A 168,012-nucleotide genomic window follows, 5' to 3' on the forward strand; every position below is an offset into this window, starting at 1 on the left:
CAAGCAATATTCTTAATTCACAGTATAAGAGAAATACTTATACTCTGTTTGGTTCCAACTTGAGTCATAAATTACCTCGTAGTAGTAATATGTGCCTGTTGTTGCACCATAAGGGACATATACATTTGAATTCATAGGAGAATACGTCTGTCCATTCAATATTGGGACACCGCTGTTTGTTTGTAGAATCCAGCTGCCGTCTGATGTATATATATATGCGTACATGTAATATGTAGATGAGGTTGTGCTATTAGTGATAGTTGAGGAAAATGGACCTAAATAACCACCACGATATACTGATGTTGTTGTCGGCGCTGTAAGTCTGTGTGTGAGTGATGAGGAGAATGATACACCGGTATAAATATACCCACCATAATATCCGTCACCATTATCTACAGCAGCTAGTTTTGAACCATCTGAAGAGGATGCTATTGATTTCCAAAATCTGCTGTCAGCACTTGTTTGTGCAGTCCATGTAGCTCCCGAATCTGTTGAAGTATATATATAACCACCAGAACTAAAACGGCCAATATAACCATCCACGGCAGCTAGTTTTGAACCATCTGAAGAGGACGCTATCGAATACCACCATCTGCTACCGGAGCCAGTTCGCTCAGTCCATGTGGACCCTGAATCCGTTGAGGTATAAATATAATCATTGTAAGCAACCGCCGCAAGTTTTGAACCATCCGATGAGGATGCTATCGAGTACCAATATCTGCTACCGGAGCCAGTTCGCTCAGTCCATGTGGACCCTGAATCCGTTGAGGTATAAATATAATCATTGTAAGCAACCGCCGCAAGTTTTGAACCATCCGATGAGGATGCTATCGAATACCAATATCTGCTACCGAAGCCAGTTCGCTCGAGCCATGTAGCACCGGAATCTGTTGAGGTATATATAAACCCACCATAAGTCCCGGAAATCCCTGCAGCTAGTTTTGAACCATCCGATGAGGATGCTATTGATTTCCAATACCCACTACCTGCACCGGTTCGCTCAATCCACGTAGCGCCTGAATCTGTTGAGGTATAAATATATCCACCTGAACCAGTACCAGTATAATCCACTGCAGCGAGTTTTGTACCATCTGACGAGGATGCTATTGCCCTCCAATACCTGCTGCCAGAACCCGTTTGCGCAGTCCACGTAACTCCTGAATCTGTTGAAGTATAAATATACCCACCATAATAATAACCAGAATCTCCGGCAGCGAGTTTTGAACCATCTGATGATGACGTTATTGAATACCACCATCTGCTGTCAGCACCCGTTTGAGCAGTCCACGTGTAATCACCTGCTAATGCAAAATCACTGGCATAACAAAATAATGCAAACGATACTAAGAAAATACCAATAGTACATAAGGGATTTCTTGTCACTCTGTAATTCAAAGAACTTTGGCTCATCTTCTACTCCTCCTTCATTATCCTGCTATATGCTGTTAAATAGCCTTTAAGTGCGTCACTTACACCACTTAAGCAACGCACTTAAACATTTCAGCAAGCAATATTCTTAATTCACAGTATAAGAGAAATACTTATACTCTGTTTGGTTCCAACTTGAGTCATAAATTACCTCGTAGTAGTAATATGTGCCTGTTGTTGCACCATAAGGGACATATACATTTAAATTCATAGGAGAATACGTCTGTCCATTCAATATTGGTACACCGCTGTTTGTTTGTACAATCCAGCTGCCGTCTGATGTATATACATATGCGTACATGTAATAGACAGAGGAACTTGTGTTATTAGTGATAGTTGAGGAAAATGGGCCTAAATAACCACCACGATATACTGATGTATTTGTCGGTGCTGTAAGCGTATGGGTTATTGAAAATGAAGCTGTGTAAATATAACCATTATTAGCTACAGCAGCTAGTTTGGTACCATCGGATGAGGATGCTATGCCAGTCCAATATCCGCTACCTGCACCTGTTTCTGCTGTCCATGTAGCGCCTGAATCTGTTGAGGTATAAATATATCCATTATGCGATGCAGCAGCAAGTTTTGACCCATCAGATGAGGACGCTATTCCATACCAATCTCTGCTACCAGATCCTGTTCGCTCTGTCCATGTAGCACCGGAATCTGTTGAAGTATATATATACCCACCAGAATATCCGACACCATTATTTACAGCAGCTAGTTTTGAACCATCTGAAGAGGACGCTATTCCATGCCAATATCTGCTGCCAGCACTTGTTTGCGCAGTCCATGTAGCGCCAGAATCTGTTGAGGTATATATATAGGTGTCATAACCCCCTGCAGCTAGTTTTGAACCATCCGATGAGGATGCTATTGATTTCCAATACCCACTACCGGCACCGGTTCGCTCAATCCACGTAGCGCCTGAATCTGTTGAGGTATAAATATACCCATCAGAATATCCGACACCAGTATTTCCGACAACTAGTTTTGAACCATCTGAAGATGACGCTATACAATTCCACGAACTCATACCAGAATTCGTTTGTTTTGTCCATGTAGATCCAGAATCTGTTGAGGTATAAATATAATCACCATAAGATATAAGGTAATAAGCACCAGAACTTACAGCAGCGAGTTTTGTTCCATCTGAGTTTGAGGTTATTCCATTCCACACACCAGAGACATCCGTTTCAGTAGTCCATGTAACACCTGAATCTGTTGAGGTATAAATATAATCATCATAAATACTACCGTGAGTAGAAGAACCACCATAAGTACCAGCAACAAGTTTTGACCCATCAGATGATGACGATATTGATAGCCAATATCTACTGCCTGCTCCTGTTTGCTCTGTCCATGTGTATTCAGCATGGGATAATGTTGGTACAAGCACTGTTATCATTATTACCAATACCAAAGAAAATTTAAAAAACCTGTCTGATTTAAAAACTATCGACATTTTTGTTCTACCTCCAAAAAATCATGACAGCAAAGTTGCCATTTAATTTCATTAAAAAAATCACATTAAAAACGTCAATTCGCCAAGCACATTCCTTCTTAAGTTCTGTTGCGATTAACAAAACAGCACCAATAACTCTTTCCTACGCGTGGGTTGTGCTCTAATTAAGGATAATGGGGTAAAAGTATTATGTACGGAGTTTGTGACGGTATTATGCTAGGCGTCACTTTTGATTTTTTGCGATAGATAGATAGATAGATAGATGCTTGCGCCAATCAATTGCAATATTACTTACTACACTACAAAACATAAGCGCTTAAGTATCTCCTCTTCCTGCATGTTGTTGAGGTGACTTTAGCACATGTTAACAACTTTGTCAAGCTCAAAAAAATTGTTGTGTTGCCTTTTACGAGTTTCATTGTAAAACTGTTTTAATATGTTATCAAACAGTTTATGTATGTTATCATAAGAAAATGAATAGAGAGATCTTATATGCCGCAATATTTTGATATTACGCTAAAAAGTATTTTGAAAGGATTGCCACGAAAATTTATGAAGATATTAACCGGATTTGAGACGGCAAAGTTTCTGGTAAAAAGGAGGTTAAGAAAATGCCGGTAACTATAGATATAACAAAAGATGAACTTTATTTGGATGGTAAGGAGGTTGGGTTACTTGAAGGTGAACGGAAAGGGCTGCTTGAAGGTAAACGCGAGGGGTTGTTTGAAGGTAAACGCGAAGGGTTACTCGAGGGTATTGATGGAATGCTTGAGCTCAAGTATGGTTTAAACGGACTTGAGTTAATGAATATGGTTAGAGCTATAAATACTATAGATAAGCTGGAGGAATTCAAAAATCTTATCAAGAACGCTGGTTCAGTGAGTGAACTAAAGGATTTTTTGGCAAAGAGTGTATAGATATAGCATGGCAATTGTTATCTGTAACATTTTTATTAATACGACACATTTAAAAGTGAGGTAATGGTTGAGGATAGTTTTGGTGGCAGGTGCAAGGCCAAATTTTATGAAAATAGCTCCCCTGATTCAGGAGCTGAATAAGCTTGATTTTTGCGACTATATTCTGGTACACACAGGGCAGCATTACGATTACCAAATGTCGAGGGTGTTTTTTGAGGAGTTTAAAATACCAGAGCCGGATTATTTCTTAAATGTGGGACCTGGGAGCCATTCGGTTCAGACGGCAAAAATTATGATTGAATTTGAACGTGTCTGTATTAGTGAGCTTCCTGAAATGGTAGTGGTCGTTGGAGATGTCAACTCCACTTTGGCCTGTGCACTGACCGCAAAGAAACTCAATCTAAAAGCCTCACACGTTGAGGCAGGGCTTAGAAGCGGCGATATGACTATGCCTGAGGAAATAAACAGGATTGTCACCGACTCTATTTCAGACTATCTGTTTGTATCTGAAAAAAGCGGCGTTACTAATCTTAAAAAAGAGGGAAAGTCTGACGACCAGATATTTTTTGTAGGGAATGTTATGATTGACACCCTGTATCTTCAGCTTGATGCCCTTAAAAACTTAGAAATAAATGATCCATGGCATTTTGAGAAAAAAACATATGGTGTAATAACCCTGCACCGCCCCTCCAATGTTGATACCAAAGAGGTTTGTAGTGACATAGTGGATTCTCTCATTGAAATCTCCGCTGATATGGAACTGGTCTTTCCTGTTCATCCGCGGACAAGAAAAAATTTTGAAGATTTCGGACTGATTGATAAAATAGAACGTTCACGGATACACTTAAAACCGCCTCTGTCATACAGTGAGTTTCTAAGATACTGGAAAGACGCTGCAATTGTGTTTACTGACAGTGGCGGCCTTCAGGAGGAGACCACGGTTTTGGGCATACCGTGTTTTACGCTAAGAGACAACACCGAACGCCCTATAACTGCAGAAATAGGCACAAACATAATAGTCGGCAATAAAAAGGATTCCATTATGCGAGCTTACGCTGATTTTAAAGCAGGTATTTTAAAAACCGGTACGGTACCAGAGTTATGGGACGGCAAAGCGGCACAGAGAATTGTAAATATATTAATAAAAAAGTTATAATATTATAAGTATTTGTTTAGTGGGTTGATGCGCTTATTAATCATGACCACCTGCTGTGGTTATTAAAAGTACTAACTACCGTAAGAGTGTTTTTAGCTCAGGGGGTATGTGTGTTTATAAATAATAGAAGGATCCCGATTGATTTTCCAGGTGTTTTAACTTTTGTTTTTACACTGCGCTATCTTAAACCCGTTCAGATTTACGGTCGTGCTTTATATGCCTTAAAACGTCAGTTCTATCGTGTCAACGGTCTTACAGCTTTGCGGAAAAAAGCTGCAGAACTTAAACCAACACTTCAGCAGCCACAGAAAATACAAATTACGTTTGACTTTTTAAACGTTAAAGAAACCTACCCTCTTGATTCCATAAAATGGGTGGACAACACCAAGGAAAAACTTTGGCGATATAACCAGCATTACTTTGACTTTCTCCTTAAAAATAACTACACAAAAGAAAAAGCGATTGAAAAACTGTACTTGGTTTTGGACTGGATAGAAAAGAATTCTTATGAAACCACTGAGGCCTGGGAGCCGTTTGTTATTTCAAAGAGGGTTGTAAATTGGACAAAGTGGCTTAAAGACTCAAAGTATCACTTTACTAATGATGATGAAATCAGGCTTGTTATATATGAATCCATCTGTATTCAGTGCAAACGCTTGTATCAAGACATAGAGTACCACGTTCAGGCAAACCATCTGTTTGAAAATCTAAAGGCTCTTTTTATAACGGCAGCGTTTTTAATTGAAAATGGCTACAAGGTAAACCATTTTATAAACCAGTTGATTTTTAGCGCTAAGGAACTGACAATTGAGATTAATGAGCAGATACTCGATGACGGCGGCCACTATGAGGTAACTCCCATGTACCACGAGCAGATCCTCTCCGGTATGGTTGAAATCAATCTTGCTGCTGGAGATGCTCTTGAAATTGAGAATTTAAGTGTCAACCAAGTAACTGCACTTGAAAAGCTGCATTGTCTATGCAGCGTAAAGATTAAAAAGATGAAGCACTGGCTTTCTTTTATGGTGCACCCAGACGGTAAATTTTCCCTGTTTAACGATACATCGCTTATAAAACCTAAAGAACTTGATGAAGAACATGAATTACTACAATATACGGACAGTTTCGAGTTTTTTGAAAATTCCGGTTATTTTATTAGACACTGGGGCGGCGGGTTTTATTTTATTATAGACTCCGGCAGTCCCTCTCCGGAGTATCAACCAGGGCATTCGCACTGTGACTCCATGTCGTATGAGTTGTCGCTTGCCGGTCAGCGGGTGATTGTGGACACTGGAGTCGGCTCGTATCAGGATCCGTCTGTCAGAAACTACTGCAGACGCACTGCTGCCCATAATTTACCAGTTATAGAGGGTGTAGAGCAGTCAGAGATATGGGCATTTTTCAGGATGGGGCGCCGCTCCTGTGTTTTGGAAAGGAACTACAATGTCAGCGCCGATACATTTTCTTGTTTGATAGCCGATTACAACGGAAACATTTTTGAAAGAAAGGTGGTCTTTGAAAAATACTCCTTAACGGTTACCGATGTACTAAGAAAACGCATATCTGCCGGCGCTTTTAAATCTCTTGTGCATATACATCCTGATGTGTTGGTTAAACCAGAAGGCAGCAATAAGATTTCTCTTTCAACTCCTAAAACCGTGTTTAATATTCTGTCAGAGAGCAACCTAAGCGTGCAGGAGTCAAAATATTATCCTGAGTTTGGAAAGGAAATGAGTAACAACGTTATTATCGCAGAGCAAACTAGCAGCAGCACGATAAGTTATCAGATTAATTTTTAGGCAATAGTCTTATCGTAAATACGCAATTTTACTAAGTTGTTAGGCATTATCCCAAGTTACGTTACCTTCTTCATCTTTTGGATAGTCTGAGGCAACTTCTTCATGAAGCACTCTCTTTTGTCTATCAAATACTTTGGTCGCTTGCTGCCATTTGCCATTTACCTTCTTTAGTCTAATTTTTTGACTGTAACTGCCGTTTCTTGCCGTAAAAGTAACATTGTATGACTGTTTGTTTTCGTGCTCCACATTCCATGGTTGTTCAAACATTTTTCCAAGTCCATGAGTCAAAATACCTAAATCTATATTTATACTACATTCTGCCAAATTTTCAAGAGTTGGATTACTTTTTATTTTTTCAAATTTCTGTAAATCTAATATACGAGCTGTTACATCATAGTGAGGATATTCCCCAACATGTATGGCCGTCAATATTCCAGTATTAGTATTAGAATTAAGCGAACCTATCGCAAAATAAGTGAAACTGTCTCCTCCTGTTAAGTTACAAATCATTTCATTGGTTTTTTTCTCAAATGTAAGTAACAACTTATTGAAGCGAGTATCCATTAAAGAAAAGTTTTCTTCTACCTTTGATTGCTTTATTACACGAAATATTTGGCCAGTAAGCCAACTAATGAAGAAAAAAGCGGGAGCAAATAAGGTTAATACATCTTTGACGCACAGATTTTTTTTGCTACTATTTCCGAATATATTAAACAAAAGCCAAACGGTAGAACCGAGTAAAGGTATCCAAAATTCTTTTAGTAATTGTTTGACAATTTTCAATCTGATATCCTCCTGTCATGTTTTTTCCATTGACACATAAGACAAACGTTAAAGTTCTTCAAAAAAAATCTCTTTCGCTGATTTCATGCCAGCGATCCATTTCAATGGGTATAGTATGGCTCATTTACACAAATAACATCAAGTATATGTAATAAAAAATGTAGGGTACTTTTTTTTTAAGGCGACGGCGGCATTTTTCTTTTTCACAGCGTCGTGGCAAAATTGTTCCAACACAAAGAAGGACTGCTCCTCAGAACTCTTTAAGTCATTTCTGCAACAACAGGTGAGCAGTTGTCAACACCTGACACATATGAACGCTATTTAACGATGCCTAAGATTTTGGAGATAAGGTCTATTGCCCGTGGATTTGCCAAAATTATGAGGAAAGCAAGAATTAGGAAATATAGCTTCATTTCAAGACGGACATTTTTAAATTCGCTTTTCATCCTTTCCTCAAGCAATAGCAAATCGGCTTTAGTAGCAAAATCTTTTAATAACTCTTCTTTGGCTTTACGAGGAGTTTCCTCAATAGCTTCCACCAAAGCCTTAGTTTCAGCGTCACCGATCTTATCTTTAAGCATCGTATATAATTCAATTGTCGTTGCCATGCCTTTAGAATATCATAAAAACAAACTAATTGCAATCCCCTTAACAACCCTAAATTTGCCGAGGGGTCTCCCCAGTGGGAGACAACCTTGACGCTCTTTATCGTCAATCTGTACAATGAATAAAATGAGAAAAATACTATTTTTTTCAGAGAATTTTCCACCTGAAGTAAATGCCGCCTCAACGCGGGTATATGAGCGTGCGTGTTATTGGGTTAAGTGGGGATATGACGTAACTGTGATAACCTGTGCTCCCAATTTTCCTCAGGGACGCCTTTATCCGGGGTATAAAAACAAATGGCATCAGGTTGAGTTCATGGACGGGATTCGCGTGGTAAGAGTCAAAACCTTCATCAGTAAAAACGAGGGTGTTGCTCTTAGAACTCTGGATTTCCTCTCCTATAACATAACAGCAGTGGCAGCCGCAATTTTTGAAAATAAACCGGATGTCGCAATTTCAACATCTCCGCAGTTTTTTGCAGCAGTGGCTGGATGGATGGTGTCAGAGGCACGCAGAATACCGTTTATATTTGAACTTGGAGATCTGTGGCCAGCATCAATTGCAGCCGTTGGGGTCATGAAGCGGGGAAATATCCTTCTAAAAATGGTTGAAAAACTAGAGCTTTACCTCTATGACAGGGCGGCTCATGTGGTCTCTCTTACAAACTCATTTAAAGAGGATTTAGTAAGGAGAGGTGTTCCGGAGGATAAAATAACTGTGGTGATTAACGGCGTGGATTTGCCCCGTTATGCTCCTATGCCAAAAGACCCAGAGCTTATGAGTACACTTCATCTTGACGAAAAATTTGTGGTTGGCTACATTGGCACACAGGGAGCTGCCCACGGTCTTGAAAATGTGATTGAGGCAGCTAAAATAATAAATGACCACAGTGATGACATCTGTTTTCTCTTTGTTGGAACAGGCTCAGAGCATGAAAAACTTAAAGCAAAAGTTGAACAATTTAATCTCTCATCACATGTGCTCTTTGTGCCGCCTAAACCCAAAGCTGAGATGCCCAAATACTGGAGTCTCTGTGATGTGGCGCTAATTCATCTAAAAAACTCACCGGTGTTTAAAACCGTGATACCCTCAAAAATGTTTGAAGCCATGGGAATGGGGCTGCCGCTTCTGGTAGTTTCCCCCGAAGGTGAGGCCAGTGCAATTGTACAAAGAGAAGGTTGCGGATTGTGGTGTCCTGCCGGAGAGCCACAACTATTTTCTAAAAATATCCTGTTTCTTAAAGAAAACCCTGCAAAACTCAAAGATTTCTCTGCTAAGAGCCTTGATGCTTCCCAGAGATATACTAGAGAAACGCAGGCTAAAAAAATGATAGATGTGGTAGAAAACGTTATAAACACTCCATTTATGACAGGAGATTAAACAAATGAGACTAAGCAGGGTTTTAGTGACAGGAGCAAACGGATTTATCGGCCGGGCAGTGTGTCAATATTTGGAAAATGCGGGGTTTAATGTAAGAGCTGCTGTAAGAAATCTTGATGACGGGGTCAGAGAGATTCTGCCTGATGTCAAAGACTTTTGCGAAATAAAGGACATTGGCCCGGATGCCGTATTTGGGAACGCCTTAAACGGAGTTGATGCAGTTGTACACCTTGCGGCAAGGGTTCATGTGATGAAAGAGTGGGCATCAGATCCTCTTGTTGAGTTTAGAAAAGTTAACACCATTGGCACAAAAAGGCTATATGAGGAGGCGATGGCTAATGGTGTAAAAAAGTTTATCTTCATAAGCACAGTTAAAGTTAATGGTGAAAAAACAACCAACAGACCCTTTACAGAACACGACACCCCTCGTCCTCAGGACTCCTATTCAACATCAAAACTTGAAGCCGAGGAAATCCTCACAGAACTGTGTGAATATGACTCGCCAACTGCTGTAACGATATTGCGCATTCCGCTTGTCTATGGGCCGTTTGTTAAAGGTAACTTTCTAAGGCTTCTTGAAATAACCTCTAAAAACATCCCACTTCCTCTTAAAAACGTCAATAACCGCCGCAGCATGTTGTACGTAGGTAATCTTGCCAGCGCCATAGAGACCACTTTACACGATTTAAGCAAGGGAGTTAAAACTTATATGGTTTCTGACACTGTGGATATCTCAACTCCAAAGCTTATTACGATGATTTCAAAGGAAATGGGCAAAGACCCAATACTATTACCCTTTCCTGTCCCGCTATTGCGGCTGGCCGGTGCATTAACCGGTTTTAGTGATGAGCTTGACAGGCTCCTGGGCTCTCTCACTGTTTCCACATACAGGATAAAGCTTGATCTTAACTGGAGCCCTCCTTATGATGTTTCTTACGGCATACGAGACATGGTTCAGTGGTTTACCAGCAAGACAATCAAGGATTAGGCAGAGGCTATGATATTTTACTTATCTGCGGCAATAGCCTTCATATTTGCATATCTGATATGGAAGCAAGGATTTAGGTTTTCACTTGTTGACATACCTAATGCCAGAAGTTCGCACGTACATCCTACGCCAAGAGGCGGCGGGCTTGGTATAGCCGTTGCAGTTTTAACCTGTGGGCTGCTTACAACCAATAACCATTGGTTGGTGCTCATAGTATTTGCAATGGGAATTCTTGGCTTTTTAGAGGATATATTTAGTTTATCCACAGTGTTGCGGTTAATAGTTCAACTAATACTTTCAGTATTGATGGTTTATTTCACCCTTAACATCCCTCACACACCTCTTGAAATCATGCTTTTTATTTTTTGGTGTATTTTTCTAACGGCTACAGCTAATTTCTATAATTTTATGGACGGGATAAACGGGATAGCCGGAGTTACCGGAGTAACAGGTTTTCTATTCATGGCTGTGTATGCGCTTTTAGGAGCAATGCAATATGATGCCGGTCTCTTTGCAGTGATACTGTGCGGAGCTTGTGCTGGATTCTTACCGCTTAATTTTCCTAAAGGGAGGGTTTTTATGGGAGATGTGGGAAGTCTCCTTCTTGGCTTTGCTTTTGCCTATATGGTCATGAAGATGTCAACATCTGTTGGCACATTTATATGTCTTACAATGTTTCTTTGCACTTTTTATGCTGACAGTATTGTGACGATTTATTATCGTTTAAGTTTAGGAGAGAATCTGACACAAGCTCACAGACGCCACCTGTACCAGTACATGAGTAATGAGCTTGCCATGCCACATTGGAAAGTGACACTCCTCTATGGGGTGATACAAGCCATTGTAAGCTTTGCCGCTCTGATTACGATAAGAAGTACGTTATTGTGGCAATTTAGCCTTTTTGGTGGATTTTCCATACTCTTTATTGCCTCATACTATCTGATAAAGAGAATCCCCTCCAAAACATAACTCTTTATAAAGGTTTCGCCAAAAACAACCGAAAAGTAATTAAAAGTTATACATTGTGCCAAGGAGGTGCTACAATGGAATACACAGTAGAATATGTACCAACAATGCCAGATTTGAGGGATGCAGTCTCCAATGAAAATAAAAACAGGTCATTCAGAAGGGCAAAGAAGCCGTTAAAGAAAATACGGGAAAAAGAAGAGCCTGTAGAGAGAAAATCTGATGGGCATAACATAGACATTCTTGTTTGATTTATGAAGTACAGATAGTGCGATACTAAACATTAATCAACAAGAAATCCAGGAGATTATCTTCAAGGACAAGACGGAAACCTATATGAAAGTCCTTGAAGTCCGGGGCGTTAAGACTTCTGTAAGAACTACGTGCAAATTTTGGGAAAGTACGCCAACTCCCTCCACGCATCACACGATTGCAACCACCTCTTATACAAACTGGACGATTAACAGAGTGTTTGCTGTAAGCATTTTCGTCATATACATCCTCCACCCACTCCCATACATTACCGCTCATATCGTATATCCCCAAACCGTTAGGCTTCTTCTGTCCTACCGGATGCGGCATCATTTCTGAGTTACCGTCATGCCAGGCATAATCCCCTACGCTATTTTCATCGTTAGTTCCTGCCCAATTCTCATCCTTTCCGCCACTCCGACAGGCATATTCCCACTCTGCCTCAGTTGGTAAACGATGTTTCTTTCGTGTTTGTGTATTTAACCTGTTTGCAAAATCCTGAACATCATACCAACTTACCTCTTCAACAGGATAATTCAAACCATATGTCAATGATGGATTATTCTCCATTACTTTTAGCCATTCCTTCTGAGTTACCGGATATTTACCAATATAGAAATCATCCAGGCAAACCTTATGAACTGGTCTTTCCTCAGCCTCTCCCTCACCAAACACATCTCCCATCTGATAGCATCCGCCCTTTACAAACACAAATTCCATACCGGTTACAGGGCATATAAAATCCTTCTCAGTGCTCATTACAGTGATTATACACTAAGATGAATAAATTTTTAAACTTACAGTAATTGCTCGTATTTTCATGGTTGACTCAACTGTCGGCAAAGCGTTAATTTAATGTATGGAGGGAGTGGAAATACTTGATGTTTCTGGTGACATCGGGTTAAGGGTGACTGCCACCACAAAGGAGGAGTTATTTGTGAAAGCAGCATGTGCTTTGTTTTCACTCATCACAGATTTTGAGACAATTGAGCCGCTTGAAAGCAGGGAGATTGCGCTTTCTGCCGATTCCTCAGAAGACCTCATGGTTGCATGGCTTAATGAGCTCATTTATAATTTTGATGTTTTCGGATTTCTCTGTAAAGATGTAACTATAAACAAGCTGTCACAAAGACATATCAAGGCTACCGTAAAAGGAGAGACTTTTGATGAGGAAAAACACAAAAGAGGATTTCTCATAAAAGCTGCCACTTATCATAATCTTAAACTTGTGTGTGAGCCGTCTTTTTCCTCTTTGGAGATAATTCTGGATATATAGCCACCGGAAAGTGAGGAGGGTAAAAAATTATGACAGAAAAACTGATAAGAAAAGATGAAAACACGATAGAGGTTCCGATAGGTTACAAGGCCGGAATGCGTGTGCCGGGGTTGATTTATCTAAATGCACAGCTTGAAAAATTCCTTGAGCCACAGGCTGTCGCTCAGGTAGCTAACGTATCCACACTGCCTGGCATTGTTGGATACTCTCTTGCCATGCCTGATATTCACACAGGTTACGGATTTCCGATTGGCGGTGTTGCTGCGTTTGATTTAAACGAGGGGATAATCTCACCCGGTGGAGTTGGTTATGACATAAACTGCGGAGTCAGGCTACTTAGAAGCAACCTCACTAAGCAGGAGGTGCTCCCGCACATAAAAGACCTTGTTGCCGCAATATACGCAAATGTGCCCTCAGGGGTTGGCTCAAAGGGTAAGATTAGGCTAACTCCGGACGAGCAGAAAAATGTTGTCTTAAAGGGAGCTCTATGGGCAGTGGAGCAGGGTATGGGCAGCGGTGCAGATTTGGAAAAAACCGAGTCAGAAGGTATGATGTCAGGCGTGGATGAGACCTCAATAAGTGAAAAAGCCTATGAACGAGGCAGAAATCAGATGGGAACTCTGGGCTCTGGGAATCACTTTATAGAAATTCAGTATGTCAGCGAAATATTTAACGAAAAAGCCGCTCAGGCATTTGGGCTTTTTGAGGGACAGGTCACAGTTATGATTCACACAGGCTCTCGGGGGCTGGGGCATCAGGTATGTACCGACTTTTTGCCAATTATGGAACGCGCCTCTAAAAAGTATGGAATTGAGCTTTACGACAGAGAATTAGCCTGTGCTCCATTTCATTCACAGGAGGCAGAGGAATATTTTTCAGCTATGAAAGGTGCTGCCAACTACGCATGGGCAAATCGACAGAGCATTATGCACCTTGTGTCGGAGTCTTTTATTGCAGCTCTGAGAGGCTCACCGTCAAGCATTGGGCTCTCTTTGGTCTATGACGTTGCACACAACATTGCAAAGGAGGAAACCCATCGGGTTGGAAAGCGTGATGTCAGATTGATAGTGCACAGAAAGGGGGCAACCAGGGCGTTTCCGAAAGATCACCCTGAGCTTCCAGATATTTATAGAGCCGTAGGACAGCCGGTGTTAATTCCAGGCGATATGGGGCGTGCCTCGTTTGTGCTTATTGGTACACAAGACGCTATGACCGAGACTTACGGTTCGACTTGTCATGGAGCGGGCAGACTGCTTTCCCGTCACGGCGCAATAAAGGCAGCCAAGGGGAGGCAAATCTGGAAAGAACTGCTTGATGCCGGCGTTACGGTTACAAGTGCAGGCAGGGGCACACTTGCCGAGGAAATGCCGGAGGCTTATAAGAATATTAATAATGTTATCAGCGTTGTTGACAATGCCCGTATTTCTCAAAAAGTAGCGATGCTTAAACCCATCGGTGTTGTAAAAGGATAATTCTCAATGCTAAAATCGCTGAAAATTGGAAAAATTAACTTTGCCAATCTGTTTCCGATTTTTCATTGTCTTGAAAATGACATAAACCTAAACAAAACCGAATCGTATGAGATAATCTCAGGCGTACCTTCATATCTTAACTCGCTAATCAGAGAGGGGAAAATTGATGTCAGCCCATCGTCTTCAATTGAGTACCTGCGTCACCCGGAGCTTTATGATCTCATTAAAGAGCACTCAGTAAGCTCCTTTGGCGCAATAGAGAGTATTTTACTTTTTAGTGCAGACGATATCTGTAACCTTGGCGGTAAAACGGTTTTGGTCTCTGTTCAATCGGAAACGTCAGTAGCGCTACTTAAAGTTATTCTTTCGGAATTTTACGGAATAACCGTCAGCATGGAACCCTCTGACGCTAAACTTGCCGAGGGACTCGGCACCCACCCTGCCTACTTGCTAATCGGTGATAACGCTCTCATTGAAAACCGCAGAAGTGTTAGAATTAATAAGAAAATTTATATTTATGATCTCGGTCAACTTTGGTATGAGCACACGGGATTACCCTTTGTATTTGCACTTTGGATAGCAAGAAAGGACTGCAACCGGAAATTACTTTCAGAGTTTGAATTTTCCCTTAAACGTGCAAAAAAACAAGCCCTGAGCACCCTCTCAGAAATAGCTTCAGTGTCCCCCTACCCTGCTGAAATGCTCTCCAAAGAAATGCTCGTATCATACTGGGAGAATATATCTTATGACCTCACTGAAAAACACATGCAAGGCCTACAACTATTTGAAAGCTATCTGTTTAAGGGAAGAGAGTAAGGAAGAAGGAGGGAGAGGGCTTTGCCTATTACGGCTGGGGTGCCTCACCCCTTCCCCGTGATCCCTCGGTTTGGAGTACAGTGTTTTTAATTTTGACATAGTTAATAACTTAGTTTATAATTTAAGTATGAAAGTGAATATTCATGAGGCGGCAGCTCATTTATCAAAGCTTATAAACAGGGTAAGCAGTGGTGAGGAAATAATAATAGCCAGAGCAGGTACACCTATTGCAAGGCTTGTACCGATTCCCAACCGGCGTACAAATAGAATTCCTGATACGGCTAAAGGTAAAATTACTGTTCATGAAGATTTCACCGCTCCATTACCAGACGAAATAATTGATTCCTTCTATAAATGAGAGCTTTACTGGATACACACACTTTTCTGTGGTGGATAACCGACAGTTCTTTGCTATCAGACATTGCTGTGCGAATTATTAGTGATGCAAAGACTGAGCTGTACCTTAGCTCTGTCAGCGTGTTGGAGATGGTAATAAAGGCTCAAATTGGAAAGTTGACTTTACCCGATACGCCAGAGATATTCATAACTAGTCAAATGGTTATAAATTCTATACAGTGCATGCCAATGAATATGAACCATGCCTTTGCTGTATATACCTTACCTATGCACCACAGGGACCCATTTGACAGGCTGCTTGTTGCTCAGGCACAATCTGAGGAATTACCTATTATTACGAATGACCAATTTATTAAGCAATATGGTGTTACTGTTATTTGGTAAATCATAAGTGACAGTCTCATACGATGGCTTTTTTCTTGACAATCTTTTTCATTCTATGTTTTACTTAGCCATCACAACAGTTATTTCTTAAGTGTAGAAATTGCTTAGGGCTTGTTTACCGGAGGGCTGTAATGGTTCAGTTTGGCAATAACAAAACATCACTACTTGCCAACTCCGCAAGCTTCATAGCAATCGTCTTTGTGTTTATAATAGCAGTCGGACTGAACACTCCAACCGTTACCTCTGCCGCTGAGCCGCCCTCTGAGCCAATTCTCCGTATTAATACCGAAATGCACACAGCAGGAATATTCGGAATCGGAGTTGATGCAGAAAACAAATATCTTGTAACCGGCTCAGGTGACAAAACGGTAAAAGTGTGGGACATTCGTGACTTTAGTTCAGTAAAACTTATACAAACCCTCAGAGTACCTATTGGTGAGGACAGAGAAGGGAAAATATTTGCGGTTGCAATATCTCCCGATGGTAAAACTATAGCTTGTGGCGGTTATACAGGATACGATTGGGATAAATCTCATTCTATTTATATATTTGACAGACAGACTGGAAAACTAAAACAACATATAACAGATCTGCCTGATATTATATATTATCTCGTATATTCTAAAGATGGCAGGTTTCTTGCTTCTACACTAAGACACAATGGCATACGGATATATAAAGCTAATGATTATTCACTGGCAGCCTCTGACAGTGATTATGGAGATAGAAGTCTATGCGCTGATTTTGACAAAAATGGCAGGCTCGTTACATCATCTTATGATGGTAATATACGGCTTTATGACAATACTTTCAAGCTCATATCAAAGGAAAAAACAAAAAGCGGTACGCAATCTCGTTCAGTTAGTTTCTCGCCTGATGGCTCTAAGATAGCAGTTGGATTTGACGAAACAGATAAGGTGGATATTCTTTCAGGCAGAGACCTTTCTTATAAATACTCTCCTGATACAACGGGTTTAGATGCCTTTTCTTATAATGTTTCCTTCTCCTGTGATGGTAAATACCTATATGCCGGTTATAGAAAGCCCGAAGGCAACCGGCAAATAAATATTAGAAAATGGCCAAATGAAGAGAAAGGTACATACAAAGACATAATAAATGTTGCAGGCAATACTATTAACCAAATTTTACCACTTAACAACGGCGGTATTGTTTTGTGCTCTCACGATCCTTCATTTGTCATACTTGATAAAAATGATGGAAAAGTTGTTTGTAAAACAGGTTATAATGCCGATTACAGAGGAAACAGAGAGGGGTTTCAAATTTCAAAAGATGCTAAAACCATCAGGTTCTGGTATGAAAATAAAGGTAAGTTTCCTAAATTGTTTTCGCTGACAGAAAGAGAATTGTCAGATGTTTCAAATTTAAAAGAAGGCCTCCTTAAACCGATTTTAAAATCTGAGAGATTAAATATTACAAACTGGCATAATAATATTGATCCAGAATTAAATGGTACAGCCTTGAAACTTGAGAAGTACGAAACATCAAGAAGCCTTGCGATATTTCCTGACAGCAGCAGTTTTTTGCTTGGTGCAGACAGGTATTTAAGGCTTTTTGACAGTTACGGCAGGGAAAACTGGAATATTGTTGCACCCGGTGCAGCTTGGGACGTAAACGTATCTCAAAATGGAAAAATAGCGGTAGCGGCTTATGCAGATGGGACTATTCGATGGTACAGGGTAAGTGACGGTAAGGAGCTTTTGGCGTTTTTCCCGCATAATGACAAAAAGAGATGGGTACTATGGACGCCAAAAGGATATTACGATGCCTCGGTAGGCGGTGATGATTTAGTTGGTTGGCATTTAAACAGAGGTAAAGACAAAGAGGCGGATTTCTTCCCCGCTTCAAAATTCCGCTCTACTTATTACAGACCCGATATTGTCTCAAAAGTACTCGATACTCTTGACGAAGATGAGGCAGTAAGACAAGCAAATGAACAAGCTAACAGAAAAACGCAAACCGTAACAATTACTGAAAAGCTGCCCCCTGTTGTTAGAATACTTTCACCATCATCAGGGGCTGAAGTAGCCAATACGTCGCTGACGGTAAGGTATGAACTCCGCACACAGGATGATGCTCCGGTTACATCTATAAAGGTTTTAGTAAACGGAGAAAGACAAGACTCTGAAAAAGGCATCACGGTAAAACCAAACGAAGGTACCTCTAACGAGGTAAAGGTAACAATCCCTGGCAAAGATAGTGAAATTGCAATAATAGCAGAAAACAGAAACTCAGCCAGCGAACCGGCAATCGTGTTTGTAAGATGGTGCGGGGCTGTTAAAAAAGACGATGAGTTTGTGATAAAGCCTAAACTTTACATCCTTGCCATCGGGGTGAACAGATACAAAGACAAGGAGTTGAGATTAGCATATTCGTCAAAGGATGCAACAGACTTTGCTGGGGTCATGAAAACACAAAAAGGCAAACTCTATCGTGATGTTGAGATAAAGGTTATAACTGATGAAAATGCTTCGAAGGTAAACGTATTGGATGGGCTGGATTGGATTCAAAAACAGGTGACAAGTAAAGACATAGCTATGGTACTGCTTTCCGGGCACGGTGTAAACGACTCAAACGGAGTATATTATTATCTGCCTGCCGATGTGGACACAGAGAGGTTAAAAAGTACAGCGGTGCCGTTTTCAGAAATAAAAAGCACAGTGAGCGCTCTTGCTGGTAAGACGCTATTTTTTATAGACACCTGCCACTCAGGAAATGTGATGGGGGGCCGCAAGGGGTTAGATGATATAAACGGAGTAATAAACGAATTAACGAGCGCTGAAAACGGCGCAATTGTCTTTGCAGCCTCAACAGGCAGGCAGTATTCATTGGAGGACCCATCATGGGGTAACGGAGCTTTCACTAAGGCGGTGGTTGAGGGCCTTTCGGGCAAAGCTGACATGAAAGGCAGCGGCAGGATAACCGTTAACATGCTTGATTTATATATATCCGAACGTGTTAAGGAACTAACAAAAGGTAAACAGACGCCAACAACGACTAAACCCGCTACCGTACCGGATTTCCCAATAGCGGTTGTGAAGTAGGCAATATGGCAGTTTAAGGAGGTCTAACAATGTTACGTAAGGAACACTGGGAAAACATTTACAAATGCAAGCAGCCAAATGAAGTAGGCTGGTACGAGGCGCACCCTGAGATGTCACTCCGATTGGTTAAATCAACTGGGGTCGGAATTGACGGCAGCATTATTGACGTAGGTGGCGGTGCATCAAGTCTCTCGGATGTGCTTATAAAAGATGGATACCAAAAAATCACTGTGCTGGACATTTCAGCCGCTGCACTACAAAGAGCAAAAGAACGGCTCGGAGAACTTAGCAATCGAGTTACGTGGCTTGAAGGAGATATCACTGAGGCCAAACTCCCTGACAATTACGACATATGGCACGATCGGGCAGTGTTTCACTTTCTTACCGATGCCGATGACCGTAAAAAATATGTGGATACTTTAAGAGAATCCCTTAACACGGGCGGATACGCCATCATTGCAACATTTTCCATAGAAGGGCCAATGAAGTGCAGCGGTCTGGATGTGGTAAGATACAGCCCTGAGACACTTCATAGTGAGCTGGGAGATGATTTTAAATTTCTGGAATCAATAAATGTTGAACATGTTACTCCGTCAAAATTTGTGCAAAAGTTTATATTCTGACTTTTTAAAAGGGTGTCGGGCACACCAACCTTAAACTAAGTCAACTAATCGTGGCAAACAAACTTGGGGTCAAGGGGGCTGGCCTCCTTGTGGGAGAGGGTCAAGGGAGAGGGCAACGCCCTCTCCCTTATACATCCTACTGTTTACTTGAAATCGTAACGTATATAAAGGAACCGCTGCGGTTAATCAAAAGAAGTAAATCGTCATCATTTTTTAGAGCGCTTAATACATGCTCGTAGTCCTTCATACTGTTGATGCGTTTTCTGTTTATCTCCTGAATGACATCCCCTTGTTTAAGAACAGAGGCTGCAGGGCTTTCATCAGTTACATTTGTAACAATAACACCGGTGACTTTTGCCGGTATATTGAATCTCTCCTTAATAGACTGGGTTAGCTCCTGAATGCTTACCCCTTTTAGTTTATTTAGCCGTGACTCCTCCTGAGACACAGTTTGTTCAGCCTGTTTTTCATCCGGCAACTCACCAATTGTCATTTTTACAGCCATTTCCTTACTGTCACGCACAACCACAAGGGAGACTGATGTGCCGGGTTTGGTGGCTGCTACCATATTTCTCAGTTCTCTTGTTGATTCAGCATTTTTACCCTCAAAGGAGATTATAACGTCTCCGCGCTTAAGGCCTGCCTTGTCAGCCGGACCGCCATCCATCACATCGGCTACCAGAACCCCCTTCTGAGCTTTCGTACCAAATGATTTGGCAAGCTCCGGAGTCAGTGGTTGTATGTTTACCCCTAACCAACCTCTGACCACTTTACCGCTTTTCATGAGGCTTTCCATAACTGATTTGACCATGTTTGACGGTATGGCAAAACCTATTCCCTGGTAACCACCGGTTGTTGAAAATATCGCCGTATTAACACCCACAAGCTCGGCATGGCTGTTAACCAAAGCTCCACCAGAGTTGCCGGGATTAATTGCCGCATCTATCTGGATAAAATCCTCGTAATCGGCTATTCCAACATCAGACCTGCCCACAGCACTTACTATCCCCATTGTAACAGTCTGGCTAAGGCCATAAGGATTACCTATAGCCAGCACTATATCGCCTACGCGTAGTTTTTCGGAGTCGGCCATTTTAAGTACCGGCAAATTTTTAGCCTCTATTTTAATAACGGCAAGATCGGTTTTAGGGTCTGCCCCTATCACCTTGCCCTTATATTCGGTTTTGTCTGAAAGCTTCACCATTATCTCATCAACATCTCTGACCACATGGCTATTGGTAAGAATGTAACCGTCCTCCCGCACTATCACCCCTGAGCCAAGCGCTTTGGATTCAAACTTTTTGTTAGGATGAGAATGAGGGGATTCGTCCCCAAAAAACCTCTTAAACATGGGATCATCAAAGAAGTTCCCAAAGGAGTTTTGTACGGAAACTTTCTTAGTGATAGAAATATTAACCACAGAGGGCTTTGCCGCATCCGATACCTCCGTAAGAGCTGTGCTGAACTGATCCAGTATAGACTTGCTTTGAAGTGATACTTCTTTATTCTGAGCAATTGACTGGTTATGGATGTTAAGGCTTGACGACAGCACTAACCCCGCAACAATTCCGCTTAGTAACAACAACACCCCTAAAAGAGTTTTCCTCTTTGCAGACGACATCGTTTTCCTCCGTTATTTTTTATATTTACACTTACAGCCTGCTCTTTCTGAAAACAGGTTTACTCCTTTCCACCAACTCTAATTATCCCAAAATAGCTCCCTGCGTGTCAACCACAAGTTAGTGCAGCTGCCAAGCGCTTGAAAAAAAGCCGTTAACTGGTATATTATACTGCTATGGAAATTCTGAATACTTTAGCGATAATTATAATCCTTGGCGGAATTCTGGCCATCGCATATCAGGTGTTTATATTTATGGAACATAAGTCAAACCTGACAATAACGTGTGACCATCTGGACTCTGAGGTCTATGTGGATGGACTGCTTGTGGGTGAGCCTCCGGTTGAGACCAGAGTATCTCCAGGCTCTCACAACATATTGATAAAGAAAATGCTTGACGACGGCAGCTATTTTATGTACGAGGGAGTTGTTAACCTGGGCAAAGGAGCAGTAAAGAATCTGGATTATATACTTCAGCAGAAATTCACAGAGAAATACTACTGGCAAAAGGCTACGATGTCTGATGAAATAGCTGATTACAAGGACTATATAGAACGCTACCCTGAGGGGGCATTTGTTGATGAGGCGACAGAAAGGACTGAGGATATTATATATGAAAAAGCAGAGGACTTAAAGTCCTGTGAAGAGTATCTAAAACTCTATCATTCCGGAAAACACTCAGTAGAGATAAGATCTAAAATGGAGGAGATGACTTACGCACTCTGTGACACAATCAGGGGATGCAAACTGTACATAGAAAAGTACCCTAAAGGAATATACATAAATGACCCACAGGTAAAGCGAGTTAAAAAACTCCTCGTAGCTGTGCACTATTTACCGGCAAAAACACTTGAAGGACATCACGGACCGATTAATTGTATAGGAGTTATGGAACAGAGAGCTTTCTCCGGTTCAGACGATAAGACCATAAAGATGTGGGATGTGCCTACCGGCACGCTGATATATAGTTACGAGGGGCACACTGACGGAGTGTCCTCTGTAGCAATATCTGGTAAAACAATGGCCTCAGCTTCAGAAGACAGAAGCATAATAATCTGGAATCTTGAAGAGAACAGCATCATGCGCAGAATCACAGGACATGAAGGGTGGATTACCACTGTGGCCATATCAGGTGGATTTGTGGTATCAGGGTCTGAGGATAAAACCATAAAGATATGGAATATTGAAAGTGGCGCTCTCATAAAAACCATCCCTGCACATACCGGCACTATATGGAAAGTGGCAGTATCCGGAGAGAAAATTATTTCCAGCTCAGAGGATAAAACCATAAGAGTCTGGAACATGAAAACCGGTGAGTTGATAAAGAAATTTGAGGGACATGCTGATAACGTATGGTCTTTTGATGTGGCTGGCGACAGGATTATCTCCGTGTCATGGGACGATACGATAAGAGCGTGGGACCTAAAAACAGGTACGGCATTATACACGGTAAAAGCAAACTCTGGCAGAATTTATGCTGTTTGCGTGCATAATAATAAGATATTTACCGGGTCATGGGACAGAAAGATTCGTGTTTGGGACCTTAACAGCGGTGACCATCTGACAACGATGGAGGGGCACCAGGAGAGTGTCTATGCTATAGTTGCCATGGGGGAGAAAATAATCTCAGCATCCTATGACAAATCTCTTATAGTTTGGGAGGTTGAATCCGAGGAAAAAGCAGATAGCTCCAGCGACAGCGCATTTGTGTAGTTCTATAACAAAATTATGACACCTATAGAGATTTACAAGGAACTGCCAAAGACCAATTGCGGCCAATGTGCAGAAAAGACCTGTATGGCACTTGCCATTGTGGTTTCAAAAGGCTCTAAAACTCTTGATGTTTGCCCATCTCTGCCGAAAGAGACCGTAGAGCGTCTATCCAACTCTATAAAAACCGTGGATGTAACCAAAACCATCCTTGAAAATCTCAGGGTGGAAACAGAAAAAATCAATCTTGAAGCTGCCGCAGCTGCTATCGGCGCTCAAATTGTAGATAATGGAATTAAAATACACTGCATGGGAGCAGACTACACTATCGAAAAAAACGGCACTATAGAAACCGATGGCCAGGTAAATGTCTGGATAAATATACTGCTTCTAATTTATATAAAAATGGGCAGTGCTATTAAAGATTCCTCCTCAGGTAATGTTCCAGTGCGATGGGTTTCTTTTGATGAGCTCAAATCCGGCAGCATGAAATCCAATTCGTATAGAAAAGAGTCTGAAATCCCACTGACAGCCATGTTTGAAAACGATTATACCCGCACGGTTAATGCGCTCACCCTCCTTGGAGCAAAACCCTATGCCGGCCAACCCTCAGACAACGCATGGATAGTATATCTTCTGCCCAAAATCCCCGTCTTAATCCTCTACTGGAGAGGCGATGGCGAATTCCCCACCGACGTTAAAATCCTGTTCCCCCATGATACAGATAGTTTCATGGACGTTGAGTCAGTTATCTTTTTGATGCGTGAAATGGTTATCGCTCTTAAAGAACTATGAAAATATTTTGACACGAACGCCTTTTTAAAAGTCCGCGGTTGAGTATCAGGTTTGCTACTCAACCACCTCAACACTATCCTCCCTGAGTAAATCAAAAACCCTGATTTTACCATCGTCTTGAATAAAATTAAATCGTGTTGCTGTGTTTTTGATTTGAGGTTGAACGTTAATCAGATCGATTCCGGTCACTATTTCCTGAGTTGAGGCTTTTCCTATTGTCCCCATCATTTTTGATACAGCTACCGTAACAGCCTTAAAGTCTATAATAAAATAAAACTCCTTTTTGAGCTTTTTGAATTCCTCAACAGTTTCATTTATGAGGTCAATCACCTCATCCTGTTCATTAATACTGCCGTTTTCAAAAACAATATTAAATGATAATTTCTTTTTCATCTCTTCTCCTCTCTATTTAAAAGATTTTTATTTATTCAATTGTTTCCATAGAAATTCAGGTTTTTCTTTTTGTCGTTGATATCGGAATTAATATGGTTTGCTCCCTTAGTTTTGACTACCATAGTTACCTTATTGCCCCGTTCGTTGAAAAACAGGGTAAATCCTGTTTCCACTATTAACCAAAGCCCCCTTCCACGCGCATTTGAAAGAGGAGGACATTGTGTCGGTATTGTATGCGGAGGACCGTTTCCTTCATCTTCAATGGAAAAAGTTAATAACTCTGAAGTCATCTCCCATTCAATGAAGATTTTACGGCCAGTCTCAAATTTATTGCCGTGTTCCTGAGCGTTTATAAGAAGTTCGATTAACGCTGATTTGATATTGAAAATTTCTTGTTTATTACCAAAAGCAAAATCCTCTAAAACAGGACTAATCTCGTTTGCAAACAGTTCAATCTGTTCGTCTGTACTAAAAATTGTGCGTTTATACGTAAACTACTCCTTTTCTATAATTATGATAGTTATGTCATCATCGAATTTGCTGGTGAAGTTTTGCATTTCACAAACAAGAGCGTCTTTCATATCCTCGGATGATAAAGAAGAATTTATTCTCATAAAATTTATAAGGTTGTCTGTTCCGAAGGGTTTGCCCTCAGGGTTGACTGCTTCAATCAGACCGTCCGTGTAAATAAGCAAGCGATCGCCCTGCTTAAACTCAAACGCCACTTCTTGTACATTCACCTCTGGAAACATACCAAGTGGGGAGCCAGAGGATGTTAACTCGATTACATCCTCACCGCTTAACAAAAGCGGAGCGGGTTGCCCTGCATTAGAGAATATAAAATTTTTCTGATTAAAAATCAAATACATACATGCCACGAAGCTATTTTCCTGAGACAACAAGTCATAAATATCGCTGTTTATGCCTGATAGGAATTCAGAGGGATGAAGGGATGGCGCCGGGTAATAGTCAATGGTGGATAAAATCCGCATTGACATAAGCGCTGCCGATACGCCGTGACCACAAGTGTCGGCAAAAAAAAGTCCGGCTTTACCTGTAACCATTGCTTTTGAGAAAAAGAAATCTCCCGAAATATCTGCTGCAGGACTATTAAACAATACTACTTTTAGTCCGGCATTTATAAGATTTTTCTTGGTTTCCTGCGTGTTTGTCAGGAATTTTTTTTGAACCCTTGCGGCGTAGTGAAGATCGGCTGTTCTTTCCTTTTCCAGAGCATTCTTTGCCTTCACAGCAATAGATTTGGAGGAATATGCTTTTACGCGAGCCTGTAGTTCTGCCGGTTTAAACGGTTTACTTATGAAATCATCGGCGCCAAACTCATGGGCCTTTTTAATCTCATTGGCTTCACAAGTAATTACGGATGTCAGTATAATCACAGGAATTTCTTTGGTGTCAACATCTTTTCTTAATTCTGCCAAAGCGGTGTAACCATCCATTACCGGCATCACAATATCCAGTATGATGAGATCAGGTTTATGTTCCCTCGCAAGCCTTAGCCCCTCCTGTCCGTTTTCGGCAAGAATAACTTCATTGCCATCCTTTTCAAGATAAGCTTTACAAAGGAGACGAATGCTTTTATCGTCATCTGCGATTAACACCTTAATATTAGCAGGTATTTTGCTCATTCCAGACCTGTATAAATTATTTCTATGTTTTGGAAAAACGCCAATCTATCTGTCTCTTAAATATCCTTGAAACAGATCTCTTAAAGAAACATCAACTCTAACTATTAATTTCGACACAGCCCAGCTACTTTGTCTCCTACCTCTTATCACCCACAGTTGTTATTATTAACGCCATTATGCTTCTTTAAATAGTAGCATACTAATGCAGCTATAGTCAACAAATTTGAAATACATATGGTCAAAGTGGCAGACACAGCGCTTTAAGCTGCAAAAAAAAACGGCGTCAGAAATAAATATAAAATTATGATATAATCACCGCGTAACAAATAACGAAAATAAGTAAAAGGAGATACGTATAATGAGGATTGCTCTGACGATTTGTTTCACTATGATAATCGCTACAACAGCCTATGCGGCAGAAGGAGTATCTCAGATTGACAAAGCTGACACTGCCTGGATACTGGTTTCTGCCGCTATGGTGCTTCTTATGACACATGGCCTGGCTCTGTTTTATGGTGGTATGGTTAGAAAGAAAAATGTTCTGGGAACAATTATGCACAGCTTTATAGCAATTGCTATTGTAAGTGTACAGTGGGTTGTAATAGGGTACAGTTTGGCTTTTGGGCCTGATATTAAAGGAATAATCGGAGGGCTTGATTGGGCATTCTTAAGGGGTGTTGGACTGCAACCTAATCCCGACTATGCAGGAACTGTCCCTCACCTTGCGTTTATGATTTATCAGGCGATGTTTGCCGTGATAACACCGGCTCTTATCAGCGGAGCACTGGCTGAGAGGATAAAATTTTCGTCCTTTATTTTATTTATTATTTTATGGTCAACGGTTATTTATGCTCCGGTTGCTCACTGGGTATGGGGCAAAGGAGGATGGCTTGGGAGTTTGGGAGTGCTTGATTTTGCAGGCGGAATAGTTGTGCACGTTACATCCGGCCTTTCTGCGCTTGCCGCCGCACTCTATATAGGTAAACGTAAAGGCTATCCACATGATATAACCCCTCCCCATAACCTTCCGCTGACTGTAATAGGGACAGGGATATTGTGGTTTGGGTGGTTTGGTTTTAACGCTGGCAGCGCACTAACCTCAGGCGCACTGAGCACAGTAGCCTTTGTAACATCCCATATATCCGCAGTGGCTGCAGTAGTTACCTGGGTAACCATAGAGTGGCTGCAACACGGTAAACCAACAGTTTTCGGCGCAGCAACGGCCTCAGTGGCAGGCCTTGCCACAATAACCCCTGCTGCCGGGTTTGTCTCTCCTATGTCTGCCATGATTATAGGCGTCCTTGCAGGCTCTATTTGCTACACGGCACTTAATTTAAAACCGCGGCTTGGATATGACGACTCTCTCGATGCCTTTGGAGTCCACGGAGTTGGCGGTTTTATCGGAACAGTGTGTGTTGGAATATTTGCCTCATTAGCATTTAATGAACATGGTGCTAATGGATTACTCCTTGGCAACACTAAACAGTTTATTGTACAAATTGCTGCTGCGGCAGGTGTCGGAATCTTTTCATTTGTCGTAACGTTAATACTTATAAAGATAGTGGATATTGTCACTGGAGGGATAAGAGTAAATCACGAAAACGAAACCGAAGGACTTGATGTCACACAACACGGTGAAAGCGGATATTACTTCTGATACAGTAATTTGCAATATTGTTTTACTTATTCACATAAATATGTTAAAATGTCAGCCGTGTTCAGAGACATCTCTAAATACGCTGGAGCGCCTGTAGCTCAGTAGGATAGAGCAATTGCCTTCTAAGCAATGGGCCAGGGGTTCGAATCCCTTCAGGCGCACCAAAAAAGAAAAGGGGTTTTTCTGCACAGCAAAAAACCCCTTAACATTACCCTAACTTTTTTATAGAGAGAGCCGGCTAATGCCCGCAACCGCAGCCGCAACCACCTCCGCCCATTCCCTCTTTTGTCTCACCAACTAACTTAATGTTTCCACTTTTGCAGCTTGGACATACTTTCGGCTTCTCCTCTATATATGTTGCTATAAAAGTCTCACCACACCCCATACAGTCAAATGTCCCTCTCGTTATCTGCATTGTACACCTCCATATTTTTAGTTAATTCTCCCTTTAATAGTTTATTATATAACAGATTGGTTCACTTCGTCAACAGGATGGTATGTACAGATTTTGTATATCAGACTTTTCTGTTTGAAGATTTATGCTGCTTAGACGGTTGTTTTGATGGCAATTTATCCTTAGCCGTATCATTTTTTACGACCTTTACGACATTACGGTGCTTAGCAGAGCCAGTTTTAACTTTATTTGACGCTCCTTTAGCCTTGTTATCGGATTTTTGGGTAACTTTGGCAGTTTCTCTGTGCTTACCTGCCGCCGACTTAGTCTTGCCCTTTCCAGCCATTGCCACTAATTGCACTGACCTTGATTTATTGCCGGAGCGTTTTGCAAATCTTATGGCTTTAGATCCTTTTCTGCCTTTACTGACGACAAACCTTGTTTTGCCCTTTACCGATACGGTTTCTCTTTCGGCGTATTTTTGTATATCTGTTGTAGGCGGAAGGTAAACGGTAGTGTTTTTAGCCAATCTTTCACTTATACCATAAGAGTTTATATCTGACAATACATCTGCAGGCACTCTAAAACGCTTTGCTATATGCTTAAGTGTATCTTGTTTCTTTGTTATATGATAGGGCTTAAGCATAGCCCTCTGCAACTCTGGTGTGCTGTCATATACTGATAAAAAAGCATCCTTTGTTCCATAAGGGATGCGCAGTTTATATTTAGACACTTTTGGTGGTATGCACCACTGTTTCAATTCAGGATTCAAAGATAAAATTTTATCAACTGTGGTACCAGCCGCTTCAGCTATAAAGCTTATTGCTGCAGGTGGATTTATATAAACCACATCATAATCAATCGGCGCTTCATTTTCAAACTCATCAAAACCATACTTTGCAGGCTCTGCTGCTATTTCTTTAGCGGCAAGGAACTTTGGTACATACTGTTTGGTTTCCTTAGCTATATGGTTTGTTTCGGCAAGTGACCAGAAACTGTCGGTATTGGCACGTTTCATCGCCTTGTCTATGCGTCCCTCACCGGCATTATAGGCAGCCAGCGCGAGGTTCCATGAGCCATACCTCTCATACAGGAATTTAAGATAATCCGAGGCAGCATGAGTTGATTTCACAGGGTCGCGCCTTTCATCAACCCAACGGTTTATTTTCAAATTATACTTTCTTGCCGTCTGTTCCATAAACTGCCACGGTCCTACAGCGTTAGCAGGTGACAATGCATACACATTGTAACCGCTTTCTATAAGAGGCACATAAACCAACTCTTCCGGCAGATTATTTTCTGCAAGTATCTTTTTCATCATTGGCAGATACTTTGAGCCGCGGTTAATCCACCGTGTGAAACTTGATTTCATTTTCTCAGAAAAAAACGATAAAAACATGGATACAGACTCGGTTTCCTTATCATTCCCACTGTTTAGGCCAAGGCTTGTTACAGTGTAGGGGATGGTGTCATCTTTTTCAAAAACAGAATTCTCCGGCATAATACGTACTGCATACTCACTCATCCCATTAGAGTTGAGGTTTAAGTTAGTCGTTTGATCGTCAACAACTTTATGGGGGATTCTGAAAGATATATTCTGCTCGTTAGTGGCAGGTGAACAGCTTTTTTCATTAGAATAAAACAGGGCTTCGGTCGAAACCGGATAAATAAAAAGCGTTAATAACAGCCCTATTTTTAGTATTTTTCCCACGGCTAAGTCATTATACAACTTTTATTTAAACTTGTCAAGATGTTTTTTTACATTTTTTTACTAATACCGAGTTGCTGCCAAAAAGTTAATATAATAATGGTGGAGAAAAAGGACTGGATCCCGCAACAAGTGCGGGATGACAAAGGAGGCTGGGGTTACTATCCTGTCATTCCTGCGAAAGCAGGAATCCAAGTCTTTTATTTATATCTTTGAACGTAACTTGAGACCGTTGCATAATTCGATATTTTGAATTTTCACAATAAAAAAACTCTTATAGCGATATGCATAATTACGTTAATTATTTTTAAAGGCTGAGATTGCCACGTCGCTATCGCTCCTCGCAATGACGAATAAAAAACACAGTAAAAACTATTATTTATCGTCATTGCGAGCCCCCGCAGGGGGCGTGGCAATCTCATCCTTTTAAATAATCAATATGAATATCTTTTTGAATTTTGGTATATTTACAATTGTGTTTTTTGTAAAGTTTTGGCTGAAAAATGATTTTTGCAACGGTCTCAACTTGGTATTACTCGTCTTTATCTTTTGGTCAACAGAAACTGATTTAAAATTATAAGGAAAATCCCAATAGTTAATGCCGAATCGGCAACGTTAAACGCGGGCCAGTGGTAGTTGCCAATGTGGCAGTCCAAAAAATCAACCACACTGCCTCTAACTATTCTGTCAAAAAGATTCCCTGCCGCTCCTCCTAAAATCAATGAATACGAAAGGGTTTCCTCTTTGTCTGATTTAAGCAGCAGCACAACAATCACCACAAGGGCTATCAGTGTTATGGTTATAAAGATAGGATTGCCTAGAGCCTGAAAAGTGCTGAAGGCTGAGCCCAGGTTTCTGGCACTGACAATATTAAAAAATGAAACTACAGGAACCACTTCATATAGAGTAAGTTTGACCGTTATCAGATATTTTGTTAACTGATCCAGCAGGAGGATTATAAGGGAAACTAATAAGTACGGCGACTTTTCTTTTAATAAGGACATTGGATATATTGGTTAGCTAAGCGCATCATGGCAGCGGGAACAAACCTCCGGTGTGTCGGTAAATGTCCCGACTGTTTCACTATAGTTCCAGCATCTTTGACATTTCTGTCCATCAGCTTTCTCGACTTTTACAGCAAGCCCCTTAATATCCTCACTGGTAAAGCAACTGTCATCAGTGTCATCATATTTGAACAGAAACGCCTGAGAGACAATAAAAAGAGTTGGCAGAAAATTTTCATAATCTTTAAGTAATGAATACAATGAGTTATCAGCATAGACTTGAAGCTTTGCTTCAAGAGCGTTGCCAATAAATTTCTCCTGTCGTTTGAGTTCAAGCGCCTTGTTGGCAGCATTCCTTACGTTAATTAATTGGGCCCAGCGTGCCTCAAGCTCTTCATCAAGAAATTCGCTGTTTACAACTGGAAATGACGTTAGAAACACGCTTTCCTCAAGATTCAGCGAGGCTGCAGCTTTCGATTTTCTGAGCGACTGCCAAACCTCCTCCGCTGTAAAAGAAAGAACAGGCGCCATGAGCCGTGCCATCGAAGACACTATCTGGAGCATGACCCACTGTGCCGAGCGTCTCTCTGATGAATCCTTTTTAAACGTATAAACACGGTCTTTTAATATATCAAGATAAAACGAACTCATATCAACAATGCAGAAGTTATGCAAAGTGTGGTAAACCTCGTGAAACTCAAAGCTTTGATATGAGGCAGTTACTGATTTTTTCAATTGCTGAAGCCGTGACATTGCCCATCGGTCAGCCTCCGGCAGATGGGCTGCCATATCTGTGCCGTCAAAGTCCGATATGTTACCTAACAAAAATCTTGCCGTGTTGCGGATTTTTCTGTATGCCTCAGTGAGCCGCGCCATTATCTCATTTGAAATCCGCACGTCATTTCTATAGTCCTCGGCAGAGGTCCAAAGCCTCAGGATTTCTGCTCCGCTTTTATTAATCACCTCGTCGGGGGATATAACGTTTCCTAGCGATTTGGACATTTTTTTGCCCTTACCGTCAACAACAAAACCGTGAGTCAGCACGGTGCGAAACGGCGCTTTGCCTCGTGTGGCGGTTGCAACTATTAGTGAGCTTTGAAACCACCCCCGGTGCTGGTCACTGCCCTCAAGGTACATATCGGCGGGCCACGAAAGTCCCTCTGTATTTTCCAACACCGCAGCATGGCTGACTCCTGAGTCAAACCACACATCAAGAATGTCGGTCTCCTTTTTAAATGAACCATGTCCGCACTTTTTGCAGACGTACCCGGCAGGCAGAAACTCCTCCGGATTTATATCAAACCAGATGTCGGAACTATGCTCTTTAAAAGCGTTGACTATGCGGTCGAGGATTTCCGTCTCTGTTACAGGCTCTTTACACTCCTTACATAAAAACACGGCTATCGGCACACCCCACGCCCGCTGCCTCGATATACACCAATCTGGGCGGTTTTTCATTGTGCCCACTATCCGGTCTTTCCCCCAGCCCGGTACCCAGGTAACATTATCTATCTCTTTAAGACATCTCTCTTTAAGATTTTCCGCATCCATGGAGATAAACCACTGCTCGGTAGCCCGGAATATGACTGGCTTTTTGCATCTCCAACAGTGGGGATATGAGTGGGTTAATGATGAGGCGTTAATTAAAGAGCCGTTTTGCCTGAGATGTTCAATTATTTCCTCATTAGCGGCAAACACGAATTTGCCCTGCAAAAACCCTGCGTCTTTTGTGAATTTACCGTTGTCATCAACCGGTACGTATATATCAAGGCCGTTCTTTAAACCAGCCCTGTAATCGTCCTCACCATGCCCGGGCGCTATGTGGACAATTCCAGTGCCGTCCGTAACCGTTACAAAATCACCTGTAATTACGGGTGAAAGTCTGTCTATAAATGGATGATGGGCACGGAGTCCCTCTAATTGAGCGCCTGGTATCGTCTTTTCTGTCACCCCTGTAAAACTGGTCTCAGCAGCAATCTTTTCAAGAAGTTCTGAAGCGGCAATAAAATATTGATTTTCGTTCTTAATGACGGCATATTGAACATCAGGATTTACGGCAAGGGCTAAATTAGCCGGCAGCGTCCACGGAGTGGTTGTCCAAATTACAATATATACATCCTTATTATCAAAACCGATCTTTTTGGCGTCTTCTGCCGTAAGTTTAAATTTGACGTATATTGAGGGCGAAAGTTTGTCGGCATACTCTACTTCAGCCTCGGCAAGCGCCGTTACACACGATGAGCACCAATGTACTGGTTTTCTCCCCCTATAGACATAGCCGTTTTTCAAAACCTTAAAAAACTCCCCGACTATTGCTGCCTCATAACCATAAGTCATGGTAATGTAGGGTTTAAACCAATCGCCAAATCCGCCGAGGCGCATAAACTCATCCCGTTGGATGTCAATGAATTTACCGGCATACTCACGGCAGAGTTTTCGCTTTTGCCCAATGGTAACTTCGTGTTTTTTGCTGCCAAGGTTTTTGTCAACCTGAAGCTCTATGGGAAGACCATGACAGTCCCATCCCGGTACATAAGGGCTGAAGCGTCCGCTAAGAGAATTAAATTTTACAATTATATCTTTAAGGATTTTATTTAAGGCGTGTCCAATATGGATGTGGCCATTAGCATAAGGAGGGCCGTCATGAAGAATATACGAGGAATTCCCTGAGTTTTTCTCAAGAATTTTTTTGTAAACATCAGTATCTTTCCAAAAAGCCAAAAACTCAAGCTCTCGCTTTGAAAGGTTGGCTTTCATCGGAAAGTCCGTCTCAGGCAGATTTAATGTGTCTTTAAAGTCCTTAGCCACAACTCAAAATTCTAACCCAAAGACTGATTTTATGTCAAGAAGTAAACAGATTTTAAGTAAATTCTTTTTTTTCCGGGGGTAATTGACAAAAGATACTTTTGTTCTATAATATAACTGATGATGCTCGATAAAGATGTGCTCAATAAAGAGTCAACAGGGGATGAAGGGTTAAAGTTATGATAAATCCGAAACAGAAGTTAGCCAGTGCGATAGTGTTTGCATCGGTTTTTTTAGGCAGTTTCATGGGAGCAGCAGTAACAGTAATAACAACACCCAAAGCAGCCGCAGAGGGATTGAGGGACAAACTAGGTGGTACTGCAGAAGCACTGAAGGAAAACATGACAGAACACCTTGACAGTGTTGCAATAAAACTAATAGAAAATAGCACACATTTACTGACAAAGGCAAAGATGACTATTGATAACTATGAACACATTATAGGCACAATAAAAGAATCTCTGCCAAGTATTCTAAAGAAGAGCTGACGCTCTATCCCGCTTTAGATTTTGTTAATAAACGTTACAGACTAAGATCAGCGAGATTAATTCGGCCGTTTTCCATTGAGGCGTACTCGACGTTTGTTTTTTCATCTTTTACCTTTATACTGAGAGTAAGCCCAAGAGATTCTCTTGCACCGGCTATGGTCTTAATAAAATTTTTTCTTTCGTTAACGCTGTTTTTTCTCCAAAGCGCACCATCAACGTTCACCAACAGCCCCCCGTCTTTCTCACTGTGGCCTTTAACAAAACCGTAGGTGTTCTTTACAAAAATTCCATCAAGTGCATTGTTAGCGGCTTCAATCATCTTTGGGTCAGTGCTTCTTTGAGGAGCCTTTGCCTGTACTCTGCCAAAACTCCCTGTAAACAGCATTATCGAATAAATGAAAATTACAGCCGCTAAGAGTATTATGCTTGCAAATTTTACTACATTTACTTTCTTAATCTTACACCCTACCGAACTCTCCATGTAGAAAGCCTCCCTGGTTTTTGGTCGTACATCAATAACGATAAAACCATTGTACACTAATGTCTGAAACTTTGTAAAGAGCAAAGGGGGTCCAAATCAAGGGGAATTTGTTCTTTTTTACCAAATAGGGAAAAAGTGTTGAATATATTTTCAGGATTGTTTTATCATAGCACTGAGGAGTTGTTACTTCAAAAAGAAAACACAGGGGATTATGATATGAAGATTAAGACGAAAATGAGAGGGACTGTGTTTGTGGTCTTTCTGCTTACTCTTGTCAGTGCTGTTTCGGTTTATGCTCTGCTTGATAAGTTAGCCTTTGACGGAAGGGTGGTTAATTATTCAGGCATAGTAAGAGGTGCAACCCAAAGACTTGTAAAGTTGGAGGTATCAGGTAAGCCAATGGACGACCTGATCCAGCAGTTAGATAAAATTATAGACGGTTTAATTAGTGGCAGCACTGAGTTACAACTGCCTGCGGTGTCCGACATCGGCTATATTGAGAACATGACCGAAGTGCGTAAGTCATGGGGTGAGCTGAAAAGTGCTATATTAAAAGGCAGGACAGATCCCGCATCGAGGGACGCCATTTTGAAGCAAAGCGAGGACTTCTTTGAATTGACCAATAAAGCAGTGTCCGCTGCTGAGAAATTCTCAAAGTATAAGATAGATACCCTTAAGCACATACAATTATTTATTTTAATTGTCAGTTTAATTATTGTAATTTTTATATGGGTATTTAGTGATAAGCATTTCTCCTCGCCCCTTACGATGCTCGCATCGAAAGTTGACACGCTGGTAAGAGGCGACCTGAGGCTCAGTATTGATTACAGGAGTGCAGATGAAATAGGAATCCTTTCTCAAGGCATGGATGAGATGGTACGATCCTTTAGCACAACAATAAATACAATACTAAGCATTGCGGACAGACTTTCGATAAACACCGAAAAAATCATGAAATCCAAAGCGGAAAAAACAAAAGCTGGATATGAAAACCTCGCTTCACACGCATCGCAATCTGCAGGGGCCGCCGAGGATTTGACTTTCACGATTACCGACATAGCAGCCAACACAACTTTGGTGGACGAGGCCTCTGCAGTGGCCATGGAAAGCGCAAATAAAGGTAAAAACATATCGGATGGAGCCATTGAAATTATCAATCAGGTACACGCCTCCACTTTAGAGCTTTCGTCAATGGTTAAAAACCTCAATGAAAGCGTAGCGGAAATCAGCAACGTTGTTACGGTAATCAACGACATAGCTGACCAGACCAATCTGCTGGCGCTTAACGCAGCCATAGAGGCAGCCCGTGCCGGAGAGCAGGGACGCGGCTTTGCAGTTGTAGCCGATGAGGTACGGAAACTTGCTGAAAAAACAATAAAACAGACAGCTGAGATTTATCAGAAAATTAAAGCCGTACAGGAGGACTCCGAGGGGACAGCTAAATCAATGGCTGATGCTTCTGTCGGTGTATCCAAAGCTACAGAGTACATAAACGAGGTCGGCAGTTCGCTGACAAACATTGTAGATAATGTTAAAAACACACGGGATAAGGTGCAACAGATACAGACATCGGTAAACAGACAAGTTGAGCTTTCCGACAAGGTGGCATCCAATATGGTAAAGACATCTGCCGTGGTCTCTGATATGGGTAGCATGGCTAACGAGGTCATTGATGATTTGACTCTTTTAACCGGCATCTCCAGTGAATTAAGAGCGGCCTCTGCAAAGTTTAAGACCAACGCTGAGAGCATGACAAAAGCTGATATGCACAACCAGCTTGAACGCTCAGCCCGTATCGGACATGAACCGCACCCCTCAGCGCTTGGTATGCAGTTTGACGATTCTTTTTTAGTTGGAAATCAAACAATAGACAGACAACATCAGGAATTGTTTAAGCTAAAAAATGATCTGCTTGCAGTTATGTCCGAGGGCAAGGGAAAAGAAGAAATAGCAAAAGTTCTACATTTTCTTGAGGATTACGTAGTTAATCATTTCGCAACTGAAGAGAATTTTATGAAAAAATATGACTACCCTGATATGCACTCACACATACCTCAACATAAGGCACTACTGGATGCGGTTGGGGGTTTTAAGGAAAGATTCATAAAAAATGGCCCGTCACGTGCCCTTCTGATGGATATTCAACAAGCGGTTGACAACTGGCTGAATGCTCATATAAAAAACGTTGACGTGTTATTGGGCAAGTTTCTTGCGTCAAAAGGAAATGCTTAAAAACAAAGTAACTGCCGATTAGCTACCGCTAAAGTACAGGTGTGGCGATTATGTTACAAAACCTGTTGATTTTCAGACTCTTTTTGATATTCTTGAAAAATACTGGTTTCATCAGCAATAGCAGTGATGGGTCTGATATATTCATATTCATTTACCTGATGGTTTTGAAAGCCAGGTTTCCATTTCTTTTAAAACATTCTCTGTCTCAAATTGTATATTTTCAATAAAAAGATGTATTTTTGCCTCATCTCTCTGAAAAAAGTTGTCCTTTAGATTGTTAACAGCCATTTCCATTCTAAAAGCTTCGTTACTAAGCGCTGTGGCGCCGGCATTTGCGGACATCCCTTTAATTAAATGGACTTGTTTCTTTAGCCCCTCTATATCCTTTGCTTCAAACAGCTCCTTAAGAAAGGCTGTCTGCTTTGGAGCATCATCCAGGAAAGCCTGCCACAAATCTCTGAGAATTCTCTCATCGTATTTAACTCTCTTTAAAGTCTTCTCAACATCTAATGACAACCCGGAGGTCATTTGGGCAGGATGCAGCAGCAGAGCTGGTTTATCAGCATTATGGGTATCAGTATCGGATTCAATCTTAGAAAAATTTGCCTTTGAGTTTCTGTGCCTTGGGATCGTGTATTTTTCAATAAGGCCATACAACTCATTGGCATCAACAGGTTTTGAGATATAATCAGATACACCTGCCTCAAGAAATTGTTCCTTATCTCCTTTTAGTGCACGGGCTGTCATGGCAATAATCGGTATATCTTTATTTAGTTCACAGCCTTTTTCACCTCGTATGTAGCGTGTAGCCTCTATACCACCCATCACAGGCATCTGTATGTCCATAAGGATAAGATCAAAGCGTGCCTTACTTAGTATATCGATTGCCTCAATTCCGTTTCCTGCCACAACTGGCATATACCCGCGTCTTTCCAGGAGTTTCACGGCAAGTGTCTGATTTACCAGATTATCATCGGCTACAAGGATATTAAGAGACCTTCTGGACTCAAGCAGAGTGTGGCGAGTCAGAAGAGGTGCCACAGGGTCATTCCAATTATTTATCAGAAGCGAAAGCACCTCCATTAAGTCAGATTTATAAATTGGTTTGACTATGTAGCCTGAGATGCCAAGAGTCCGGCACTGTGCGTCATCACCTCGTAAGCCAGCCCCAACCAGCATAATCACTTTAATTTGCGACAGCTTTGCTATGGATTTCATATTTCTTGCAAACTCAAATCCATCCATATCCGAAAGCTGGAAATCTAAAATAACTATATCATATTGAGCAGTTGAAAAGGTAAGTTTGCCGGATGCCTCATAACCGCTTGATGCCGTATCAACATGAAATCCCTCACTTCTTAGCATATCGGCTAATCGTCTGTTGGGTGAGACATTGCTGTCCACTATCAGTATGCGTTTGTTGGTCAGATCGTTGTTTTCAACACGCAGTGCAGAAGCAACTGGTTTTGATAATACTGAAAACTTAGCAGTGAAATGGAAAGTGCTACCCTGCCCTAACCTACTTTCTACCCAAATTTCACCACCAAGCAACTCTACAATTTTTTTCACTATTGCAAGCCCAAGCCCTGTACCTTCATACTTTTTTGCCACATGCTCTTCTACCATGCTAAAGCTGTCAAAAATCACACCGAGCTTTTCCTCTGGAATTCCTATTCCTGTATCGGAAACTGAAAAATATAACACCAATGGCTGCCCCTCAGTTGGCGGCGCTGTATTTAAGACAGTGTGTGCTGAATCCACTTTTAACTCAATTTTGCCATTTTCTGTAAATTTCAGTGAGTTTCCGGCAAGATTAACCAACACCTGTCTCAGCAAGCCTGCATCTCCACTTAGTGCTGAAGGTAAATTATTTGAAATTTTGATATTAAACGCCAGCCCCTTTTTCATAGCCGTAAAGGCTAATGGGTCAATAGCGTTTTTTATCGTTGTAATTAAATTAAAATCCACCTCTTTTATTTCTAGCTTACCCGATTCTATTTTAGACAGGTCCAGCACATCGTTTAACAGATCAAGCAGATGAGAGGCAGAGTTTTTAACTATTGTGAGATACTCTCTCTGCTCTGTATCAATAAGAGTGTCCAGTGCAAGGTTGGTCATTCCTATTATTCCGTTCATAGGGGTGCGGAACTCGTGGCTCATGTTTGCTAAGAATGTGCTTTTTGCTTTATTTGCCGTCTCAGCAGCCTCTTTTGCCTCAAGCAGCTCCTTTTCTGTTTGCTTGCGGTTGGTTATGTCTCTTACAATTGCCGTATAATAATTATCGTTTTTTACATTCCACATAGCAAGAGACAGTTCTACGGAAAACTCCTCCCCACTTTTCCTTAAACCCAATAACTCGAAAGTTTTCCCAATTAAATCCGACGTTCCTGTTTGAGTTACTCTCTTTAGTCCATCTCTGTGGCTTTGCCTCAATCTTTCAGGAATCACTATTGTAATATCACTGTTTAATGCCTCAGAGACAGAATAACCAAATATATTTTCTGCTGCTCTGTTCCAGTAGATTATATGGTGGTTACCGTCTATTGTTATAATTGCATCATTGGCGGTATCAACTACTGATTGCAGCTTTTTTTGATAGATTTCCAGTGATTTATCAACACGCCGGCGCAGAGCTTTTTCTTGTTTTAACTCATCATGAGCTTTACTTAGCCTCTTTATGAGTTCATTACTATTTTTATCTATTTGCCTTATCATTATATCCTGTGATATGCCGCCAGGTATTCTTTCATAACACAGTTATTCGTTTTCTATCGTTACACTTCAGCTTAGAAAGAATAATAGTTATTTTGTCATAAACTTGTAACAAAAGTAAACAAAAAAGGAATAGTCCGCAGATGACACAGATGTTCACAGATAAAAATCAGCTCTATCTGCGGATTAAATCCCTGTTCTATAAAATATTGTGTTTTTAATGGCTTTAATGGTTATTATTAAAGTAACTTCTTAATTAAAGTGACTTCTCTATTAATTAGCCCTATATTAGTCAAATCTGGTATAATTTCTTGATGACAACTACAAACTCCGAAAAGGAAAGAGTCTATCCCGTAAGGTTGCTTGTTGTAGTGTTACTTTCCACGCTGCTGTTTTTTGCTGTGGTAGTGTGGCAGAGTTTTACCTACATTAATGAAATCAACACCTTAAAGACAAAGCATTTTCGCCTTCAAGAGCTTATAGGTGTTATTTCAGAAAATGCCGTTGTCCTGACAATGTCTGCCCGTATGGCTGCCGAAACCAGTGATCTGACGTGGGAGAGGCGATATTCTGATGCTGACCAGTCGCTTGATGCGGCCATTGAGGAGGCGCTAAAACTTATGCCGGAAAAAACACTGGTTGAAAGCATTACCGCCACAGATAATGCTCACAATGAACTCGTTAAGATAGAAAAACAAGCATTTGAATTAGTTCACAGAGGGCAATTAAAAGATGCAAGAGGGATATTAATAAGCCGGAATTACTCCGAACTGGAGAGTTTAAATCGCAATGGAATTAATAAAACCCTGTCGCTTATGCAGGCAGCCATCAAAAATGAAATGCAACAGCAGCAAAAAAGGGTATATCTGACAATCCTGACTATGGCTCTTGTCATCACAATAATGCTTGCCTCATGGCTTTGGCTTCTAAAAACACTAAAAAAATACAATGACAAACGGCTGCTTGCTGAGACGGCTCTCCTGGACTCAGAAGAGAAGTCACGGCTAATCGAGGAGAACTCACGACAAACAGAAATCGGCAAACACCTTCAGACATGCAAAACCTTTACCGATTTTGGCAACACACTTACATCAAAACTTGCGCCTGTCCTGGGATTAGTTTATGGCGCTTTTTATGTAAGCAATGAAATGCACACAAGTCTCCGGAGGGTTGGAGGTTACGCCTGTGACGATATTAACCATAAATCTGTTTTTGCCTGGGGCCATGGACTTGTGGGGCAAGCGGCACTGGATAAGCGGGCAATTGCACTGCAACTTTCAACCGATGACAACATCAGCACAGCTATCGGGCTGGGTCAGCTTATCGTGAGAAACATATTGCTTGTGCCTGTCATACACATGGATGAGGTGCAGGCTGTGTTAGAGTTAGGTACTCTCGGCACTTTTAGTGACAAGCAGAGAGCTTTTATAGACAGCTTTCTGCCTGTTGTGGCAATGAACCTTGAGATTCTGTCCTCTAACATAGAAACCCGTGAGCTGCTTGAAAAAACTCAGGCACAAGCGTCAGAACTTGCCGCATCGGAGATGCAGCTAAAGGCGCGCAGGGATGAATTGGAGGAAAGCAGGAAGGTTTTAGCTCAAGCTGAAGAGCGCAGCCGTCTTATTCTGACTTCTGTCAGTGACTGCATTGTAGGCACTGATACAGAGGGCCTGATAACATTTGCTAATCCTGCTGTTACAGCGCTCTTAGGTTACCCCGAAGATGAAATTATTGGCAAGTCAATGCACGCAGTAATGCACTATGCGTACTCAGATGGCAGAGAGTTCCCTGTGTCAGAGTGCACGATGTTTTTGACATCTCAGGATGGCCAAAGGCGGGTGGCTGACAACGAGGTACTGTGGCATAAAAACGGCACACCACTGCCGGTAGAGTATTCAACCACAGCAGTCTATAAAGAAAACCAAATAGTTGGAACTGTTATCGTGTTCAGGGACATTACAACACGCAAGCAAACAGAGGAGGCGATGCGGCGGGCGCGTGAAATTGCCGAGGAGGCAACCAAAATGAAGTCCGACTTCCTTGCCAATATGAGCCACGAAATCCGCACCCCTATGAATGCCATAATCGGTATGTCACACCTTGCCCTTCAAACAAATCTGGATACAAAGCAGCGTAACTACATCAGCAAAGTGGATTCTGCAGCTAAGAATCTGCTTGGGATTATCAACGATATACTGGATTTTTCAAAGATAGAGGCCGGTAAGATGCAGTTTGAAAGCACAGATTTCTACCTTGAAGATGTAATGGAACACCTTGCAGACCTATCTGTTATAAAGGCACAGGACAAGGGACTGGAGCTGCTCTTTAATATAGGAACTGATGTACCTACGGCTCTTAAAGGCGATCCGCTAAGATTAGGGCAGGTGTTGATTAATCTTGTTAATAATGCCATTAAATTCACTGAAAAAGGTGAAATCACTGTGGGAGTCCACCGCATTGCACAAGACACAGACAGCGTGCGTTTGCGTTTTGATGTGACCGATACAGGTGTTGGTCTTACAGAGGAGCAGCGCAATAAACTGTTCACGGCCTTTACTCAGGCTGATAGTTCCACATCCCGCAAGTACGGAGGCACTGGGCTGGGACTGACCATAAGCAAGCGGCTGGTAGAGATGATGGAGGGAGAGATAGGGGTAGATAGTAGTCCCGGAGTTGGCAGCACATTTCACTTTACAGCTAAATTTGGTTTGCAAACTGAGCAGCGTAAGCTTACCACCTCCTCTCAGGACGTACAGAAACTGCGCATCATGGTAGTGGATGACAATAACAGCGCCAGGGAGATTCTGCTTTCTATGCTGTTATCACTTAAGTTTGACGCCACAGCCGTAAGCAGCGGCTCAGAGGCAATAGCGCAGCTTGAGCTAGCACAGATTCAACAAAATCCTTACGGATTGGTGCTAATGGACTGGATGATGCCCGGCATGGACGGTGTGGAGGCCATAAAACGAATACGCTCAAATACAAAACTCTCCCATACGCCGTCTTTTATAATGGTGACTGCCTACAGCCGCGACGAGTTGGTGCTTCGATTAGAAGATACAAAAATAGAGGGTCTTTTGGTCAAACCAGTTAGTCCCTCAACCCTTCTGGACAGCATTCTTAACGCATTTGGCAAAAGCGCAGTACATCGTCCGCGTAAACAGCAAAGGCAGGCCGATTACAAAGAGGCTGAGACACTTCTAAGGGGAGCTTATCTGCTTTTGGTTGAAGACAATGCCGTCAATCAGGAATTGGCACTGGAAATTTTGCAAACTGCTGGGATACGTGTTGATGTTGCAGAAAACGGATTTGAGGCGGTGAAAAAAGTTGGACAGGCAGACTATGACGGAGTGCTTATGGATTGTCAGATGCCTGTTATGGACGGCTTTGAGGCCACACGCAAAATCCGGCAGGACAAACGCTTTTCAGATATTCCTATTCTTGCTATGACCGCCAACGCTATGGAGGGGGATAAAGAAAAGTGCATTGAATGCGGTATGAATGACCATATCTCTAAGCCAATAGATATAGGACAGCTCTTTAAAACATTGGCTCGCTGGATTAAACCGAAAAAATCCACAGCTGGTGAAGCACCCGGTGTCACATCATCTCAGGAGGATACAGTGCCAGATATTGCCGGCCTTGAAACCAAGAAGGCTTTAAGCCGTGTTGGAGGTAATGTTAAGCTACTGCGGAAACTAATCAGCCGTTTTAGTGAAACACAAGCCGATGTAATAACAAGGATTAAATCCGCAATAGACAACAAAGACACTGAAACAGCAGTCCGTGAATCTCACACTCTTAAAGGGCTTGCCGGAAACATAGGTGCAGATGAGATATTTAATTTGGCGGCTAACTTAGAAGGAATTCTGAATAAGGGTGAGACTCAGCACCTGCCCCAGACGATTGATGAGACAGAGCGGGAACTCAATAACCTGCTAAAGAGTATTTACGAGGGGATGCCGCACACTGAAGCAATAACTGAAATGACTGATACACCGGTAGATATGGAACTTCTTGCCTCCGACCTGAGAAAACTACACGCTCTGCTCTCTGATGATGACTCAGAATCGGTTGATGCAATAAATAACGTAACAGACAGGCTAAAGACTGTGGGACATGGGAATGCGGCAAAAAGTGTGCAGACAAGTATCTCCACTTATGATTTTGAAGACGCTTTGGCTAAGCTCAACGAGATTTTTCAAGTCATGGGAATATCTGTGTGATGAGGTTTAACTCTTGCATTGCGATATGTCTGCTTCTTGGTAGTATCGCTTTTGTTCAAAACGTGTCATCGGAAATTCACTCTGATAACAGAACGATTGAGTTGACTTCTGAGGAAAGGGCGTTCCTTCAGACCATCAAACAGGTGCGTTTAGGGGTGGACTCGGCGCGTCAGCCGTTTGAGTTTATAACTGAAAAGGGTGTATACTCAGGCATCAGTGCTGGCTTTATAAAGTTCTGTGCAAGGCGGCTTGGTATCAGCATTGTTTTAGTGCCCGATCTTAACGTGGGAGCCGCCATGAAGAAATTGAATGACGGCGAAATAGATGTTATTCCAAAAATCTCACCTAATCCGCAACGGGCAAATACTATCCTCTTTACTAAGCCGTATGCCACCTTTGCCTCAGTCATTGTCACCCGCCAAAACGTCAGATACATAAGCGGGGTGGATAATCTTGAGGGACTGAGGGTTGGAGTGTTGAAAGGTTTAATTGTGGAGAGCAGCATGAAGCATGACTATCCGGCGTTGCCTCTCATATCGCTCCCTGATGTCCGCACAGCGCTTCTTGAGCTTTCCTCAGGCAATATTGATGTCTATATAGATAACATGGCAATGGTCTCCTATAACATAGACAGGCTTGGCCTGAATAACCTTAAAATTGCAGCCCAAACCCCCTACGTCTATGACATGGCCTTTGGAGTGAGAAAAGACTGGCCGCTTTTAGCATCTGCTCTTGATAAGACTTTAGCCGGCATGTCCAAACAGGAGCGGGCAGAGATAACAGGACGGTGGCTTACAGTGGAATACCGTTCCGGAGTTAACTGGAGGATTTTTGGCCCCATATTAGTGGCGTTGATTGTTATAATCGCTTTTGTGGCAGTCTGGAACCGGAGGTTAAGAGCAGCAGTATCAAAGCGGGAGGCTGTTCAACAACAGCTTAAGGAATATGCCCTCGAACTTGAGTCACGCTCTATGATTAAGTTTCAAGTCTCTCAAATCTCCTCAGCTCTTCAAAAAACTGTCACTTATGAAGAGCTGGCGCAACAGTTTCTTTCTAATGCAGCACCGCTAATTGGCGCAGCTTATGGAATCCTATATGTTTATGATAAAAATGATAAGAAACTGAGGGCGGCAGGCGGCTATGGCTGTGCCGCAAAAAACGAAAGTTTTGACATTGGACAGGGACTTGTTGGGCAGTGTGCTTTTGAAAAAGAACCTATTACCATAACCGCACCATCAGGGTCAGACATTGTCATAAACTGGGGAATTGGCAAAACCTCACCCGGTGAGATTATTCTTATGCCAGTCACACAAACCTCTGTTGTGCTTGGTGTTATGGAGTTAGCTACCATAACGGCTTTCAACGCTGACGCCACAGCGCTTATTGATGAACTTGTTCCCATAGTTGCCGTAAATATCGAAATCCTTAACCGTAACCTCAACACCGAACACCTTCTTGAGGAAACTCAGCAATTGGCCGACAAGCTGAATTCTCAGCAGAGAATGCTTCAGGAAACGGAAATCTGGTACCGCGGCATTATTGAATCTGCTCCTGATGGGATAATGGTTGTTAATCAATCAGGAGAGATCATTCTGACAAATTTTATGGCTGATAAAATCTTTGGCTATGAACATGGAGAGCTTATTGGTAAGACCGTGGAGGTTTTAGTACCTCGGGCTCTTGCACAATCACACCTCAGTAAACGGGATAGCTTCTTTAAGAACAAAGTGACACGCCAGATGGGAGAGGGAGTCCACATTACCGGAGTACGCAAGGATGGCACTGAGTTTCCTGTGGATTTAGGGCTTTCGCAATTGAGTGCAGACGGTATAAGGGATGTATGCGCTTGTGCTACAATTAGAGACATTACGGTGGCAAAGCGCGCTGAAGAGGAGTTACGGCAGCGCACGGATGATCTTGAGAGGTTCAGCCGTCTTACAATAGATCGTGAAGAGAGAATGATTGAACTTAAGGAGGAGGTTAATACACTGCTTGAGCAGATGAATAAGGGCAGTAAGTATAAGATAGTACCCTTAGAAACTATAACAATGTTATAAAATACAGAGGGGGTAACATAATATGTTTAAAGAAGAAAGAGAAGAATCATTGTTTGATTGGGCAATGTTAGGAGACATTAATGGGGGGCGGCCAAATCTCGGTGCAAGTATGGATGTGGCGGTTTACCGGCTGATGCAGTTTACACTGAGAGACGTTATAATTCAGGAGTTTGACGTTAAAACCGCTGACCAACTTTTTTATAAGGCAGGGGAACTGGCCGGACGGGAACTCTTTAAGGCTGTTATCAAACAAAAGACTGATTTTAACTCATTTGTTAAGAGCTACAGGAACTTCTCGTTAAACTTAAGATAGGCGTCTTAAGAATAGAAGAGGCTGATATGAACAAGATGGAGTTTACTCTAACAGTTGCTGAGGACCTTGACTGCTCAGGACTTCCCGTGTGTGAGGAGACTATTTGTACCTATGATGAGGGTTTCATCAGCGGCCTCCTTCTTGAGTTTTCAGGCAAGAAGTTTGACGTAAAAGAGATTGACTGCTGGTGTTCCGGTGACAGGGTGTGCCGTTTTAAGGTTAAACCTGCGGCATAAAAGTAAATGTTACAAGTTAATGAAGATGACATAGATACGGTAACCGCCGCTTTTGCTGCGATTCTTAAAGGCAAAAAGCCAGAGACAATTGTGCTGCCTGATAACTACCCTGACAATGAAATCAGGCAGATGGCCGATTACATTAACAGGTTTATTGATGAGTATAATGAAGCAACTAACATGGCATATCATCTTGCAAGTGGAGAGATTAATTTTGAACCGCATATGGGAAAAACTCTGATAGCCCAATCTCTCAAAGGGCTGCAGGCAAGCCTGAAGCATCTGACATGGACAACAAAGCAAATTGCCAATGGGGATTTCGATCATAAGGTTGATTTTATGGGTGAGTTTTCAGAGGCATTTAATAGTATGGCAGAGCAGTTGGACAGTGCTTTTAAAGAAAGAATGCACACTATGGAGAAACTGCAAAGCCAGGTTATCGAACTTGCCAGAGCACAAAGAGCAATGTTAAACATTATGGAGGATTTTAAAGAAGCCAAAAAGGAGGCTGATACCAAATTGAGACCGTTGCAAAATTCCCAAAATGGGGGAAAAGTATTTCCCAATTAATACCGAGTAGCAGCCTAAAATATAATAATGATGAGATTACCACGTCGCTATCGCTCCTCGTAATGACGGATAGGTACGCCCACGCACAGCCCACGCCGTCATTGCGAACCCCCGCAGGGGGTGTGGCAATCTCATCCTTTTTCTATAACATTTTGTTATATTTTTGAACTCAACTTTGGTGTTATAATATTTTTGCAACGGTCTCAAATTAGCTTTAAAAAAGGTAAAATAGTAAGGGAGGACCATACAGATGGATACACCGGAATTTTCCAAACACCCAGTAGTGCTTGTTGTGGATGACACACCTGATAATCTCTCGCTGATGAGTGAGATGTTAAAGGACAAATATAAAGTTAAACTTGCCAACAATGGCGAGAAAGCCCTTAAAATAGCAGCTTCACCTAATCCTCCCGATATAATTCTCCTGGACATCATGATGCCGGTGATGGATGGCTATGAGGTGATGAAACGGCTGCGCGCTGAGCCCTCAACAAATGACATACCGGTGATATTTCTGACTGCAAAGTCAGAAATTGATGATGAGCGCTACGGCCTTGAACTGGGAGCTGTGGACTATATTACAAAGCCTGTCAGTCCGCCCATAGTGCTGGCGCGTCTAAAGACACATCTAACGCTGAAACTGGCTCGTGATTTCCTGAAAGACAATAATGAATATCTGCAGGCAGAGGTTAAACGGCGCACAGAGGCTATAGCTGCCGTTCAGGATGTCACCATAATGTCTCTTAGTTCACTGGCCGAGACCAGAGACAATGATACGGGAAACCACATCAGCCGCACACAAATGTACGTTACCGCTTTAGCAAGGTACTTAAAGGACCATCCGCGCTTTAGCAGTTCTTTAACTGAGGAAAACATTCAATTTATCAATAAAAGCGCCCCACTTCATGACATAGGCAAAGTGGGCATTCCTGATTCAATTTTATTAAAACCCGGTAAGCTTACCGATGAAGAGTATGAAGTAATGAAAAAACATGCTTCTTTAGGTAGAGGAGCAATAGAGAGGGCGGAAGTAAAATTAGGGATAGAAGTGGATTTTTTGAAATTTGCCAAAGAGATAGCATATTACCATCATGAAAAATGGGATGGCACCGGTTATCCAGAGGGGGTCTCAGCCGACGATATACCTGTGTGTGCGCGTCTTATGGCAGTTGCCGATGTGTATGATGCGTTAATTTCAAAAAGAGTCTATAAAACCGGAATGTCTCACGAAAAAGCACGGGAAATTATAACAAATGGAAAGAACACTCAATTTGACCCGGATGTTGTAGAAGCGTTTTTGGCTATAGAGGAGGAGTTTAAGGCTATTGCAGATAAGTTTAATGATTCAGAAGAACACGGTCATTAACTTATACTTCTTAAAATCAAAAAACAGGAAAGGATGGTAAAAATGGACGACCTTGAGAAATTAAAATCACTAATTCATCACTGGCGGCACCATAACGATGACCATGCGCACTCGTATCTGGACTGGGCAGAGAAGATGGCTGCCGCTGGGCGCGATGATCTCTATCACGTGCTTGTCAGGATTTTCACAGATGCCCGGAAAATAAATGAACTCTTTGATGAGGCGGCAAAAATTTTAGAGGCCGATACCCATTCGCATTAAGAAATATAATCTTTATGTTGTATTTCGTATAATATCGGATGGACAAGAAAATCGAACTCTTATATAAAATAAAACAAGCGCTATATGGAAGAGTGCTTAAGCCGCTTAAAAGAAAGTTGTTTCAGAAAAGGTCGCACACTTTCATAAAACGAAAGGACTATGAAAAATGGATTTACCGTAATGAGCCTCCGGTTAATAACACCAAAACCCAAAAGCTGTCAGAGTTTAAATACAAACCATTACTTGCCGTTGTCATTGTCTCAGGTTCTGCAAATGACTCAATCCGTTCACAAATAATGGAGTCGTATTCCAACTGTAATTTCTACCTCGTTACTGAAACCTCCGTAACCGATACGATACGCAAACTATCCGATGAGGATTACATATTGCATATCGGAGGGCATTGCACGTTAGCCCCCTCAGCATTAAATGCCTACATAGCAGTAATTAATGACACCCCTGATGTTGACTTCATATTTTCCGGCCATGATTATATAAGCCGTGAGAAAAACAGACGGTTTTGTCCTGTCTTTAAACCATCCTCTATGGAGTTTGAAACACTGTGCAGCTTTAATTATGTGGGAGATGTGTGGGTCATTCGGAGAGAGTTTTTACGCAGTTTTACACTTTCAGATGCCGGATGTTTAACTTATGCTGTGTCTCTTTATGTGTGCGCAATGAAAGGGCTGACTCGCCATCTGCCAAAGGTGCTCTATCATGTAATGGTAGAAAAGGAGGATGAAAGCACAATCAAATTTTCACACAACTGCAAGGATATTTTATCGGCTTATATTAAAACCACTACTAATATGGACTTTACCATCTCTGAGATCAACACTTATGGAATGTACCGGATTAATTACGTTTTAAAATCAACTCCGATTGTTTCCATCATAATTCCAAATAAGGATAACAGCGCACTTTTAAAAAAATGTATTGACTCAATTTACACAAAGAGCACCTACGGTAACTATGAAATTCTGATAGCCGAAAACGGCAGTGTTAACAACGAAACATTTTCACTATATGAAGAGCTTAAACAAAAGACAAACAGGTTAAAAGTCATAACTATTCCTGGAGCGTTTAACTACTCTGCTGTAAACAACCGTGCCGTGTTGGAATCTTGTGGAGAGGTTTTGATTTTTCTCAATAATGACACTGAAGTGATAACGCCCGGGTGGATTGAAAAGCTCCTGAGTGTTGCACAAAAACCCGGCACAGGCGCTATCGGTGCAAAACTATATTACTCTGACGGCACAATTCAACATGCCGGTGTGGTGTTGGGGTTTGGAGGTGTTGCCGGAGACCCGTATCAGGGCACAGACGGTAAATCTGACGGATATATGTATGCCCTCAGAATTGTCAGAAATGTATCTGCCGTAACCGGAGCATGTCTTATGGTAAGAAGAGAGCTATTTAACCGCATTAACGGCTTTGATGAAAACCTTTCTATCGCCTATAATGACGTTGACCTGTGTTTGAGGTTAAATGCCCTTGGGTTTAAGACAGTATGGACGCCTGAGTGTGAGCTCTATCACTATGAGTCTAAGAGCAGAGGCTATGAAATTACCAACGAAAAGAAACTCAGGCTTAAAAAAGAATCGGATATTTTTAACAATAAATGGCCATCCCCGTATTAAATTACTTTTTTGAATCCGTGTTTTTAATAAGCTTTTTTTGTTATAATTATCATCCAATTTTAAGTTGATTTAGACATTCAGAGAGAGAGGGTGTGTGCATAATGGTAAAAACATTTAAAATAAATGACTCAGTGGCAAAGCTTGTAGATAAGACAACGTTTTTGAAAACTCTCAACTACATTGACTCAGGCCAACTGAAAACACCGTATCTGGTTATTGACGGTGATAAACTAGCCAGAAACGCCGCCACTATCGGCAAAGGAATACAAAATAGCAAGGTGTTCTACGCCGTTAAGGCTAATCCCGCCCAGAATGTTTTGGATTTTCTAAACCACCAGGGCACAGGGTTTGAAATATCATCAATGGGTGAATTAAACGTGTTAGCCGCTCTTAAAATTGCCCCGGAGAGGATAATATCAAGTAATCCGGTTAAAATTCCTGATTTTATAACAACCGCCTATAACTATGGCATACGGATGTTTTCGCTGGATTCAACTGTTGAGGTTAAAAAAATATCAGCCCTTGCTCCGGGAAGCAGTGTGTATGTGCGGCTTTCCGTACCAAATGAGGGCAGTGAGTGGCCGTTAAGTAAAAAGTTTGGGGTAGAAATTGACGATGCGGTATCACTAATCCTAATGTCTAAGGATTATGGTTTAAACCCTGTGGGGGTCACCTTTCATGTGGGCTCACAGTGTAACAACGTGTATAACTGGAACATTGCGGTGGATAAGGCGGGGCTTGTTTTTGACATGGCAGCCCGTGCCGGGGTAACTCTGAGTGTGCTTAACATTGGCGGAGGGTATCCGATAAAATATACAAGGGATGTACCTGGGGTTCAGGTAATTGAGCAAAACATTAATAAACTAATCGCACAAAGATTTGGCGAAACTATAGAGGTTCATCTTGAGCCAGGGCGCTCTATGGTTGGGGATGCAGGCATTATGGTGTCAAGGGTTACAGGTAAGGCAGACAGGCTTAATGAGAAATGGCTCTACATTGATGTCGGAGTGTTTAACGGGCTTATGGAGAGCATCGGTGGAATTAAGTACAGCTACATTGTTGAAACCACCACACACACAGCCGCTAAACAGAACTGGGTGCTTGCCGGGCCCAGTTGTGACAGCTTTGATGTCATAGATAAAAACGTGTATCTGAATGAGCCCGAACCCGGTGATATGGTTCTTATTCTTTCCGGTGGGGCCTATACAATTTCCTACGCATCGGAGTTTAACGGCTGTGCCATTCCTCACACTGTAATCGTATAAAACGTTTAAAAAGATAAAAGGAGGCAATATTAAAATGATAAAATTTATCGAACAAGAACCATACTCACCAATTGCACACACGTATGAGGTGGAGAAAATCCTGCACAAAGAAAAGAGTAAGTTTCAGGAATTAACGGTAATACAAAATCCATTTTTCGGGCGGATGCTTTTGTTGGACGGCATTGTGCAGATAACAGACAGGGACGAGTTATTTTATCATGAGATTCTTACCCAAATCGTTATGCACGCTCATCCGGAGCCAAAGCGGGTAGTTGTAATAGGGGGCGGAGATGGCGGTGTAGTAAAAGAGGTACTTAAACACAAGAGCGTGGAAAAAGTCTATTTTGTAGAGATAGATGAGGCAGTTATCAGAGTTTCACGGGAGTTTTTCCCGTCGGTTTCAGAAAAGGTGGATGATCCAAAGGTAGAGATAAAGGTCATGGATGGCGCCGAGTTTGTCAGAAGTGTTAAAAACATAGACATAACGATAGTTGACTCCACAGACGTCATTGGTTTTGCGCGAACACTGTTTACAAAAGAGTTTTTTGACAACGTGAAAAACTCAATGAATTCCAACGGGATGTTCGTAACGCACACGGAATCGCTTCACTTTCACAAAGACATTGTAATCGAGATGCAGGAAAATCTTAAAAGAGTTTTCCCAGTGGTAGATCTCTATACCCAGTGCATAGCAACGTATCCCGGCAACTGGTGGACTTTTGCGGTTGCTACAAACGGCCTTGATGCGCGTGTGATGAGACAGCCTTTTGAAATAGAAACTAAATACTATGACGATGAAATCCACGAGCGCCTGTTTGTGACAAAAAAGTTCTATAAAAAGTTAATCAACAGAGAACTTCAGTGGTAGGCTGTTTGTCGGGTGGCCGATTCTTTCCGTTATAGACAAAACCGCAAGTCTGTTGATATACTTTTATTATGGAGACCGCAAAGAGAGATTTAGACTTAACTACAATCATCAACATAGAAGGGCTTTAAACAGTGGCACGGCAACCTAAAACGCAAACGCAAGGAGAGGCTTTCAGGTATTTAGCCAATGCACGGGATATCTTAAAGCACTCAAAGATAGAAGATGATATTTATCTGGATAAAAAACCGGTGCGAGAGGCTTTTGGAACGGCTTATTTAGCAGTATTGGAGGCTATTAATGAGGCGTTAATTGAAAAAGGGCTCACTCAAAAAGAATTGCCAAAATCTGTGGACGGTTACAGGGCTGCCTTAAAGAAGTTTATATCCGTACATAACGGGAAACTTATCAGAGAGTTTGAGTTTCTATATGAAACATTACATATCGGCGGTTATTACAGAGGCCTTATTTACGGAGTGGATTTAGTAAAGGATTCTTTTAAACATACTGAGAGCTTTATAAACAAACTCGTTGTCCACTAAAACCGAAGCAATATATTAATTCTCTATTCCAAAGAAAAAGCCAAATGGCATCGCAATAGTTTGTTTGTCAATAGCGACAAGCTCTGTTCCAGGATATAACAAAACTGATATGACATGCCTTCCCTTAAGGTCTTTTGCACATTCCTTAAGGGCTGCCATGTCTGAGTTATCAAGCTTGTGGGACCATTTTACCTCTATGGCAACAATCCTCTGTCCGTGTTCAATAAGAAAGTCAACCTCGCCGCCGGTATAGGTACGCCAGTAATAAAGCTGATACCGCATATCTCCAAAAGTTATAAGCTTTCTCAACTCAGAGGCCGCCCATGTCTCAACCAATGCTCCTACCCTGCCCTGACGCTCAAGTGTCTCCCAGTCCTCCACTGCACAAAGATGACAGGCCATGCTGCTGTCGCTGAAATACATTTTTGGCATTTTTATAAGCCTTTTACCGATATTTACAAAATACGGCCGGATAAAATATATCTGGTAGGTGGTCTCAAGAAGGCCTAGATATCGTCTGAGTGTGCTTAACGATAATCCCATTTCCCTTGATATCTCAGAGAAATTGATAATTTGTCCTGTCCTAAATGAAAGGAGACTTAATAACCTGTTAAAGTCAGGCAGATGTTCGATGGCTGTTATATCCCTTATGTCTCGTTCAATATAGGTCTGTCTGTAAGAGTCAAACCACCGCCTGCGGGCTCTGGTTGAGGCCATTTGTGAAGGGGTTGGATAACCGCCTGCAAGTATTAGCTGTTCAATGTCTTTCCTTCTGTCTGGGAATGTGTACTGTTTCCATTGTTTTAACAGCGTAACTGCATCCTCCGCTGCAAAAAGCTCTCCAACGATTGTTGGAGGTTTCTTATTCGTTATCTCCGACCACATGAAAGGATGAAGCTCATGGAGCGCCACCCTGCCGGCAAGCGTCTCTGATACCTTTGCAAGAGTCATCAGGTTAGCAGAACCGGTTAGAAGGTATTGTCCTGGCTTTTGGTTTTTGTCAACAACGCTCTTTATTGCACGCATGAGGTCAGGCGCCCTTTGTACCTCATCAATTATTGTTGGCACAGGTGTTGCGTTTATAAATCCGTCAGGGTCATTAAGTGCAGCATCAAGGGTAACACGTGTATCAAGAGTAAGGTAGCGAGCATCCCAATCCTTGCCGGATAGTAACTGTGCAAGAGTGGATTTACCGACCTGTCTTGCCCCGGTAAGCAAAACGACAGGAAAATTCTGCAGTGAATCAATTATATCGGATGTTAGATGACGCTCTTTCATGCTTACAATTTAACCATTAGATGGTTAAATTGTCAAGATGGAAAAATAACCGCGACTCATACCACAGGAGCCTCTGCAATGTGCCGTTCTATATCTGGTTTTGGACAAAATATGATACAATAATACCGTGAAAAAACTTATTATTGCCTCCGTAGCTTTGGCATTGCTGACTGTTGTACTTTATTTTTTCTTTATTGCTAAAAAAAACGATAAGCCAAATTACCGCACCGAAAAGATTGAAATGGGCGAAATAGTGTCAGCAATTACGGCAACCGGCGTGGTTAATCCCGTGACCACAATTTCAGTAGGCACGCAGGTTTCAGGCACCATCAAAGAGATATTAGTTGATTATAACTCTCTTGTTAAGAAAGGACAGTTGATTGCACGTATTGATCCAGACACATTTCAGGCTCAGGTTAACCAGGCTCAGGCTAATTTAAAGCTTGCTCATGCGAATCTCAAAAAGTCAAAAGCCTCGTTAAACGATGCCCAAAAAGGTATGAAACGAAACAAAGAGCTTTTTGACAAAAAATTTATATCTCAAAGCGATATGGACACATCTGAGACAAATTATCTGACGGCCTCTGCCACTGTTGACGCCTCAGTTGCACAGGTAGAGCAGGCTCAGGCAGCCCTTGTACAGTCGGAAAGCAACCTAAAGTACACATACATTTACTCTCCGGTTGACGGTATTGTGATCTCAAAGTCAGTGGATGTAGGACAAACTGTAGCCGCAAGTTTTCAAACCCCTACCCTTTTTAGCATAGCCGGAGATTTAACTAAAATGCAGATTGATACAAATGTAGTTGAAGCCGACATTGGCAAAGCGGCTAAGGGCCAGCCGGTAGAATTTACCGTGGATGCCTACCCGGAAATTACCTTTAAGGGCGTTGTAACACAGGTTAGAAATGCTGCTGTTACGGTCTCTAATGTTGTTACTTACGACGTTGTGGTAAAGGTGGATAATTCGGAGCTTAAGCTAAAGCCCGGAATGACTGCAAACGCCACAATCATAGTCAGTAAAAAGTCTGACATACTGAAAGTTCCAAACAGTGCTCTCAGATTTCAGCCCTTATTGCTGTCCAAAAAAACTGACTCCAAAGGCGCCTCCGTTTGGATTTTAAAGGGAGAAACACCGCAACGTATAGCTGTTACAAAGGGAGAGAGCGATGGTAATTTCACAGAAGTAATCTCCTCTCAGATTACCCCCGGGATGCCGGTAATTGTTGAATCTAAAACCTCTTCAAACACTTTAAAACCACCAGCGGGCAGACCGCAACCCCACGGAGCCAAACTCTTTTAACTCATGATTGAAACCACAGATATTACAAAGGTTTACAGGATGGGGGATGTTGACGTTGCTGCTTTAAGCGGGATCTCGTTAACTATTAAAAGCGGGGAGTTTACATTCCTTATGGGACCCTCCGGTTCAGGTAAAACCACGGCCATGAATCTCCTTGGCTGTCTTGATAAACCCACCTCCGGCAAGTATTTTCTGGACGGAGTGGATGTTGGCACTCTCAACAGGGACAGACTTTCAAAGTTAAGAAATGAAAAAATAGGTTTTGTGTTTCAGGGGTTTAACTTATTGCCGCGCACCACAGCTGTTGAAAACGTTGAGCTACCCCTTCTTTACATGGGAATACATCAAAAGGAAAGACGGAACAGGGCAATGGCTGCCCTTGAACGCGTAGGGCTAAGTGACAGAGCGCACCATCAGCCAAATCAACTCTCCGGAGGACAACAACAGCGGGTAGCCATAGCAAGAGCACTGGTTAACAACGCCCGTCTAATCCTTGCCGATGAGCCAACCGGAAATCTTGACACTAAGACCAGCGCCGAGGTTCTGAAACTATTTACGTCACTCAATGAGGACTCAGGAATTACAATTGTCGTAGTCACACATGAGCCGGATATTGCCGCCTACGGGAAACGCATTATAAGATTTCTTGACGGCAGGATTTTAAGTGATGAGAGTAAAAACTAAGACATAATGATGAATTTATCTTCTACACTCACAACAGCACTGCGAGCGCTCAGAGTCAACAAAATGCGCTCTGTACTAACCATGCTTGGAATAGTAATCGGTGTGTGCGCAGTAATTGTTATGATAGCCGTAGGAACTGGCGCACGTATGCAGCTTGAGGAACAGAATCGCGCCATGGGGAGCAATCAACTATTGGTGCTGCCCGGCTCAAGCACATCTGGTGGTGTAAGAATGGGCGGCTCCTCCATGAACACCCTGACACTTAGCGATGCTGAGGCGATAAGAAAGGAATGCTCTGCAGTTGAACTTGTAGCGCCTGTGTATGGCGGCGTGGCTCAAGCCGTGTTTAATAACTACAACTGGGCAACTTCTATAACAGGCACAACGCCGGACATGTTTGAAATCAGAGAGTGGAACCTTTCCTCAGGAAAATATTTTACAGCACAGGATGTAAACGCTGCATCAAAAGTATGTATTGTGGGGCAGACTGTGGTAGAAAACCTCTTTGGCGGCTCAGACCCTGCTGGTCAGGCCATAAGAATAAAGAACCTTCCATTTAAAGTAACAGGGGTACTTAGCAGGAAAGGACCGTCTCCTATGGGTCAGGACCAGGACGACACAATATTTGTACCCATCACAACTGCTCAGAAAAAACTCTTTGGTACTCAACTGCCAGGGCTTGTTAAGGTGATTATCGTTAAAGCCAGAAGTCTTGAGGAAATGCAAACTGCCGAGGCACAAATCAGAGACCTTCTTAGACAAAGGCACCATTTAAGAGGGACTCAGGAGGACGATTTCTCGGTAAGAAATATCACTCAGATAATGCAGGCTGCCGAGGAATCCTCTAAGATGATGTCCGTCTTGCTTGGCTCTATAGCCTCAGTGTCCTTGATGGTTGGAGGCATTGGAATTATGAATATAATGCTTGTGTCAGTTACCGAACGAACCCGTGAAATTGGAATACGAATGGCCGTGGGGGCACAGGTGTGGGATATCCGGCTCCAGTTTATCACAGAGGCCATTGTGCTTTCGTTAGCTGGGGGAATTACCGGAATTGCCGCAGGAATTGCCGGAGCTCACATTCTTTCTGGTTTTGCAGGCTGGAAAACTATTATAACTCTGTACTCGCTGGCAATATCTCTGGGATTTTCCGGCCTTATCGGCGTGTTTTTCGGTTTCTATCCGGCATACAGAGCATCTGAGCTAAACCCCATAGATGCTTTAAGGTATGAGTGATACCAAGCTGAGACCGTTGCAAAAATATTATAACACCAAAGTTGAGTTCAAAAATATAACAAAATGTTATAGAAAAAGGATGAGATTGCCACACCCCCTGCGGGGGTTCGCAATGACGGCGTGGGCTGTGCGTGGGCGTACCTATCCGTCATTACGAGGAGCGATAGCGACGTGGTAATCTCATCATTATTATATTTTAGGCTGCTACTCGGTATTAATTGGGAAATACTTTTCCCACATTTTGGGAATTTTGCAACGGTCTCAAGCTGTATTCTATCGCCTAACGTACGTTAGCTTTAACATGGTTACTTATTTCTTTTAGTGACTTTGCATACTCAATAAAAGTTTCGCTGTCAGTAAACCCCGTGTCGGTGCTGTAGGAGGAGACATTTAGCAGGCTAACCATTTTACCGTCACGTTTAACCTTAAAGTTATCACCGCCTGTAGCAAGATAGTTGCTGGTTACTATGCGGTATGTTTTGTCCATTTCCATGACCTGCTTTTTAGAGCCATTTGACGGCAGAATTTCAATATCGGATATTCGCTGTCCCTCCGGTTTTTGTTCATTGATGTTAAAAGTAACACCTGAAACATACATAAAGGGCTGTGCCCTCGACTTATCAACGTTAAAGCTTGTCATAGACTCAAGAGCATCTTTTAAATCTCTCCCCAAAACGTTCATTACGTATAAGGTGTTATTAAAGGGCATGACAGTATAAACATCCCCGATTGTGATATTGCCTTTTATAAAACCAGCGCGCACGCCACCAGCGTTAACAATTGAAAGCTGTGTGTTCAGATTTTTAGTTGTGTACAAAAAACTATCAGCTATAATGACTCCAGGCCCCTTGTTGCGTCCCCGCGGCATATTTTCTAAAGCAACAGCTACAACTTCTTCGCTAAGTGACTCAAGCGGTTTTTTGTATGTATCAAGCAGCTTCTTTGCCGATTCATCCTCAGGAAACTCTGAAAACTTTGTCACTCTTAATTTATTATTAATCTCAGCCTTAAACTTATCAAAAGATTCCATATATGGTTTTTCATCATTAGCCGGACTTAGAAGCATCACAGGCTCTGGTTCGTAGCCAATGACCTCTCCGGTATTATTAAAAAACACCTTTATAAACCCAAGCTCCTTTGCATACTCCCAACTCTGAAGTACAAGCACCAGATTACCATCTTTGCCTCTGACCTCCTTAGGATAGCGATCATGCGGCCAAAAACCATAGCTCATAAGGTCATCATCGCCTAAGAGCGTGTGCGAGTGGCCACCAATTATCAGATCAACTCCGGAGATTTTTTTGGCAAGCTCTAAGTCCACATCATAACCCACGTGTGTAAGCAAAATTATTATATTTATCCCCTGAGCTTTTAACTCGGTAACGTAATGCTCAGCCACTTTGAATGGGTCACTGAAAGTAATCTTACCACCCGGGCTTGAAATGCGGGGTGTTTCCTGAGTAGTTAATCCAATTACTCCAACTTTACGTCCGCCAATTTCAAATATTTTGTATGGCTCAATAAGGCCTGCTAACGCATCTTCGCTGCCTGTATCCGTATTGGCTGACAGTACAGAAATGGAGGAACTGCCATCAGATTTTAATGATCTCAGAAAATCCGCTAGCACAGGCGGGCCTCTGTCAAACTCATGATTTCCCAGTGTGACAGCGTTTAGTCCCATTAAGTGAAAAAAGGCGCTGTCGGCAGCCCCCAGATATTTAGTAAAGTACAGGGTGCCGGTAAAGACGTCCCCAGCATGTAAAAAAAGAAAATTAGCATGTTTTTTTCTTAAATCCCCTATAGCGCTGGCAAGGCGGGTAAAACCGCCAAGAGCAGCCACAAGCTCTGACCTGTTATATTTAATCGTCACCTTTGTCTGTTCAAGGTGAGCATGGGTGTCGTTTATGTGGGCAATGGAAATACTGTAGGCCTCTATCGGAGAGACAACCGGTACTGCGCTTTGCTTTGTAACAGTGGCGCATGACAGGGTTATAATTAAAACGGAGAGTGATAGAGCCAAAAAACGTTTAACCGGAGATTTTTTCAAACCGGTTAAAAACTTCATTGTAAAATCAGTGATGCTTTAGCAAATTCAATGAATTTGCCGGGGAAAACTCCTATTACAATAACCATGACAACTGAAATAGCAAGCGCCACTTTCAGATACAGAGAATCAGAAACCGGAGTTTCAACCTCAGGGTCTTTCATGTACATATACATAACAACCCGCAGATAGAAAAACGCTGAGATTACACTTATTAACACACCGGCTACCGCAAGCGTTAACTGACCGCTATGAATTAGTGCGGTAAAGATATAGAATTTTCCAATAAATCCTGCAGTTGGGGGAATGCCAGTAAGTGAAAACATAAATATCATCATAAGAAATGCTGCCAATGGATGAGTTTTAGCAAGTCCCAGATAATCCTTTAACTCATCGCCTGCAAAGTCTTCTGTTCTTAACATGATAACAACGGCAAATGCCCCCACGTTCATAAACATATAAATGAGCATGTAGTTCATGGCAGCAGTGAGGCCGTCTCCATCAGCGCTCAGTATGCCCAACAGTGCGTACCCGGCATGGGCAATTGAGGAGTAAGCCAGCATTCGCTTAATGTTGGTTTGTGATATTGCCAGGACATTGCCTGTAATCATGGTGGCAACAGAAATCGGAATCAGAAGCTTTACCCATTCAACATGCAGACCGAATATGGCTACGAAAAATATCTTGCCGATAATTGCAAAGCCAGCCGCCTTTGGCCCAACCGACATAAAAGCGGTGACACTCGTTGGCGCCCCCTCATACACATCAGGGCTCCACATGTGAAACGGAACTGCCGCTATCTTAAATCCAACTGCAGTAACAAACAGTGCCACAGAAAACAAAAGAAGCGGTTTCAGAGCTGCATCAGCTCCCATTACAGCCACTGCGTTTGCGATCTTATTAAAATCCGTACTGCCTGTTGAGCCATAGAGGAGTGAAATTGCATAGAGCAGAATTGCAGTGGAAAATGCTCCCAGTAAGAAATACTTTATCGCAGACTCTGTGGACTTTATGTTGTTTCTTAAAAATCCGCATAAGACATATATACTTAGTGACATAAGCTCAAGCCCCAGATACAACACTATCAGGTTTCCGGCTGAGGCCATAGTCATCATCCCAACTGTGGCAAACACAAGCAGTGCATAGTACTCGCCATGGAGAGCTCTCTCAGTTTCAAGATACTTGACAGAAATCAAAGTCGAAAGAAGCAGATTAATTATAAAGACGGTTTTAAAAAAATTACTATAATGATCCGCTATAAACATGCCATCGAATAAAACCCCATGCGAGCCCTTAATAAAGTAGAAAGCTAAAATCGCACCAATTAGCGTTACAATCGCAAGCATCTCCTTCTTTTTGCTGATAACATCCAGCATAATCAGTATAAGACCAAGCGCTATTAAAATGAGCTCCGGAGCCATAGGCCGTAAATTAGCTAATGTCATCTTATCTCCACCCTCCCCTGCCCATCAATGAACCACCGCAACGTTCAGCACTGCCTTTAAACTGTCAGCACTGACACGAACTATCAATTTGCCTACACTTACATCCATAAAACTTAAAAATGCGTTTGGATAAAACCCTATCCAAAAAACTAGTACTATTAGCGGCAGCAGAGTGACTATCTCTCGCAGGCTTAAATCCTTTAGCCCCTTGATACCTTCATTAACACCAGTAAAAAATATCTTTTGATACAGGTTAAGCATATACACAGCCCCTATTATAATTCCTGTTGCTGCAAAAACGCCTGCCGTTTTATTAGCGGTAAATCCGCCCAAAATAATCAGAAACTCCCCGACAAAACCGTTAGTGCCCGGAAGCCCAATCGCTGCAAGTGTAAACAGCATGAAAAAAGCGGCAAATACGGGCATAACATCAGCTAAGCCCCCGTAATCGGAAATCTGCCGGGTGTGAGTTCTCTCATAGACCATGCCTACGGCAAGGAACATGGCGCCTGTCACGACACCGTGGTTAATCATCTGAAGTATCCCGCCCTGTATGCCCTGAGAGTTCAGCGCAAAAATACCAAGCGTTACAAATCCCATGTGGCTGACCGAACTATAGGCAATCAGGCGCTTTAGGTCGGTCTGGCTAAAGCAGATGATTCCTCCATAAATTATTGCTATAACAGAAAGGATTGTCATAAAAGGCGCAATAGCCCTTGAGGCATCAGGAAACAACGGCAGTGAAAACCGCAGGAATCCGTAAGCGCCCATTTTTATGAGTATCGCTGCAAGAAACACGCTTCCTGCCGCAGGGGCCTCCGTATGGGCATCAGGCAGCCACGTATGCACTGGAAACATCGGCACTTTTACGGCAAACGCTGCAAAGAATGCCCAAAACAGCACTATCTGCATCTTATATGGAAGGGCCATACCCATAAGTTTTACAATGTCAAAAGTCCCCGTATGCAGATACAGGGCAATGATAGCAACAAGCATAAGCACGCTGCCAATTAACGTATAAAGGAAAAACTTTATAGCCGCATAAATCCTCTTAGGCCCTCCCCACACCCCGATTATCAGATACATCGGTATCAGCATGGCCTCCCAGAAAATATAAAACAAAAACATATCCAGGGAGCAAAACACGCCTATCATAAACCCTTCTACCAAAAGCAGTGAAATATAAAACTCCTTGACCTTATCCTTTATCGCATTCCATGACACCAGAGTGCAAAGAATCGCCGTAAGAGTTGACAAGAGCACCATAAGAATACTTATGCCGTCTACCCCCACGTAGTAACTAATATCAAAGGTAGGTATCCACTTATAATGCTCAACAAACTGCATAGAGGAGGCGGCTTTGTCAAATTTTATAAACAGTGGTAAAGAAAGTAGAAAATCCAGCACGGTAACCAAAAGAGCAATGCCCTTTATCGCCGCCTTATTTTCTCGTCCTATGACAAACAGAAAAAGCCCGCCAAACACAGGTAAAAATATTATCGCACTTAACAGGGAGTGGCTATAGTCCATTTAGTGTTAAAACCTCCCTGTATATAGTTTTGACAGTATTAGAATCAGGAGTATAAACATTCCTGCAGCCATGAACATGCTATAGTGAAGGACAATACCAGTTTGGATTTTTCTGAGTCTTCTGCTAAACCATTCAACTATTGTGGGCAAACCGTTAACAACCCCTTCAATTACAATTGCGTCGGTTATTTTATTTATTACGGCACCTGAAAACCAGTAGGCAGGTTTAACAATCAGTACGTCGTATATCTCATCCACATAGTATTTGTTAAACAGTATTTTATATATGGGAGAGAACGTCTTGGCAATTCCCTCCGGTATTTTTGTGTTTTTGATGTAAAAATAATAAGCCGCTAAAATTCCTGTTATTGCTATTACTATTGATGAAATCATCACAAACCACTCCTGTGACAAGCTGCCATGCGCCTCCGCCTCTCCTACAACAGGGGCAAGAAAGTGTGCAAAGCTATCATGCCCGCCAAGAATATGAGGAATGCCAACATAGCCCGCTGCCACTGCTCCCAGAGCCAGTGCTATCAACGGCAGCGTCATACTTTGGGGAGATTCATGAAGGTGATGTTCCTTATCGTGTCCGCCTCTGAAGCTGCCGTGAAAGGTGACATAGATAAGCCTGAATGAATAAAATGCCGTAAGAAGCGCTGTTATCGCTCCAAGCAGATACACAAATTTACCAACGCCATCTCCGTGAGCATACGCCATCCACAAGATTTCATCTTTGCTAAAAAATCCGGAAAGCCCAGGAACTCCTGAAATACTCAGCGAGGCCAAAAGCATGGTCAGATATGTGACAGGCATATGTTTTTTAAGCCCTCCCATCATATTTATATCTTGCTCTCCCTCCATCGCATGAATGACAGAACCTGCGCCAAGAAACAAGAGCGCCTTAAAAAACGCATGCGTATATAGATGAAAGATACCGGCAGAAAAAGCCCCAACTCCGCACGCTACAAACATGTAACCCAACTGGCTTACCGTAGAGTAAGCGATTATGCGCTTAATGTCTTTTTGAACAAGCGCTATTGTGGCTGCAAAAATTGCTGTTACACCTCCGGTTACGGCAACAACTGCCATAGCAGTTGGTGAAAGAACAAATATAGAGTTGGTTCTTGCTACCATAAAGACCCCTGCCGTTACCATTGTTGCGGCATGAATGAGGGCGCTAACCGGTGTCGGACCCTCCATAGCATCAGGCAGCCACACATGGAGCGGAAGCTGTGCCGATTTGCCCACTGCTCCGCAAAAAAGCAATATCGCTATCACAGTTATCAAATTAAAACTATGTCCGCATATCATTATTGTTTGGCCTGCAAAAGCTGCCGGATTTTTAAACACGTCAGCGTAGTGAAGTGAGCCAAAAGTCAGAAATATTAAAATCACGCCAAGGCCAAATCCAAAATCACCAAACCTGTTGACAATAAAAGCTTTTTTAGCGGCATCGGCAGCTGATTTCTTATAATACCAAAACCCTATCAGAAAATAAGAACACAGTCCCACAGCCTCCCACCCAAAGTACATCTGTAGGAAATTGTTACCCATTACAAGCATCAACATGGAAAAAGTAAAGAGACTGAGAAATGCAAAAAACCGGTAGTAGCCCTTATCCCCGTGCATGTATCCAATCGAGTATATGTGCACAAGCAAGCTTACCGTATTTACCACTATCAGCATTACAGCCGTTAACGGATCAATAAGAAAACCCACCGAAACCTTAAAGCTGCCAGAGGTTATCCATGTAAACAGGTCTTCATTAACGATTTGGCCGCTTAACACACCCGAAAGAGCCGAAAGCGAACACAGAAACGACCCTGCAACCCCAATGAGCGCAATCCAATGAGCCTTCGTCCTCAGAATTGCTTTCCCAAAAAGTATATTGATTATAAAAGCCGCAAGGGGAAGAGCCGGTATCAACACATGCTTTAGTGTCATCCCTATCCTCTCATCTCATTAAATTCATCAACCGTTATGGTCTCTTTGTTTCTAAAGAGCGCAATTACCAGAGCAAGCCCTATTGCCGCCTCAGCCGCCGCTACGGCTATTATCATAAAGACAAGTATCTGACCGGTTAAGTCCTCCATGTAGTGGCTAAACGCTACAAGGCTTATGTTAACGGCATTAAACATTATCTCAACCGAAAGGAGCATTATTATCAGATTCCTCCTTGTGATAAACCCAAACATCCCCACACAAAAGAGCACTCCGCTTAGCCATATATACCAATTTAAAGGTACCATTTTGCTGTCTCTAAATTCCCCCTGCTTTCATTTTAACCTCTTTTTGGCAAGCACAATTGCCCCCACTATTGCAACAAGAAGTACCAGCGAGGCCAGCTCAAACGGGTACAGGTAATGAGTGTACAGTTCCTGCCCTATGGCCCCTATGTGAGTAGCGCTCTGTATCTCCATAATTGTCCACCGCCCTGTCCTTCCAACCTCTACCGATCTTGCCGCCTTAATCGCTATTACCATCACCCCTGAGGATATGATAAAGCCAATAATCCACGGCCTGATAAACCTGCTCTTTTGCACATCCTCCCGCAAATTAAGAAGCATAACGACAAAGAGAAATAATACCATAATAGCTCCGGCATAGATAATTATTTGTACTGCGGCTAAAAACTCCGCATTTAAAAACAAATACAGTCCGGCCAGATGAAAAAACATAAGAAGCATATAAAGCACACCGTGCATAGCGTTTCGCCGCGTTATAGCCAAAGAGGATGTTAGCACTATAACGGAGGCAAAGTATAAGAAAAAAACCTTATTCAGCATTATGTAAATCCACCTTACTCTGAGTCCGCCCTTTAAACACCGCCTGATTTTCAGGCGTTTTAAAGTCATCGGCACGCGGGCCCCAAAATCGCTTAAAATACTCGGTTCCTTTGTCACCTGTCATGTACTTGTCCCAATTTCCAAGGAGTTTGTCTTTGGTCATTTTAAAATCCGCCTTGTTGTATCCGGCATACTCGTAGTGCTCGGTAAGAACAACCGCCCCAAACGGACATGCCTCCACACAAAGTGCGCAATACATACATCTGAGGACTTCTATTTCATATCTGTCAACGACCTTTTCATGTTTTTCCCCCTCGGATGTGTATATGGTTATGCAGCGAGAGGGGCATACGGCGGCACATAGCCCACAGCCCACGCACTTAGCCTCTTTCGTTTCCGGATTGCGTACAAGCGCATGAAGCCCTCTAAAGCCGGGCATCACGGGTCTTTTCTCCTTTGGGTACTGCCTTGTGACAGGCTTTGTGAACAAGGTTTTAAGGGTAAGTTTCATCCCCTGAAGGATTTCCACAAAAAACACCGTCTTAAGAAACCGTGCTATTGCGGTATCTTTTTTTCGCTCCATCACCACAACGTCTTTTATCTTCATATCGTTCATTTGTGTAAAAATATTTTAATAATTCCTGTTATCATAACATTTAAAAGGGCAAGTGGTATCAGCACCTTCCAACCTAACGACATTAATTTATCATATCTATAGCGCGGCAGTGTTGCCCGTATCCAGTAGTAAAAGAATATACAGGCGTAAAGCTTAAGCATAAACCAAATGAGACCCGGCACATGGTTCAAAAAGGGAAACATGTTTAGTATAAACTGGGGCAGAGTCCATCCGCCTAAAAAGCACAGGACGGCTATCGAGGACATTATAATCATACCAATGTACTCGGCCATAAAAAACAGAGCAAAGCGCATACCGCTGTATTCGGAGAAAAATCCGGCTATAAGTTCAGTCTCAGCCTCTGGAAGATCAAACGGGGTGCGGTTGGTCTCGGCAATTGCAGAAATAACAAACACATAAAAACCCAGAAACTGCGGAATTATGTACATCCCGCCCGGATAATTGTGCTGAGCGTGTACGATGTCGGTAAGGTTAACTGAGCCTGCCATAAGCATCACACCAACAAGGGAGAGGCCAAGGGACACCTCATAACTAATCACCTGAGCCGAGGCACGCAGCGCCCCCAGAAACGAATACTTTGAATTAGACGACCAACCGGCAATTATTACGCCGTAGGCAGCCAATGAGGACATTGCAAAAAGAAACAACAGTCCAATGTTAGCGTTACTGATTACAAAACCATCAAAAAATGGTATCACCGCAAGGGCTGAAATTGCAGCCATAAGCCCGATTATTGGCGCCGAGAAAAACAGCGGTTTATCGGCATTTGTTGGAATTATATCCTCTTTGAAAAAGGATTTAATGCCGTCTGCTATCGGCTGAAATATGCCGTGAGGGCCTACCACCATAGGGCCCATTCTGACCTGCATATGGCCTATAACTTTCCGTTCAAAATACGTGGCATATGCTACATGCAACATCGTTGCCCCAAGTACAACAGCTATCTTTAAGAGTATCACTCCGAGGTTCCATATATACTCTGGTACCGCTGCATGAAGAGCGTCTAATGTCATAGTTCTTTAGCCCTCTCTATTGTTACAACTCTGTCTGTTATGTTAAGGCTTTTCAGAGTCGGGTCTATTGTGTATCCTACAATTGACCTAAATCCGTTGTCTTTAAATGTGTTTGAAAGCGCAGCCACTCCCTCCGGCATTCCTCTGTCGGCACGTAAAACAGCAACTGCCATCCCTTTGTCACTCGTTATAACCACCCGCTCATTATCGCTAAGTCCCAAAGACTCCGCTGTCACAGGGTTTATCATAAGAAGCGGCTCCGAGGCTACGCCCATAAGAGCAGCTGAATATCTGGAAAGGGAGGAGGAGTGGATAAGCGATTTATCCTCTTTTAAGATAACCCTGCCACTTTGCTCACTGCCAGGTAATTCCGGCATGTCCTCAAGCCCCTCTACTTCGAAATCCCCCTCTATTCCTCTTAAAGGTTCACCCCCATATGGCCATATACCGCCGCGTCCCGTAAGGGATTCATACCTGACGCCGGCATGGACTGAGGATATCCTGCTGATTTCCTCCCACACGCTCTTAACATCCGTGTATGATTCCTTCATTCCCAGCGCTTTACAGATATCGGCAAGGATTTTCCAGTCTGCCCGTCCACGGCTGCTTAAAGCTCCCTTTCTTAACCTCTGAAGCCTTCTTTCAAGATTTGTATAAGTGCCGTCTTTTTCACTCCATGCTGAGGCTGGAAACACAACATCAGCAAGGCTTGCCGTCTCTGTGAGAAATATATCCGACACTGCCAGAAATTCTAGTTTCTGAAGAGCAGACTCCACTTTCTTTTTATCCGGAATATTAAAGACAGGATTTTCTCCCATCACAAACATTGCTTTGATACTCCCACTGTTAGCGCCGTTAATCATCTCAAAAAGATTAAGTCCTGTTCCCTCTGGTGTTTTCATTCCTGCCGTGTTTTCCATCTTATGGCCAAACGTCTCAAGCTCTACCGGCCTGCCACCAACAAGCACACCAGGCGAACAACCCATATCAAGACATCCCTGCGTGTTTGGCTCATCCATAAGTACAAACAACCTGCCGTTTAACACATAGTTAAGCGCACCAAGTAAAAACAGATTCTTTGAACCATTACCATAAAGCACCATCTCAGGACCTATTATAACAACAGGATTTTTTAGCCTTACAAGCTCATCCGCAGTATATTGCAAAGCCTCAGGGCTGACTCCGGCTCTGACAAGCATGTCCATATCAGGAATTTTCAGAGCCGACAATTTCTTATCTATAATTGAGTTTTCAGAGATAAAATTCTTCTTTTCGTAGACCTTAGCTAATATCCACGTTAGAATAAGTGCTCCTGCGCCCTCTGTGTGATTTAGCTCATGTTTTACATTACTTCTTAGTCCGCCGGATTTGCCTAACACAAACACCTTTCCGCCTTTTTTCCACACCGAGCGAACTGCAATGCCAAGAACCGGATTTATTGTAGTTGGGTCGCCACCGGCAACAAACACTCCGTCTGAGTTAGCAATACCTGGAATAAGGTTTGCCGTTATCCCCTGCCCAAACATCCTCTCAAGATAACTGACAGCAGGACGATAAAAGAGTCTTGCCGCAGAGTCTATATTATTTGAACCCAGCACGTAGCGAATTAATTTCTGAAGCATGTAGTTGTCTTCATTAGTGCATCTGCCAGAGGCAATACCTGCCACAGAGCCACCGCCGTGTTTTTTAACAATCTCTTTAAGCCGCCACGCTGTAAACTCTACAGCCTCCTCCCACGATACCGGAACAAGCTCTCCGTCTTTTCGTATAAGCGGACTTCTCAGTCTTTCCTCATGTTCGGTGTAATCGTAACCGAACCGTCCCATAACGCACAACATGCCGGAATTCAGACCTTTTTCAAAATCCGGGATGACTCTGATAATTGTGTTTTCCCTCATTTGAAGGGTTAGAGTGCAGCCAACGCCGCAGTGCCCGCAAATGGTCTCCACCTGGCGCTCTATGTACCATGGCCTGTACGTGTGGCGATGAAGTTTTGACGTGATCGCTCCCACAGGACAGGCTGAGAGACAGTTACCGCAGTACTCACAGTCGAATCTGCCACCGGAAAATGGCTCTATAAGAGAGTGGCTACCCCTGTTAATTACACTGATGGCAAAAGCACCCTGCAAATCGTCACAAGTTCTTACACATCGGGTACAGAGGATACACCTTTGCATGTCTCTGACTATAACAGGATCTTCAAAACTTACCGGATTGGTGCGTTTACCCTCTTTAAACCGGCCTGCTGCAGCACCATACTTTGCAGATAAGTCCTGAAGAATACACTCGCCGGCTTTATCACAAACCGGACAGTCCAGCGGGTGATTTATAAGCAAAAACTCCAACACCGCTTTCCTTGCACGCATAATAGCCTCGGAGTTGGTTCTGACAACCATTCCGTCTGTGATTTTAACCGTACAGGCTGTCTGAGGCCTGGACAGACGCTCGATTTCCACAAGACACATACGACAACTACCAGAAGGGGACAGGTTTTTAAATGTGCAAAGTGTTGGAATCTCAATTCCAACCTGCTTTGCTGCTTCAAGAATAGTTATTTCCCGGTCCGTCTGAACCTCTATGCCGTCTATGGTTAACTTAATCATAAGTTTTCACGTTCTTTTGAAATCCTCTTTTAAAATCCTCTTTTGAAATCACCGTTACATTATACTTTATCATTGCACTTTACATCTCTTATTTTTTATATGGTACTCAAACTCTTCCCTGTATGTTTTCATAGCAGCCAGAAGCACTCCGGCTGCCCCGTCACCTAATGGGCAAAAAGTCTTTCCGGTCACGTTTTCAGCCACATCTTGAAGAGTTTCAAGATCACGCTCTGAGGCATCCCCCCGCTCGATACGCCCAAGGATTGCTCTCATCCACGCCGTACCCTCACGGCATGGCGTACACTTTCCGCAGGATTCGTGTTCAAAAAACTTCATAGCACGCTCATAGACCCTCACAATGCACACTGTATCGTCAAAGACCATAACAGCGCCTGAACCAAGCATAGAACCGTACTTAGGCAAGTGGACAAAATCCATGGGGCAGTCTATATTCTCAGGGGCAATTATCGGGGTTGAGATGCCGCCGGGAATTACTCCCTTAAGCGCACCGCCGCCTTTAATGCCGCCACAGTGGGTATAAATTATCTCTCTCAGGGATATTCCCATAGGAAGCTCATAGACACCGGGTTTATTGACTCTGCCGCTTACGGAAAAAAGTTTAGGTCCGGGACAGTCTTTAACCCCTATTGAGGCATACGCCTTTGCACCTTGTGAGACAATGTATGGAATATTGGCAAATGTTTCAACATTATTAACAATCGTAGGCTTTCCCCACAGTCCTGAATTTACAGGAAATGGTGGTTTTAGCCTTGGCAGCCCTCGCCTGCCCTCAAGGGAATCAAGAAGAGCCGTCTCCTCGCCACAGATATAAGCTCCGGCACCTGAGTGTACCGTAAGATTAAACCTAAAATGTTTTGACAGTATATCGTTACCGAGATAACCACTGGCCAAAGCCTCCTCGATGGCTCTTTCAAGTATTCTTTTTGCATGAGGGTATTCACCTCTGAGGTATATATAGCCTCTGGTAGATTGCAGTGCGTAAGCGGATATAATCATCCCTTCGATTAAAAGATGAGGGTTGTGTTCAAGAATTGGTCTGTCTTTAAATGTGCCAGGCTCTCCCTCATCTGCGTTACAAACCAGATATTTGGGGAATTTCGGATCAAGGGATGCAAATTGCCATTTCATACCGGTTGGAAATCCGGCTCCACCGCGTCCCCTCAGACCGGAGCTCTTTATCTCATCTATTATATCCCGCGGGGTCATCTCGCCCACAGCCTGCTCCAAAGCTTTGTAGCCGCCATAAGCCATATAGCCCGCAATTGAGGCGTTATGAGGATCTTCGGTGTTCCTTAATATTATCCTCTCATCCACGGTTGCCCCCAATGTTTCAGAAATTCATATGTCATCACTTATAACTCTCAAGCAAAGTGTCCAGCCTGTCCTTTGTCAGATTTTCATAAGAATCAGTATCCAATATCATCGCAGGGGCTGTGCCGCAGGCGCCAATACACTCCATTATAACCAGGGAAAATCTGCCATCAGGTGTTGTGCCACCAGGAGTCAACCCGTATTTCTCTTTTAAGTATTCAACCAGGCTATAGGCCCCTTCAATCATACAGGACACATTTGTACAGAGTTGAATAATGTGCCGCCCCATGGGTTTAGTTTTATACATGGCATAGAAGCTGGCAACTCCCCTGATTTCCGCAGCAGGCACACCGGTTACATTTGAAATCTCTCCGATTGCCTCAGGGCTGATAAATCCAAAAATTTCCTCTGCTGCAAAGAAAGACGGCAAAAGCGCTGCCTGATAGGAGGGATAGAGCTCCATCAGTTCGTAGATCTTCCCTCTTAATATCTTCAGCCGCTCTGCTGTTACCTGTGTCATCGCGTGCTCTTGCTATCCTTTCCTGAACATGTATGTAGTAAGGTCCATGTACTGGTTATTCATCGACCTGATTATCTCAGACAGATGTATGGCTATAACTTTATAGACCTTAGCAGCCATTTTGGGGTCATGCTCCATAAGCTCTTCAACATCACGCTTATCTACTTTTACAACTTCACAGTCCTTATCCGCCAGTGCAATAGCCGAGTGCTTAGAGCCGTCCACAAAAGACATAAGGCCAAATGTTTCACCGGCCTTCACCACAGCATACGGCAGAATATCTCCCTCTGTTGACATCTTACAAATTCTGACTTTACCGTTTGTAAGGAAATACAGAGTGCCGCCATCCTCACCCTCTTTGTATATCTCTTCATCCTGTTTAAAAGACGTTCTTTTAAACAGTCCGGTTATAAGCTTTTTCTCCGTCTCATCAAGACCATTAAAAATATCAAACTTTTCAAAAATATCTTTAAATTCCATACTCATCCTCCTTGACTTACCTGTCACACTCGCCAAGCACAACGTCAATCGAACCAATGTTAGCTATAGCATCCGCTATGAGGCCGCCCTCACAAAGAGCCGGCAACACAGAAACGTGTATAAAAGACGGTGAACGAACCCGCATCCTGTAGGGCCTGCCGGTGCCGTCACTTACTATAAAGAAGCCCAACTCACCTTTTGGCGCCTCCGTGGCAACATATATCTCGCCCTTGGGGGCTGTCATAGGGCCCTTTGTGATTAAAGTAAATTGATGAATGAGAGATTCCATCTCATTTAACACTCTGTCTTTCGGAGGCAGCGTAAACTTAGGCGCATCGGGAGCCAGTATCGGTCCTGTAGGGAGCTTTTCCACACACTGCTTAAGTATCAAAACTGATTGCCTCATCTCCTCAACCCGGCAGAGGTACCTGTCGTAAACATCGCCATTTTTACCTATCGGCACGGCAAACTCTACGAGATCATAAGCATCATAGGGGAAGTGTTTTCGAATGTCGTAATTAACCCCGGAGCCTCTGAGCGTGGCACCGGAAAGTCCCCAGTTTATGGCATCCGCCGCAGATATTACACCAATTCCTACAGTACGCTGAAGCCAAATCCTGTTAACATTTATGAGGGTTTCATATTGCTCAATTTTAGAGGGAAAATCCAGTAGAAAATCATACAGCTTATCTATAAACTCCTGTGTAAAGTCGTTTTTTACGCCACCAATTCTTGGGTAGGTGACCGTAAGGCGCGCCCCGCAGAGCATCTCAAACAAATCCATAATGACCTCTCTTTCTCTGAAAGCATAGAGAAAAACAGTCATAGCGCCAATATCAAGCGCGTGTGTGGCAAGCCAGAGCAGATGGCTTGAAAGCCTTGACATTTCAGAAACAATGGTGCGTATATATTTGGCCCTAAGAGGAGCCTCGATTCCGAAAAGCCGTTCCACAGCCAGGCAGTAGCCCACATTATTAGTCATAGAGGATATATAGTCAAGTCTGTCCGTAAGCGGCATACACTGTATATAGGTCATCCCTTCGGCCAGTTTCTCGGTTCCTCTGTGAAGATAACCAACATAGGGGGTGCACTTTCTTATGGTTTCACCGTCCAGCTCCAGCTTAAGCCTTAGCACTCCATGAGTTGAAGGATGCTGGGGGCCCATGTTCAGTACCAACTCTCTGGTCTTTAAATCTTTCAGCGGTTCCATTCGTACTTTTTATATTCCTCGTGTTTTTGCAAAACCTCTTTAAACCCGCGCCACTCCTCCTCAGGTCCCTCAACTGGGTAGTCCTTTCTGAGCGGGTAACCCTCCCAGTCCTCAGGCATAAGCACACGCCGGAGGTCCGGGTGGTTTTCAAAAACAATTCCGTACATGTCGTAACACTCACGTTCATGCCAATTGGCTGTGTTCCAGATACAGGCACAGCTTTCCAGTGACGGGGATTTCTCTGGCACCTGTACCGCAATGCGAATCATATGTTTGTGTTGTATTGAATAAAGCTGATAGATAACCTCAAAGCGGGGAGTTCTCTTGCTTAAGTAGTCAACTCCGCAGAGGTCTTTCAAGAAATCAAAATTAAACTCCGGATCGTCATGCAGCCGCATCAGGATTTCCAGGATATCGTCCTTTTTAACAACCAAAGCGCACTGTCCCCTGAAGTCCCTCACATCAACAACATCAGCTGGATAGAGTTCTTTAATTTTAGAGGCTATTTCAGCGGGCTCCATCTCATTCTCTCAGTTCTCATCTTATCCTGCAGCCTGATAATTCCGTCAATCAGAGCCTCCGGCCTGGGCGGACAGCCTGGTATATAGACATCAACCGGCAAAAACGTATCACAGCCCTGAACCACCGAGTATGACCTGTAAACATTCCCCGTACAGGCACAACTGCCCATGGCGATAACATATCTTGGTTCGGGAATCTGGTCATAGACTTTTCTGACAACCGGGGCCATTTTCTTTGTAACAGTGCCGGCTATTATTATGCAATCAGCTTGCCGCGGCGAGCCGCGGAATATAATTCCAAGCCTGTCCAGGTCGTAGTGGCTTGAGCCTGTGGTCATCATTTCAATGGCGCAACATGCCAGTCCGAAGGTCACTGGCCACAGGGAGGACAGCCTCCCCCAGTTTATCAACTTATCCAGTGAAGTAATTATTGTGTTAGCGCCGGGAATTATCCTGATTCCCTCCTCTACGTCAATTAAGCCAAGCGAGGTATCTATCATCTTCCTATTCCTTCTAAACTCCCTTTGTGCGTACTCTTTTTACTAAAGCCTTCTATCCGGAAGGCGTTGTATTATACACTAAATATTAAAATTAATAAACTAATCCCAGACAAAGGCATCCTTTCTCCATGCGTATATGTAACCTACGGCAAGAATCAGAATAAAGAGCATCATCTCAACAAATGCGTAAAGCCCTATTTTATTAAACGCTACAGCCCATGGGTACATAAAAACGGCCTCAACGTCAAACACAACAAACAGAATGGCTATGATGTAGTATCTGACAGTGAATTTCTGTCTGGGCTCACCCTCAGGCAGCATACCGGATTCGTAGGGGGAGAGTTTTTCAGCATATGGCCTCCTTGGACGCAACAAGAAGCCAAAAAGCAACGCTCCTAAACCAAACCCCAGCGCTATAATCAAAAAAACCAGCACTGGCAGGTAATCTGTTGGCACATAAGTACCTGGCATAGATATGTTTTACATTATCTGTGCGGTACTTGTCAATATGTTTTTTTCGGGAAATTCTACTTAATGATGTTTAATGTGTTATGATAGTCTTATAAATATCTAAATCTAAGACAAACACTGACAATCCGATGAAGCATCTCTATATAAAAGATATAATAAAATCCGTACAAAACGAAAAGATAAAAGATGCTGTTGTCAGACGGCAAAGAAAAAACCCTGACTATAAAGACTCTGTGTTTGTTGAAGGCAAACGGGTAATTGAGACGGCACTTATGTCAACTGCTATACCACAGAGAGTGTTTATCACGCCAGAGTTTCTAAATAACATGGCAAATCAATCCCTCATCGAAAAAATATCGCAAAAATGCGCAGATATTTATGAGGTATCTGAGCCCGTTATGAATAAACTTTCTGATACCGAATCACCACAGGGAATTGCCGCTTTGTTTAAAATAACGGAATGCAACCTCTTAAACCTTAATCCATGTTCTGAATCTGTGTATATCATCCTTGACGGAATAAGTGAGCCCGGTAACGTGGGGACAATTGTGAGAACCGCTGAGGCGTTTGGAATAAGCGGAGCCATTATGTTGCCCGGAACGGCTGATCCTTTCAGCACCAAGGGTGTCAGGGCATCGGCAGGATGCGTATTTAATATTAGCACTACAAAGACCACTGCGGATGAATTCCTAAAATGGATTAATCACACTAAACTAACACTAATTTCCACGGTGGTTAGCGGCGGAGTTCCCCTCTATGAAACACCACTAAAACCTCCCTTTGCACTTATCTTTGGACAGGAGTCAGAGGGGATCAGCAGAGTGTTAATAAACAATTCAACTGTTAAGGTGATGATTCCAATGCATGGTAAAGCCGAAAGCATTAACGTCTCCGTATCAGCGGCCATTTGCCTTTACGAGATGCTCAGACAAAGGCAGCTTAATGCCTCGTTAGACTGTCTCAATCCTGTGCCTTTAAAAAAGTCCTGATAAAAAACATCAGAACGAGGGAATATACTAAATTAATGGCGGTAAAAGTCACAACTGAGTTCATTCGTTTGACTCTGGTCTCAAACAGATGTTGAATGGAAAAGACAACCTCGTTAGCCACATTCCAGCAGTCTTCGCTTTTTTTAACGACATCTTGCTCTGTAGCGTTTGGCATATTGTTTTTGTGGTTAACAAGCAGGGTTTTAAGCTCATCCCATGATTTACTCATTCTTGAAATACTCCTGTCGTACTCAACTTTATTTTTATCGCTTAAGTGAATGCTGTCTTTGTCTGAAAGGGCAGTAATAATCCAATCAACGTCAGTAAGATGTTTTTGATAATCTTCACTATTCATCTCAAGTTTAATTATTCGCTGGATGGTTCCTCTTGCTATACCGGCGTAATTTATAATCCTGTTTTCGTTTTCAATTTCACCTGTTTTCATATATACAAACATAACATTAGAGATCAACATAAGAAATAAGATAACAGCAAAGAGCCCTGTTCTTTTAGATGTGTTAGTCATTCAGCCTCCAATTTTGGACAGAGTTGTGAGATTAAACTTAGTGTCATGCTTTTCCGGCTTCAACTGTGCAGCGTTAAGTAAAAGCAATTTTAGAGTCTCTTTTGAGGCGCCGTTTCTGATAAGAGTTTTAAAATCCACCTCTATATTGGAAAATAGACAGGGCCGGAGTTTGCCGTCTGAGGTAAACCGAAGCCTGTTGCACTCGCTGCAGAACTGGCAGGTAACGCCGCTTATTATGCCAATTACTCCAGGGGAGTTTTCAAACGTATAGTATCTTGCCGGGCCGTGTCTTCTTAACTTCAGGGCAACAAGTGTTCCCATGGCGTTAAGACGGTTCATTATTTCCTCCATTGGTACAAGCCGTCCTTTGCCATCCCCCTCTCCGGTTATGCAAACAGGCATAAGTTCTATGAACCTGACCTGATAATCGGTTGTCATGGCAATCCGTGCAAAATCCTCGATTTCATCATCATTTATTCCCCTAAGCGGCACCATGTTGAGTTTAATTGGTAAAAGGCCGGACTCCTCAGCTTTTTTAATCCCATTGAGCACGCTATCAAGAGAACCGCCGCGGGTAATGTCTGAGTATCGTTTAGCATTTAATGTATCAAGGCTCACGTTTACACGGTTTAGACCGCTTTCAGCGAGCTTTTGTGCATATTTTCCCAGCAACTGCCCGTTTGTGGTCAGACTGATATCGTTTATCGTGCCAAGGGCTTTTATTGATTTTATAAAATCTGGCAAATCACGTCTAAGCAAAGGCTCTCCGCCGGTTATTCGTATTTTTTTTATTCCAACCTCCGAGGCAGCTTCTATGAATTTGAGGATTTCCTCAAACGAGAGAATATCTGATTTTTGCAGCAATCCGGCACCACTATCCGGCATACAGTAGATACATCTCAGATTACATCTGTCTGTTATAGATATTCTTATGTAATCTATGACCCTGCCAAAGGTATCTCTAAGGAGCATACTGTTTTCCATCATTTTCCAAAAGGACACACAGGATATGTACACTGTGGGCAGGACAGGCAAAAGCCGCCGTGAGCCATCTCGGCAAGCTTACGTCTGTCTATCAACTCTCCTGCAAGCACACGGGGCAGCAGGAGATCGAAAACCGTTATCTTATTATACATTCCGCAGCCGGGCATACACATCACAGGAATGTCTTTACCACCCAACATCCGATATTTAGCGCCGTCAATGTATGCCACTAAAAACATGGCCCCGGGCAGCACCGATGTCCCGTAGTTATAGAGATTGACTGGTAGTTTTTTAACGGCAATAGGAGTGACGTCATCGGGATCAACCGACATTCCACCTGTTGTAATCAGGAGATCCGCCCCTCTGCCAAGCAGATACATAAGCTTTTCGTAAATATAGTCAACATCGTCAGGAGCATAAAAATGCTCAAATATTTTGCCCCCGAAAGCGGCAAGTTTACGCTCTACGACAGGCAGAAAGGCGTCTTTTATGCGGCCATAAAACACCTCGTTTCCGGTTATGACAACACCGGCACGCGGCCTTCTTATTTCTTTTACCCTAAGTACAGCGCCATTTTGAGCGGTTTTGGCTTCAGCAACTGCCCTCTCAACATTGGTTCGTTTTATGACAAGCGGGATAGCCCTGACTCCGCCCAGTTTCACACCCGTTTTGACCACAGTATTTGAATGAATTGTGGCACACATCACATCTTCTGTCATATTAAACCTTGTGAGGGCATCCTTATCAATGACAAGCAGGCCGTCTCTGTCGGCTATGAAATCAATTTTGCCCTCTTTTGGTTCACCTGAGGGGATGACTCCGGTTTCCGCTGGATTTCCCATTATGGCACTTGCCAGTGCGTGTGCAGCATCATCTTCGTGGAGTTCATCGTCTGCAATTTTAAGGAGATATATATTGTCTTTGCCAAGCCTCTGCAGATGCTCTATATCGGACTTTGTGATAACATGCCCCTTTTTAAACGCCCGACCTTTAAACTCTCCGGGCCTTATTTCAGTTATATCATGGGCTAATACGCAACCCTCAGACATCTGAACTGGCAGTATTGTAAAGCCTTTTCGGGCTACCGTTATGCAATCATTATCAACGCTCATATCATTAATTATATCATTTACTTATCGTAATATATTATTAAAATACTTTTGTCACATAAACCAAACAATTTTTTAAACTATTACTCGCTATAAGACTTTGATTCTTGTCTGTCCTAATACCCAAATATCACCTTTTAATCCCTTGACAGACTTGCAGATACACTTTGCACTGCTCTGAATGACATCTATCATGACACTGACAGGCTCACTTCTATGACCAATTTCCCTTATCTTAAATTACCTATAGGGTCCCTACCTGGTATAAACCAGCTTTCTTGATAAGATTTTTGAAATCTTATAATTTATCTAACGTATTTATAGCTCTAAGAATATTCCAATGAACTTAACGTTATACGAAGAATTATATCAAAAAGCGACAATTTTTAAAACATCTATTTTATACTCATGGACAACTCTCTAGGCTGGGCATTTGAGGACAGACAAATTGCCGCATTGTTAAAAAGCTTTCTTACAGACATTTGTCATGCGTAAGCCTGTAAGAGAACTTATCTTGCATGTTGACAAAAATTTAGATTTATGTTACGTTAGGAGTGTGGATAAGTTAACAGACGAAGCAAGAGACGCAATTTTAGTCTCAATGAATGAGGGTATTAAAGCACTCAACAAGAAAGTTGACGTGATTGAGACAAGACTTGACAAACTTGAAACAAGCTTTGACGGGCTTGAGACACGCTTTGACGGGCTGGAGACACGCTTTGACGGGCTTGACGTAGAAGTCAAAAGCATTAAAAAAGAACTTGCCAAAAAACCGGACGAGGATAAGGTTCGCCAGATAGTCAGGGAGGAGTTAGGTAACGCCTCTTTTTCAGTAGAACAGCCGATTAAGCTAAAAAGAATCTCTTAATCACCTCTGTTATAAGTTTGTTAAAAATGAGTAAAAACAAATCAGATTATTTCTATACCGTTATTTTGGGTTTCATTCTTTTTTAGTGTTATATGGTAAAGGCTGGTATCAGTTTTTTTAGGAAAATCCGATCTGAAATGTGCTCCGATACTGTTTTTTCTGCAAAGTGCTGCTGTCACTATCAGAAACGATGTCTGAAACATGTTCTTTATTTCGTTTTCATATCTTGTCATATAATTTGAATTTAAAATATGTCCCCATTTTTCTAAAACACCAAAAGCCTCAGTCAACGATATGTTACAGCGGATAATACCGGCCTTTTCCCACATTAGTTTCCTTAAAAGGCTTCTCAGCTCATCTGGTTCCTCGATAGTGTCGATTTTAGAGGATAACACAATATCTGAAGGCTTAAACAAGGAGTAGTCAACGTTTTCATTAAGGGCGCTCATCCCAGCCCTTTGGCCAAACACAAGCCCTTCAAGCAGACTGTTGCTGGCAAGCCTGTTAGCGCCATGAACTCCGGTATCGGCCACTTCTCCGGCAGCAAAAAGCCCCTTTATGTTTGTCCTGCCGTAATTGTCCGTTTTTACTCCCCCCATCATGTAGTGTGCGGCAGGGGAAATAGGTACAAGCTCCGATGTTATATCTATGTCGTATTTCAGGCAGGTTGTATATATCATGGGAAAACGCCTCTTTACGTAGTCCTTATCAAGATGTGTGGCGTCAAGGTATACAAATTGGCTGTTTGTTCGCACCAACTCAGACACTATAGCCCTGGAAACAACATCTCGTGGAGCGAGCTCAGCTGAGGGATGATAAAGCCTCAGAAATCGCTCTTTGTGTATGTTTTTTATGAATGCTCCTTCACCGCGCAAAGCCTCAGTTAACAGAAACTGAGGCGCTGAGGGCGCATACAGTGTCGTTGGATGAAATTGAACAAACTCTATATCCTCTATTGCTGCCCCTGCTCTGAAAGCAACGGCTACACCATCCCCTGTAGCTACAGCCGGGTTTGTTGTACGTGAAAATACCTGACCGGTTCCACCAGTTGATAAAATTGTGGCTTTCGCAAGGAGTGCTACCACATTGTTGTCTCTTATCACATAAGCGCCGTAACAGACCCCGTCTTTTACAATTAAATCAAGAACATATGAAAACGAATATTTCTTAACAGTGTCAAAACTACGCGCCTTACTTATTAAAACCCGCTCTATCTCCCTGCCGGTTGAATCCCCGTGAGCGTGCAAAACCCGGCGTCTTGAATGTGCTGCCTCAAGTGTAAATTCAAGCTTTGTGCCGCTTTTGTCAAACTCCATCCCCCACGACATAAGCTCTACAATTCTCTCCGGCCCCTCCTCTACTAATACCTTTACCGACTCCTCTCTGCAAAGCCCATCCCCAGCCTTTATCGTATCTTCAAAGTGAATCCCTATTGTGTCCTCATCACTTAAAGCCACTGCCACACCACCCTGAGCATACTCCGTGCACGATTCACTAACAACGTCCTTTGTTATAACGCAAACGCTGCCGTGAGGTGCTAACTCTATGGCAGCCCGCAGCCCTGCCACACCGCTGCCAATTATAAGGTAATCCACCCGCTCTTGTGCTATCATTTTGTGTTACCCCGGCAACAGTTCGTCAAAACTGTCAATGGAGCGTAGTTCGCTGTTGTTTGACGTTATCTCCCGTGAGCTTGCCATGTTTTTTATCAGCACATATTCAATGCCGTAGTGTGCCGCACTACGTGCTACCTCAAGTGTATCGTCAATAAAGAGGACGTCTTTTTTATTAAATCCAAGCGTTTGTTGAGCACTTATCCAAAATCCCTCATACTCCTTCGGCACACCCATATCTAGTGAGGTGATAACTTTATCAAAATACTTGCCCAAAGCAGTTTTTTTCATTTTAAACGCTATTGTCTTATAGTGCGCATTTGTTGTCAGCACCACATGTTTCTTATGTTTTCTGAGTTCTTTGAGGAAATCCTCAACGTGCGGGTGCACGTCAACAAGGTGATGAATCTGCTCCTTAAGCGCAGGAATGTCAATCCCCAACTGCTCAGTCCAGAAATCAATATCAGTCCAGTTGAGGGTTCCCTCGTGGTGTTTGTAAAGAGCTAAGATTTGCCCTGTGGCGCTGCCAAAACTAATATTATGCCTTTCGGCATATGTCTGAGGTACTAAATGTTTCCAAAAATAATCGTCAAAGTACTTATCTATAAGAGTGCCGTCCATATCAAGAAGCACATGAGTTATGTGCCCATGTGTGTGTTTATTGTCTCCCCACAGTGCTGCCCTTACATCTGAGATACTCATAAACTATTTTCTCCCTGTGCAGTCATAGTAGTTTTGGAACAGCCATAAGTGGAGATATCAACCATTTCCTCATTAAAGTAGTCAAGCACCATTTCGGCTACAGTTTTCTTTATCTTCTGAAAAAACGTAAACTCAATCCTGAGTTGTTTCTCAAGAGCGGCAAGCATCGAGTAGTGTGAGGTTCTGTCAAAGTAGAAGTCGGGCTCAAAATTGCCGTCTTTATTTTTGGCATAATTTTCCTTAAATCTGTTACAGCCAGGCCATTGTTGTTTTGGAGCTGTGTTTACTTTTAACACAGAGGGGACGCCGTGTGAGCGGCAGATAAGCGGCCTGTTTTCATACACAATGCACTTGTCGTTAAAGTTAAGAGGACACATTATTCTTAACGACTCCATGTTAAATGGGTTCTTTGCCACCTCTTTAAAGTACATCTCGGCTCGCATAAATATCACTTTTAAAAGCGTTTGATCGGTTATTTTTGATAGTCCCTCGCTGAGATAGAAATATTCAAGCAATGTGTAGTGGTTAAACACGGTGGTGCAGCAGTTATCGGTGCAGCCGCTACAGGTAAAGCCGCCGTAGTGCTCCTGCGCCGCTTTATAGTCGGCATCTATCGCTGAAAAAATTTCTGATAAACGTTGCATGTAGATTGAAATATCTGATTCCATAGTTTTAAGACCTCCGGATTTTTAAGGGGCCGACTCCAAAAACAATTCGATGGCTTCTTTAATATTTGTCAGAGCCTCCTCCTGCGTCTTGCCTTGTGACCAGCAACTTTTCAATGACGGGCAATGGGTTACAAAATATCCATCCTCACCCTTTTCTAATATTACTTTTACATTCACCTTTATGGCTCCCTGTGATTCAAAATTACTCTTTAAAAGATATTTTTACCATAAACTGTTCCCACAATCAATTCTATAACAATACAACACATTTGTAAAGGGTATAATGACCGGCAGAGCGGGGCAGTGTTAAAGCCTGCAATTTATTCTTTCATGGAAGTGTTAGCAGTTTGCGTCAACTTTCGCTTTGATATAGTTTATGAATGCTGAACAGACAACTAAAAAGAACTTGGCATCTTCAAAGCGTACGTTTGGTAATTCCATAAGGGCGTGTCTGATACCGCCTTCATCAGACGTATATCCATAAAGACTGCTAAATGCTGACTTGAGTGCTGGGTGCAACTCTATTTTGTCTTCAAGTTTTTTGATCAACTGACCAAGTGTTCCTTTCTCAACGCCAACGGTAATGGCGGCCAAACTCTCAACTGCAGATATCGCTTCCTTTATCGAATTGCGGTAGTCGGGATTTTCACGGTTAGATAACAATTCTAGTGATCTATGGAGATGTGTTTTAACTGAATCCTGAGTATTATTTAGTGCAAGTTCAATCGCCTCAATTTCTTGCGGTTCAGTGATCCGAGATATTATACCATCAATAAATCTATAGGCTGATACCTCCTCCTCTAATAGATGGTTGCAGAGTGCAATAAACGACTCTTTATTACCTTTATAGTTGCTTGCTACAAATTCAATAAAGTCATAAACCTCGAACCATTTACACTCAAAGAAATATTCCTTGATATAATTGCGAACTTTTTCCCAGTCGTCATCTAATTTATCAATGTCTTTCTTGAAGTAGTTAGACCATAGGGAAAAACACAAGTGATAGATTTTTTCATTCGAGGGATTTGAAAGGCTGTATTGATCACCGAAATAGGTGATGTATTGTCCTTTTACCTTACTCCAAAAACAGACATGCAACAAGTACCACAGCCCATTTCTTAATGGCTCATCCATCGACTCTATTTGAACTATGTCGCGAACTTTAGTATAATTATATCGTTCAGAAAATTTCATCTATTGCAAAATACGACGATTTGCCAACGCTCCTCGCACATTAATCGTTGTCTAATATCAATGTCATTTTTATCCATTTACAATTATACAATTTATCCTCCTTTTTGTTAAAGCAGGTTTCAGTTACGCATGTCAAACTATTCATGTGTAAAATAATTCTGAATGACTGTCATAGGAAGGAATAGGCGGTGGGAGTAATTAATTAATGGGATAAACTGGAAATGCTCATAAAACGATTTGGCCTTATCGTCTTTGGCATCAACAATAACTGCCACTGAGCCTATCTGCTCCGTCAATTTAAGAGAACGCCGGAGAGCATCCACAAGTAAGAGTTCGCCATAGCCTCTGCCCTGATAATGGTGGTCAACCGCAAGTCTGCCAATCAGTGTTGCTGGCATTATGGGATAGTGTGGCAGCTTTCTAACAACTGGTTCCGGCAACTCCACCACATCAACGTTGGTAGAGGAAAGCGTGTAGTATCCGGCAATTGTTGATGGCGTATCACCCAAAAGGACAAACGAGGCGGCAATCTTTTTTTTGACATCTTGTCCAGCCAGTTGACGGATATAGAGCGTAAGACCATCTACGCCGCAATCAAAAGCCGCACGGTTGTGATGTTTGCTTAGCAGCTCTATGACCGGATTAGAATTGGATGACACCGGCATGGTCAGTCCATAGTTTTTTTATAGCGTGTTACGGCTTTTTTTAACCGTCCTGTTGGAATTGAAGGGTTTAAGAGCGCGGAAACGAAGATTTCCCGGTCCTCTTTAGTAAGCTCCATTACCTCATGATTATGAATGACTTTTGTTGCCTCAGTTTGAAGCGTGGATACTACAAAATCGGTAAGTGTGATACCTTGTAGTTGTGCTGCCCGTTTGAACAAGCGTTTTTGCTCGCTGCTAATTCTGGCCTCTAAACGTCCGCCTTTTAAGCCGGTTTTGCACATTTCTTCTGTTGACGGCATAGTATCGACCTCCTACCGTTTATTGTACGACAAAGAGCCGTACAAGTCAAGCATAAGAATTACCTCATTTAAACCTTACAAACTCCCCTTAGTTGAAGGAACCCCTTTAACGCGTGGGTCTGTGCTTACGGCCTCACTGAGAGCCCTGCCAAAGGCTTTAAATATCGCTTCAATCATGTGGTGCGTATCCCTGCCGTAGTGAAGCCGCACATGGAGATTAAATAATCCATTATTACTTACTCCTCTGAAAAAGTCTTCAAATAGCGATACCTGTAAATCCCTGAGTGTGTAGTCCCCTCCGGGCACATTATAAACCATATACGGTCTGCCGCTTAAGTCAATAATAACCTCTGAGAGGCTTTCATCCATAGGGACTAAGGCACTGCCAAATCTGGTTATGCCCTCTTTGGTTCCCAGAGCCTTTGCGATGGCAGCTCCCAGAGTGAGCCCCACATCCTCCATCAGGTGGTGGTAGTCAACTTCAATATCACCGGTTGCCTCCACGGTTAAATCAAACAGCCCGTGCTTACCCATAAGGTCAAGCATGTGGTTTAAAAACGGTATCTGTGTGTTTATCTTCGTTACGCCGCTGCCGTTAAGGACGATTTCCACTGTTACGTCGGTCTCTTTTGTCTTTCTCGTTACTTTTCCTTTTCTCATGTTGTCCTTTCAGTGTTTAAAATATTTTCTATACAATTTAAAAAGAAGGTGTTTTCCTCCTGTGTTCCAACTGTCACCCTGAGGCAGTCATTAAGGGTTTGTACTACTGCTCCAAAACTCTTAACGGCAACACCCATTTCTAACAGTTTGCCATATAGATCAACACCCTTCATATGCAGAGGTTTTATTAAAAAGAAATTAGAGTCTGAGGGATAAACCCTGAATGCGTTAAATTCGTTAAGTCTTTCCATTAAGCGAATTCTTTCAGAAATGATTGTCTGTATGTTTTTAGATAGCTCGTTCTGTTTCTTAGTCAGCAGGTCAATTGCAATTGTCTGAGAAAGAGAGTTTACGTTGTAAGGTAGCCTGAGCTTATTGATTTCACTTATGATGTCCTCTCTGCCAATTACAAAGCCAAGCCTCAGAGCGGCAAATCCGATTTTACTCAGTGTCTTCATAACAACAAGATTGTCGTAATCACCGATAAATGGCACAAAAGACGGTTTTTCAGAAAACGGCTGATACGCCTCATCAACCACTACGAGCCCTTTGGACTCCTTTATAATCCGATGGATGTTTTCAACTGCAAACGCATTACCTGTCGGATTATTTGGAGAACTTATGAAAAGAATTCGAGGGTTTTTCTCATGTATAGCTCTAATAATTGCGTCTGTATCCAGCTCAAAATCCTCGTTAAGTGCAATGGGAAGTGTAGCTTCAGAGAGAGACTCTGCGATTATTCCATACATCACAAATGTTGGCGTTGGATAAAGTACCGGGCCACCCGTAGCCATGATACAATAGTATATGAGTTCATCGGAGCCATTACCGTGCAAAATATTTTCAGGCGAAACACACCACATTTTTGAAAGAATTGCTCTCAGCTCCCTTGCCTCAGGGTCTGGGTATTTATTGGTTTTAACTAAGTTAAGCGCTTCTGGGCTTATATCAAAGCCAAACGGGCTTTCATTGGCATCAAGTTTAGCTTTGCACTGAAAATCATTAACCTTGTATGCACTAAGGTTAAGAACGTTTTGTTTTATCAGGCTCTCCGGCATAACAGGTTTTAAAACTCCACACCCAGTTTAAGGAATCACCTTATTAAGCGGATATTCCACAATACCTGTGGCTCCGCAGTTTTTAAGCTTAGGGATTAACTCCCTGACTATGCTTTCCTCTACAATAACCTCAAGGGCAAGCCATCCAGGGTCGGTAAGCTGTGAAACCGTAGGAGAGTGCATTGCCAAAAGCAAACCCGTGATTTCCTTGAGACTTTGCTCCTGGATATTCATCTTAAGTCCAACCTTTTCTTCAGCGGCAAGAGCGCCCGTAAGGAGCAACACCATGTTTTCAATTTTTTGGCGTTTCCATGGATCTTGCCAGGCTTTTTTGTTAGCAATAAAGCGGGTGGTAGAGGTGAGCACTGTTTCAACGATTCTCAGATTATTTGCTCTTAAAGAGGAACCGGTCTCAGTCAGTTCCACAATGGCATCGGCCAGCTGTGGGGGTTTAACCTCTGTTGCTCCCCATGAAAAATCAACCTCAGCCTCAATTCCGTGTTCTTTAAGGTATCTTTTAGTAAATCCAACAAGCTCTGTAGCTATGCGTTTTCCGTTTAAATCTGATATTGAATGAATTGTTGAGTCATTAGGCACGGCAACAACCCAGCGAACCGGCCTTAAGCCCTCTTTGGCATAGTTTAATTCGGCTACTTCATAAATATCCGCCCCCTGCTCAAGTATCCAGTCATACCCAGTCAGTCCGCAATCCAGAATTCCCTTTTCCACATAACGTGCCATCTCCTGTGCTCTTATCAACATGGCCTCTATCCCTGGGTCGTTTATGGATGGATAGTATGACCGTGAAGAGACGTTAACATGATACCCTGCTTTTCTGAATAATTTAAAAGTTGACTCCTGCAGGCTGCCCTTAGGCATTCCCAGTTTTAACACACTTTTTTCTAATTCTGTCATAAATGATTTTCCCTTCTTAAAGATTAATTTGTGCTATTCAATTATACACCTGTGTGATAGGTTTTGTTAAATTCTTTTTTGTTGGAAAATGAATTTTATTAAACTTCACACCCTGCACAATTCTACTGAGGAGTCATTTTTTGTGCGTTGAAATAACACATGTCGCCATTGCGGCGATACCCTCACCTCTTCCGATAAAACCCATTTTCTCGTTGGTTTTTGCTTTTATATTAATACTCCTAGCAGGTATTCCGGATTTTGATATAGCAGCTTTCATGTTCTCTACATGAGGCGATATTTTGGGTATTTCAGTTATCACAACACTGTCTATCCACTCAACCACAAATCCAATGGTTGTAACCATATTTATGACTGTCTTTAGCATGGCAACACTGTCGGCATCTTTCCACTTTGGGTCAGTGTCGGGAAACAGCTTACCTATATCGCCAAGCCCTGCTGCACCAATTATGGCATCAGTTATGCTGTGGGTTAAGACATCTGCATCAGAGTGCCCCATTAGCCCGTATTCAAATGGGATTTCCACGCCACCTATTATTAGTTTCCTGCCCCTTTCAAATCTGTGGCTGTCATAACCAATGCCTACCCGAATCACCGTGTAAAACCACCCCTTGACACTACAAACTCCGCGTAGTCCATATCCTCCTTTGTGGTAATCTTTATGTTTCCATAGAAGGATGGCACAATTTTTATTTTGCCTCCGTAGTGTTCCACCGCCGATGTGTCATCGGTAAACTCAATGTTATCAGCAAGAGCCCTCTCATAGGCATTGTAGATTGTCTCATAACGAAATACCTGCGGCGTCTGAACTGCCATAAGCTCCTGACGTTTTAATGTTTTCTCTACAAATAGATTGTCTTTAACTTTCTTTACAGTATCTTTAATATTTACGGCTGCCACCGTTCCATCACACTCACTAAGGGAATCAATACATTCTAACACAAGCTTTGGGGTTATAAACGGTCTTGCCCCATCATGGATGGCTACAATTGCACTTTTGTCATCAATTAACTTAATCGCATTAAGCACCGACTGCTGGCGAATTTGCCCGCCCGGAGCTATCCTCTTAACTTTGTTTATACCATACGTCTTAATTATCAACTCCCCGTCTTTTAGATCACAGTCTCTAAGCACCGGAATGATTTCATCAATAACGTCAAGGTTTTGAAACACCTCAAACACATAGGCAACCACTGGCTTTCCACAAATAGTATGGAATATTTTGTTTTTTTCGGAGTTAAATCTGCTCCCCTGACCTGCTCCTGGAATCACTGCAACTGTTGACATAAAACCTGGGGTCAAGGGGACAAGTCCCCTTGCAGGAAAGGGTTTAAGGGGAAGGACAGCGTCCTTCCCCTTAAAATCACTTTAATATTCATTAGCCGGTTTAGAAAAGATCATCCTGCCTGCCGTTGTCTGAAGAACACTGGTTACGGCTACTTCTATGTTTTTACCTATCATCTTTCTTGCATTTTCAACCACAACCATTGTACCATCTTCTGTGTAAGCCACACCCTGGTTAGATTCCTTACCCTCTTTGATGATAAACACTTTCATCGTCTCACCGGGTAGCACAACAGGTTTAAGGGCATTTGCCAGCTCGTTGATGTTTAAAACCGCAACATCGTGTAACTGAGCTACCTTGTTTAAATTAAAATCTGTGGTAATAATCTTAGCATTCATCATCTTTGCCAGCGCAACAAGTTTAGAATCAACCTCTTTGATTTTAGGGAAATCCTCCTCGATGAGCCGCACGGTTATTGTAGAGAGTTTCTGTATCCTGTGAAGGACGTCAAGACCACGTCTACCGCGGCTTCTTTTCATTGAGTCTGAGGAATCTGCAATGTGCTGCAGCTCCTGAAGGATGAACTGGGGGACAATGAAAATCCCATCAAGAAACCCTGTGTCACAAACATCGGCAATACGTCCGTCAATAATCGAGCTGGTATCGAGAATTTTAAGATTTTCGTCCAACCCCTGCCCCCTGAAAAGTCTCATAATACTGGCCGCTGAAAGATTCTCACCACGCATAAGTCCGATTAACAGACCAGTATAACCCGTAAATGCTTCTATCATGTACGAGATTATAGGATAGACACCTACGAGATTTCTGATAGGAAAAATAATAAGTCTGCCAAGCGTTATTCCAAGAACAAGACCTGTTATCCCGCCTATAATTTTTCCAACCTTGAGCTTCTTCAGAAAATACTCGCTCCCCAGTACCATAATACCCAGTATCAGGCCAACAAACACACCCTCATAGGTAAACCCGTAGGGTTTCATAAGGTTGTAACCGCCAACTACAAAAATTACGAAAATAAAAAGCCTGAAAAAAACTGCCACTTCTTTATACCCCCTTAATTTAATTCCTCATTACACTTAGTGTAATAAGATAATAAGTATTTTTGTGAAAACCTATTTTTTTTTCACGCTTTTTATTATAATAGTCAGGTTGCCTTGTTGTAAATACGTATTGAAAATAAAATTTACACAATCAGGTTGTTTTTCCCTGATGAGCTGATACGTGGGATAATTTTTGAGTGTTTAAAAGTGAAAATAGAAAAATGTTTAGGAGGATAATTAAATGTTAAAAAGGTACTTGTTAGCACCTGGGCCCACACCTGTACCGCCGGAGGCGCTTCTTGCTATGGCTATGCCCATGATTCATCACAGAGCGCCAGATTTCATCCCCATCCTTGACTCAGCGCGCAAGGGTTTAAAGTGGCTATATCAGACTAACAATGATGTTTTAATCCTAAGCTGCAGCGGAACCGGAGGAATGGTTGCCTCAGTCACTAATTTCTTCAACAAAGATGACAAAGTGCTGGTAATAAACGGCGGAAAATTTGGTGAGAGATGGTTGAAAATCGCAAAGGCTTATGGACTTAACCCTGTAGAATTAAAAGTTAACTGGGGATACTCCGTTAAACCTGATGAAGTGGCTGAGATACTCAAAAAGGATGGCAGCATAAAGGGCGTTTTTGTGCAGGCAACCGAGACCTCAACCGCCGTTAACCACGATATTGAGGCAATTGGCAAAATAGTAAAAAACCATGACGCCATATTTATCGTTGATGCAATAAGTTCGCTGGTGGCACATGATTTAAAAACTGATGACTGGTCGGTAGATATAATGGTTGGAGGCTCTCAAAAGGGGCTTATGCTGCCCCCCGGGCTTGCCTTTGTAAGCGTGTCGGATAAGGCGTGGGCAATGGCTGAAACATCAAAGCTCCCCCACTACTACTTCAACCTGAAGGTGGAAAGACAAAAACAAAGCGAAAACCAGACCAATTTTACATCCCCGGTGACCCTGATCATTGGGCTAAACGAGTGTGTTAAAATTCTTGAAAAAGAGGGTCTTCAAAATGTCTTTGATCGCCACACCCGGCTTGCTAACGCAACACGAGCCGCAGCGCGCGCCTTAGGGCTAGGGCTCTATGCCAAAGAAAACCCCAGTAACTCGGTGACTGCCATAGAAGCTCCCGATGGAGTTGACGGGCAGAAAATATATAAGGTTCTCAGAGAAACCTACGGAGTTACTTGTGCCGGAGGACAGGATGCCGCTAAGGGGAAAATCTTCAGAATAGCCCACCTTGGGTATGCCGACAGGTTTGATATTATTACGGCTGTCTCTGCTATAGAGATGACTCTGAGGAAACTTGGCGCCCCAGTTGAACTTGGCAAAGGTGTGGCAGCTTGTGAGGAGCTTCTCTTTTAATTTTTTTTTTAATATTTAGTGAAATAGCGACAGGAGGATTTAACGGATGAGGGTTTTGGTAAGTGACAACATATCGGAAAGAGGCTTAGAGATACTAAAGAGCGCTGGACTTGATGTAGATGTAAAGCCCGGGATGAGCGCTGATGAACTAAAGGGCTGTATAGCCGATTACGACGGAATCGTGATAAGGAGTGCTACCAAACTGACTGCTGACGTTATAGGATTAGCAGAAAAACTCAAAGTAATCGGGCGTGCCGGCTCAGGGCTTGACAATGTGGATAAAGCCGCTGCCACTAAAAAGGGCATCGTTGTAATGAACACACCTGGAGGCAACACGATAACAACGGCTGAACACACTATAGCGCTGCTTTTTTCTATTGCCAGAAAAATCCCCCATGCCACAAAATCAATGAAAGACGGTAAGTGGGAAAAGAAAAAGTTCATGGGAGTTGAGCTCTTTAATAAAACCCTTGGGATACTTGGTATCGGCAACATTGGTGCTCAGGTAGCAAAAAGAGCGATTGGCCTTGAGATGAACGTGGTGGGCTATGATCCGTTCCTTAGTGAAGAGACGGCCATGAAGCTGGGCATTAAAAAGGTGTCTCTTGATGAGCTTTTTAAGGAATCCGATTTTATAACAGTGCACACCCCTATGACGCCGGAAACCAAGTACGTTATAAATGCGCAGAGTATAGCAAAGATGAAGACTGGAGTAAGGCTGATAAACTGTGCCCGAGGCGGCATAGTAGATGAAAAAGCCCTCTATGACGCCATAAAGAACGGCAAGGTGGCTGCCGCTGCTCTTGATGTGTTTGAAAAAGAACCGCCCACTGATCTTTCCCTTATAGCGCTTGATGAGGTAGTGTGCACGCCGCACCTTGGTGCATCCACTATGGAGGCTCAGGAAAACGTTGCTTTAGCTGTAGCGGAACAGGTGGCTGATTATCTTGTAAATGGCACAATTAGAAATGCCGTGAATTTTCCGTCAATTCCTCAGGACAAGGTGGGCATTCTAACACCATACATAGACCTTGCCGGCAGGATGGGTGCTTTTGCCTCTCAGTTTATAGAGCATGATGTGAAAGAGATAAACATCGAGTTTGCCGGCGAGGCATCTGAGATACCGGAGGCTCCGGTTGTAATATCAGCACTTAAGGGTTATCTTAGCCCTATACTTGAGGAAACGGTAAACTTTGTAAATGCTCCGCTGATAGCCAAGGAGCGCGGAATAGAAGTAAAGGTGACAAAGAGCGCCGATGCAGGAGCCTATAACACCATGCTGACATTGAAAATAAAATGTGACGTTACAGACCATGTGTTTTCTGGAACTTTGTTCAGCAAGATGGATCCCCGGATAATAAGAATCAACAAATACTCTCTTGAGTTAATCCCCGAAGGGTATATGTTGTTTATAAATAACGTGGATAAACCCGGTGTGATAGGTAGCATTGGGACGCTGCTTGGCGAAAGCGGGATAAACATAGCCCGCATGTCCTTTGGCAGAGAGTCAAAAGGCGGTAAGGCAGTGTCTGTGGTAAGTGTGGACGAGGACATAAGCAGCACAATTATGGGCAAGATACGAAATCTTGTCAACATACTAAGTGTTAAAAAAATAACTATAGATATGTAACTTATAGCATGATGGAGGCACAATGGCAAATATAATAGTGGTGGGGGCACAGTGGGGCGACGAGGGTAAGGGTAAGGTGGTTGACTGCCTTACGGAAAAAGCCAATGTAGTTGCCCGTTATCAGGGGGGACACAATGCAGGGCATACTGTTGTAATTGGCAATGAGCAGTTTATACTTCACCTAATACCCTCAGGAATTCTTCACAAGGAAAAGCTCTGCATTATGGGAAACGGACTTGTCATCTTTCCTGAAGCGTTAATTGAGGAGATAGAGGAGCTCAAAAAGCGAAAGGTACTGGTGGGTGACAATCTGAAAGTAAGCAAAAGCGCACACATGATAATGCCCTACCACGCCATAATGGATGGGATAAAGGAGTCCAAAAAGGGCGACAAAAAAATAGGCACTACAGGGCGCGGCATAGGGCCTGCCTATGCTGATAAGATTGCCCGCTCCGGCATCCGGATTTCAGACATGTACTGGCCGGAGCTGTTTAAGGAGAAAATTACTAACAATCTTGTTGAAATAAATTTTTTATTGAAAAACCTCTATAATGAAGAGCCTTTGGATGCCGTGGCAATTTACGATAAGTACATGAACTACGCTCAGGCGCTTGCTCCACACGTGGATGATACCGACATAATAATTGAAAACGCTATTAAAGCAGGCAAACAAATACTGTTTGAAGGCGCTCAGGGCACTATGCTTGACATTGATCACGGAACCTACCCTTTTGTAACATCATCCAGCGCCTGTGCCGGAGGGGCAATGACAGGAATTGGGGTTGGGCCAAAGAGCATTGATGAGGTGCTTGGCGTTGTTAAAGCTTATACTACCCGTGTAGGAGGCGGCCCGTTTCCAACCGAATTGGAAAATAACGTGGGAGAGCTGTTAAGGGAAAAAGGCTGCGAATACGGAGCAACAACCGGGCGGCCACGCCGTTGCGGCTGGCTTGATTTGGTTGTTCTCAGACACGCTGTAAGGGTAAATGGCCTGAGCGGTCTTATCATCACAAAACTTGACATCCTGGACGGTTTTGACAAGATAGAAGTCTGTGACAGCTACAAATATAACGGAAAGGTATTACACGATTTTCCTAAAGAGCTGCCGGTACTGGAGGCATGTGAGCCTGTGTATGAGCAGTTTGACGGTTGGACAGAAAGTTCAAGCGGGGTAAGGTCTTTCGATAAGCTTCCGAAAAACGCAAGAGCCTATCTAAAAATGATCGAGGAAAGACTTGGTGTACCTATAGTTATCGTCTCAACAGGAAAAACGAGAGACAATATTATTTATCTGAAGGAATTTTAGACTACAAGATAGTCTCATGGGGCTGGGTTTAAAAATAGCTAATGCTGCAGCGAGGCTTTTTTATCCCAGTCGGTGTCCTGTATGTTCTGAAACGGGTAAGGACGACATATCCGTTACTCCTATTTGCAGAGATTGCTGGAGCGCAATAGAGAGGCTTAAAGGGGGCGTATGCCGGGTCTGTTCAAAGCCGGGTCTTCACCCGGACGTTACAATATGTGGCGATTGTTACGCTGACAGACCGCGAGTATCGTCTCTTTTGGCATACAGTGTTTATGACGGGGCACTGAAAGAGGCAATACATCTTTTTAAGTTTTCTAAAATTTTCAGGTTCTCCACACCTCTTGGCAAACTGCTATGTGAGTTGCCAATTCCAGAGGCCGATGTCATAGTGCCTGTTCCTTTAACAAGAAAGAGACTTAATCACAGGGGATTTAATCAAAGTCTCCTGCTTGCCGATAAAATCTCTAAACACAGCGGAATTAAACTATCAATTGACTTATTGCTAAAAAATAGAGAGACAGAAAGCCAAACGCTCCTTAACAGAGACAATCGTAAAAAGGCCTTAAGAGGCGTATTCCATATAAACGGAAACGTAAAAAACAAACGCATTATCCTTGTTGACGATGTCGTAACCACAGGCACAACCATCAACGAATGCGCAAAAACTCTGCTTAAAGCCGGAGCCTCCGATGTCAATGCAGTGGTGCTGGCAAGAACTGTTGACAAGTCATACAATTCCAATTCGCATTCAATCGTGTAACATTGAAGGATTATTTCTTATTTCGTAAAGATGTGACCCTCTCAAGAATTTTAGAGGCAATTCTATCCGGATCAAACTTTCCAAGAAAATCATTAGCTCCGGCCTGCATGGCTTTTGATATGTTTGACTCTCCTGTCATTGAGCTATGCAAAAACACAAACAGGTCGGATAGTTTTGGATTTGCCCGTATCTTCCTGACAAATGTAAAACCATCCATGCCAGGCATTTCAATGTCGGATATTACCAGATTGAATCTGTCGGTTATAGGAGTCTTTTCTTTAGAAAAGTCCTCCAACATCTGATAAGCTGTCACTGCGTTATCTAAAAGAGTATAGGTCAGGCCAAACTGCTCTAACACAGACTGAATCTGAACCCTTGCTGATTTTGAGTCGTCAACAACAAGCACATGGTAATCCTTAAATTCTATCTTGCCCTCTTTGAGTTCCGTTTGAAGGTTAGTTGAAATAATATCATCAATTCCTATTATCTCTGATAGGATTTTCTCGATGTCAAGAATCTGAACCGCCTTTTCATCCTCTAAATAAGTAAGTGCTGTCAGGTATGCTGACTTGCTTACAACCGAGGATGGACTCTTAATATCTGTCCAACTTTTATTAATAAGGGCGTTAGGCTCTTTAATCAAAAAACCGTGTATGCTTTGATTGTACTCACATATAATTATGTAACTTATAGTGTTTTTATAGTCCACGGCATCTAACCCAAGAACGTCCGAGAGTTCTATAATAGTTATAGCTTTCCCCCTGAAATTAATTGTTCCACACACAGAGGGGTGAGAATTAGGCATCTTTATGATTTTTGCCGGGCACTCAATCACTTCTATTATTTTAAATACATTTATTCCGTAGAGCTGGTTATCAGTTAAAAAAAACGTGAGCATCTCCATTTGGTTTGAAGAAGCAAGGTTTGCTCGTTGATATACCTCTTCCATTAACTCAGCCATGCTAAATCTCCTTTTTTGTTTTTAACAGCCTCAAACGCATTTTTATATACTTTTTCCCAAAAAATCCTTCAATTCATCCACTGAACCGGCTTTTTTAATAATATTTTTAAACTCCTCAAGTTTCTCTATAGTATTCAAAACTCTAACAATATTCATCAGCTCAAGTCCTGTTAAACCAAAGTTAAGTTCAAGTCCTAACTCTATGCCCTCAAGCAAGCCCTTTCTCTCACCCTCAAGCAAACCCTTTCTCTCACCCTCCTCCACTCCTTCCAAATAAAGTTCATCTTTAGTGATATCAATTGTTACTGGCATTTTCTTTACCTCTCTTTTTACGGATGTTGTCTGACGCCTAAGTCTTGACAATGTTAGCAGTTTTAAAATATAGCTCTCTCTGCTGTCGGTTGGTAATTCGTATAATTTTTCAAATATTCTCTTTATTGTTCTATCGGCGTCTTCTGTTTTGCATAGTATTGATAAAATATTATCGGCAGGGTCGTCACTTTCAAGTAATTCTTTGCAGTCAATATCTCTGATGTCTATGATATGATACTTGAAATGCAAACCCTCCATTTTAATTTCGCTTTTCATGTTTAGTTTTCCATCACCTACGTATAAAACCACTTGATGAACAGGTTTTCTAAGTTTACAGTATATCACACATAAATAATCCAGCTCCCTGCAATCCATATCACTATCATTTTGGGCTTGCATTTCCATATGAAACAGTGATTCGTTGGGAAGTTCCACAAGCAAATCGGGCTGTCTGTATTTAATTTCCGGAAATTGAACGTCCAGAAACTTTGCCGTCTCATATCCAGTCAACATCTTCATAAACCTTCGAGGCCCTTCTTCCATAATACTCTTTAGAGTAATGTCATAATACTGCGGCATCTACAATCCATCTCCTTAGCTTCCTTATAATAACATAACGTGAATGTTTTATCTGTCAGCGTCCTATTTGTCTTTGGTTGTCCTCCGAAAAACCGATACCTGCAGTTTTAGTTTTAAATCCGGCTGTTGAGGTTTTTAGCTCAGTGGCTATATTTGAAAGGTTGTTTACTTCTTTTTTAACCTCATCCGACATATGCTCTATATCCCTTGCAATTGTCAAAGTCTTTTCGATATTTCCCGTTACCTCTTCAGACACTGCCGATTGTTCATCAACTGCCGTGGCTATCTGTGTTATCTGATCTCTGACAAGCACAACTGAATCTACAATGGACGTTAAGGATTCACCTACATTTTTTATAAACTCTGTGGCTTTAGATACCTCTGTGCTGGCCTCCTCCATTGATCTGGCCGTGTGACCTGACTCAGTCTGAACGGCATTTATTTTACTTGAAATCTCTGTGGTCGCTTTTATTGTTCTTTCGGCAAGCTTTCTGACCTCATCGGCAACAACAGCAAATCCCCTCCCATGCTCCCCGGCACGTGCGGCCTCAATTGCTGCATTAAGCGCCAGAAGATTCGTTTGATCAGCTATCTCATAAATCACAGTAACTATCTCGCCTATTTCCGATACTCTGTTATTAAGGCGTTCTACCATAGTTGCCAATTCTGTTGTAGATAAATAAACCTGATTAACTGTTTCTACGGCGCCATCAGCCACCTGCTTTCCTGTGTGTGCCGTCTGCATTGCCTGAGCAGAGGTCTCTGAGGCAACCGCAGCATTTCTGGCAATATCGGTAATAGTTTGGCTCATCTCCTCGGCCGCTGTGGCTATTTGTGCTGCCTGATCGGACTGATTTTGAGCTCCATGCGATGTCTTTTCAGCGCTTGTTCTTAGTATTTCCACAGAGGCCACAACATTTCCTGATGAGGATAGTATTTTCCCTATCATAGCGTTAAAGGCACTGACCATTTTATTTAAACTCACCGCTAATATTCCAATATCATCCTGCCCATGGGGTTTTGCAGATACGGTCAAATCCCCCTCCGCCACCAACGCCAAAAGCCTGCTTATGTCCCTTACCGGTGTTATTGCAAGTTTTTTAATCAAAATAAAAATTAGAAATATTACGATTGTAGTTAACACCGTACCTATAACAAGTGTACGTACTATGGCATTTGATACTTCTTGCTGTATAGGCTTTAAATCGGCGATAATTTCAAATGCGCCTCTTTGATCGCCAACTTTCCAACCCTCCATCTTAATTCCTAAAGGGTCATTGCCACCCCCTGCAGGGTAATCACTTATTGTTCCATGGCAAAGCATACAGTCTTGCTTCATCACAATTGCCCTTATGTATCTGAGCGCATTTGAATCCTTATCAATTATCCAATAGTCATCTGCTTTAGCGCTTTCCATCTTCTGAAGCATATCCCGTTCTAGGGGTGTTGCCTCGTTTTTCTTATTTCTTGCCTGAATTCTTATCACTCTGACCGTGTAGTTTGCATCGGCCGCTTTTGCCTCAGCAACAGTCCAGGCAGCCACAACAGGGATTGTATAGTAATATGCCGTAGTTCTGGCCTTCTCAAGTATTTCATCCTGAGACTTGGCTCCTCCCATTTTTTCTTTCAAATCTGCAAGCATTTTAGTGTCGTCAAAAGCCCCTTTTGCACGCAACTCTGCTACAAAATTTCTGGCACTTTCCGCCTCGACCGTGATTGCCTTTGCTTTGGAAATCAAAGCCTCCATAGCATTCTTCTCTATAATATTCTTTGTAAATAGAAAGTTAACGGTGTAACTTATTATGAAACTCAATACAACCACTATGATTATCTTTGTGCCAAAATTCATTCTGTCAAACATGCACCCTCCACGTATTTTTTATATCAGTCCGGAACTATCTCTTAAGTATAACCATCCAGCCTTTATCATAATTTAAAACTATATCTCTGTCCATAATACTATTCTCTATATCGGTTTATTTATAAATTTCTTATGTTTGCAGTATGGAATTGCCATAAATCATTTCCACCACGCTAACAAGTTTGGGAATATCCAGTATTAATGCAACTGTGCCACACATCGTTCAGAAAGTCCTGGCCTCACTGATTACGAGTGTGGTTTACTAAATACTCCCATTTCTATGTCCATCTGTTACTTCATAATACTTGATAACCGAATCATAACCTAAAATCTACTTATTATACAAGCTTGAAAAAAGGACACCTTATTTCAAAAAGTCCCAATAAAAGAAAATGTTCCCCAAATTGATATTTTCTCATAATGCTGATTTTTAAGTGTTCTTATTGATTCAGTAAAAACTTCAATCATGGGAGATTTTTTCTCTGTAAAAAGATTTTTGTAAAATACTTCTGAAAACCTGATGCAAGCTTCATTGTGTGCAAGCCAAAGCGTTGAAATCACGTTATTTGCACCGGATTGGACAAAGGCTGCTGTGAGGTTTATGTTTTCATCGGCAATTGAGGTATGTAGCATTCCGGATTCGCAGGCAGATAAGAAAACCAGTTTGCATGCCGGAAGGGAAAACCTGGTAAACACCTCTCCGGCATAAAGCTTACCCTTGAAGGTATATCTGTCTAATTCATGTTTAATATCTTCTGATACACGCAATTTCTTTGCTAAATTGCACTCTATGTCAATGTAAATGTTTGAGTTTTCATTGTTTGACAAGGCGCGTAAATCCTCGGCTATGTCAGGATTAAGCGTAAGAATTTCATTAAACTTAGTTTCAGGCATTATGGTTTCTTTACTTAAAACCAAATAAGATGCCACTGGTGTTTCAACATCAAATAAGCCGTGGCATGTGAAATGTAAGTACGTTGAATTGGAAACATGGGCTACGATATTTTCTACTATCCTTTCATCTTTCTTAAGTAAAGCAATTTTGTGCACATTATCCGGAATAACTTGAAGTATCGATTCAACCTCTTGATTTTTTTCGTCCATCAAAGAATCAATGCCAACAAAGGTTTCATGTTCTGCATAATCTCGTTGCTTTTCTCTAATGGCTGTTGAAACATAAAGGGAAAGGCTCGGGAAATAGGCTATGTTATATTTGTCTATAAGATATTCACTCTTTTCAACATCGTTAGTCCTCAAGCAGTGAAGAGGGAAAATATTTAGTAAGTTATGCGGTATAAATACTATGTTTTCAATATTTTCGACAAGAGCATCCAAAACGGTATTGAATTCAAGCTCTTCCTTGAGCATGGCCAGCAATTCTTCTATGTGTTTGTTAAGATTATTGTCTAATTCTTCTATGTCCTTCTCACGGTTAGGCTGAGATCCCAATTTCTCTTGTTCCTCTTTAAATTCTTTGAAGTTTTCATTCCAACTGTCAAATATTTTCTTTATTCTTAAATAAGAATATTTGGGGTCATTTTCTATATTTGTGACGCCCTTAAGCCTTTTGGTATATAGGTTTAGATTGCCCATTTTTACCTCTTCAGCTTCAAGGTTCAGTCTTGCTTTGCTGATTATAAAAATATAGCAATGTGCAAATTCTGTAATCATAAACTCTATTATCACTGTGTTTTCATCGAATGTATAATGTAATTTGTCCAGTAAATTTTTTACATAATCTTTTGGTTCTGCAATTTCAATGTTTTTATTGTACTTCTCGCTCAAATTTATAAACCTCTGGTAGAGCTTTATAAACTCAATGTCTTCATACTCTTCTGTGTTGTCAAGATTTCTATAATCACCACTTAATTTAATTAATTCGTTATTAGCATAAAAATCCTCTGAGAGTCCGTCTAATTTTAAAAGGGTTCTTGTTTTTGCTTGCTCCAGGCAATTTAAAGCACTCCAGAGCTGTCCCTGCTCAACCAATATTTCAATGTATAAATGAAACACATAAGCATAACCCTCAAACAGAGTGGAACTGTCCAAACACCAGTCAAAAACCTCTGTGGCCTCTCTCATGCTTTTAAAAATAGTCTCAATTGCTTCTGAAACGTTTTCTCCGGCTTTTTCAAGATAGTTTCTTTTTTTAATAGAGTCAATTCCTTCAGACATGTATATTAGATACAGATAATAATTGGCAATATCACTATAATTCCTAATCAATCTGGATTTAACATTCCCCTCTTTGGCGACCTTTATTGATTCCATATAATATTTTAGGGATAAACTGTAATTTCTAAGCCCTGGTGCTGCAGCCAGATATATTGCTCCTAACTTGTTAAGGTAATATGCCTCACCATAATAACTTTTATTCTTTTTATGTATTTCCTTCTGATATTCTAAATTATTAACAACTTCATTGAAGATTTCAACTTTAGAAATTTTTTTGTCTTGCATGAAATTTTTTCCACTAATTTTTTCTAGTTTTTTGCCTAAAAGCAGGTTATCGTTTTCGTCAAGTTTTTCGCCCAATAATGAGCAATAAGATCCAATTTTGGAAAATGTAACTTGCATGTTACGCCCCTTTTTCTTTAAATACTTTCTAATTTTAGATAATTTTAGCAACATAGCTATTTCATCGAAGCATTTAAAAGCCTCTTCTTTATTTCCAAAATGACAATAAACTGTAAATAGATCCACAAGAATCTCGAAATAGATGCCATTTCCCAAATTTTTGTTGCTTTTTTGGATTGTGATCATTTTTTCGCAATAATACTTATAAATTCTATGCTGCCCAAGATTGGTTAATAAAACTCCGTAGTTTATAAAAACATAGACCAACAATGGATTCATATTTTTAAACATATAATTTTCGTCTTCAAATTTAAGGAGTTTATCGTAAAAAACCATTGCCAAACCATATCTTTCAATGTCGGTAAACCCCTTTGAAAGAATAAAAAATAAATTATTTAACTCGCTTTCATCTAAAAAATTTTCAATAAGCAACAGCTGCTGTATATCTTTTATTACAGGTATTACCGATTTAACAGGCTTGTTAAAAATCAAAGAATCAACCACAACTATGTAACATAGAGCAGCAACTCTGACAAGTTGTTTTTCAGAATGAGTTAATTCGTTTTTTTCAATTACTCTGATGGTATTGTTTACTTCATAGTCAATATTCATTAAGGGTTTCTGAAAATATAGTCTCGCCAATTGCGAAAGACCGCTTATAATAATTCTCAATTTGGTTTTGTTAAAAGTGTCTGTCCTGATTTTTGCGTATTCGTTATAAATTATATTTGCCATACTTTTTATGTCTTCTATATGGCTATAATCTGTAATAGCAGATCTGTTTATCCTGTCCTTAATAAAAGATTTCAGCACAAAACTGATAATAAACAAAAGGCCAATAAAAATGAACAAGATATTTTCCCTGAATATTTCAGGTACATAGAAACTATAGCTGTTTTTAGAATAATTATAAATTAACAGGATATAATACTTAACAGGATATTTATAATAATCATAAAATCCCACAAATATAATAAGATTTATAACAATACCAGGAAATAACATATCATAAATCTTATATTTTATCACCTTATAAGATGTTCTGATAAAAGTAATAACATTAATTAAAAAAATTAAAAAAATTATAAGATCCATTTTCAACTTTGTTTCACCCCATTATGTGTAGTAACAGTAATTAATGCTTTAGAATGGTTCTGATAACAGAATTAAGTATTAATTCCCCAAAGACACCATATTGTACAAATAAACCAAACCTGACAATGAAGGGGGTATTGGCCTTGATACTCAATTTCTCATAAATAATGGGAATAGTTACTAAAGCTATTACCGAATACACCAAAAAAGCTTGAATTCCAATGTCTAAACTCAAAATACCGCTGTTAGAATATACATTTAGTGATTTGCTGAAAATTATGCCTATGACAACTCCCACATACATAAAAACCTGTTCCCACCATGTTAAGTCTGTTTTTACATTCTTCTTTGATTTTTTTACATCATCCGGACCGAAACCACGATGCTTAACATCCTCGCTTAAACGAACATACGCCTTTGTAGTTCTAACATTTAAATCAAAATATTTTAATAAACTCATATATTTCCTCCTCCGTAATGATTATTTAAAAACTATATTTTCACCAGTCTTTCTTAAACGCCGTTTGTCCTTTTAAGTTTGTTTTATGAGGGTCAGAGCCTGCTTTAATTAAAAAATCAACCATATCGTCATCTCTTGTTGCCACAGCATAGTGCAAAGCGGTATTACCATCTTTGTCTGCCAGGTCCGGAATAGCCCCTGAGGCGACAAGCCTCTGCATTATTGGGAAACGTCTGTAAATGGCAGAAAACATCAGGGCGCTTTGTCCGTATTTATTGCAAATATCAATGGAGGCGCCATTATTTATCAACATCTCTACAATTGCTGTGTAGCCGTATGATACAGCAATCATCAGGCAAGTGTTGTCGTCTTTGTCATGACCATAATCTACTTCATAGCCATTACTTATTAAATACCTGACAATTTCGACTTTATTTCCGACAATAGCAAAAACCATTGGTGTTTGCCCCGCAATAGTGGCAGCATGTAATTCAGCATGTGCTTCTGCAAGTTCACGTAGTATTTCTAAATTGCCATTTTTAGCTGCATAGTGCAAAGCACTCATTCCTACAAAATTTGTCTTGTTTACATCATTTCCGTTTTGTATGAGCCTTTTTATTTTGGCCAAATTATTCTTTCTGGCATAATAAATGATTTTGGGGTCCCTGCTCCTTATAGTGCTTAAATATCCAAGAATATTTAAAGTTAGCAAAATAATGCCAAATTTTGTATTCCCTGTATAGATTAGGACAATACAGATGCCGGAAAAGAGAATAATTGCGATTTCTTCAGAGCGCATTTTGTTTTTTAAGCTCCTTAAATTTTTTGTCTAATACAAACCAAACTAAATCAGTGTCCACGTGATACTTAAAAGCTGTTTTTATCTTAAGTTCTGCATCTTGTAGTTTTTTGTAAACAAAAAAGTTGACCACACCATCCAGACACATAGCAGTTCCCTTTAATTTTAGATTCATGGAATTGTTAAAATCATTGGAATTTATTATTTCCAACAGAGGCAATAAATTTATTAGAGCATCGTCACTTTCATTTAAGGATAGTTCAGAAAGCCTTGCTGTGAGGGTCATGATATATTCTGAGTCTTCTTCAGTAAATGTATTTTCTTCTATTCTTTGAAATCTTCCCCTCAGTACGGTTATAACCTCATCGAAAGTGTATTTGTCAGCTTCAGCCTTGAAATTTTTCATGCGTGTGTCTTTATTATAAAAGTTCGTGCCGATAGCTATATTTATTTTAAAAAAGACAAAAAGCAGTGTGATAATTAAGATAATGTGCAGATTATTGTTAAAATTTATTAATGGGTATGTTTTAATTGTATAATATGCAGTTGTAACAATTAGAGATGCAGAAAGGGAGTCCAGAACAAGGTTGCTCATAAAAACATTACTAGTTCTTGTTAACACACCAGCAAACTCGTAATAAACGGCGCATACCAGTATAAGTTGTAAAATAGGCATCCAGTATAATTCCTTTGGAAATAAGGAGGCAACTATATAAATTAAACCTATGAATGTAAAGATTCTACTTGCCATAGATTACCATCAATTGAAAAAGCTACTAATTGCAACACCAATAATCCACGTATATGCGCAACATGTTATAACCTTTTTCCTCACTGCATCAGCCTCGGCAGTTAATCCTTTCGGATCATACCAATCTCCTTGTACTCGCCTTATTGTTAGATTCTCCCAAACCGAACCGATACAACCGACAACCGAAACGCTTAAATAAATGTACATCCAGTTTATAGGTGCAGGAAACTTAAGAAAAACTAACAACACAATCAACACAATCAGCTTAATAGGGTCTAATAGCCCCGTAAGGCCGATTAGTGGTAGAAAAAGGGCGCCAAAAACCGCTCCGCCAAGAACACTCTCTTTGTAACCTATCTGCGCATATTTACCCATAGATTTTCTCCCAAGTATGGTTTAATAAAAACAGCTTTATAGCCTTAAATATGCAAACTAACCCTCTATATTAGTATACATATACGCAATAATAGTGTCAAGTAAATTAATTGCATGGGGTACTTTGTAAGGGCGAATAATTATTCGCCCTTACTTTCGACAATACCAACGTGCGTTAGGCGATTGAATGCACCTTGTTAATATTAAGAGTTCACTACCTCAAGTTCAGCCTCTGATGGCATTTGTCCTTGCTTTTCAGTAACCATTGACAGATCCATTGTGGAAAACACTTTGTCAATATCTAAAATTATAATGAATTCCTCATCCTGTTTACCCATTCCCTCGATGTACTCGTTGCTAAGCTGCGTGCCTATTTTAGGAGGCGGCTCTATTGCCGAGTTTTCCAGTTCCATGACCTCCTTAACGCTGTCAACCATAGCGCCCAGAACTATTTTCTCTCCCTCCATCTCAACCTCTGTTATTACAACACAAGTGTCCACCGCTTTTTTAGTATATGACATCCCAAATTTCTGTTTTAAATCTATAACTGGGACAACGCTGCCACGCAAGTTAATCACTCCGCGCATAAACTCCGGCGTTCTGGGCATCTTAGTAACAGTGGTAAATTCCAGCACTTCACGTATTTTCTCAATGTGAAGGGCAAAAACCTCATCATCCAGTTTAAATGTAAGAAATTGCATAATTGAATTATCTTCTGCCATTTAACACCTCCGCGCTTAATATGACTCAAATTCGCTGTCAGCTTTGTTGTCAGCAGTTAAATCAACCTTTTTTGTTTTTGCAGCCAAAGGTTTTGCCTTCTCGTGTGTTATATGAGCTATCTTAGGCGGCTGTTTTTTGGGTGCTGCTGAAGAAACCCTTCTTTGTTCACCGGTTCTAAAAAACGAAATTGCAGCCGAAAGCTGCTCTGCCTGTGATGTCAACTCCTCAGAAGTTGATGCCATCTCCTCAGAGGCTGAGGCATTTTGTTGAATCACCTGGTCAAGTTGTGTTATAGCTTTGTTTATCTGATCGGCTCCGACATTTTGCTCATTACTTGCCGCACTGATTTCCTGAACCAGCTCTGCCGTTCTTTGAATATCCGGTACTAACTGTTTAAGCATAACTCCTGCTTTTTCCGAAACAGTTACTGTTGTAGATGACAGGGTGCTGATTTCACCGGCTGCTTTTTGACTGCGTTCAGCAAGTTTTCTTACCTCTGAGGCCACAACCGCAAAACCCTTACCGTGCTCTCCGGCACGGGCTGCCTCAATGGCCGCATTAAGTGCGAGAAGGTTAGTCTGTCTTGCAATTTCCTCGATAATGGAGATCTTGCTTGCAATTTCTTTCATAGCAGTTACCGCTTCATCAACTGCCCTGCCGCTCTCCTGGGCATCCTTGGATGCCTTTGCTGCCATATGCTCCGTCTGCTGGGAATTATCGGCATTCTGTTTGATATTGGACGCCATCTCCTCCATTGACGAGGATACCTCCTCAACCGAGGCCGCCTGCTCTGTGGCTCCCTGCGAAATCACCTGAGCCGTGCCACTAAGCTCCATACTGCCGGTTGACACATTATCGGCGGATACATTTACCTCAGCAATGACACTTTTAAGTTTCTCCACCATATCATTTAACGCATTAGCCAGTTGCCCAACCTCATCCTTTCTGTCCATGTGTATCTGTTGGGTCAAATCTCCGCCTGCTATGCCCTCTGCAAATACCACCCCATGTGTAAGCGGTTTGCTTATCGAGCTGGAAATAATCAGTCCTAATCCTAAGGCCAGAATCGCACCGATTATCGTTATAGCGATTATTAGAGTTGTCGCCTTATTGGCAAGCGCTGTGTTTGAGTCAGCTGTTTCTTTGGCTCTCTTTATCTTATTATCCATAAGAGCCTTAATTGCTTCCCCCTCCGTCTGAGCCGCCTTTAGTCCCTCACCTGTGAAATGTGCAACTGCTTCATCATGTTTCCCTGCCAAGCTTAGCTCTACAACCTTGTCTATTATCGCACCATAACCCTTCCTTGTCTCAATGAAATGTTTGAAAGCCTCCCTTGCCTTTTCCGTAAGTATTGTTTTTTCATATTCTGATGATATCTTTTCTATTTCCGCCCTTAACTGTTTAATTACGTCCATTGGCTTCTGCATTTCCTCTTTTGTCCTGGCAGAGGCCACCTCTCTTAAATTTATCCTGACCCTCTGAAATAGTGTTGAAATTTCAGCCAACTGGCCTGTGGGAACCGTCATCCTTTCATACATAAGTGTATCGGCACGCTCTATCTCTCTTAGGTTGATTATCCCAAAAATCCCTATAATTGCCGCTATTACGGCAACTATCAAAAAGCTACCGATTAACTTGGTACCGATTTTCATGTTGTCCAGAAATGTCATTTATACCCTCCCTTTATTTTATTTAGAGCTGCATAAGCAATTTAGTTGTAAACTCCCATTTGGACAGCGTTTTATTAATTATACGCTTTTACCTTAAGAACTCCTTCAATTCATCCACTGAAGAAGCTTTTTTGATAAGATTTTTGAACTCCTCCAATTTATCAACGGTATTTACAGCTTTTACCATATTCATTAACTCAAGTCCCGCGATACCAAATTTAAGCTCAAGACCTAACTCAATACCCTCAAATAAGCCCTCTCGCTTACCCTCAAACAAGCCCTCTCGCTTACCCTCAAACAAGCCCTCTCGCTTACCCTCAAACAAGCCCTCTCGCTTACCTTTAAGTAACCCCTCCTCCAATCCATCCAAATAAAGTACATCTTTTGTTATGTCTATAGTTACCGGCATTTTCTTAACCTCCCTTTTTACAGCTTCTGTCAAACTTCTAAGCCTTGACAGGGTTAGTAATTTTAAAACATAGTCTATCCTGTCCTTAAGTGGTAATTCGTATAATTTTGCGAGGATTCCCCTTATTGTTCCATCGGCATCTTTTGTCTTACACAGTATTGCCAAAATATTATCACCAGGGTCATCACTTTCAAGTAACTCCTTGCAGTCAATATCTCTGATATCTATTATCTGATACTTGAAATGTAAACCTGACACTTTAATTTCGTTACACATATTTAATTTCCCGTCACCTACGTATAAAACCAATTGGTGAATAGGTTTTCTAAGCTTGCAGTATATTACACAAAAATAATCCAGCTCCCTGCAATCCATATCATTATCATTTTGGGCCTGCATTTCCATGTGAAATAATGAGTCGTCAGGAAGTTCTATCAGCAAATCTGGCTGCCTGTATTTAATTTCAGGGAATTGAACGTCCAGAAACTTTGCTGTCTCAAACCCCGTCAAAATCTTCATGAATCTTCGAGGTCCCTCTTTCAAAATACTCTTTAAAGTGATGTCATAATATTGCGGCATACAAAACCCCTTTATTCAGTTTATCTATAATAACATATAATGAATAGTATCGGGATATGCCTAATTCAGCACTAATGCCATCAATGCTTCTATGAATGCTTTACCATCATTTAACGCCTTAGGTCTCAGCATCGTTATACCATGTTTTTCGGCTAAATCTTTATACAGTATGTCTATCTCATATAGTGTCTCTATATGATCTGAGACAAAACTTATAGGCACAATTAGCAGGTTTTTAACTCCATCTTCGGCTAACTGACGGATTTTATCCTCTGTAGCCGGCTCTATCCATTTTACCGGGCCGCTTCTGCTTTGATACGAAATGTGACAGCGATATCCGGTTATCTGCTCTTTTATTTTCCCAATGGTTTTTGTAAGTTCACTGACATAAGGATCGCCATTATCTATAAAATATTGTGGAAGTCCGTGTGCGCTAAATAAAATATCGCGGCAGCCGCCCTGAAATTCTGATAGTTTTTCTTTCATGCTGTCAGCCAGCGCTTTAACATAGAGCTCGTTATCTGCATAGGAGTTGATATATCTGCAACTAACGCCTGAGCGCTCAACCTCCGCCCTTAGGACCGCATACGCAGAGCCTGTTGTGGCAAGGCTGTTGTGCGGATAAAGAGTTAACGCTATAAAACGTTTGATGCCTGAGCTAACAGCCCTTTGCAGGGTATCTTCTATAAAGGGCGCAGTGTAACGCATAGCAACAAAGACTTTGTAAGAGTACTGGCCATCACCTGATGTGGCAAGTGCCGCTTCAAGTTTTTCCGCCTGCAGGGTTGTGATTTTACTAATTGGGGAGCCACCACCGATTTTAGCATACATCGCTTTTGCCTTGCCATTTCTTAAGGTTGCTATCAGTGCCGCTATCGGTTTTTGTAAAAATTGTGGCCCAAGCTTAATTATCAACCTGTCAGAAAACAGGTTATACAAAAAAGGTCTCACAGCCCCTAAATTTTCAGGGCCTCCCATATTAATAAGAATTACGCCTGTTGTTTCCATGTACTTTTTTGATGTACTGTATCAACCAGAAATTTAACGTTATCTACAGGAGTGTCCGGCAAAATCCCATGTCCCAGATTAAAAATATGTCCTCTTGCAGCGGCTCCTTTTTTAAGAATTTTTGCCGCCTCTTTCTCTATTGTACTCTTTGGGGAATACAGCAGGCATGGGTCCATGTTTCCCTGCACTGATGCCCTACCCTTTAGTGTACTTACCGCTTTTTTCAGGTCAATTCGCCAGCATATCCCTAAAACATCAGAGTCGGCAGCACTTGCTAAATCTACAATTCCGGCACAGTCGTTCACAAAATAAATCACCGGCACGCCAGTTTGTTTTAATGCCTTAACTACACGTGCTGCATATGGGAAAGCGTAGGTTTTATAATCAGATGGAGAAAGTGATCCTGCCCATGAGTCAAACAGTTGAACAGCCTGAGCTCCAGCAATTACCTGTGCCGACAAGTAGGCTATCGTTGTCTCAGTGACTTTTTCCATAAGAGACGTATATATTTCAGGCTCAGCATACATTAATTTTTTTGTGGTAAGAAAGTTTTTAGAGCTCCCGCCTTCTATCATATATGTGGCAAGTGTGTATGGGGCTCCGGCAAAACCTATAAGCGGCACTTTTAATTCTTTGCGCAAGATTTTTATTGTTTCCAGCACATATGGAACATCCTCATCCGGTGTGATAACCCGCAGCTTTTTTACGTCATTAAGGGTTCTTACCGGGTTGCCAAACTTAGGCCCCTTGTTTTCAAGAAATCTGAGTTTAAGTCCCATCTTTTCTGCAGGAATCAAAATATCGGAAAACAGTATGGCTGCATCTACGCCAAGTATGTCCACTGGCTGGATGCTAACCTCTGCAGCTTTCTCAGGAGTCTTGCAAAGAGTCAGAAAGTCCATATCAGCACGTATCTTCCTGTACTGTGGCAGATACCGCCCGGCCTGTCTCATAATCCATACCGGTGTGTAATCGGTTTTTTCCCCTTTGCAAGCACGTAAAAATGTATCATTCATTTCATATTTCCTCCATCAGTTTTAACCGGTTTAACCGGTGCATGGCTACAAAACGGCTCCTCCTCCATATAATTGCCGCACATTGAGTATGCCCTTGCGCGGCAGCCGCCGCATACGTTCAGATATTCACAGTTGCCGCACCTTCCCTTATAACTTTTAAAATCCCTCATATCTTTAAATAGTGCGGAGTTCTCCCATATATCTTTAAACGACTGCTGCCGAATGTTTCCTGCCGGCAGGTGGAAATAACTGCACGGAAGGACGTTTCCATCCACATCAATCAGACAAATCAACTGCCCTGCGATACAGCCCTTAGAGCCTCCGGTAGAAAACTTTAATGAGCGCCGTTTCATCTTTTCACCGTCTTGTTTAGCCCTCTGAAGCACAATTCTATAGTAGTGAGGAGCGCATGTTGGGCGGACAAGGAACGTATCCTCGGTTTTTTCCATATCATAGTGCCAATTGAGGATTTTTTCGTAGTCCTCTTTTGTGATTAGCTCATCCATTATATCCTGCCCACGGCCTGTCGGCACAATCATAAACATATACCAGGCTGTGGCGCCCAGAGATTTTGCAAGCTCATAGACGCGCGGGATTTCCTCCTGATTACGCCGCGTAAAAGATGAGTTTATGATAAACTCAATGCCGTTATCTCTAAAATATGCGGCAGCCCGCATGACTCCCTCAAATGCTCCGCTTTGATGACGGAAATTATCATGTACCTCGGCAGTTGAACCATCCAGACTGAGTGACACTATCTTAATCCCGGAGTCTTTCATTTGCTTACATATTTTTTCATTAACCAGCATTCCATTAGTAGCCATGCACATTCTAAGGCCAACCTCAGTGCCGTATGAAGCCAGTTGAAAAACGTCCTTTCTTAAGAGCGGTTCTCCGCCAGAAAGCACAACAACCGGCGTTGCATAACTTCTAATATCATCAATTATACGCTTACCCTCTTCAAAGGAAAAATCCGGGTGTCCCTTTGAGGTTGCCTCAGAGGACGACCTGCAGTGGACACATCTTAGGTTACATCGCCGTGTTACCTCCCACGCTATCCATTTAGGTTGAAAATCCATGTATCAAACCTCACAGTACATATGTTTTGTCTAAGTCCCGATTCCCATATATCACGACTATTTTAAATCAAGAAACTCTTTCAAAGAGTTTTCCATTGATATAATATCATTTTTAGAGAGTTTTCCTAATCTCATTAGTATAAGTGAACTATTAATAGTTGAGATGGTTATCATAAACAGCATCCTCATCGTTATTCCAAATCGTTGCAAATACAGGAGCAGATAACTCTTGATAAGTCTCAGCAAGAAGAGTTTTTTCCTTTTTCATCTCTATGATTTTGATATAGTCTAAAACCTCTGCAAGAAGATCTTCAGGCAATTTATCTATTTCATTTTTAATCATATCTTTAACAGACATAGTTTACTCCCACGCTATCCATTTAGGTTGAAAAACCATGTATCAAACCTCACAGTACATATGTTTTTTAGCAGTTTTTAAAAAAACCATTTCCTCTATGGCTGTCAAAAGAGGCCCAAATGTGGTGTTATCAATGGCAGAGACTGCAACGGCCTCGTATCTGCGTACAAGATTTTCAACCTCCACCTCCGGCACTCTGTCTGATTTATTAAAGACAAGTAGCGTCTCCTTCCCTGATAAATTAAGCTCATGGAGGGTGTTTTCAACTGAGGCCATTTGTTTTTCAAATCTCGGATTGGAAATATCCACTAGGTGAAGCAGGAGGTCGGCATCCTCAAGCTCTTCAAGAGTGGATTTAAAGGCTGCGACAAGGTCTTGCGGCAGGTCTCTGATAAACCCCACGGTGTCTGTCATAATCACATCCCGCTCATGGGGAAAGCGCAGCCGTCTGCTTGCAGTGTCAAGGGTCGCAAACATTTTCTCTTCAGTAAACGTGCTGCTTTCGGTAAGGTTATTAAGCAGTGTGGATTTACCTGCGTTAGTGTAGCCTACGATTGAAATTATAGGTAACTTGCTTTGAGCTCTGCGGTGTTTTCTCTGAGTGCGGGCAAGTGAGAGCTTTTCAAGCTCTTTAGTGAGAAGCGTAATCCGGTCACGGACACGCCGCCTGTCTATTTCAAGTTTCATTTCACCTGGTCCACGCCCTCCAATTCCTCCGGTAAGACGCGACATTGCTGTCCCCTTACCGATAAGCCGCGGTAGCCGGTACTTTAATTGTGCCAGCTCCACCTGCACCTTACCGTCTCTGCTATGCGCCCTGCGGGCAAATATATCCAAGATAAGCTGACTGCGGTCTATTACCTTCAATTCAGTTAAATCCGCTATGGCCTTACCCTGTGACGGACTTAAATCCTGATCAAAAACCAACATTGTGGCGCCCTTATTAAGTGCCTCTATGATTAAATCCTTAAGTTTACCCATTCCAAGCAGATACCGCGAGTTTATGTCTTTTGCTCTTTGAATAACAGTCTCTACAACCTCTATATTGCAGCTGTGGCAAAGCTCACAGAGCTCATCCATAGAGTCCTCAAGCTCGTGCCGGAGCTGAGGGGATACGCTTACCAGTATTGCGCGCTCGGTAAGTTTGGTGTCAGTCCACGAGCGCCCCTTTTGCATCTCCTCTTCAAGTGAATCTATGAAGGCAGCAAAATCCCTGTCAACATTGTAAAAGCTAACAGGCTCTTCAACTTCATATAATACGCCGACATTAGGAGGCATAAGGTGCGCCCCAAAGAGCTTATCCGGAAGACCATCCTTAATGCCAAGTGCTGCCATATAATCAAAGCGCAAAAGGGCAAGATCGGTAAGGTCGTCTTTGGTAAGGGGTTCGTTTTTAAGATGAGTATGAATAAATCTGAGCCCTCTGAGCACTTTCTTACCAAGCGGATAATCCGTCATCTCAGGTATAAACACCGATGAGGCATCGCCAACGATAACATGGCTGATTTTACCGCCCCGCTCTATTGTAATCCCAATTTGTCTGTTTAACTCAGAGGAAATCTCAGCCAGAAAACGTGCAAGATCAGCCGTCAAGAGCTCATTTTGGGGCGTTTTCCTTCTATAAATCCTCTCCAGATCATATAATGCCTTTTTCCTTAGTCCTGAAACATTTCCATAAACTGTCGCTATCTCTATTCCTCCTGACGGCTAAGCATTCTTAACTGTGCAGACTTATACTGTTAAATGAGCTTTTTACTTGTTAACTCACTTTTTAAATAGGCATAGTATATCGGAGCCGCAATCAGGCCGGCCATCCCGAAAGCCGCCTCCATAACAAGAATCGCAAGCAGGATTTCCCATGATTTGGAGTGTATCTTTGAGCCAACAAGCTTAGCGTTTAAAAAATACTCAAGTTTATGTATTAATATCAGGAAAACCAGCGACGCTATAGCTGCATTGAACGACTGGCTCAAACTTACAACAATTATAGCACTATTGGAAAACAGATTACCAATAACCGGTAACATTCCGGTTATAAATGTGACCGCAATCAGTGTCTTAGCAAGATGCAGATGAATACCAAAAAATGGCAAAATAACGACAAGGTAAAGCGCAGAAAAGACTGTATTTATGGCTGAAATACTCACCTGTGCAAACACAACGCCCCGAAATGATGAAACCAGCCTTGAAACACTGTCTGTCAATGCTCTTGCTAAAGGGCCACAGCTGTCCTCATCATGGTGTGCTTCATTAAGAGCTACAAGAACTCCTATCACCATACCTATTAGAATATGTGCAGCAGCCATAGCAGCCTCACGGCCAGCCGTTTGCAGTTGGCTTGCATGTTGGCGCAGCCATTCAGCCGCAGCAGTCTTTAACCCTTCAGCATCTGAGGGCAAATACTCGGTAATCCAGTGAGGAAGCGAATTCAGGGAGTTATCCACGATGTCTGCCATTTTTTTAAGTAAAACAGGCAAACTATCTGCGCTGTTACGAAAAAAATATACTATTGCAATAACCAATAACGAAAGTGACACAAGCAATAAAAACACAAGCAGAGAAACCGTTATCAGCTTTGAACCATGTCCACTCATGCCTTTAAACCTGATATGATGGGAAAGTATAGAGATAAACTCATACACAACCAGACCGGCTAATAGTGCCGGAAGCAGATGCATCTTAAGTACTAAAATCAGTGCCGTTGTTACGATAAACCATGAAATATAGTCATAAACCGGCACTGAGGTTTCATTTGAACCATTAATATTCATAGATTGCAGGCATCCGTTCAGATAAAAGTGTCATAATGTCATGATACTCTATAAATGCCGTTAAAGTCAAAAATTTATTTAAAGTCCAATGTATAAACTTAGGTTTCATCAGCTCTTCATAAAAGCTATACTGACAGGAAATTTGTTTGTGATGCTCTAAAACAATTTATCAATTTCCATTTCTTTCATTCGGTAATGTCATTTTACACTACCGCATAGATATATATAACCTGTTGTGAATTTGTGTTCAAGGACACGTATGTTATGGCAGTTGTCGCTCTCAATCATATTATCTCCCTGACATAAAAGCAAATTATATTGCACTGAGATAGCAGCTTATTTTAGCTTTGTTAACAACAATATTATTAGAATCATTTCCACTTATTAACTCTTTATCTCTGAATTTTGCGAGGATTCTTGTAGCAACCACTCTAACCGTACCAACAAATGCTGCGATGTCGCTGTGAGTTAGTTTTACTAAAAATTTGCCGTCCACATCCTCTGAATAATCGTGTAAAAGTCTGAGAATCCGTGTGTCCAGGGTTTCATAGACAATTTCTTCTGTTTTCAAGTATAAATTTTGCATTTTATTTCCCAACTCTTCTAAAAACATTGGACCGTATTTATCAAATTTTGACATCAGCACCCTTTTATAAACACTTACTGGCAGGATAAAAACCTCAGAGGCTTCACTTGCTACAGCGTTTAATTGAAGTTTGAGGTCGTTCAGCAAAAAGAAATTCATTCCTTTGCTGATATATTCAAAAACAAAAATCCTTTTGCTTTTTTTAATCTCCATTTTAACAGAGCCTGATTTTACAAAAAACATGAATTTCTGTATGTCCATACTGTTTAATAATAACTTGTGTTTATTTGTTTTTTTTGTCGTTATAGATTTCTTTAAAAACAGAATATCCTCATCGTCCATAAAAGAAAGCATCGGAAATACTCTTAAATCATTGATAATCTTTTCGTCATAGTGGGATTTTGACAACATCTGGCCGTAAATTGCCGTTATCGCCTCACTGTACAACGATAACTTACTTCTTTGCAGCGTTGGCGTGTATGACACGTTAGTCTCCATTTATTACTACCCTCCATTTGTTGAAATGCTAAAAAGCGTAGTATCAGAGTAACATGGCAACACTTACAGATGACTTACAGATTTGGAATTTTTTTGGGGGACCGTTATTATGTTATACCGAGTTGCTGCCAAAAAGGTAATATAATGTAATGGTGGAGAAAAAGGACTGGATCCCGCAACAAGTGCGGGATGACAAAGGGTGGTGCGGGATGACAAAGGGTGGTGCGGGATGACAAAGGATGGTGCGGGATGACAAAGGATGGTGGGGTTACTCTCCTATCATTCTGTCCCTTTCCTGTCATTCCTGCGAAGGCAGGAATCCATGTCTTTTATTTATATCTTTGAGCGTAACTTGGTATTAACTATTGGTAGATGGTTTTCTGAGAAATAAAAACTTATGGGAAAAAACATTAACTGCAAAGGTAATCTCCATAATATATTTCGTCATCTTCAACTACAGATTTAACAAATTCCTCATCATCCATTCTGAATACACCAAAGTAGTTGTCGGTTTCATCAAGAAAATAAATCTTAAAATCCATCACTTTTTTCCTCCAAAAACGCAATTTTAACCTTATACGTTTCCCCGTTATCAGTATCAGTTTCAATTAACTTGCGGTAGCACATGAGAGCAGCCTCCCATTTTTTATGTTTTATAAAGAACTGCCCTGAGGTTTTACAATAATTAATGAATTTTTGTTTTATCTTTTCTCTGTTAGCTAAAGCCCAGGGTTTATCCTCATCAGCCGGCAGAAAATCTCCCCTATAGAGGTCTAAAGCCTGTTCAAACAAAGCGAAAACAGTATCACAATTGTTTTCTTTTGTATCGTTTTTCAAAAGCTGTTCCGATTTCTTTAACAAATGCTCAAGTGCAAACACATCACTCCATACGACTTTACGATTAAGCTTAATATAACCGTTTGAGTAATTGATGACATCCTTATTTTGAAAAAAGCTGCGCAGACGGTGAAGTGTTGTGTTAAATGATATTTGAGCAAGGTCTCCGTCAGAATCCGGCCACAGAGTGTCTGCAATGCACTGTCCGGGCTGCTCCATGCTGCCAAAAGAAGTCAAAGCCTTTAACAATGAAAACGGCATCTTTTGAACTTTGCCTGACAAAGACACCGGCCTGCCGTCAACTTGTATCTGAAATCGTCCTAAGGCATATATTTTAACCTGCCACGGCCAGTCCTTTATTTCCATACACGAGTCATCGGCAGTCATGCCAATGCTTTTTATGACAGACTTTACATAGTCAACTTCAATGCCAAGAGCCAGTGCCTTTTTATATATTAGAAAGTTTGCCGGATAAAAATAACTGAAGATGAAAGCTCCATTTTGTTTTGAAAACTCAATAGCTTCCTTAAAATAATCGCTAAACGATGTGTCATCTCCGGTATGTGCACTTATCAGAGATTTCATTATAAGACATAGATATTCTGCAAACGGGCTTTTTGTGCGCTTTCCAATTTCCATAATTTTAAGAAAATACCTATCGGTTTTCTCATATTGGCCTGCTTCAATCAAGACATTAACCAACGCATAGGTATGAATCATTGCAAGAAATGGGGAGCCGGATTCCACTGCCGCTTTTAGCGAGTTCTCGGCATAGTATATAGCCTCAGAGAATTTACCACAGCGTGCGGCTATCAGTGATGATTGATGGTTGTAGTATATAAGTTCAAAACTTTGGAAGGTCTTTCTTGACTCCAACATTCTATTTAGGTATTCCTGAGCTTTATTAACATCGTCTTTTTGCAGTAGTGCATGGATCATCTGTCCGTACAACGCAAGCTCAAGAAATTCTATTCCGGTATCACTGGAAATAGTTAATCCCTCTTCTACAGCCTTAATCATCTCATCGGGCTGGCATGCAATTAGATAATACAAGGCCTTTGTTCTTAAATACATTAATTTTTGCAAATCCGAATATTTCTTATACTCTGGATACAGGGTATCCAAAACTCCTTTGGCAGCATTAGCTCTGCCATTCCATATATAGTAAAAAATTAAATTGGAGCCTAAAAATAGTTTATTGGTGCTGCTACTGTCATTATTTATTATCTTAAGTGCATGTGACTCAAACCTGGTCATCATATAGTGGCCTGGATCTCTAAAAAGCAGTGCAGAAAAAACGCTTGCAATAACACGCTCCTCTACATCTTTTGAGGGAAATTGCGCCTCCATGTCATAAATGTTTTCAAATTCCTCTATCCAGTAATCCAGTGGAGCAAAATTTCTTAATTCATAAGTGTATGTGTTTACGATATTGGACCAACTTAAAAAAATGCCGCAATAATAATTTAATTCTTTGAATTTCTTATATGATGTTTCAAAGTAAAGCCTTGCTTCAAGCGGATTTTCCGAAAGCAGACACGTCCCTTTCCAATAGATAACCCACGGGTTTGCGTTTATAACAGACTCCGGCACACCCTCGATACATTCAATAACGAGTTTTGTGCGTCCCTGATCTAACAGCGTCTTAACATTGAGGTAAATAATATTTATAAGCCTGTCCCATGCTTTTACAGCACTGTATAGTTTGGCGGCCTCATAAAAAAAGCCGTGTTTTTCAAGAGCCTGAGCCGTCTTAAATTGCAACTCAGCGTATTTTTCACCCAGTGTTTCCCTCGCATGGACTTTGAGAAACTCGCTGAACAGATCGTGATATTTATACGACCTGCCGCCGACTTTGCGAACCTCCGTAAAAAAAGGATGATTTGTAAGATACTGCAGGATTCGTTTAGCTGATGTGCCGCCAGTTAGCTCATTGGCCAATTCCACAGTAATTTCAGGACACAGGCTGGTCTTTATGAGAAAATCCTTTATAAGGGGATCTTTTTGCTCAAAAATCTCTTCTGATAAATAACTGAAAATCTCCTCATTTGACATATCCCGGCTCAAAGGCTCAATGTCATCAGCTTCAGTTAACCTCTTAGATAATAAGACTATCCCAGATGCCCATCCTCTGGTAACATTGTGTAACACTCTAAAATTATCTTCCGTTACGACACCCCTAACACCAAGATTTACAAGCTCCTTTGTCTCCTCAAGCGTAAAAAATACGTTTTCCCAATAAAGACTGTTAAGCATACCGGAGACTTTTAGTGATGAGTACGCAGAGGGAGCATGCGTTCTGCTTATTACTATTATTTTAAGCCATTGTGGGATAACCGAAAAGGATCGCAGCAGACTGTCATGAAACAAATCATCAGTAACGGTATGAAAATCGTCAAAGACAATTATAGTTGTTTTTTTTAATAAACTGTAAAGCTCCTCGAAATAATTTAATACAAATGTGTGCAGCCCATATTCATTTGTAAGCGTAGGAAGCTCTGTTTTAAGTCGAAAATTGGTTTTTACCGCTAATCCAATGTGATAAAAAAATGACGACAGCTCATTGTCCCTTTCATCAATCCTGTACCACAGACAGGGGGATTTCTTATGCTCGATATAAGAGGAGACGAGAGTAGTTTTACCGGAACCGGCAGGGGCCGAAATCCACAGTATAGGCGCAGAGGAAAACAACGATTCTACCTCATTAAAAAGTCTTTTCCTTTTTAATATCTTTTTGTAAACAGGCCTCGTCAGCTTTGACGAGTATTTTTGTAACATGACGCTGCCGTCTTGCGCTAAGGCGCCCTTTGCTAAATTGTGCAAACCTGCTGCCCTCCCCTATTTGGTACAAGTTTCCGTATTTTAGTGTGTATTTAAAAAGTCATTGAGTATCCTGAAAAATTCCTCCTTTTGTTCGATGTGATAACAGTGTGATGCACCCTCAATTACGTAAAACTGTGAATCTCTTGTGTTTCTGTGATAATTCTTAACCGTATCAGGGTGAATCTCGTCGTGTTGGCCACAGATATAAATCACAGGCAGGATTATATCTTTTAGTCTGTCTGTTAAATCAAAATCAGCGATTACACCATCCTGATGAAACGCACTTTGACCTACAAAGCGGCTGAATATCAGGTGATTTATACAGGCTGCACTTCTAAGTAAGCAGTCTGGCCAGGGCTGAGTCACACAGAAATGATGGCTATAGAAAACCATCATAGCCTCGTTATATTTATCTGATGTGAAATCCACCTGAGTGCGGCAATTATTAAGAGTGTCCCGCACATCTTTAGGCAGCGACTCCACCCGCCGTAACATATCCGATGTGAGAGTTTTAGCATTTAACACAGGGCTTGCCATAATCAGACTTGCTATATAGCCAGGGGTTCTGTCTAATACAAAAGAAAGGGAAATCATAGCGGAAACACAATGAGCTAATATGTGGTATTTGGGATAATTCAACTCTTTACAGAGCGCATCTATCTCATCAAAAAAAACGTCAAATGTCCACTCTGAGATATTTACATTTCCACCAGAGTTTCCGCACCCTCTTTGATCGTAAAAAATCACCGGTCTGTCTGAGGAAAGCTCAGAAATTGGCTCCATGTAGTCATGCGAAAGAGCAATTCCATTTACTACCAGCAGCGGCACACCCGGTTTATCGGCCCCATAGACCGAGTACCAGAGGTTATAGTCCGGCATATTTACATACCCAGTTTTTAAATCAACCACGCTCCTACCCTCAAGCTTTACAACATAAACACACAAAAATCACCAAAATGTTTAGTTGCAATAACAGCTATGCAAATAAAGCGCCAGAACCACCCTTCAGAAATAGTACACAAAAGTCACCAAAATGTCAAGATAAAATTTAAAATCTTTGTCTTTTACATTTTTAAATAGCATTTGGTATAATACTCATATGGCAACTAAGATTGATATGCTGGAGGTGTTTGAAAGGCTTAAAGCAGCAGAACTAAGCAAGAAAGCGGCTAACGAGATTGTTGAAAAACCCGCCACAAGATCAGATGTTGATGAAATCTTAATCGAGTTAAAGAAAGTTCTTGCGACAAAAGCAGATTTAAAAGCTGAGGTTGACAGATTGATTGCTCAGCTTAAAAAGACCAGGCTTGTTATAATGATAAATTTTATACTCATTGCTTTGCTCATTATTGCAAATAACAGTGGGGTTTTAAACCATATAACCAGTCTGTTGGGTATTGATAAATAACTCTGGGATGTCAACTTTCTTCAATGCAGTCGGGCAATGGCCCTGTGCAACGGCGCGGTGTGAACCCCGTCAGGCCCGGAAGGGAGCAGCGGTAAGCGCTTGCTACGTGTGCCACAGTAAGTCTTTGCCCGGTTGCATTGAGGAAAGATTCTTTGCCTTATAACCTGAGTTAACGGAGCGTGTTTTTTGGCTTATCTGGTTTTAGCAAGAAAATGGAGACCACAAACCTTTGAGGATTTAACAGGACAGGAGACTGTCACTAAGATTCTGAAAAATGCACTTGCCGAAAAAAGGGTTGCCCATGCGTATCTGTTTTCAGGCCCTCGGGGGGTAGGGAAAACCACAGCCGCTCGGATTTTTGCTAAAGCGCTGAATTGCGCGCAAGGCCCAACTTCAACCCCATGCCTCACCTGCCCACAGTGCAAATCCATTGTGGAGGGCTCTTGTCTTGACGTTATCGAAATAGACGGAGCATCCAACAACGGCGTTGATGAGGCAAGGGAAATCAGAGAAAAAGTAAAGTACTCTCCCTCATCCGGCAGATACAAGGTGTATATCATTGATGAGGTGCATATGCTCTCTGTGGCAGCTTTTAATGCGCTTCTTAAAACCCTTGAAGAGCCTCCTCCGCATGCTGTTTTTATCATGGCTACAACATCTCCCCTTAAGGTTATACCGACTGTCCTGTCCCGCTGCCAACACTTACAGTTTAAACGAATTCCGGCTGAGAAAATCATAGGGAGAATCACTCATATAACCAACTCCGAGGGTTTCAGCATAACCTCTGAGGCAGCGGCAACATTAGCAAAGGCTGCTGACGGCAGCATGAGAGACGCTCTGACTCTCCTTGACCAAATCGTGTCCATATCTCCTGAAATCACCGCATCCAGCGTTAACACTCTCCTTGGACTTGTTGACCAAAAAGTCGTAAAAGACATGTTTCAGTGTATATTTACTGGTAACAGAAAGACAATTCTTCAATCCATAGACTACCTTTACGAAAACGGCTACGACTTGAAGACGTTTCTCAAAGATCTGATTGATTACACCAGAGATGTGCTGGTTTCGCTTTACACAAAACCGGAGGATAACCCTCACCGCAAACTTTGTTCGGAGGAATCGGCAGTGGTGCTTCTCAGTGAACTCGTTAAAGCCGATGGTTTATTAAAGACTGCCTTTTCCACGCGCATTGTGCTTGAGATGGTTTTAATAAAGGTTAGTTTTCTTTCCAGCCTCAGACCAATTGCAGGGTTGATAGAAGAGTTTAAATCTATAAGCGGTAAAACTACAGTTGCGCCATCTGCCATATCTCCTCAAAGAGAAATGCCCGACAGTGTCCCTGTTGAAATCGCAAAACCTGAAACCAAAGTTGAAAAGATGCTTGATAGCAGCGTTCAACCCAAAGCTGAAAACGCTAAGACGGCTCCAGAGGCCGATGAACCACCTATAGAAATTTTTAAAAGTCCTCCCCAGACATCATTAAGCCCGTGGGAAAAACTGCTTGATATTATAAGTGATGAAAACCCTCCGCTGTGGTCAAAGCTGAAAGAGGCAAAAGTGGAGGTGTCTGAGGGCACTGTGACGCTCACCTACAGTACCACCGGTTGGAGGCTGTATAAGGAGTCGCTTTTAGAACAGGCCGGATATGTGGAGGGGATCTTAGAGAAATTAACCGGCGCTAAACACAAATTGATATTTAAGGAAAACACAAAAGCAGTTAAACCCAAGGCTGACTTAAAGAAGGTTGCGCTCTCAGACCCTAAAGTGAAAGAGGCAATGGATCTCTTTGATGCAGCCTTTGTAAATGTAGAACCATTAAATAAAGATAAGTAAAATAAAAAAAACGTATGGAGGAAATAATGTCCAAAAAAATGCTTGGCAATATAATGAGAGAGGCGCAGAAGCTACAGGAAAAGATGGTGAAAATGCAGGAGGAGGCCAGCCAAAAAACTGCAGAGGCCAGTGCCGGAGGCGGCATGGTCACTGCTGTTGCAAGCGGAGCAGGCGCCATAGTGTCAGTCACAATTGACAAAGAGGTGGTTAACCCTGATGATCTTGAGATGCTTCAGGACTTAGTCGTAGCAGCATGTAATGAGGCGTTAAAGAGAGCGCACGAACTGGTTCAGGATGATCTGTCAAAGGTAACGGGAGGACTTCAACTGCCCGGAATGGGGGATATTGCCGGTTTGTTTGGCAAGTAGCATATCAAGCATGTCACACGGAATAATTGAAACGCTGGTTAGCGAGCTTATGCGGCTGCCGACAATAGGCAGAAAAACGGCACAGCGCCTTGCCTTCTACATACTGTCAATGCCGGAGGATGAGGCAAAATCCATCGCGAGGGCAATTTTGGATGTTAAGGAAAAGGCGCGTCTTTGCAATGTTTGTTTTAATATCTCAGAGGAGGAGACCTGTCAGCTTTGTAAAGACAACTCACGTGACAGCGGTAAAATATGTGTGGTAGAAGAGCCCGGTAACGTCTCGGTTATAGAGAAAACCGGCCTTTTTAACGGCCGTTACCACGTGCTCCACGGCAGCCTGTCGCCAATAGACGGCATAACTCCCGAAAAACTTAAACTTGAGGCTCTCTCAGACAGAGTGAAAACGGGCACAGTGTCAGAGGTCATCCTTGCCACAAACCCTAACACCAAAGGGGAAATGACTGCCCAGTACATCGCCAACCTCCTAAGACCATATAAAATAGTAGTAACAAGAATTGCCTACGGCCTTCCCATGGGTGGAGACATAGAGTTTGCTGATGAGGTAACTATGGGAAAATCCTTTCAAGGCCGCAATGTGATTTAAACAATGTCTTTTCCTCAAATCCCTGTGTTATCATAATGTAATGGTCGCCGTGAAGGAGAGACAAAGTGCATCAAAAGTATGACTTAACTCTCAAGAAATTACTAAAAGATATACCGGCTAAGTTTCTTAAAATTCTAACCGGATATGAGACCGGGAAGTTTCTTGACATTCAATTGCCAAACATTCAGTATTGGCTACCGGATTTAATTATTGAGCTGCCTGACTGCAGCATTTTGCATATAGAGATTCAAAGCGCCTCAGATGGCACGATGTTAATGCGGATGTATCTGTATTCGGCTCTTATTTTTAGCCAGTATGGGAGAATGCCGAGACAAATTGTTTTGTACGTAGGTAATAAACCCCACAAAATGAAAAATGAGATAGGTACATATTCATACGAGATAAAGGATATCCGTGACATAAACTGTTCTGAACTGCTACAGAGTGATAAACCTGAGGATACGGTGTTAGCGCTTCTGTGTAACTCAGACAATATGGATGTTACTATAACCAAAATTTTAGAAAAGTTATCCACATTACCGATAAAAACAATGAATGATTACATAGTAAAATTGTTGAACATTGCAGATTTACGGAAATTGGCTGACAAAGTAAAAAAGGAGGTAAAAAATATGCCTATAACTATTGATGTAAGAGAGAGCACGCTTTTTCAGGAAGGGTTGATTGCGGGAAAACAAGAAGGGCTGATTACTGGAAAACAAGAAGGGCTGATTGCAGGAAAGCAGGAAGGGTTATTTGAGGGCAAGCGGCAAGGGTTACTTGAGGGAATTGAGTTAGGACTTGAACTCAAATTTGGCTTGGCCGGACTGGATTTAATGAACATAGTCAGAGCAGTAAATACTCTGGATAAATTAGAGGAATTCAAAAATCTTATTAAAACAGCCAGCTCCGTTGAGGCATTGAAGGAGTTTTTGTCTAAAAGTGTATGAGAAATCTAATAAACATCCGTACAACACCATACGCAAAGGAGGGTATTATGCGAATACTAATAGCAGAAGACGACTTTGCAAGCCGTACAATGTTACAGCGATTTTTGGAGGACTATGGTGATGTGGACGTTACTGTAAATGGTGAAGAGGCTGTGGATGTTTTTAATCTTGCCATAGATGATAACGAACCTTATGAGCTTATATGCCTTGATATTGTAATGCCGGAGATGGATGGGTTAAAAGCATTAAAGGCTATTCGTGATAAGGAAAAGAGCATGGGAATTACATCTGATACAGAGGTTAAAATTGTCATGACCACATCTAAGGATTCTACTAAAGAAGTGATGGATGCATACTACTGGAGCGGCTGCAACGATTATCTCGTAAAACCAATTGATCTGCAAAAACTGGCCGCATTGCTTGAAAAGTACGGCTTTTCTAAAGAGTGAGGAAATATTAATGAATTAATTTTTTTCAATCCTTACGAGTTTCTTAAAAAATAATTAATTGCAAACTTGCCTGATGCTTTGGTAGTAATGGCATCGACAATACCTCCGATAATACCGCCAACTAAAGGGGCTGCTTTAGCGATATTCACAAGACCGCCCCGTCCAAATCTGGTTAGCAAACGAAAGCCCACAGCCTGATTAATTTTTGTGATTGTCACTCTGGATATTCCCCTTACAGCGCTCGCCATTTGTGTATTAGTTATAAGTAAGCCTAAATCTTTCATAATGTTAGCTGAGGCGCTGCCGCACAAACAAAGATATACCAGTGATTTAATTTCATCTGTCCTTATGTCATGGCCCCCCATAGCTGCAACTGCCGCAATCATACGGATTTGCAAGTATAAAATAGAAGCCAAATTTGCCGGTATTGCAACAGGCAGCGTTATGATGCCCCCAATGCCTGTAACAAAACCTGAAACTCCCGCCTTGGCTACTTGTATATTTACAAGCCGCTTTGCTTTTACCTCTGTTGAGCCGCAGCCACTTAAATAATTCCGAGCAAGTTCTTCAGCAGTTTCAAGCCCAGGCAGCCCATTAACAGAGCGCTCATAGCAATAATCCAGAGTTTTCATTAATATTCCTTCATTTAGTTCAGTCATGCCTCGTTTCTCCTTAGCAAAGACGACCGGCTGGCCACCTCTACTGAATTGCACCCATGGGTTTTGCAAGATACTTTTCCATATCCACTAAAACCTTCTTCGATTCAAACTGTATATTTTCTATAAAAGTATGAATTTTTGCCTCATCTTCAAATTTGCCATTCATTTTTATGAGAGCCGCCTCCATCCTAAATGCTTCACTTTTAAGAGCTGTAGCGCCAACATTGGCAGACATTCCCTTAATCAAATGAATCTGCTTTTTTAACCCCTCTAAATTTCTCGCTTCAAACTGAGTTTTAAGAAACTCTATCTGTTGCGGCGCATCCTCAACGAAAGCCTCCCACATATCTCTGAGAATAACCTCATCATTATTAACTCTTTTTAGCGTTTTCTTTATGTTTAAAGACATGGCAGAGGTCCTTTGAGCCGGTAATGTATGTTGTGCCGGAGGAAAATCATCAGGGATGATTTCCGGAATTTCAATGCCTGTCTGCACACCTGCTGTGTATTTGTTAATTAATGCGTATAAATCATTAGCCTCCATTGGTTTTGAAATATAATCAGTCATGCCGGATTCCAAACATCGCTCACGGTCTCCTCTTAACGCATTGGCTGTCATTGCAATGATTGGCACATCTCTGTTTATCTCACACTCTTTTGAGCTTCTTATAAGCCTTGTCGCCTCTAAACCATCCATCTCCGGCATCTGAACATCCATGAGAATTAAATCAAACCGGATTTTAGCTGTTACATCTGCCACCTCACGTCCATTTCCAACAACTACCGGCATAATCCCGTGCTTTTGCAAAAGTTTGACGGCAAGTGTTTGGTTTACTATGTTATCCTCAGCTACCAAAATATTAAGAGACCTTCTTGAACTTTGCACCATATGGCGAGTCAGAAGCGGCGCCAGAGGGTTATCCCAATTCTCGGTTAGCAAAGAGAGTATTTCCATTAAGTCAGATTTATAAATTGGTTTAACCATAAACCCAGAAATGCCAAGAGCCCGACACTGTGCATCATCTCCTTTTAACCCGGCAGATACAAGCAAAATTATTTTAACCTGCGATATTTTTTTCAAAGCTCTCACAGTTTTAGAAAATGTAAAGCCGTCCATGTCTGCCAGTTCGAAATCTAACACTACGATGTCATACTCCACAGGTGAAAAGTTAAGCTTACCAATTGCCTCATAACCGTTTGAAGCAGTGTCAACATAAAGACCCTCGCTGCGTATCATTTCGGCTGTCTTTTTGCTTAAAGCAGTATTGCTGTCAACTACAAGTATGCGCTTTGTGTTGAATTCGATCTTTTCCACTTTTGGGGTGTCTGACTCAGATTTTGATAACACCGTAAATTTGGAAGTGAAACAGAAAGTACTGCCCTTGCCAGGTTCGCTTTCCACCCATATATCGCCGCCAAGCATTGCCACCACTTTTTTCACTATCGCAAGCCCCAGCCCTGTACCTTCATATTTTTTAGTTGAGAAACTCTCCACCCGGGTAAAACTGTCAAAAATTCCGTCTAAGTTTCCTGCCGGAATTCCTATTCCGGTATCAGATATTGAAAAAAATACCATCTGAGTTTCTTCGTTAGAAGGCATGTCTGTATTTAAGACTTTATGAGCTAAATTCACTTTCAACTCTATTTCACCTTGCTCTGTAAACTTCACTGAGTTGCCAATCAGATTAACCAGCACCTGCCGCAACCTTCCGGCATCTCCTTTTAGTGCAGTTTGCACATCTGGTGAGATTTCAACACTAAGACTTACCCCTTTGTTTCTTGCAGTAATTGCAAGGGGTTCAACTGCGGTTTTTATAGTGTTAAGCAAATCAAAATCTGTTTCCTGTTTTTCCATTTTACCGGCTTCTATCTTGGAGAAATCCAGTACGTCGTTTATAAGATTAAGCAGGTGGTTTGACGAGTCCTTAACTATGTTGAGATACTCTCTTTGCTCGCTGTCAAGGAGAGTATCCAGTGCAAGGTTAGTCATTCCGATTATGCCGTTCATAGGAGTGCGAAACTCATGGCTCATGCTGGCTAAAAATGTGCTTTTTGCCCGATTTGCCGCCTCTGCCGCCTCTTTCGCTTTGAGTAACTCCACCTCGGTGTCCACATGTTCTGATATCTCATTTAGCAAAAGTGCGGTATATTCGCTAAGTTTGTGAGTTCTTTTCTCCACCTCTCGTTCTAACTCTTCAGTTTTACTCTTAATTCCTTTTTCACACTGCTTGCGTCTTTTTATATCTGTCAACATCATCGCATTGAATACACCCAAAAAAGATAAAACAATTATTATCAGAAATACATATAAAATATCTTTGAAAACATCTTTGTTAACCGATGAAAGATCCACAAGTAAATGTATATGCCAATTACTCTCCTTACTTTTTGATTCCTCCATAATATATTCAACATCGGAATATTTATCATTTGTGGAACTCTTTTGGCGGAGTGTCACTATATGTAAATCATTTTTCTCGATTGATTTCACTATTGGAAGCGGCGGTAATGGATTTGCACCGTATTGCTTGCTGTCTTTAATTTTTTGTAAAATCTGGTCTGACAATTTATAAATACTGTGGAACAGGTATTCTTTTTCATTTGAGGTAAAAACAACATCATTATTATCCACAAGCAGCAATATTCCTTTGACTTCATGCGTTTGCGGCTCAAAAAATTTCAAATCAAATTTGATCACAGCCACTCCAACTATATCTTTACCATCAGTGACAGGATATGCAGAAAAATACCCAAGTTTATTTGTAACAACGCCAAGGGCAATAAATGCGTTTGCTTTCCCTTTAATTGCACTCTGAAAATATTCCCTGAAAATATAATTTTTACCAATAAAACTTTCAGCAGATTTGAAGTTGCTTGATGACAGCGTAAGTCCGTCTTTGTTGATTATATAGGTTACAGCACCGTTAACAGAGGAATTAAACACCGACAGGTATTCATTCAGTTTATTGATTTCAGTTGGATGCTTACAAAACTCTATGACTGAAGGATTTTCAGACAGGATTCGCGTTTGTGTAGAGTAGTTATTTATTTTGTCTGACAAGTAGAATTCGTATATGTGTAATTGTTCCAACGCTCCTTCGTGAAGCTCTTGCATTGTAACGTTTTTTGCCAAAACGGCAGTGATTACCAGCGCAATCAGGCTAATTATTATATAAAAGATTAGAATAAGAGGGTGTTTTTTAAACATTTCATCTTTTACATTTTTTATATATGCCTTCATCTTCTAAAATATCCTAAAACGGCAAAAGTTCTCAAACTGTGAAGTGCAACCTGCAGGATTGCTCAAACGGAGGGGTATTATTTTCGGCCCGCGATAGATAGATAGATAGATAGATAGATAGATAAAGTGCCGATTAATCAGGCTCTTCTTGTTAGAACAACAAAACACTATTTGCAAATCCCCCCATATTTCCTATTAATTTATTACAAAAGCAGAGCATAAGTCAAGGAGAATGTTAACCCCAAAACCTTGACGTAATTGTAAAGCAAAATGTTACAATTTAAGGGTGAGACAAATTGCATACAGCGGGTTGTTAATTTAAGGGGAAAAATGGCAAACATCTTACTGATACAACCTCCACTTTACAAGAATGAATACTGCAGCAGAGGCTCCGAACACACATTGAGCCTTTTACCACCGTTAGGACTTGCTTATATTGCAGCTGTTTTATTAAAAAATGGACATAAGTGCGAAATCGTTGATGGAATTGCCACGCAGATTTCTTTAGACGATCTGTGTAAAAAAGCCCTCTCTTATGACATAGTGGGGATAACATCAGTGAGTACTTATGCTTTGCGCGTTAAGCAGATTATACAAATGCTCAAAAATAAGTCAGAGTCCATTCCAATTATTGTCGGAGGGCCGCACGCAAATGTACTCCCTGAGTCAGTATTAAATCATGGTGCAGACTATGTCGTACTTGGTGAAGGTGAATTCACTATGCTTGAGTTGGTTTCTGCTCTGGAAAATAACAAAGATGTCGAACAGGTAAACAATATAGCATTTTTAAAGGATGGCAAAATCTTTAAGACACAAAGACAGTCTGCAATCATAGATATGGATAGTATTCCCCTGCCAGCAAGAGACCTCTTACCAATGCACCTATATAAATGCAGTGGTGCAAGATCTAAAAAGCAGCCATCTCATTCAGTTTTTACCTCCAGGGGCTGTCCCGGCACCTGTACTTTTTGTAACAAAAAGTTATTCGGTACTAATATCCGGTATTTTAGTGTAGAAAGGATAGTTGAGGAGTTTTTCCTTCTTAGGGACAAGTATAAAGCAAAGGACATTGCTATCTGGGATGATAATTTTCTAAGTAACCATAGCACCGTTCACGCAGTATGTGATGAGCTAACCAGAAGGAATTTTAATACAACATGGTCTGCTGAGGCCAGGATTGATACGGTCAATAAAGAGCTTCTTACACATATGAAAGCAGCCGGTTGTGACTTTATAGCTTACGGCATTGAATCGGGCAGCCAAAAAGTTCTTGACAATATGAATAAAAAAATAACCTTGGATCTGGTGAGAAACGTAATCAGGGACACTCAGAAGGTCGGGATTCCAATTCGCGGCTATCTTATGATGGGGTTACCCAATGAAACGGTTGAGGATATAGAGGCAACAATAAGATTTGCGATAGAGTTAAATATAGATGTGGCGTCATTTACATTATTTGTACCGCTACCTGGCACAGTGGAGTATATAAGGGCTCAGAAATCAGGGCAATTTGACCCTGATTATTATCTGAAAAAGGTTTACCCGGAGTTTAACTTTCCTGATGAGGCTATTTATATCCCTGAGGGAATGACGTCGGAGCAGCTTTTGAAATTACATCGCAACGCTTATAACCGTTACTACCTTCGCCCCAGAATCGTTTTAAAAAACCTGTTGTCCATAAGAAGCGCTTCTGATGTTACAAGATACGTTGAAGGCGGTTTAAATATCATCAAAAATACCTTAAGCAAGTTCTAAATGAGTATTGGCAATAAAATGGTTATAGTGATTCCTGTATTTAATGATTGGGATAATGTAAGCTTGTTACTGCCTCTTATCAGTTCAGCTCTTAAAGAAGCCAATGACGCCGAAAATTGCGAGATTTTGCTGGTCGATGACGCCTCCACTATCTCTTTTAAGAGTGGCTTTTCTGTTAATGAATTCGCACACATAAAGAGTATAAAAATACTAAGATTAAAAAGAAATATAGGCCACCAAAAGGCCATTGCAATGGGTCTTTTTTATATACATCGTAATTTAGCTCCCAAAGCTGTATTGATAATGGATGGTGACGGCGAGGATAATCCTTCTGATCTACATAAATTAATAAACACTTGTGTTGAGAACAATTATGAAAAGATAGTCTTTGCTTTTAGGAATAAGAGATCAGAGGGGTATCTTTTTAGGATTTTTTATTTGTTTTATAAAATGATTTTCAGGCTCCTGACTGGTGTTAGTATTCGGATTGGTAATTTTAGCATTATTCCGGGCCAATTATTAGGACAGGTTATTACCCTTTCGGATATATGGCGGCATTACGCATCGGGAATTATGAAATCAAAGATAAACCGCATAGAAATTGCTGTTGACAGAGCAAAAAGGTTATGCGGTGAATCAAAGATGAATTTTACTGCTCTTATAATGCATGGTATAAGTGCTATTTCCGTTTATGGAGGTGTAGTGGGAATAAGGTTGTTGTTATTTTCTTTATTGGTAGCAATGACTTGTTCTGTTTTAATTTTTGTTACTGTTTTTATTCGGTTCTTTACAACATTAGCTATTCCAGGCTGGGCAACAAACGTGGTAATGACATTATTTGTCATCATTTTACAAACTATGCTCTTTATCTTATTTTTTATCTTTGTAATCTTCCAAAACATAGACTATAACCTCTCCTTTACGATTGAGAAAGAGTATGACTATCTTGTCGATAAAGTGACTGATGTGACATGAGTGCAGATTATTCATATGTTGGCACAGAGTTGGAAATTTTTAATGAAGCTGTAAACTGGAAGAGATATTTTACAGAGAAAATTGAACCATTCCTTGGCAATAATGTTTTAGAGGCAGGCGCAGGAATAGGCGGAACAACTAAGGCTCTGTGCCGGAAACACCATCATAATTGGGTTTGTATTGAACCGGATGCAGTGCTTGCTGACCAAATTAAGCAAAAAATAAGCAATGGCATATTGCCCTCTAATTGTAGTGTAAGAAATATGTTTGTATCCGATCTGCCTGAAACTGAGACGTATGATACTATAATATATATTGATGTAATTGAGCATATAAAAGACGATTTTAAAGAAATAGAAATGGTTGAGAGATTATTGAAAAAGAACGGTTTTTTAATTATACTTGTTCCTGCATACATGATTTTATATTCTGAATTTGATAGTAACGTTGGGCATTATAGAAGATATAACAAAAAAACCCTTCAGCGGATTATACCGGAAACCTTTAAAACTGTGCAGTTATTGTATCTTGATTCAGTTGGATTACTTGCATCTTTGGCTAATCGCTTATTTTTCAGGCAAGAGATGCCGTCAATGCAACAGATAAATAAGTGGGATAAGTATATTATTCCTATATCTAAAATAACTGACCCTCTGGTTAAATATAAAGCCGGACGCTCACTTGTTGGGGTATGGCAACATATTTGAGTATAGGTGTTGATGCAATTTGGCTTACGTATGTATGTGCAAAAAAGTTGACAAAAAACCTTCTGGAAATGATATAACGAGGTTGTATGAAAATGCCAGCGCGTATTAATCACAGGCAGCTTTTATTTTCTACTATCGCTTATCTGATTCCATTTTTTCTTGTAATAGCATACGACAAGATAATTCTGTCACGTCTATGGTACGTATCACCAGGTGATTGTGTTACAGGTAATTATGGTTTAGGTTTAAATTGGCTTACTTTGGATCCGTTAACTATTTTTCATTTGCCAATGTATTCGTTTCAGGAATTATTTGCAATTATAATTAAGTTCATGGGATTTCCCGATGATTTTGTAGTCACAGGGTATCTGCAGAAATTCAACAACATCGGGATAATTATCAATATCCTGATTTTAATAGCAACAGCCGTTTGGTTTGCTTATTTTGCGAACCTCTTGAAATTAAACATTATTGCCGTTTTCTTGTGTGGGCTGTTGGTTGCCTCAATGCCTGCTATCACTCTTATAATCACCTCGTGGTATGCACCTAATTTTACAATCGGTATCTTGTTAATACCCACTGCACTACCAATATTACATGCAATCTATACCGGCAAATTCCACTTAAGAAGTTTTTTTGCTGCTCTTGTCGTTATCGGTTTCTGTTTTTCTAACCATTTTTCCACAATGATTGTTCCTGTTGCCCTGATTATCAGCATATCTATTAGTTCATACGATAAACTTAATATTGTAATAAGCACTAACAAGGAAAATTTCGGAGCCAAAACATTTCTCGTATATTTGTTACACTTTGTGTTTATTGTAGATATATTTGTTGCCATTTTGTATTATCCTACGTTTTTTTCAATTTCTAAAAATTATTTCATTATTGTTTCGTTAGTAACGATATCATTATCTCTTACTATTTTATTATCATTGTATTACCTTAAAAGAAGAAAGCCGTTTGTTGCAAATTTAATTAAATATGTAAGCACACCTTTACTGGCAGGTTGGGCATTAGGCGCTAATTTTTTTATTCCTTATTGGGGAATAAGTGCCTCAAAAGCTTTTCTGTATAAGGGTATGGCTGACCCCCGGCTTCCTTTTACTGAGGTTTTAAGGAGATTGGATATATTTTATTTCGCTAAACAATTGTGGTGGAACTGGATAATTCTTTTGCTACTATCTTACGGAATATTTTTTGGCATTAAATTGTTATTAAAAAAAAACAGAACACATAGAATTGCTGTTTTTGTTCAATTTGTAGTTACTTTAACTATACTGCTCAATATTCTTATTGCTATGAACGTCACCATGGTAGGAGATAAATTAATAACCGGTAATGAGGTCAGGTATTTTGTACCGATGCTTTTTATTATCCCGATTTTTGTATATTATTTATTTAAAATTAAGCCAATCGGATATAAATTCATAGTTTGTCTGCTTTTTGTCCTTTCGTCGTTGTCCTTTTATGAATACATAAAGTATATAAATGCTGATAATGCAGAAGCTAATGCTCAGTTTATTCAAGCTGATAAGATTATAGATCAACATTTAGATAAGTATCCAAATGCAAGTATTATTTGTAAAAACACTTCTGTACCTGAAAGATGCGCCATACTTTCAGCCTTTCACAACTATCGCACACCTAAGAGCTTTGATAAGTTGAAGTTGACTGACTTGAGTAAACATAGAATAGTCTATTTCCATTGTACAGACGAAAATTCAAAAAAAGCTGAGTTTGCTAAGTTTATAAGAACTAATAATTTTACTAAACCCATACTCGTTTTACCTGAATCTTATGTTATTGAGTAAACCTCCGCATCTTATTTTAAGTGCTATAGCTTCATACAATCCATATTAGCGCAGCCACTTAAACACGGTGAGCAGTCTATGGTTTTTCTAACAATTTCCACATTATGGCCCAGTGGCCGCCACTGGGAGATGTCGTTAATGCCTCCACAAAACACTACTGTTTTCACACCCGCGCATCCGGCAATATGGGCACTCAGTGATTCCACCGTAAATATACATTCAGCTTTTTTGTAAAGGAGATATAATTCCCTTATACTTAACTTTCCCATCAGGTTAACAGCGTCTCTTTGCATGTGCTGTATTATATCCGAAAAGTACGGCAATTCGGAATTTGTGCCTGTAAACACTATTTTGTATGCCAACTCTATTTTCTCAATTATACGTGCCCATGACTCCGGTGACAGCATCTTTCTTGTATCCCCCGCACCGGGATGGATAACCACAAAGGGGCCGCCGATTGTGTTATTAATTATGTTGGTAACTTTTTTTTCATCAGTAGATTCCGTGTAGAGTTCATACTGGAGTTCGCTCAGTTTGGAGGTAATAGCTGCAGCATTCAGTACCTCAAGGTAGTGTTCCACCTCATGGTGACCCAGTGTCCATTTGGCTTTGTAGTCTAAAAGCTCACCAAAACCTCCTGTTGAATGCCCTGCTATGTATTTGACACCTCCCAGACGAAGGAGAGTGAGCAAATTACCGCCATAAGCTCTCAGCACAAAAGCTACGTCGTATTTTTTTACACGTAATATCATAAGCGCCTTTAAATAATCAAACACATGTTTTATAATTTTTGCCGGAAAATTTTTGCTTTTTCTGTTTAACATAAAATGATCGAGCTTTATGATTTTTCTGATAAAGGGATTGCCCTTTAGTATCTCAACCGCCCAACTGCCGCAGAGGACGTCAATTTGGCAGGACGGATAAGTGTGTTTGATAAGCTGCAGAACTGATGTCATCATTAGGACATCACCGGCATGGTCGGGTTTGACAATGAGGATTTTATTGATGTGTTCCGGTATATTTCTTTTTTTGAAAAGAGGGGTGGTTAGTAAATCAATTAATTTTAATAATATGATAACCTTTTTGTTTAGGTAGAGGTAACCGTAGTTTAGCGGATTTTTTTTGGTTTTAGTCATAGGGTTGTAGAGTAAAGGGCGAATAATTATTCGCCCCTACCTGTGCGGGTGGATTAATCTTGCATAATGGGTTATTCCTGTCAGAATCCCAATTTAATGGATTGCCCTGAATGTATTCCCTGATTTTGTTTAATTCATCCTCATTACGGATGATGTGTTCGTAATAATTGCGTTGCCATAATTTACTGGAATATGGCATCCATCCACTTTGTTTTACACCGTCGGAGTATTTTTTTGTCGTCATCGTTTTGAATCGATTCATAATATCCGATAACGTAGGGGCAACCCCCTGTGGTTGCCCATTCTTTAATTTTTGTCCGTTGATATTATCAGGGCAGGCACAGGGGCCTGCCCCTACAATTTCTATTATTCCATGGAAATGGTTCGGCATAACGATATTTTCATGAACACAAAATCCACAATAATGTTGTGGAATACCATTCCATACCATTTGAATCATCTTTCCCGCATCGGTTAAAACAATGTTCCCGTTATTAATTTCACCAAACAAACACTCACGGTTTTGTGTGCATAATGTTATAAAATATGCACCTGCCTGAGAATAATCATATCCCTTCAGACGCATTGATTGACGATGCTGGATTTCATGGGTGTTTATCATATATTTTTTAGCCGCTACTTGTCCCCGCTGCTTGTTGATTTCTCTTTTTGCCTGTTTCTGTTACCATTTCTACCTGGGGACAATTTGTCCCCAGATAGGCGCCTAATTCTATATCCCTTTTTCTGAGTTTTTTCAGGTAATCGGTTGGATTTATTGAACCAGAAAGCGCTTCTACAACATCAATTACCGAGAAATACCATGTCTCTGTCTTTTCATCGTAATAACGCCTAATTTTTTTACTTTCAAAAACGGCTAATGTCTTGTCAGTCATTGCTTTCCCTCCCCTGTGCTCTTTTTATTCCTTCTCCATGCGGTATTTTATATCGTAATTAATTATGAAATCCAGTTCTTCGTGGATGTCGTTAACATTACAGCGTGGATTATCTCTGTCAGAATCCCAATTTAATGGATTGCTTTGAATATATTCCCTGATTATGTTTAATTCATTCTCATTACGGATGATGTGTTCATAATAGTTACGTTGCCATACAGGAGTTGTCGATGTTTGGCGCAATTTATTTATGTTTTTGGTTGTGACGGACTTAAAACCTGAAATCAAAGAACCGATTGATTTTTGTTTTGGACCACTGTGTTTTCTCGTAGGGGCGACCGGCGGGTCGCCCATTGCATTAATAACCACAATACAATGAAAATGGTTTTGCATTATTACAAATTCGTCTAATACTATTTCAGAGCGGAGTTCGGTGGATTTAACCCATTCATCCCGTACTATTATTCCGTATTCGTTCAATATTATTTCTGGGCGAACGCCGTTCGCCCCTACATGATTTCCGTTCACACTTGCCATTCCACCAAACAAACACTCGCGGTTTTGTGTGCATATTGTTATGAAAAATGCCACCGACTGAGAATAATCATATCCCTTCAAACGCATTGATTTACGACTCTGCCCCTCCTTGCTGTATTTCATATGTTTTATTAATCTCCGTTTGTAGGGGCGACCGGCTGGTCGCCCTTTTTTGTCATATCATGGGCGAATGCCATCCGCCCCTACGTTCTAATATCCTTAAGAAATCTTATATCCTCTTTAGTAACGCATCCAGTAAGGTATATAAGTGAAAAAAACGCTCCAACACCAACCGCAGCCTCCGCTATCCACGGTAAAAATCCCTTTATAATATAACACAGCAAGCCGCAAACCAGAGTTATAAGTATCAGTTTTAAGTAGAGCAGCAGGTTGAAAGCACCTTTTGTATTTTTATTAATTACATACATCCGGACAATAAAAACACTGTAGATCGTAATGAGTGCGGCATAGGCGCTCCCAAAGCCATGCAATATAGGTATCAGAAAAAAATTTAATATTATATTAATTGAAACTGCAATAGTCATGGAAACACACGCAAACCACTGTCTCTCCGTTGCCTGAAGCGTTATGTCCGTTAGATGGTTAAGAAAAACAGCCGGCACAATCCATATCAAATACATAAGCATACCGGCACTGTCTGAAAACTTAGCACCAAATAACAAGGCAATCACCTCGGCTGAGTTAACCGTAGCGATAAATGATATACATAAGCCCAGAGTCAGAAGCGGTTTAGTCAGCTGGTTAATGAAATCTCCGACAGAGCCACGTTTTGCTGCCCATAGGTTTGCCATCTTTGGAAAAGCCGCCATTGTTAAACCGCTTGGGATAAACATGCCGACAAGGACTATTTTGTAGGCTCCGTTATATAATCCAACGGTGGCAAGAGTTTCATACTTTGAAAGTATAACCTTGTCAATATTAAAAATCACCTCACCCATAAAGGCAGCTAAGGCAAACGGTATGGATTTTCTTAAAATTGCCAACATTTTAATACTGCTGCTGTCGCCATCTGTCGTATAATTATGAAAATACCGTTTAAAAATAAACACAGACATAAGCACTACTAAGGCGCCCGAAAACAGATAGGGAAGCATCAGATGAGGCATTTTTACGCCAAACACCAGGAGCAGCAAAATGCCTGCCGCACTTAGGAATCTAAATGTAATTGTTATACCACTTTCGACCTCCATTCTTTCAATGCCCATAAACGGAGCTCTCAGAATTGATGATGTATAGACAAACGCCGTAGAAAGTGAAAAAATCAGTATCCCGTAAAACTCCTGTACGCCATATCCACTTGCATATGCCGTAGTGAGAGAAACGATTACCGCAAACACACACAGAACTATACGCAACGTAATGATTTTATTTAAATATCTCCTGTCAATTGCTCTGGTCTTTCCAATCTCTTTAATTAAAAATGTCTGAAGCCCGCCGTCATAAAAATAGTAAAAGAGAGCGACAAAGGACATTGTAAGCGAGTACAAGCCAAACTCAGCAGCGCCGAGTTTTCTTGTAATAAACACAATAATAAGCAGACTTAAAATTTTCTCTGTTATTTGTGAGGCCGTTAGAAATGATATGTTTCTAAGTAGTGCCATTATTTGTAAAAAGCCACTTCTATCATCTGCCGACCCTCTCAGCCTTTTTCTTTGCAATTGCAAGATTAGTGAGAGCCTCTTTAAAATCCGGCCGTATTGAAATGGCTTTTTCAAAGGATTTTATAGCACCCTGTATATCTCCTTTTAGCATAAGAGCGCTCCCCAACCCGTTAAAGGCTTCAGCAGACACGGGGGATATATTTAAAGCCGCTGTGAAAACATTAACCGCCTCATCAAATCGCTTTTCATAAATAAGCACATTGCCAAGGTTAACCATTGCCTCAGGATAGCCGGGCTGTATCCGGAGAGCTTTTCGATAAGCACTCTCTGCCTCTGTTAATTTACCGGTTGAAGCATAAACATTTCCAAGATAAAAATGTGCTTTTGCATCGTAGGGATTTAGATTTACTGATATTTGCAGGTTTTCTAAAGCCTCTGCCGGTTTGCCGGTATATAAATACGTTATACCAAGGTTGTAACGTAGCAGGGCAGAGTTTGGCGATATCGCCAAGGCTTTATTTAAATACTGAAGCGCTGTATCAAGTTGCCCTCTTGATGACATTATTGTGCCAAGTCCAATGTATGCTTCAATGCAGCGAGGGTTTAACTGTAAAGCAAGATTTAAGTTTTCAAGAGCTTTATCAATTTTCCCCTCATACATGTACGCAATCCCTATGCCGGCTCTGGAATCAGCAAAGTCAGGTTTAATAGAAATCGCCGATAAATAATTGCTCACAGCCTCAGAGATTTTCCACTGTCTTAGCAGGGTATCGGCTAAATTGTTGTATAACACATAGTTGTTTTTCGTTACCGAAATGCCATGCCTTAAAATTGTCTCAGAATTTCTCCAGTAAGAAACCTGCCTGAATGAAATTGACATAAAAAATAGGATTGCGATGACAGCAAATATGGCAGCGACATGGTACTTTGCAAATCTCTCCGTCAACTCTGACACAAGAAAGGCAATTATTATAAACAGTCCGACATAGGATACATACGTGTATCTGTCTGCCATAGACTGAGCACCCGACTGAACTATACCAATAACCGGAGACACTGTAACTAAATAAAAAAACCAGCCGGTAAAAATGTAAGGCTGTTTCCGCTTTTTGAAGCCATACAGAGCAGTAAATGTTATTCCAGTTGCAAGAATCAAGCAAACCACTACTTTCCAAAATGCAATGTTAAGATCGTATGGATACAAGATAGACATGTTTACCGGAATGAATAGTTTTGATATGTATTTTATCAGTGAAGTCATGGCATTACCAAGCCGTGTGAACAAACTAATCGGTATAGCCGTTTCAATCGCTCCTGAGCTTTTCTGCGCTAGGTATGTTACAACAGAAATTGCTGTTGAAAAAAAGAAAAAAGGGATTTTTTCGTAAATTACAGAGAGTTTGCTATCTCTGTCCTTAAACCTTTCTAACGGGTATATATCAATAATTAGCAGTATTAATGGCAAAGATACTGCCATAGGTTTAGACATTAAGGAGAAAATAAAAGCAATTAATGTAAAACTGTATTTTGTGACAGACGGTTTTTTTACGTAAGAAAGATACAGGAGTATGGAAAGGAAAAAGAAAAGTGCATATAGCACGTCTTTTCTTTCTGAAATCCATACAACCGACTCAACGTGCATCGGGTGTGTTGCAAAAGCAAGAGCTGTACATAAACTGATGCCGGTAGTCCTAAATAATCCCTGCATGACATAAAACAGCACTATAGATGATGCCGCATGGAACACAACATTAATAAGATGGTGGCCATAGGCACTTAAACCAAACAGAGAGACTGCCAACATATTTGAAACATCAACCAAAGGAGACCAATATCCATTGGTCATTGTTTTAAATGCCTGTATAAAACCCCCCGTAGTTAATCCATTTAGTACAAGAGGATTGTTGGTTACATAAACAGGGTCATCGTAGTTGATGAAATCAAAATGTACAACCTGAAAATATATTCCCGCTATGGAAAGTAGTATCGCTATAGGTGGCATCAACTTTAAAAGGCAGTTCCTTTTGGAAGTTAACATTATATCAACCTCTCATTGCCGACACCTTTGAGTACAGATGCTCCAGTTGACTATCCTCCAGATCGGTTATTGAGTTGACTCCATAAATTTCGTATATGTAATTGTCGAGCCCCTTCTTAGTCCAGCCCAGCTCTTTTTTAGTTATAGCCAAAATGTCCGAACATCGTTTTTTTCTGCGCAATAGAATGTCCTTATCAGGTGCAGCTTTTGCCTTTTTTAACTTGCCCTTCCATCTAATCAGGTACGACTCAGCCTTTTGAAATTCTGTCTCCATTATTTGCCTGTAGTAATGAACTTTAAAGTGCTTACTGATGGCATTATACACAGCTGCAAGGCTTTTTGGCTTTCCACTGGTTTCTCTTTCAAGCTCCACTATCTCCTCTGCCAAATCATGAACCTTAGCCGCTTGTGCATCCGTCATATCACCGCTTTTGTATATGTAGCTGTTAGCAGGTATCACGCTGGACATGCCGGTTGCAGCTATCATAAATTCCTTATGCTCAGGCGGTTTGTCAGTCCTAAGAAGGTCGTCAACCGTAATTCCTCCAATATCGGCAAGTTTTATTAAAATATCGGCACGAGGCAGTTCTTTTGCCTTACAATATCCCGATAACCTGCCAGGACTTATTCCCAACACGGTTGAAAGCATCCTGTACGTCAGCTGATATTGAGCCATCAGCTGGGCTATGTAATCACCTATTCTTTTTTTTAAATCCATAAAAAATCAATCCAAAACATAAAAATTATATTGACACTTTGTTCCTAATACAGTACAATATGCCTATGAATGCAAATATTGACACTTTGTTCCTAATACGAAACATGTATTATATTTTTAAGTTAATATTTGCAGTTGCCTTAACAACTCCTTACGACACGGATAGAGCATTCAATGTCGTATCTGTTCCGATTTCAATAAACGTCAGAACCCTGACTGTTATGTATTTTATACAATTCAAAGGTATTAATCAACGCTTGGGGGCGTTGCAACGGTTTGACAGTTAAAAATGATAAAGGAGGCTAAGAGGTAATGAGTACTTCAGGGGAAATTGAATCATTTTTTGAGATTGACGAAATAAGGACTGAGTTAACTAAGGGGCCGGAGTTTTACACTCTTGATGAGATAGCAAAGATGCTGAGGTTGAGTTATATAACCATGTACCGGCTTGTTGAGATAGGCGATATAGCGGCCTCAAAGGTAGCTGGCAGATGGAGAATAACAAAAAGCGCTTTACAGCATTATCTTGAAAGCCGTCATCCGTTCAATATGGAGGATTAACATAAAATTTTATTTTTACTTGACATTTGCGTATCTTTCTCTGTTTATGTTACCATTGATTATGGCTGATGGCAATAATTATAAGCGTTCACCGTTAATAGCGAACTTTGGCACTGTGGTTGCTCTGCTTATCGGAGGAGCTGTGTTTTTATTGGTCATTACATCCATCATTGTGGCTAAATACACCGGTGTGCATGGCGGCGCTGAGGTTACTTTCAGTAACAAGAGCGTTATAGCGTTTTTTGTCGTTTTTCTGAGTTACGGCTTTGTCGCCATTTTTCTTGTGATGCTTTTTACATACAGGATTTTAAGCCCGTTTAGCAGGCTTATAAACGAAATCCAGGCAATCCTTGCCGGCGACCTGTCAAAGCGGCTCTGCTTACGGGACAGGGATGTGTACCTCATAAGGAATTTTGTGTCAGATGTAAATAAGGTGGTTGACAACCTGCAAACTATGCACATTCTTAAGGATGACCTGACAAAACAGATTGACTCTGAAGGGCAGCAAATAATTTCCATGTTAAATAATCATCCCGCACTTGATGAGGAAACAAAAAACGCTGTGTTTTTATATCATGAAAAGGTAATTTCTATCGTCAAAGGCACGGAGGAATCTGCTGTAGCTCCCCCAGACTTAAGCACTAAGTCTGATACTTAGAAAATAGAATTTCGTTTAATGGAGGCTGATGGGGATTACCTACGAGTTCAGAACTGATAAGGGTGTTTTATTAACCGCAGGGCCGCCTGATGAACAAGGCACCGGAGACGATTCGTTTATATATATAAAACTGCAGGTTTCATCTCAAAGCAAAAAATCGCCTGTTATTTTACCTGATGTTTTACACTGGGGCTTGACAAGGGATGAAAAGGGGAAATGGAATATCCCTGAGGTAGGTTTGTGGCCTGAGGGTTCTCTGAATGTAACAGGTTCAGCACTTCAATCCCCTTTTAAAACTCGCCATGATGATGACTGTAGAGTTAATGAACTTCTGTTAAAAGTTAAAAAAGATACTCCCTATAAGATAATTGAGTTTGTGCTGTATTTTTCCCAAAATAACTTGTGGGATAATAATGGCGGAAAAAACTTCAAAATCAAAATCAGGGATTTTATTGTAAATAAATCTAAAGAAAAAGACTCATCATCAGAAGTTCTGCGCCAATATCCAGCATTTCCCACGGAAACCGACGGTTTTACTTTTAATTTGCCGCCCTACGGTACTCTGTACGCATCCTTAGATAAGTCGTCATCCCAAACCGTGCTCAGCCTCAGCTCTGACATCCCGCCACCGTTAATCCTTCACTGGGGAGTTTCAGAAAGAGGAGGCGGCAAATGGCAAATCCCCGCAGAGTATGAAGTCACAGAGGGAAATACTTTCATTAAAAACGGTTCTCTCGAAAATGAATTTATTGAAAGAAACGGACGTTTTTCTTTAACTATAAAATTTTCCGCCGATACCGCTCCGGTCTGCATTCTGTTTGTTCTTTTCAAACCCGACAAGGGTGTATGGATAAAAAATGGCCGTGAAGATTTTAAAATACAACTTAAAGAGGTTCAGCCACTCGGTGACACTGACCACACTGAGGTTATAGATGAAATTGTATCTAAAGAAACCGGCCCTCAGTCGTGGACCCTGATGCACAGATTTAACTTGTGCCATAATTTCAGCGAGAGAATGTCTAACGACAGAAACGGTTTGTACCTTATGTATATATGGCTCAGGTACTCAGCTCTCAGGCAGCTTGACTGGCAGAGAAACTATAACACGCAGCCGCGGGAGCTTAGCCACGCTCTTGACAGACTATGTCTTAAGCTTGCCTCAATATACGCAGACAGTCCGTCAGTCAGACACATAATACCCATGATACTGTCAAACATTGGCCCGGGCGGCGATGGTCAGCGAATACGTGACGAAATTCTCAACATCATGCACAGAAACAAATTAAAAGAAGTTAACCACACCTTCATAGAACAATGGCATCAGAAGCTTCACAATAACGCAACAGCCGATGATATTGTCATCTGTAAGGCTTACATAGAATTTCAGCGGTCAAACGGCAGCCTTGATGTGTTTTACTCTGTGTTAAACTCCATGGGGGTAACCAGAGAGCGCCTCATGGGTTTTGAACGTCCCATAAAAAGTGACCCTGAGTTTATACCCCATCTTCGGGATGTCCTGGTAAGGGATTTTGAACACTACCTTAAGATACTTAACTCCGTGCATAAGGGGGTAGATCTCGAAAGATGCCGTGATTCAGTCTCATACATATTTGGAGACGATGTCATGGGAGCCCTGAGATTTATTGTTGAAAATAAAGACAGCATGGATATCACTGTGGTTACAAGACTTTTTACCACAATAAAGTGGATACGTCAGCGTATCAGAGGCATTATCGTTTCAGAACGTGACCTTGGGCGTCTTAAGGATTTATTATTCCTGGACCTATCCCTGATGGAGTACCTGCGGGTGTTGACAGAGAGAAACCTTCACGCCAATCTGGGCGGACACACGCTGCTTGAGCTTGTGGATTTGTCTTTAGAAAACTTACTGCTAACTGATTTGCCTCCCGTTGAAAAGGCAAATTCATCCTATGATATCAGGGCTGAAATACAGAGTTGTATTAATCATATAAGAAAAATTAACTCTGTGGAGGGCACCGAATGGGTGCTGAGCTCACTGTCTGTGGTGGAAAGAATAGAGAGATTTGTAGGCTTGTTTGTTGATTTTTATTATAGTGCATTCCAGGCACGGGCTGAGCATTTAGGTAACAGGTTTAATGCAGCGCCCTGGAGTGTCACCATGTTTACAGAGGAGGTGCTGAGGGGGCAGTTTCACTTTGTTGTCTCTCTTTTACTAAGATACCTGAACCGGCTGCTAAGGACTGAAGCGGGGCTCAGGAAGTGGCAGGTACTTAGCCCGTTTGAAGCCTCAGGCATAGTTGAGCTGTACCATACCCTCAAGGAAACAGAAGGTTTTGAGTTTAAGCAGCAAACCGTGATAATAACCGAGAAAGTCTCAGGGGATGAGGATATTCCAGCCGGAGTGACCGCTGTAATATCAGAGGAGATGGCTGACATAGTTTCTCACGTGTCAGTCAGGGCAAGGAACGAACGAATTCTCTTTGCCACCTGTTTTAGCGATGAAATCGTATCCCATTTAAAATCTTTAAAGGGCAAGTACATTTCCCTGTTTATTAATTCTCAGGGAGAAGTCGTTGTAAACGAACTGGAAAAACCTACAGATACGGTTGAAACTAAAAAGCAAACTTCAGTTACACCGTTAAAGAGCAAGAAAAGAGCGGCTAAACCATGTGATACTGCCGATGTAATCAGTGCAGGTGAGTTTACTAAATCGTGTGTCGGCGGAAAGTCTCTAAACCTGATAAAGCTAAAGAGTAAGCTTCCTGGCTGGATAAATCTGCCTGAGTCGGCTGCTGTCCCGTTTGGTGTTTTTGACAAGGTACTTGTCCATCCTTCAAATGAAAAGGTACATGAAAAGTATAAGCTATTAATAGATGATCTAAATAACACCGTAAGTGAAATGCACGCTGAAAAGGTGTCTGCAATCTTATCAAGTCTCCAGTTAACTGTGATGTCTTTAACGCTTCCTGATGATTTTCTGTCATTACTGGCAACAGTGCTTCAGTCATCGGGGCTTCTTGCAGTGAAAAACGGCTCAGATACAGAAACGTTTGCCATCTGCATAAAGCAGGTATGGGCCTCGGTGTGGAATACCCGTGCGTATTATAACAGAAAGAAAATGCAGCTTGACGGACACATAGACATGGCCGTGCTGATACAGAGAGTTATAGAGGCAGATTATGCTTTTGTAATCCACACGGTAAACCCGGTGACGAGAGATTCTGAGGAGATGTTTGCCGAGGTAGTTCTCGGCCTTGGGGAGACTATAGTGGGTAACTATCCTGGCAGGGCATTGAGCTTTACCTGTAAAAAATCCATAGGAGTGCCGGTGGTGTTATCATATCCGGGTAAAAGTGTTGGGCTTTACGGGGGTGGATTAATTTTCCGGTCTGACTCTAATGCAGAGGATTTGGAAAACTACGCCGGAGCCGGACTCTATGACAGCATCATAACGCCGCAACCCAGATGTGTCCCTCTTGACTATTCAACAGAGCCGCTTTTTTGGGATGAAAACCTCAGAAACGACACACTTCTTTCCATAGCCGATATAGGAAAAGCTGTTGAAGAGGCCCTTGGCGCCCCACAGGACATTGAGGGGGTTTACTCAAAGGGCAGATTCTACGTGGTGCAAAGTCGCCCTCAGGTGGGAATTTAGACATTATAATTAACCATATCTCTAAAACAACTACCACAAGATAAAAAATGTCTTAAAGTGAAGTTCTTTACCATATGAGTTTTACTTAGTTCTGAACATTCATATTTCAAGCATAAGATCATTTTAGTCAGTTTTCTTAAACATCCCGTCTGTGGTAGCATAATAGAAGGGAAAATATGGCAACAAGTGTTGAGAGCAAATGGAAAAAAGGCGACGAAATTATAAGGCGTTATGAGGTCATTGACATTAAAGCCGGCGGCATGGGGATTGTCTATATTTGCTATGACCGCAGATTTAAGAAAAAGGTTGCCCTAAAAACCCTTCAACAACAGTATCTAAACAGCAAAACTCTCAGTGCCCGGTTTATGTGGGAGGCTGAGACGTGGGTGCGGCTTGAAAAGCATCAAAATATAGTACAGGCAGAGTATGTTACTAAAATAGAGGATTTGCCGTTTATCTGCCTTGAGTACATAGAGGGGAGCGAAAAGTACGGGGCTGAACTAAAGGGCTGGATAAGAAAAGGCGGTATAGATTTGCCCGGCAGCATCAACTTTGCCCTGCAGTTTTGTAACGGCATGGTGCATGCCTCCGTTAAGTTTAAAGAGATGAGGCGACCGTTTATTTACAGGGATGTAAAACCCGCCAACATTATGGTTACAGCAGATAAAACGGTAAAGATAACAGATTTCGGCCTTGTAAAGCTTGCATTGGAGCCTGAGGCTAAAGCAGACAAAAAACGCACAAATAATGACGAGCCGGAGGATTTTGCTATGACTCAAACCGGTACAATTGTTGGCACTCCTTACTACATGTCACCAGAGCAGTGGCTAAATAAGGAGTTGGATGAAAGAGCTGACATTTATGCGTTTGGCTGCGTTTTTTATGAAATGATTACAGGCGCCCCCCCATTTTCAGCAAAAAACCTGGATGACATAAAAGAACTCCACCTAAGAGCAACCCCAAAGCCTATCCCTGATTTACCAGGCAAACTTACAGCTCTGATAGGCACCTGTCTTAAGAAAGACAGAGAAAAAAGATATAGCAGTTTCAACGTTATACGGGACGAACTCAACGACATGTATCATTCCTTTACCGGTTCAAGGGTGTATCAGGATGACAACTCAGACACCATGAAATCATGGGAGCTTATTAATAAAGGCATATCGCTGTTTAATCTTAAATACTATAATGAAGCTCTTGAGTGTTTTAATGCGGCGTTGAGACTTAAAGCCTCAAATCCGGATGCTTACAGAAGCCGCGGTAGCACATTCCACGCACTAGGGCGGTATGATGAGGCGATAAGCGATTTTAAGGATTCAATACGATTAAACCCAAAATCTGCCGAGACGTATTACAATCGTGGTGTTACCTTTTTTGCCGCAGGCCGAAGCGAAAAAGCTGTGGATGACTACACAAAAGCAATAGAGCTTGATGAAAACTATGCTGAGGCTTACTTTAACCGTGGTGTTGTTTTAAGAAAACTTGGCAAGTTAGACGAGGCCATAGAGGACTACGGACAGGCCATACGTGTAAAACCAGACTATGTTAAGGCCTACCAAAGCCGTGGAAATGCGCACTTTGCCACGGGTAACTACGAGGCGGCTGCGGCAGATTATAAAAAAGCTTATAAATTAAACAGAACTTCACTGGATGCCCTCTTCAATCTTGCCCTTACCTGTGAGTATCTTGAGAAAACTGAGAATGCTTTGCTGTATTGGAAACTTTTTCTGTCTGAGACAAAAAACTCCCCACAGCATAGTGCTAAGGCAGACACTGCCAGGGCTCACATCAAATCTCTCTCATGAGAAACCACTTATCAGGCATTTTGTGTTATAATATGTATTGTGAGTGAAAAAATGTGCCTTTTCAGGAGGTTGTTTAAATGCCGATGTACGAGTATGAATGTTTACAGTGTAAGGATATTTTTGAGATAATACAGAAATTCAGCGATTCACCCATGACAACCTGTAATAAATGTGGCGGAGAGCTTAGGAAACTAATATCTAACACTGCTTTTGTGTTAAAGGGAGAGGGCTGGTATGTGACAGATTATCCCTCTAAGGACAGAAAAGCTGCACTAAGGAAAGAAAAACCTGGCCTCTCATCTAAAGATACCTCAGGCTCCGGAGATAGTTCAAAGTCAGAGGCTTCAACTAAAACAGATACAGCAACTAAGACAGAAACTAAGGACAGCTCAGGTTCTGCTGAATCTGCAAAGACAGTAACTAAATAAACAAATAGCTGTATCACAACATATCGTGAAGTTCTTGTAATGAGGAAATCTTTTTGATATTTGGGACTGTTAGTGGATATTTTTTAGATTCCATATATATTGAGGTTGCACCCACGGTAAGACCGGCATTAATATCAGCGTCTTTATCGCCAACCATAAAAGAGTTTTTCAAGTCAATCTTGAAATCAGTGCGTGCCTTATAAAGCATTCCTGGTGAGGGTTTTCTGCAAGCGCACTTGTCAGCGCTGCCGTGTTTGCAGTAATAGAAACCGTCAAAACCGTATTTTTCTATGAATAAGTTATTTACCTCCCGCACAAACCCTTCATCCACAATACCGCGCGCAATCCCGGATTGGTTTGTGATACCTATCAGCAGATAGCCGTTTTCCTTAAGTTTAACCAGGTCTTCACAGCCTTTAAACGGTTTAAAATCCTTAAAGTCATTCAAATAGTGGGCATCTTCGCAGATTGTTCCGTCACGGTCAAAAAACACAGCCTTTTTCGTACAGAGAATATTTTTTAATGCTTCACTTACCTGTTCAGGCGTTATGGAGGTCATGCACTTAAGGTGGCCATGTGGGCAGGTGCGTTTAAAACACGGTGAACAGTCAAGTGAGTTATGCAGGATTTTAGACGGAAAGCTGAATTGGCAGTCTTTGGGTATCTGTGGCGGCCCGGTAAGCTCAAAAGAGGTTGAGCCAAATATTGCAACCAACGGTGTTGCCGTAGCGTAGGCAATGTGCATGGGGCCTGAGTCATTGGTTATAACGGCGTCACACTCTGAGATAAGAGCGCATAACTGCCTAAGAGTGGTTTTTCCGGTTAAGTCCATACACGTATTTTCTGTGACAATGTCTTTCAATGAATCAACAGGGAGTTTGTTTGCAGTGTCGGTTCCAAAGATAACCACAGAACCGTTAAGCTCAGCCACTATGTGTTTAATCACTGAGAGGTAATTGTTGGCAGGCCAGCACTTTGCTGAGCCGTAAGCAGCCTGAGGATTAATACCAATAACCGGATGCTTAAGCGGTTGAAGGGTTTCTCTTGCCGATAGTCTTTCAGCCAGTGTCAGATATATCCACGGCAGCATGTACGGAGCAACAATACCGGCCTCTATGAGCAGATTTAAATAGTACGACACGTGATGAAGTTTTAGTGTCCGCTCATTTACCGGAATTCTCTGTGTAAGAAGCAAACCTCTTGCGTCTCTGTTATAACCAATTCTTTTTTTTATTCCGGCTAAAAACGTGATAAGCGCTGCATCGAAAGCGTTTTGAAACAGGATTGCCTCATCGAATTTCTCAGCTCGTAACATGGATGAAAGACTAAGCTTACCGAGTAGTTTTTCATGAGCTTTACTGTAACTAATCAGTGCGTCAACATTTGGATCATTTTCAAAAAGAGGCAGTACAGTTTCCTTTGCAAGTACGCTTATACGGTCGTCTTTATGGGCATTTCGTAAAGCCCTTAGTGCAGGAAGCGTCATCACGGCATCCCCAACCCAATTAACCTCTCTTACGAGAATATTTGAAGCCACAGACAATTCAAACAATGGAGGATGGGGTATCTCTGCGTAACCATGACTGATGATTTGGTAAAACCATGCATAACAGGCCCAGAAACATGTAACTTAGCATTTCGGTCACGGACGACCATTCCTGCAATATGTAGTGGCCGACTATAAGGCTCAGGAACAAAGCGAACCACCCATAGACGGTAAATTGTTTATGTTTATTGCTGAGTAAAGCCAAACCAAGGGAAATCTCGATATAGGGTATTAATGACAGATACGTGTTGACTATAAATGGCGGCAGTTTGATCCTCAAATTACCTTGAAATAGTTTGGAGTAATATTCCAGAAATCCGCCATGACTGAAAAATTTACTTGCAGCTGCCGTAAGCAATATTACTATCATTGTCAGCCGAACAATGCGCTCAGCATCTTTAAATACTATTTTATTCATCACTTTTTCAGCATTTAAAGCAATGTCTTGCATTCTTTAACGGTTACAACCAGTACTCCTCGTGCCCACGGGAAATTCTCTTTAACCTGCCGTGCGAACTCTCCTTCTATTTGTACCTCACCTGTGCCTTCTATACAGCAACCCTGCCCAGGGCCATAGGGACCCTGTATTTTTCTTGTAGCAATCAGTATCTTTATTCCATTGTTCGTCTTAAGGTTGGATTCGGTTGTTTTATAGAAGCCTGCCGGAATCAAAAGCAATTGAACATCATTTATATTTACTTCTTTAATATACTCACCCCAGGTGCCTACTACGTGAGGCTCACCATTGTTCCAAGTTATAATGGCAGCGAATTCCGTGTTTTCCAGTACCGTCTTACACGTTTCATTTAATTTATCCATTCTGAGTGCTCCTTAAATGTCTGTTAACTATTTAGAGGTCTGTTATAATATCACACAACTAAAAATAAATCAAATAATTCTAATGTTTAAGAGCGGCTGACTCTTTTGAAGTCTGATAAAATGTAGGGTGAGAGCTTTTATACCGAGTAGCAGTCAATCGTCTAACTTTGTTGGCATTGTCAACTGCGTTTACTTTTGAATGCTACCCGGTATCACTTTCTTAAGTATCAGGCTGCGGTTTTGATCTCTATTTTCCTTGTCTTTACTTCATCCACCTTTGGAAGCACGAGGTTTAGCACTCCGTTTTGAAGCTTTGCCTCTATCTTGTCTTTCTGTATCTGGTCAGATAGAGTGAAGCTCCTTTCATAGTCGCCCACTTTATACTCGGCGTATGAGAGTTTATAGCCCTCTGGTGCCATTTCCCCAACTGTCCCGTATATGGTCAGCACATTGTCAAGAAGTGTTACCTCAACCGTGCTCTCATCCACTCCAGGCATATCCGCTGTAAGCACTATATCCCCATCCTTTTCCACAATATCCACAGCCGGTGTATAAACTTTAGCTGCCCTTGTCCTTTCAGGTTTCTCTGTTGCTTCTGATTCTTTCATTACTTGTGTTATATCTGACATAGTTGTAAACCTCCTTTCCTTATAAAATTATTGGCTTTTGATTTCGATTTTTCTTGGTTTTTCAGCCTCTGCCATAGGTAGTGTCACACTAAGAGTGCCCTTTGAAAAATTGGCATCAACCTTATTAGCATCAATGTCAAAAGGCAGCGACAGAGTTCTTACAAAATTACCCGTCCAGCGTTCGGCTCTGTGATACGACTGTTGTTCCTCAAGTGTCTCAGCTTTGCGTGAGCCTTTTAGCGTCAAAGTCTTGCCTGTCACAGATATTTCCATGTCCTCAGGTGTGACGCCTGGTATTTGGCATGTCAGATATGCCCCATCCTCTTTTGTCCACACGTTTACTGCCGGAATTTGCCCAGAATACGGCTTGTCAACGTTTGTAAAAGCCTTGTTAATTTCCTTTTGTGCCTCACTCATCCTCTCTGCTATCTGATTTTGTATTTTACTCATACTGTCCTCTAAGTTGCCAAAGCCTCCCCATGGATCTAACCCAAATCCAAATAAATCTCTTCCTGTTAAACGTCGTCCAAACATCATTTTCTACCTCCTTGTCAGTTTTCAGGCTGTTAGTAAAAACAGCAATCTTACTTATGTAATATCAATTTTCATGCCAATTATTTAACCGATTGATAAATAAGGATATTTTCTTGCAGGGTTCTCGTTTACAAAGAATAAAAACCTAAAGAATAGGCCAAAATGGCCTGATTAGAAAGTCGCACTCTTGATAAGTGTATGAAATTAAATGATTTTTAGATAAATTTTAGTAATGGGTCAATATGGCCTATAGGCCGTTATGGCCTCCTGATATAGCTGACAAAAACCCGTGGTTAGAGAGGCTGTTAACTTGAAAATTCTGCCTCACCCCTCTATCCCAAAGTTCCTCTTTAATTTCTGTGAGATATCATAACTTTTTAACGTTTTATTGATTTCTGTCACCTCGTTCAGGCACTTTGCTGACTCCCTCGTTTTGCCTGTTGCCTTGTATAACATCGCAAGGTTAAAAAGAGAACGTGCATAACCCAAAATATCCTTAATCTCCTTCTTGATTTTTAAACTCTCAAGCAGATATTCAAGCGTGGAATTATGATCGCCTTTGACATTATGTATCTGGCTGATGTTATTTAAAGTAATCCCCTCCTGTTTTTTATCGCCAATTTCTCTCGTTATCTTTAAACTCTCAAGCAGATACTTAAGGGCTGACTCATAATCGCTTTTTACTCTATAAATTTCACCAATATTACTTAAAGTAATCCCTTCCCCCTTTTTATCGCCAATCTCTCTCCTGACTTTTAAACTCTCAAACAGATACTTAAGGGCGGTGTCATAATCGCCTTTGGCATAATATATAAGACCGTTACTATTTAAAGCAGTCCCCTCCCCCTTTTTATCAACATTTTTCAGGATTTCTAAACCATACTTATAATATGTAAGAGCGGAGTCATAATCGCCTCTAATATGATATATCTGACCGATATTATCTAAAGCAACCCCTATTCCCTGTTCATTGCCAATCTCCTTGCTGATTTCTAAACTCTCACGCAGATACTTATAGGCGGTTTCATAATCACCTATTGCATGATATATCTGTCCAATGTTATTTAAAGCAGCCCCTTCTCCCTGTTTATCGCCAATCTCCTGAACTATTTTTAAACTTTTACTATAATTCTTAAGAGCCGTGTCGTATTTATATACTTTTCTATAATTTTCACCAAGGTCATAAAAAACTTTACCACGTTCTCTTTCGGTAAGTTTATAAGTGTTTAGCGTATTTTCTAAAAACAATATTCTGTTATTAACTTCCTGCTCGTTAAAATATTCTTCCGGAGACGATAGTTCCATAAAGGGTTGTTTATCAACATCAAGGAATTTAAAAGTTATGGATACATAAGAAAAAAAGTCTTTGGCAGTTTTTATCACAAGATCAACAAAATAGGTGGGAAGGAAAAAAACCAACACTTTATTTAATTTTAAATAAAGCTCTCTGCTTAAGTTCATGTTGGTAAGTAAAGCGGTAGCATCGTCAGCGCTTTCCATTTTCACTTTGTGAATATTCAGAATCAACAAGATTTCCACAGAAGGGTTGATGTCAATATGCTTTCTTATTTCAGTTAAATATCCGGTACTGACATCAGTATCTTGCAAATTAACTGTCGTAATTTTTCTACCTGAGAGAGCGGCTGTAAGCTCTGCGACTATAGCTTCTTGTCTGGCGGGTTCGTTAACTTCAACAATTACAAAAGATACATCAATGTTTTGAAGATATATAAGAAGTTCTTTGTATGTATTTTCGTGGTTATCCGGCACAAACTATGCGATAAGCCTCTTGTCACGCAGCATATCAACAATGGCTGGGTGCAGATCACACCACCTTTCACCATTATATTCAATAACTGCAGCTGCATTAAGTAGTTCCAGCAAGAACCTGTTTCTAAGAGGTTTTTTATCTGAGCTTTTATTGATTTCAATTAAGGAGGGGATGTGCTCCTCAGCGATGCTCCTTTCCAAAGTGCTCTTTAGCTCATTGTATGCCGATTTTGCTGAAGCCATATCTATTGCCTTTAGGTTTTTACCCATTGCAGCGAGTGCTGCTCTGATTATCATCTCAAATAAGTGTCGTAAAGACCCGCCGGATTTTTCTATAAGAAACTCCATGACATTAGTGTTAAAAAGGAAGGAATCTACTCGTCTTTCAATCAGTTGTTTGAAAACTATTACGCCGGTCTCATTTGGTTTACCGTTTTTATTTTTTACCTTTATCATGCTTAATATCTCTGAATAACTGAAGGCGTCTCTGATTGCGTCAATTTTTTCGGAGTAATACAAAAATATGGGGAAAGTGTAAATAATATGTATGTCCAAAGCTGTAAGTATCTCCTTGTGATTTAAAAAAAGATCTTCAGCAATGCCAATACTGAGTTTATCGAGGTCTTCAATTATTATAAGCGGTTCCTTGTTATCTTTTCTAAGTTTCTGTTTTAATATTCTTATGAGATCGTTGGCGCTGTTAATCATTTCACTAAGACGGGGCTCAATGTGTTTTCTCACGGTTTCTTTGGATTCTTTACCGGTTTTTAAAATGCCGCCAACACTTAACTTTATGTATTTAAGGAAACCAATATTAGCTTGACCTCCGGCTTGTGCTTCAGCTTTTTCAAAGTCTATAATTTCCTTAATTTTTGTGTCTTTCCAGTATGAAATAAGATTGTCAAGAATGGGCTGGTTGTCTTTTAACTCTTCAGGCACTGTATCCACAAGTTTAGAAAGGATAATAAAAAGCACATTCATGTGATTAAGGTCATTTATGTCTGTTTCATCTTTTATGGAAAAACGGATTATCTCAAACTGCCCCTCCAATTCCTTTGACACCCGCCAAAGCTCTGTGGATTTGCCGCAACCGCGATGCCCCATAAATAAAATCTTCTGTGGGTCGTCATAATTTGCACGAAGGTAATTACTCAGTTTTTGGGCTGAATTCTGCCCGCGTGCTTCGTCTGTATCAGTATAAAAGAGTTTGAAGGTTTCACCCTCAAGAGGATATGGTTTTGCTACTCTTAATAATGCACTCAGATTATCCGCTTTTTCCATGTTCTTCTCCTACATCCTCATGTGTAACGCTTAAATATAACACGTAATCTCTCTTTTTTTCAAACAGTCCGGCATTTGATGATATAACTCAATGGCTTGGAATTAGAAATTAAAAGCGAGGCAGTAAAATCTATTGAGGCATTAGGTAACCGCCTTTTTGTGCAACTCCTGCCACAGGATTTCAAATTCACTCCGGTGATTTAGTAATACGGATACTACGGATGGATCGAAATGAGTGTTCTGATCTTTCGCAAGGACTAACAATGCCATCTCTATGGACATGGGCTCAACACTTAGAACTTTTTCACCTACGTATTTTGGATAATCACGGCGTGAGGTCAGTGCATCGAACACATCGCCTACGGCGAGGATCCTGGAAAAAAACGGAATTTCATCTCCTTTCAGGCCATAAGGGTAACCGGTCCCATCCATCTTCTCGTGGTGACATGCAGCCATTCTAGGTATCTCGCACAAATTACGAGGCAGATGGATGCCGGATAATATCCGCCATGTCCAGACAGAGTGCTCCTTCATTATCTGGCGTTCATCAGGTGAAAAATGCCCATTTTTAGTCAGCACTGAGTCAGGAATACCGATTTTCCCTATATCGTGGAGTAATCCTGCATATTTGAGCACTTCCATATCCTCGGCGCTTATGCCAATTTTGTCGCCGATAAACAGAACATATTCTGTGACACGCGCAGAGTGGCCGGCCGTGAATTGGTGCTTCGCCTCAATGGTGGTGACCAGGGTGCGGATAAAGCTTTCGAAAGCTTGCTCCAGTTCAAATATCAGGCCGCTTTGCTGCTTGTCGCTTAAGCGAATCACCCGCATGGACTGTTTGAGCAATCTCTGATACTGGTTAGCCAGGTACATGAACTCGGCATACAATGGCGAGTCTTTACAACGCTCATCACTGGCTATTTTCTCTGCCCGAATGAGCGTCTGCTCCTCTCTGCTGAACATCAAGTTTTTATTCATTTTTATAGTCCTTAAAAATCACTGTGTATCAAACTAAAGGTTTAGTCTTTCTCCACGAGATTGAATTTTAGCGTTGTCAGGTCCTCCTTAAACTCCTCTCCATATTCAAGGGAACTTTCATTCTTTTTATCATAAATCCAGTTGACGGCGATATTTTTGCCTCCTTCGGCATTCTCTTCAAGCCTGTCAAACAGGTTCATAAGTATCTTTGAAGAACTGCTGTTGAAGTATATAAGCTCGATATTTACGGTAAAGCTTTCCTCATTTAGCCCTTCGAGATGTTTGTAGAGCCACTTAAAGAAAGGATCGTAAAATTCTGATGTGTTTTCAGGATATGATTCGCCTTTGATCTCAAGAATTTTTTTATCTTTATCGAAAAAAATCCTCGGAGTACTCTTTGTAGCATCTATTGCAAGTTCTTGCATATTTACCCCCTGTTTATCAGAGTTATTAATGAGAAGAAAGATTCCCTGTCATTTAATTCGGAAAACTCGAACTCCAGCGGTTTGTCGGCTTTTCTGGCCATTTCTATAAACCCTAGTCCGGCGCCCTTAGCGTCAAGAGGGCTATCTTTTTTTCTCATTTCCTTATAATAGGCCTTAAGCTCTTCTTTATCCATTGAGCTGATTTTTTCAAGTTTTTCCCTTATCCTGCTGACTTCGGCCGTGGCTACCGTGTTGCCGCTGGCCACGAAATAATAATTTCCGTCATAACCTACTGCCAATACGCCCACATGCAAACCTGCCGGATCATGGGTAACAATCGTTTTGTCTGAAGTGGAATAATGTATAACATTTTGCATCTGTTCGATAAACATGGAAAAGACCTTTAGAATCGTTTGCGATTCCACATCTTCCGTTTTTAATTCTTGTTTCAGGGTGTCACCGAGTTGAACCAGCAAATCGTGTGATATTCGCCCGTTGAAATACAAAAAAACACCCTTCCCATCAAGGTACTTTTTCAAAGGTAGTAGTTTAATCATGTTTCACTCTCCCATTATCGCCGTATCTATTATATACTAAACCCTATGACAGTTACGTCATCCAGTCGTTCGTTGTTTCCGATATGTTCGTTAAAGGTACTAATAAGCATTTCCCGTTGGCGGTGGAAGGGGTTTTTGCATATTTCACGCAATAGCGCTCTGAAGCGCCTGTTGCCAAAGGAGAAGCCATAATTGCCTCCTGTCTGATCGACATAACCGTCGGTCGCAAGGTAAAATGACATGCCGTCGGACATCTTAACCTTTTCGGTCTTGAAATTGAGATCCAAAGGCGAGTCTTTGTATCCTATGCTTTGCCTGTCGCCTTTTAAAACCTCGACCTTACCGTCACTGATGCAATAAAGCGGCAACCTGGCCCCGGAGAATTCCAACACTCTCTCACGTGGTTTTAGTACACACACGGCGGCATCCATCCCAACGTCGAAGAGATCGTGTTCGGAGTTGGTGAGCAAAAGCGATTTTACTGCATGATTTAGCCTCTTCAGTATCTCTGCCGGGTTATGGCAGAGGTCTTCGTTGATTATCTTCTTCAAACTTGACGACGCAATCATAGTCATAAAAGCTCCTGGCACCCCGTGGCCTGTGCAGTCCACTATGGCGATGAGATAACTGTGTTCAAGAATCTCGGTAAAGTATATGTCTCCGCTGACGATATCCTTTGGCATCCATATAAACAGACTATTCGGCAAATGCGCCAAAACCGTATCGCGGTCAGGCAAAAGCGAACCCTGGATTATCTTTGCATAACGAATGCCGTTGAGTATCTTATTGTTGGCCTCTCTGACCTTTGTCAGAGTGTTCTGAAGCTCAGACGTTCTTTCGGCCACTTTCTGTTCCAGTGTCCTGTTGTGGTCCGAGAGCTTGTTCATAAGCGCTTTGTTTGTTGCGTCGCTGTTTTTAAGATCTGAGAGCATGCTGTTGAATATCTCTCCAAGTTCTTTGGTTTCCACAGTGCCTGCCACTGGAGATTCCCCTGAGTATATGCCTTCCTTTTTTATCTTTCTGATTGAGTTGGCAAGTCTGCTGATCGGTACGGTAAGAGTTTTTGAAATAATGATGACAGCTGTTATCCCTGCGATAAGCACAACTAACGAGATCAAAAGGAACTTTCTTATTACTTTACTTATCTGTTCATTAATTGCCAATGTCTTTCGGGCAGTTTCTTTCTCTATGTTGTCTATATAAACCCCGGTCCCTATAATCCATCCCCATGGCTTATAAACCTTTACAAAGGACAATTTCGGAACGGGCTTGTTTAGTCCGTCTTTCGAAGGTTTTGGCCATCTATAATCTACAAAACCTTCTCCTTCCTTATTGTTACACGCTTCTGCTATCGCCTGAAAAAGGTTTTGCTTTTTGTTCATGGCGTTTTCAAACATAGGATCATTAAGAACCTTGCCGTCAAGTTCAGGCAAAATCGGGTGCATAATCATGCGTGGGTAGGGTAGTGTCGTGTCGTTTATCCAGAAATATCCGGTACCTTCATCATACCTTATGTTGCTTAGGTCAACCTTGCTTTTTTCCATAGCCTCCTTTAGAGCATCATCAATATAAATACCGGTTCCGATAATAATGTCCCATTCTTTGAACAATTTAACGTATGAAAGTTTGGGTACAAGGGTTTTGAAATCACCTTTTGGTTTTGGCCACAAGTAGTCAACGAAACCTTCTCCTTTTGCCTGCGTGACCTCTGCAAAGGCCTGAAAAAGGTTCTCATTTTTGCCCAAAGCGCAATTGAATTTCGGATCAGTTAGGACTTTGCCGTCAAGCTCAGGCAAAATCGGGTGCATAATCATGCGTGGGTAGGGCAATGTTGTGTCGTTTATCCAAAAATATCCGGTACCGTTATCATACCTCATGCTTTTGATTACATCAAAAGCCTCCTTTTTTGCCTGAGGGAGAGTCATTTTATTTTCTTTTGCCATGTTAGCATATGCTACGAGAATTGGCTCAACTATGCTTATAGCGTCTTTCAGCCGTACACCGTAGTATTTTTCTATAAAATTCTTGTCATGCGCTGTCTTATCGTTCTTTTCCACGAAACCATAGGCCATATAAACCAGATCTTTGAGATTATGCCTGACTTTCGCCAACTCCTCCGCCTTGTACTTCTCTACATCATCCTGCCCTTGCTTCTTAATTGTAAATACTGCTACAGATGTGACAGAGGCCATTGATATTATGATGATTGCAGCTGTTATAAGTATGAGTAAATTCCTAATCTTCATAATGAGTAACCACTTCCGTGACGCGCCTCCTAAATAACAATAAAACTAATAAGACGTTTTTATATAAGCAAAAACTTATACGGGAAGTATTTGAAGCAAAAGAGCCTCCTATATCTATGCTTACGCAAAAAACAACTCCATCTGGGCATAGTCAACATCAGCCATCTCTTGCAGCGCAATCGGGTATTGATTATTAAAACATGCGTAGCAATAGTCTTCAGGATTTGGGATAGCCAATTTAAGGCCTTCAAGTGAAAGGTAGGAAAGGGAATCGGCAGTGATGTATTTTCTGATTTCCTCCACTATATGTGTTGAGGCAATCAGCTCAGTTCTGGTTGGAGTATCTATGCCATAAAAGCACGGGCTTATCGTACACGGGGCACTTATTTTCATGTGGACTTCTTTTGCCATAGCGGTTTCTCTCAGCATTTTTACGATTTTTTTACTGGTAGTACCCCTTACTATGGAATCATCCATAACCACCACCCGTTTTCCGGCTATCAGAGACTTTATGGGATTAAGTTTTATTTTAACTCCGAAATGCCGTATGTTTTGCTTAGGTTCAAGAAAGGTGCGTCCCACGTAGTGGTTTCTTACAAGACCAAAGTCAAACGGGATGCCGCTTTCGTTAGCATACCCAATTGTAGCCATAACGCCGGAGTCCGGCACCGGTATTACAACATCCGCCTCCGTGTTGGATTCCCTTGCAAGCTGCTTACCAAGTTCCTTTCTTATATCGTGCACGTTTATGCCGTCAAAGATATTGCTGTCGGGTCTGGCAAAATAAATAAACTCAAACACGCAGTGAGCGCGTCTGGTGCTTTTTATGGCTTTAAACGAATGCAAACCGTTGCGGTCTATTGTTAGCATCTCACCGGGCTCGATGTCTCTTATGTAAGTTGCCCCAATGAGGTCAAATGCACAGGTCTCTGAGGCCACCACGTATGCGTCGTTGTAGCTCCCTAAGCACATGGGGCGTACGCCGTAAGAGTCCCGTATGGCTATCAGCTCGTTTTCTCTCATTATCAATAAACTGAAAGCGCCTCGTATTTCATTAACTGCGCGGATAATTTTCTCCTCAGCCGAGGACGCTCTGAGACGCGCTATCAGATGTATTATAACCTCGCTGTCAGAGCTTGACTGAAATATTGCGCCGTCACTTTCAAGCCTCTGTTTGAGCGCAGTGGCATTGGTCAGATTTCCGTTATGAGCTATGGCAAGCGCACCAAGCGCAAAGTTTACCATGATGGGTTGGACGTTTTTAAGAGCACTGCCTCCAGCGGTTGAATACCTGTTGTGCCCTATGGCTATATCCCCGGGCAGCCTTTTTATCCGCTTTTCATAAAACACTTCCGACACATGCCCTATGCCCTTTTCCACATATAGTGTCTTACCGTCAGATGAACAAATCCCTGCCCCCTCCTGTCCCCTGTGTTGAAGGGCATAAAGCCCAAGATACGTCAGATTGGATGCCTCCGGGTGGCCAAATACGCCAAATATCCCGCACTCCTCGTGTATATCATTAAACATGTGCATTGGTTAATCCTCTTTGAAGAGACTCTTTATAGGCTGACGAAATATCTGTTAGTGGTAGCTCTGTTAAGGTGTTACCGTTAAGAGTTATTTTAAAAACTGCGTCTTGCACTGTTTTCCCTATTACGTTAAATGGCACAGATGCCTCCTTTGCCATAGACTCAATATTGGCTACTGCTTCAGGTTTTGCGCTTACCACTATGCGGCTTGCCGACTCCCCGTAAAGCAGAGTATCTGTGCGCACTCCTTTTGCTATTGCGTTTAGTTCTGCCTCAACTCCGATGTTACCGACTATTGAGGATTCGGCAAGAGCGACGGCAAGCCCTCCCTCCGATAAGTCATGTGAGCTAACGACAAGCCCATCTTTGCATAATTTTACTATAAGTTCAATCAGATGCTTTTCCATAATTAAATCAACCGGATGCGGCAATCCCTTTTCAATTCCATGCAGAAGGCTCAGGTATTCGCTGCCGCCTAAGGAGCCGGTTGGAGGTCCAAGCAGTATTACTACATCGCCTATGTTTTTAAATCCCATAGTAAGCGCCTGTGATACATCATCTATTATTCCCACAACGCCCACAGTTGGTGTGGGGTATATAGCAGTGCCTTTTGTCTCGTTATAGAAACTAACGTTACCGCTTATTACAGGTATTTGAAGGGCGCGGCAGGCATCGCTTATCCCTCGGAGTGCCTCGGCAAATTGCCACATAACCTCTGGTTTTTCCGGGTTTCCAAAGTTAAGGCAGTCGGTCACGGCAAGCGGTTTAGCGCCGGTTGCTGCGACGTTTCGTGCCGACTCTGTAAGCGTATGAATGCCTCCCATGTATGGGTCAAGGTAGCAATACCTGCTGTTACAATCAACCGACATGGCAATTCCCTTTTTGCTGCCGTGCACCCGTATCACCGCTGCATCGCCCTTGCCTGGAAGCACTACGGTTGAAGTTCGTACCATATGGTCATACTCTTGCCACACCAGTTCTTTTGACGCAATGTTAGGACTTGACAGCAGTTTTAGTAAAACATCATTATTGTCGGCAATTGCCTCGATTTCAGACTCATCGAGAGTGTTTAGTTCGTCCTGGTAGTCGGGGCGTGCTTGTGGTCTGTCATACATGGGAGCTTCGGTTGAAATTCGTGAGGCCGGAATTTCTGCTACAGTTTCACCAAACCATTTTATCCTGAGATATCCGTCTCCGCTGACGTGCCCAATGGCAGCAGCTTCAAGATCCCACTTTTTAAATATAGAAAGAAGCGGTTTAAGGTTTTTCTCTTCAGCTACGATAAGCATCCGCTCCTGACTTTCCGATAGCATAATCTCATAGGGAATCATGTTGGCTTCTCTTAACGGAACTTGGCTAAGCTCAAGCTCTATACCCATGTTTGCCCGTGCCGCCATCTCTGAAGACGATGAGGTAAGCCCGGCTCCTCCCATATCCTGTATGCCCACAATGAGGTTTTCTCTCATAGCCTCAAGACACGCCTCAAGAAGCAGCTTTTCCGTAAACGGATCTCCAACCTGTACATTGGGTTTTTTCTGTTGAGCATCGTCAGTGAACTCCTCAGAGGCCATAGTGACGCCGTGGATGCCGTCTTTACCGGTTTTTGAGCCGACATACACTATAAGATTGCCAATGCCGGTAGCCTTGCCATAAAATATGCGGTCAATGTCGGCAATTCCTAAATTAAACGCATTAACAAGGATATTTCCGGCATAACACGGGTGAACATAGATTTCACCGCCTACAGTGGGCACCCCTATGCAGTTACCATATCCGGCAATGCCAGATACTACGCCACTAAACAGGTGCTTTTGGTATGGGTCAGAAAGGGGGCCAAATCGTAGGGAGTTGAGACTTGCTATGGGTCTTGCGCCCATCGTAAAAATATCCCTTAGAATGCCTCCTACACCTGTTGCCGCCCCCTGATATGGCTCTATAAAGGACGGATGGTTATGGGATTCCATTTTAAATACGGCAGCCTGATTGTCGCCTATATCTATGACTCCGGCGTTTTCCCCCGGCCCCTGAATTACCCAAGGTGCCTCAGTCGGAAAGTTTTTAAGGTGTATCCTTGAGCTTTTGTATGAGCAGTGTTCAGACCACATTACTGAGAAAACGCCAAGTTCAGTAAAAGTCGGTGTGCGCCCAAGTATTTTTAAGATTGTTTCGTATTCATCAGGTTTAAGACCGTGTTCCTTAATCAACCTGTCAGTTATCTGAGGTTCCGTCATTTGAGGTCGTTTCACGAAAGTTGCCCCTTTATTGTCGAATTATATTTATTACGGTGTCTATTCCGGTTTTCTCGGTATAGGAGTCTCTTAACATAATTGAAATATTCTAACATAAAAGGATAAGCAATTTCTTGAGCTGGAGATAATCTGATTTTATAAGGAACAAGAAAGTTCTATCTCTTCATATATTTTGTCAATTTTATGTTGCAGCTTAATAGTCATTTTAACAGCAGTGGCAATTTTACAATACATTTGAATTTCGTCAAGTAACAAAACCCTCTTTGTTCTGTCTTTAAGCCACTTACAGCAAACCCTGTAACTCCCGATTTGATAATTCCACAGTTGGGCATCCATTCCTTCAAAGTACTGAGTCTTATTTATATAAACATGGCTGGTTTCATCATCATAAGTAATCTTTTCAATCAGGCTGTCTCCTTTTCCCTGAAATCGTACAGAGGGTGTGTTAAGCTCAGGTGAGTTAAGCAAATGTAAATCAGCAAGCTCTCTGCCATACTCTGACATCCTCTTAAATATTTCACGGTCATTAGTAAAAGGAATTTTTGGGAAATCGGTTTTCAAAAAGCCGGCATACTTAACCCTGTAAGTTTCAGAATATAAAATCGCATAAATGTAGTTGAATATCTCTTCAGGTGTAACATCGTTGCCGTAGAGTTCATAACATTTTTCATGGAAAATCTTATCAATATTGGGTTGTTTTTCAACGCCTTCAGCCGTAACTTCAAATAACATACCCTTACCCCTGTCAGGATAAATATACAGAGGGAACAGATAATTAATCTCTCTTGTTGCGTTTGAAACCACGCAGGATTCGGTTATTTCGTTAGAAATAAAGGCGTGGTGAAAGCCAGCCTTGTTTTGTTGTCTGCACGTTAATAGTCCGATATTAGTGTAAACCATATGCTGCATTACTTCTACACGAGGCATACAATGAAAGCCACGGCTATTACCTGTATAATAAGTGTATCTCACATCAAATGGCCTGTACAGAATAGGTACTATTTTATTCTTATCCAATCCACCTTCCATTAGGTCATTTTGTGCAAGTCCCACCTTCCAGTCTCTTGTGTCATTTCCCAAGTCATACGCCTGTCTCGCCAGCTCCGGCTCAAGCTTTACAAAATTTAAAACAGTCTTCAATAGTTCTTCTTTAGTCCACTTAATGGTAAGGTCATCCCTCGCAGTTACGACACCCACACTATTTACCGGAAAGATATCGGTCACTTTTATAAATTTATCAAAAATACCCCATAGGCTTTCATTGCGTGGCATAAACAGGTAAAAATCACGTGCCGGGTCTAATTTCTCCCACTTAGTCGTTTTAATGTCATTATTCATAAGCACGGATGATTTATGTTCTCTGTTGCCCCATAATTCAGAGTGGTAAATGCTTTTTTCTGTTTTCTTGCCTGTTTTAATAAAAATAGCAATCGCAACACCCTGCTTAATATCAAATACGTTTTCATCTTTGGAGCCGTCAGGACATTTTTCCTTTTTCTGACTGCTGCCGTGAAGGTCAAGTATGTATATTTCATCAAAACTGTTCATTAGAGATTGTCTCATTCCTCTGAACGTTGGGGTATCCAGGTAGCTGTGATTTGTGATAAAACCCAAAACACCCTCTCCGGCCTTGTCTATTTTCCACTGTGCAAATCGTATGAATTTCACATAATCATCCTGCAGCCATTTGGGATTTCTTTCGTTAAGCGGTTTTCCATCCACCGTAAAGTATGCCTTAATCTCTTGTTTTATCCATTTGCCAACATTTGATGAATGCCCGGAATATGGTGGATTTCCCAATATTATTAGTATAGGCTGCTTGTCTTTAATTTCCCCGGCAAGGTGTGATTCCTCTGAAAGTGAGGACATCAGGGGAAGTTCCGTCTCCTTAAGAGCCTCCATTTCAAGTGTATTGGTGAGATAGAGTTTTACCCTGTCACCATCTTTTAAGACATAGCCTAATTCCTCAAGCATAAAAGACATCTTAATGTGTCCCACAGCATATGGGGCCATCATGAGTTCAAAGGCAAAGAAATTCTTAAGAATATGCTCCTTTATGAAATTTTCTTTGCCGCCGTCACCATACCTGGAAGCAAACTCATTAACGGCAAGTTTGGCTGCCTCAGCTAAAAACGTCAACGTCCCTGCAGCCGGATCCAGTACCGTAACGCTCCTGTCAGCCATTGCATCGGGTTTATTGAATTTTTCCTTCAATACCGTGTTTATTGAGCGTACTATGTAGGAAACCACAGGCTCAGGCGTGTAATATACTCCTCTCATCTCACGCGTTTTGGGGTCATATGCAGTTAGGAAGGTTTCGTAAAAGTGCACGATTGGATCATGGCCTTTACCCTCGTGATAATACTGATGAAAGATCATATTTATATCGGTTACGGCTAAAACCTCAGAGATGTCGTCTATGGTCCACTGCATATCAGGCGGCAGATCAAGGGATGAAACGAATCTAAAAATATCCCTTAAAATCCCAATCGTTTTAGGAATGTTATCATAAGCCAGTTTTCTGTTAAATCCGTTTTTTGAGCGTGTTTTAGCCACAAACAACCCGTAAGTTACGGTTTGGGCGTACAGGTCTGAAAACTCACTCTCAGAGAGAGCGCCAATTAGATAATCTTTAAAGGCTTTATAAAATCCACTTATAAATTTTCCCTCTTTCTTAAGTTCATGCTCTATGACCTCATCTCGTAAAAAACGTGTCCGTTTGGCCAGCTCCACGGCAAGAGTTTTAGGGCTGTAAATTTTAGGTATCGAAAAGGAAAAGAATTTCTCAAGCAGTGCAAGAAATTCCGACTCCATTTCAAGCGGTGGATTTTTTCTTATTGTTTGCATAATTACAGGGCGTCCAATCGTTACCTTATCTGTCTGCAATCCGTTTCTATAGAGTCTGAACTCAAGGAAATTTGTAAGTATCATATTGGGAAATGTGCTTAAGTATCTTTTAAGCTGAGGGGTTTGCTCTATTCGGTCAAGATTAACAACTGTGGGTTCCTTAGCCTCTATGTATCCTGTGATGCTTTGTAATCCATCCCAGACTCTGAAATCCGGATTTCCAGCCTCTGTTTGTTTAGGTTGAGATGTGATCTCAACGTTGGTTTTGTTAAAGGCGTCGCAGTATGTTCTAAGTAAGTTTTCAAGCACAGAATAGTAGCTTTCCTCACGGGCATCGCCACGGGTATAAATCTCTGATATCTCTGTCAAATATTTTTCAAGCATTTTTGCACACGTTAACCGGATTTTTTGGTTTCGGGAGTATTGTAACATATAAGGGTGAGCAATTCCTTTAGTTAAAAGAAAATTGAGAGGAATTCTTGGTTTAATATCACATACAAAACTGCATTTATTCTTATACTGTCTGAGCGATCACATATTATTCCATTTGCGAATTTGTGAACATACCTCAGTCATTTTTTCATCTAAATCTATGATGGATTTGGTATTTTCTTTTGTTAAATGTTCGCAAACCTTCTCTGCCAAAACAGGCTTTTTCTTGCGATAAGATGATTTTTCCCCCACGTCAATCGCATCCAAATATTTAAAAAAATCCTCGAATTGTTCTACTTGTTCAATTCCTGTTTTATTTAATAATTTTCCTACTGCTTCTGCGGGGATATAATTCTCTATCTCATTTCCCTTAGTGACCCATGCAATGCCTTCATTTTCTTCTACTTCTTTGATAATTCGCCGTTTAGTTTCGTTAAGGCTTGCTTGGTCATCTTTTTTATCACTATCAATAAGAACTACAGCGTTTCTGTTTACCCTGAAAATACTCACAAGATCACTCACCTGATCAGGTTCCTCTGCGCTTAAATGAGCCAATAGCCTGCCTCCATAAAACACGCATTGATAGTGAGTTCCCTCCTGAAGTGTACCCTCAGACCAAATTGAAATCCACTTATTAATGTACACCCTGTCAGAGGGCCCCTCCACCCATATAATCCCGTTTGACTGAAGCAGGTCGCTTGCTCTTATGTCGAGGTCATCAAGAATTCCTTTATTTTCGATATACGTTTCAACAGTTTTACACAACGTTTTCTGACCATCATGAGTTACATGTATAATTTGCGCATTTGGATTTTTACTAAAATAATCTATGGCAACATTTGAGTGGGTTGTTAAAAACAATATAAATTTCTCTGAATCAACTTTCATAGTCAAATATGTTAAAAGTTTTCTGAGTAAAGCAGGATGAAGATTATTCTCCAACTCCTCAAAGGCAAAGATACAGTCTTTTAATTTAAAATCTTTTGTCTTTACTTTCCTTTTCAACACAGCAGGAATTAAATGAATATATACAAGAACTAAAATAATAGTTTTAAAGCCGCTTCCGGTATGAGACAACGGCACAAGTCCTTTTTTATCTTCCTTCAGGTATATTTCCCATTTATCATTTTCAAGTTGTTGACACACTATATCTGTAAATTGAGCATCTGGTGTAACAATTGCATTTAAATCAGTAAGCAAATTTTTTTCTACAAGTTCTCTTAGCAAATTAGCCTTATTGATAAAATTTTGAATAATGTTAGTAACTCCTACACCATCACTATGTACAGATAAATCGTCTTTTTTAGCTTCTTCAGGCAGAATATTACGTTCAGCAAAGATACGTTGAAATATTTTGCCTTCAAGCGGATTTCCCATAGAGTTAGCAAGGTTATTAGCAACTGTAAGTGAATTAGCCAATGGTATCCCAGCTCCCGGGCTGTTCTCAATAGCAATAAACTTATCTGTACCTCCCTTATTAAATAAATACCACTTAATTATTTTCCCGATAAAAACTGTCCCGTTATGCCAATGTTGAACTGGAGCTCCAGCCCTCACCCGTCCAAAACAACTCTCTACTATCCCTTTTGTAACCGGAGCCTCAAGAATAACTTGCGGACGTTGCCTGCCGTGCCATTGTTCTTCAGGAAAATTTGCCTCTTCCATAGTTAAACGTTCTATGAGTTCAAGCAGAGTACTTTTGCCTGTATTATTTCGGCCAATTATGATATTAATTGGAAAGATTTTATCGAAACCCTGTTCATCTTCACCAAAACACTTATAGTTTTTGATTTTTGCTGACAGATCAAATAATATACCCAAGTTTCAATGCCTCGTTTTCAGTAGATTATCTATTAAATTGATTTAGTAGTTAAATCTGGCCTCTGCTATAAAGTCTTTTGTAAAAAACCACCTGAAACGCCACATCCCCGAGAAACAACAGGTCACCGTTTTTAAGTAGAGTAGAGTCGTTTACTCTTTTATTGTTTACAATCACCCCGTTTGTTGAATTATTATCTTTTATGAGCATTTCCCCTTTCTGGCACATTATTGTGCAATGCTCCTTTGATACGGTTGAATCATTGATTACAATTGAATTTCCATGGGTTCTGCCTATTGTATTTTTGCCTTCAAACAGCCGGTAATCACGGTCAATATTTGTACTTATCAGTCCTACAATCCAACCATACAGAGGACGTGGAGTACCTTCTGTATGTGAAGCCTTAGATGTGGCACTCTCTTCTAAGTAGCGTCTGGCATCCGTCGTTTTGGTTGTCAGGAAAGGGTTGTCGCTGCTTTTTTTATTTGCGCTGTCCTCACCTTTTTGACTGTAGTTGTCATGAGTTTGAGAAGCGTCATCTGATGATGGATTATCTTTTTTTTCCAAAGCACTTTATCTTACATATATTGAGAATATTTTAGCAATTTTACCTAAGTACCACTAAGGTAGTCATCAGAAAAGTATGACAGTTGAACTTTGCCTAAAAACAATATTTTTTCAGAGCGATAAAAAAGTGCTTGACTTTCTTACTGATACGAAGTATAATCCACCTAATTTTTAAATATGTATGGTTGTTTATGATGTTGGAATAACAATGAGGAATGGAGAAAGAAAATGGATAGTTTTAATGAAAGAAGTGATGTCCCTATAATTGCTTTTTTTGGTACAAAAGGCGGTGTTGGTAAAACAACTATTACTTCACGTTTTGCAGAATTTGTCTCATATAGTGTTAATAGTCCAAATATTTTAATGATTGACTTTGATGTTGATCATCGTGGATTGACAGTTTTATTGAGTCGTGGGCGTGGTTTCTCTTGTAAGACCATTCATGAATATGTGAAGGATAATATATCCTCCTTAGATAGTGCAATAGATGTAACAGAAGAAAAAAAGCTTAATACCGGAGGTAAATTATATCTTATCCCTTCTGCACACGCTGATTCTAAATTAACTTTCAGAGTAACAGCAGATTTAGATTATAATGTTTTGGTCAATACCATAATAGAACTTATCAAAGAAGCAGTAAGCAGATATAATATTGGTTGTGTTGTCATCGATTGTGGTCCTGTAATAAATCCTTACACCGCAGCGGCTGCACATATTGCTGATCATGCCTTCATAATGGATATATTCAATAAACTGTGTCAAGTGTGAAATCACCTTAAACGGTAATATCCAATTTTAGCCTACCCTCAAAAAATAAAGCAAGTTGAGAGACAGTCTGGCTCCAGTTTCTCAATGGCTGTCTC

At 41.4% G+C, this 168,012-nt stretch carries 143 protein-coding genes, 1 tRNA gene, 1 other RNA gene and 4 pseudogenes; 56 read left to right on the forward strand and 93 right to left on the reverse strand.

Annotated features, from left to right (window positions below; translation table 11 throughout):
* Positions 1–12 precede the first annotated feature (12 nt).
* Together HQK88_04715 and HQK88_04720 are read right to left on the reverse strand one after the other, a co-directional pair.
* Positions 13–1,410 (reverse strand): hypothetical protein, encoded by a 1,398-nt coding sequence (locus HQK88_04715; GenBank protein ID MBF0616106.1) that lies wholly within the window; start codon positions 1,408–1,410, stop codon positions 13–15.
* Between the two features lie 106 nt (positions 1,411–1,516).
* Positions 1,517–2,893, reverse strand: coding sequence for a hypothetical protein (locus tag HQK88_04720; protein ID MBF0616107.1), 1,377 nt, complete (start codon positions 2,891–2,893; stop codon positions 1,517–1,519).
* Between the two features lie 611 nt (positions 2,894–3,504).
* Between HQK88_04720 and HQK88_04725 the strand changes: the two genes are divergently transcribed.
* The 3 genes from HQK88_04725 to HQK88_04735 all read left to right on the forward strand — a co-directional run bounded on the left by HQK88_04725 (position 3,505) and on the right by HQK88_04735 (position 6,765).
* Positions 3,505–3,810, forward strand: coding sequence for a hypothetical protein (locus HQK88_04725; protein ID MBF0616108.1), 306 nt, complete (start codon positions 3,505–3,507; stop codon positions 3,808–3,810).
* A gap of 67 nt (positions 3,811–3,877) precedes the next feature.
* Positions 3,878–4,966, forward strand: coding sequence for a UDP-N-acetylglucosamine 2-epimerase (non-hydrolyzing) (wecB, locus tag HQK88_04730; protein MBF0616109.1), 1,089 nt, complete (start codon positions 3,878–3,880; stop codon positions 4,964–4,966).
* 110 nt (positions 4,967–5,076) lie between these two features.
* Positions 5,077–6,765, forward strand: coding sequence for a heparinase II/III family protein (locus HQK88_04735; protein MBF0616110.1), 1,689 nt, complete (start codon positions 5,077–5,079; stop codon positions 6,763–6,765).
* 39 nt (positions 6,766–6,804) lie between these two features.
* On the opposite strand, the gene HQK88_04740 is transcribed toward HQK88_04735, so the two are convergent.
* Positions 6,805–7,548 (reverse strand): hypothetical protein, encoded by a 744-nt coding sequence (locus tag HQK88_04740; GenBank protein ID MBF0616111.1) that lies wholly within the window; start codon positions 7,546–7,548, stop codon positions 6,805–6,807.
* A 317-nt stretch (positions 7,549–7,865) separates the two neighbouring features.
* Entirely contained in the window at positions 7,866–8,156 is a 291-nt protein-coding gene (locus HQK88_04745) for a hypothetical protein (protein ID MBF0616112.1), read from the reverse strand.
* Between the two features lie 124 nt (positions 8,157–8,280).
* Here HQK88_04745 and HQK88_04750 point away from each other — a divergent pair, with 124 nt between their 5' ends.
* The 4 genes from HQK88_04750 to HQK88_04765 all read left to right on the forward strand — a co-directional run bounded on the left by HQK88_04750 (position 8,281) and on the right by HQK88_04765 (position 11,739).
* On the forward strand, positions 8,281–9,534 hold the full coding sequence (locus tag HQK88_04750; protein ID MBF0616113.1) for a glycosyltransferase family 4 protein: 1,254 nt from the start codon (positions 8,281–8,283) through the stop codon (positions 9,532–9,534).
* 4 nt (positions 9,535–9,538) lie between these two features.
* Positions 9,539–10,522, forward strand: a complete 984-nt coding sequence (locus tag HQK88_04755; protein MBF0616114.1) for an NAD-dependent epimerase/dehydratase family protein — start codon at positions 9,539–9,541, stop codon at positions 10,520–10,522.
* 9 nt (positions 10,523–10,531) lie between these two features.
* Positions 10,532–11,491, forward strand: coding sequence for a hypothetical protein (locus tag HQK88_04760; protein MBF0616115.1), 960 nt, complete (start codon positions 10,532–10,534; stop codon positions 11,489–11,491).
* Positions 11,492–11,565: 74 nt separating this feature from the next.
* Positions 11,566–11,739, forward strand: coding sequence for a hypothetical protein (locus tag HQK88_04765; protein MBF0616116.1), 174 nt, complete (start codon positions 11,566–11,568; stop codon positions 11,737–11,739).
* Between the two features lie 25 nt (positions 11,740–11,764).
* Here HQK88_04765 and HQK88_04770 read toward each other — a convergent pair whose 3' ends face one another.
* The gene (locus HQK88_04770) at positions 11,765–12,499 is read right to left on the reverse strand and encodes a formylglycine-generating enzyme family protein (GenBank protein MBF0616117.1); all 735 of its coding nucleotides are present in this window, start codon (positions 12,497–12,499) and stop codon (positions 11,765–11,767) included.
* A gap of 109 nt (positions 12,500–12,608) precedes the next feature.
* Between HQK88_04770 and HQK88_04775 the strand changes: the two genes are divergently transcribed.
* From HQK88_04775 to HQK88_04805, 7 genes are all read left to right on the forward strand, one after another.
* On the forward strand, positions 12,609–13,016 hold the full coding sequence (locus tag HQK88_04775) for an archease (GenBank protein MBF0616118.1): 408 nt from the start codon (positions 12,609–12,611) through the stop codon (positions 13,014–13,016).
* A 29-nt stretch (positions 13,017–13,045) separates the two neighbouring features.
* The gene (locus HQK88_04780) at positions 13,046–14,488 is read left to right on the forward strand and encodes an RtcB family protein (protein ID MBF0616119.1); all 1,443 of its coding nucleotides are present in this window, start codon (positions 13,046–13,048) and stop codon (positions 14,486–14,488) included.
* 6 nt (positions 14,489–14,494) lie between these two features.
* Positions 14,495–15,304 (forward strand): menaquinone biosynthesis protein, encoded by an 810-nt coding sequence (locus HQK88_04785; protein ID MBF0616120.1) that lies wholly within the window; start codon positions 14,495–14,497, stop codon positions 15,302–15,304.
* Between the two features lie 127 nt (positions 15,305–15,431).
* Complete coding sequence (locus tag HQK88_04790) at positions 15,432–15,662, forward strand: type II toxin-antitoxin system Phd/YefM family antitoxin (GenBank protein MBF0616121.1); 231 nt, start codon at positions 15,432–15,434, stop codon at positions 15,660–15,662.
* Positions 15,659–16,045, forward strand: coding sequence for a type II toxin-antitoxin system VapC family toxin (locus tag HQK88_04795; GenBank protein MBF0616122.1), 387 nt, complete (start codon positions 15,659–15,661; stop codon positions 16,043–16,045). Before HQK88_04790 ends, HQK88_04795 begins: the two co-directional genes overlap by 4 nt.
* Before the next feature lie 131 nt (positions 16,046–16,176).
* Positions 16,177–19,107, forward strand: a complete 2,931-nt coding sequence (locus HQK88_04800; protein ID MBF0616123.1) for a caspase family protein — start codon at positions 16,177–16,179, stop codon at positions 19,105–19,107.
* Between the two features lie 29 nt (positions 19,108–19,136).
* Positions 19,137–19,730 (forward strand): class I SAM-dependent methyltransferase, encoded by a 594-nt coding sequence (locus HQK88_04805; GenBank protein ID MBF0616124.1) that lies wholly within the window; start codon positions 19,137–19,139, stop codon positions 19,728–19,730.
* Between the two features lie 136 nt (positions 19,731–19,866).
* On the opposite strand, the gene HQK88_04810 is transcribed toward HQK88_04805, so the two are convergent.
* Complete coding sequence (locus HQK88_04810; GenBank protein MBF0616125.1) at positions 19,867–21,351, reverse strand: DegQ family serine endoprotease; 1,485 nt, start codon at positions 21,349–21,351, stop codon at positions 19,867–19,869.
* 174 nt (positions 21,352–21,525) lie between these two features.
* Here HQK88_04810 and HQK88_04815 point away from each other — a divergent pair, with 174 nt between their 5' ends.
* Together HQK88_04815 and HQK88_04820 are read left to right on the forward strand one after the other, a co-directional pair.
* Complete coding sequence (locus HQK88_04815; GenBank protein MBF0616126.1) at positions 21,526–23,061, forward strand: PEGA domain-containing protein; 1,536 nt, start codon at positions 21,526–21,528, stop codon at positions 23,059–23,061.
* A gap of 15 nt (positions 23,062–23,076) precedes the next feature.
* Positions 23,077–23,853, forward strand: coding sequence for a DUF3786 domain-containing protein (locus tag HQK88_04820; protein MBF0616127.1), 777 nt, complete (start codon positions 23,077–23,079; stop codon positions 23,851–23,853).
* 54 nt (positions 23,854–23,907) lie between these two features.
* Here the strand turns inward: HQK88_04820 and HQK88_04825 are convergent, their stop codons facing one another.
* From HQK88_04825 to HQK88_04835, 3 genes are read right to left on the reverse strand one after another with little or no spacing between them, the layout of a single operon-like run.
* The gene (locus HQK88_04825; GenBank protein MBF0616128.1) at positions 23,908–24,246 is read right to left on the reverse strand and encodes a hypothetical protein; all 339 of its coding nucleotides are present in this window, start codon (positions 24,244–24,246) and stop codon (positions 23,908–23,910) included.
* Positions 24,247–24,281: 35 nt separating this feature from the next.
* Entirely contained in the window at positions 24,282–24,722 is a 441-nt protein-coding gene (locus HQK88_04830; protein MBF0616129.1) for an ATP-binding protein, read from the reverse strand.
* An 18-nt stretch (positions 24,723–24,740) separates the two neighbouring features.
* Positions 24,741–25,892 carry a fused response regulator/phosphatase gene (locus tag HQK88_04835; GenBank protein MBF0616130.1) on the reverse strand — a complete coding sequence of 384 codons (1,152 nt, stop codon included), beginning with the start codon at positions 25,890–25,892 and terminating at the stop codon, positions 24,741–24,743.
* A 388-nt stretch (positions 25,893–26,280) separates the two neighbouring features.
* Here HQK88_04835 and HQK88_04840 point away from each other — a divergent pair, with 388 nt between their 5' ends.
* Entirely contained in the window at positions 26,281–27,549 is a 1,269-nt protein-coding gene (locus tag HQK88_04840) for an ammonium transporter (protein ID MBF0616131.1), read from the forward strand.
* An 87-nt stretch (positions 27,550–27,636) separates the two neighbouring features.
* Positions 27,637–27,713, forward strand: a tRNA-Arg gene (locus HQK88_04845).
* A 74-nt stretch (positions 27,714–27,787) separates the two neighbouring features.
* On the opposite strand, the gene HQK88_04850 is transcribed toward HQK88_04845, so the two are convergent.
* The 4 genes from HQK88_04850 to ileS form a co-directional block, all read right to left on the reverse strand.
* Positions 27,788–27,964: a hypothetical protein gene (locus HQK88_04850; GenBank protein MBF0616132.1), complete on the reverse strand. Its 177-nt coding sequence runs from the start codon at positions 27,962–27,964 to the stop codon at positions 27,788–27,790.
* A 100-nt stretch (positions 27,965–28,064) separates the two neighbouring features.
* Complete coding sequence (locus HQK88_04855; protein MBF0616133.1) at positions 28,065–29,654, reverse strand: transglycosylase SLT domain-containing protein; 1,590 nt, start codon at positions 29,652–29,654, stop codon at positions 28,065–28,067.
* A gap of 539 nt (positions 29,655–30,193) precedes the next feature.
* A complete protein-coding gene (gene lspA, locus HQK88_04860) occupies positions 30,194–30,655 on the reverse strand; it encodes a signal peptidase II (GenBank protein MBF0616134.1) in 462 nt (153 codons plus the stop codon).
* A 12-nt stretch (positions 30,656–30,667) separates the two neighbouring features.
* On the reverse strand, positions 30,668–33,463 hold the full coding sequence (ileS, locus tag HQK88_04865) for an isoleucine--tRNA ligase (protein MBF0616135.1): 2,796 nt from the start codon (positions 33,461–33,463) through the stop codon (positions 30,668–30,670).
* A 176-nt stretch (positions 33,464–33,639) separates the two neighbouring features.
* On the opposite strand from ileS, the gene HQK88_04870 reads away from it, so the two are divergent.
* Positions 33,640–33,948, forward strand: a complete 309-nt coding sequence (locus HQK88_04870; GenBank protein MBF0616136.1) for a hypothetical protein — start codon at positions 33,640–33,642, stop codon at positions 33,946–33,948.
* A gap of 34 nt (positions 33,949–33,982) precedes the next feature.
* Here HQK88_04870 and HQK88_04875 read toward each other — a convergent pair whose 3' ends face one another.
* Positions 33,983–34,429: a hypothetical protein gene (locus tag HQK88_04875; protein ID MBF0616137.1), complete on the reverse strand. Its 447-nt coding sequence runs from the start codon at positions 34,427–34,429 to the stop codon at positions 33,983–33,985.
* Between the two features lie 216 nt (positions 34,430–34,645).
* Between HQK88_04875 and HQK88_04880 the strand changes: the two genes are divergently transcribed.
* On the forward strand, positions 34,646–36,661 hold the full coding sequence (locus tag HQK88_04880) for a bacteriohemerythrin (protein ID MBF0616138.1): 2,016 nt from the start codon (positions 34,646–34,648) through the stop codon (positions 36,659–36,661).
* Between the two features lie 147 nt (positions 36,662–36,808).
* On the opposite strand, the gene HQK88_04885 is transcribed toward HQK88_04880, so the two are convergent.
* A complete protein-coding gene (locus tag HQK88_04885; GenBank protein ID MBF0616139.1) occupies positions 36,809–39,376 on the reverse strand; it encodes a response regulator in 2,568 nt (855 codons plus the stop codon).
* Positions 39,377–39,687: 311 nt separating this feature from the next.
* Between HQK88_04885 and HQK88_04890 the strand changes: the two genes are divergently transcribed.
* The 10 genes and pseudogenes from HQK88_04890 (at position 39,688) to HQK88_04935 (ending at position 52,714) form a co-directional block, all read left to right on the forward strand.
* Positions 39,688–43,599, forward strand: a complete 3,912-nt coding sequence (locus HQK88_04890; protein ID MBF0616140.1) for a response regulator — start codon at positions 39,688–39,690, stop codon at positions 43,597–43,599.
* Positions 43,596–45,656, forward strand: coding sequence for a transporter substrate-binding domain-containing protein (locus tag HQK88_04895; GenBank protein MBF0616141.1), 2,061 nt, complete (start codon positions 43,596–43,598; stop codon positions 45,654–45,656). The genes HQK88_04890 and HQK88_04895 overlap by 4 nt, the downstream gene beginning before the upstream one ends.
* A gap of 22 nt (positions 45,657–45,678) precedes the next feature.
* Positions 45,679–46,205 (forward strand): annotated as a pseudogene (locus tag HQK88_04900) (4-vinyl reductase).
* A 6-nt stretch (positions 46,206–46,211) separates the two neighbouring features.
* Entirely contained in the window at positions 46,212–46,775 is a 564-nt protein-coding gene (locus HQK88_04905) for a HAMP domain-containing protein (GenBank protein ID MBF0616142.1), read from the forward strand.
* 250 nt (positions 46,776–47,025) lie between these two features.
* The gene (locus HQK88_04910; protein ID MBF0616143.1) at positions 47,026–48,141 is read left to right on the forward strand and encodes a two-component system response regulator; all 1,116 of its coding nucleotides are present in this window, start codon (positions 47,026–47,028) and stop codon (positions 48,139–48,141) included.
* 42 nt (positions 48,142–48,183) lie between these two features.
* Positions 48,184–48,402: a hypothetical protein gene (locus HQK88_04915; GenBank protein ID MBF0616144.1), complete on the forward strand. Its 219-nt coding sequence runs from the start codon at positions 48,184–48,186 to the stop codon at positions 48,400–48,402.
* Between the two features lie 38 nt (positions 48,403–48,440).
* Positions 48,441–50,042, forward strand: a complete 1,602-nt coding sequence (locus tag HQK88_04920) for a glycosyltransferase family 2 protein (protein MBF0616145.1) — start codon at positions 48,441–48,443, stop codon at positions 50,040–50,042.
* Between the two features lie 101 nt (positions 50,043–50,143).
* Positions 50,144–51,307, forward strand: a complete 1,164-nt coding sequence (locus HQK88_04925; GenBank protein ID MBF0616146.1) for a type III PLP-dependent enzyme — start codon at positions 50,144–50,146, stop codon at positions 51,305–51,307.
* A 34-nt stretch (positions 51,308–51,341) separates the two neighbouring features.
* Complete coding sequence (gene speE / locus HQK88_04930) at positions 51,342–52,175, forward strand: polyamine aminopropyltransferase (GenBank protein ID MBF0616147.1); 834 nt, start codon at positions 51,342–51,344, stop codon at positions 52,173–52,175.
* Positions 52,176–52,306: 131 nt separating this feature from the next.
* Positions 52,307–52,714, forward strand: a complete 408-nt coding sequence (locus HQK88_04935; protein ID MBF0616148.1) for a DUF5618 family protein — start codon at positions 52,307–52,309, stop codon at positions 52,712–52,714.
* Between the two features lie 15 nt (positions 52,715–52,729).
* Here the strand turns inward: HQK88_04935 and HQK88_04940 are convergent, their stop codons facing one another.
* Positions 52,730–53,992, reverse strand: a complete 1,263-nt coding sequence (locus tag HQK88_04940) for an ATP-binding protein (protein ID MBF0616149.1) — start codon at positions 53,990–53,992, stop codon at positions 52,730–52,732.
* Between the two features lie 127 nt (positions 53,993–54,119).
* Here HQK88_04940 and HQK88_04945 point away from each other — a divergent pair, with 127 nt between their 5' ends.
* From HQK88_04945 to HQK88_04955, 3 genes are read left to right on the forward strand one after another with little or no spacing between them, the layout of a single operon-like run.
* On the forward strand, positions 54,120–55,295 hold the full coding sequence (locus tag HQK88_04945; GenBank protein ID MBF0616150.1) for an efflux RND transporter periplasmic adaptor subunit: 1,176 nt from the start codon (positions 54,120–54,122) through the stop codon (positions 55,293–55,295).
* Between the two features lie 3 nt (positions 55,296–55,298).
* On the forward strand, positions 55,299–55,979 hold the full coding sequence (locus HQK88_04950) for an ABC transporter ATP-binding protein (GenBank protein ID MBF0616151.1): 681 nt from the start codon (positions 55,299–55,301) through the stop codon (positions 55,977–55,979).
* Between the two features lie 6 nt (positions 55,980–55,985).
* On the forward strand, positions 55,986–57,215 hold the full coding sequence (locus HQK88_04955) for an ABC transporter permease (GenBank protein ID MBF0616152.1): 1,230 nt from the start codon (positions 55,986–55,988) through the stop codon (positions 57,213–57,215).
* Between the two features lie 280 nt (positions 57,216–57,495).
* Here the strand turns inward: HQK88_04955 and HQK88_04960 are convergent, their stop codons facing one another.
* From HQK88_04960 to HQK88_05035, 16 genes are all read right to left on the reverse strand, one after another.
* Positions 57,496–59,280 (reverse strand): 5'-nucleotidase C-terminal domain-containing protein, encoded by a 1,785-nt coding sequence (locus HQK88_04960; GenBank protein ID MBF0616153.1) that lies wholly within the window; start codon positions 59,278–59,280, stop codon positions 57,496–57,498.
* On the reverse strand, positions 59,277–60,704 hold the full coding sequence (locus tag HQK88_04965; GenBank protein MBF0616154.1) for an NADH-quinone oxidoreductase subunit N: 1,428 nt from the start codon (positions 60,702–60,704) through the stop codon (positions 59,277–59,279). Before HQK88_04965 ends, HQK88_04960 begins: the two co-directional genes overlap by 4 nt.
* Positions 60,705–60,728: 24 nt before the next feature.
* Positions 60,729–62,234 carry an NADH-quinone oxidoreductase subunit M gene (locus tag HQK88_04970; GenBank protein MBF0616155.1) on the reverse strand — a complete coding sequence of 502 codons (1,506 nt, stop codon included), beginning with the start codon at positions 62,232–62,234 and terminating at the stop codon, positions 60,729–60,731.
* A 6-nt stretch (positions 62,235–62,240) separates the two neighbouring features.
* On the reverse strand, positions 62,241–64,181 hold the full coding sequence (gene nuoL / locus HQK88_04975) for an NADH-quinone oxidoreductase subunit L (protein MBF0616156.1): 1,941 nt from the start codon (positions 64,179–64,181) through the stop codon (positions 62,241–62,243).
* A 2-nt stretch (positions 64,182–64,183) separates the two neighbouring features.
* Positions 64,184–64,486, reverse strand: coding sequence for an NADH-quinone oxidoreductase subunit NuoK (gene nuoK / locus HQK88_04980; GenBank protein ID MBF0616157.1), 303 nt, complete (start codon positions 64,484–64,486; stop codon positions 64,184–64,186).
* Positions 64,487–64,513: 27 nt separating this feature from the next.
* Complete coding sequence (locus HQK88_04985; GenBank protein ID MBF0616158.1) at positions 64,514–65,023, reverse strand: NADH-quinone oxidoreductase subunit J; 510 nt, start codon at positions 65,021–65,023, stop codon at positions 64,514–64,516.
* Complete coding sequence (gene nuoI / locus HQK88_04990; protein MBF0616159.1) at positions 65,013–65,606, reverse strand: NADH-quinone oxidoreductase subunit NuoI; 594 nt, start codon at positions 65,604–65,606, stop codon at positions 65,013–65,015. The genes HQK88_04985 and nuoI overlap by 11 nt, the downstream gene beginning before the upstream one ends.
* Positions 65,607–65,635: 29 nt before the next feature.
* A complete protein-coding gene (gene nuoH / locus HQK88_04995) occupies positions 65,636–66,673 on the reverse strand; it encodes an NADH-quinone oxidoreductase subunit NuoH (GenBank protein ID MBF0616160.1) in 1,038 nt (345 codons plus the stop codon).
* Positions 66,670–69,276 (reverse strand): molybdopterin-dependent oxidoreductase, encoded by a 2,607-nt coding sequence (locus HQK88_05000; protein MBF0616161.1) that lies wholly within the window; start codon positions 69,274–69,276, stop codon positions 66,670–66,672. Before HQK88_05000 ends, nuoH begins: the two co-directional genes overlap by 4 nt.
* A gap of 69 nt (positions 69,277–69,345) precedes the next feature.
* Positions 69,346–70,611: an NADH-quinone oxidoreductase subunit NuoF gene (gene nuoF, locus HQK88_05005; GenBank protein MBF0616162.1), complete on the reverse strand. Its 1,266-nt coding sequence runs from the start codon at positions 70,609–70,611 to the stop codon at positions 69,346–69,348.
* 34 nt (positions 70,612–70,645) lie between these two features.
* The gene (locus tag HQK88_05010) at positions 70,646–71,128 is read right to left on the reverse strand and encodes an NAD(P)H-dependent oxidoreductase subunit E (GenBank protein ID MBF0616163.1); all 483 of its coding nucleotides are present in this window, start codon (positions 71,126–71,128) and stop codon (positions 70,646–70,648) included.
* 12 nt (positions 71,129–71,140) lie between these two features.
* Positions 71,141–71,608, reverse strand: coding sequence for a Crp/Fnr family transcriptional regulator (locus HQK88_05015; protein MBF0616164.1), 468 nt, complete (start codon positions 71,606–71,608; stop codon positions 71,141–71,143).
* A gap of 16 nt (positions 71,609–71,624) precedes the next feature.
* Complete coding sequence (gene nuoD / locus HQK88_05020; protein ID MBF0616165.1) at positions 71,625–72,818, reverse strand: NADH dehydrogenase (quinone) subunit D; 1,194 nt, start codon at positions 72,816–72,818, stop codon at positions 71,625–71,627.
* Complete coding sequence (locus HQK88_05025) at positions 72,806–73,339, reverse strand: NADH-quinone oxidoreductase subunit C (GenBank protein MBF0616166.1); 534 nt, start codon at positions 73,337–73,339, stop codon at positions 72,806–72,808. The genes nuoD and HQK88_05025 overlap by 13 nt, the downstream gene beginning before the upstream one ends.
* Positions 73,321–73,839 carry an NADH-quinone oxidoreductase subunit B gene (locus HQK88_05030; GenBank protein MBF0616167.1) on the reverse strand — a complete coding sequence of 173 codons (519 nt, stop codon included), beginning with the start codon at positions 73,837–73,839 and terminating at the stop codon, positions 73,321–73,323. Before HQK88_05030 ends, HQK88_05025 begins: the two co-directional genes overlap by 19 nt.
* Before the next feature lie 99 nt (positions 73,840–73,938).
* A complete protein-coding gene (locus HQK88_05035) occupies positions 73,939–74,310 on the reverse strand; it encodes an NADH-quinone oxidoreductase subunit A (GenBank protein MBF0616168.1) in 372 nt (123 codons plus the stop codon).
* Positions 74,311–74,438: 128 nt separating this feature from the next.
* Between HQK88_05035 and HQK88_05040 the strand changes: the two genes are divergently transcribed.
* Positions 74,439–75,299 carry an RNA methyltransferase gene (locus HQK88_05040; GenBank protein MBF0616169.1) on the forward strand — a complete coding sequence of 287 codons (861 nt, stop codon included), beginning with the start codon at positions 74,439–74,441 and terminating at the stop codon, positions 75,297–75,299.
* On the opposite strand, the gene HQK88_05045 is transcribed toward HQK88_05040, so the two are convergent.
* From HQK88_05045 to HQK88_05055, 3 genes are read right to left on the reverse strand one after another with little or no spacing between them, the layout of a single operon-like run.
* A complete protein-coding gene (locus HQK88_05045; protein ID MBF0616170.1) occupies positions 75,271–75,825 on the reverse strand; it encodes a hypothetical protein in 555 nt (184 codons plus the stop codon). The genes HQK88_05040 and HQK88_05045 overlap by 29 nt on opposite strands.
* Positions 75,826–76,812 carry a GTP 3',8-cyclase MoaA gene (gene moaA, locus HQK88_05050; protein ID MBF0616171.1) on the reverse strand — a complete coding sequence of 329 codons (987 nt, stop codon included), beginning with the start codon at positions 76,810–76,812 and terminating at the stop codon, positions 75,826–75,828.
* Entirely contained in the window at positions 76,809–77,921 is a 1,113-nt protein-coding gene (locus tag HQK88_05055) for a molybdopterin-binding protein (GenBank protein ID MBF0616172.1), read from the reverse strand. The genes moaA and HQK88_05055 overlap by 4 nt, the downstream gene beginning before the upstream one ends.
* Positions 77,922–78,474: 553 nt before the next feature.
* Between HQK88_05055 and HQK88_05060 the strand changes: the two genes are divergently transcribed.
* Entirely contained in the window at positions 78,475–78,786 is a 312-nt protein-coding gene (locus HQK88_05060) for a hypothetical protein (GenBank protein ID MBF0616173.1), read from the forward strand.
* Between the two features lie 41 nt (positions 78,787–78,827).
* Here the strand turns inward: HQK88_05060 and nadB are convergent, their stop codons facing one another.
* The 13 genes from nadB to HQK88_05125 all read right to left on the reverse strand — a co-directional run bounded on the left by nadB (position 78,828) and on the right by HQK88_05125 (position 88,861).
* On the reverse strand, positions 78,828–80,399 hold the full coding sequence (gene nadB, locus HQK88_05065; GenBank protein MBF0616174.1) for an L-aspartate oxidase: 1,572 nt from the start codon (positions 80,397–80,399) through the stop codon (positions 78,828–78,830).
* A 6-nt stretch (positions 80,400–80,405) separates the two neighbouring features.
* Entirely contained in the window at positions 80,406–81,101 is a 696-nt protein-coding gene (locus tag HQK88_05070) for an HAD-IA family hydrolase (GenBank protein ID MBF0616175.1), read from the reverse strand.
* Positions 81,098–81,769, reverse strand: coding sequence for a hypothetical protein (locus HQK88_05075; protein ID MBF0616176.1), 672 nt, complete (start codon positions 81,767–81,769; stop codon positions 81,098–81,100). Before HQK88_05075 ends, HQK88_05070 begins: the two co-directional genes overlap by 4 nt.
* A gap of 21 nt (positions 81,770–81,790) precedes the next feature.
* A complete protein-coding gene (locus HQK88_05080; GenBank protein ID MBF0616177.1) occupies positions 81,791–81,946 on the reverse strand; it encodes a type II toxin-antitoxin system HicB family antitoxin in 156 nt (51 codons plus the stop codon).
* Between the two features lie 162 nt (positions 81,947–82,108).
* Entirely contained in the window at positions 82,109–82,963 is an 855-nt protein-coding gene (locus HQK88_05085) for a hypothetical protein (GenBank protein ID MBF0616178.1), read from the reverse strand.
* Between the two features lie 137 nt (positions 82,964–83,100).
* Positions 83,101–83,628 carry a GNAT family N-acetyltransferase gene (locus HQK88_05090; protein MBF0616179.1) on the reverse strand — a complete coding sequence of 176 codons (528 nt, stop codon included), beginning with the start codon at positions 83,626–83,628 and terminating at the stop codon, positions 83,101–83,103.
* A gap of 2 nt (positions 83,629–83,630) precedes the next feature.
* Positions 83,631–83,909, reverse strand: a complete 279-nt coding sequence (locus tag HQK88_05095) for a DUF1778 domain-containing protein (protein MBF0616180.1) — start codon at positions 83,907–83,909, stop codon at positions 83,631–83,633.
* Positions 83,910–84,002: 93 nt separating this feature from the next.
* Positions 84,003–84,587, reverse strand: coding sequence for an imidazoleglycerol-phosphate dehydratase HisB (gene hisB / locus HQK88_05100; GenBank protein MBF0616181.1), 585 nt, complete (start codon positions 84,585–84,587; stop codon positions 84,003–84,005).
* A complete protein-coding gene (gene hisC, locus HQK88_05105; protein ID MBF0616182.1) occupies positions 84,584–85,645 on the reverse strand; it encodes a histidinol-phosphate transaminase in 1,062 nt (353 codons plus the stop codon). Before hisC ends, hisB begins: the two co-directional genes overlap by 4 nt.
* Before the next feature lie 27 nt (positions 85,646–85,672).
* Positions 85,673–86,560 carry an ATP phosphoribosyltransferase gene (locus HQK88_05110; GenBank protein MBF0616183.1) on the reverse strand — a complete coding sequence of 296 codons (888 nt, stop codon included), beginning with the start codon at positions 86,558–86,560 and terminating at the stop codon, positions 85,673–85,675.
* A 133-nt stretch (positions 86,561–86,693) separates the two neighbouring features.
* The gene (locus HQK88_05115; GenBank protein ID MBF0616184.1) at positions 86,694–87,173 is read right to left on the reverse strand and encodes a 2-C-methyl-D-erythritol 2,4-cyclodiphosphate synthase; all 480 of its coding nucleotides are present in this window, start codon (positions 87,171–87,173) and stop codon (positions 86,694–86,696) included.
* Positions 87,170–87,880 carry a 2-C-methyl-D-erythritol 4-phosphate cytidylyltransferase gene (gene ispD / locus HQK88_05120; GenBank protein ID MBF0616185.1) on the reverse strand — a complete coding sequence of 237 codons (711 nt, stop codon included), beginning with the start codon at positions 87,878–87,880 and terminating at the stop codon, positions 87,170–87,172. The genes HQK88_05115 and ispD overlap by 4 nt, the downstream gene beginning before the upstream one ends.
* A 66-nt stretch (positions 87,881–87,946) precedes the next feature.
* Complete coding sequence (locus HQK88_05125; GenBank protein ID MBF0616186.1) at positions 87,947–88,861, reverse strand: TRAM domain-containing protein; 915 nt, start codon at positions 88,859–88,861, stop codon at positions 87,947–87,949.
* Between the two features lie 301 nt (positions 88,862–89,162).
* Here HQK88_05125 and HQK88_05130 point away from each other — a divergent pair, with 301 nt between their 5' ends.
* From HQK88_05130 to HQK88_05145, 4 genes are read left to right on the forward strand one after another with little or no spacing between them, the layout of a single operon-like run.
* The gene (locus tag HQK88_05130; GenBank protein MBF0616187.1) at positions 89,163–90,296 is read left to right on the forward strand and encodes an alanine--glyoxylate aminotransferase family protein; all 1,134 of its coding nucleotides are present in this window, start codon (positions 89,163–89,165) and stop codon (positions 90,294–90,296) included.
* A gap of 46 nt (positions 90,297–90,342) precedes the next feature.
* Positions 90,343–91,926, forward strand: coding sequence for a phosphoglycerate dehydrogenase (locus tag HQK88_05135; GenBank protein MBF0616188.1), 1,584 nt, complete (start codon positions 90,343–90,345; stop codon positions 91,924–91,926).
* A gap of 22 nt (positions 91,927–91,948) precedes the next feature.
* Positions 91,949–93,232: an adenylosuccinate synthase gene (locus tag HQK88_05140; protein ID MBF0616189.1), complete on the forward strand. Its 1,284-nt coding sequence runs from the start codon at positions 91,949–91,951 to the stop codon at positions 93,230–93,232.
* Between the two features lie 16 nt (positions 93,233–93,248).
* Entirely contained in the window at positions 93,249–93,992 is a 744-nt protein-coding gene (locus tag HQK88_05145) for a ComF family protein (protein ID MBF0616190.1), read from the forward strand.
* A gap of 10 nt (positions 93,993–94,002) precedes the next feature.
* Here HQK88_05145 and HQK88_05150 read toward each other — a convergent pair whose 3' ends face one another.
* From HQK88_05150 to HQK88_05245, 20 genes are all read right to left on the reverse strand, one after another.
* Positions 94,003–94,953: a chemotaxis protein CheV gene (locus tag HQK88_05150; protein MBF0616191.1), complete on the reverse strand. Its 951-nt coding sequence runs from the start codon at positions 94,951–94,953 to the stop codon at positions 94,003–94,005.
* A gap of 42 nt (positions 94,954–94,995) precedes the next feature.
* Positions 94,996–95,784, reverse strand: a complete 789-nt coding sequence (locus tag HQK88_05155) for a hypothetical protein (protein ID MBF0616192.1) — start codon at positions 95,782–95,784, stop codon at positions 94,996–94,998.
* Between the two features lie 115 nt (positions 95,785–95,899).
* Complete coding sequence (locus HQK88_05160; protein ID MBF0616193.1) at positions 95,900–97,705, reverse strand: DUF3365 domain-containing protein; 1,806 nt, start codon at positions 97,703–97,705, stop codon at positions 95,900–95,902.
* A gap of 369 nt (positions 97,706–98,074) precedes the next feature.
* Positions 98,075–101,311, reverse strand: coding sequence for a CHAT domain-containing protein (locus HQK88_05165; protein MBF0616194.1), 3,237 nt, complete (start codon positions 101,309–101,311; stop codon positions 98,075–98,077).
* 106 nt (positions 101,312–101,417) lie between these two features.
* Positions 101,418–101,837, reverse strand: coding sequence for a hypothetical protein (locus HQK88_05170; GenBank protein MBF0616195.1), 420 nt, complete (start codon positions 101,835–101,837; stop codon positions 101,418–101,420).
* Positions 101,838–101,877: 40 nt separating this feature from the next.
* Positions 101,878–102,465, reverse strand: a complete 588-nt coding sequence (locus tag HQK88_05175) for an ankyrin repeat domain-containing protein (protein MBF0616196.1) — start codon at positions 102,463–102,465, stop codon at positions 101,878–101,880.
* A 160-nt stretch (positions 102,466–102,625) separates the two neighbouring features.
* Positions 102,626–103,042: a hypothetical protein gene (locus HQK88_05180; GenBank protein MBF0616197.1), complete on the reverse strand. Its 417-nt coding sequence runs from the start codon at positions 103,040–103,042 to the stop codon at positions 102,626–102,628.
* Between the two features lie 354 nt (positions 103,043–103,396).
* A complete protein-coding gene (locus HQK88_05185) occupies positions 103,397–103,762 on the reverse strand; it encodes a hypothetical protein (GenBank protein MBF0616198.1) in 366 nt (121 codons plus the stop codon).
* Between the two features lie 203 nt (positions 103,763–103,965).
* Positions 103,966–104,484, reverse strand: a complete 519-nt coding sequence (locus tag HQK88_05190; GenBank protein MBF0616199.1) for a chemotaxis protein CheW — start codon at positions 104,482–104,484, stop codon at positions 103,966–103,968.
* A gap of 15 nt (positions 104,485–104,499) precedes the next feature.
* Positions 104,500–106,155, reverse strand: a complete 1,656-nt coding sequence (locus HQK88_05195) for an MCP four helix bundle domain-containing protein (protein ID MBF0616200.1) — start codon at positions 106,153–106,155, stop codon at positions 104,500–104,502.
* Positions 106,156–106,243: 88 nt separating this feature from the next.
* The gene (locus tag HQK88_05200; GenBank protein ID MBF0616201.1) at positions 106,244–107,083 is read right to left on the reverse strand and encodes a hypothetical protein; all 840 of its coding nucleotides are present in this window, start codon (positions 107,081–107,083) and stop codon (positions 106,244–106,246) included.
* Positions 107,084–107,203: 120 nt separating this feature from the next.
* Entirely contained in the window at positions 107,204–108,151 is a 948-nt protein-coding gene (gene hemH, locus HQK88_05205) for a ferrochelatase (GenBank protein ID MBF0616202.1), read from the reverse strand.
* Complete coding sequence (gene hemE, locus HQK88_05210) at positions 108,133–109,167, reverse strand: uroporphyrinogen decarboxylase (protein MBF0616203.1); 1,035 nt, start codon at positions 109,165–109,167, stop codon at positions 108,133–108,135. Before hemE ends, hemH begins: the two co-directional genes overlap by 19 nt.
* Positions 109,164–110,246: a radical SAM protein gene (locus tag HQK88_05215; GenBank protein MBF0616204.1), complete on the reverse strand. Its 1,083-nt coding sequence runs from the start codon at positions 110,244–110,246 to the stop codon at positions 109,164–109,166. Before HQK88_05215 ends, hemE begins: the two co-directional genes overlap by 4 nt.
* Before the next feature lie 151 nt (positions 110,247–110,397).
* Entirely contained in the window at positions 110,398–110,604 is a 207-nt protein-coding gene (locus tag HQK88_05220; GenBank protein ID MBF0616205.1) for a toxin-antitoxin system, antitoxin component, Xre family protein, read from the reverse strand.
* 42 nt (positions 110,605–110,646) lie between these two features.
* Positions 110,647–112,293, reverse strand: coding sequence for a GTPase HflX (hflX, locus tag HQK88_05225; protein ID MBF0616206.1), 1,647 nt, complete (start codon positions 112,291–112,293; stop codon positions 110,647–110,649).
* Between the two features lie 50 nt (positions 112,294–112,343).
* A complete protein-coding gene (locus tag HQK88_05230) occupies positions 112,344–113,375 on the reverse strand; it encodes an AI-2E family transporter (GenBank protein MBF0616207.1) in 1,032 nt (343 codons plus the stop codon).
* Between the two features lie 313 nt (positions 113,376–113,688).
* The gene (locus tag HQK88_05235) at positions 113,689–114,459 is read right to left on the reverse strand and encodes a Crp/Fnr family transcriptional regulator (GenBank protein MBF0616208.1); all 771 of its coding nucleotides are present in this window, start codon (positions 114,457–114,459) and stop codon (positions 113,689–113,691) included.
* 531 nt (positions 114,460–114,990) lie between these two features.
* Positions 114,991–118,119, reverse strand: coding sequence for a hypothetical protein (locus tag HQK88_05240; protein ID MBF0616209.1), 3,129 nt, complete (start codon positions 118,117–118,119; stop codon positions 114,991–114,993).
* Positions 118,120–118,158: 39 nt separating this feature from the next.
* Complete coding sequence (locus tag HQK88_05245; GenBank protein ID MBF0616210.1) at positions 118,159–119,028, reverse strand: proline iminopeptidase-family hydrolase; 870 nt, start codon at positions 119,026–119,028, stop codon at positions 118,159–118,161.
* A gap of 190 nt (positions 119,029–119,218) precedes the next feature.
* Here HQK88_05245 and HQK88_05250 point away from each other — a divergent pair, with 190 nt between their 5' ends.
* From HQK88_05250 to HQK88_05280, 7 genes are all read left to right on the forward strand, one after another.
* Positions 119,219–119,527, forward strand: a complete 309-nt coding sequence (locus HQK88_05250; GenBank protein ID MBF0616211.1) for a hypothetical protein — start codon at positions 119,219–119,221, stop codon at positions 119,525–119,527.
* Positions 119,528–119,560: 33 nt separating this feature from the next.
* An RNA gene (gene ffs / locus HQK88_05255) (signal recognition particle sRNA small type) lies at positions 119,561–119,658 on the forward strand.
* A gap of 55 nt (positions 119,659–119,713) precedes the next feature.
* Complete coding sequence (gene dnaX / locus HQK88_05260; GenBank protein MBF0616212.1) at positions 119,714–121,360, forward strand: DNA polymerase III subunit gamma/tau; 1,647 nt, start codon at positions 119,714–119,716, stop codon at positions 121,358–121,360.
* Positions 121,361–121,386: 26 nt separating this feature from the next.
* A complete protein-coding gene (locus tag HQK88_05265; protein ID MBF0616213.1) occupies positions 121,387–121,728 on the forward strand; it encodes a YbaB/EbfC family nucleoid-associated protein in 342 nt (113 codons plus the stop codon).
* Between the two features lie 10 nt (positions 121,729–121,738).
* Complete coding sequence (gene recR, locus HQK88_05270; protein MBF0616214.1) at positions 121,739–122,332, forward strand: recombination protein RecR; 594 nt, start codon at positions 121,739–121,741, stop codon at positions 122,330–122,332.
* 65 nt (positions 122,333–122,397) lie between these two features.
* Positions 122,398–123,282, forward strand: a complete 885-nt coding sequence (locus tag HQK88_05275; GenBank protein ID MBF0616215.1) for a hypothetical protein — start codon at positions 122,398–122,400, stop codon at positions 123,280–123,282.
* 47 nt (positions 123,283–123,329) lie between these two features.
* The gene (locus HQK88_05280) at positions 123,330–123,731 is read left to right on the forward strand and encodes a response regulator (GenBank protein MBF0616216.1); all 402 of its coding nucleotides are present in this window, start codon (positions 123,330–123,332) and stop codon (positions 123,729–123,731) included.
* Positions 123,732–123,763: 32 nt separating this feature from the next.
* Here HQK88_05280 and HQK88_05285 read toward each other — a convergent pair whose 3' ends face one another.
* Together HQK88_05285 and HQK88_05290 are read right to left on the reverse strand one after the other, a co-directional pair.
* Positions 123,764–124,390: an EcsC family protein gene (locus tag HQK88_05285; GenBank protein ID MBF0616217.1), complete on the reverse strand. Its 627-nt coding sequence runs from the start codon at positions 124,388–124,390 to the stop codon at positions 123,764–123,766.
* Positions 124,391–124,430: 40 nt separating this feature from the next.
* Positions 124,431–127,631 (reverse strand): response regulator, encoded by a 3,201-nt coding sequence (locus tag HQK88_05290; GenBank protein MBF0616218.1) that lies wholly within the window; start codon positions 127,629–127,631, stop codon positions 124,431–124,433.
* 330 nt (positions 127,632–127,961) lie between these two features.
* Between HQK88_05290 and HQK88_05295 the strand changes: the two genes are divergently transcribed.
* The 4 genes from HQK88_05295 (at position 127,962) to HQK88_05310 (ending at position 132,882) form a co-directional block, all read left to right on the forward strand.
* Positions 127,962–129,386, forward strand: a complete 1,425-nt coding sequence (locus HQK88_05295; GenBank protein MBF0616219.1) for a B12-binding domain-containing radical SAM protein — start codon at positions 127,962–127,964, stop codon at positions 129,384–129,386.
* Positions 129,387–129,404: 18 nt separating this feature from the next.
* Complete coding sequence (locus HQK88_05300) at positions 129,405–130,361, forward strand: glycosyltransferase family 2 protein (GenBank protein ID MBF0616220.1); 957 nt, start codon at positions 129,405–129,407, stop codon at positions 130,359–130,361.
* A complete protein-coding gene (locus HQK88_05305) occupies positions 130,358–131,068 on the forward strand; it encodes a class I SAM-dependent methyltransferase (GenBank protein ID MBF0616221.1) in 711 nt (236 codons plus the stop codon). The genes HQK88_05300 and HQK88_05305 overlap by 4 nt, the downstream gene beginning before the upstream one ends.
* 86 nt (positions 131,069–131,154) lie before the next feature.
* Positions 131,155–132,882, forward strand: coding sequence for a hypothetical protein (locus HQK88_05310; protein MBF0616222.1), 1,728 nt, complete (start codon positions 131,155–131,157; stop codon positions 132,880–132,882).
* A gap of 23 nt (positions 132,883–132,905) precedes the next feature.
* Here HQK88_05310 and HQK88_05315 read toward each other — a convergent pair whose 3' ends face one another.
* From HQK88_05315 to HQK88_05345, 7 genes and pseudogenes are all read right to left on the reverse strand, one after another.
* Positions 132,906–134,018 (reverse strand): glycosyltransferase family 9 protein, encoded by a 1,113-nt coding sequence (locus HQK88_05315; GenBank protein MBF0616223.1) that lies wholly within the window; start codon positions 134,016–134,018, stop codon positions 132,906–132,908.
* A gap of 79 nt (positions 134,019–134,097) precedes the next feature.
* A pseudogene (locus tag HQK88_05320) lies at positions 134,098–134,640 on the reverse strand (transposase).
* Between the two features lie 40 nt (positions 134,641–134,680).
* Positions 134,681–134,911: pseudogene (locus HQK88_05325) on the reverse strand (hypothetical protein).
* Positions 134,912–135,016: 105 nt separating this feature from the next.
* Positions 135,017–135,571, reverse strand: a pseudogene (locus tag HQK88_05330) (transposase).
* Between the two features lie 80 nt (positions 135,572–135,651).
* Positions 135,652–137,070 carry a flippase gene (locus HQK88_05335; protein MBF0616224.1) on the reverse strand — a complete coding sequence of 473 codons (1,419 nt, stop codon included), beginning with the start codon at positions 137,068–137,070 and terminating at the stop codon, positions 135,652–135,654.
* A 22-nt stretch (positions 137,071–137,092) separates the two neighbouring features.
* Positions 137,093–139,108, reverse strand: a complete 2,016-nt coding sequence (locus tag HQK88_05340; GenBank protein MBF0616225.1) for a tetratricopeptide repeat protein — start codon at positions 139,106–139,108, stop codon at positions 137,093–137,095.
* Between the two features lie 4 nt (positions 139,109–139,112).
* Positions 139,113–139,826 carry a helix-turn-helix transcriptional regulator gene (locus HQK88_05345; protein MBF0616226.1) on the reverse strand — a complete coding sequence of 238 codons (714 nt, stop codon included), beginning with the start codon at positions 139,824–139,826 and terminating at the stop codon, positions 139,113–139,115.
* A 312-nt stretch (positions 139,827–140,138) separates the two neighbouring features.
* Here HQK88_05345 and HQK88_05350 point away from each other — a divergent pair, with 312 nt between their 5' ends.
* The 5 genes from HQK88_05350 to HQK88_05370 all read left to right on the forward strand — a co-directional run bounded on the left by HQK88_05350 (position 140,139) and on the right by HQK88_05370 (position 146,915).
* Positions 140,139–140,387: a helix-turn-helix domain-containing protein gene (locus tag HQK88_05350; protein MBF0616227.1), complete on the forward strand. Its 249-nt coding sequence runs from the start codon at positions 140,139–140,141 to the stop codon at positions 140,385–140,387.
* A 46-nt stretch (positions 140,388–140,433) separates the two neighbouring features.
* Positions 140,434–141,045, forward strand: a complete 612-nt coding sequence (locus HQK88_05355; protein ID MBF0616228.1) for a hypothetical protein — start codon at positions 140,434–140,436, stop codon at positions 141,043–141,045.
* Between the two features lie 28 nt (positions 141,046–141,073).
* The gene (locus HQK88_05360; protein ID MBF0616229.1) at positions 141,074–144,682 is read left to right on the forward strand and encodes a hypothetical protein; all 3,609 of its coding nucleotides are present in this window, start codon (positions 141,074–141,076) and stop codon (positions 144,680–144,682) included.
* Between the two features lie 176 nt (positions 144,683–144,858).
* Positions 144,859–146,487, forward strand: a complete 1,629-nt coding sequence (locus tag HQK88_05365; protein ID MBF0616230.1) for a tetratricopeptide repeat protein — start codon at positions 144,859–144,861, stop codon at positions 146,485–146,487.
* Between the two features lie 77 nt (positions 146,488–146,564).
* A complete protein-coding gene (locus tag HQK88_05370) occupies positions 146,565–146,915 on the forward strand; it encodes a zinc ribbon domain-containing protein (GenBank protein ID MBF0616231.1) in 351 nt (116 codons plus the stop codon).
* Between the two features lie 13 nt (positions 146,916–146,928).
* On the opposite strand, the gene waaF is transcribed toward HQK88_05370, so the two are convergent.
* The 16 genes from waaF to HQK88_05450 form a co-directional block, all read right to left on the reverse strand.
* Positions 146,929–148,467 carry a lipopolysaccharide heptosyltransferase II gene (gene waaF / locus HQK88_05375; GenBank protein MBF0616232.1) on the reverse strand — a complete coding sequence of 513 codons (1,539 nt, stop codon included), beginning with the start codon at positions 148,465–148,467 and terminating at the stop codon, positions 146,929–146,931.
* The gene (locus HQK88_05380) at positions 148,460–148,879 is read right to left on the reverse strand and encodes a hypothetical protein (GenBank protein MBF0616233.1); all 420 of its coding nucleotides are present in this window, start codon (positions 148,877–148,879) and stop codon (positions 148,460–148,462) included. The genes waaF and HQK88_05380 overlap by 8 nt, the downstream gene beginning before the upstream one ends.
* Before the next feature lie 14 nt (positions 148,880–148,893).
* Complete coding sequence (locus HQK88_05385; protein MBF0616234.1) at positions 148,894–149,280, reverse strand: hypothetical protein; 387 nt, start codon at positions 149,278–149,280, stop codon at positions 148,894–148,896.
* A 227-nt stretch (positions 149,281–149,507) separates the two neighbouring features.
* Entirely contained in the window at positions 149,508–149,909 is a 402-nt protein-coding gene (locus tag HQK88_05390; protein ID MBF0616235.1) for an Hsp20/alpha crystallin family protein, read from the reverse strand.
* A 27-nt stretch (positions 149,910–149,936) separates the two neighbouring features.
* Positions 149,937–150,446: an Hsp20/alpha crystallin family protein gene (locus tag HQK88_05395; protein MBF0616236.1), complete on the reverse strand. Its 510-nt coding sequence runs from the start codon at positions 150,444–150,446 to the stop codon at positions 149,937–149,939.
* A 321-nt stretch (positions 150,447–150,767) separates the two neighbouring features.
* The gene (locus HQK88_05400; protein ID MBF0616237.1) at positions 150,768–152,213 is read right to left on the reverse strand and encodes a tetratricopeptide repeat protein; all 1,446 of its coding nucleotides are present in this window, start codon (positions 152,211–152,213) and stop codon (positions 150,768–150,770) included.
* A 3-nt stretch (positions 152,214–152,216) separates the two neighbouring features.
* Entirely contained in the window at positions 152,217–153,494 is a 1,278-nt protein-coding gene (locus HQK88_05405; protein ID MBF0616238.1) for a hypothetical protein, read from the reverse strand.
* 141 nt (positions 153,495–153,635) lie between these two features.
* The gene (locus HQK88_05410; protein MBF0616239.1) at positions 153,636–154,475 is read right to left on the reverse strand and encodes an HD-GYP domain-containing protein; all 840 of its coding nucleotides are present in this window, start codon (positions 154,473–154,475) and stop codon (positions 153,636–153,638) included.
* A 41-nt stretch (positions 154,476–154,516) separates the two neighbouring features.
* The gene (locus HQK88_05415) at positions 154,517–154,900 is read right to left on the reverse strand and encodes a DUF1987 domain-containing protein (GenBank protein MBF0616240.1); all 384 of its coding nucleotides are present in this window, start codon (positions 154,898–154,900) and stop codon (positions 154,517–154,519) included.
* A 2-nt stretch (positions 154,901–154,902) separates the two neighbouring features.
* Positions 154,903–155,457: a hypothetical protein gene (locus tag HQK88_05420; protein MBF0616241.1), complete on the reverse strand. Its 555-nt coding sequence runs from the start codon at positions 155,455–155,457 to the stop codon at positions 154,903–154,905.
* Between the two features lie 29 nt (positions 155,458–155,486).
* Positions 155,487–157,703 carry a cache domain-containing protein gene (locus tag HQK88_05425; protein ID MBF0616242.1) on the reverse strand — a complete coding sequence of 739 codons (2,217 nt, stop codon included), beginning with the start codon at positions 157,701–157,703 and terminating at the stop codon, positions 155,487–155,489.
* Positions 157,704–157,823: 120 nt separating this feature from the next.
* Positions 157,824–159,233, reverse strand: coding sequence for an amidophosphoribosyltransferase (locus HQK88_05430; GenBank protein MBF0616243.1), 1,410 nt, complete (start codon positions 159,231–159,233; stop codon positions 157,824–157,826).
* Entirely contained in the window at positions 159,226–161,466 is a 2,241-nt protein-coding gene (gene purL, locus HQK88_05435) for a phosphoribosylformylglycinamidine synthase subunit PurL (protein ID MBF0616244.1), read from the reverse strand. Before purL ends, HQK88_05430 begins: the two co-directional genes overlap by 8 nt.
* Positions 161,467–161,619: 153 nt before the next feature.
* Complete coding sequence (locus HQK88_05440; protein ID MBF0616245.1) at positions 161,620–164,715, reverse strand: N-6 DNA methylase; 3,096 nt, start codon at positions 164,713–164,715, stop codon at positions 161,620–161,622.
* Positions 164,716–164,862: 147 nt separating this feature from the next.
* Positions 164,863–166,584 (reverse strand): AAA family ATPase, encoded by a 1,722-nt coding sequence (locus HQK88_05445; GenBank protein ID MBF0616246.1) that lies wholly within the window; start codon positions 166,582–166,584, stop codon positions 164,863–164,865.
* Positions 166,585–166,633: 49 nt separating this feature from the next.
* On the reverse strand, positions 166,634–167,149 hold the full coding sequence (locus HQK88_05450; GenBank protein MBF0616247.1) for an FHA domain-containing protein: 516 nt from the start codon (positions 167,147–167,149) through the stop codon (positions 166,634–166,636).
* Positions 167,150–167,377: 228 nt separating this feature from the next.
* Here HQK88_05450 and HQK88_05455 point away from each other — a divergent pair, with 228 nt between their 5' ends.
* Positions 167,378–167,917 carry a ParA family protein gene (locus HQK88_05455; GenBank protein MBF0616248.1) on the forward strand — a complete coding sequence of 180 codons (540 nt, stop codon included), beginning with the start codon at positions 167,378–167,380 and terminating at the stop codon, positions 167,915–167,917.
* Positions 167,918–168,012 lie beyond the last annotated feature (95 nt).

This window comes from Nitrospirota bacterium (assembly GCA_015233895.1).
In the GTDB taxonomy this organism is placed as follows: Bacteria; Nitrospirota; Thermodesulfovibrionia; order Thermodesulfovibrionales; family Magnetobacteriaceae; genus Magnetomonas.

Excerpts from the sequence above, each read along its gene's own strand:
- HQK88_04955 (MBF0616152.1), top strand. The coding sequence starts at position 55,986 with ATGATGAATTTATCTTCTACACTCACAACAGCACTGCGAGCGCTCAGA.
- HQK88_05135 (MBF0616188.1), top strand. The coding sequence starts at position 90,343 with ATGAGGGTTTTGGTAAGTGACAACATATCGGAAAGAGGCTTAGAGATA.
- HQK88_04780 (MBF0616119.1), top strand. The coding sequence starts at position 13,046 with ATGACAGAAAAACTGATAAGAAAAGATGAAAACACGATAGAGGTTCCG.
- HQK88_05155 (MBF0616192.1), bottom strand. The coding sequence starts at position 95,784 with ATGAAGATGTTGACTGGATATGAGACGGCAAAGTTTCTGGACGTTCAA.
- HQK88_05220 (MBF0616205.1), bottom strand. The coding sequence starts at position 110,604 with ATGTCTGTTAAAGATATGATTAAAAATGAAATAGATAAATTGCCTGAA.
- HQK88_04960 (MBF0616153.1), bottom strand. The coding sequence starts at position 59,280 with ATGAAGTTTTTAACCGGTTTGAAAAAATCTCCGGTTAAACGTTTTTTG.
- HQK88_04875 (MBF0616137.1), bottom strand. The coding sequence starts at position 34,429 with ATGGAGAGTTCGGTAGGGTGTAAGATTAAGAAAGTAAATGTAGTAAAA.
- HQK88_05425 (MBF0616242.1), bottom strand. The coding sequence starts at position 157,703 with ATGAAGATTAGGAATTTACTCATACTTATAACAGCTGCAATCATCATA.
- hemH (MBF0616202.1), bottom strand. The coding sequence starts at position 108,151 with ATGGAAACAACAGGCGTAATTCTTATTAATATGGGAGGCCCTGAAAAT.
- HQK88_05305 (MBF0616221.1), top strand. The coding sequence starts at position 130,358 with ATGAGTGCAGATTATTCATATGTTGGCACAGAGTTGGAAATTTTTAAT.
- HQK88_05215 (MBF0616204.1), bottom strand. The coding sequence starts at position 110,246 with ATGGATTTTCAACCTAAATGGATAGCGTGGGAGGTAACACGGCGATGT.
- HQK88_05315 (MBF0616223.1), bottom strand. The coding sequence starts at position 134,018 with ATGACTAAAACCAAAAAAAATCCGCTAAACTACGGTTACCTCTACCTA.
- HQK88_05295 (MBF0616219.1), top strand. The coding sequence starts at position 127,962 with ATGGCAAACATCTTACTGATACAACCTCCACTTTACAAGAATGAATAC.
- HQK88_04825 (MBF0616128.1), bottom strand. The coding sequence starts at position 24,246 with ATGAAAAAGAAATTATCATTTAATATTGTTTTTGAAAACGGCAGTATT.
- HQK88_05290 (MBF0616218.1), bottom strand. The coding sequence starts at position 127,631 with ATGAAGGCATATATAAAAAATGTAAAAGATGAAATGTTTAAAAAACAC.
- HQK88_05030 (MBF0616167.1), bottom strand. The coding sequence starts at position 73,839 with ATGATAGATACCTCGCTTGGCTTAATTGACGTAGAGGAGGGAATCAGG.
- HQK88_05125 (MBF0616186.1), bottom strand. The coding sequence starts at position 88,861 with ATGAAACCCTACGGGTTTACCTATGAGGGTGTGTTTGTTGGCCTGATA.
- HQK88_04770 (MBF0616117.1), bottom strand. The coding sequence starts at position 12,499 with ATGAGCACTGAGAAGGATTTTATATGCCCTGTAACCGGTATGGAATTT.
- HQK88_04750 (MBF0616113.1), top strand. The coding sequence starts at position 8,281 with ATGAGAAAAATACTATTTTTTTCAGAGAATTTTCCACCTGAAGTAAAT.
- HQK88_04720 (MBF0616107.1), bottom strand. The coding sequence starts at position 2,893 with ATGTCGATAGTTTTTAAATCAGACAGGTTTTTTAAATTTTCTTTGGTA.
- HQK88_05195 (MBF0616200.1), bottom strand. The coding sequence starts at position 106,155 with ATGACATTTCTGGACAACATGAAAATCGGTACCAAGTTAATCGGTAGC.
- HQK88_05345 (MBF0616226.1), bottom strand. The coding sequence starts at position 139,826 with ATGGATTTAAAAAAAAGAATAGGTGATTACATAGCCCAGCTGATGGCT.
- HQK88_04890 (MBF0616140.1), top strand. The coding sequence starts at position 39,688 with ATGACAACTACAAACTCCGAAAAGGAAAGAGTCTATCCCGTAAGGTTG.
- nuoL (MBF0616156.1), bottom strand. The coding sequence starts at position 64,181 with ATGACACTAAAGCATGTGTTGATACCGGCTCTTCCCCTTGCGGCTTTT.
- HQK88_05185 (MBF0616198.1), bottom strand. The coding sequence starts at position 103,762 with ATGGGTAAATATGCGCAGATAGGTTACAAAGAGAGTGTTCTTGGCGGA.
- speE (MBF0616147.1), top strand. The coding sequence starts at position 51,342 with ATGATAAAATTTATCGAACAAGAACCATACTCACCAATTGCACACACG.
- HQK88_04765 (MBF0616116.1), top strand. The coding sequence starts at position 11,566 with ATGGAATACACAGTAGAATATGTACCAACAATGCCAGATTTGAGGGAT.
- HQK88_05190 (MBF0616199.1), bottom strand. The coding sequence starts at position 104,484 with ATGGCAGAAGATAATTCAATTATGCAATTTCTTACATTTAAACTGGAT.
- HQK88_05350 (MBF0616227.1), top strand. The coding sequence starts at position 140,139 with ATGAGTACTTCAGGGGAAATTGAATCATTTTTTGAGATTGACGAAATA.
- HQK88_05040 (MBF0616169.1), top strand. The coding sequence starts at position 74,439 with ATGAAGCATCTCTATATAAAAGATATAATAAAATCCGTACAAAACGAA.
- HQK88_04805 (MBF0616124.1), top strand. The coding sequence starts at position 19,137 with ATGTTACGTAAGGAACACTGGGAAAACATTTACAAATGCAAGCAGCCA.
- HQK88_05180 (MBF0616197.1), bottom strand. The coding sequence starts at position 103,042 with ATGAAAAATTTCAAGGCTGAAGCTGACAAATACACTTTCGATGAGGTT.
- HQK88_04790 (MBF0616121.1), top strand. The coding sequence starts at position 15,432 with ATGAAAGTGAATATTCATGAGGCGGCAGCTCATTTATCAAAGCTTATA.
- HQK88_05150 (MBF0616191.1), bottom strand. The coding sequence starts at position 94,953 with ATGGCTGAGTTAATGGAAGAGGTATATCAACGAGCAAACCTTGCTTCT.
- HQK88_05160 (MBF0616193.1), bottom strand. The coding sequence starts at position 97,705 with ATGTTTGACAGAATGAATTTTGGCACAAAGATAATCATAGTGGTTGTA.
- HQK88_04755 (MBF0616114.1), top strand. The coding sequence starts at position 9,539 with ATGAGACTAAGCAGGGTTTTAGTGACAGGAGCAAACGGATTTATCGGC.
- HQK88_05395 (MBF0616236.1), bottom strand. The coding sequence starts at position 150,446 with ATGATGTTTGGACGACGTTTAACAGGAAGAGATTTATTTGGATTTGGG.
- HQK88_04760 (MBF0616115.1), top strand. The coding sequence starts at position 10,532 with ATGATATTTTACTTATCTGCGGCAATAGCCTTCATATTTGCATATCTG.
- HQK88_05420 (MBF0616241.1), bottom strand. The coding sequence starts at position 155,457 with ATGATTAAACTACTACCTTTGAAAAAGTACCTTGATGGGAAGGGTGTT.
- lspA (MBF0616134.1), bottom strand. The coding sequence starts at position 30,655 with ATGTCCTTATTAAAAGAAAAGTCGCCGTACTTATTAGTTTCCCTTATA.
- HQK88_05410 (MBF0616239.1), bottom strand. The coding sequence starts at position 154,475 with ATGAATAAAAACTTGATGTTCAGCAGAGAGGAGCAGACGCTCATTCGG.
- HQK88_05335 (MBF0616224.1), bottom strand. The coding sequence starts at position 137,070 with ATGGCACTACTTAGAAACATATCATTTCTAACGGCCTCACAAATAACA.
- HQK88_04800 (MBF0616123.1), top strand. The coding sequence starts at position 16,177 with ATGGTTCAGTTTGGCAATAACAAAACATCACTACTTGCCAACTCCGCA.
- HQK88_05390 (MBF0616235.1), bottom strand. The coding sequence starts at position 149,909 with ATGTCAGATATAACACAAGTAATGAAAGAATCAGAAGCAACAGAGAAA.
- HQK88_05380 (MBF0616233.1), bottom strand. The coding sequence starts at position 148,879 with ATGAATAAAATAGTATTTAAAGATGCTGAGCGCATTGTTCGGCTGACA.
- HQK88_05340 (MBF0616225.1), bottom strand. The coding sequence starts at position 139,108 with ATGTTAACTTCCAAAAGGAACTGCCTTTTAAAGTTGATGCCACCTATA.
- HQK88_05070 (MBF0616175.1), bottom strand. The coding sequence starts at position 81,101 with ATGAGTATCTCAGATGTAAGGGCAGCACTGTGGGGAGACAATAAACAC.
- HQK88_04940 (MBF0616149.1), bottom strand. The coding sequence starts at position 53,992 with ATGAAAGAGCGTCATCTAACATCCGATATAATTGATTCACTGCAGAAT.
- HQK88_04970 (MBF0616155.1), bottom strand. The coding sequence starts at position 62,234 with ATGGACTATAGCCACTCCCTGTTAAGTGCGATAATATTTTTACCTGTG.
- HQK88_05280 (MBF0616216.1), top strand. The coding sequence starts at position 123,330 with ATGCGAATACTAATAGCAGAAGACGACTTTGCAAGCCGTACAATGTTA.
- HQK88_04905 (MBF0616142.1), top strand. The coding sequence starts at position 46,212 with ATGTTACAAGTTAATGAAGATGACATAGATACGGTAACCGCCGCTTTT.
- HQK88_05045 (MBF0616170.1), bottom strand. The coding sequence starts at position 75,825 with ATGACTAACACATCTAAAAGAACAGGGCTCTTTGCTGTTATCTTATTT.
- HQK88_05285 (MBF0616217.1), bottom strand. The coding sequence starts at position 124,390 with ATGACTGAACTAAATGAAGGAATATTAATGAAAACTCTGGATTATTGC.
- HQK88_05090 (MBF0616179.1), bottom strand. The coding sequence starts at position 83,628 with ATGCCGGTGTCATCCAATTCTAATCCGGTCATAGAGCTGCTAAGCAAA.
- recR (MBF0616214.1), top strand. The coding sequence starts at position 121,739 with ATGTCACACGGAATAATTGAAACGCTGGTTAGCGAGCTTATGCGGCTG.
- HQK88_05085 (MBF0616178.1), bottom strand. The coding sequence starts at position 82,963 with ATGAAATTTTCTGAACGATATAATTATACTAAAGTTCGCGACATAGTT.
- nuoD (MBF0616165.1), bottom strand. The coding sequence starts at position 72,818 with ATGGAACCGCTGAAAGATTTAAAGACCAGAGAGTTGGTACTGAACATG.
- HQK88_04850 (MBF0616132.1), bottom strand. The coding sequence starts at position 27,964 with ATGCAGATAACGAGAGGGACATTTGACTGTATGGGGTGTGGTGAGACT.
- HQK88_04815 (MBF0616126.1), top strand. The coding sequence starts at position 21,526 with ATGGAAATTCTGAATACTTTAGCGATAATTATAATCCTTGGCGGAATT.
- HQK88_05140 (MBF0616189.1), top strand. The coding sequence starts at position 91,949 with ATGGCAAATATAATAGTGGTGGGGGCACAGTGGGGCGACGAGGGTAAG.
- HQK88_05200 (MBF0616201.1), bottom strand. The coding sequence starts at position 107,083 with ATGAAGATTTTGACGGGGTTTGAGACAGCAAAGTTTCTGGACGTTCAA.
- HQK88_04795 (MBF0616122.1), top strand. The coding sequence starts at position 15,659 with ATGAGAGCTTTACTGGATACACACACTTTTCTGTGGTGGATAACCGAC.
- HQK88_05130 (MBF0616187.1), top strand. The coding sequence starts at position 89,163 with ATGTTAAAAAGGTACTTGTTAGCACCTGGGCCCACACCTGTACCGCCG.
- HQK88_04915 (MBF0616144.1), top strand. The coding sequence starts at position 48,184 with ATGGACGACCTTGAGAAATTAAAATCACTAATTCATCACTGGCGGCAC.
- HQK88_05235 (MBF0616208.1), bottom strand. The coding sequence starts at position 114,459 with ATGGAGACTAACGTGTCATACACGCCAACGCTGCAAAGAAGTAAGTTA.
- HQK88_04885 (MBF0616139.1), bottom strand. The coding sequence starts at position 39,376 with ATGATAAGGCAAATAGATAAAAATAGTAATGAACTCATAAAGAGGCTA.
- HQK88_05055 (MBF0616172.1), bottom strand. The coding sequence starts at position 77,921 with ATGAGCGTTGATAATGATTGCATAACGGTAGCCCGAAAAGGCTTTACA.
- HQK88_04745 (MBF0616112.1), bottom strand. The coding sequence starts at position 8,156 with ATGGCAACGACAATTGAATTATATACGATGCTTAAAGATAAGATCGGT.
- HQK88_05300 (MBF0616220.1), top strand. The coding sequence starts at position 129,405 with ATGGTTATAGTGATTCCTGTATTTAATGATTGGGATAATGTAAGCTTG.
- HQK88_05110 (MBF0616183.1), bottom strand. The coding sequence starts at position 86,560 with ATGACAGAATTAGAAAAAAGTGTGTTAAAACTGGGAATGCCTAAGGGC.
- HQK88_05360 (MBF0616229.1), top strand. The coding sequence starts at position 141,074 with ATGGGGATTACCTACGAGTTCAGAACTGATAAGGGTGTTTTATTAACC.
- HQK88_04715 (MBF0616106.1), bottom strand. The coding sequence starts at position 1,410 with ATGAGCCAAAGTTCTTTGAATTACAGAGTGACAAGAAATCCCTTATGT.
- HQK88_04725 (MBF0616108.1), top strand. The coding sequence starts at position 3,505 with ATGCCGGTAACTATAGATATAACAAAAGATGAACTTTATTTGGATGGT.
- HQK88_05430 (MBF0616243.1), bottom strand. The coding sequence starts at position 159,233 with ATGTTTAATGATATACACGAGGAGTGCGGGATATTTGGCGTATTTGGC.
- nuoI (MBF0616159.1), bottom strand. The coding sequence starts at position 65,606 with ATGGAGCGAAAAAAAGATACCGCAATAGCACGGTTTCTTAAGACGGTG.
- HQK88_05015 (MBF0616164.1), bottom strand. The coding sequence starts at position 71,608 with ATGGAATTTAAAGATATTTTTGAAAAGTTTGATATTTTTAATGGTCTT.
- HQK88_05355 (MBF0616228.1), top strand. The coding sequence starts at position 140,434 with ATGTTACCATTGATTATGGCTGATGGCAATAATTATAAGCGTTCACCG.
- nadB (MBF0616174.1), bottom strand. The coding sequence starts at position 80,399 with ATGATAGCACAAGAGCGGGTGGATTACCTTATAATTGGCAGCGGTGTG.
- HQK88_04820 (MBF0616127.1), top strand. The coding sequence starts at position 23,077 with ATGACACCTATAGAGATTTACAAGGAACTGCCAAAGACCAATTGCGGC.
- HQK88_05370 (MBF0616231.1), top strand. The coding sequence starts at position 146,565 with ATGCCGATGTACGAGTATGAATGTTTACAGTGTAAGGATATTTTTGAG.
- HQK88_05455 (MBF0616248.1), top strand. The coding sequence starts at position 167,378 with ATGGATAGTTTTAATGAAAGAAGTGATGTCCCTATAATTGCTTTTTTT.
- HQK88_04965 (MBF0616154.1), bottom strand. The coding sequence starts at position 60,704 with ATGACATTAGCTAATTTACGGCCTATGGCTCCGGAGCTCATTTTAATA.
- nuoH (MBF0616160.1), bottom strand. The coding sequence starts at position 66,673 with ATGACATTAGACGCTCTTCATGCAGCGGTACCAGAGTATATATGGAAC.
- HQK88_05265 (MBF0616213.1), top strand. The coding sequence starts at position 121,387 with ATGTCCAAAAAAATGCTTGGCAATATAATGAGAGAGGCGCAGAAGCTA.
- HQK88_04840 (MBF0616131.1), top strand. The coding sequence starts at position 26,281 with ATGATAATCGCTACAACAGCCTATGCGGCAGAAGGAGTATCTCAGATT.
- hisB (MBF0616181.1), bottom strand. The coding sequence starts at position 84,587 with ATGAGAAAAGGAAAAGTAACGAGAAAGACAAAAGAGACCGACGTAACA.
- HQK88_05230 (MBF0616207.1), bottom strand. The coding sequence starts at position 113,375 with ATGAATATTAATGGTTCAAATGAAACCTCAGTGCCGGTTTATGACTAT.
- purL (MBF0616244.1), bottom strand. The coding sequence starts at position 161,466 with ATGACGGAACCTCAGATAACTGACAGGTTGATTAAGGAACACGGTCTT.
- HQK88_05365 (MBF0616230.1), top strand. The coding sequence starts at position 144,859 with ATGGCAACAAGTGTTGAGAGCAAATGGAAAAAAGGCGACGAAATTATA.
- HQK88_04910 (MBF0616143.1), top strand. The coding sequence starts at position 47,026 with ATGGATACACCGGAATTTTCCAAACACCCAGTAGTGCTTGTTGTGGAT.
- HQK88_04880 (MBF0616138.1), top strand. The coding sequence starts at position 34,646 with ATGAAGATTAAGACGAAAATGAGAGGGACTGTGTTTGTGGTCTTTCTG.
- HQK88_05170 (MBF0616195.1), bottom strand. The coding sequence starts at position 101,837 with ATGAGTTTATTAAAATATTTTGATTTAAATGTTAGAACTACAAAGGCG.
- HQK88_05000 (MBF0616161.1), bottom strand. The coding sequence starts at position 69,276 with ATGATTAAGTTAACCATAGACGGCATAGAGGTTCAGACGGACCGGGAA.
- HQK88_04985 (MBF0616158.1), bottom strand. The coding sequence starts at position 65,023 with ATGCTGAATAAGGTTTTTTTCTTATACTTTGCCTCCGTTATAGTGCTA.
- HQK88_04835 (MBF0616130.1), bottom strand. The coding sequence starts at position 25,892 with ATGAGCAAAATACCTGCTAATATTAAGGTGTTAATCGCAGATGACGAT.
- HQK88_05075 (MBF0616176.1), bottom strand. The coding sequence starts at position 81,769 with ATGGAATCAGATATTTCAATCTACATGCAACGTTTATCAGAAATTTTT.
- HQK88_05250 (MBF0616211.1), top strand. The coding sequence starts at position 119,219 with ATGGCAACTAAGATTGATATGCTGGAGGTGTTTGAAAGGCTTAAAGCA.
- HQK88_05310 (MBF0616222.1), top strand. The coding sequence starts at position 131,155 with ATGAAAATGCCAGCGCGTATTAATCACAGGCAGCTTTTATTTTCTACT.
- HQK88_05405 (MBF0616238.1), bottom strand. The coding sequence starts at position 153,494 with ATGGAAAAAGCGGATAATCTGAGTGCATTATTAAGAGTAGCAAAACCA.
- HQK88_05095 (MBF0616180.1), bottom strand. The coding sequence starts at position 83,909 with ATGTGCAAAACCGGCTTAAAAGGCGGACGTTTAGAGGCCAGAATTAGC.
- HQK88_05385 (MBF0616234.1), bottom strand. The coding sequence starts at position 149,280 with ATGGATAAATTAAATGAAACGTGTAAGACGGTACTGGAAAACACGGAA.
- HQK88_04920 (MBF0616145.1), top strand. The coding sequence starts at position 48,441 with ATGGACAAGAAAATCGAACTCTTATATAAAATAAAACAAGCGCTATAT.
- HQK88_05025 (MBF0616166.1), bottom strand. The coding sequence starts at position 73,339 with ATGGAGCCCGCTGAAATAGCCTCTAAAATTAAAGAACTCTATCCAGCT.
- HQK88_05415 (MBF0616240.1), bottom strand. The coding sequence starts at position 154,900 with ATGCAAGAACTTGCAATAGATGCTACAAAGAGTACTCCGAGGATTTTT.
- moaA (MBF0616171.1), bottom strand. The coding sequence starts at position 76,812 with ATGATGGAAAACAGTATGCTCCTTAGAGATACCTTTGGCAGGGTCATA.
- HQK88_04925 (MBF0616146.1), top strand. The coding sequence starts at position 50,144 with ATGGTAAAAACATTTAAAATAAATGACTCAGTGGCAAAGCTTGTAGAT.
- HQK88_04950 (MBF0616151.1), top strand. The coding sequence starts at position 55,299 with ATGATTGAAACCACAGATATTACAAAGGTTTACAGGATGGGGGATGTT.
- hemE (MBF0616203.1), bottom strand. The coding sequence starts at position 109,167 with ATGAATGATACATTTTTACGTGCTTGCAAAGGGGAAAAAACCGATTAC.
- HQK88_05440 (MBF0616245.1), bottom strand. The coding sequence starts at position 164,715 with ATGCTTGAAAAATATTTGACAGAGATATCAGAGATTTATACCCGTGGC.
- HQK88_04810 (MBF0616125.1), bottom strand. The coding sequence starts at position 21,351 with ATGTCGTCTGCAAAGAGGAAAACTCTTTTAGGGGTGTTGTTGTTACTA.
- nuoK (MBF0616157.1), bottom strand. The coding sequence starts at position 64,486 with ATGGTACCTTTAAATTGGTATATATGGCTAAGCGGAGTGCTCTTTTGT.
- HQK88_04870 (MBF0616136.1), top strand. The coding sequence starts at position 33,640 with ATGATAAATCCGAAACAGAAGTTAGCCAGTGCGATAGTGTTTGCATCG.
- hisC (MBF0616182.1), bottom strand. The coding sequence starts at position 85,645 with ATGCCGGAGAGCCTGATAAAACAAAACGTTCTTAACCTTAGTGCATAC.
- HQK88_05010 (MBF0616163.1), bottom strand. The coding sequence starts at position 71,128 with ATGACACAGGTAACAGCAGAGCGGCTGAAGATATTAAGAGGGAAGATC.
- HQK88_05145 (MBF0616190.1), top strand. The coding sequence starts at position 93,249 with ATGGGGCTGGGTTTAAAAATAGCTAATGCTGCAGCGAGGCTTTTTTAT.
- HQK88_04785 (MBF0616120.1), top strand. The coding sequence starts at position 14,495 with ATGCTAAAATCGCTGAAAATTGGAAAAATTAACTTTGCCAATCTGTTT.
- HQK88_05035 (MBF0616168.1), bottom strand. The coding sequence starts at position 74,310 with ATGCCAGGTACTTATGTGCCAACAGATTACCTGCCAGTGCTGGTTTTT.